Source organism: Amycolatopsis sp. GA6-003, assembly GCF_046267895.1.
Classification (GTDB): Bacteria; Actinomycetota; Actinomycetes; order Mycobacteriales; family Pseudonocardiaceae; genus Amycolatopsis.
The window spans coordinates 5116368-5345570 of the sequence record NZ_CP176499.1 but is presented as its reverse complement, the minus strand read 5'-3'; the positions used below and the strand labels follow the sequence as shown (position 1 = coordinate 5345570).

Here is a 229203-nt window from a genome sequence, read left to right as displayed (position 1 = left end):
GCACCATCGCGTCGAACAGCGGCGACGAGTGCGTCCTCGTCGTTGAGGTCGACGGCAACGGTGCGCGTGTTCGGCAAGGTCACGGCGGCGAGCTTCCGGCTGTCGCGCGCGAGAAGCACCAGGTTCGCCCCTTCCCGCGCGAACGCCGTGGCGATGGCGAGGCCGATTCCCTCGCTGCCGCCGGTAATCAACGCGGTCTTGCCGGTCAGGCGATCCATCGGGTCTCCAAGTCGGCCAGCTGGCGGATCCGGGCAGCGCGGATTCCGGCGACGGCATCGCTGCCGACGGCGAGCCGCAACGGCGGTTCCGGCAGGTCGACCAGGGCGAGGATCGCGGCCGCCACTTCCTCCGGCTCGGTCGGCTGCCGAGCGTCGCGTCCGATGCGGTCCAGCCGGGCGGCGAGGTCGTCGTAGTCGGCGATCGTCCCGGGACGCTCGCGTTCGGCCCAGCTCCGGCGAAAGCCCGTGTTGACGGCGCCCGGTTCGACGATGCTGACGCGGATGCCGAACGGAGCCAGCTCCTCGGCGAGCGACACCGACAACCCCTCAAGTGCGTGCTTGCTCGCCGTGTATGCACTCATCCCGGGGGCGCCGACCTGCCCGGCCAGCGAGCTGATCTGCACGAGATGCCCCGACCGAGCGGCCCGCAGGTACGGCAACGTCGCCCGCAGGACGTCGGCGGCCGCGAAGAAATTGACCTCGAACTGTTCGCGCAGTGCCGAATCGGGCAGTTCCTCGAAGGCCCCGGCCGCCGCGTAGCCGGCGTTGTTCACCACGACGTCGATCCGGCCGAAAGCGGCGACGGCCTCGGCGACCGCCCGCCGGACTTGCCCGGGATCGGTGAGGTCGACGGATTTCCGGCCGAGAGCGATCACTTCGTCCCCGGCCGCCGAGACCGATCGGGTCAGCGCCGAGCCAAGGCCTCCGGACGCACCAGTGATCAGCCAAACTCGTTTTCCCATGCCTTCACGCTAGACGGAGAACCCTTCTCCGTCTAGCGTGAGGGGCATGACCGGACTGCGGGCGGACGCCCGGCGAAGCGAGGCGGCGCTGGTCGCGGCGGCGCGAAAGGCCGTCGCGGAAGTCGGACTGGAGGTGTCGACCAACGAGATCGTCAAGCGGGCCGGGGTCGGGCCGGGCACGTTTTACCGGCGCTTCCCGTCGCGGCAGGCGCTGCTCGAAACGATCCTGCTGGAGGTGATCGGCGAACTCGAGGACAAGGCGCGGGCCGCACTCGAGGATCCCGATCCAGGCCGGGGTTTCGCCCTGCTGTTGCGGGCGTTCACGCTGTCCCAGGTGGAAAACAAGGGACTGTCGGACGCATTGGCCGCGCAGGGCGGAAGTCCCGAGGCCGCTCAAGCACGCGAACGTTTGCGCGATCTCATTCGCCAGGCGACCGAACGCGCACAGCGGGCCGGCGCTGTGCGCCCGGACCTGTCGTGGGCCGACGTACCGTTCCTCGCCGCCGCCGCGGCGGGGATGACCCAGAACTGTCTCGACCTTCGTGCTGGCGCGGTGCAGCGAGACCGGGTGCTCGCCGTGCTGCTGGCTGGCACCGCGAATTCCGGCCCTGAACTACCCGGGGAACCAGCCACCTTCGCAGAGTGACGCAGTCGCCGTCTGCCCTTCGCCGCGCATCCGCCAGGACTGATCTTGGGGGCATCCTCCGGAGACGAAACCCGGTCGTCGGCGGCGAGACCCACCGGGGCTACTTCCGGCTGCTCAGCGCGTTCTCGACCAGCGCGACGGTCTCGCGGGGGTCGTCGACCTGGAGGACCAGGCGGGCGTAGCGCTCGTCGGCGAGTTCCAGCACGACGGCCTTCGCCGGGTCCTTGACGTCCCAGAAGACTTTTTCGCCGTCGAGGTGGAACGTGCCCGCCGTGATCACGCCCGGCACGTGGGCGCCCGGTGCGCGGATTCCCTTGGGCTCGGCGGCGATGCCCGGGTCCGCGGTCGCGCCGCGGACGTTGGCCAGCGGGATGGTCAGGCTGCTTTTGAGCGCCCAGAGCTTGTCCAGACCTTTGATCTCGACCACGAGGTTGTCGCCGTCGATGGTGACCAGTGCCATGTCTGTTTTCCTTGTCAGTCGAGGGGATCGAGCCGGTGGGCCAGCGCGGTGCGGGCACCGCCGGGGTTGCCGCGCAGCCGCAGGCCCAGCGCGGCTGCGGTGAGCGCGGCGGCCAGCTCGGCGGAAATGCCGAGCGCGTCGGCGATCGCTTGGTCGAGCGCGGCCAATGCCGCGTCCACTTCGGCGGACACCTCCTCGTCGGCCGGTGCCCGCTCGACCGCCGCGAGCAGCAGCAGGCCGAGGTTCGCCGAGGCGACGAGCCGCAGCGCGGTCGCGGCATCCGTTGCCGCGGCGAGCGCTTCGGTCAGAGGGCGGACGTCGTCGGCGACGTGGCGGCGCAAGGCGACCAAGTAGAGGCCGCGCTTGCTGCCGAACGTCTTGTACAAGCTGTTGCGGTGCACGCCGAGGTGAGTGACGAGGTCGTCGACGGACACCCCGTCGTACGCCCGGCCGCCGAACAACTCCACGGCGGCACGCACTACCTCGTCCTCGTCGAATGCCCTTCGCCTGCCCATGCCCCGACCATAGACTTTTGAGGAACGATCAGTCAAGAACGACCGTTCCTCAAAAGTGCCGGACCGGATTCTCGCGGCCACCCGGCCACGAACTAAGCAGCGGGCTGCCAGTCCGCGACGAGGTCCAGCAGTCCGGGAAAGCGCGCGTTGAGATCCTCCGCGCGCACCCGGCTGCGTCGTTCCAGCCCGTATTGCCGCTGCCGCAGCACACCCGCCTCGCGCAGCGCCTTGAAGTGATGGGTCAGCGACGACTTCGGGCGGTCGAAGCCGAACCAGCCGCACGGATGGTCGTAGGCCTCGCGTTCCAGCAGCAGTTTCCGCACGATCGTCAGCCGCAGCGGGTCGCTCAGTGCGGCCAGGACGGTTTCCAGCCGCAGGTCTTCCCGCGCCGGTTCGGGCAGCGGCGGCGGGAGTTCGGCGGGCGGGGCATCCGGGTCGGGCACCGTGGGCGAGCGCATGGCCTCATTCAACCACTCCAGTACGAGATTAGTCGAACTACTGCTAAGTTCGAGTTCGCTCGTACTAGTTCGAACTATCTCGTACTGGAGGATCCATGGCCGTCGTCGCGCCCTCGCGGGCCGGCAGTCCCTGGCTCGCCGCGTGGCCCGTCACCGCGGTGTTCGTGCTTTCGAACGCGCCCACGCCGCTGTACGTGCTGTGGCAGCACCGGCTCGGGTTCTCCGCCGGCACGCTCACGGTGATCTTCGCGGCCTACATCGCCGGGCTGCTGGCCGCGCTGCTCGTGGCGGGCCGCGCCTCGGACCGACTCGGGCGCAAACCCGTTGTGCTGCCTGGGGTTTTGCTCGCGCTGATCGCGTGCGGATTGTTCGCCGTCGCGACGTCGGTGCTCGCGTTGGCGATCGCTCGGCTGCTGGCGGGGATCGCGGTCGGCATCACGGTGTCCGCGGGAATGGCGGCCGTCGTCGATGTCGGCGGACCTGAACGCGCTCGGACCGCGACGCTCGCCGCGTCCACCGCGATGGTGTTTGGGGCCGGACTTGGGCCGTTGCTTGCCGGGGCGTTGTCGGAGACTCTGCCGGGGCCGACGGTGACGATCTTCGTGGTTTCGGCCGTGCTCCTGCTCAGCGCGGTCGTCGTGGTGGTCCGGCTGCCACTGCGGCGTCCGGTCGATTCCGGCGCGGGCGGCTGGGTGCGCGTCCCCGCTGTGCCGCGAGCGCAGCGCAAGTACGTCGCGCTCGGGATCGCGGTTTTCGCACCGGGAATCACGTCGACGTCGTTCGTGCTTTCCCTCGGACCAGCACTGCTGGCGAGCGTGCTCGGCACCAGCAACCGCCTGCTCGCCGGGGTGACCGCGTTCGTCATGTTCGGTGCGGCGACGGCGGTTCAGTTCGCGGCGAAGCGATTCGAGGTCCGCGCCATCCTGCTCACCGGGGCGGCAGCGGCGGTCGCCTGCATGACCGCGTTGCTGATCGCCGTCCACGCACAGTGGATCGCGGCTATCGTCGTGACCGCCGTGCTCGCGGGAGCCGCGCAGGGACTTGGACAACTCGGCGGGCTCACCCTGATCAGCACCCACGTACCCGAGCGGCGGCGCGCCGAGGCCAACGCTCTGCTCAATTTCGGCGGCTATCTTCCGGCCGCACTGCTGCCCGTCGGCACCGGCTACCTCAGTGACGCGCTCGGAATCGCTACCGGGGCAACCGTTTTCGCCGTGGTTCTCGCAGTCGCCGCGCTTGCCGCCGCCGGAATCGTATGGCGGCCGATCAGGACGTCCCCGGTAGGAGCCGGTCGCACGCGAGGACGAATTCGCCAAGACCGCGAACAGGGCGTACGGTAATAGTTGAACTTTCAAACACTTGGAGGCAGCCATGGCGACCCGCACCCCGGTCCTGTACCTGAGCCACGGTGCGCCGCCGCTCGCCGACGACGCGACGTGGACCCGCCAGCTCGCGGAGTGGTCCGCCGACCTGGCGAAACCACGCGCGATCCTCGTGGTTTCGGCGCACTGGGAAGAAGCTCCGCTGACACTCGGGGCGACCACGACGGTCCCGCTCGTCTACGACTTCTGGGGCTTCCCCGAGCGCTACTACCAGGTTGAATACGCCGCACCGGGCGCTCCGGAGCTGGCCGCGCAGGTGCGCAAGCTGCTGCGTTCGACCGGCACCCCGGTGCACGACGACCCGGACCGCGGCCTCGACCACGGCGCGTACGTCCCGCTCGTGGAAATGTTCCCCGCCGCCGACGTCCCGGTGCTGCAGATTTCCATGCCCTCGCTCGACCCCCGCGCGCTCTACGACCTCGGCCGCAAGCTCGCGCCGCTGCGCGACGAAGGCGTGCTGATCATCGGCAGCGGATTCTTCACCCACAACCTCGTCGCGATGCGGGAAGTCAACGGCACCAACGGAACTCCGCCGCAGTGGTCCGCGGAATTCGACCACTGGGGCGACGAGGTGCTGCGCGCCCGCGACCTCGACGCGTTGCTCGACTTCCAGCACAAGGCCCCGGCCGCCGCGATGGCGCACCCGCGGATCGAGCACTTCGCGCCGCTGTTCGTGTCGCTCGGCGCCAGCTCGGCCGAAGGCGAGGGCCGCACGGTGATCGACGGTTTCTGGCACGGCCTGGCGAAGCGTTCGCTCGAATTTTCCTGACCCAGCACGAAAAAACGGGCCCGGAAGCACGTGGCTTCCGGGCCCGTCCGGGTTATCCCCGGCCCGTTTCAGGCGAAACGGTTCACTTCTTGAAGAAGCTGGTCACCTTCGCGGCCAGCTTCTGGAACGCACCCAGCGGACCGGTCGCGTCGCCGAGCGCCGGCACGGCCGGAGCGGTCGGCATCGTGGTCGGCAGGGTCGTCGGCACGGCGGGCACACCCGGCACGGCCGGCAGCGCGGTGACGGCCGGCAGCTGGTTCAGCGTCGGCAGCGAGGTCTTCACCGGCAGCTGAGCCGGAACGGCCGGAACGTCGGCCCGCTCGGCACCGCCCTTGCCCGGCAGGGCCGGAACGCCCGGCAGAGCCGGAACGGCCGGAGCCGACGGCAGGTGGACGCCGTTCTGCAGCCCGGACACCGACGGCAGCACCGAAGCGCCCTTCAGCTGGTTCAGCTGCCCCAGCGCGGACAGGCCGCTGACCTGCGGCACGTCGGCCCGCTGGGCGCCCGGCAGCGCCGGGGCGGGCAGCGTGGTGGCGGTGGGCAGACCCGACAGGCCCGGCAGGGCCGGAGCCGACGGCAGCGCCGAGGAACCGCCCGCCAGAGCCGGCACGGCGGGCAGCGCGGGGAGCTGGTCAGCGCCCATCTCGCCGCCGAACGGCACGTCGATGGCCGGCTCGGGGTCGACCACGGTCGAGTTGGTGGCCTCGGCGGTGGCGATGCCGAGCACCTCCAGCGGAACGCCGAAGACCTGCACCAGCGCACCCAGCGGGTGGTAGTAGTCGAAGCCGGACAGGGCCTCGCCGGAACCGTCGGTGCTGGTTTCGTCGCTTCCGTCGGTCACCGTGGTGACGTTGTCGCCGACCGCGTGCGCCACGCCGCCCACGGCGACCGCGTCGCCGAAGACCTGCGCGACGACCGGGACCGGGAAGTCGAGGATGTCGCCCGAGAGCGAGCCCTCCACGCCCGAGGTGGTGTCCTTGCCGGCGTCGGTGACGACGGTGTTGTTCACGCCGTCGCCCGAGGACACGCCCGCGACCGAGACCGCGTCGCCGAAGACCTGCGCCACCGGCGCGGGGTCGACGCCGACGATGTCGCCCGCGACCGCGCCGCCGTCACCGTTGGTGAGAGCGTCGCCGCCCGCCGTCGAGGTGATGTCGTTGGTGGCGGTGCCGTGGCCGAGCGCGCCCCCGGCGAGCCCGTCGCCGAAGATCGTGCCCGCGCCCGCGATCGGAGCCTTGACGATGTTGCCGGCGAGCGCCGCGTCCTTGCCGTCGGTGCTGGCGTCGCCGCCCGCCGTCGAGTCGGTCAGGTTGTCCGACATGCCGGTGCCGATGCCGGCGACCGCGCCGCCGACGCCGTGGCCCTGAACCGGCAGCGAGACCGGGGCCTCGACGATGTTGCCCGCGCCCGCGCCCTTCGTGCCGGTGGCGTGCACGTCCTGGCCCGCGGTCGAGGTGGTGTCGTTGCTGGCCTTGCCGTGGCCCTGGCCGACGAACGCGCCGCCGATGCCGAACAGCTGCACCGGGGTCGAGACCGGGACGGTGCCGAGGTTCGAGCTGAGGAACCCGTTGTCGTCCTGGGTGTTCCCGCCGCCGCCTGCCTTCACGACCTTGGTCTCGGAGCCGTCGCCCGAGCCCTGGCCGATGAACGAGCCGCCCACGCCGAACACCTCGGCCGGCACGGCCACCGGGACCTGCACGATGTTGCCCGAGCCGGACGAGTCGTTGCCCTGGCTGCCGTCGTAGTTGCCCGCGGTGACGGTCTTGGTCTCGGTCGAGGTGCCCGAGGCGTTGCCGATGTGGCTGCCGCCGATGCCGTGCACCTCGGGGGCGCCGGCGATCTGGGTGTTGACGATGTTGCCGGTCAGCGTCGAGCCGTTGCCGCGGGTGTAGCTGCCGTCGCCGGAGGTGGCGGTGGTGGTGTTGTCGCAGTTGGCGACCGCGCGGCCGATGTAGGTGCCGCCCACGCCGCACGCCTCGACCGGGAGCGCCACTGCCGGGTCGACCACGTTGGCCGAACCGGCGGCGTCGTTGCCGCTCGTCTTCACGAAGCCGCCGGAGGTGGCGGTGGTCTCGTGGCTGGAGGAGCCGTTCTGGCCGGTGTCGGCGTTGCCGATCCAGGAGCCGGCGACGGACGCGACGTTCGCGACCGGGCTGGCCTGCGCGGTGCCGGCGTTGCCGGACAGGAACGACTGGTCGCCGTCGGTCTCGATGTAGGTCGGGATGCCCTTGAGGCTGCCCGGACGGGTGTTGCCCGCCTTGGCGTCGGCCGAGGAGCTGGAGGTGGAGTCCGCGTCCGAGCCCCACACGCCGCCGGCGTTGCCGTTGAACTTGACCGGCAGCGCGATCGGAGCGCCGACCACGTTGCCGCTGCCCGCGGCGCCCTTGCCGTTGGACTTCATCGAACCGCCGGAGGTGGCGGTGGTGTCGGCGTTGTAGTCGCCGCTGTAGGCGTTGCCGAGGATCCAGGACGCGGCGTTGCCGGTCACCTGGACCGGGGTCGCGAACTGGCCGCCGACGACGTTGCCGGACAGGCCGGAGCCCTCGCCGGTGGTGTCGATGTTGCCGGTCTCGCTGGTGCTCTGATGCGCCGAACCGCCGTGGACCGCGCCGCTGCCGCCGGCAAGGCCGACGCCGTTGCCCGCGATCTGCACCGGGAGCGCGTAGTCGAGCGCCACGACGTTGCCCGCGATGCCGGAGTGCTTGCCGTCGGTCGCGATGTCCTGGTTGTGCTCGTACGTCTGGGTGTGGTCGCCACCCTGCACGTTCGCGTCGCCGATGACGCCCACCGCGTTGTCGACGATCTGGATCGGGACGACGATGTCGCCGCTGACCTTGTTGCCCTTGACCGCGTCGCGGGTCGGCGTGACCTGCCGGGGCGCGTCGGTCTTCGGGAGGCTGCCGGTCAGGCTGCCGGCGGAGCCGCCGGGCGTCTTCGCCGAGGCGAGCGCTCCCTTGACGGCGGAGGTGACGGGCTTGGTGCTGATCTCGTTGTGGTGCGCCGGGAGGTCGACCTGCCCGAGCGGGGTGCCGATCGCGTTGTTGGCCTCGTCGATCGGGACGGTAACGTTGAGATCAAGCGGGGAGGCCGGGGTGTCCGGGTTCACGTTCTCGTCGGCCGAGGCGATGCCGGTGCCCAGCATCAGCAACCCACCCGTGACCAACGCGGTCTGGAGTCCGCGCTTTGCCCAGGTCTGCATGGGATTTTTCTCCTTCATATCGGGGTCCCTTGCGGGTTTGTGGCGGTGCGTCCTTGCGGTCAGGAATGCACCGGGGAATGCGTGCGCCGGAAATTGCGCAGCGCGCGAAAAACCCGCGGGTTATCTGTCGATGACGGCGACGGCGCGCGAAGGCGGCCGTGGGCGTCAAAGACCCCGCGGGTGAAGTGGATCAGTCAGGAGTGACGCCGGGCTGCTCGCCCGGGGTGCGCGGCGTGTGCGCGAGGCCGGTGCGGGTCGAACCCGCCACGGCGTTGTCGACGGCGGCGGCGACCCAGGAGGGAACGCCGAAGTTCAAACCGTCGAGGTGTCCGCCGGGCGCGGTGTTGCCACCGGCCGGGGAGTTCGGGATGGAAAGCGGCACGGCGGGAAGCTGCGCCGGGGTGAACGGAGCATCGGGCAGGCCGCGGTCGCCGTCGTGGCGCTGCGGCAGTTCGGCTCCCTGCACCGGAACGGCGGACTGCGCGTCCATCGCCGGGAAGACCGACTGCAGTGCGTCGGAGGTGGTCATCGCGGCGGCGCCGAGGTTTTGCTCCGCCTCGGCGGGCTGCTCGGGAATGCCGGGCGCGGGACTCTGCTCGGAACCGGACGCGGGCGCGAGCGGCAGGTTCGGCAGGTCGACCAGGTCCGTGGGCGCGCTCGGGTCGAGCAGAGCCCACAGCTTCCGGCCGAAGTCCTGTGCGGCGGGCGGCGGGGTGGTCGCGTCGGCGATCACCTGGCGCGCGTCCTCCGGCTTGCGCGCGATGTGCTCGAGCGAGCCGAGCGTGCGCTGCACCGGCTTGACGACCGCGTGGCGGCCGAGGTCGCTCACCGCGTCGCTGACCTTTCCGGCGGCCTGCTGGCCCTCGGAGAGGTCGGCGCGGTGCGGACCGGCGAACTGCTCGAGCGAACAGGAGGGCCGCGTCGTGCCTGGTTCAGACCACGTGGTGGCTCCCTGACCGCACGACGCAAGCCCTTGCGCCGCACCGGCGACGTCGCCCGCGAACCGGGCCACGCCGTCGGTGACGTCGCCGATTCCGGCGGCCGTCGCGTCGGTGACCGGCGTGACGCTCGCGTCGACCGGGTCCGCCGAAGCGGCGGAAGAGGAGACGGCCCACGCGGCCGCGGTGGCCGCGAGCGCGCCGCCGACGACGAACAACGCACGCGACGCGAGACGGCCGAAGCGCGTCGCGCCCCGCCTCTCGTGCACAGCGTCGTTCGTCACAGGTGATTTCTCCTCGGGTAAAAAATGATTTCGGTTTTTCGGCGGAACGGCACAGTTCCGCGGCGGTGCGAAACCGAGACAACCAAATTTGTGGTCCGCCGCGCATCCTTGACACGACTTGATGCCACCATCGTGTGAACAACACAGAGTGTGGCCGGGTCTCACGATGGGTCATTCCCGGAGAAGAAGGGCGGTTACTCCGGAGTCGGTTGGCGAGTCCCGGCGAAGCGGTGATTCACACCGACCGGTGGGGCGATCCGCCCGGTTCCGGTCGACGGGGCCGATACGGTTGACCCGTGAGCCAGCCAGGGCGCGGACAACGCGAACACCGGTCCCTTTCCGAACCAGTCGCCGACGTCACCGGCTTCATCCCGCGCGGCCTGCGCGTATCCGCCGCGCTGTCGTGGCGTTTCATCGTGGTGATCGCCGCGCTGTACGCGGTGGTGTGGCTGCTGGGCTATCTGTCCTCGGTCGTCGTGCCGGTGTCGATCGCGCTGCTGCTTTCGGCGCTGCTGGCCCCGGCGGTGTCGCGGCTCGTGCAGATCCGCTTCCCGCGCGGGCTCGCCACGGCGATCGTGCTCGTGGCCGGGCTCGCCGTGCTCGGCGGGCTGCTGACGTTCGTGATCACCCAGTTCTCCAGCGGCCTCCCCGAACTGCAGCAGCAGCTGACCACGAGCCTCAACCAGATCAAGGACTGGCTGATCAACGGCCCGCTGCACCTGCGCCAGGAGCAGATCCAGGACTTCATCAACCAGGCGATCGGCTTCCTGCAGAACAACCAGGCCTCGCTCACCACCACCGCGCTGACCACCGCGGGCACCGTCGGCGAGATCCTCACCGGCTTCGTGCTGACGCTGTTCGTCACGATCTTCTTCCTCGCCGGCGGCGACGGCATCTGGACGTTCCTCGTGCGCGGCGTGCCGCAGCGGGTGCGCAACCGGGTCAACGTGGCGGGACGGCGCGGGTTCGCGTCGCTGGTCAGCTACATCCGCGCGACGGCGGCGGTGGCCGTGGTCGACGCGGTCGGCATCGGCATCGGGCTGTGGATCGTCGGCGTGCCGCTGGTGATCCCGCTGGCGACGCTGGTGTTCCTCGGCGCGTTCATCCCGATCATCGGCGCGCTGATCACCGGCGGCGTCGCGGTGCTGATCGCGCTCGTGTCGAAGGGCGTCATCGGCGCGGTGGTCGTGCTGGCCATCGTGGTCGGCGTGATGCAGCTGGAAAGCCACGTGCTGCAGCCGTTGCTGCTCGGCCGCGCGGTGCGGCTGCACCCGCTCGCGGTGGTGCTGGCGATCGCCACCGGACTGGTCGCCGCGGGCATCGCGGGCGCGCTGCTCGCGGTGCCGCTGCTGGCCGTGCTCAACGCCGGGGTCCGGTCGCTGCTGCACGAACACGATCCCGATCCGGCGACCGTGGACTCGTTGCACAGCCAGGCCGCCAACCCGAACGACGACCCCGAAGAGGGCGGCGACCCCGAAGAGAGCACAGAAGACAAGAAGTGAGCGTTCGTCCCACCCGAGACCCGGCGACGCCGCTGTGGCGCGGTGTCGTGGTGCTGCGTGTCGTCACGTGGCTGTTCGCGCTGGCTGTGGTGATCGCGCACCACCCGGACTTTCAACGGCCGTGGCTGGCCTGGCTCGTTGTCGGCGTGATGGGCGCGTGGTCTGCCGCGTCGAGTCTCGCGTACGTGCGCGAGAGCGGACGGCACCGCTGGCTGGTGATCTTCGACGTCGCGCTCACCACGGCGCTCATGCTCACCTCGCCGTGGATTCTTTCCGACGCGCAGTACGAAGCAGCTTCGCCGTTGATCACCACAGTGTGGGCAGCGGTCGGCCCGCTCGCGGCGGCGACGCGCTTCGGCGCGCGCGGCGGCGTAGTGGCGGGCCTCGTCGTCGCAATCGGTACTGGCATCGCGCGCGAAAAGATCGACCTCGACGTGGTCCGCGACGGCGTGCTGTTGTGCGCGAGCGGTCTCCTTGTCGGCATGGCGGCGACGCTCGCGCGTACGTCGGCCGAAGCACTCGCGCGCGCACTTCGCACCGAGGCAGCGACAGCCGAGCGCGAACGGCTCGCGCGCTCGATTCACGACAGCGTGCTTCAGGTTCTCGCGCGCGTACGGCGGCGCGGTCTCGAAGTAGGCGGGGAAGCAGCCGAACTCGCGCAGCTCGCGGGGGAGCAGGAGATCGCGTTGCGCGCGTTGGTGAGCAGCGAGCCGACGCGGTCCGGCGACACCGCGGACCTCCGTTCGGCATTGCAGCTGCTGGCGACCACGTCGGTGCAGGTGTCGACCCCGGCCGGAACGGTGGACCTGCCCGCGCACGTCACCGAGGAACTCGTCGCGGTCACCCGCGAAGCACTGGCTAACGTGGAGAAACACGCTGGTCCGGACGCGCACGCCTGGGTGCTGCTGGAGGACCTCGGCGACGAGGTCGTGGTGAGCATCCGCGACGACGGACCGGGAATCGAGGGCGGCAGGCTGGAACGAGCGGCGGCCGAGGGCCGTCTCGGAGTAGTGAAGTCGATTCGCGGCCGGGTGGAAGACCTCGGCGGGACCGCGGTGCTGGACAGCGCTCCCGGCCGGGGCACGGAGTGGGAAGTGCGGGTGCCAGCCACGATGAGGGACGGGCGATGACGGAACGGACGATTTCCGTGATGGTGGTGGACGACCACCCGATCTGGCGCGACGGCGTGGCCCGCGATCTGTCCGAGAACGGGTTCGAGGTGGCCGCGACCGCGCCGGACGCCCCGGCGGCGATCCGGATCGCGCGCACGGTGCGGCCGGACGTGGTGCTGATGGACCTGAACCTCGGCGGCACGTCCGGCGTCGAGGCGACCCGCGAGATCACCACGGCGGCCCCGGACACGCGCGTGCTGGTGCTTTCGGCCAGCGGCGAGCACAGCGACGTGCTGGAAGCGGTGAAGGCGGGCGCGTCCGGCTACCTGGTGAAATCGGCGTCCGCGGCGGAGCTGGTGGACGCGGTGCGCCGGACCGCCGACGGCGATCCGGTGTTCACCGCCGGACTGGCGGGTCTGGTGCTCGGCGAGTACCGGCGGATGGCGGATGCTCCGGACGGCGCTCCGGAACCGCCGCGGCTCACCGACCGGGAGACCGACGTGCTCCGGCTGGTCGCGAAGGGACTGACCGCGCGGCAGATCGCGGAACGGCTGGTGCTGTCGCACCGGACGGTGGAAAACCACGTGCAGTCGACGTTGCGCAAGCTCCAGCTGCACAACCGGGTCGAGCTGGCCCGGTACGCGATCGAGCACGGGCTGGACGAGGACTGACCTCAGGAGGTCGCGACCCCGGCGGCCTGCTGCGCCGGGGCGAGTTTCGCCTTCCCCAGCCGCCAGGCCGGTTCGCCCGGATGCCACGCGCCGACGACCCCGTCGTCGAGCACCAGGTCGCCCGCTTCGGTCCATTCCAGGCCGGAGTGCTTCAGGTTCTCCGTCGAAAACGGCATCGACGGCGCTTGCTGCCAGGTGCCGTCGGCCAGGTTCAACAGCCACAGGTCCCGGGTTTGCGTGCCGGTTCCGGGGAACGACGGGGTGCCGAAATCGACCGCGGCGACGTTGCCGTCCCGGCTGGGCAGCACGTACGGATGGGGCTGCGGCACCGGCAGGGTCACCGATTTCCGCGCGCCGCTGCGCAGGTCGAGCACGGCCAGATCGGTCAGCCCGCCTAGGACGAGCCGATCGCCGGCGGCGGCGAGAATGCGCGGCGACTGCTGCACGGTGCGTCCGGTGGCCGGGTCGATCAGGACGTCGACGGTCTCCGCGGTTCCGCCGCCGACGGTGATCAGCAACCCGTGCGCCGTCTCCACCCGGACAAGCGTGCGGCACGACGCCACGGTGCCCCGGCCGAACGAGTCGCCGGTGAGCGCGACGTGCTCCAACCGGCAGAGGTCTGGACCGTCCTCGCGGATCAGCCACACGCTGGTGCCGTCCGCGCCCGCTGCCGCGCTCACCGCCTTGCCGAGCGACCGCGGGGGCGAAAGTCCCAGGTAGACGTACACGTCGGCGGGCGCGCAGCCGGACTGCTGGCAGGTCGGCGCGGTCAGCACGACCGGGGTGTGGCCGACGCGCAGCACCGACACCACCCGCGGCCCGCCAGGCACGCCGGGCAGGGTGCCGCGCACGCCCGAGTCGGCGTCGAACACCGTCGGCGGCGACGTGGCCAGCAGCAATTCCACGCCGATGCCGCCGGTGGCGACGAGTCCGTCGAGGCCAGTCGGCGGCGGGGTGGTCGGAGCCGGGCGCGGCGAACTCGGCGGGAGAACGGGTGCGGGAGGCCCGCTCGTGCACGAGGTCAGCAGACAGCCGGCCGCGACCAGCGCGGCCAACGCGCGGAGTACGGGTCCGTTCAGGGTTTTTCCCCGATCTGCCAGCGGAAACCGAGTTCTACCATCGATGCCATGGCCGAGGAAGAGACGATCGCCGCGCAGCCCGCGACCGAGACCAAGCCGTTGACCGCGCGCGACATCCGGGTGTCCGACGACGAACGCGAGCACGTCGTCGGCGTGCTGCAGAAAGCCATCGGACAGGGGATGCTCACCCTCGACGAGTTCACCGAGCGCACCGACCAGGCGCTCGCCGCCCGCACCCGGGGCGAGATCAACGCCGTCCTCGCCGATCTGCCCGGGCTGGTGCACCCCGGCGCGGCCCCGCAGTACTCGCCGCTGCCCGACCCGCCCGGCTACGGCCCGAATCCCGGGCTCGGCCAGCGGCTCGAACTCAACGCCAAGTACTCGTCGCTGCAGCGCAGCGGCCCGTGGCAGGTGCCTGCCGCGATGGTGGTGCGCAACAAGTACGGCAGCACCAAACTCGATTTCACCGAGGCCCGCGTCGCCACCCCGGTGGTGCAGATCGAACTCGACGCGAAGTGGGGTTCGGTCGAGCTGATCATCCCGCAGCACGCGGCGGTGGACTACAACTCGATCACCGAGATCAAGTTCGGCTCGCTCGACGACAAGACCGGAAGCAACGGCCGCGCGGGCACCCCGCGCTACGTGCTGACCGGCCGCATCCATGGAGGCTCGCTGGTCATCCGCCACCCTCGGCGGGGCATCTTCGGCTGACCAGCGCCCGGCGCCGGATCCGGTTCCCATCTCTCGCCCGGATCCGGCGTCCCCTCAGCGGGAGACGGCGTCCGCGACCGCCTTGCGCGCCGCGACCGGATCGGCGGTGGCCAGCGCCGCCGCCGCGATTTCGCGAGCCTGTTCCCGCGACACCGTGGCCAGGCTCGCGCCGACCGCCCGGATCGCCGGGGCGTTCATCGACAAACTCGTCAGGCCGAGCCCGGCCAGCACCAGCGCGAGCCGCGGGTCGGCGGCCGCTTCGCCGCACACGCCCGCCGGTTTGCCGGTCGCTTCCGCGGCGTCGCCGATCAGCTTCAGCAGCCGCAGCAAACCGGGCTGCCACGGGTCGTTCAGCTTCGCCACCGCGCCGAGCTGACGGTCGGCGGCGAACGTGTACTGCGCCAGGTCGTTCGTGCCGACGGACACGAAATCGACCACGCCGAGGATTTCCCGCGCCAGCACCGCGGCGGCGGGGATCTCGATCATCACGCCCGCCCGCGCGATCCCGGCGGCCCGCACGCGCTCGGCGAACCAGGCGGCTTCCTCGACGGTGCCGACCATCGGTGCCATCACCGAAACTTCCGCGCCGGAGTCCTCCGCCGCGCCCGCGATGGCCTCGAGCTGCCGGTCGAGCACCTCCGGCCGGTCGAACGCGATCCGCAGGCCGCGGACACCGAGCGCCGGGTTGGGCTCGTCGTCCGGGGACAGGAACGCGAGCGGTTTGTCCGCGCCCGCGTCCAGCGTGCGCACGATGACCGGCTTGCCGCGGAACGGCGAAAGCACTGCGGCATAAGCTTTTCGCTGCTCTTCGACGGACGGCTCGGCCGGTGCGTCGAGGTAGCAGAATTCGGTGCGGAACAGCCCGACACCCTCCGCGCCCGCGTCCGCGGCGGCCTGCGCGTCCGCCGGGGAGCCGACGTTGCCGTACACCTTCACCCGGTGCCCGTCGGACAGTTCGCCCACGCCGTTCCACTCGGCCGGACCGGACGCGGCGGCGGTGACGATCGGCGCGGACTCCTCGACCGCCTCGATCAAGCCGGTGTCGCCGTCGACCGACAGCGCCTTGGCGTCGGAGGCCAGCAGCCCGCGCACCGCGACGACCGCCGGAATTCCCAGCGCCCGCGCGAGAATCGCGGTGTGGCTCGTGGGGCCGCCTTCCTCGGTGACCAGCGCGAGCACCTTCGCCGGGTCGAGCCCCGCGGTGTCGGCCGGGGCCAGGTCGCGCGCGACGAGGACGCTCGGCGACGACAGTTCGGGAACCCCGGGCGGGGCGATGCCGAGCAGTTCGGCGACGAGCCGGTCGCGCACGTCCCGGACGTCGCGGACCCGCTCGGCCATGTACCCGCCGGCGGCCGCGAGTGCTTCCGCGAACCCTTCGGCGGCCTGGTGGACGGCGCGGGCCGCGGGTAGGTTCCGCGCCGTCACCAGCTGTTGGGCCTGAGTGGCGAGCGCCGGGTCGGCGGCCATCGCGGCGGTCGTGACCAGGATCGTCGCGGCCTCGCCGGTGGCGGCCTCGGCCTGCGCCTCCAGCCGGGCGGCGACCGCGCGCGCGGCGGGTTCGATCCGGGCCGCCTCCGCCGCCGGATCGTCCGGCGCGGGCGTGCTGGCGGGTTCCCCGAGCGGCTCGGCGACCCGCACGACGGGTCCGCTCGCGCGTCCGGGGCTCACCGCGACCCCGGTCAGCGAGGAACCGGCAGCGGACTCGGCCGGAGCGGCAGCACTCTCAGACATGGTCTAGACCATAGCTCACCGAGGCGGCGAACTCCCGGGGCGCCGCACCCGTTTCCCGATTTCGCACCCGTTCGACCACCGCCAGCCACCTCCTCGCGCCGCCGGGCGCGGGCCAGTTCCGCGCGTCCGGCCCGGCAAAGTCTGCCGGAAACCCCAGGTCTTCGCCGAGTCCGCGACCCGGCCCGGGGTGAGTCAGTCCAGTTCGGCGGCGGTCGGATAGGACGGCTGGGCACCACGGCGCGTCACCGTCACGGCAGCCACCTTGACCGCCCGCTCGGCGGCTTCGACCAGGTCAGCGCCTTCGGCGAGAGCCGTCGCCAGCGCACCCGCGAACGCGTCGCCCGCGCCCGTCGTGTCGACCGCATCGACCTGGGGCGACTCGACCGTTGTCGACTTGTCGCCTTCCAGCACCGCCGCACCCTTGGCTCCGAGCGTGACGACCGCCGCGCGCGGGCCGAGTTCGAGCAGCTTGCGCGGGTCAGCGTCGTCCGAGCCAAGCAGGTAGGCCGCCTCGTGCTCGTTGACCAGCAGGACGTCCAGCGCGGCCAGCGTTTCCCGCGACACCTCGGCCGCCGGGGACAGGTTGAGCAGCACCCGCACGCCTTTTTCGCGCGCCCGCACCACCGCGCGTTCGATCGTCGGCAGCGGCACTTCCAGCGAGGCGACGAGCACGCGGACGCCGTCCAGCACCTTGTCGGTGATGTCGCCGGGTTCCAGCGCGGAGTTCGCGCCGGGGGAGACGAGGATTGAGTTTTCCCCGTCCGGAGTCACGGTGATGTACGCGATTCCGGTAGGCCGATCCACAGTGCGCACGAATTGCGTATCGACACCCGCATTAGCCAACGAATCCCGCAGCAATCGACCGTAGGGATCGTCGCCGACCGCGCCGAGCAACGCGACGTCCGCGCCGAGTTTTCCCGCCGCGACCGCGGTATTCGCGCCCTTGCCGCCGGGGGACAACGCGGTGTCGCCGCCCAGCACCGTCTCGCCGCCGCCAGGCCGCCGGTCGACCGGCACCACCAAATCGGCATTCGCGGAGCCGACCACCAGTACCGCACTCATGACCGCCACTCTGCCACGGCCCGTCCTTTCCGCCATCGGCGCCCGAAAGTGAAAGCGTTTGTAACTTTCTTGGCGCTCAGTGCGACAATCAGGCGGAACAGCGGCGGTCCGTCACTCGATCGGGGGATCCGTATCCCCCAGGCGTCACTTCGGTGCCGGGCTTCGCTCTTCTTCGAGCGTCACTGGCCTCGAGCCGATGGCGTTGCCCCGACCGGAAGCGCACCGGAGAGGGCATCGGGTCGCCGGCGCCGATCACGTAGCCCCCCGAGTGATCGGCGTCGGCGGCGCCCCGGTTCTTCGCGCCAGTCGCCGAAATCGGTGTCCAGACCACCTAGACTGCCCAGATGAGCAGCCCCACACGCAGGGGTCGCGCGCGAGCGGCTACCGAATCCGACATCCGCCGGACCGCGCGGAACCTGCTGGTAGGCCAGGGCCCGGAAGCCGTCACGCTGCGGGCCATCGCCCGGGAGCTGGGGATCACCGCACCGGCTCTGTACCGCTACTACGAATCCCGCGACGACCTGCTGGAAAACCTCCGCCTCGACGTCTGCACCGACCTCGCCGCCGAACTCGCCGAGGACATCGCGGAGCTGAAGGACGAGGGCCTGCTGCAGCTGTTTCAGATCTGCAAGGGCTTCCGCCGCTGGGCGCTCACGCACACCAAGGAATTCACCCTGGTGTTCGCGTCGCCGACCGGGGCCACCGGCACCGCGACCGGCAGCGCGCTGCGCAGGCTCGACGAGCCGTTCGGCCGGATCTTCCTCGCCGCGGCCGGCCACGTGCTCGCCCAGCACGACCTGGTCATGCCGCCGAACGACGTGGTCCCGCCCGAACTCCGCGACGACCTCACCGCGTTCCAGGAAGACCTGCTCACGGTGCTCAAGGAGTCCGGGCGGGAAATCCCGCCGGAGAAGCTGGACCTCGGGCTCACCTACCTGATGATCACCTTCTGGGCGCGGCTCTACGGCCACGTCACCCTCGAGGTGTTCGGCAATTACCCGATCCCGGTGTCCAAACCGGACGTGCTGTTCGAGGCCATGCTCACCGACCTCGCCCGCGACGTCGGCCTCTACCGCGATTAGGCCGCGTGCCCGCCGTCGACCGAGATGGTCGAGCCGGTCACGTACGCGCTGGCCGGCGAGGCGAGGAACGCCACCGTGTCCGCCACTTCCGCGGGCTTGCCGTACCGGCCGACCGCGGTCATCGACGCCTGATCCGCGGCGTACGGGCCGCCGGCCGGGTTCATGTCGGTGTCGGTCGGGCCCGGGTGCACCAGGTTCACCGTCACGCCGTTCGGAGCCAATTCGCGGGCCAGCGCCTTGGTCATGCCGACCATGGCGGACTTGCTGACCGCGTACAGCACCATCCCCGGCCCCGGCACGCGATCGGTCACGCAGCTGCCGATCGTGATCACCCGGCCGCCCTCGCCGAGGTGCTTGGCCGCCGCCTTGGTCGCGGCCAGCACGCCGCGCACGTTCACCGCGAGCACGCGGTCGACGTCGTCCATCCCAGTCTGGGCGAGAGGTCCGACGAAACCGACGCCCGCGTTGTTGACCAGCACGTCCAGCCGCCCGAACTCGCCGATCGCCGCTTCCACCGCGGCCTCCACGGCCGCCGGATCCGCGCTGTCCGCACCGACCGCGAGCGCGCGCCGCCCGAGCGCCTTGATCCGGTCGGCCACGTCCGCCGCCTGCTCGGCGTTCACCGCGTAGGTGAGCACCACGTCCGCCCCAGCCTCGGCGAGCCGCAGTGCTGTCGCCGCACCGATCCCGCGGCTCCCGCCAGTCACCAGCGCCACTTTGCCGTCGAGGTTCATGTCCGTCCTTTCCGTTTGTTTCGCTTTCAACCATCGAAGCGCCGGACGACGGGCGAAGCTGGCGTCTTTCGGTCGTGGCGGTTCGAATCCGCACCCGGGCGGCCACAGCGTGTGACAAACTGCCAGCGGGAAAACGGGGGAGGGGGACGGGTTGCTGCACGTCCAAGAACTGGTGAAGGTCTACGGCCAACGCCGCGTGGTCGACACCGTGTCGTTCAGCCTGCGGCCGGGCACGGTGACCGCGTTTCTCGGCCCGAACGGTGCGGGCAAATCGACCACGCTGCGGATGATCTGCGGCCTGACCACGCCGACGTCCGGCGCCGCGACCATCGCCGGCCGCCGCTTCGGCGAGTGGCCCAACCCGGCGCACGTCGCGGGCGTACTGCTCGACGCGTCCGCCGTGCACCCTGGCCGCACCGGCAGGCACCATCTGCTCAACGCCGCGAAACTGATGCGGCTGCCCGCCGCCCGGGTGGACCAGGTGCTCGGGCAGGTCGGGCTCTCCGACGCGGCGAACCGGCGGATCGGCAAGTACAGCCTCGGCATGCGGCAGCGGCTCGGCATCGCGCAGGCGCTGCTGTGCGATCCGCCGGTGCTGATCCTCGACGAACCGATCAACGGCCTCGACCCGGACGGCATCCGCTCCACGAGGCAGTTGCTGCGCGGGTACGCCCAGCGCGGCGGCACCGTGCTGCTGTCCAGCCACGTACTGTCCGAAGTGGACCAGACCGCGGACCGCGTGGTGATGATCGGCCAGGGCCGCGTCGTCGCCGACGGACCGCTGGAGAGCTTCGCCGGACCGGCCCGCACGCTCATCCGCACCGCCGACCTGCCCCGGCTGACCTCCGCGCTGCGCCACGCCCGGCTCGAACTGCGCCAGACCAGCGTGGACGGGGTGTCCGTCGCCGCCCCGCTGAAACAGGTGTCCGACCTCGCGTTCGCCGCCCGCGTGCAAGTGCTGGAGCTGCGCGAGGAACAGCAGAACCTGGAAGAGCTTTTCTTCCGGCTCACCGGAGGAGCCCGATGATCCCGGCACCGGCGCCCGCGTGGCAGGCCCCCGCTCAGCGGCGCGCGTCGTTCGGCACCGTGGTGGGCGTCGAGCTGCGGAAGATGACCGCGACGGTGGCGGACAAGATCCTGGTGCTCTCCGCGCCGGTCCTGCTGGTGACGCTGGCGCTGCTGTTCCTGCAGGGCGGGATGCGCGACTACACGCTCGACAAGCAGCTGCTGCCGGTGTTCCTCACGATCCGGCTCGGCGCGGTGCTGATGAACGTCGTGCTCGTGAAGCTGATCGCCGCCGAATGGCATTACCGCAGCGCGCAGCCGACCCTGCTCGCCCAGCCGTCGCGGCTGCGCTACGTGCTCGCGCAGGCCACCATCGCGTTCGGAGTCTGGCTGGTCGCTTCGGGGTTGAACCTCCTGATGACGTTCACTTACTACCGAAGCCGGCTCGACGCCTACGACACCCAGTTCCTCCTCGACGCCCGGCCGGGCGCGATGGCCGGGACGATTCTGCTCGGCGGGTTCTGCATGACCCTGTTCGCGGTCACCATCGGCTGGCTGATCCCCAACACCGCCGGAGCGATCACCGCCTACGTCCTGCTGTCTCTGCTGTTCGTGTTCCTGCAGAGCGGCATCGACTACGCGGGATGGGTCGATCCGGCCGAACCCGCGCGGCAGCTCGCCGGGATCGCCAAGCACGGGCCGGTCGCGCTGACCACCTCGCTGGCGGTGTGGATCGGACTGGCCGGGGTCGCGATCTGGCGGGCGGGCACGCGCGAAGCGGCGTGACCCCGGGTCAACCGGCCAGCGAGCCGCCGCCGGGGTCGACCGTGTTCAGGTAGTCCTCGGCGGCCTTCTGCGCGTCCGGGCAGAACCGCTGCGCGGTCTGGCGATCGACGTCGACACTGTCGCCGGGCACCGGACCGTTGCCCCGTTCGGCTCCGACCCGGACGGTGAGCACCTGCAGCGAACCGGTATTCACCGCGACCACGCAGCCGTATCCCTCGAGCTGGGAAACCGCGTAGTAGCGGTCCAGCACCAGCATCCGGCGGAAGTGGTGGACGCTGTAGTCGTAGACCTTCCACCAGCCGGGCCACGGGTCCGGGATGCGCTGGTCCGGGTCCATCGAGCCGACCTCGACCTGCGTGCCCGCCGACCGCTTCAGGACGCAGGCCTTGGCGTACGGGTTGTACCTCGGCGAACTGGCGCCGAGAGCGCCCAGCAACTGCGGATTCTTCTCGAACTGCGAGCAGTCGCCGGGGAACAGCTTCGGCCGGCTCGTGATGACCGGCAGCGTGTCGTACGCGATCGAATCCGCCGGCAACCGCGGCGCGGGTTTCCCCGGCGGCGGAGCGGGCGCGACGGCGCAGCCGGAAAGCACTGCCGCTGCCACGACAGCTACCGCGGTGATCGCTCGGCTACGCACGGGCAGCACGTTACCGGCCCGGGATCGGCTCCCGGGCCGGAACGCGCATTTTCAGAGCACGATGTTGACCAGCCGGCCCGGCACCACGATCACCTTGCGCGGCGTCTTGCCGCCGACCAGCGCGGCGATCTTCTCGTCCGCCAGCGCGGCCGCCTGCACCGCGTCGTTCTTCGCGTCCGCGGGCACGGTGATCCGCGAGCGGACCTTGCCGTTGACCTGGATCGGGTACTCGACCGAGTCCTCGACCAGGTACTTCTCGTCCACGACCGGGAACGGCCCGTGCACCAGCGAATCGGCGTGGCCCATCCGGTGCCACAGCTCCTCGGCGATGTGCGGGGCCAGCGGAGCCAGCAGCAGCACCAGCGGTTCGGCCAGTTCGCGCGGGGTCGCCGGGGTCGAGCCGTACACCTTGGTCAGGTGGTTGTTCAGCTCGATCAGCTTCGCGCCCGCGGTGTTGAACCGCATCTCCGCGTAGTCCTCGCGGACCCCGGCGATGGTGCGGTGCAACAGTTTCCGGTCCGCCTCGGTCGCCTCGTCCGCGGAGACCCGCAGCTCGCCGGTCTGCTCGTCGACCACCAGCCGCCACAGCCGCTGCAGGAACCGGTGCGCGCCGACGACGTCCTTGGTCGCCCACGGCCGCGACATGTCCAGCGGGCCCATCGACATCTCGTACACGCGGAAGGTGTCCGCGCCGTAGGTGTCCGACATTTCGTCCGGCGTCACGGCGTTCTTCAGGCTCTTGCCCATCTTGCCGTATTCCTGCTTGACCTCTTCGTCGCCGAAGAAGAACTTGCCGTCGCGCTCGACGACCTCTTCCGCGGGTACGTACACGCCGCGCTTGTCGGTGTAGGCGAACGCCTCGATGTAGCCCTGGTTGAACAGGCGGCGGTACGGCTCCTTCGAGGAGACGTGGCCCAGGTCGTACAGCACCTTGTGCCAGAACCGGGAGTACAGCAGGTGCAGCACCGCGTGCTCGACGCCGCCGACGTACAGGTCCACGCCGCCCGGGTCGTCCACGCCGTGCTCGGCCGGGCGCGGGCCCAGCCAGTACGCCTCGTTCTCCGGCGCGCAGAACACGTCCTTGCTCGCCGGGTCGACGTAGCGCAGCTGGTACCAGCAGGAACCGGCCCACTGCGGCATGACGTTGGTGTCGCGGCGGTACTTCTTCGGCCCGTCGCCCAGGTCCAGGGTGACCTCGACCCAGTCCTTCGCGCGCGACAGCGGCGGCGACGGCTCGGAGTCGGCGTCGTCCGGGTCGAAGGTCTTCGGCGAGTAGTCGTCGATCTCCGGCAGCACGACCGGCAGCTGGTCCTCGGGCAGCGCGATCGGCAGGTTGTTCTCGTCGTAGACGATCGGGAACGGCTCGCCCCAGTAGCGCTGGCGGGCGAACAGCCAGTCGCGCAGCTTGTACTGCACGGTGCCCTCGCCCGCGCCGCGGTCCTCCAGCCAGGCGATGATCGTCTTCTTGGCGTCCGCGACGCCCATGCCGTTCAGGTCGACGGTGTCGTTGGCGGAGTTGATCGCCGGCCCGTCGCCGGTGAACGCCTCGCCCTCGAAGCCCTCGCCCGGGTCGACCGTGCGGATGATCTCCAGCTCGAACTTCTTCGCGAAGTCGTAGTCGCGCTGGTCTTGGGCGGGCACCGCCATGATCGCGCCGGTGCCGTAGCCCATCAGCACGTAGTCGCCGACGAAGACCGGGATTTCCTTGCCGTTGACCGGGTTCACCGCGTAGGTGCCGGTGAAGACGCCGGTCTTCTCCTTGTTCTCCTGCCGGTCCAAATCGGACTTGCGGGAGGCGGCGGCCCGGTACGCGGCGACGGCCTCGGCGGGCGTCTTCGCGCCGCCGGTCCAGCTCTCCGGGTGCTCGCCCGGCCACTGGTCCGCGGTCAGCTTCTCCACCAGCGGGTGCTCCGGCGCGATCACCATGTAAGTCGCGCCGAACAGCGTGTCCGGACGGGTGGTGAAGACCTCGATCTTCTCGTCGCCCGCGGCGAACGAGACGCGCGCGCCCTGCGAGCGGCCGACCCAGTTGCGCTGCATGGACTTGACCTTCTCCGGCCAGTCCAGCAGCTCCAGGTCGTCGACCAGGCGGTCGGCGTACGCGGTGATCCGCATCATCCACTGGCGCAGGCTCTTGCGGAACACCGGGAAGTTGCCGCGATCGCTGCGCCCGTCCGCGGTCACCTCCTCGTTCGCGACGACGGTGCCCAGGCCGGGAGCCCAGTTCACCGGAGCCTCGGAGATGTAGACCAGCCGGTGGTCGTCGATGATCTTGCGCTGCTCGACGGTGCTCAGCTCGGCCCACGGACGGCCGTCGGGCGTCGCGCGCTCGCCCGCCGCGTACGCCTTCTCCAGCTCCTCGATCGGACGCGCCTTGCGGGCGTCCTCGTCGTAGTAGGAGTTGAAGATCTGCAGGAAGATCCACTGGGTCCACTTGTAGTAGTCCGGGTCGATCGTCTCGATCGACCGGCGCTCGTCGTGGCCCAGCCCCAGCCGCTTCAGCTGGCGGCGCATGGTGGCGATGTTCTGCTCGGTCGTGGTGCGCGGATGCGTGCCGGTCTGCACCGCGTACTGCTCGGCGGGCAGGCCGAACGCGTCGTAGCCCAGCGTGTGCAGCACGTTCCGGCCGATCATCCGGTGGTACCGCGCGTAGACGTCGGTGCCGATGTAGCCCAGCGGGTGCCCGACGTGCAGGCCGGAACCGGAGGGGTACGGGAACATGTCCTGCACGAACAGCTTGTCCGAGGGCACCGGCTCGCCCGCTTCCGCGAGCGGGCCGACCGGGTTCGGCGCGTGGTAGGTGCCGTGGTCGGACCAGTGGTCCTGCCAGCGCTGCTCGATCTGCCCGGCCAGCTCCGCGGTGTAGCGGAACGGCGGGGTTTGCTCAGCGTCCGCGACGTTCTTCGCCGCGGCCCCGGTGGCCTCGTCAGACCCTGTCATCGCCGTCTTCCTCCGTGTCGAGCCACTCCAGAAACAACTCGACCCCCCAAGCCAGAAGGCATGAGGGGTCGCCGCGCCGAGCCGGTCATCGGACCAGGTCAGCGCGGCAAGCCAAGGAGCAGCCGAGCCGTGTTCACGCACTCATCGTAACGCGCTGGTCAAAGCCGTTCCGACGGGACCGCCAAAGCGACGACCTGGGTGACCTGGGTCGCGGAGAAGTTGTTATCGCTCACGAGCACGAGACTGCGTTCCCCGGACGGCAGCGCCGGGCCCCAGGTCATTCCCTCGATGTTGTCCACAGTGGAGAGCGGCAGGTCGGAGAGGTCGGCGAGCAGCTTCTTCTTGACCGGCTTGACGTGCTTCGCGTCTTTCAGGGACGAGGTGTGCAGGACGTTCGTGGCACCGGTGGTGTCGATCTCGAAAATGCGCACCTTGTTGCCGACCCCGGTGACGAAGGACCGTTCCATCATCAGGAATTTCGTCGGGTCCGCCTGGTTCACCGCGAGCATCGAGGAAACGCCGGTGTCCGCGAATCCGGTGGCGGGCTTCGGCGCGGCGAAAAGCTTCTCCTGCGGATATGCGTATTGCGCGAGCACCGGCCCGAACCGGCTCTGCAGGGTGATCCGCGACAACGCCCCCGACGTCGGCGTGGGCGGCGGGCCGTCCTGCAGCAGCGGGGCCTCGACTTCGCTGGCGAGCAGGGTGCCGAATCCGGTGTAGGCGAGTCCTTCGAGGACGTAATTGCGCCGCGGACCAGCGTCCGGAGTCATCCGCTCGTTGGCGGGCAGCGGCAGGTCGCGGACGTAGTGCCCGTCGCGCGTGGCTTCGCGGATCGACGGCTGGATCAGGTGCTGGTCCGCGAGCCGGTCGCCTTCCTGCGACCAGACGTAATGCCCGGTCCACGGGTCGACGCGCAGTTCCTCGGGGTCGATCGTCTGCTCGTTCTGCGGAGCGGACGGATCGTTCTTGGCGAGCGGCGGGTAAGGCGTGCCGTCCGGGCGCAGCAACGGTTGCGTGCCGGTGAAGGTGACCGGCCCCACTCCCTTGGCGCTGACGTCGAACTTCGCGGTGTAGAAGCGAGCCGGGTTGATCGCGGAGCGGTCGTCGCTGATGAAGACGTACCCGCCGGTGCGCGGATCGAAGTCGACCGAGGACAGCCCGCCGACTGTGGTGGCGTGGAACTGCAGGTTGTGCGGCACGAGCTGCTCGCCGAGCAACCGGACCGGACGCGGCGCGGCATTCGCGGTCGCGGGAACGAGCAAGGACAGCGTGACGATCCCGGCGGCGGCGAGCAGCCGGTGTCGCGTGGACGAAGACATGGCCCGTAGCACAGCCGACGAGGGTATCCGGGACATTGCCGCGAGGTCACGCTTATCCTCAAGGGGTGTTCGCTATCGCGCTCGTCCCGATCGTCCTTGGTGTCGTCGTCGGCTGGGGTGGATTCCTCGGCGTGCGCGGACGGCTGAGCAGGGCGAGCGGGGCCGGAGTCCGGACCGAAGCCTCGATGCGCAGCGAAGAGGCGTTCAAACTGGCCAACCGGGTCGCCGGAATCCCGACCCTGGCCGGCGGCGGCGCCGCGGTCGTCTGCGGACTCGCCGGTCTCGCGATTCCCTCCACGGCGGGCCTGGTGGCCGCCGCGATCGTCGGACTGCTCGGCCTGCTGGTGATGGTCGTCGCCGGAGCCCGGATGGGCGCGCGAGCGGCCCTGACCGTGCCCGCCCCGTCGCCGGTCCCGGCCGGCTGCAGCGGCTGCGCGTGCGGCGCAGGCGGCTGCGGAGTCCTGCAGAAGTCCAGCGAGGCTTAATTTCGCTGCAAATCGCCGGGGTGAGTGGCCAGCAACGCGAGCGGCACCCCCTGGCGGCGCAGCACCTGCCCCCACAGATCCCGGCTCGGCGGCGCGAGAATGTCGCTGGGCAAGGCGGGGACGATCACCCAGTCCTCGCGCTCGATCTCGCCCGCGAGCTGCCCCGAATCCCATCCGGCATAGCCCGCGAAGACGCGCACGCCCCGCACCTTGGGCACGAGCACTTCAGGATCGCTGTCCAGATCGACGAGCGCGACCGGCCCCCGCACCGCGACCACCCCCGGAACACTGGAAGCGGACTCCCCAGTCCGCAACGCCGCGAGACACAACGCGGTCTTCTTGTCGACCGGCCCGCCGACGAACACCGACTGCGGCTCCGCGACATGCGCGCCCCACCCCGGCAAGACGTCGTTCACCGGCACATCGGACGGCCGGTTCAAGACCACCCCGAGCGTCCCCTCCGCCCGATGATCGATCACGAACACCACCGTCCGCTTGAAGTTCGGGTCGAACATCGTGGGTGCGGCGACCAGGAGCGTTCCCGGTTCAACCTCGGCGTCCGCTGGCACGCCACCCATGATCCCATCACCCGCCGAAGGAAATCCTCCCGGCACGGGAACACCAGCACCACGCGCCCCGTTGAGAACAGTGAGCCGGCGCACTCGTGTCCCCCGGGCTCACTGAAGAACCGCCTTTGTGGAATACCGGTCCGGCCGGAGCCACACTGCGCCAAGCCGCCGAGAGGCGAAACGAGTGCGCCGGTGTCAGCTCCTCCTGTTCGGTGCTTTCAGCACCTTCCCCCGTCCACCGGCGCCGTGTCGCCCGGGGGGCCGAGCCCCCCGGACCCCCGCGGTGCCTTCGGTGCGGTTTCGACGGGGTTGGGTCTTGGGCCGGTCAGGCTTTGGCTGGGGTGTTGCGGTGTGCGTTCGCTGTGGGAAATCGCATGGTCTGACGGGTTTTTGTCTTTAGTTCGCGGTGCTCCGGGGGCGACGTCGGTGGTGCGGCTGCGAGATCTCTCGCTTTGCTTTGGTCGCGGCCGTGGGTTCCTCCGACTCTCTGGTCTCACCTCGTCGCGCCTGCGGGGCCTCTGTAGATCTAGCCTCGTTGGGGCTCGGCCGCCCCTATTTCTCCCGTCCCGTTTCGCCTGCAGGATCTCCTGCAGGCCTGCCCTCGCTGGGTCCACGGCGTTCACCCTCTCGCCTCACCACGCCCGCAGGGCCTCCAGCAGACCTTGCCCTCCCTGGGTCGCGGCGTTCCGTCTCACCTCACCGCGCCCCCCAGGGCCTCCAGCGGACCTGCCCACGCTGGATCGCGGCCGCCGCGTTCACCCTCTCGCCTCGCCGCGCCGCGGGACCTCCAGCGGACCTGCCCTCCCTTGGCTGCGGTCGCTGCGTTCTCCCTCTCGCCTTGCCGTGCCCGCGGGGCCTACTGCGGGCCTAGGCTCGTTGGGCGTGGCCGCTGCGTTTTTCTCCTCTTCCCGTCTCGCCTTGCCGTGCCCGCAGGGTCTCCTGCGGGCCTAGCTTCGCTGGGCGTGGCTGCTGCGTTTTCCCGTCTCTCCCGCCTCGCCTCGTTCGCAGGGCGTCCTGCGGCTCTAGCCTCGCTGGGGCCCGGCCGCCTCATTTCTTCCGTCCCGTTTCGCCTGTAGGACTGTCTCGCTTGGGTGCGGCCGCTGCGTTCTCTCGTATTGCCTCGCTGTGCTCGCGGGGCCTTTTGCAGCCCTCTCCTCGCTGGGGTGCGGCGCTGTGTTCTTCGTGTCTCTCTCGTTTCACCTCATTGCGCACGCAGGGCGTCCTGCCGCTCTAGCTGTCGTGGTGGGCTTGTCTCGTCGTGTTTTGGCGCGCTATGCCGGTTGTGGTGTCGGGTCTCGTGCGTTTTGGGGCTGCGGGTTTGTTGGGGGTACGCGGGTTCGGGGCTTTCGGGTTGGGGGTGGGTTGGGCGTTGGTGGGGGTTGGTTTGTGTTGCGCTGTTTTTTAGTGGGGGTTTTGTCGGGCCGGGTCGGTAGGGTTGGGGGGTGGAGGTGGTGGGGGAGCGGGGCCAGGCGCGCAGGTTCGACAGGCAGCTGGTTCGGGATCCGTTGTTTCGGCGGTTGCTGTTCACGCGATTCGCGGCGCAATGGGGGGACGGGGTTTTCCGGGCCGGGTTGGCCGGGGCCGTTTTGTTCAATCCCGAGCGGGCGGCTGATCCGCTGGCCATCGCGGAGGGGTTCGCTGCCTTATTGCTGCCGTATTCGCTGGTAGGACCGTTCGCCGGGGCGTTGCTCGACCGGTGGGACCGGCGGCGGGTGCTCGTGTTCGCCAATCTCGTGCGGGCCGCGGCGATCGTGGCGTCCGTCTTCGCGGTGGGGGCTGGGGTCGGCGGGATCGGGTTGTTTTCGCTCGCGTTGCTCGCGGAGGGGATCAGCCGGTTCATCGGGTCTGGGCTGTCCGCCGCGTTGCCGCACGTCGTGGAGCCGCGGGCGGTGGTTGCCGCGAACGCGGTGGCGGCGACGCTCGGGTCGGCGATCGCGGTCGTCGGCGGCGGGTGTGCGATCGGGTTGCGGGCGGTGTTCGGATCTGGCGACATCGGGTCCGCGGAGACCACGGCGTTCGCTGCCGCCGGGGCGTTGCTGTCGGCGTTTCTCGCGCATCGATTCGCCAAGGGAGTTCTCGGGCCGACTGTTGTCGACGAGCCGACTAATCCCGTGGTGGCGGTCGCGCGCGGGCTGGCGGACGGAGCCAGGCACGCGTGGCGGGCGCCTAGCGTCACGGCTGGGTTCATCGCGTTGTTCGCGCATCGCGCCGCGTACGGGATTTCGTTGCTGCTCAGCGTATTGCTGATGCGCAATTACTTCACCGACGACGGGATTTTCCGCGCCGGACTGCCCGGCCTCGGGCAGCTGGTCGGGTGCGCGGGGGCGGGCATCCTCGTCGCGGGACTGGTGACGGCTCGGCTGATCCGGTCGCTCGGGCGGACGCGAGCCGTGCTGGGGTCGTTGCTCGTTTCGGCGGTCGCGCAATCCGCGCTCGGGTTGCCGATGCTGCTGCCGCTGGCGTTGATCGCGTCGTTCCTGATCATGGGGACCGGTCAGGTCGTGAAACTGTCCGTCGACTCGTCGGTGCAGCTCGACGTCGCGGACGAGGCTCGCGGACGGGTCTTCGCGCTCTACGACACCCTGTTCAACATCACCCAGGTGGTGGCGGTGTCGGTCGCGGCGATCTTCGTCAAGGACAACGGGTACTCGCCCGAGCTGATGGTGGCCGCGACCGCGCTCTACCTGCTGGGCGGGGCCGGATATCTACTGGCCCGCCGACGGCGCGGCGATTCGCTGCCGCAAACCGTTGACGCCAAACGGGGGTAGTAACACACCGTCTGGCATTAGGGTGACTTGTGACCCAGTCGAGTTAACCTCGGCACGCGCAACGACACGGGGGGCCACCGTGAGCACCATCGGCGACGACCGGGCCCGTCTCGACGCCGCTCCAGCCGTCCTGACCTCGCCCGACGGGCTCGTCCGCGCGACCGCCGGACCGGCAGGCACGCTCGGCCGGCTCGAGTTCGCCCCGGACGCCTTCGAGCGGACCACGCCCGCGCAGCTCGCGTCGACCGTTCAGACGCTCGTGCAGCACCTGGCCGACGCACCCGAACCCCAGCACCTCTCCTCGATGCCTGCCCCGCGGCCGACCCCGCGCCGCGTCCGTCCGCGCGGAAGCGTTCCGCAGAACCGCCGCCGCGGGTCCTGATGCCGTCCGCTCCGGACGGGATGATCCACGTGGAACCAACGAGTACCCGGCAGGAGGCGCTCGTCGAGGTCGGCCGGCTGATCCGGGCGCACCGGGCCGATCCGGACGCGACGGCCGGCATCGAGTTCGCCCAGCTCGGCGACCATTTCGAGGTGCGGCACGCCACCGCCGGAACCGGCGAACCGGTGCCGGAGGAAGAACTGCCGCTCGTGCTGCGCTACCTCGAGCACATCCGTGACCTGGGCTTTCACTCGCCGTACGTCGAACCTCTGGTGCGCCGCACCGCGGAAGCCGATCTTGCCGCGCAACCGCGTCCGCGACCGACCCCGGAGGACGTCCAGCGCACCGCGGCCGACGTCGCCGCCGAGCGGGAAACCAACCCGGACCCGGTCCTGTCCGACACCGAACTCCTGACCCACCTCGGCCACCGGCTCGACTCCTTCGGCGTCTGGCCCGCCGACTGGCCGGTCCAGCCCGCCCCGGGTGACCCTCCCCTCACGCTGCTGCGGAACAAGAGACTCACTCGGTTGGCGGAAGGTACCTTCGTTCTGCGATTCGGCGAAGAACCCGGCAACCTGGTCCACCACCAGGCGGTACGGTTCGCGACGACGTCCCTGCCACTCGAACGGGAGCGGATGACCCGCACTTTTCGCCGCCGAAGATCACTCCACGTGATCACCGGGGTGACGGTGCCCTGGGCGAACCTTCCCGGCGGCGCGGTGGCGTACGTCTTGCCCAAGCCGATCGCGGAACACGAGTCCGACGGAAGCCTGGAGAGGATCGAGTAGGTGGAAGCGGCGGAAGCGGTGGAGAAGGTCGGGCAGTGGTTGCGCGCCGTGCACGGCCCCGAGGTCTCCGGGCCGGGCGGCCTCCGGGTCGACCACGACCGCGTGCTGCGGGTCCCCGAAGGCTGGTCGATCCCCTACAACACCGTCGCGTTCCTCGACGAAGGCCGTCCGGACAAGGAGCTGTTCCCCGCCCCGTCGGTGCTCGTGCGCGAGCCGGACGGGGAGCTGCGCCAGGCGCATCCGCATCCGGGCGGGCTCAGCACGCCGGTCGCGTACCCGGGCCAGGAGAGCTGGCGCGAGGTCGTCGACCCGGAGTACGCGAAGGCCGGGCTGGGCGAGCTCGGCGTGCCGCTGCCCGCGGTCGCGGGCTGGGTGAAGGTCGACAACGACGGCCACCAGACCGGGGACGAACGCGAGAACCCGGAGTACAAAGCCGGTCCGATCCGCCGCGGCTACCCGAAGCCGGAAAACCCGCTGGAGACCCTTCTCGCCTTCGCGAGCGTCGGCTGGCTTTCCCGCGAACAGCTGCTGATCGGCCTGCTGCGCTGCGAAGTCTTCGTGCCGCTCGACCTCAAAACCGGCGCGACCGACCGGTTCTACTTCTCCGAGGAACGCAACGAGCTGCGCGTCTTCAGCTCGACCCGGCACCTGCCCGCCCGCGAACACGCCTGGTGGCGAGTCGACTTGGCGACATTGGCCGAGTTCGAGCACCCGCCGAATCTGGTGATCAACGGCGGTCCGGCGACGTTCGAGGACGTCGCCGGCGCCGAGCTGACCGCGATCGCGAAGCGGTTTCCCCGGCAGGAGCCTCGGGTCGACGAGAACGGCCGCTGTCCGGAAATCGAAGAGGACCTGGAGAAGTTCGCGGTCGAAACCGCCGCGCGGATCGGGCTGGACAAGCCAGTCGACGTGCCGAAGGCAGCGGCGGAACGCGCGCGGCGGCACGGTTTCGAGCTGACCGCGGACGAATGCCGCAAGACCGTCCTCGGCCGGTCCTGGCTGCGCCGGTTCGAGCAGCCGGAACCGAGCCGGTCGCGGCCGAACGACTTGCGCGCCAACGGTCTCGTGCCGTCCTGGGACAACGAGGGCCGGATCGTCCCGAGGCTCGACACGTTCGGCAAATACCCCGAGGTGAGCCTGGAGAACTTCCGCTACGGCTGGCAGCGGGTCGTCGGCGCGTGGGTCGGCTTCGCGCTCGGGGAGGCGCTCGGCTCGGCCGTGGACCGGATGCGACTGGACGAGATCGTCTCGACCTACGGCCCAGACGGCGTCCGCGACCTTCCGCTCGCGTTCGACCAGCCCGGCCGGATCGGCTCGATGACCCAGCGGCTGCTTTTCCTCACCGAGGCGGTGATCCGCAGCCCGCATCGCGAACAGCCGGAATCGCGCGACGTCGAAAAGCTGTTCCCCGGCGTGGTCCGCGGCGCGCTGGGCCGCTGGCTGCACACTCAGGGCGCGGCGATCCAGAACGCCGACGGTTTCCTCGTCAAGGTGCCCGAACTGCACGCCCGCCGAGCCATCGACGACGCCGAGCTGAACGCGTATTTCGCGCTGGTCACCGGTGATCCGCAGGCCGCGCCGATGTCCGGGCCTGCCGCGCTGCTCGGAGCGCTGCCCGCGGTGCTGACCGCGGCCGGTCCGGGCACCGGGTTCAGCGGCGGCATCAGCCAGGTCGTGCGCGATCTGGCCGGCGTGACGCATCAGCCGGACGACGTGGCCGCCGCGACCTACCTGGCGTGGGTATTCGAGAAGGCGCTCACGAAAGATTCGTTCAGCTACCCGGTGTGGAACCTGTCCCGCGAGGTGCTCGACGAGCACGACGGCCCGGAGTGGGGACCGGTGCGCGACCTGGTGGCCGAAGCGGTGCCGTTTTTCGGCGAGCACGGCCTGCCCGACCTGCGGATGCCGGAGCTGATCGGCGACGGGCACAGCACGCTGTCCGTCCTCGGCCGTGCGTTCGCCGCGCTGTCCGGATTCGAGAACTACCCGGAACAGGCGATGCTGCGCGCGGTGAACCACTCCGGCCGCAGCGCGCTCACCGGCGCATTGACCGGGGCGCTGCTCGGCGCGCGGGTGGGCGTTCCCGGCCTGCCCCGGAAGTGGGTCGAGCAGCTCGAATTGCACCACCTGATCGAACAGGTGGCGACCGACGCGCTGTGGCATTTCGACCGCCATTCGGCGCGCAACGCACTCGGCGACGCCTGGGTGCAGCGCTACCCACGGCACTGATCGGTCACCCGAGCAGGTATTTGTGGGCGCATCTTTCCCCGTCTCCGGTGACCGATGGTCGGGTCGCCGCCCGGTCGGCTAAGTTCGGTGCGGCTACACGGGGGATTTCGGGGAGGAACCAGACGTGCGGTACCGGGTGGAATCGGGAGAACGCCCAGACGGCCTGTACGCGACGCTCGACGGGCGCACTTTCGCGGCACAACGCTCCACCACCGACGGCACGCTGCTGCTGACCGTCATCGGCGACGAGGAAGCGCCCGAGGGGTTCGACCGCGAGCACGAGGGGAAACCGGCGCGGGTCGTCCTCGCTAACGAGGTGCCCGCGACGTTCGACCTGCGCACCTACGCCGAATACGACGACGAGCTGTTCGAGGTCGCGCCGGGCGACCAGCCGAATCTGACCCTGCGCTGGACGCGGCACGATCCCTTGCGCGCCGCGCAGCTCGGGCTCACCGATTTCTCGGTGACCGTCCCGGGCAAGCAGCTGTCCGGGCTGTGGCTGACCCGGCACGACTACGGCGAGCCGAAGGCCGAGGTCGACGGCGGCGACCAGACCCGGATCCTGCGGGCGATCGGCCGTACGCTGCGCCAGGTGCCCGGCGGCTGGACGCGGGTCGCGGCGCAGTTCCGGCAGGTCGGCGACTACGCCGAGCTGGAGGTGCGCGCGGTCGGCGACGAGAACGGCCCGGTTTCCGTCGCGCTGCCCGGCACCCCGCAGCTGAGCACGCTGTTCTCCCAGCTGCGCGCCGCGATGTACCAGCCGGAGACCGGCACCTGGTTCCAAGGCACCTTCACGCTCGACGCCGATTCGCAGTTCGACTTCGACTTCGACGCCGACCAGGAGCCGGACTGGCGGCTGCCGCCGAATGACGCCGGCGAGCCCGCCCGCGAGTCCTACCTGGTGGAGCTGACCCGTTTTCCCCGGCCGGACAAGCATTTGCCGGACTGGCTCGGCGCGAAAGCCGGGCTTCCGCTGAACGTCGGATTCCGCCAGGCGCGGCCGGTCGACGCGCACAATGAGGGCGAACGGCCCGTGGTGAACCGCCCGCCGGTGCCGCCGGACCAGGTCCGCGGCGTGCTCGACTACCTGTTCCGCTCGCCCGTCGTGCTGCACCGGCCGGTGCCGCAGCCGGACATCTTCGCGCCCGGCGCGCCGCCGGACGTGCCGCACGCCTTCCACACCGACGGCACCTGGATCTGGCCCGCCGCCGTGCCGCACTACCTGCGCAAATACGGTGTCCCGCCGGAGCCGGAGCTGGTCGAGCACATCCGCGCCGCCGGATTCCGGCCGCCGATCGTGCGCGACCTGGTGCGCGCGACCGCCGAGGCCGACGTGCTCGGCAAACCGCGTCCGGGGCGTACCGAGGCCGACCTCCCGGACGACAGTTCGCTGGCCCGCGCGGTTCGCGGCGAGCCGAACCGAGGGCTGCGCGCGGCCGAGACGTTGGCGCTGCTGCAGCAACGGCTCGTAGAGCATGGCGTGCCGTCGTCGGCGTACCGGATCGGCGCGGACGAGGTGCCCGCCGAAGGCGTGTGGACGTTGCGCCGCGCGGAAAACCGCTGGGAGGTGTCGCGTCCGCCGTCCGTGGAGCCGGTGGCGTTCGCCAATCTCGCCGACGCGGCCCGGTTCCTCCTCGGGACGCTGCTGATGCTGCCGCCGCAGGCCCCGGACGAATCCGATCAGCCCGCGGACTGGCCGATCCTGCCGATGCGCGGCGAGCCGCCGCTGTCGTTCTTCCGCGGCAAGCGGATCGTCGCGCTGCCCGCCGGCACGACGGTGGTCCGGTTCGGCCCCGAGGCCGGGAACCTGGTGCACCCGAATTCGGTGCGGTTCCTCGAAACCTCGCTGACGCCGGACCGCGAACGCGATCGGCACGAGTACCGCGTGCAGCGCACGATCCGGGTGCTGACCGGGATCACCGCGCCGTGGGGTCCGCAGCCCGGCGGGGCCACGGCGTACCTGCTGCCGCGGCCGATCGCGCAGCACCTCGAGCAGGGAGCGCTATCCCGGCTGTGAGGCCGTGATCAGCACCGCGGGCGACCACCAGTAGTCCGCGAGCGGTTCCACAGTCACGTCGGCGAACCCGGCGGCCTCGAGCTGCCGGGTCCACTGCGTCGCCGGATGTTCCCAGTTCGTCTGCGCCGTCCCGGCCGCGACGCCGAGCAGCACCGGCAGCAGAAATCCTTGTGCCACCAGGGAAGCCTGCTCGCCGTACTCGGCGACGCCGCGTTCGTACCGCCGCGCGAGCGATTCCAGGTCGGCGGCGTCCGGCACGTCGAATTCGGCCAGCAGCAACCGTTCCGTCCTCGGCCGCAAGGCGCTCAGCACCTCGGCCCGGACCGACGGTTCGATCGACTGCAGCGCGAACGTCGACTGCGTGAGGTTCCACGTGGAACCATCCGCGGCGAGAAAGTCCTGCGCGGTCACCGGAAACCGGCGCGCGCCAGCGACTTCGACGTCCGCGAGCAGCGCCTCCGACGGCTCCACCAGATCGATCCGCTCCGGCCGGAACGAAGCGCGCGCCAACGCCGGTTCGATCGCCAATCCGTCGCCGCAGCCGAGATCCAGCAACGCCGCCGGACGCCAGGAGTCGTACCGCGCCGCCAGTTCTTCGCTCAACCGCCGGTACAACTCGACGTTCCCGCCGCCGCGAATGAACGCCGTGAACGCGGCCGGCTGGTCGTACACCGGACCGCTCGGCCCCGCCTTGAGATACGTCGCCAGCTCAGCGCCCAACGGAGTCCCGGCCTCGGCGGCAAGCGCGCCCGCCCGCTCGACGTCGCCGTCCCGGTACGCCGCCAACGCACCGGCCACCCCGCTCACAGCGGCACCCACAACGTCACCCTCGTTCCGCTCCCCGGACTCGATTCGACCAACGAAGTCCCGCCGACCTCGGCGAGCCGCGCGGTGATCGACTCGCTGATCCCGAACCCGGCCGGCCGGTCGTGCGGGCTGAAACCGGTGCCGTGGTCGCGCGTGATCACCGCGATCCCGCCGTTGCGTTCCTCGACCCGCACCACGACCTTGTCCGTCTCCGCGTGCTTCATCGTGTTGCGCATCGCTTCCCGCACCGCGTCGCGGATCGCGATCTGCCGGACCTCGGACAGCGTGTCGTTGTCCAGTTCGGCGATCACCAGCTGCGCACGCAGACCGTCGCGCGCCATTTCCGCCGCCAGCGCCGCGAGTTTCTCGCCAAGCGGCCGCGCGCCCTCCTCGGCTCGCTGCGCGGCAGCGGTCTCGATCGTCTGCCGCAGTTCGATCGCCTGCGCGCGGGCCAGCCGCTGCACCTCGACCAGCCGCTGATCGGAATCCCCGGGACCGCCGAGCGCGATCGCCTCCAGCGTCTGCAGCACCGTGTCGTGCAGCATCCGGTGCTGCCGCGCGCGTTCGGCGAGCCGCCCGTTGCGGATCCCGTACGCCAGCGCGAGCCGGATGCCGAGCCCGAGCAGGATCAGCGCGCCGACCGCGGTGAACAGGACGCCGAACATCGTCGGATACAGCGACGCGGCCTGCGCGAAATCGACCGTGCCGTGGTTGAGCAGGTCCGACAGCAGCCGCACCGGCAGGCTGAGCGCCGCCAGGCCGATCCCGGACGGGATGCCGACGGCGAGCGTAAGCAGGGCGACGCTGCCGAGCAGGTGTTTGTCCGCGACGCCGACCGCGTCGTGGAACACCGCGGGCGACACCGTCGCACCCAGGAACAGCTCGAACGCGAGCGTCGCCACGAGGTCGATCAGCAACAGCCGACCCGCGAGATCGCTGCGGAACGGAGCCCGGCGCATCATCCAGAACAGGCCGAACGCGCTCAGCGCCATCGAGCACACGGTGACGATCGCGACCGACGCCAGCCCGGCCGATCCGTGCTTGACCGCGTACGAAGCGAACGTCGCCGGCACCACCACCAGCCGGTAGACGAGCGGAACCAGCACCACGTACCGGGCCGCCCGCAGCAGCAGCCCGTCGTGGTGGCGGTCGTCGACCGGACCGGCCATCCGCGAGATCCGCTGCAGCGCGCGCACCGGGGTGGGATCGGCGATCTCGTCGGTCAGCCCCGTGGTCGCGGTGGCCAACGCGGGCGTGCCGCGCCGCAGCAAGGTGACGAGAAAGCTGGCTCCGCGCCCGTCCCCGTCCTGCTGCCGCGTCATCGATCCCCCCTGTTCGGTTCGAGACAGGGAGTATCTCGGGTGGCCGGTGGATGATCCAGAGGCCAAAGGGGGATCGTGGTGAACCCGCGATCCCGAATTCACTTCTTGGGACTACTCGACCGAACCGAGACCCTCCGCCGCCGCCCACTTCTTCAGTTCGGCGACCGCCTCGTCGTGGTCGAGCGGACCGCGGTCGAGGCGCAGCTCCTTGAGGAACTTCCAGGCCCGGCCGACCTGCGGGCCCGGCGGAAGGCCGAGCAGCCGCATGATCTCGTTGCCGTCGAGGTCCGGCCGGACCCGGTCGAGGTCCTCCTGCTCCTTGATCCGCGCGATGCGGGCCTCGAGGTCGTCGTAGGTCGCCTGCAGCGCGGCCGCCTTGCGCTTGTTGCGCGTGGTCGAATCGGCGCGGACGAGCTTGTGCAGCCGGGTCAGCAGGTCGCCGGCGTCGGTGACGTAGCGGCGGACCGCCGAATCGGTCCACTCGCCGCCGCCGTACCCGTGAAACCGCAGGTGGAGGAACACGAGCTGGGAGACCTGCTCGACGATCTCCTTCGAGTACTTCAACGCCCGCAAACGTTTGCGGGCCATCCGCGCGCCGACCACCTCGTGGTGGTGGAAGCTCACGCCGCCGCCGGGAGTGAACTCGCGGGTGGCCGGCTTGCCGATGTCGTGCAGCAGCGCGGCGAGCCGCAGCACGAGGTCCGGTTCACTGGTCGGCTCGTGGGATTTCTCGAGCGCGATCGCCTGCGCGAGCACGGTCAGCGAATGCTGGTAGACGTCCTTGTGCTGGTGGTGCTCGTCGATCGCCAGCCGCATGCCGGGCAGTTCGGGCAGCACCCGGTCGGCCAGCCCGGTGTCGACCAGCAATTCCAGGCCCGGCCGCGGGTCGGGGGCGAGCATCAGCTTCGACAGCTCGGTCTGCACCCGCTCGGCGGTGATCCGGTCGATCTCCTCGGCCATCGACGTCATCGCCTCGACCACGCGCGGCGCGGCGGTGAAGCCGAGCTGCGCGGAGAACCGGGCGGCGCGCATCATCCGCAGCGGGTCGTCGGCGAACGACTCCTGCGGCAGCGCCGGCGTGTCGAGCACCTTCAGCCGGAGCGCGTCCATCCCGTCGTGCGGGTCGATGAACGTCTTCCCGACCAGGTCGATCGCCATCGCGTTGACGGTGAAGTCGCGGCGGAGCAGGTCGCCCTCGATGGTGTCGCCGAAGGTGACCTCGGGGTTGCGGCCGACGCGGTCGTAGCTGTCCGCGCGGAACGTGGTGATCTCCAGCGTCGTGCCGTTCTTGGTGACGCCTACGGTGCCGAACGCGATGCCGACGTCCCAGACCGCGTCACCCCACTCGCTCACGATCTGCAGCACCCGGTCCGGGCGCGCGTCGGTGGTGAAGTCGAGGTCGCTCGACAGCCTGCCGAGCAGCGCGTCGCGCACGCTGCCGCCGACCAGGTACAAGCTGTGGCCAGCGCGCGCGAAGCGCTCGGCCAGCTCGTCGGCCAGCGGGGACACTCGCATCAGTTCCGTCACCGCGTTCTGCTGGGCGACCAGGTTGTTCACTCGAATCCCACCACGAAAATGGCGCCAACGCTGCCGGCGCCGCCGGACACGGACACGGAGAGCCAGAGTACCCGGGCGACCGTTTGCTCTAGCATCGCAGCATGTCTGGATCTGCCGGTCGCGCCGGGCCGCCGACGCCGCGCCGGCGGCGACGGCGCCACCGCGGCAGGCGGCTGACCACGGTCGACGAGACCTCGGCCGGCGGACTGGTCGTCGACCCGGAGCGCGAACGCGCGGTGCTGATCGGGCGGCTCGACCGACACGGCAGACTGCTGTGGTCGTTGCCGAAGGGCCACATCGAGGACGGGGAAACGGTGGAGCAGACCGCGGTGCGCGAGGTGAAGGAGGAAACCGGCATCTCCGCGCGCGTGCTGCACCCGCTGGGCACCATCGACTACTGGTTCGTCGCGCAGCAGCGCCGGGTGCACAAGACCGTGCACCATTTCCTGCTCGAAGCCACCGGCGGCGAACTGTCGGACGAGGACGTCGAGGTGACCGAGGTCGCCTGGGTTCCGCTGGCCGAGCTGGAGACCACCCTCGCCTACGCGGACGAGCGCAAGCTGGTTCGCGGGGCAGCGGAACTTTTCGCGCCCGACGAGCGCGGCTGAGAGGGAGCACCCGAGTGAAGCGGCCCGCCGCCTTCTTGCTGTCCTTGCTGATCGTCGCCGCCACCGCGCTGTTCGGTGCTCCGGCCGGCGCGCAGGAGAACCCGTCCGGGGAACCGGCCCGGCTGCGGCTCGACCTCGGCCAGCTCTCCCCGCGCGTGATCACCAGCTCCGACCAGGCGATCACGGTGACCGGGACGGTGACCAACACCGGGTCCCGGCGGATCGTCAAGCCGATGGCCCGGCTGCAGATCGGCGAACGACTCGCCAGCCCGCGCGCGATGGAGTCGGTGCTCGCCGGCAACCCGGTGCAGGACGCCCCGCTCACCGACTTCGCCTCGCTCGCCGAGGACCTGGAGCCGGGCCAGAGCGCGCGGATGGAGATCACGGTGCCGCTCACCGGACCGCGCGGAGCGGCGCTCCGGCCGGGCGTGTACCCGCTGCTGGTGAACGTGAACGGCACCCCGGAGTACGGCGGACCGGCCCGGCTCGCCGCGGTGAGCCTGCTCATGCCGGTGCTGTCGACGCCGGGCCACTCGAACAACCAGGCGACGCCGCGGCATTCGAAACTGGCCGTGCTGTGGCCGATCACCGACAGCACCCCGCATGTCCAGTCCGCGCCGTTCGGCGTGCCGATGACGCTCACCGACGATTCGCTCGCCGACGAGCTGAGCCCGGGCGGACGGCTGTATTCGCTGGTCTCGGCGGCGCGCGCGGCACAGGAGACGAACGCGAAGATCGGCGGCTCGCTCTGCTTCGCCCTCGATCCGGACCTGCTGCGCACGGTCGACGCGATGCGCGACGGCTATCGCGTCAGCGGCGGGGTAGCGGGCAAGGGCGCGGACGCCGCGTCGAACTGGCTGGCCGCGCTGCGTGCGCTGGTCACCGGCCGCTGCGTGATCCCGCTGCCGTTCGCCGACGCCGACCTCACCACGCTGGGGAAGGTCCGCGGCACCGACGGCAATCCCGACGCCGGCCTCATGACCACGGCGCTGAACGGCACCGCGACGATCCGCCAGGTGCTCGGCGTCGAGTCGAAGAGCGGCGTGCTGTGGCCGGGCGGAACGCCGGACGAGAAGGCGCTGTCGGCGATTTCGTCGGGCGGCTTCCAGACCGTGCTCACCGACGGCGCGAAGCTGCGAGCGGGCGGGGACGACGAGACCGTCACCGGCGCCGCGACGCTGTCCGACGGCCTGCGCGCACAGCCGACCAACTCGATGGCCACCGCCGGCCTCACCGGATTCGTGCCGAGCCCGCAGACGCCGACCACCTACAGCGGTGCTTCGCAGCGCGCGGTCTCCACGCAGAACGGCCTCGCCGCGATCGCCTTCGAGGCCGGGCTCGGCCGCGTCGAGGGGGCCACCGGCGGACCGCTGCTCGTCGCTCCGCCGCGGCGCTGGGACGCCACCACCGACGAGCTGAACGCCTTCCTGTCCGGGCTCGGCAAGCTCACCAACGCGGGCGTGACCGCCGGTTCGACGCTCGACGACCTGCTGGGGAGCACCCCCGAGGGCAGCGCTTCGCTGGTCTCGACCACCCGTTCGGACGGCGGCGCGGCGGTCGCCGACCAGCTGTCCGGCCTCGACCAGGACGTCGCGAGCCTGATGTCCGCGATGCAGGTGGACCCGCGCAACCGGGTCGAGCCGAAGGCGATCGTCGGGCCGGTCCGCGACGCGCTGGTCCGCGGCAGTTCGACCGCGTTCGGCCCGGCGACGGCGCCGTCGTCCGCCTCGGCGAACGCGACCGCCGAACTCGCCGCGATCCGCGATCAGGTGACCGTCGAACAGCCGAAGCAAACGATTGCGCTCGCGTCCGGGTCCTCGCCGCTGCCGGTGTACGTGCACAACGACCTGCCGGTCGGCGTCACCGCGCAGATCGCGCTGAAGAACAACATGGGCGTCCGGCCCGAGGCGGCCAAGAACTGGCTGTTCCCGGCCAAGGGCGGGCAGACCAAGTACGTGCAGATCGAGGCGCTGCGGGCCGGGCGGCTGTCGGTCGATGTGTCCTTGACCACCCCGGCCGGAACGGACCTCGGCGCGACCGCGCGGTTCGAGCTGACCTCGACCGAATACGGCCCGATCACCATCATCGTCACCGTCGCCGCTGGTTGCGCGCTGTTGCTGCTGGCGTCCCGGCGGATCTACCGGCGGGTCAAGGAAAGCCGAGGCGGCACGCCCTGACATCCAGCGGGGTGCGGGTGCTCGCGCCCGTTCCCGATTACCCTGGGTCGGCGCTGCCACAATGGCAGGGACCAGGGGACCGCTGAGGATTGGGCACGCGTTGGACAAAGAGCCGGGTCAACCACCCGAGCGTGCGGGGCGTCCTCGGCGGGACGGCGCGGCGCCGAGGCGGAACGACCAGCCTCGCCGCGCGGTGAGGGACGCCCGTCGCCAGCCGCCTCCTCCGCCGCCGCCCGCCGACCGCAGGCAGCCGCCGCCCAACGGCACCCGCCGCATGCCGCTGCCCGACGACCGCCCGCCCGCGCCTTCCGACCGCGCCCAGCCGCGCCGGATCGACCCGCGCGGCGGCGAACCCAGGGAACCTCGCGCGCCGCGCCGCGTCCCGCCGCCGAACGGCCAGCAGCGTCCGGCCCCGACCAGGGCCGCCATGCCGCCGGTGCGCAGGCCGCCTCCGCCGCGTCCGTCCGGGCCGCAGCAACTCCCGCCGTCCGGCCCGCAGCCGCTGCCGCCGTCGGGTCCGCAGCCGCTCCCGCCGGTGAACCAGCCGCCGAACCGCGGCCAGCTTCCGCAGCCGACGCCGCCGCCGGCGAACGTGCCGGGCCCGCCGCCGCCGGTGCACCGCGGCCGCGGCCCGCGTCCCGGCACGCCGATCCGGCCGTGGCAGGAAGAAGCGATGCGGGACCCGGACGCCACCCGGTTCATCCCGCGCACCGCGGGCGTCCCGCTGGCCGCCCCCTCGCGCTGGCCGACCGCCGACCCGGACGTGCTGCGCCCGTACGACGCGCTGGCCACCCAGGTCATGCCGCGGATCAAGGACGCGCCGCTCGCGCGTCCGGCCGAGGCTCCCGAGCAGCCCAAGGAAGAGGGTCCCTCGGTCGCCAAGGCGTCCGGGCGGATGGCGATCGCGTCGCTGATCAGCCGCATCACCGGCTTCCTGTGGAAGGTGCTGCTGGTCGCGGCGATCGGAGCCGGGGTCGCGACGGACTCGTTCAACGTCGCGAACACGATGCCGAACATCATCTTCGAACTGCTGCTCGGCGGCGTGCTCACCAGTGTGGTGGTGCCGCTGCTGGTGCGTTCGCAAGACGATCCGGACCACGGCCAGGCCTACGCGCAACGGCTGCTGACCACCGGCGTCACCGTGCTGTTCGTCGGCACCGTGATCGCGGTGGTCGCGGCACCGGCGTTCACGTCGCTGTACATCGATTCGTCCGGCAACGCGAGCGCGGGCCTGACCACCGCGTTCGCCTACCTGCTGCTGCCGGAGATCTTCTTCTACGGCGTGTTCGCGCTGGTCTCGGCGATGCTGAACGCCAAGCACGTGTTCGGGCCGACTGCCTGGGCCCCGGTGATCAACAACCTGGTGGTCATCTTCACCATCCTCGTGGTGTGGCTGATGCCCGGTTCGATCGACACCGGCAATCCGTCGATCACCGACCCGAAGGTGCTCACGCTCGGCCTCGGCGTCACCGGCGGCATCGCCGCGCAGGCGCTCATGCTGATCCCGCCGCTGCTGCGGTCGGGCTTCCGGCCGCGTTGGCGGTGGGGCCTGGACAGCCGGATGAAGGAGTTCGGCGGGCTGGCGCTGTGGGTCGTCGGCTACGTCGCGGTCAGCCAGATCGGCCTCACGATCACCACCCGGGTGCTCACCAAGGGCACGCCGGGCGGCGTCACCGCCTACAACTACGCGTGGCTGCTGTTCCAGCTGCCCTACGGCGTGCTCGGGGTTTCGCTGCTGACCGCGATCATGCCGAGGCTGAGCCGCGCCGCCGCCGACGGCGACACGAAGAAGCTGGTCAGCGACCTGTCCTACGCCTCGCGGATCTCGACGGTCACGCTCGTGCCGATCTCCGCGGTGATGACGATCGTCGGCACCTCGATGGGCATCGCGCTGTTCGCGATGGGCAAGGGCAAGCTCGAAGACGCCGAGCGGATGGGCCAGGCGCTGGCGATCACGGCGTTCGCGCTGCTGCCGTACGCGCTGGTGATGCTCCAGATGCGGGTGTTCTACGCGATGAAGGACGCCCGCACGCCGACGTTGATCATGATCGTGATGACCCTGGTCAAGGTGCCGCTGCTGTTCCTGTGCCCGGTGCTGCTGAACCCGGAGAACATCGTGCTCGGCGTGATGATGGTGAACGCGCTGACCTACGTCATCGGCGCGATGCTCGGCCAGGTGTGGCTGTGGGTGACGCTCGGCAACCTGCGCAGCAAGCGGGTGATCGGGGTGATCCTGTTCACGGTCGTGGCGAGCGTGCTCGGGGTCGCCGCCGCGTGGGTCGTCGGGCTGATCGTGCCGTCGTCCCTCGGCCCGGTTCCGCACGCCTGGATCAAGCTCGTCCTGCAGGGAATCGTCGGGATCGTCGTCTCGTTCGGCGTGCTCATGGCGCTGAAGGTCGAGGAGCTGAAGCCCGTAACATCGAGATTCACTCGATTGATCAAGCGCGGGTAACGATTGATTCACGACTCACGACGCTTCTACGGCTGATGATCCGGGTACCCTCGGTGCCGGGAGCGAAGCGGGAGAGAGCGTGGACACGAGACGAAGCGAGCAGGCGGGGGACGCCGCGGGCATTCGCGCCCGGGGCGGATCGCTCGCGCCCGGACGCGTCGTAGGGGACGGCCGGTATCGCCTGCTTGCCCAGTTCGGGGTAGACGAGCGGGCCGCCGCGCACCTCTGGCGGGCGCGGGACGGGCAGCTCAAACGGGATGTCGCACTGACGCTGCTGGTCGGCGATCCGGCCGATCCGGAGGCGGCGCGGCAGGCCCGGCGCACCCTGGAGCGGGCCGCGCACGCGTCGAAGTTCGGGCACGGCGGCGTCGCCCGGGTGCTCGACGTGCTCAGCCTCGGCAGCGGAGTCACCTCCAGCGAGGGACTGCTCGGCGTCGTGGTGGCGGAGTGGACCAAGGGCAGCGACCTGGTGGACCTGGTCGCGCAGCGCCCGGTGGCCCCCGCCGCGGCCGCGCGGATGGTGCAGGCACTCGCCGAAGCGGTCGACCACGCCCACCAGAACGGCCTCGTCCTCGGCCTCGACCACCCGCAGCGGCTGCGGCTCACGCCGGGCGGCGCGCTCAAGCTCGCCTTCCCCGGCCCGCTGCCGGAAGCCACCCTCCGCGACGACGTCAAGGCGCTCGGCGCGGTCCTGTATCTGCTGCTCACCGGACGCTGGGCGCTGCCCGGCGGGCCGCCCGCGATCCCCGCGGCGCCGCTCACCCCGCAGGGGCACGTGGTGCCGCCGCGGTCGCTGGTGCCCGCGGTGCCGCCGGAGCTGTCCTCGCTGGCCGTGCGCACGATCGAGGACGGCGGCAGCGGCGGGATCCGCACCAGCTCGGCCATCCTGCGCGTGCTCGGCCAGGTCGCCGAGCAGGAGGAACGGACCCAGCTGATCAACGCGGTCGGCAAGGACGATCCGGCGACGGACTCCGACGGCACGATCTGGACCACGAAGAAGCCGGTGAAGGACGTCGCGCGGCGGCGGAAGCTGGCCTTCGGCGTCACCGTGCTGGTGGTCGCCACCGTGGTGATCCTCGCGTGGGGCGGGCTGATGCTGATCAACCTGTTCCAGGGCGACGGCAAGCCGACCGGTCCGGCGATCAACGTCGCGGCACCCCCGAGCAGTTCGGCTCCGGCCAAACCGGGCAACCAGGCCCCGCCGCCGGCGAACCAGCCGCCCGCGGGCCCGAAGACCGGCGATCCGGTGGCCCCGAAGGCGGCCTCGGTCTACAACCCGCAGGGTTCCGGCGACAACCCGGGCCGGGCGAAGAACGCGATCGACGGCGATCCGGGCACGATCTGGAAGACCGACCAGTACCAGCAGCAGCTGCCCGCGCTGAAGCCGGGCGTCGGGATCGCGGTCTCATTCGACGACCCGGTGAACCTCGCGCAGGTGAAGATCAGCGCGGACAGCCCGGGCACGAAGGTCGAGATCCGGTCGGCGGACAGCAAGAACCCGCAGCTCGAGGACACCAAGGTGGTCGGCAGCGGCGACCTGAACGGTCCGGACACCACGATCACGCTGCAGCAGCCGACGCAAAGCAAGTACTTCATCGTCTGGATCACTCAGCTGGGCGACAACGGCGGCGACGGCTTCCTGACCCAGATCGGAGACCTGAGCTTCCTGCCTGCGGCGTGACCTGCGATCGCGACTCAGTAGGCTCTTCCGGGTGACGGCTGCAGCTCCCACGGATGCGGATCTGATCGCGGCGCACGCCGCGGGCGATCCGCATGCGTTCAGTGAACTGGTCCGGCGGCATCGAGACCGCATGTGGGCGGTAGCGCTGCGCACGCTGCGCGATCCGGAAGAGGCGGCGGACGCGCTGCAGGAGGCGTTCATCTCGGCCTTCCGCGCGGCGGGCAAGTTCCGCGCGGAGTCGCAGGTCACGACCTGGCTGCACCGGATCGTGGTGAACGCGTGCCTCGACCGGATCCGGCGAAGGCAGGCCCGGCCGACCGTGCCGTTGCCCGAGACCGGGGAGTACAACGAACCGGCCGCGCCCGGCGATTCGATGGCCGAGAAGGAGACCAGCCTGCTGGTCCGCAAGGCGCTTGACGAGCTGCCCGAAGACCAGCGCGCGCCGATCCTGATGGTCGACGTCGAGGGCTATTCGGTGGCCGAGACCGCGAAAATGCTCGGCATCGCCGAGGGCACGGTCAAGAGCCGGTGCGCGCGCGGGCGGGGAAAACTCGCGAAGGTTCTCGGGCATCTGCGGAACCCGGACGAGGGTGGCGACGTCCCAACTAACGAAAGCAAACGCAAGCACGCCACTTCGGAGGGGTCCCGGAGTGCCGGGCGAGCCCAGCGCTCGCCGGGGAACGGGGAGGGACGATGACGGACGAGAGCCGGGGGGCAGGCGGAACCATCGGACCGCCCTGGTCTGTCGACCTGCTCGCCGACCTCCACGCCGGGGTCCTCGACGACCAGGAGGCGGCGAAGCTGTGGCCGCGGGTGAACGCGGATCCGGAGGCGCGCGCGGTCATCGAGGCCTTGGAGGCGACCACCGCCGACCTGTCCGCGCTCGCCGCGGAACCGGCCCCGCCGATGCCCGCCGAGTTCGCGGCCCGGCTCGACGCCGCGCTCGCCGCGGAGTCGGCGGCCCGGCAGGAGGCGACGTTTCCGGCGGCGGCACCGGCGACTGCTGAGCAGCCGGTCGCGCCGGTGGTGGACCTGTCGGCGGCGCGGAAACGGCGGAACCGGCAGCTCGGCTGGGGCGCGGGAATCCTGACCGCCGCCGCGGCCGCCGCGATGGCGATCACGCTGACCGTGCCCGGCAAGACGACCTCGGACACGTCCGGCGTCGCCGCGCCCGCGCCGTCCGCGGTGGGCGGCCCGTCCGTCGGCGCCGACGGGAGCGGGGCGGAAGCGCTGCTGGGCGGCGGCCTCGGCGTGCGGAACTACGGCCCGCTGCAGGACTCGAAACGGTTCGACGCCTGCGTCGAAGCTGCCGGGATGGATCCGGCGGTGCGGCCGGAAGGCGTGCGGCCGGTGACGGTCGAGGGCAAGCCGGGGGTGGTGGCGATTTACACCACCGGCAAGCTCGCGCAGTTCCGGCTGGTCGCGTTCGGCGCGGACTGCGGGCCGGGGCGGCCGGACAAGCTGTTCGACAAGGTGGTCGGCAAGAAGTAGCGGGCCGGGCGTAGCGGGCGTCACCGCCGGGAACACCTCCACCTACGATCGTGTTGAGCCTGGAGCACAGGTCATGACGAGCGGAGGGTTGACGGGTGGCTGCCGAGGAAATCAGGAACCTGATCGTCGTCGGGTCGGGTCCTGCCGGTTACACCGCAGCGGTCTACGCGGCGCGCGCACAGCTCGAACCGCTGGTGTTCGAGGGCACGCAGTTCGGCGGCGCGCTGATGACCACCACCGAGGTCGAGAACTTCCCGGGGTTCCGCGACGGGATCCAGGGCCCGGACCTGATGGAGGAGATGCGCAAGCAGGCCGAGCGCTTTGGCGCCGAGCTGCGCGCGGAGGACGTCGAGTCGCTCGAGCTGACCGGCGACGTGAAGTACGTCGTCGCGAACGGCAAGCGCTACGCCGCGCGGGCGGTCATTCTCGCCATGGGTGCCGCGGCGCGGTATCTGAAGGTGCCGGGCGAGCAGGAGCTGCTCGGCCGCGGCGTGTCCGCCTGTGCGACCTGTGACGGTTTCTTCTTCCGGGACCACGACATCGCGGTGGCCGGCGGCGGCGACTCGGCGATGGAGGAGGCGACCTTCCTGACGAAGTTCGCCAAGTCCGTGACGATCGTGCACCGGCGCGACGAGTTCCGGGCGTCGAAGATCATGCTTGAGCGCGCTCGCGCGAACGAGAAGATCAAGTGGCAGCTGAACTCGCAGATCACCGGGGTCGAGGGCGACGGGACGGTGTCCGGCCTGAAGGTGCGCGACACGAAGACCGGCGAGGAGAAGACGCTCGACGTGACCGGGTTCTTCGTCGCGATCGGCCACGATCCGCGCAGCGAGCTGGTGCGCGGTCAGGTGGACGTGGACGAGGACGGTTACGTGCTCACCCAGGGCCGCACGTCCTACACGAACCTGCCCGGCGTGTTCGCCGCCGGCGACCTGGTCGACCGCACCTACCGGCAGGCGATCACCGCCGCCGGTTCCGGCTGCAGCGCGGCGATCGACGCGGAACGATGGCTCGCGGAGCACGGCGAGGCCGAGGCGCACGAGGCACCGGAACTGGTCGGCGGCGGCTACGGCGCCGGCGAGCACTGACTTTCCCACCGAGTTGAAGGAGCAAGCGATGTCCGAACCCGTGAAGGTGACCGACAAGTCGTTCGTGGACGACGTCCTGACCAGCGAGAAGCCCGTTCTGGTCGATTTCTGGGCGACCTGGTGCGGGCCGTGCAAGATGGTCGCCCCGGTGCTCGAGGAGATCGCGAAGGAAAACGGCGACAAGATCAAGGTCGCGAAGCTCGACATCGACGAGAACCCGAACACGGCGCGTGACTACCAGGTGATGTCGATTCCGACGCTGATCCTGTTCCAGGGCGGCAAGCCGGTGAAGCAGATCGTGGGCGCGAAGCCGAAGGCCGCGCTGCTGTCCGATCTCGCCGACGTGCTCTGAGCGGTCCACCTGCTGAGAACCCGGGCCAGCGACGATCGACTCGCCGGTCCGGGTTCTCGCGCGTTCGGGAACCACCCGCGCGGGGGTGTGCGCGCAGGTGCACCCGGCGTGTCCGCCGAGGGAGGACCCACCCTCCGGTGGCGCACCGACCGGGCCTGCGTCCTTACCGAGAGTTCACAGGGCACAATAGGTGCCTGGGTACACCCCTACCCGGGTTTCTGTTTCGCATCGAGCCGGTTTCGGTGCCTGAGGAAGAGCGAGGAGTGCATGCGGGTACTCCGCCGCGGTGACGCCGGTCCCGACGTCGCCGAGATCAGGTCGATCCTTGCCGGGATGGATCTGCTCCCGCCGGTGGCGGGGACCGAGCGGTACAACACGTTCGACGTCGCGGTGGAGCAGGCCGTGCGCGCCTTCCAGCAGCGCCGCGGGCTCATCACCGACGGCGTCGTGGGCCCTGCGACGTACCAGGCGCTCAAGGGCGCCAGCTATCACCTCGGGAGCCGCCCGCTTCAGTACCTTTTGTCGTCGCCGGTGCACGGCGACGACGTTTTCACTCTTCAGGAGCGGCTCACCGAACTGGGCTTCGACGCGGGCCGCCCGGACGGGTATTTCGGCCCGCAGACCGAGCGCGCCCTGCGCACGTTCCAGCGCGACATGCGGCTGACGTCGGACGGCATCTGCGGCCCGGCCACCATCCGCGAACTGCACCGCCTGTCGTCGCCGCGCGCCCGCGGCGGCCGCCCGGTTTTCCTGCGCGAGCAGGAGCAGGTGCGCCAGGCGGGCCCGCGGCTGCGCGGCAAGCGCATCGTGATCGACCCGGGCCACGGCGGCGAGGACCTCGGCGTAGTCGCCGGCGGCCTGCGCGAGGCGGACATCGCCTGGGACCTGGCGCGGCGGCTCGAGGGCCGGATGCAGGCCACCGGCATGGAGGCCCTGATCAGCCGGGGCCCGAACCACAGCCCGACGGATTTCGAACGCGCCCGCTTCGCCAACGACGCCGGCGCGGACCTGTTCCTGTCGCTGCACAACGACGGCAACCCGTCGCCGCGCGCGCAGGGCGTAGCGAGCTTCCACTTCGGCACCGGCAACGGCACCACGTCCACGGTCGGCGAACTGCTGGCGGGTTTCATCCAGCGCGAGGTCGCCGCCCGCACCGGTTTGCTGGACTGCCGCACGCACTACAAGACGTGGGAGATCTTCACCCGCACGCGCTGCCCAGCCGTCCGCGTGGAAATCGGCTACCTGACCAACCCCGACGACGCCGCCCGCCTGGCCGACCCGGCCTTCCGCGACGTCGTGGCCGAGGGCATCCTCATCGCGGTGAAGCGCCTCTACCTTCTTGGCGAAGGCGACCAGCCGACCGGCACCTTCACCTTCGCCGACGTCCTGGCCCACGAACTGGCCAAGGCCGAATAACCCCTTTCTCCGCCCCGCTGGACGCCCCGAGCTACGCCCTGCCCCGGCCTTCCCACCCCGGATGCCGCCGCAGGGCCCACCCGGCGCGCCCCGACCGCTGGCGCCGTCTCAGCCCTGTTTACCCGCGCTGACCCGACCTCACCCCAGCCGACCACTACGCACAGTCACGCCCACCGCCGCTCTCCCGGCCAACCCAGCCACGCTCGCCCCTCACCACGCCCCCGGACCGCCAACCGCGCCCCCAGCACTAAACAACCGGAGCCGCCACACCGCTTCACCGGCGCCACAAGACCTTGCGCCACACTGCTGCAGCACCCACCACACCTGGGGGCAGCCCCCGCCCTTCCCGGGGGGCGTCCCCAGATCCATTCTATCCATCCACAGCTTTTCCACGGCTTCTATCTGCAATCTGTGGATAACTCGGGTGTTCTTCCACAGTTGTGCACAGGCACCGTGAGTGGGTGTTTTCCCGGCGGATCAGAGGTGGTATGGGGCGGGTCGAGCACGGCTCGGCGGCGGCCGGGGTCAGCGGTGAGTCAATGAAGAACAGGTGGCGGCTGACCTCGGTCGATGCGGTTCGTGCGGCTGCGCGCGGGGGTCGAAATAGGCGGATTGCGAGGTTCGGCGGCGACGGTGCAGAGGTCGCACGAAGCGCGGGGTACGGCACCAAACAGCACGGAGAGTGACCGCACAGCCGGAATCGAGCCGAGCGGGGTGGAGGACGGCGAGCTAGCCGGACCCGTGGTTCAGGGTGGGTGCCAGCAAGGTCATTCAGGATGATCCGACCGGCGAAGCGGAAGCGTCAGGCGCGGCCGAGGCTGGGTTCTGCCGTCGTGATCGTCACCTGGCCGAGCAGGCGCTCCAGGGCCGCTTCGACGTCTTCCTTCCAGGTGATCGCCGAGCGCAGTTCCAGGCGCAGCCGCGGATATTTCGGGTGCGGGCGCACTGTTTTGAAGCCGACGCTCTGCAGGAACGCGGCGGGCAGCACGCACGAGTGCTGGCCCAGCGGGTCCTCGTCGTCGGGGGTGGCGTCGCCGAAGGATTCGATCGCGCGGACACCGCGTTTGGTGAGGTCTTTCGCCACGGCCTGCACCAGCATCCGGCCGAGGCCGCCGCCGCGGAATTCCGGCAGGACCTGGAAAGCGGTGAGCAGGACGGCGTCCGCGCTGGGCGGCGACGTCGGGAAGGCGAGCGAGCGGGGCACCGCGTTCGGCGGGGCGTAGAGCACGAAGCCGACCGGCAGCGTGTCGCTGTAGACGATGCGGCCGCAGGAACCCCATTCCAGCAGCACGCTGGACACCCAGGCTTCCTTCTCGACCTCGGTGGAGCCGTACTCCTCGGCCTGCGCCTTCAGATGCGGCGCGAGCTCCCAGTACACGCACTGCCGACAGCTTTTGGGCAGGTGCTCGAGATTGTCCAGGGTGACGCCCACCACGCGACGTGACACCTGAAAACCTCCCTGGACCCCGCAACTCCGGCCTCCGCACCCGCAAGAGCGCAGGCAGCACCGGAAGAACCACCCCGAGGATAGGCCGATGTGACAAGCGCCGGAAGAGCGGGGAGCCGGAAGAGGCCGCGGTTACACTCGATGGATCTACCAGCAGGTACCCACCGAGCCCTCAGGTGTCCGATGACCGAGAACCGCCCCGCCAAGCCGCAGACCGGCCGCCACAATCTCGACCCGCATCTCGACCGGTACGCCGCGCGTACCGCCGGGATGACCGCATCCGAGATCCGCGCGCTTTTCGCAGTGGCAAGCCGGCCGGAGGTCGTCTCGCTCGCCGGCGGCATGCCGAACCTGGCCGCGCTGCCGCTCGACACTCTTTCGACTCAGGTCGGCGAGATCATCGCCGAGGAGGGGCTCGTCGCCCTGCAGTACGGGTCCGCGCACGGGATTCCCGCGCTGCGTGACCAAATCTGCGAAATCATGGCTCTCGAGGGGATCAAGGCGCACCCCGACGACGTCGTGGTCACCGTCGGTTCCCAAATGGGCCTCGACATGGTGACCCGGCTGTTCTGCGACCCGGGCGACGTCGTGATCGCTGAAGGCCCGTCGTACGTCGGCGCGCTCGGCTCGTTTTCCGCGTACCAGGCGAATGTCGTGCACGTCGCGATGGACGAGCACGGCCTCGTGCCCGAAGGGCTGCGGGAAGCCTTGCGCCAGGCCGAAAAAGCCGGCCAGCGGGTCAAATTCCTTTACACGATCCCGAATTTCCACAACCCGGCCGGCGTGACGTTGTCGGCTGAACGGCGTCCGGAGATCGTCGAGATCTGCCGCGAGCACGGCGTGCTGATCATCGAGGACAACCCGTACGGCCTGCTCGGTTTCGACGGCCAGACCTACCCGGCGCTGCGCTCGCTCGACCCGGACAACGTCGTGTACCTCGGTTCGTTCTCGAAGACGTTCGCCTCCGGGCTGCGCGTCGGCTGGGTGCTCGCGCCGCACGCGGTGCGCGAAAAGCTTGTGCTGGCAGCGGAATCCGCGACGCTGTGCCCGCCGACCTTCAACCAGATGATCGTCTCGCGCTACCTCGCGACGCACGACTGGAAGGGTCAGATCAAGAAGTTCCGCGAGAACTACCGCGAACGCCGCGACGCGATGTTGTCGGCGCTGCAACAATATCTGCCGCCCGGCTGCTCTTGGACCAACCCCGACGGCGGCTTCTACGTGTGGGTCACGGTGCCGGAAGGCGTTGACACCAAAGCGATGTTGCCGCGCGCGGTCACCGCCCGGGTCGCGTACGCGTCCGGCACCGGTTTCTACGCCGACGGTTTCGGCTCCCGCCAGATGCGGTTGTCGTACTGCTATCCGACGCCCGAACGCATCCGCGAGGGCGTCCGCCGGCTCGCCGCGGTGCTCGAGTCCGAAATGGACCTCAACCGCACCTTCGGTAGCGTGAAGGCGCGCACCATCCCGGGGCCCGAGACCCCGTCTCCGGACACGGTCTGACCGGCCCTGCAACACTAAGGAGTTCCCACGGTGGTCGACCGTACCGTTGCCGTGCTCGCCGGCGGGCTTTCCCACGAACGCGACGTTTCGCTCCGCTCCGGGCGCAGGCTCTCCGCCGCGCTGCGGGCCGAGGGCCTCACGGTGGAGGAGTGGGACACCGACGCCGGACTGCTCGAACGGCTGCGCACGCAGCGCCCGGACGCGGTTGTCGTCGCGCTGCACGGCGGCGAGGGCGAGAACGGCTCGGTGCAGACCGTGCTGGAAATGCTCGACGTGCCGTTCGTCGGCACGCACTCGCAGGGCTGCCGCCGCGCCTGGGACAAGCCGACCGCGAAGGCGTTCGTGCAGCAGGCCGGATTCTCGACACCGGACTGGATTGTGTTGCCGCACAGCACTTTCCGGGAGCTGGGGGCCCAGTCGGTGCTCGACGCGATGGTCGAGCGGCTCGGCCTGCCGCTGATCCTCAAGCCGGACCAGGGCGGGTCGGCGCTCGGCACCCAGGTGGTCCGGGAGGCGGCGGAACTGCCCGCGGCGATGGTCGGTTGCTTCGCGTACGGCGACACCGTGCTCGCGGAACGGTTCGTGGACGGCGTTGAAGTGGCCGTCACGGTCATCGAGGGGGAGAACGGGGCCGAGGCCCTGCCCGCGGTCGAGATCGTGCCGGAGAGCGGCGTCTACGACTACACCGCGCGCTACACCGCCGGTCTCACCGACTTCTTCACCCCGGCCCGGATTTCCGACGAAGCCGCGAAGGCGGTCAGCGAACTCGCCGTCGGCGCGCACCGGTGGCTCGGGCTTCGCGACATCTCGCGGACCGACGCGGTGATCACGCCGGACGGGGGAGTCCACTTCCTCGAAGTGAACCTCTCGCCGGGTCTCACCGAAACGTCAACGGTGCCGATGGCGGTCGAGGCCGCCGGCACGACGCTCGGTTCAGTTTTCGCGGATCTCGTCGCGCGCGCCGTCGCCCGCGCGAACTGAAAACCTGGCGGACGGGGCGGGCGGCGGCCTGCCGCCCTTCCCCGCGCCGGTCGATTCCGGCGGCCACTCCGCGTGACCGTGGCCGCCTCGATCCGCAATCATCACCGTGACGAAACGCCCCTGGGTGATCCCTAATCGGTTTCGTCGCTCTGCTTCGCCGATTTTTCCCCGGAATTCGCGTCGATGATCCCGACGATCCGTTCAAGATCGTCCACCGAGCCGAACTCGAGAACGATGCGCCCCTTGCGCCGGCCGAGGTCGACCTTCACCCGGGTGTCGAACCGATCGGACAGCCGGTTCGCGAGTTCCTGCAATCCCGGTGCCTGAATTGGCTTGCGGGGAGCAGCCTTCGGCTTCGCCGGCTTCTCGCTCTTCTTCAGCGTGACGGCTTCCTCGGTGGCCCGCACCGACATGCCCTCCGCGACGATCCGCGCCGCCAGTTCCTCCTGGCTGTCCGGATCCTCCAACGACAGCAGCGCCCGCGCGTGCCCGGCGGACAGCACGCCGGCGGCCACCCGTCGCTGCACGGGGAGGGGGAGTTTGAGCAACCGGATCGTGTTCGTGATGACCGGGCGGCTGCGGCCGATGCGACCGGCCAGCTCCTCGTGCGTCACCGCGAACTCGTCGAGCAGCTGCTGATAAGCCGCCGCCTCTTCGAGCGGGTTCAGCTGCACGCGGTGGATGTTCTCCAGCAGCGCGTCCCGCAGCATCGACTCGTCGGCGGTCTGCCGCACGATCGCGGGGATCGCCTCGAGCTCCGCCTGCTGCGAGGCCCGCAGCCGGCGCTCGCCCATGACGAGTTCGTACTCGTTCTCGCCGAGTTCCCGTACGACGATCGGCTGCATGAGCCCGAACTCGCGGATCGAATGCTCGAGTTCGGCGAGCGCTTCCTCGTCGAAAACCTGGCGAGGCTGCTTCGGGTTCGGCTTGACCGAGCTGACCGGGATCTCGCGGTACACCGCGCCGGCGACCTCGCCGCCCGCGACCTGCTGGCCCGCAGCGCCGTTCGCCGCGAACCAGCCCTTGTCTTCGCGCGCCGCTTTGTCCGCGGGCGTGCTGGCCTCGGGCGCGGCCGGAGGAGGCGTCGCCGGTCCGGTCGGGATCAGGGCCGCCAGTCCGCGGCCGAGTCCTCCTCTGCGCTCAGTCATGTGGTGCTGCTCCTCTCCTTCACACCCCGCTCGGCGATCTCCTTCGCCGCGTCGAGATAGCTCATGGCACCACGTGAACCCGGGTCGTAGGCGAGGACGGTCTGGCCGTAGCCGGGTGCCTCGGACACCTTCACGCTGCGCGGGATGACGGTCTTCAGCACCGTGTCGCCGAAGTGGTTGCGGACCTCGTTGGTCACCTGGTCGGCGAGTTTGGTGCGACCGTCGTACATGGTGAGCAGGATCGTCGACACGCTCAGTTCGCGGTTGAGATGCTGCTGCACGAGTTCGATGTTGCTGAGGAGCTGCCCGAGACCCTCCAGTGCGTAGTACTCGCACTGGATCGGGATGAGCACTTCCTGCGCCGCCACCATCGCGTTGACGGTGAGGAGACCGAGCGACGGCGGGCAGTCGATGAAGACGTAGTCGACACCGAGCTGTTCGAGCGCCCCGGACGACAGCGCCTCCTTGAGCCGCGTCTCGCGGTTTGCCATGGAGACGAGTTCGATCTCGGCACCGGCGAGGTCGATCGTCGCGGGCACGCAGAAGAGGTTGGGCGACTGTTCGCTCTGCGCCGCGGCCTCGGCGATCGAGACCTCGCCGATGAGCACCTCGTAGATCGAGGGCGTGCCGGACCGGTGGTCGATGTCGAGCGCGGTGCTGGCGTTGCCCTGCGGGTCGAGGTCGATCACCAACGTTTTCAGCCCGTGCACGGCGAGCGCCGCGGCCAGGTTGACGGTGCTCGTCGTCTTGCCGACCCCGCCCTTCTGGTTCGCGACGGTCAGCACCCGGCGGCGAGCGGGTCGGGGGAGTACCCCTTCCTTGGGGTGGAGCACGCTCGCGGCGCGAACGGCTTCTTCAGCGATCGGCGTCCAGCCCATCTCCTGGCTGGCCTCCGCGGAGTCGGACGGCGGGGGATTCACCGGTCTCGACACCTCCTCCTGGTAGACGATTCGGGGCGTTCACACCGCGATGTTTCACGTGGAACGGCGCGGCTGTTGTCGTTCGCTAGCTCCGTCTGCCGCGTGGCCGGCTCGGCTTCGGCGGCAGGCGACGGATCAGGACCACCGTGCTGGGAACTTCGAGTACTGCCTTCCCGCATTCCGCGACTTGTGGTTCGGCCCCACCGGCCTTGCGCACCGCGTCGCGGTCCCGGGAGATCTCTTCGGCGGCGCTGGCACCCTTGAGAGCGACCAGTCGGCCTTCGGGACGGACCAGGGGAAGGCACCAGCCCGCGAGCCGAGCAAGAGGGGCGACCGCGCGGGCGGTGACGACGTCTGCGCCACTCAGCTGCTCGCGTACGGACCGCTCCTCGGCGCGTCCACGGACGATGGTGATCGGGAGTTCCAGCTTCTCGGCGACCTCGGCCAACCAGTCAACCCGGCGAGCCATGGGTTCCAGGAGCACGATATCGAGGTCCGGTCGAGCGATCGCCAGCGGTACTCCCGGAAGCCCGGCACCCGACCCAACGTCGACCACGCGCGCCCCGGAGGGGATCTGTTCGCCGATCACCGCGGAGTTCAGCACGTGCCGCTCCCACAGCCGATCAACCTCACGCGGTCCGATCAGCCCTCGCTCGACCCCATGAGTCGCCAGCAACTCCACGTACTCGGCAGCTCGTTCGACGCGCTCCCCGAACACCTCCACCGCCGCGGTCCGGACCGTTCCGGTGGCGCCGTCCAAGCTCACTACTCCCACTCCTCGCTCCGCGCGTTTCACGTGAAACGCGCTCGGTTGATTGTCCCTGATGCCGACGCCAAATCGAGCCGACAGACCGCAACTGTGGACAACTCCACTCGAGTCGCGAGTGATCCACAGGTGGTTTCACGTGAAACGCGATCACTGGGGCGAGATGGGGCGACGGGTTTCACGTGAAACGCCACGCTTGTAATTCGCCCAACCGGCGGCGTGGCTTCGGGGATGACGAAGTGCGGACGCCTGACGCGCGACCACGAACGCACAGCGGCCCACGCTGCAGTCATGATTCGGCTCGCTGCTCCGGCTCATCGCGGGCGGCCCGCCGACGACCGCTAGAACAACCCGGGCGCGCAGGAGCCTCAGCGGGAAGGGGAGCGGGGGAAGCCGAACGAGTGCGGACTACCCGGTTCGCGAACCCATCGGAGGGCGAGCCGTGGCGGCCGACCGAGCACCCGAAGCCAGAGGGCATGGAGGGGAGCAACCTCGGCTCGGCTCGGCTCGGCTCGGCTCGGCTCGGCTCGGCTCGGCTCGGCTCGGCTCGGCTCGGCTCGGCTCGGCTCGGCTCGGCTCGGCTCGGCTCGGCTCGGCTCGGCTCGGCTCGGCTCGGCTCGGCTCGGAAGGACGTTAGCGTCGGGTGTCGGTCAGTCCAGCGGGGCCGACCAGGACAGTCGGCGCGGGATCAATGCAGGGGCAGGCGCAGGGGTTGGCGCAGGGTCAGCGTGGTCCCCTCTCCGGTACCGCGTAAGAAGAGTCAGAAGAGCAGACACAAAAGAAGCGGCCCACCGGATCTCTCCGGTGGGCCGCCTCGGCTCAGTGCTCAACGTGGGGATCAAACGCGGCTCAGCGCGTCCGAGGGGGCTCAGTCCTCGGGGAAGATCACCACACGCCGCTTCGGGTCTTCGCCCTCGCTTTCGCTCGTGACGCCCTTGACCGTCGCGACCGCGTCGTGGACGACCTTGCGTTCGAACGGGCTCATCGGCTGCAGGCGCACCCGCTCGCCGCTCGACAGGACCGACTCCGCGGTGGACCGGCCGAGTTCGCGGAGTTCCTCTCGGCGGTCCGCGCGCCAGCCGGCGATGTCCAGCATCAGCCGGCTGCGCGAGCCGGTCTCCTGCTGGACCGCGAGGCGGGTCAGTTCCTGCAGCGCTTCGAGCACCGTGCCGCGGGGGCCGACCAGCTTCTCCAGGTCGTCGCCGCCGTCGATGCTGACAATCGCGCGGCCCGCTTCGACGTCCAGGTCGATGTCGCCGTCGTAGTCGAGCAGGTCCAGCAGGCGCTCGAGGTAGTCGCCGGCGATGTCGCCCTCTTGCACGAGAGCGTCGTCACCGCTCGCCTTCGGCTCGGCCGGTGCGCTCGTCTCTTCCTGATCGGCGTCGATCGTGTCGACCGTCTCCGACATCTTTCGTCTCCTCTCCGAACCCGAAGCGTCAGCGACGCTTCCGGCCCGACTTCCTGTTCGAGTCCTTGAGGAGTCCGGGCACCCCGGTGCCGTTCTCCTTCGATCCGTTCTGGTTCGACGTCTTCTCCGGCGCGCTCTCCGCCGGTTCGGCCGCCTTCTTCTCCGAGGAGGCGCCGCCACCGGCCTTGCCGTCCGCGGAGGCGGTCTGCGCGAAACCGTGCGCCGAACCCGCCTTGGTCACCTTGCCCTGCTGCTGGTTCTTCTTCTGCTGCACCGGCTTCTGGCCGACCTTCGGCGCGGTCGGCTTCTGGCCCGGCTTCGGGCCGAGCGACGCGCGCTTCTCGGCCGCCTCTGCCTTGCGGGCGGCCTCTTCCTTGTCGATCTTCGTGTAGACGAGGCGCTGCTGCATGAGCGTCCAGCCGTTGTTCGCCAGCCAGTAGAAGAGCAGGCCGAGCGGGAAGAAGGCACCGAACACCAGCACGCCGAGCGGGAAGACGTACATGGTGAGCTTGTTCATGATCGCGGTCTGCGGGGTGCCCGCGGCCGACGCGTTCTGCCGGGAGACCGAGTGCCGCGCGGTGAGGTGCGTGGCGATCGAGGCGATGATCATCAGCGGCAGCGCGACCGGGAGGACCTCCCAGTGCCAGCCGCCGTTCGCGACGTGCCCGGCGACGGCGCCGACGCCGTTGTTGACCGCCTCGCCCAGGTTGACGCCGAAGAGCTTCGCGCTCGTGTACGACAAAACGTCGTGCTCGTTGAAGAAGTAGTTCTCGGTCTTCGGGCCGCCGTTGGCCGGCGGCATGGTGAACGCGCGCAGCACGTGGTTCAGGCCGATGAAGACCGGGATCTGAAGGATCATCGGAAGGCAGCTGCCGAGCGGGTTGACGCCGTGCTCGCGCTGGAGCTTCTGCATCTCCTGCGCCTGGCGCTGCCGGTCGTTCGCGAACTTCTTCTGGATCTTCTTCATTTCCGGCGCGAAGTCTTGCATCTTCTTCATCGACCGGACCTGGTTCACGAACGGCTTGAACATGATGCCGCGGACGGTGAACGTCAGGAAGATGATGCCGAGGATCCACGAGATCGCGGTCGCTTCCCCGAAGACGAACCCGAAGACCTTGTGCCAACACCACAAGATGAAGGACACGGGGTAGTAGATGAAATCGAGCACTGAGCTACTCCTCGATCGGTGTTTCAGGCGTGCGGTGCCGCCACGAGAACTTCTCGGGCACCGGGTCGCGGCCGGGCGGGGTCCACGGGCCGCAGCGAAGCAGCCGGCGCAGCGCGAGGTAGGAGCCCCTGGCCGCGCCGTGGCGGGTCAGGGCTTCGACTGCGTACGCGCTGCAGCTCGGGTAGAACCGGCAAGCCGGCGGAAGAAAGGGCGAGATCGCCTTGCGGTAGAACCGCACGGGAAGGAGAAGCACCCACGCGACCGGACCCGGCCGGGGCGGCTTGCCTTCCTCGGGTGCTTCGGTGGCGCTGTGCTCGGAGGTGGCGTCCATGGCCGTTTACACCGCTGATCCGTGGTCGGGTGCCGCGCCCTGCTGACGCGGCTGCCGGGGAGCATCGGCCCCGGCCGGGCGGCCGGACGGCGCGAGGCCGAGCCGGCGCAGAGCGGCGTCGAGATCCGCGCCGAGCTCAGCGCTCGACGCGGACGCGGCCGGAGGCAATGCCCGTACCACCAACGAGCTGCCCGCGGGCAGTGTTCCGAGACGCGCGGAAACAAGGTGGCGCAACCGCCGGGTCACCCGGTGGCGCACCACCGAGTTGCCGACGGCCTTGCTCACCACAAAACCCGCCCTGGCCGCGAAAGGAGCGGCCACGGACGGGTCCGTGGTCAACGCATGGACGACGAGGCGGCGCCTGCCGGCTCGGGACCCCCGGCGGAGGACGACCCGGAAGTCCTCGCTCCGCCGCAGACGTGCGCCAGCGGGCAGCACGACGCGGTTGCGCGGAGCCGGATCAGGCGGACAGCTCGGCGCGGCCCTTGCGACGGCGCGCCGCGAGGATCGCCCGGCCCGCACGGGTCCGCATGCGCAGGCGGAAACCGTGGGTCTTCGCGCGACGACGGTTGTTCGGCTGGAAGGTGCGCTTGCCCTTGCTCACTGCTTCTCCTGTGTCTCGGCCGTCGGGCGACGGCGGATTCCCCGGCGCCCGGCGTGTCGTGCGGGTCGCACGGAAGTTCGTGCTGTCTCCTACCACCGGGTGGCCTCGTCACGACGAGCGACGACATACGTAGGCACGCGAAACGCACCCGTCGCATACGGGAGACCTTACGAGGGTACGCACCCCGGTCGTGAACGCTGCAGGCGCCCCTCCGCCACCCTCGGCGACCGACCCGCGAGACTGCCTCCCACCGCGGCGCGGCACCGAATGGCAACACGCCGTACCCCGTGAAATGCTTGCGCAGCACCACGTCTTGTGGCATCGAGCAGGGCTTGTTAGCGTGCCTCTCTCGGCCTCCGGGCAGGACTGACGCGGCCCAGCCGGCGCCGGGGGGTGTGGAGGCGCCCGGGGAGTACGCCGAGCCCGCAGGTGGCGTGGCTGCGGACGGCCGTACATTAGTGCACAGCTGTGGACAACTTTGTGGATATCGCTGTGCCGTCGCGCGGGTGAGTCCGGACCGCGTGCTCGAGGCGAGCTTCCAGGACGTGCTCGGGGTGGTCCGAGGCGTGCGCGCCGACGAGGGGAGGGGAGTCAGACCGGTGTCGGAGCACCAGCACAATCTGGGCGTCATCTGGGAGCAGGTGGTGCGGGAGCTGTCCGACGGCACCCTCTCCCCGCAGCAGCGAGCCTGGATGCGGGTGACCCGCCCGATCGGCCTCCTCGACGGCACCGCGCTGCTCGCCGCGCCGAGCGACTTCGCGAAAGAAGCCATCGAACGCGCGCTGCGCACCTCGATCACCGAAGCGCTGTCGCGGCGGCTCGGCCGTCCGGTGTCGCTCGCGGTGAAGGTCGACAGCACCGAGCCGGTCGCGCCCGCCCCCCGCTATGCGGCGTCACCCGCCCGGGTGGAAAACGATGTCCCGCGGCCGGAGCCGGTGCCGCAGGCGAATCCGCGGCCGGAGAACGGCCAGGCTGACCACGTGCGCGCGGAGCGCCCGAAGCCGATGCCGCCGCCGCGCCGTCCGCAGGTCGACGCGGCCGGTCTTCCGCCTGCGCGCGTCGAGCCGCCGCCCCCGCCTCCGCAGCAGCCGGTGCCCCCGGGCCTGGACGACGTCGAGGACCCGGACGAGGAAGTCGACGAAGAGGGCGAGGCGCTCGCCACCGCCAACGAGATCTGGCCCCGGTTCGCCGGGCAGCCGATCGCGGGGCAGCCCTACACCGCTCCCGCGCAGCCGCAGACGTCGAAGACGAAGCTGAACGAGAAGTACAACTTCGACACCTTCGTGATCGGCGCGTCCAACCGCTTCGCGCACGCCGCCGCGGTCGCCGTGGCCGAGGCGCCGGCCCGCGCGTACAACCCGCTGTTCATCTGGGGCGAGTCCGGGCTCGGCAAGACGCACCTGCTGCACGCCGTCGGGCACTACGCGCAACGGCTGTTCCCCGGGATGCGCGTGCGCTACGTCTCGACCGAAGAGTTCACGAACGACTTCATCAACTCGCTGCGCGACGACCGCAAGGTCGCCTTCCAGCGGCGCTACCGCGACATCGACATCCTGCTCGTGGACGACATCCAGTTCCTGGAGGGCAAGGAAGGCACCCAGGAGGAGTTCTTCCACACCTTCAACACGCTGCACAACGCGAACAAGCAGATCGTGGTCAGCTCCGACCGGCCGCCCAAGCGGCTGGAGACGCTGGAGGACCGGCTGCGGACGCGGTTCGAGTGGGGCCTGATCACCGACATCCAGCCGCCTGAGCTGGAGACCCGGATCGCGATCCTGCGCAAGAAGGCGGCTCAGGACCGGCTCGCGGTGCCCGGCGAGGTGCTGGAGTTCATCGCGTCGCGGGTCGAGGCGAACATCCGCGAACTGGAGGGCGCGCTGATCCGCGTCACCGCGTTCGCGTCGCTCAACCAGCAGCCGGTGGAAGTCGGGCTCGCCGAGATCGTGCTGCGCGATCTGATCCCGGATTCGCACACGCCGGAGATCACCGCGCCGACGATCATGGGCGTGACCGCCGAGTTCTTCGACGTGACGCTCGACGAGCTGTGCGGGCCCGGCAAGACGAAGGCGCTCGCCACGGCCCGCCAGATCGCCATGTACCTGTGCCGCGAGCTGACCGAGATGTCGCTGCCGAAGATCGGCCAGACGTTCGGCGGCCGCGACCACACGACCGTCATGCACGCGGACAAGAAGATCCGCAAGGAAATGGCCGAACGCAGGCGCATTTACGACCAGGTGCAAGAGCTGACGTCGCGGATCAAGCAGCGCGCCCGGCAGTAGCCGGCTGCCGCGTTTGGACACTCGCTTGTAGACACTGCCGCTCTCTCTTCAGAGGACGCCACGGACCGTCGTGGCGTCCTCTTTTTGTTGCCACGCCTGGCTTCGCGCCCGAAGCGCACGAAGCGTGCGTACGTACGGCTGTGCGAGTGAAGGCGCGTACGCCGATCTGCCCATCCACAGACGTCCACAGCCTGTGTACAGAGAATTCCCCAAACTTATTGATACACAAGGGGTTTTCCCCAGGGTGTGGGCAGTTTGCCCACAGTGCCAACGGATCCCGGAGCTGCGGCGACCCGGTTTTGATCCACATCCCGCTCACACCGAATCCACAGGTTGTCCCCAGGGTTGTCCACGCGGATTCCCCAGGTTGCCCACAGGTGATCCACAGCTGTGGTTCGTCACTCACCAGGGCGATCCCGGCCGCTTCGGCTGCCCCCAGACCCTGGGTACAACTCGGCCCAACCCTGGGGACAACCCTGGGGACAACTGGGCCCGACTGTGGATGAATCCGGGGATGCTCGAAACCATCCACGGATCGCCCGAACCATCCACCGATCCGCCACCAGGGCTGCCCACAGGCCGCCGCACGCTACGACCAGCGGGAACGAGCGCTGTCCACACAATCCACAGCCCCTATTACTGCTACTGGTTTTTCATCTCTTCTAAGAAAGAACAGAACAAAAACAGGCGGAGGACGAAACTGGGGACAACCCGAGATTCGTGTCGTTTTGTCGACAAAGCGAAGGGGAGGCCGAGGTGACGGCGACCCCGGCGACGGCCTAACGTGGATGTCTGCAGCTGGTCCGTTCCCGCGCGGGGCGGACCGGACCGGCGGGGACCCGGTCGCACGCGGTGCTCACGACCGGTACCCGGCGACCCCTTCACGAGCCGAGGGGCTCGGCTGTCGAAAGGAAGCGCGCATGAAGATCCGCGTCGAGCGCGACGGGCTCGCCGACGCCGTCGCGTGGGTGGCCAGAAGCCTCCCGTCCCGGCCTCCGGTGCCGGTGCTGGGCGGTGTTCTCCTCGACGCGGGCGCGGACGGGGAGTCCGACGCGCTCACGGTCTCCGGCTTCGACTACGAGGTCTCGGCCACGGTCGGCGTGCCCGCGACCATCGCCGACGGCGGGCGGCTGCTCGTCTCCGGCCGCCTCCTCGCCGACATCACCAAGGCGCTGCCCGCGCAGCCGGTGGAGATCTCCGTCGACGGCGCCCGCGCCACCATCACCTGCGGCAGCGCCCGGTTCAGCCTCCCGACCATGCCGGTCGAGGACTACCCGCAGCTGCCGTCCCAGCCCGCGCACGCGGGCGAGCTCACCGGCGACGTCTTCGGCCAGGCGGTCACCCAGGTCGCCACCGCGGCCGGCAAGGACGACACGCTTCCCATGCTCACCGGCATGCGGCTGGAGATCTCCGGCGAAACGCTGACCCTCGTCGCCACCGACCGGTTCCGGCTCGCCATGCGCGAGTTCACCTGGAAGCCGGCCGAGGGCCTGTCCGACGCCGCGGTGCTCGTCCCGGCGCGCACGCTCGCCGAGGCCGCCAAGACGCTCGGCGGGGCGGGCACCACCGTGCAGCTCGCGCTCGCTTCCGGCGACGGCCTGCTCGGCCTGTCCGGAGCCGGTCGCTACACGACCACCCGGCTGCTCGACGCCGAGTTCCCGCCGTACCGGCAGCTGCTGCCGGCGAACCACACCTCGCGCGCGGTCATCGAGGTCAGCGCGCTCACCGAGTCGATCAAGCGCGTGTCGCTGGTCGCCGAGCGCGGCACCCAGGTGCGGCTCGAGTTCGGCGACGGCTCGCTGCGGCTGTCCGCCGGCGGCGACGACGAGGGCAGCGCCGAAGAGGAACTGCAGGTCGACTACGAGGGCGAGCCGGTCACCATCGCGTTCAACCCGGGATATCTCGTAGACGGGCTCGGCGCGCTGCACAGCGACCGGGCCGAGCTGACGTTCACCACGCCCAACCGGCCGGCGCTGATCAAGCCCGCCGACGCCGAGGGCAACGTCGTCCCCGGATATCTCTACCTGCTCATGCCGGTCCGGCTGCCGGGCTGAGCGGCGCGTCCAACCGAGGAAAACCGATCCAATCCAAAGGGGATCTCATGGTTCAGCTGGGTCTCGTCGGCCTGGGCAAGATGGGCTTCAACATGCGCGAGCGGCTGCGCGCCGCCGGGCACGAGGTGGTCGGCTACGACCGCAACCCCGACGTCAGCGACTCGGCCTCGCTCGAAGACATGGTCTCCCAGCTGTCCGGTCCGCGGATCGTGTGGATCATGGTCCCGGCCGGGGAGCCGACCCGGCAGACCGTGACCGAGCTCGGGCAGCTGCTGTCCGAGGGCGACCTGGTGATCGACGGCGGGAACTCGAAGTTCACCGACGACAAGCTGAACGCGGACCTGCTCGCTTCGCACGGCGTCGGCTACCTCGACTGCGGCGTCTCCGGCGGCGTGTGGGGCAAGGACAACGGCTACGGCCTGATGGTCGGCGGCGCGGCGTCCGACGTCCAGCGCGCGATGCCGATCTTCGACGCGCTGCGTCCGGAGGGCCCGCGCGAGGAAGGCTTCTCGCACGCCGGCTCGGTCGGTGCCGGGCACTACGCGAAGATGATCCACAACGGCATCGAGTACGGCATCATGCAGGCCTACGCCGAGGGCTTCGAACTGCTCGAAGCGTCGAAGATCGTCGACGACGTGCCCGCCGTGATCAAGGGCTGGCAGCGCGGCACCGTGGTCCGCTCCTGGCTGCTCGACCTGCTGGTGCGCGCGCTGGACGAGGACCCGGAGCTGGACGACCTCGAGGGCTACGTCGAGGACTCCGGCGAGGGCCGCTGGACGCTGGAGGAAGCGGTCAACAACGCGGTGCCCGCCCCGGTGCTGTCGGCCGCGCTGTTCGCCCGGTTCTCCTCCCGGCAGAAGGACTCCGCCGCGATGCGCGCCGTCGCCGCGCTGCGCAACCAGTTCGGCGGCCACGCGGTGAAGAAGGCCGGGAGCTAGCTCCCGCGGTCCCCGCCCGTGTATCTGCGACATCTCCAGGTCACCGACTTCCGGTCCTGGCCGCTGGCCGACCTCGCCCTCGAACCGGGGCCGGTCGTGCTCGTCGGCCAGAACGGCCGGGGGAAGACGAACCTGCTCGAAGCGATCGGCTACGTGGCGACCCTCGGTTCGCACCGGGTCGCCACGGACGCCCCGCTCGTCCGCCACGGCTGTGAGCGTGCGCTCGTCCGGGTCGCGGTCGTCAACGAAGACCGCGAGCTGACGGTCGAACTCGAGATCACGCCCGGCCGCGCCAACCGGGCGCGGGTTAATCGTGGCGCGGTCGGCAAGCCGCGCGACGTGCTCGGCATTCTGCGTACGGTGCTGTTCTCTCCGGAGGACCTTTCGCTGGTGCGCGGCGATCCGAGCGAACGCCGTCGGTTCATGGACGAACTGCTCGTGCTTCGCGCGCCTCGGTACGCAGGCGTGCGCGCGGACTACGAGAAGGTGCTTAAGCAGCGCAACGCGCTTCTCAAGACCGCGGGCAAACGCCGTACTGGTCGCGAAGATCCGTACGCGCTGTCGACGCTCGACGTGTGGGACGACCATCTCTCGGTGGCTGGCGCACAGCTGCTGGCCGCACGGTTGAACCTCATCGCAGACCTCGCGCCGTACACGGCCGACGCTTATATGGGAGTCGCGCCCGACTCTCGCCCGGCGAAGATCGCGTACAAGTCTTCGCTCGGCGAAGCGCTCCCACCGTCGTACGGCGTGCCTGGCGGAGAGCGTGCTGAGCCAGAGGTACTGCGCGAGTTGTTGCTGAAGGCGTTGGCGGACACGCGTCGGCAGGAACTGGAGCGAGGGATCAGTCTCGTCGGCCCGCATCGGGACGAACTGGAGCTGATTCTCGGCGAAGCGCCGGCGAAGGGGTACGCGAGCCACGGCGAATCGTGGTCGTTCGCGCTCGCGTTGCGGCTCGGAAGTTACGAACTTCTGCGCGCCGAAGCCGGCGAACCGGTCCTCTTGCTGGACGATGTGTTCGCCGAACTCGACCGCAAGCGCCGGGCCCGGCTGGCCGAGGTCGCCGCGGGCGCCGAACAGGTCTTCATCACCGCGGCGGTGGCCGAGGACGTGCCCGAGGAACTCGCCGGCGCGAGGTTCACGGTGGCCGACGGGGAGGTGAACCGTGCCTGAACAGCCACAACGACCACGCGGGGTGACCGGGGTCACGCGGGTTGCCCACCGATCTGGGGACAAACCTGTGGACAGTGTGGATAAACCCGGAGCCGCGTTATCGCCGCGCGTGACGAACCGGCCGGATGGCGGTCTTGACACCCCCGAAGCGCGGGTTAACCCGCGCGATCCCGCCCGTGCCGCGACGGAGCGTGACAGTTCCACTGGGCCGAACGAGACGCCCGCTGGGGACAAACCGAGCGGCCGCGACCTCGCGCACGCCGCGCTCGAAGCGGCGAAGGCGAAAGCCCGCGAACGCGGAGCCCCGCCGAACCTCCGGCGCGGCCGGATCACCGGGGGCGGCGGGCAGAACCGGGCGCGCCGGCGCTGGTCCGGACCCGGCGCGGATCCGCGCGACCCGCAGCCGCTCGGCAGGCTCGTCTCGCGGCTGATCACCGACAGCGGCTGGCAGGACACGATGACCAACGCCCGCGTGTTCGGGCAGTGGGCCCGGCTCGTGGGCGAGGACGTCGCCGAACACGCCCAGCCGGTGGCGCTGAAAGACGGCGAGCTGACCGTCCGCGCGAGTTCCACCGCGTGGGCGACGCAGTTGCGGTTGCTGCAGGGCAAGTTGCTGGCGAAGATCGCCGCGGGCGTCGGGAACGGCGTGGTCAAGCGGATGCGGATCCAGGGTCCGACCGCTCCGAGCTGGCGGAAAGGGCCCCGGCACGTGCCCGGCCGCGGGCCTCGTGACACGTACGGCTGACGTGGCTTGCGCTCTGCCGGATGAGTTCCCCGAGAACCGGGCCGCGCAGGTGCAGATACGAGATGACTCAACTGAGGGTGATTTCGTCCCTCTGCGACCGGCTGAGGGGTGTCCTAGCCGCATGTGAGCGCGTGCGGGCAAGTACACTGTTGTAGTAGCGGGCGTCCGCTCGGGCGAGACGAGGAGAAACAACGCCGGTGACCGAGAACAAAAGCGAGTACAACGCGTCGTCCATCACCGTGCTCGAAGGCCTCGAAGCAGTTCGCAAGCGCCCCGGCATGTACATCGGTTCCACCGGTGAGCGGGGTCTCCACCACCTGGTCCAGGAGGTGGTGGACAACTCCGTGGACGAGGCGATGGCGGGGTACGCCACCAAGGTCGAGGTTACCCTGCTCGCGGACGGCGGGGTGCGAGTCGTCGACGACGGCCGCGGGATCCCCGTCGACATGCACCCCAAGGAGAAGAAGCCGACGCTCGAGGTCGTGCTCACCATCCTGCACGCGGGCGGCAAGTTCGACAGCGACTCCTACGCGGTGTCCGGCGGTCTGCACGGCGTCGGCGTTTCCGTGGTGAACGCGCTGTCGACGAAGCTGCTCGCCGAGATCAAGGTGAACGGCCGCAGCTGGCGGCAGGAGTACATCAACCAGGTCCCGGGTCCGCTCGAAGACCTCGGCCCGGCCACCGACACCGGCACCACCATCACGTTCTGGGCCGACGGCGACATCTTCGAGACCACCACCTACAACTTCGAGACCATCTCGCGCCGCCTGCAGGAGATGGCGTTCCTCAACAAGGGCCTCACCCTGTCGCTGCGCGACGAGCGCGTCGCCGACGAGGAGACCGAAGAGGACGCCGCGGGCAAGCAGGCGCGGGTCAAGGAAGTCGTCTACTGCTACCCGGGCGGGCTCGAGGACTTCGTCAAGCACATCAACGGCAGCAAGGACCCGATCCACGAGAGCGTCATCTCCTTCGACGCCAAGGGCGCCGGCCTCGAGGTCGAGGTCGCGATGCAGTGGAACACCGGGTTCACGCCGTCGGTGTACACCTTCGCCAACACGATCAACACGCACGAGGGCGGCACGCACGAAGAGGGCTTCCGCGCCGCGCTCACCCGCGTGGTCAACGCGTACGCGCGCGAGAAGAAGCTGCTCAAGGAGAAGGACGCGAACCTGACCGGCGACGACGTGCGCGAGGGGCTCGCCGCGATCGTGTCGATCAAGCTGTCCGAACCGCAGTTCGAGGGCCAGACGAAGACCAAGCTGGGCAACAGCGAGGCCAAGACGTTCGTGCAGCAGCAGTCGAACGAATGGCTCGCCGACTGGTTCGAGCGCAACCCTGGCGAAGCCAAGACGATCATCAACAAGTCGATCTCGTCGGCGCAGGCCCGGCTCGCCGCCCGCAAGGCGCGCGACCTGGTGCGGCGCAAGGGCGCGCTGGAGATCGGCGGTCTCCCGGGCAAGCTCAAGGACTGCCGGTCGAACGACCCCGGCGAATGCGAGCTCTACATCGTGGAGGGCGACTCGGCGGGCGGTTCGGCCAAGGAAGGCCGCGACTCGATGTACCAGGCGATCCTGCCGATCCGGGGCAAGATCATCAACGTCGAGAAGGCCCGGATCGACCGCGTCCTCAAGAACACCGAGGTCCAGTCGCTGATCACCGCGCTCGGCACCGGCATCCACGACGATTTCGACATCTCGAAGCTGCGCTACCACAAGATCGTGCTGATGGCCGACGCCGACGTCGACGGCCAGCACATCACCACGCTGCTGCTCACCCTGCTGTTCCGGTTCATGACGCCGCTGATCGAGCACGGCCACGTGTTCCTGTCGCGGCCGCCGCTGTACAAGATCAAGTGGCCTCGGTCGGAGCCGGAGTACGCGTACTCGGACAAGGAACGCGACGCGGTCATCCAGGCCGGCGTCGAGGCGGGCCGCCGCCTTCCGAAGGACGACGCGATCCAGCGCTACAAGGGTCTCGGCGAGATGAACGCCGAGGAGCTGTGGGAGACCACGATGGACCCGGCGAACCGGCTGCTCGGGCAGGTCACCCTCGACGACGCCGCGCAGGCCGACGAACTGTTCTCCGTGCTGATGGGCGAGGACGTGGAAGCCCGCCGTTCGTTCATCACGCGCAACGCCAAGGACGTGCGCTTCCTGGACGTGTAGGCGTCCCCTTCCCACCCGCTTCCCAGGACTGCTCACCGAGAAGGACCCCATGACGGAAACCTTGCCGCCGGAACACGACCGGATCGAACCGGTCGACATCCAGCAGGAGATGCAGCGCTCCTACATCGACTACGCGATGAGCGTCATCGTGTCGCGGGCGCTGCCGGACGTGCGCGACGGCCTCAAGCCGGTGGCGCGCCGGATCCTGTACTCGATGTTCGACTCCGGGTTCCGCCCGGACCGCGGGTACAACAAGTGCTCCCGCGTCGTCGGCGACGTCATGGGCAACTACCACCCGCACGGCGACTCGGCGATCTACGACGCGCTCGTGCGGCTCGCCCAGCCGTGGTCGCTGCGCTACCCGCTGATCGACGGGCAGGGCAACTTCGGCTCGTCGGGCAACGACCCGGCGGCCGCGATGCGGTACACCGAGTCCCGGCTCGCGCCGCTCGCGATGCAGATGCTCGCGGACATCGAAGAGGACACCGTCGATTTCCGCGACAACTACGACGGGCGCACCCAGGAGCCCGACGTGCTGCCGTCGCGGTTCCCGAACCTGCTGGTCAACGGCGGTTCCGGGATCGCGGTCGGGATGGCGACCAACATCCCGCCGCACAACCTGCGCGAAGTGTCCGAAGGCGTCGTGTGGGCGCTGGAGAACCCGGACGCGACCGACGACGAACTGCTGGCCGCGCTGCTCGTGCGGATCAAGGGCCCGGACTTCCCGACCAAGGCGATGATCCTCGGCACGTCCGGCATCGAGGACGCCTATCGCACCGGCCGCGGCTCGATCCGGATGCGCGCGGTCGTCGAGGTGGAAGAGGACGCGAAGGGCCGCACCATCCTGGTCGTGTCCGAGCTGCCGTACCAGGTCAACCCGGACAACCTGGTGGAGAACATCGCGCACCTGGTGCGCGACGGCAAGATCACCGGGATCGCGGACATCGCGGACGAGTCCAACAGCCGTTCCGGCATGCGGATCGTCATCACCATCAAGCGCGACGCGGTGGCGAAGGTGGTGCTGAACAACCTGTTCAAGCACACCCAGCTGCAGCAGAACTTCGGCGTGAACATGCTGGCGCTGGTCGACGACGTGCCGCGCACGCTGCGGCTCGACCAGATCATCCGGCACTACGTGAAGCACCAGGTCGACGTGATCGTGCGGCGGACCCGGTTCCGGCTGCGCAAGGCCGAGGAACGGGCCCACATCCTGCGCGGCCTGGTCAAGGCGCTCGACATGCTGGACGAGGTGATCGCCCTGATCCGGCGGTCGCCCTCGGCCGACGAGGCCCGGCCCGGCCTGATGGACCTGCTCGAGATCGACGAGATCCAGGCCACCGCGATCCTGGACATGCAGCTGCGCCGGCTGGCCGCGCTGGAACGGCAGCGGATCATCGACACCCTCGCCGAGATCGAGCTGGAGATCGCCGACCTCAAGGACATCCTCGAGAAGCCCGAGCGGCAGCGCGCGATCATCCGCGACGAGCTGATGGAGATCGTCGACAAGTACGGCGACGACCGGCGCACCCAGATCATCCCGTTCGACGGCGACGTGTCGGTCGAGGACCTGATCGCGCAGGAAGACGTCGTCGTCACCATCACCCGCACGGGCTACGCCAAGCGGACGAAAACCGATCTGTACCGCTCGCAGAAGCGCGGCGGCAAGGGCGTGCAGGGCGCGACGCTGAAGCAGGACGACATCGTCCAGCACTTCTTCGTGTGCTCCACGCACGACTGGATCCTGTTCTTCACGAACAAGGGCCGGGTGTACCGGGCGAAGGCCTACGACCTGCCCGAAGCCAACCGCAACGCGCGCGGCCAGCACGTGGCGAACCTGCTCGCGTTCCAGCCGGACGAGCAGATCGCCCAGGTCATCGAGATCCCCAACTACGAGGTCGCGCCGTACCTGGTGCTCGCCACGAAGCGCGGCCTGGTGAAGAAGACGAAGCTCACCGACTTCGACTCCAACCGCGCGGGCGGGCTCATCGCGATCAACCTGCGCGAGGGCGACGAGCTGATGGGCGCGGTGCTGGCCGCGGCCGAGGACGACCTGCTGCTGGTGTCGGCGGGCGGCCAGTCGATCCGCTTCCACGCGACCGACGAGGCGCTGCGCCCGATGGGCCGCCCGACCTCGGGCGTGCTGGGCATGCGGTTCAACGACGGTGACGAACTGCTCGGCATCAGCGTGGTCAAACCGGACAAGTTCCTGCTGGTCGCCACGGACGGCGCGTATGCGAAGCGGACGCCGATCGAGGACTATCCGGTACAGGGCCGCGGCGGCAAGGGCGTGCTCACCATTCAGCACGACAGCAAACGTGGCAGGCTGGTGGGGGCACTCATCGTCGACGAGGACGACGAGCTGTTCGCCATCACGTCCAGCGGCGGGGTCATCCGCACGCCGGCGCGGGACGTGCGCAAGGCGGGCAGGCAGACCAAGGGCGTTCGGCTGATGAACCTGGGCGACGGCACCACTCTTCTCGCGGTCGCACGCAACGCGGACGAGGGTTCGGACGTCGCCAATGGTGGCGAGGACTCCGCCGGGGAAACTCCGGAAGTTCCGGCTTCCGAGACGGTTTCGGAAGAGGCGGCGGAGGCTACGCCAGAGGAGCCCACAGCAGAAGACGGCACGGCGCCGGAGCAGTGATCGGCGCCCCACGCACGGGTAAGGACTGACTCAACGTGGCACCATCCGACAAGGCCGACGACGCGTCGGCCAACCCGCCCTGGCAGCGCACCGCCAAGGACGGCGGCGGCGACTCCGAGGCCATGGCCACGGCGCGGATCGCGACCGAGGACGTGCCCACCGCGGCCCCCGAGCCGGCCGCGGCCGAGAACGACTACCCGGTGACCGGTTCGGCGGCGCCCCGGCTCTTCGGAGGCGAGGCCCCGCCGCCGGCGGCGGCCGACGTACCGCCCGCGGGCCGCACCCGGCCGACGCCGAGCGCACTGCGCCGCCCCGGCCGCGGCCCGCGGCGGGCGAGCCTGCAGATCAAGCGGTTCGACCCGTGGTCGGTGCTGAAGCTGGCGCTGGTGCTGGGCGTCGCGATGTTCTTCGTCTGGCTGGTCGCGGTCGGCGTGCTCTACACGGTGCTCGACGGCATGGGCGTGTGGGACAAGCTGAACGGCACGTACTCGTCCCTGGTCGGCGGCGAGGGCGCGAACGCGTCCGCGGAACCGCTGATCAGCGCCGGTCGCGTGTTCGGCATCGCGGCGATCCTCGGGGCGATCAACATCGTGCTGGTGTCCGCGCTGGCCACGGTGAGCGCCTTCATCTACAACGTGTCGGCCGACCTCGCGGGCGGCCTGGAGGTCACGCTCTCGGAACGAGAGTAACCCGGTTGCAAGGGCGGATGAGGGGTCCGGTAGAGTTCTCCTCGTTCGACGGGCCCATAGCTCAGGCGGTTAGAGCGCTTCGCTGATAACGAAGAGGTCCCAGGTTCAAGTCCTGGTGGGCCCACATTTCCGGAAGGCCGGTTCGCAGTCGCGGACCGGCCTTTCTGGTATTTCGGATGACTGTCGCTTCGAGAAGTCCGTGGCCTCCGCATCTGTCGTTGCGGATCTCGGGCCAGGCAGTCGGAAGACTCTGCCAAGAAGATCTTCGCCCGGTGCGATTCTTTCGAGAGCCCACCCTCGGTTGAAGGGGTAGAGCGAAAGGAGGTCCTCCCGATGACCTCGAACACCTTCTTCCCCGATTTCCCCGAGTCGGACCTCGTCACGATCCCGCGCCCACGATCGCTGGTGCGTCTGCTGGCTCACCTGGTCGGCCTGCGCACTCGTCGATTGGCAGCCCGAGACCGGGGCGCGACGCTCGTCGACGCGGCGCAGATCCTGAGCGACTCCGGCCGGCCTGCCCAGGTGGTCAGCCGCGATCCCGCCGGGGGCGAGTGGTCGGTCACGCTCGGGCCCGCTGCTCCGGAGACGGCATGACGAGCCCTTCGGAGTGTCCTGGAGGAGAAGACGATGACCACCATCGTGATGCCGCTGGGGAGCCGACGCCCGAGGAAGCGTTCCGCCACCAGCCCGCCGTTCTCTACGGCCGGGCCGCGATGAAGTCCATCCGCGATACCGTCATCCCGGCTGTGATCGGTTACGCCACAAAAAGGCTGGGCGGCGACCGGCAGGCCGGCGAAGAGGTCGCTGCGACCGCGTTTTACGAACTCACCCGCCGTTGGCAGGCCAAAGGGGCGCTGCGCGAGCCCCGTCGACTGTTGTTCCAGATCACCGAGGACCGGTGCGTGGACCAGTTGCGCAAGAAGAGCAAGCCGCCGATGCCCATCGACGGCGCGACGCTCGCGAGACTGCTCGAAAACACCGCCAGCAACCTGTTGGACTCCGAGTTTCGAGCCGGGTTGTTCACCGAGGACATCATCAGGAAGGCTTTGCGCACGCTGCCGACGCGGCAACGGCAAGTCCTTGAGCTTCGCTATGGACTTGAGTGCGAACTCGACGACACCGCCGCACTGCTCAAGACCACGGTCAACGCCGTGAAGTCGCTGCAACAGCGCGGGCTGGCCAAGCTCAGAGAATCACCGCTGCTCGCCCGTCACCGCACGACCGCACCGGAGGTTCAGCGATGAGCGCACTTCCGCCCCTCGACGGCAACGACGTCCGGTTCGACATCGACCACGTCATGGACCGCGCTCTCGCAGCTAACGAAGCTGACATCGCCCAGCACGGACGAGTCCTGCCCACGCTGGCCAACACCGTTGAGGTTGCCTACGAATCGTTCGGCATCGGACTGCAGAAGATGACCGAACAGCGCTATTCGGAAGCCGTGTCCTGGCTGGCCACCGCCGTCGACAACAATGTCGAGTTCGCCAGGCCCATGCTCGGGATCAGCCTCGAGTTCGCCGAGCCGATTCCGGCCGCCAGGACCGCGCTGGGTGACGAGCGCGAAGACACCCTTGCCCGTCAATTGGCTGACGATGACGCAGAAAAAACCGACGACGGTGCGACACCCATCTTCAACACTGTCCTGGCCGACCATCGAGACAGCGAAACACCCGAAAATGTCAGAGAAACCCGCGTGCAAGCCGGCCAAGCGGTTCCGTACCCGGAGCCTGCTGGGCGTGCCAGGGACAACCGTCAGGCGAACTTGAGCCAGGACCGCAGCATGACAAGGCTCGAGTCCGCCGTGCTGTGCGTGCCGTCGAAACTCCTGGAACCGAACTCTCTCGCGGCTCGGACGTTCGACGTGCAGTTCCGATGGGGAGAACGAGGTGAACTGCGTTTTGCGACTGGACATTCTTGGCCGTTGACGAACTTCGCGCTCGTGACTGAAAAAGCGTGCGTTTGCGATGACCATGGTCACGACGTCGAGGTCCAGGGGATCACCCCGGGTGGTCTGCTGGTGATCCAGTCGAAGCGGAGCGAAGCACGCACAGCACCGACGGAGCGTTCCGTCGGTACCGGAGACGCGCGATCCCTGAGCAGCTCCATGCCTGTCGAGGTTGGTCGGTCCGCTGTGCAATCACTTGATCCCGGTGCCCGGATGCAGCGCCTGGTGGCGCATCTGCCGAAGCTGCTGCAGGAGGTCATCGTGCTCCGTGTCGTAGTTGGGTTATCGGCGGCCGAAACGGCGGAGGTGCTGGGCACGACGGTGGGCGCTGTGCGCGTCGCTCAGCACCAAGCCTTGGGTCGATTGCGTGGGCGAGTCGAGGCCGAAGAGGTTCTGGAGGTAGTGAATGACCGTCGCTCAGACCTACCCTCAGCTGGCATGCAGTGGTGTTTGCCTGGAACACGCCCGTGATCGTCGTCCTTGGCTCGGCAAGCTTCCGGATATTTCGGATGACTGCTCAGCGGGATTCTCGCCAGAATCAGCGGCATGCAGACCCCAGCGCAGATCCGTGCGCAGTTGAGCCTCGCCGCGGCCAACCGGCGTTTTTCGTCTGGTCTGGCCGAAGCCGAGGCCTGGCTCGCGTCGGCGACCGCGCGCGAGATGCTGCGGATCGACTACTACGCCCGCCAGGCCCGCTATCCGGTGCCGGTGCTGGGGCGGGCTCGCGACTGGAAGCTGAAGAACGCGACGCCGGTTGTCGCCGCGCTGGCTTCGATGCACCCCGACGGGCGTCTTCGCGAGCAGGCCGTTCGCGTGTTGTGCGCTTCGGCTAGTGCGGTGAGCGACCGGGCGTTGGCGGTGCGGGTTACCGACCATGTCGCGGTGGTTCGCGAGCTGGCTGAACAGGAGGTGCTGCGGCGTACGACGTTGGTGCAGGCGGAGCAGGTCGTGCCCTTGTTGCAACGGATTTCGCAGCGGGGGCGGGGTTCGCAGGTGCTTGAGCGCTATCTGCGTGCGCTGGTTGACGCGCATGGCGAGGCGTCGGTGTGGGAGTGCCTGCGGAGTTCGGAGGACTTTGACGTCCGGCGGACCGCGTTCCGGCGCAGCTTCGAATCCGGGCTGTTCGGTTTGCCGGACGCGGTCCGGTTGCTGCCGCGGGAACGGGATCAGGTCGTCCGGCGGAAGTTGATTCAGGTGATCGCGGAGGCGGGGACGCCGGACGTCATCGCCGAGTCGTTGCTGCGCGGCCGCTCTGCGGAGAGCCGGGTGCTGGGGCTGGTGAAGCTGACCGCGGAGCAGCTCGATCCCGTTGACGTGGAACGGCTTCTGGTGGACCGGTCGGTGCTGGTGCGGATGTGGGCGCGGCTGCGCTGGCAGGAAATGGGGCGCGATCCGGTCGAGGGTTACGCGGCGGTCGCGCGTTCTTCTGCCGCGCCGGTGGTGCGGGCTCGCGCGTACGTCGGGCTGGCGGAAGCTGGGGCTGAGCTGGACCGTGCGGAGATTGTCGAGCTTGCGCGGAGTGCGGATCTGGCGTTGAAGAAGGTCGGCTTGTCGTTGCTGCGCGGGAAAGCTGTTGCCGCGGAAGTGCATTGGCTGCTGCGGGAAATGACTGGCGAGGACTCGAAGGTGGCCCGGTTGGCCGGGGACGTGCTCAGCAGCTGCCCGCAGTTGTGGTCGCTGGCGGATTTGGCGGCGCTGAAGGATTCTGCGGATCCCGCGATTCAGCGTCGGGGATGGTGGCTGCACCGGAGCCTCGGCGGATGGGAAGCGGTGATCGCCGACCTGGAGTCCGGGGCGTACCGGGATCGGCTGGAGCTGCCGATGTATTTCCGGCCGACTCCCGCGCAACGGCAACGAATCATGGAGCTGATCGGCGCGCTTTCCCTTGGCAGCGGCCAGGTTTCGGAGATTGAGTTCGCGCTCGGGCTTCCGGCGTGACCGGCGAGGAACTGGGCGAGGGTTGGGACAGCGTCGCGACTCTGGTCGACGGGCGGTGGGTCGAGCGGCGGCCTCAACGGGAGGAGGTGCGTGCGTGGCTATTGCGGGAGACGCGGGTGTTGCCGTGGCTGGCTCCGCAGTTGCCGTTGGCCGTGCCGATTCCGGTGGTGTGGCGGGAAAATCCGTTGGTGGTCCGGCATGAACTGGTGCCGGGCGAACCGGGTGAACTGACTGCCGACGACGGCCGCGTGCTCGGTCGGTTCCTTCGTGCCTTGCACGGTGCGGACGCGGCCAAGGCGCGGGAACTCGGTGCCGAGCCGGAGATCCTGGCGCTCGACGCGGTCCCGCCGTTGCTGGGTCCGCTGGCCGATCGCGGGCGGGCGCTGCTGGCGGAGGTCCGAGATTATCCAGCGGACACCGTCATCCATGCCGACCTCGGGCCGGAGCACCTGCTGAAGCAGGACGGCCGGGCGAGCGGGGTGATCGACTGGACCGACTTGTCGCTCGGCGACCCCGCGCGGGACCTGGCGTGGCTGTTGCACTGGACTTCGGCGGAGTGCGTCGCGGCGTTCTCGGAGGAGTACGACGTCACGCCGGAACTGCGCCGTCGCGCGTGGGCGTGGAATCAGCTGGGTCCGTGGTACGAGGTGACGTACGGACTGGAGAACGACCGCCCTGACCTGGTCGAATCGGGCCTCGCCGGCACCCGCGCCCGGCTCGCGGAGACGAGTCAGCCCTGCCGGGAAGAGAAGGACCGGCAGGGCTGAGTGGTGCGTGGCCGCTCGGGCCATCCGATTCAACGGACCGCTCGCTCCGGATATTCCCGGTGTTCCACGTGGAACGGAACCGCTGGACGGGACGCGCGGCGGGTCCGGTAGCATCGTGGGGTAGCGCAAGCACTCAGAAGGGGGCTTCAGGTGAAGAAGCTGTTGGCACTCGCGGTCGTCGCGGGCGGCGTCCTGTTCGTCGTCAAGCGGAACAAGGCGGCCAAGGCCGAGGCTGACCTGTGGCGCGAAGCCACCACGCCTGCCGCCCCGTCGGCGAACGGCAGCGCGCCGGCCAAGGCCGCGGACGCCTCGCGCAACTGACGTCATGCTTCGCGGACCCCGGTCCGCACCGGGCCTGTAGCTCAATTGGTAGAGCACCGCCTTTGCAAGGCGGGGGTCAGGGGTTCGATTCCCCTCAGGTCCACCATCTTGACCAGGACATTCGGTTCTTGGGCATCATGGCCAAGCCGCTAGTTCGTCGTACGCCACCACGACGGTATCCGCGTTGTCCAAGAACGCGCGCGATAACTGGGGAGCCAACTGCCTCTGGCTGAACTGGCGTTAGCCGTTCTCACTTAGTCGGGGAGTGCCAACTGCGAGCGGGCCCCGAGCGGCCCGCTCGCAGTTGTCCAAAGGCTAGTTGGGTCGAACTTCTCGTACCGCCACTGCCCGAAATCTCAGTTGCCGTGCGGCTTCCGTACCATCACCAGCACGAGCGCTAGAACGAGCATCGCTCCGATTCCACCCGCGATGATTAACCAGGCGGCCGCAGAGGCGAACGCAAGGATCCCCGCGACGGCGATACCGGGTACGGCGGAACCGAGCAGGACCGGCACCGTCAAGCCAAGATGCCTGCCGAATTTCCCATCGTCCAGCGCCTCGGCAGACGCCCGTGCGTATGCAACCGTACCGTTCGCGTCCTTGCTGAAGCCGGCCTCTGCGCTGAGTCGCAGGGGGATTCGCTCGCCTTCATGCGGGACGGCGTGTTGCCCGCGGTCGGTTGGGAGCTGCTCCAGCTCCGTCTTGCGCACTACCTCTTCAGCCACAGGCGTTTGCCTTTCTCAGTCTCGGTGAGCGTGGCCGGGCATTCTTTGCCCGGACACGGGATGGAACTTGGTGCAGCGTGAGGGCCTCGTGGCAGCCGACCCGAGCTTCCGAAGATCGAGGCTACCAGTCATGTGGGTGATGTGATGGTCTTGCCCTTATGTATGACGTGTTTCGTCAGGTCAAGCGGCGTATCAAGCGCGTCGGTTGCGCGAATGCGGTCAGCCTTCAAGTTTTCTGCCCCGTCTCATCTCTGCAGTCGCAACGACTGCCGCATGCTCAGAGTGCCCAGCAGTGGAGATTGCGGGCTACCCGATCGTGCCATGCAGTGCGGGCAAGTCTCAAACCGGGTTCTCCACGTGCCGAAAACAATTTCCGACTGCTGTAGATGTCAACGTTGTCGCCGTTCGTAGATACCTCTACCTGCTAAGACGCGCCAGCTCTGGCCGACCGGAAGTGGACTAGACCACGTCCGATAAGCTACCGATCAGTACATTCGGTTGATCAATAACGGCCATTTTTGACACAATTTGTCAACAAATTGTCAATAGATACTTGTAATCAACCACTACTCACTGTCACCCTTTCAGGGCATCTTCGAGGGCTTGCCCGAGGTGCCCAGGCATGCTGCCTGCATCAGCTGGGCCTCATGTGAGCAGTGGAAGACAGGGCTTTACCATGGGACAGTCGAACGTGGAGTTCTGCGTCTCATATACAGCTCTTGCATGTATCTTGGGTTGACAACTCAGTGTCAGGGAACGCAAGATGACTGGCAGATCTTGCGAGCGGGAAGCCTGCTAGAACGCCCCAGCAGAGCCAGCGGGGAGTGCAGGTGGTAATGGAAGAGTAACCGTGGGTAGCTGTAGTTGAGGAGAACTATGAGCGTTCGCGGCCTCGGCGAGAGGAGTCTGCGGCGCGCTGCGGCAAGCTGCGCCCGAGCGAGGGCTGGCGCAACATGCTGCAAAAACAGTCGCTTATGCGGCGACAATTCCGCCTGTCGGGATCGAGGGAATTCCCGGTAAGGCGATGACGGTTCGCTCCTGTTTGACTGGGGGTCGATTCCGCGGAATGAAGGGTGACAACGTGATGGCTGGAACGGTCGACGAAGATGTTCAAGAAGAGACCTTGAGGTCGAAGGCTGGGCCAGGTAAGCAGCCGCCAGAGGGCAAGAGTGGCGGTGGCGGCGGCCTTGAGCGGGTGACGGTCAACCTGGCACCTCGCGCTTCTCGCGCACTGGAGAGGGCGGTCAATATTACCGGCGACTCCAAGACCGACACAATTAACAGGGCTCTCCAGGTGTACGCATACTTGGAGGAAGTTTGGGCAAAAGACGGTCAAGTGCTCGTTCGCAATAGCCCTGATGATGACGAAGTTACTATTTTGAAATTCTTCTAGTACAATGCTTATACCTGATGCAATTCCTTGCATGCCGCTTAATGCTTGGTTTTCGACGGTGTGTTCATTAGGCTTAGTGCGCCCGAGATTTCAGTGCGGCAGTCAGCGGAAAACTTGGTAATGCAATAAGGATGTGAGCTCCAGTTCGCTATGGGCCAGTTTCGCCACCTTGATCCATGTTGCTCAAGATGACTCAAGCTGCTCACCTTCGCAGCGCTGGCACCCCCAGGGGGCAGGTACGCGCCGCGCAGCAAATCTGCCAACTGAACTAGCGTCAAGGGTCATCCGGCGTGGCGCCTCTGTGGGGGAGGTATGCCACGAGATGAGCTGTCAATGTGAAGTGGGCGGCCAGCCGCGAAAGGTCGCCCACTTCAATTTTTGCCCCGGATTTCGTGAGGTCGTTCGGCTCTACCCCCGGCTTCAGTTGGCTGAGGGCAATTCGGAGCGCAACCGATGTTGCAGTTCGATCAGGGTCTGCCGGGCCAATTCGAGGCGCTCGAGGTCAAGGCCATCGGTGGTCCGGAGGGCCAGATCGTCGTACGCCGCTTGCATCCGGTGCAATGCGGCGCGGCCGTCCGGGGTGACTTCGAGCAGTTTGGCGCGTTGATGCGCGGGGTTCGGGCGGTAGCGGGCCAGGTCGTCGTCGACCAGCAGATCGGCGACGCGTTGGACGCTCTGCCTGGTGTGGCCCAGCTGGGAGGCGATCGCCGCGACCGGCGCTGGTTCCTCGTCGACCGCGGCCAGCACCTGGTACCGCGCCACGCTCAACCCCGTGGGGCGGGCGATGCCGTTGCCGACCGCTTCCAGGACGTCGGAGAGCCGGATGACCTCGTCCATCAGGTCGTTGTAGGCGGCACAGGCCTTCTTGACAGCATGCTGTCGTATCGCTAACTTGTCGGACATGACAGCATGCTGTCATTCAACGCCGGGTCTGGCAACAGGTCGAGAGGATCATCTGGTGCGAATTGGCATAGGGCTTCCGAATCAAGTGCGCGACGTGTCTCCGACGGTCGTGCCGCGGTGGGCGGCGCGGGCGGAGGAGGCGGGCTTTTCCTCCTTGGCGACGATCGGCAGGTACGCGTATCCGGGAGTGAGCGACACGGTCGCGCTGGCCGCCGCGGCTGGGGCGACGGAGCGGATCGGGCTGCTCAGCGGTGTTTTGCTCGCGCCGACGTGGCCGGCTGCGTTGCTGGCGAAGGAAATCGCGAGCATTGACGGGGTTTCCGGACATCGGCTGACGTTCGGGGTCGGGGTGGGGCTGCGAGAAGAGGAGTTCACCGTGCCCGGGCTCGGCGCGCGTGGCCGGGGCGCGCGATTCGATGCCGACCTGGAAACGTACCGCGAAGTGTGGGGCGGCAAACCTCGCGGGGAAAACGCGGCGGTGCCAAGGGGGACGCGGCAGGTGCCGATGTTGTTCGGCGGCTATACCGAGCAGGCGTTGCAGCGAATGGTCCGGTGGGGCACCGGATATATCGCCGGTTCGGGATCGGTGGCGACGACCGCGCCTCGATTCGAAGCGGCGAAACGCGCTTGGAACGAGGGCGGCCGGGAGGGGGCGCCGCGGCTGGTTTCGTTGGCGTACTTCGTTTTGGGAGACGTCGAGGCCGGGGTGGCGAATGTTCGGGACTTTTACCGGTTGGCACCGAAGGAAGTCGCGGACAGTGTGGTGCCTTGTGTTTCTCCGGAGATGGTTCGGAAGTCCATCGCGGAATTCGGTGAGTTGGGCGTGGATGAGCTGATCTTCGTTCCGGTGACTGATGATCTGGATGAAGTCGCTCGGCTGGCGGATGTCGTTGGCTGATGCCGGATGGTCCGGACGACAGGGCGGGCCAGAACCTAGTTAGCGAGTAGGCCAGGCCTTGTCAGGTCTGGCTCTTTCTCGTCGTTGGCATCGGGGCCAAGATGAGGTGCATGGCCGAACCCGTCCAGCCCGACAGCATCCAGCGCAGCTCCCAGAGCAGACTGACGCGCGCGGCTCGGGCAGAGAACCAGGCCGCGTTTCTCGCGGACGCCGCCGCCAGTGGATTCGTTCCCTCCGCGTCGGTGGAAGTCCGGTTCGAGCAGGCAGATGCCCGGGTGGCCCAGCATCTGGCGATTGAGGAAGGCACCGAGGTCACGGTGCGGGATCGGGTCCTGCTAGCGGACGGCCGGCCGGTGCAGCTTTCCGTGTCGCGTCTCTCGCGCGAGCTAACGCGCGGCACTGCCATCGAGAACGTCGATACCGGACCCGGCGGAACCTACGCACGGCTCGAAGAGGCTGGCCATCCGCTTGGATCGTTCGTCGAGCAGGTCGGTGCGCGGATGCCGACGGCGGAAGAAGCCGCGCTTCTACAGCTCTCCGCGGAAACGCCCGTCCTGACGGTGACCCGGATTGCCTGCGGCGCGGACAGTTCTCCGCTGGAGATCAACGACATGGTCTTAGCAGCTGACCGTTACCAGCTGTCTTACTCCTGGCCCGCGGACTGAATCACAGCACCGAAGACAGACCCTCCCGCAGCATCCGATAAGCCGCCTTCGCCCGCGCTACCGCGTCCGGATACGTCTCGTCGGCGCTTCGCCCCCCATGGATCTCCCGGGCGTTGTGAAATCCCAAGATCCGCTGCGCCCCGAAGACCTGCGAAGCCGCCAGCCGGGCGGTGAACTCGTCCCTCACCCCGCACGACGCCTGCAGTTCGTCCACCAAGTCCTGTTCCTTCTCCAACAGGTACGTGGCCAGCCGGGCCAGGAGGGCTGGCGTTGAGTACAGCAGCGTGTGGCACGTGATCGCGTCCGCGGAGTCGTTCAGGCCGGTCAGCGGGTCGCGTTCGGCCAGGCGGTTCAGGAAAGATTCCTCCAGCGCGGACAGCGCCGACATCCCGGCCGGGCGGGTGCGGACGATCTCCGCGGGGCCGTTGTCGTCCATGAACTGGTGGATGACCAGGTCTTCCTTCGTCGGGAAGTACGCGAACAGCGTCGGCTTCGAGATCTCGGCCGCTGCGGCGATGTCGGCTACCGAGACCCCGTCGAAGCCGGATTCCCGGAACAGGCGGAGTGCCGCGGAGGCGATCGTTTCCCTCGTGCGGCGGCGTTTGCGCTCGCGCAGTCCTGACACGGGCGTCAGCCTAACCCGAACCCGAACCCGGATAATAACTTGACTGAGTTGTATATTTAACTCAGGCAAGAAATCAGGGGGGCGGGAAGTGGAACCAGAGATCCGGGCGGAGCGCGAGTATCTCCAGGCCTGTCGCGCGGAGCTGGACCGCATGCGGGCGGAGATCAAGAACGCGATCGCGACGGGGATGGGCGAGGGCGACGCGGTCGACGACAAGTACTTCAACCACGTCCTCAGGCAGTTTCGCATCGAGATCGCCGAGGAGCTAGCGGATATCGACGACGCGCCGCTCTTCTTCGGCCGGCTCGACTACCCGCCGGGCGAGGTCTACGAAGCCGCTCGCGGGTCGCATACTCGATCGCCCGAGCAGGACCTGGTTTACCTGGGGCGCAGAGGAATTCGGGACGACGACGGCGAACCGCTGGTGATCGATTGGCGGGCGCCGCTCGCCAGGGCGTTTTACGAAGCCGATCACGATCATCCGATGGGGGTTCGCGTCCGGCGGCGGTACGGGTTCGACCAGGCCGGCGTGCTCAGCGCGTACGAGGACGAGCCGCTCGATCGGCCGGGTTCCTCGGCGAATCGGCTGCTCACCGCGGAGATCGAGCGGCCGCGGCAGGGGCCGATGCGCGACATCGTCGCCACGATTCAGCCGGACCAGATGCGGCTCGTGCGCGCGCCGGTCGACCGGACGATCTGCGTTCAGGGCGCGCCGGGGACCGGCAAGACCGCGGTGGGTCTGCATCGGCTGGCGTATTTGCTCTACACCGAGCGGGTGCGGCTGCAGAAGGCCGGCGGGGTCGCGGTGATCGGGCCGAACCGGGCGTTTCTCACCTATATCGCGGGCGTGCTTCCGGCGCTCGGCGAGGTGGCGGTTTCCCAAGCCACGATTGACGAATTGACCGGGGCGGGCCGCTCGGCCGGGTACGTCGACGAGCCGCGGACCGCGCGGATCAAGGGCGACGTGCGGATGGCGGAGGTCGTCCGGAGGCAGCTCTGGGCGCGGATTCAGCCGGTCGACCGGACGCTCGAAGTGAAGTACCAGCACCGCACCTGGCGGCTGTATCCCGAGGACATCGCCGAGGAACTCACCGAAATCCTCAGCCGCGGCGCGGACTACAGCGCCGGGCGGGAATTGCTGGCCCAGCGGCTCGCGCATCGGATCCTGCGGGAGATGGAGCGGTCCGGCGGTACGAGCGCGACCCTTCCTCAGCTTCGCCGCAACGCCGCGATCAACAAGGCGGTCCGGGACATGTGGCCGGCGGTCGAACCAGCACCGCTCGTCTACGACCTGCTTACCGATAAAGCAACTCTCGCGGAAGCGGCCGACGGAATCCTCACTGCCGAGGAGCAGGAAGCGCTGCTTCGGCCGCGGCCGCGCAGCTGGAAGGCGATGACCTGGTCCACGCTCGACCTGGCGTTGCTGGACGAGGTCGCGGCGCTGATCGAACGTCCGGCGAAGCTCGGGCACGTCGTGGTGGACGAGGCGCAGGACCTCAGCCCGATGCATTTGCGGGCGATCGCGCGCCGGTTGGCTGGTGCGTGCACGGTTCTCGGCGACGTCGCGCAGGCGACCAGTCCGTCCGCGGTCCGCGATTGGGCCACCGTGCTCACTCACCTGGGCCGGCCAGGCGGGCGGATCGAAGAACTCACCCACGGCTACCGCGTTCCGGCGGATGTTCTCGATTTCGCGGCTCGGCTGCTTCCGCACATCGCTCCGGAGCTGCGCAGTCCCACGTCGTTCCGGCATTCCGCGGATGCCTTGCAGCTGACCGAAACGGACGAGCCGGTCGCCGCCGCGGTCGATGCTTGCGAGAAGGCGTTGAAGCAGGAGGGGTCGATCGGGCTGCTGGCCGCGGACACGGAGGTCGCCGAGTTGGGCCGGGCGCTTGCCGAGCGCGGGCTGGACTACACAGTGCTCGGCAGCGAGGGCACGGCCCGGATCACGTTGGCACCAGTGAGTTTGGCGAAGGGGCTGGAGTACGACACGGTTCTGGTGGTCGAACCGGCGCACATCGTCGCGGCGGAAGAGCGTGGGCTGCAACGGTTGTACGTCGCGCTCACCCGAGCGGTCAGCACGCTGCACGTACTCCACTCCGAAAAACTGCCGGAACCGTTGCTGGCTCAGACCGCGGCGGTTTGACGGCGCGTCGCGTAGCACTGCCAGCCGAGAAAGCCCAGCGCCAGCAGCAAATAACTGTTGCCGACCAGATGCTCGACCGGTCCCCAGGACAACTCCAGGTACCCGTTCTTGGGCAGCCAGGAATGCGGTGCGAGGACGAAAATCGCCGCCACGGCAACCAATCCGGCGACCGCGATCCGGGTGTGTGCGCGAGCGGCGAACAGCACGATCGCGGGCACGATCCACACCCAGTGGTGCGACCACGAAATCGGCGAGCACACCAGGATCGCCGCGGTGTTGAGCAGGAACGCCATCGGCGGGTCGGCGCGCAGCATCGCGGGGATGGTCAGCGCGAGCGCGGCCAAGGTCAGTACCGCGACCAGGATCAACGTCGGCGTATCCGGAAGTCCGAAGCGGTGCACCGCGCCCTGGATGGTCTGGTTGGTCGCGAAAATCGACCCGCTCATCCCGGACGCACCGGTCAGCCCGCCGCCGAACCAGTACTTCGTCGACGCTTCCGGCGCGATCACGAATCCGGCCACCCCAGCCAGCACGAAGGTGACCACGGTCGTCACGGCCGCGCGGAAGTCCTTTTTCAGCAGGAAGAACAGCAGGAATCCGGCCGGGGTGATCTTCATGGCGGCGGCCAGGCCCAGCAGGACGCCGCGGGGCAGCCGGGTGCGGGGGCCGAGGCAGTCGAGCACCACGAGCGCCATCAGCAGCAGGTTGATTTGCCCGAACCACAACGTTTCGCGAACTGGTTCGAAAGCCAGCGACCCAGCTCCGATCAGCAGCGCGGCCAGCAACGCAGTCCGTCGCTGGGCATGCGGCCGCACCACGAAGTAGACAGTCCCGCAGAGCGCGGTCAGCGAAACGGCGAGCATCACCATCGCGCCCAACGGCAACGGCAGCGCGGCGAAGATCAGGAACACGACGGCCGCGAACGGCGGGTAGATGAAGGGCAGGATCAGCCCGGCGCGGGTCGGCGGGAGCGGGCCGTAGACGTCGTCGCCCTGGGCCAGCGCCCGCGCGCCGGACCGGTAGATCTCGAGGTCGAGCGGCCACATCGTGCAGACGAGCCACAGGATCACCGCTGCCGCCGCGACCGACGCGAGGACCAGCGCGAACACCGCCGGTCGGCGGGCGCCGGCGTCGTCTAGCCACCGGCGCAGCGCGACAGCGGGGGGCCGGAGGGAAGTCACTCCGCGATCATGCCTACTGCGATCACCCGTTCGCGCAGCGGGGGCGAGACCAGGCGACCTCGTCGACCGCGAGCCAGGGCGCGTTCGCGGCGGCGGAGGGGGTGACTCCGGCGAAGGCTTTGACCTCGTGGTGCAGGTGGGACTGGTCGACATATCCGCTTTCCGCGGCCACCGACGCCGGGCTTTCCCCCGCGGCGAGCCGGTGCACCGCGTGGTCGAACCGGACCAGCTGCGCGGCGCGTTTCGGGCTGAGCCCGAGCTGGCCGCGGAACCGGGACCACAGCCGTTTCCGGCTCCACCCGGTCTCGTCGGCCAGCTGCTCGATCCGCACCTGACCGCGGTGCGCGTCCATCCGCCGCCAGGCGAAGGCGACTTCCGGGTCGACCGTCCGGCCAGCCTCGAACCGTTTGCCCAGCGCGGCTTCTACCAGCGCGAACCGGTCGTTCCAGGAACTGAGCGCGCGCAGCCGCTCGGGAAGTTCGGTCGGCCAGACGTCCTCTAGAGACACGACCTCGCCGCTCAGGTCCGTCCCGAGCACCGCGTGCGCGACCTCGGGCGAGAGCCGGATCTGCACGCATTCGATGCCCTGCCCGCGCACGCGCATTCCCTGCGGCGCGAGCCCGGCGACAACGTTGCCGCGCGCCACGTCGTTGACCAGCAGCCGCTCGCGGAGGTTGAGAAACAGGGTGACCGCCGGGTACGGGACCACCGTCAAATCGACCAGATCCACGGTGTCCCCGACGAACCCGGCCATCTGCACGCCGGGCAACCGACTCGGCCGGGAAGGCACGGCAATGCCCCACACCGCAGCCCCGTCGCGAGCCCATTCGGCTGGTCGCATGCCGCCAGCGTAGCCACATTCGGGGCCGCGACATTTCTCCAAGACCGGCGGCCGCGGTCCCGACCAGGCTGAACGGGTACCGGAAAGGGGATCCGTGATGATCAATTCCGCAGTAGAACTCGCCGCCGCGATCCGCGCGAAGGAGGTGAGCCCGGTCGAGGTCGCTGACTGCTGCCTCGACCGCATCGCCGAGCTGGATCCGAAGCTCAACGCCTTCTGTTTCCGCGCCGACGATGAGGTCCGGGCCGCCGCGAAAGCCGCCGCGGACGCCGTGGTGCGGTCCAGGCCGGAGGACCTGCCGCCGTTCCACGGGGTACCGCTGCCGATCAAGGACCTCGTCCACGTCGCGGGCTGGCCGACCACCTACGGCTCGCTGGCCACCGACCGCGCTCCGCAACCGAAGTCGGACCCGATCGTGCGGCGGTTCACCGACGCGGGCTTCCTTCCGCTCGGCAAGACCACGACGTCGGAGTTCGGCGCGGTGCCGTTCACCGAAAGCGAGGCGCAGGGCATTTCGCGCAATCCGTGGGACCCGGACCGCACGCCCGGCGGTTCGTCCAGCGGCGCGGGGATCGCCGTCAGCGCGGGAATGGCCCCGATCGCGCACGCGGAGGACGGCGGCGGATCGATCCGCATGCCGGCGTCGTGCACCGGTCTCGTCGGGCTGAAGCCGACCCGCGGGCTGGTCACGAACGCCGTGGTGGAGGTCGAGGGCTTCGCGACCAGCGGGGTCGTCAGCCGGACGCTGGCCGACACCGCCGCTGCGCTGGACGTGCTCGCGAAGCACGACCCGGGCGCGTGGTGGTCGCAGCCGACGCCCACGCGGTCGCTCGCCGGCGCACTGGCCGCGAAACCACCCGCTGGCCTGCGGATCGGCGTCCTCACGACCTCGTTGATCGACGGCATCCCCGTCGACCCGGCTTGCCTGGCCGCGGTCGGCAAAACGCTTCGTGCGCTCGAAGAGGCCGGACACCGGATTGTCGATAAACCGCTTCCGCTGCCGACGTCGGAAGAACTGATCTCGACGTTCCTGAAGGTCTGGCACGTCGCCAGCGCGGGCATCCCGGTGGTCGACCCGGACCGCGTCGAACCGCACAACCGGGCACAGCGCGAAGCCGCGAAGTCGGTCGATTCCTGGACGTACGCGGAGAGCGTGCACCAGACCCAGGTGCTCTCGCGCCGCATCGTCGAGGCCTTCACCGACAGCTTCGACCTGCTGGTCACGCCGACCATGGCCTGCCTGCCGCCGAAGATCGGCGCGTGGCGAGAGAGCGGGAATCCGGTGCTGGCCGCGTATCCGATGGGCGTCTTCACGTCGCTGTTCAACGTGACCGGCCAGCCCGCGATCTCCCTTCCGCTGCACCACGACGAGGTCAGCGGCCTGCCGGTCGGCGTCCAGCTCGTGGCCGCGCCCTGGCGGGAGGACCTGCTGGTGCAGGTCTCCCGCACCCTGGAGCAGGCGCTGCCCTGGCTCGACCGGCGGCCGCCGCTGCGCTAGCCGACGTAGGCGGCCAGGTGCTTCCCGGTCAGCGTCCGCTTCTTCTTCACCAGCTCGGCGGGCGTCCCCTCGAAGACCACCTGGCCGCCGTCGTGCCCGGCGCCGGGGCCGAGGTCGATGATCCAGTCGGCGTGCGCCATCACGGCCTGGTGGTGCTCGATGACGATCACCGACTTGCCCGAGTCGACCAGGTGGTCCAGCAGCCCGAGCAGCTGTTCCACGTCGGCGAGGTGCAGGCCGGTGGTCGGCTCGTCGAGGATGTACACGCCGCCGTTCGACCCCATGTGCGTGGCCAGCTTCAGCCGCTGCCGCTCGCCGCCGGACAGCGTGGTCAGCGGCTGGCCGAGGGTCAGGTAGCCGAGCCCGACCTGCTCCATCCGCTCGAGAATCCGGTGCGCGGCCGGGGTTTTCGCGTCGCCCTCGGCGAAGAACGCGGTGGCCTGGGCGACCGACATCGCGAGCACCTCGCTGATGTCGCGCCCGCCGAACCGGTACTCCAGCACCGAGGCGTCGAACCGCTTGCCCTCGCAGACCTCGCAGGTGGTGGCCACCCCGGCCATCATCCCGAGGTCGGTGTAGATGACGCCGTTGCCGTTGCAGTTCGGGCACGCGCCCTCGGAGTTGGCGCTGAACAGCGCGGGCTTGACGTTGTTGGCCTTGGCGAAGGCCTTGCGGATCGGTTCGAGCAGCCCGGTGTAGGTCGCCGGGTTGCTCCGCCGCGAACCGCGGATCGGGGCCTGGTCCACCGAAACCACGTCGTCGGATTCCCGGATGGACCCGTGGATCAGCGAACTCTTGCCCGACCCGGCGACGCCGGTGATCACGCACAGCACACCGAGCGGGATGTCGACGTCCACGTCCTGCAGGTTGTGCGTGTTCGCGCCGCGGATTTCCAGCACGCCCGTGCGCTCCCGCACCGACGGCTTGAGCGCGGCACGGTCGTCCAAATGCTTGCCGGTCAACGTCTTGCTCGCGCGCAGACCGTCCACAGTGCCCTCGAAACACACCGTGCCGCCGTTGGTGCCCGCGCCCGGCCCGAGGTCGACCACGTGGTCGGCGATCGCGATCGCCTCCGGTTTGTGCTCCACGACCAGGACGGTGTTTCCCTTGTCCCGCAACCGGAGCAGCAGGTCGTTCATCCGCTGGATGTCGTGCGGGTGCAAGCCGATGGTGGGTTCGTCGAAGACATACGTGACATCGGTGAGCGACGATCCGAGGTGTCGCACCATCTTCACGCGCTGCGCCTCGCCGCCGGACAGCGTGCCCGCCGGCCGGTCGAGCGACAGGTAGCCGAGCCCGATCTCCACGAACGATTCGAGCGTCTCGTGCAGCGACTTCAGCAGCGGTGCCACCGACGGATCGGACAGCTTCCCGACCCATTCGGCGAGATCGCTGATCTGCATCGCGCACACGTCGGCGATGCTCATCCCGTCTATTTTGGACGAACGGGCCAGCTCGCTGAGCCGAGTCCCGTCGCATTCCGGGCACGTCGCGAAGGTGACCGCGCGGTCCACGAACGCGCGGATGTGCGGCTGCATCGCCTCGACGTCCTTGGACAGATACGACTTCTGGATCCTCGGCACCAGACCCTCGTAGGTCATGTTGATGCCTTCGATCTTCATCCGCGTCGGTTCCTTGTACAGGAAGTCCTGCAGCTCGCGCTTCGTGTACTTGCGGATCGGCTTGTCCGGGTCGATCAGTCCGGATCCGGTGTAGAGCCGGTAGTTCCAGCCGCCCGGGGTGTAGCCGGGAATGGTCAGCGCGCCCTCGGCGAGCGATTTCGAATCGTCGTACAGCTGCGAAAGGTCGATGTCGTTGATCGAACCGCGGCCCTCGCAGCGCGGGCACATGCCGCCGGTGACGCTGAAGCTGCGCCGCTCCTTGACCTGCTTCCCGGCGCGCTGCACGGTGACCGCGCCCGCGCCGCTGATCGACGCGACGTTGAACGAGAACGCCTGCGACGACCCGATGTGCGGCGTGCCGAGCCTGCTGAACAGGATCCGCAGCATCGCGTTGGCGTCGGTGGCGGTGCCGACCGTCGAACGCGGATCGGCCCCCATCCGCTGCTGGTCGACGATGATCGCGGTGGTCAGCCCGTCGAGCACGTCGACCTCGGGCCGGGCCAGCGTCGGCATGAAACCCTGCACGAAACTGCTGTAGGTCTCGTTGATCAGCCGCTGCGATTCGGCCGCGATCGTGCTGAACACCAGCGAGCTCTTGCCCGAGCCGGACACCCCGGTGAACACCGTCAGCCGGCGCTTCGGGAGTTCGACGCTGACGTCCTTGAGGTTGTTCACGCGGGCGCCCTGCACGCGGATCAGGTCGTGGCTGTCCGCGGCGTGCTCCCGCGTGGGCTTCCCCTTGGCCTTGGTCATCGTCTCTCCCTTGTCTTCCCCAGAGGTCCGGCTCGGACTTCTTCAGCTCGCTTGCTGGATGCGGATCAGGTTCCCGGCCGGGTCGCGGAACGAGCAGTCGCGAACGCCGTACGGCTGGTCGGTGGGCTCCTGCACGACCTCGGCGTCGCTGGCCTGCAACCGGTTGAAGGTCGCGTCGACGTCCTTGGTCGCCAGGTTGAGCGCGGCGTAGGTGCCCTTGGCCATCATCTCGGTGATCATCCGGCGCTCGTCGTCGGTGAGGCCGGGGAACGCGGCGACCGGCTGCAGCACGAGCGAGGTGTCCGGCTGTCCGGGCGGGCCGACGGTGATCCAGGCCAGGTCGCCGTACTTCACGTTGTTGCGCACCTCGAAGCCGAGGATGTCGCGGTAGAAGGTCAGCGTCGCTTCCGGATCGGTGTGCGGGAGGAAGCTCGCGTGAATGGTCAGGTCCATGCCGATCACACTAGGTTCGCGCCGAGCGGGGTGCTTCTCGATTCCTGATCGGTCGGGTGACCTGTTTCGCTACGCACGGCGCCATCCCCTCGGTCGCCCCGGTCTCCTCCTGCCGGTACACGCTCGGCGGCTTCCCGACCAGCTCGGTGAACCGCGTGCTGAACGTCCCCAGCGACGAGAAGCCGACCTCGAAACAGACCTCGGTGACGCTCAGGTCGCCCCGGCGCAGCAACGCCATCGCGCGCTCGATGCGACGGGTCATCAGATACGAATACGGCGACTCTCCGTAAGCGGCGCGGAACTGCCGGCTCAGGTGCCCGGCGGAGACGTTGACGCTCCGCGCGAGCGCCTCGACGTCCAGGGGACGCGCGTACTCGCGGTCGATCCGGTCGCGCACGCGGCGCAACCGGGCGAGGTCAGCCAAGCGCTGCGCGTCGTCCGGTTTGCTGGTCACTTCCGAATCGTGCCACGGCGCGCGCTTCAGCCCCAGTAATCCGCTCGTTCGGGCCGGTGGCCGATTCGTTCAAGACCGCCGCGCCGCACCCGTGCGACGGTGTCCGGGTGACTGTGAAACTGGAGGCCGTCGCCCCGTTCCTCGCCGGGCACGGCCGGTTGCTTGACCAGCGGCGGTTCGAGTTGCTGGAAGGAAACGGGCGCGCGGAGGAGGTGCTCGCGGCGGTCGCGGCCTACCGGAATCCGGACGGCGGCTACGGCTGGGGCCTGGAACCGGACCTGCGCGCGCCGGAAAGCCAGCCGGGCGGCGCGCTGCACGCGTTCGAGGTGTTCGCCGACGTCGCACCGGTGACCACGCCGCACGCGGTGCAATTGTGCGACTGGCTGGCCTCGGTGTCGTTCCCCGACGGCGGGCTGCCGTTCGCGTTCCCGGTCGCCGACCCGACCGCGTGCGCTCCCTTTTGGACCGGGGCCGACCCGGCGGTGTTCTCCTTGCAGAGCACCGCGTTCGTCACTTCGGCGGCGTGGCGGGTCGCCGAACACGATCCGGCGGTCGCGGCGCATCCGTGGCTCGCGCGGGCGACCGAGAGGTGCCTGCGGGCGATCGCCGACCTCGAGGAGATGCCGCACGTCATCGAGCTGAGCTTCGCGATCCACCTGCTCGATGCCTCCTACGACCGGTATCCGGAAGCCGGCGAACTCCTGACGAAACTGGGGAAGTTCTTGCCGGAGAGCGGAATCGTCCCGGTGCAAGGCGGCTCCGAGGGCGAGGTGCTGCGGCCGCTCGACTTCAGCCCGGTCCCCGGCCCGTCGCGACGGCTGTTCACCCCGGAGGCGGTCGAAGCGGACCTGACCCGGCTGGAACACGGCCAGCAGCCCGACGGCGGCTGGACGGTCGACTTCGCCAGCTTCTCCCCGGCGGCCGCGCTGGAATGGCGCGGTTACGCCACTGTCAGCGCGATTTCCAAGCTGCGGGCCAACTCCCGGCTCTAGGGCCAGAGGCGTTCGCGAACCCAGCCCGCGGGTTCGCGGCGGTAGCGGACCCGGAGGTGCCGCCGGTCGTGCGAGGCCTGCCAGAACTCCACCGATTCCGGCTGGACCAGGTAGCGCGTCCACGTTTCCGGTGCCACGTCCGGGTTTTCCGCCACCCAATCCGCGGCGGCCGCGGCGGCTTCGACGAGCTTCTCCGGGTCGGACAGCACCTCCGACTGATGCCCGACGTACGCCTCGGCCCGCGACGCCGGCGGGCGAGCGAGGAAGTCCGCGGCGGATACCTCGGGCGCGGCCGGAACCACCAGACCGCGCACGCGCACCTGCCGTCCGCGGCCGGGCCAGAAGAACGTCAACGCCGCGCGCGGATTCGCCGCCAGCTGCTGGCCCTTCGGGCTTTCCGAACTGGTCGCGACCGCCCAGCCGTCCGCGTCGACGTTCTTCAGGATCACCACGCGAGCGTCCGGCGCGCCGTCGGCGTCCACTGTGGACAGAGTGACCGCGTGCGGGGCCAGCACGTGTTCGCCCGCCTCGTTCAGCCAGGCCAGGAACAGCTCCTCGGGCGTCTCCGGGGTGTGGTCCGGGTCGAATTCCGGGAGCTGTTCGGGAAACGACTGCCAGCCGCGCAACGAAACCATGTCACCGACCGTACGGCGGCTGGCCCGGCGGCGGGTAGTGCGGCGGCTGCGGCCCGGCCGGACCCGCGGCGGGCGGCGGCCCGGTCTGCGGCATCGGCCCGGACGGAATCTGCCCGGGGAAGCCGCCGGGACCCGGCTGCGGGGGCTGCTGCCCGTAGCCCGCCTGCTGTTGCTGCTGCCACTGGAGCTGCTGGAAGGCTTCGCCCGGCTGCGGGAAACAGAACGTCAGCTTCGCCCGGATCGCGCCGTGCATCGCCGCGCCCCAGAGCTTCCCGCCGGTGAACGCGTAGGTCATGCCCGCCTGCGGATCCACCGCGACCATCCGGGTTTCGCCGCCGAACTGGTTGCTGGTCTTCGCGCTCGCCAGCTGCGCGGCGTCCGGGTGCACGTGCCCGACCAGCCCGCAGATCACCACCGACGCGGCGGTCCAGCCGATCGTGCCCTGCACGTTGGCGCGGGCGTGCTGGGTGGCCATGCCGGTGAACTGCTGCAGCGTCGCCGCGTCGATGTTCGGGTAGGCCCCGGCGACCACGCAGTAGTTCATCGTGGACAGCATGATCGACTCGGTGAACAGGCCGACCGCGGACGTCACCGGTCCGATCTGGACGGTATTGAGCCTGCCGCCGCTGCGCACTACGCGTTCGGCGACCACCTGCAGGTACTGCTCGGGCGTGAGCACGTCCGCGACCTCCCCGGGGCTGAGCGGAATCCGGGGTCATCGTCGCACGCGCCGCCTTCGCGCGGACTTCACCGGGCATGGTTGACTGTGCCCGCCATGCGCCGACTTCTCGTTCTCGCCCCAGCCCTGGTCCTGCTCGCCGGCTGCAATCCGTCGAGCCCGGCGAAGGAGACTCCGTCTTCGGCGCCGGCGAGTTCCGCGTCGGCGTCGGCGGGGCTGCCGCCCGATCCGCGGCCCGAACGCACCGCGGAGTGTCCGTACCTGTCGAACGAGACGGTGCAGGACGCGAACGGACAGCACGTCACCAAGGTGAAGGTGTCCGCCGACGAACCGCATCCGACGTGCTTTTTCTACCGCCCGGACGGCAGCGTCCAGCTGACCGTGCGGGTGTATGTGGGCAACAGCGACGTCGCGACCGCGCTGGTCAACAAGGCCGCGCCGGTCGACACGTCGAACCCGGCGTCGGACCCGGCGGGGTGGAAGGGCGGCTACCAGCCGTCCGGCGACGGGGTGGTCTACGCCGTCGCCAAGGGCGGGAACGCCGTCATCGTGACGAGCAACCAGAAGCAGAGCATCAAAGCACGCACAGTGGCGAAAAAGGCTATCGCTGCCCTGAAGCTCTGAGTAACGGGCTCCGCACGGGTGAGTGAAGTTGATCTTGTATTACTCTAAGCAGCACGCGCGGTCCCCCCAACACTCGCGCGGCGGGTGCCCGTCCGGCACCGAATACTTTGGTTACCCCTTATCGACGACAAGGACAGATTCGTGGCTGACACCCTCAAGGAAATCCTGCTTGACTCGAGCCGTCGCCCCACCGTGGTCGCCGACTTCGCGGAGCTCGTGGACGCCGAGGTCGCCGACAAGGGCGGGGTCTCCGGCGCGGTCGTGAAGACCGGCTTCGCCGCCGTCAAGAAGATCAAGCCGGGCATCATCCCGTCGGCGATCGACAGCCTGCTGGACGACTTCTCCAACGCCCTCGAGCCGTTCTACGGCGACTTCCGCGCCCAGGGCGGCAACGACTTCGGCGCCTACCTGAGCAGCCGCTCGGACGAGGCGTCGGACGCGCTGCTCGGGGTCACCGACGCCCGCGCCGAGCGCAGCAGCCGCGACAGCATCAAGAAGGTCTACTCGAAGCTGCGCCCGAACGGCAAGAAGAACGTCGAGGAGGCGCTGCCGCGTCTCGGCCAGCTGATCGACAAGCACGCCGCCGCGGCCTGAACCGGCTGAGCGACATACGAAAAAGGGCCCCGGGACGCACTTCCCGGGGCCCTTTTCGCGCGTTCAGTTCTTCTTCTCGGCGGCCGAGGGGCTCGGCGCCTTGCCGTTCGTCTTCGGCTCGCCCGGCGTGGCGTCCTTCGCGTCCTTGGCTTCCTTGGCCTCAGGGGCGGGCTTCGGGGCCGGGGGAGCGGGCGGGGTGGCCTTCGGCGGAACCGGGGCGACCGGCGGCTCCTGCTGCCGCGACTTCAGCGCGACGGCGGTGCCGACCGCGACCGCGCCGAGACCGAGGACCCACGGCCAGCGGCGACGCTTGCGGACGCCCTTGGCGGCGCTCTTCGCCTCCTCCAGAGCGGCGCGGAACTCCTTCTTCGCCGCCTTGAAGTCCTTCTTGCCGCGGCGCTTCGACTCGCCTGCCGACGCGGCGGCCTTGATCGCGGCCTTCTTGGCCTTGCGGCCCGGCTTCTTCATCTCGGCGATGCGGGCGAGCGCTTCCTTGCGCGCCGCGGCGGAGCTCTTCTTCAGCTCCTTGCGAGTCAGCTCCGTCTTCTTCGCCAGCTTGCGCTGGGCCCGGCGGCTCCGCTTGCCCAGCTCCTCCGCGCCGGCCTCGGCGGCCTTCGCGCCCGCCTTGCCCGCCTCGACGACCAGCTTCCGCAGGTCCGCCGAGCCGGACTTGACCGACTCGCCGACCGATTCCACGGCCCGGGTCATGGTCTTCACCTCATCAATCGTTGTGAAACAGATCTGTTGCTTGACATCTATCCTGCCCTTTTTCCGCCCGCACCGCTGCGGCTTCCCGCTGCGGGCGTCCGGGAAACCTCGGAAAAGTGCCTTCTTCCTGGGAGGGCGTCCGGCGCGCCGGGCCGGGACGGCCCCCTGAACCCCCCATTTGTGCGAAGGGGTGGCACGATGGCGGCGTGACTGAAAGCGCCCGCAAGGCCACCCTGCACACCAACCAGGGTGACATCCACGTGAACCTGCTGCCCGACCACGCGCCGAAGACCGTGGCGAACTTCGTGGGGCTGGCCACCGGCTCCAAGGAGTACACCCAGCCGAACGCGAAGGGCGGCAACTCCGGCCCGTTCTACGACGGCTCGATCTTCCACCGCGTCATCGACGGCTTCATGATCCAGGGCGGGGACCCCACGGGCACCGGCCGCGGCGGCCCCGGCTACAAGTTCGGCGACGAGTTCCACCCGGAGCTGCAGTTCTCCAAGCCGTACCTGCTGGCCATGGCGAACGCCGGGCCGGGCACCAACGGCTCGCAGTTCTTCATCACCGTCGCGCCGACCGCGCACCTGAACTTCCGGCACACCATCTTCGGCGAGGTGGCGGACCAGGAGTCGCGCAACGTCGTCGACGCCATCGCGACGACCGCGACCGGACCGGCGGACCGCCCGCTGTCCGACGTGGTCATCGAGAAGATCACCGTCGAAGACTGACGAGCCGCAGGCGGGGATGGGGTTTCGGTAGGTTGGAGTCATCGTGAGCCAACCGCCGAACCCGTCCGCGCCCTCTCTTCCCGGTTGCTGGTGGCATCCGAACCGCCCGACCGGTCTCAGCTGTGCCCGCTGCGGGCGTCCGGCCTGCCCGGACTGCCTGCGCGAAGCCCCGGTGGGATTCCAGTGCACGGACTGCGTCCAGACCGGTGCGCAACAGCAGAAACAGCAGCACCGGCAGTACCGTGACGCCGGAATGGGCTCCCGCACGATCGCCGGGGCCCGGCTTTCGAACTCGTACATCGTCACCGCGACGCTGATCGCGGTGAACGTGGTGCTCTTCCTGATCACCGTCGTCCAAGCGAAAAGCCTGTTCGACAACGGTGCCGCACGCATCGAGATGCTCGGCGAGCTGTGGACGTATCCCGCGCTCGGCGGCGGTGAATGGTGGCGGATCTTCACCTCGGGCTTCCTGCACTACGGGCCCATTCACATCGCGGCGAACGCGTTCTCCCTGTGGATGATGGGCCGCGCGCTGGAGCAGGTTTTCGGCAAGTCGCGGTTCCTGGCGCTGTACTTCGTGTCGATGTTCGGCGCGTCCGCGGCGGTGCTGCTGTTCGACGCGCCGAACCGGCCGTCCGCGGGCGCCTCCGGGGCGATCTTCGGCCTGCTCGGCTCCTACGCGGTGATCGTGCTCAAGCTCCGGCTGAATCCGACCGCGCTGCTGATCAACTTGGCCATCAACGCCTACGTGACGTTCACGATCCCGCAGATCTCGATCCTCGCGCACGTCGGCGGCCTCGTCACCGGCGCGCTGGTGGCGGCCGCGATTCTCTACGCGCCCGAACGCAACCGGGTGCGGTGGCAGACCACCGGCCTGGTGATCATCACGCTCGCGCTCGTCGGGCTGGTCGCCTGGCGCGCTGGCCAGATCCCGTCGCTCGAGTGCGATTTCGGCATGGTCCGCGGCGAATTGCGGTATCTCTGCGGCTTGTCAGGTTCCGGCTGAGCGAGCCCGCAACTCGGTCAGCATGTCCAGCACGTCGCGAGGATCCTCGCCGAGGTCGGTCTGGCCGAAGATGAACAGCTGGTCGTCGCGCTCCAGTTCGAGCGTCACGCCGTCGCGGCCGAGGCGGCGCGTGCTGCGCAGCCGGATCGTCGTGCCGGTCCAGGGGAGCCGGTGCGTGCCGCTGAGCGTGCGAGTCCGCAGGCCGTGCTCGTCGGCGGACAGGCGCGGCCGCACGAGCGTCCAGTGGATCGCGAACGCGCCGACGGCCAGGGTCGCGAGGCCGGTGAGCACCGCGCCCTTGCCGTCGCCGAAGAGCGCGTCCAGGACCGTTCCGACCAGCAGCAACGTGGTCAGGCCCCACGCCACTACCACGAGGTTTCGGCGCGGGGCCCAGGAGGTCGGGTGGTTATCCACAGGGGTTATCCACACTGGGGATGAGTCACACCGGTGTGATTCGGTGTCAATCGGCCGACCGGAGCAAAGCTGATCCGGCGGATGGTCAGCGCCACCGCATCGTCATCAGCAGGCCGGCGATCATCGCGGCGAATCCGATCGCGAAATTCCAGTTTCCGAGTTCGCTGAGGAACGAAACTTTGTCGCCGGCGATGTAGTTCACGACCAGCCACACCAGCCCGAGGAGCATGAGGCCGAACATGACGATCTTGTAGAACAGGTTCGACGGTCCCGCGGCCTGGACCTTCACCGGGGTACGGCGGTCGACAGGCGGGGTGTACGCGGTCTTCTTGCGGACCTTCGACTTCGGCATCGTTTCCTCGCGTGCTCTCGGGCATTCCTGGTGGCGGCATCCTGGACGAGGTCCCGCTGTCGGGGTGCGCAACCAGCGCCACGTGCACACGTTAACGTAAAGGACGGCTCCGCAGCACCGGGCGGGAGCGGTCGGGGTTTCTCAGACTGTGACAATAGCGCCACCTGGAGTGCCGAGGAGGGCTCCGGCCGGGCGCGGGAGGAGCTTGCGTGACGCCGCAGGATTGGCCGGGCGAGGACGACCGCCGCCCCGGCACCGGACCTGACCGCCCGGTCCGCCGTCAGCCGCCGCCGCCGAGAAGGCAGTCCGGGGAGACCCCGCCGAGGCGAAGAGTGGCCGGGGACCCGGGCCGCAGATCACCCGAACAGCGCACGCCGATCGACCGGGGCGGACCGCGCCGGGACGGCGGCGAAAACCGGCAGGCGCAGGGGCGTCCAGGCGAAGGCAGGCCCCGCGAGGGGGACCCCCGCGGCGGTGATTTCGGCGGCCCGCGCGAGCCCGGACCCCGCCGGACCGCCGAGTTCCGCGCCGAAGGCGGCCCGCAGCGCCCGCGGCGTACCGGGGAATTCCGCGCCCAGCCCGGGGATCCTGGCCGACGTCCGCGCGAGCCGCGTCAGCAGCCGGAAGAGGGCAGGCAGATGCCGCGCCGGGTGGGCGCCGCCGCGCCGGATCCGTCCCGGCGGCGGATGACCGGCCCGGAGTTCGCCGAGCAGCCGACCGAGGTGTTCTCCGCGGTCGCGGTCGAGGACAAGGACGACAAGAAGGCCAAGAAGACCCCGCCGCCGCTGGGCAAGGGCGGGCTCGCGATCCGCACCGCGGGCGAAATCTTCATCACGCTCGGCGTGATCGTGCTGCTGTTCATGGTGTACGAGGTGTGGGTCACCGACCTGTTCTCCGCGGAGAAACAGCACACCGCGAGCGATCAGCTCGACGGCGACTGGGCGAAGGACCGCACGCTGCACCCGGAGCTGATCGACGGAAAGGCGTTCGCGCGCATCCACATCCCGTCGTTCGGCGCGGACTTCAACTTCACCATCCAGGAAGGCACCGGCGAGGAGTCGCTGGCGGTCGGCCCCGGTCACTACAAGGGCACCGCGCTGCCGGGCGAACCGGGCAACTTCGGCATCGCCGGGCACCGCGTCGGCAAGGGCGCGCCGTTCAACGACCTGGACAACCTGAGCTCCTGCGACCAGATCGTGATCGAAACGCACACCGATTTCTTCATCTACCAGGTGCTGCCGTACGAGGACGAGATCAAGGGCTGGAGCAGCGGCAAGGGCGCGCAGCCGGAGTGCAAGGGCGTGTCGACGCTGCGCGATTCGAGCATCCCCGGCGGCGGACCGTACGACGAGACGTTCGGCCGCAAGGTGGTCCAGCCGAGCCAGGGCGACGCGGTGAACCCGGTGCCGTACAAGCCGGCCGGGGCATTGCCGAAGGCGCAGCAGGCTTCGCTGCTCACGCTCACCACGTGTCACCCGCAGTTCTCGGCGAAGGAACGGCTGATCATCACCTCGGTGCTGACCCGGCAGGTGCCGAAGACGCAGGTGCCGGACTACACGACGTTGCTGAAGAAGATCGGAGTGGCGTCCTGATGTACGGCTGGCTCTGGCGGCACCTGCCGGGTCCGTTCGCGGTGAAGTTCGCGATCGCGCTCGTGCTGGTGCTGGGAATCGTGGCGTTGCTGATGTTCGTGGTGTTCCCGTGGCTGGACCCGCTGCTGTGGTTCAACAACGTGTCGGTGAACAACTGAGGTTCGGGGTCTTCCTGGTCTCGGGCCGCTTCCCGGGCCAGGACGACGCCGCCGTACTGCGGCGCACCGTCCAAGCGGCCTGCGCGGCGGAGGCCGCCGGTTTCGACGACGTGTGGCTGGCCGAGCACCACTTCATGCCGTACGGGGTGTGCCCGTCGGCCATCACGCTCGCCGCGCACGTGCTCGGCCGGACGTCGCGAATCGGCGTGGGCACCGCGGTGAGCGTGCTGTCCACGACGCATCCGGTGGCGCTGGCCGAGCAGTGGTCGATGCTCGACGCAGTCTCCGACGGCCGCCTGCGGTTAGGCGTCGGCCGGGGCGGGCCGTGGCAGGACCTGGAGGTGTTCGGGACCGGATTGCCGCGCTACGAAACGGGTTTCGCGGAGTCGCTGGACCTTTTGCTGACCGCCGCGACTGGCCGTGTCTCGGCGGAGGGCTCTCATTTCGCTTTCCGGGAAGTCCCGCTTCGCCCGGTCCCGCAACGATCTTTGAACGTGGTAGTGGCCTGCGGCGGCCCGGCTTCCTCCGCGGTCCGGCTTGCCGCCGAACGCAGGTTGCCGTTGTTGCTGGGCCTGCACGCGGATGACGCCGAGAAGGCGGCGACTGTCGCTGCTTACGGCGCGCCTGCGGAGCATGTGTCGACAGTGCTGTGCCAGGTCGGCGACGATGCTGGCGAGGTGGTGCGCGGTGCGTTGCCGGGTTGGCTGGCGGACGGCTTAGCCGCCCATGTTCCGGTGGACGACCGGCCTGGTCCTTCCCGGGACCCTCGGGAGTACACGGAAAAACTGTGCGCGATCCATCCGGTCGGTCCGGTTGAGCATTGTGTCGAAACCCTGCGGACAAGCCTCCGGCGCACCGGGGTGTCCCACGTGATCATGTTCGTGGAAGCGTCCGGCACGCCGGAGGGCACGATGGCGAATATCGCGCGGATTGGCGCCGAGGTGCTGCCCGCGCTGCGGGGTCTCGAGCCTTCTACTCTCTAGCTCGCAGGTTCGAACTCAGCAGTCCCGCAGTTCAGGGCTCTGGTTCAGCAACTGCCCCCGAGGCGAGACGAACGCCCGGTACCGATCCCCGTCGGTGTCCCGGAAGACCGCCACCCGGTGGCAGTTCTGGAAGGCCAGCTTCACCCCGAAATGCCGCTCCAGCCCGCCCCGGATCGCGTCCGAGGCCAGCGCCCGCAGCAGCTGACCGCGGGCGGTCTCGTCCGGCGGCGGGGTTTCGTTGTCCGCGAATCCGTCCGCGGCGGTGTCCGCCTCCGCGATCACTCCGGTGATGACCTCCCACGCGTACGGCAGCGATTCCCGTACGCAGGCCACGAACTCGGCGTCGGAGACCTCCCCGCGTTCGGCCTTTTCCAGCAGCGCGGGCGATACGTCCAAGGACAAGACAACCTCCATGGTCAGCGGTACCCCTCAGAGCTACCGGCCCGCCCGACCCGGCCACAAGAGAAAACGAGTTTCATCACCACTTTGGTGGATCACTCCCACCGGAACAGCCGCACGGCGAGCACCCGAACTGAGCGAAAGCAGGCACGCTCGCGGGAAGATCGTCTAGGTGAATCAACCGCGCGAAACGCGCACCATCTCGTCGCGCTCCACTACCTTCACCCGCTCGCGGCCCTCGGCCTCGCCGAGCGACTTCTCGTGCGCGTCGAGCTTGCCCCACCCTTCCCAGGTGGTGAACGAAATCCCGCGCGCGGTGAGGAAATCCAGGATCGCGTCCGGCTCCGCATGCCGCGGCGCGGCGAGCGTGTCCGCGTCGGCGAGCAGGTTCGCGACCGTTTCGGCCGCGTCGCCCTTCGTGTGGCCGATCAGGCCGACCGGGCCGCGCTTGATCCAGCCCGTCACGTACACGCCGGGGACCTGGTTCTCGTCCAGGTCCAGCACGCGGCCGCCCTGGTTCGGGATCACGCCCGCGGTGTGGTCGAACGGGATTTCCGGCAGGTGCGACGACAGGTACCCGACCGCGCGGTACACCGCCTGCACGTCCCAGTCGTGGAACTCGCCGGTGCCGACGACCTCGCCGTCGCGGTATTCGGTGCGTTCGGTGCGCAAGCCGACGACCTTGCCGTCCTCGCCGAGTACCTCGACCGGCGAGTGGAAGAAGTGCAGGTGCAGCCGCCGCGGCCGGGAGCCTTCGTCGCGAATCGCCCATTCCTGCAGCGTCTTCACGACCATGTCGGTCTGCTTGGACGACCGCAGCTGGGCGACGCTCGCCTCGTCGAACTCCATGTCCTCGGGGTGCACGATCACCTCGACGTTCGGCGAATGGTCGAGTTCGCGCAGTTCGAGCGGCGAGAACTTCGCCTGCGCCGGACCGCGGCGGCCGAACACGTGCACGTCGGTGACCGGGCTGGCCTTCAGGCCCTCGTAGACGTTCGCCGGGATGTCGGTCGACAGCAGTTCGTCGGCGGTCTTGGCGAGCACGCGCGCCACGTCCAGCGCGACGTTGCCGACGCCCAGCACCGCGACCGACGACGCATTGAGCGGCCAGGTGCGCGGCACGTCCGGGTGGCCGTCGTACCAGGACACGAAGTCGGCCGCGCCGTGGCTGCCTTCGAGGTCGATGCCGGGCAGGTCGAGCGCGCGGTCGGACCTCGCGCCGGTCGCGAAGATGACCGCGTCGTAGAACTCGCGCAGGTCGTCCAGCTTCAGGTCGGTGCCGTAGTCGACGTTGCCGAGCAGCCGGATGTTGGGCCGGTCCAGCACCTTGTGCAGGGCGTTGACGATGCCCTTGATGCGCGGGTGGTCGGGCGCGACGCCGTAGCGGATCAGCCCGAACGGCGCGGGCATGCGCTCGAACAGGTCGATCTCGACGCTCGCGTCGGACTTGTCCAGCAGGTCGGCGGCGTAGATGCCGGCGGGGCCGGCGCCCACCACGGCGACACGAAGGATTCGGCTCACCGGTCCACGGTAAGTTAGGTGATCCTAACTTTCACTGTGATCTGGCGTACGGTCCAGCAGGTGGGAGCCGCTAAGCTGGCGGTATGCGCGTTCTCGTCGTCGACAACTACGACAGCTTCGTCTACAACCTCGTCCAGTACCTGGCGCAGCTCGGCGCCGACTGCACGGTGTGGCGCAACGACGTCGTCGATCTCGACCGCGTGCCGGAATTCGACGCGGTGCTCGTCTCCCCGGGCCCCGGCACGCCCGAACGCGCAGGTCAGAGCATTGACGTGATCGCGAAATGCGCCGAGACGCGCACGCCGATGCTGGGCGTGTGCCTCGGCCACCAGGCGCTGGGCGTGCACTTCGGAGCCACTGTCGACCGGGCGGCCGAGCTGCTGCACGGCAAGACCAGCCAGGTGCGCCACACCGGAGCCGGCATCCTCGCCGGGCTGCCGGAGGAGTTCACCGCCACTCGCTATCACTCGCTCACCGTGCTCCCGGACACCATCGACCCGGCCGTTTTCGAGGTCACCGGGACCACCGAGAGCGGCATCGTGATGGGCATGCGGCACCGCGAACTGCCGCTCGAGGGCGTGCAGTTCCACCCCGAATCCGTGCTCACCGAATGCGGCCACCGGATGCTCGCGAACTGGATGGCCTCGGCGGGCCACCCGGTCGACCCGACCGTCGTCGACGACTTGGAGCGGGCCACCCGCGCGCTGCAGAAGGCCGCGGCTGCGTGACCGCGCCGACTCCGCTGATCCGGCTCAGCGGAGTCGGAAAACGGTACGGCGGCGGCGAACCCGTCCTGACGCACATCGATTTCGAGGTGCCCGCCGGGCGGGTGGCCGGCATTCTCGGCGCCAACGGATCGGGCAAATCGACGCTGCTGCGGATCCTCGCCGGGGTGTCGCGGCCGTCGTACGGCGACCTCGCCGGAACCCCGGCGGTCGGCTATCTGCCGGACCGGTTTCCCGGCGGTCAGCGGCTGAGCGCGCGGGCGTACCTGCGGCATCTCGCGCGGATTCGCGGGCTGGCTGACCTGTCCGGAATCGACCCGCTGCTGAAGCGGCTCGCTTTGGTCGGCAGCCCGGACGCGCAGCTGCGCACGCTGTCGAAAGGCAACGCGCAGAAAGTCGGCTTGGCGCAAGCCGTTCTGGCCGAGCCGGACCTGCTGATCCTCGACGAACCCTGGTCCGGGCTCGACGTCGGCACGCACACGGTGCTCGGCGAACTGGTCGCGGAAACCCGGGCCCGCGGCGCGAGCGTCGTGTTCACCGACCATCGGCCGGACGTCGTGCGCGAACACGCCGACGACGTGTACCGGCTCGACTCCGGCCGGATCTCGCCGCTGGAAACGCATCCGGAACGGAAGCGGATCACGCTGCTGCCGGTGTCGTCGAGCGTCGACAACTGGTCCGCTGAACCAGGCGTGCACACGGTCACCGATCAGGCAGGCGGCGTGGTCCTGACTGTCGACGCCGAGCATGCCGACGCCGTGCTGCTGCGCGCACTGTCCGGCGGCTGGTCCGTGCGGGAGGTGGCACCGTGCTCGCAGTGAGCCGTTATTACTTGGCGCTGCTGGGACATTCGCAGCGGTACTTGCCTGCCGGGCTCGCGTACCTCGCGTTGTGCTCGATCCTTTACGCAGACCCGAGTTCGCCAGTGCTTCCGCTGTACGGCGTGAGCGGCGCGGGGGTTCTCGTACTCGGCTGCTGGCTCACGATCGCGTTGCTGGACATCGAAGATCCGGTGCAGCGCTTGATCACCCTCAACCACGCCGGCGGCAACCGCAAAACCATCGGCGGCGCGGTACTGACGGTTTTCGGCTGCACCCTGGTGTGCACGCTGGCGACTGTCGCATGGTCCGCGGCGCATCGGAATCAGTTGCATTGGCAGATCGTCAGTGCTGGTCTGGCAACACATTTGGCCTGCGCGCTGGTCGGCATCGCGATCGGCCTGCCGTGCTCGCGGCTGCTGGTCTCACGCATCGGCTGGACGGTGCTCGCCGCGGTTCTCGTACTCGGCGCGGTGTTGCTGGGGAAATGGGTTCCGGTGGTGCATCCGCTGCTGGAAGCGTTGATGAGCGGCACTCCATACGGCGGCCCGCTCGCGTTGGCGATCGGCACTTCGGTGGGGTTGCTGGCGGCGAGCATGGCCGTGGTGGGCGCGGTCTCGGCGCGCCGGTCTTGAACAAGGGGGAGGTTTCAAGCTGACCGCGGACACAAACTCGAATTGGAATGCGGCTCGGGCGACGACTCCGCACAAGTGCTCGCCGCGCTGCAGAAATTCCTCGACCAGAAGTCCTGACCGAATAAGCGCCCTGCCCGATCCGGAGCTGTCTCGGCCCACCGCAGGAATATTCTTCCTTTGGGGGTCCCGGCTTCTGTGGCGACGATCCGGCCGATGAATATCGCGATTCCGACTGCCTTGTCGCTCGGGGCGCTCAGGTGCCTCTTCGCGCTGGTCAAGCAGCTTCTCCGGCAGCCCCGGGCGGATTAGGCTGCAAATTGCAGTAAGCAAATGCCGATTTGGGGGTTCCCGCCCCGGTGGCGAGTCGGTTACCCTCGCGCCGTCTATTGGGCCCGCGAGGGGAGCATCCGTGACGGCAGGGATCGCCGCGATCACCGTGGACGGCTCCGCGGACGAGTTGCAGCACCTGGTTTCCTGGCTTGGCGCCGAGGATGAACTAGCCGGGCGCGTGCGGCTCGCCGGGCCGGGAAGCGGCGTGGTCGTGATGGTGAGCAGCCGGTCAGCGGGCACCTTCTGCCGGTCGCTCTTCGGCTGGCTGCGCGGCCAGCGGGACGGACGGCGGGTGTCGCTCACCGTGAAACGTTCCGGGGCCGTCGAAGAGCTGGACGTCGACTGCGGAGGCGGGCACGACGTCGACGAGGTGCTCGCCAGCGTGCGGAGTTTCCTCGACCAGGACTGATCGGCCGGCGCGAAAAAAGGGCCCGCACGGTGCGTACCGTGCGGGCCCTCCTTACGTGCGGGTCAGCCGTTGTTGTGGATGCCGCCCGGCGGGAAGATCCCGCCGCCGGAGCTGGACGTCGGCGAGCCGCCGCTGCCGTCGTCCTGCTTGATCGTCAGCGTGATCGACTGGGTCGGGCTGATCTGGCTGCCTGCCTGCGGGTTCTGCTTCACCACGGTGTTGGGCTGGCCGCTGCCGCTGTGTGTCGTCTGCGTCTGGATGCTGCCCGACCAGCCCATGCTCTGCAGTTTCTGCGTCGCCTGGTCCTCGGTCATCCCGGTCAGGTCCGGCATCTGGATCTGCTGCGGACCGGACGACACGGTCAGCCGCACCGTGCTGTTCGGGGGCAGGTTGCCGCCGTTCGGCTGCTGGTTGATGACCTGGTCCTTCGGCTGGTCCGAGGCCTGGTCGGTGCGCTTGACCTGGAAACCGGCGTTCTCCAGGATCTGCTTCGCCGTCGCGTAGTCCTTGCCGACCGTGTTCGGGACTTCCTTCTGGTTGACGCCCGATCCGACGACGATGTCCACCGGCGTGCCCTCGGGGCTCGAGGAGTTCGCGGTCGGGTTCTGCGACACGACCTTGCCGACGTCGCTCGGGTTGTCGACCGGCTGCGAGGTCGTGTTGCCGAGCTTCAGCTTCGCCTGCTCGAGCGCCGACTTCGCCTCCTCCGCCGACTTGCCGCGCAGATCCGGCACCGTGGTGTTGCCCGGCTGCACGCCGACGGTGAGGGTGATCGTGGAGGTGGTCGACACCGTCGCGCCGACCTGCGGGTCGATCGCGATGACCTTGCCGATCTGGTCCTCGGAGCACGTCAGGCCGCCGGGGTTGCTCGCCTCCGTCCCGCACACCACGTTCTTGTTCGGCGCGAACGACGAGAAGCCCGCCTGCTGCAGTGCTGCTTTCGCCTGCACCACCTGCTGGTTGACCACCGGCGGGATCTGCGCGGTCTCGTTCTTGTCGCGGAAGGATCCGCTCAGCCAGAAGATCAGCAGCACCACGCCCGCCACGAGCAGCGCGGCGATCACCCCGAAGATGATCCGGCGGCGGCGCTTGGCGCGCGGATCCTCTTCCGGCTCGTCGGCGTAGTCGTCGTAGGCCTGCGGCTGGCGCCGGTCGGCGTTCATCACCTGGGTGCGCTCGTCGTCCGACATCACCATCGGGGCCGACGGACGCTGCCCGGACAGCGTGCGGACCAGGTCCGAGCGCATTTCCGCGGCCGACTGGTACCGGTTCGCCGGGCCCTTGGCCAGCGCCTTCAGCACCACCGCGTCCAGCTCCGGCGACACCGCCGGGTTCACCGACGACGGCGGGTTCGGGTCCTCCCGCACGTGCTGATACGCCACCGCGACCGGGGAATCGCCGGTGAACGGCGGCTCGCCGGTGATCAGTTCGTACAGCACGCAGCCTGCCGCGTAGACGTCCGAGCGGGCGTCCACCGATTCGCCGCGCGCCTGCTCCGGCGAGAGGTACTGGGCGGTGCCGATGACGGCCGCGGTCTGCGTCATCGCCGACTGGCCGTCGTGCATGGCGCGCGCGATGCCGAAGTCCATCACCTTGACGGCGCCGTTCTTCGTGATCATCACGTTCGCCGGCTTCACGTCGCGGTGCACGATGCCGTGCCGGTGCGAGAAGTCGAGCGCGGCGCAGACGTCGGCCATGACCTCCATCGCGCGCTTCTGCGACAGCGGGCCCTCGGTCTTGACGATGTCGCGCAGCGTCCGGCCTTCGACGTACTCCATCACGATGTAGGGCAGCGGCCCGACGTCGGTGTTCGCCTCGCCGGTGTCGTACACGGCGACGATCGCGGGATGGTTCAGCGCGGCGGCGTTCTGCGCCTCGCGCCGGAACCGCTCCTGGAACTGCGGATCGCGGGCGAGGTCCGCGCGCAGGACCTTGATCGCGACTTCCCGGCCCAGCCGCACGTCGTGCCCGTGGTGGACCTCGGACATACCGCCGTACCCGAGCGTGTCGCCCAGCTCGTACCGATTGGAGAGCAGTCTGGGTGTCGTCATCGCTTCGTGCCGTTCCATTCCGTCCAAGGTGTGGTCATCATGCCTTGCAGGCCCTGGGCCTCGCTCGTGCCGGCGGGCGTGGCGGAGGTCGGTTCGCTCCCGTTGTCCACGCTTCGCGGCGGTCCGCCGTTGCCGGCCGACACCACTCTCGCGATCAAGAACGCCACGGCCACCAGGACCACGACGATGACCACCGCGAGCAGCACCCACCAGCCCCACTGGTTCCGTTTCGGCGGCGGGACCGGCGGACCCGGCGGTCCTGGCGGAGCCGAGAGCGGCCGGAACGCCGGGTTGGAACTGGGCCCGACCGGCGCGCCGGGAGCCGCCTGCGGGACCGGCGGCACGGGCGGAGCCTGCCCCGCCGCGTAGGCGGCGTTGACCACGCCGAGCGGGGTGGGCAGCGGGCGGCCGGCGCGGACCGCGGCGATCGCGCCGGCGAACTCGCCGCCGCTCGCGTACCGCTGCCGGGGGTCCTTCACGAGCGTCGCCTCGATCACGGCCCGCGCGCCCGGCGGGACGTCCGGCGGCAGCGGCGGCGGGACGTCGCGGATGTGCATCATCGCGACCGTCACCGCGTTTTCGGACAGGAACGGCCGGTGCCCGGCGAGGCATTCGTACCCGCACACGGCGAGCGAATAGACGTCGCTGGCCGGTTCCGCGTCCTGGCCGAGCGCCTGCTCCGGCGCGATGTAGTGCGCGGTTCCCATCACCATGCCGGACCGGGTGACCGGGGCGGCGTCGGCGGCCTTGGCCACGCCGAAGTCGGTGATCTTCACCTTGCCCGCGGGGGTGACCAGGATGTTGCCCGGTTTCACGTCGCGGTGCACCAGGCCCTGCTCGTGCGCGGCCTGCAGCGCGGTGCCCGCCTGCTCGAGCAGGTCGAGCGTGTAGTCCGCGGTGAGCCGCCCGTGCTTGGCGAGGATGCCCGCGAGCGGATCGCCCTCCACGTACTCCATCACCAGGTACGCGATGGACAGGTCCTCGTTGACCGTCTCGCCGTAGTCGTGCACCGCGGCGATCCCGGCGTGGTTGAGCGAGGCGGTCATCCGTGCCTCGGTGCGGAACCGGTGCAGGAATTCGGCGTCGCCGGACAGTTCGGCTTTCAGCACCTTGACCGCGACGACCCGGTCGAGCCGGGTGTCGCTCGCCTGCCAGACCTCGCCCATCCCGCCGACGGCGATCCGGTTCGTCAGCTTGTAGCGCTCGGCCAGCAGCTGACCCGAGGACAGCATCGGCTATCCACCCCCGAGCCGGGCGGCGATGGCGGCACGGCCGATCTCGGCGGCCACCGTGCCGCCGGTCGCGGCCAGACCGCGGTTGCCGCCGTTCTCGACGATGACCGACACGGCGATCTGCGGGTTGTCCGACGGCGCGAACGCGGTGTACCACGCGTGCGGCGCGGTGTTCTTCGAATCGGCGCCGTGCTCGGCGGTACCGGTCTTCGAGGCGATCTTCAGCGCGTCGTTCTTGCCGCCGCCCTTGGTGAAGGACTCCGACGCGATCATCATGTCGGTGAGGATCTTGTTGTTCTCCGGCGACAGCGCGGGCTTGCCGGTGAGCTGCTCCGGGTCGACGTTCTCGACCGTCGACAGGTCCGGGGCCAGGATCGACTGGATCAGCTGCGGCTTCATCGCGTAACCGTTGTTCGCGACGGTCGCCGAAAGCAAGCAGTCCTGCAGCGGGGTGAGCCGGACGTCGCGCTGGCCGATGCCGCTCTGGTAGAGCGCGCCGGGCGAGTCGAGCGGGCCGACGGTCGAGCCGACGACCCGCATCGGGACGGTCAGGTCGTTCTGCCCGATGCCGAAGTTGGCCGCGGCCGCCTTCATCTTGTCCGCGCCGAGCTGGCCGGCGAAGGTCGCGAACGGGACGTTGCACGAATGCGCCAGCGCGTCCTTGAACGTGTTGCCCGGGCAGGTCTCGCCGCCGTAGTTCTCCAGCGTCGTGTTCGTGCCCGGCAGCTGCACGTTCGGCGCGGTGCTGACCTGGGTGTCCGGGCCGATCCCGCTCTCCAGCGCCGCGGCGGCGGTGACGATCTTGAACGTCGACCCCGGCGGGTAGTTCTCCGAGATCGCCCGGTTCAGCATCGGGTTGTTCTTGTCCTTGGAGTAGGCCTCCCACGCCTTGTTCTGGTCGGTGCCGTGCGTCGCCAGCTGGTTCGGGTCGTACGACGGGGTCGAGACCATCGCCAGGATCCGGCCGGTCTTCGGCTCCATCGCGACCACCGCGCCGGTGTAGCCGCGCTTGGTCATCAGGTCGTAGGCGGCCTTCTGCACCTTCGGGTCGATGGTGAGCTTCACGTTGCCGCCGCGCGGGTCGCGGCCGGTGACCATGTCCGACAACCGGCGGACGAACAGCCGCGGGTCCGACCCGTTCAGCACGTCGTCCTCGGCGCGCTCCAGCCCGCCCGCGCCGTAGTTGATCGAGTAGTACCCGGTGACCGGGGCGTACATCGGGCCGTCGGCGTAGGTGCGGAAGAACTTGAACTTGTCGGTCGAGGGCTTCACGCCGGCGAGCACGGTGCCGTCCGGCGTGACGATCTGGCCGCGCTGCCGGGAGTACTCGTCGTAGAGCACGCGCTGGTTGCGCGGATCGGTGCGGTACGTGTCGGCCTTGATGACCTGGACGTAGGTGTCGTTGGCCAGCAGCAGCACGATCATCGCGAGCATCGCCATGCCGACCTTGCGCAGGGGGGCGTTCACGCGGTCCTCCCGTTCGGGTCGCCTTCGGCTGGCGGACGCCGCACCATCACGGTGTGCGCCTCGGCGATCGGAGCCTGCGGCTGCTGCGGCTTCGGCCGGGTGGCCGGCCTGCGCGCCGCGTCCGAAATGCGCAGCATCAGGGCGACCAGGATGTAGTTCGCCAGCAGCGAAGAGCCGCCGTAGGACAGGAAGGGCGCGGTGACGCCGGTTTCCGGGATGAGCGCGGTGACGCCGCCGACGACCACGAAAATCTGGATCACGATGGTGAAGGCGAGCCCGCCGCCGAGCAGTTTGCCGAACGTGTCGCGCACCGCCAGCGCGCTGCGCATGCCGCGCATCGCGAGCAGCACGTACAGCATCAGCACCGCGGCCAGCCCGATGAAGCCGAGTTCCTCGCCGATCGCGGCGGTGATGAAGTCGGTGCTCGCGGCGGGCGGGATGTCCGGGCGGCCGGCGCCGAGCCCGGTGCCGCCGACGCCGCCGGTGCCGAGCCCGAACAGGCCCTGCGCGAGCTGGTAGCTGCCGCCCAGCACGTCGTAGCGCGGGCCGGTGGGGTTGAGCCAGTTCTCCACCCGCTGCTGGACGTGGCCGAACAGGTTGTAGGCGATGAGGCAGCCGCCGACGAAGAAGGTCAGCCCGACGACGACCCAGATCGCGCGCTCGGTCGCGACGTAGAGCATCACCAGGATGATGCTGAAATACAGCAGCGACGTGCCGAGGTCCTTCTCGAACACGAGCACGCCGATCGCGACGGCGGCGGCGATCAGGATCGGGCCGAGATCACGGGCGCGCGGCAGCTCCACGCCGAGGAACTTCTTGCCCGCCACCATGAACAGGTCGCGTTTGGACACCAGGAACGACGCGAAGAACACCATCAGCAGCAGCTTCGCGAACTCGCCCGGCTGGATCGAGAAGAACGGCAGCTTCAGCCACACCTTCGCGCCGCCGGCCTCGGACAGGCTGGCGGGCAGCACCGCGGGCAGCGCGAGCGCGCCGAGCCCGACGAGCCCGCAGATGTAGCTGTAGCGGGTCAGCGTGCGGTGGTCGTTGATCACCACCAGCACGACCACGAACAGCACCAGCGAAACCGCGGTGAACAGCAGCTGCTTGGTGATCTCCGGCGAGTACTCCTTGCCGCGCTGCAACGCGGATTCGGCCTTCGCCAGATCGAGCCGGTGAATCATCACCAGCCCGATCCCGTTCAGCAGCGCGACGCACGGCAGCAGCACCGGGTCGGCGTACGGGGCCCACCGGCGCACGGCGAGGTGCGTCGTGGCGAGCACGCCGAGGTATGCGAGACCCACCCACAGGATCGAGAGCGTCAGCTCCTGCTCCTGGTTGGCTTCGACGATGACCAGGGCCAGGGTGACGATGCCCGCGGCGAACGCCAGCAACGCGAGCTCCGTGCCCCTGCGCTTGGGGAGGTCTCGCGGCGGATTCGTGGCGAACTGGGCGGACGTCGGGTCGGCCAGCGGCTGGCCCATCAGTTACCGCCCCCCGTCGGCGGCGTACCCGCCGTCGAGCAGTCCCTCCCCGCAGGCTGGTTCGCCGACGAAGGCGTGCCGCCCGGCGGCGCCACGCTGGACGAGGGCGCGCCCGAGGAGGGGACGCCCGGAAGGGTGGTCGGCTTGCAGTCCGACAGCTTCTTCTTGAGACGCAGGAAATCGTCGATGTACTTGCGCGCGTCGTCGAGGCTTTCGCGCTTCACGCCGTTCTGCACGGCGATCCGCGCGTCCTCCTGCAACGCGGAGACGCGGAGCTTGTCGGTGCACAACTGGCCCGGCGGGCACGAGCCCTGCTCGAGCGAGTGCAGGTCGATGCCGAGAATGCTGCCCGGGACGCCGCGGTAGATCACGACCTCCTGATCGGGGCCTTCTCCGACGTAGTACTGGCTGAGCACGAAGTATCGAGTCGCGATCGCGGCGGCGCCCAGCACAATCAGCACCACGACCGCTCCGACGAGCCAGCGAAACCGTTTCCGCCGCTTCGCCTTCGGGTCCTCTTGCGGGGCTTGCGGTTCCTGCCTCGGCGGAGGCGGCGGCTGAGTCAGCGCGCGCGCCCGGGCCGCGGGGGAATCGCCCTGATGCATCTCGTCGCTGCCGTCGCCGGCGGCTCCGCCGACGATCGGGGCGTCGTCGCCGAAATCGACGTCGACCACGTCGGCGATGATGACGGTCACGTTGTCCGTGCCGCCGCCCTTGAGCGCCAGCTCGATCATCCGGTCGGCGCAGTCCTGCGGATCCGGGATCTGCACGGCCTCGGCGAGCGTCTCGTCGCTGACCATTCCGGACAATCCGTCGGAGCAGATCAGGTACCGGTCACCGGGACGCGCCTCGCGCACGGTCAGGCTCGGCTCGACCTCGTGTCCGGTGAGCGCCTTGAGCAGCAGCGACCGCTGCGGGTGCACCGCCGCCTCTTCCGGCGTGATGCGGCCCTGCTCGAGCAGTTCGTTGACGAAACTGTCGTCCCGGGTGATCTGGGCGAACTGGCCGCCGCGCAGCAGATACGCGCGCGAGTCGCCGACGTGGACCAGACCAAGCCTGTTCCCGGCGAACAGGACGGCGGTCAGCGTGGTGCCCATGCCGTCGAGATCGGGGTCCTGGGACACCAATTCGGCGATCGCCGCGTTGCCGTTCTGGACGGCTTCGCGAAGCTGGGCGAGCAGGTCGTCGCCCGGCTCGTCGTCGTCGAGCGGGGCGAGCGAGGCGATGACGACCTTGCTGGCCACCTCACCTGCGGCGTGCCCGCCCATGCCGTCGGCGAGCGCGAGAAGGCGCGGGCCGGCGTAGACGGAGTCCTGGTTGTTGGAACGCACCAGGCCCCGGTCGCTGCGGGCCGCGTAGCGGAGGACGAGAGTCATGGGCGAAGCTCGATCACCGTCTTGCCGATCCGGATGGGGACTCCGAGCGGGACCCGGAGGGGTGCAGTGACCTTAGCCCGGTCGAGGTAGGTCCCGTTCGTCGAGCCCAGATCTTCCACGTACCAGTCCTCCCCGCGCAGCGCGATCCGGGCGTGCCGGGTCGATGCGTAGTCGTCGTCGAGCACCAGCGTCGAGTCGTCGGCCCGGCCGATGAGGATCGGCCGCCCGTCGAGCGCGATGCGGGTGCCCGCGAGGGCCCCGTGCGTCACGAGCAGTTGCTGCGGGGCCTTGCTGCCCCGCGGCTTCTTCTCCTTGTTGCGGCGGAAGGACGGCACCTGGACCCGCAGGCCCGACGCGGCGTAGAGGTCCGAGCGCACGACTCGGAGCGCGGCGAACACGAAGAGCCAGAGCAGCACGAGAAAGCCCACTCTGGTGAGTTGAACGACCAGCTCTGGCACTTGTTGTGTCCGCTCCCGCCTGTGCCTGCAAGCCGCGGCGCCACGCGCGCCGCGGTTCCCCCCGCAAGACAATTCTGCGGGAACCCCGTGGACGGTCTGCGCTCAGCCCTGGGTTCGGAACACCAGGGACGAATGACCCACCCGGATCACGTCGCCGTCCGCCAGCTGCCACGTCTGCACTGGAGTGCCGTTGACCGTGGTCCCGTTGGTCGACCCGATGTCGGCGAGCGTCGCGCTCTGCCCGTCCCAGGTGATCTCCAGGTGCCGCCGCGAAACGCCGGTGTCCGGGAGCCGGAAGTCGGCGTCCTGCCCGCGGCCGACGACGTTGCCGCCCTGCTTGAGGGAGTAGGTGCGGTTGGAACCGTCGTCCAGCTGGAGGCTCGCCTGAAGCTGGCGGCCCGCGGCCGGAGCGCCCTGCTGCGCGTACGGGTCCTGGCCGTAAGCCGCCTGCGGCTGCGCGCCGTACTGGTCGTACCCGCCCTGCTGGCCGTAGCCCTGGTCGTAGCCGGCCTGCGGGGCCTGGCCGTAGCCCTGGTCATAGCCGGCCTGCGGAGCCTGCCCGTAACCTTGGTCGTACCCGCCCTGCGGAGCCTGGCCGCCGTAACCCTGGTCGTAGCCGCCCTGCTGGCCGTAGCCCTGGTCGTACCCGGCCTGCGGGGCCTGCCCGTAACCCTGGTCGTAGCCGGGCTGCGGGGCCTGGCCGCCGTACTGGTCGTAGCCCTGCGCGGGGGGCTGGCCGCCGTAGCCCTGGTCGTAGCCCTGCTGCGGCTGACCGCCATAACCCTGGTCGTACCCGGGCTGCTGGCCACCCTGCTGTCCGTAGCCGTACTGGCCCTGCTGGCCGTACGGGTCACCCTGGTCGTATTGGCCGTAGCCGGGGGGCTGGCTCATTGGTGGGTCTCCTGCGTTGCTGGGTCGTGCCGACCGTGACGGCCCTGGTCCCGCAGTGGCGCGGGCGTCGGGATCGACGGACGAACGGGTCTTGAACTGTCCAGTATGCAGCGCCTCGTTGCGCTCGAGTGATACGACGACGTCACCATAGGTGTCCCAGCCCTGCGCGGCGAGGTGTTCCGCCACCGCCTTCGCGAGAACCCCGGTGACCCGCTGCTCATCGCCGGCCATGCGATCGTGGTCAGCCGCCCCCAACGACACGATGTAGTGATTCGGGGCGAGCTGCCGACCGCCTGCCAGCTCACGAACGTTCTCCTCGCCTTCCCTCTCGAGCGCAACCGCCACTTCCTGCGTGACGACGTTGCCGCCGAACATGCGCGCGAAAGTATTCCCCACCAGGTTCTCGAGCCGCCTGTCGAAGCGCTCAACGCGACCCACCGGGGACAACCTCCTCACACGTGTGCTTCCGCATCGATCCTATCCGGGGTTGGAAGGGTTGGGCATGCCCCCGGTGAAACCCGTCAGAAGGCCCTGCTAAGCTTTGCTGGCTGCCTCAAGGAAGCAACTCGGGCGAGTGGCGGAATGGCAGACGCGCACGGTTCAGGTCCGTGTGTCCGAAAGGACGTGAGGGTTCAACTCCCTCCTCGCCCACCATGGTCAGAGCCCCAGCCGCTTGCGCGACTGGGGCTCTTTTCCGTTGTCGGTCGTTCCTTCTCCCGGGGGCCGAGCCCCCGGACCCCCGCGGTGCCTTCGGTGCGGTTGGCGGGCAGGTGCCTTGCGTCGGGTGTGGTCCAGGGCACAGGTGGCGGCCGGTCTGGTCATCGCGTATTCCTCTTTCCCCATGGGGTGAGTCGGTAAGTTTTCGGGCGGTCTGACTGAGGGGGGCGGGGGCGATGGGTCGGGGCGTGGAGGGGCGGGTCGCGCGGTATTTCGAGGGGGACTGGCGGGAGTCGGTTCAGGTTGTCGTGCTGGGGCGGGTCAGAGCGGGGCGGGATCGGCGGCGGAGGCGGGACCGGCGGGCGTTGGGGTGTGTCGCGGAGGTGGTGCTTGAGGTTCTCGCCCACCTCGCTTGGCCTTTTATGGCGCTGTGGGAGTTGGTGAGTGTTCCGAAGCGGCGCCGGAGAGCGGTGGCTGTGGCTAGTGGGCCTGCTCGGGGAGAGGCGTTTGGGGTGGCTTCTCGGTTGAAGGAATGCGGCGGAGAGATAGCTGTGGTGCGCGGGGCGGCTCGGGTGGCGTTGGTCGAGATCGGGGACTCCGCGCCGATCGTGGTGTGGCAGGGGAGTGCGCAGTGGAGTCCTTCGCCTGCTTGTTTGTATTGGGACGACGGCTCGATGTTGCTGCTCGCGCCGCGGTGAAAGGCTGGACACGGACCGTGACGTTTCCGGTAGCCTGAACCGGGACCAGCTGGCGGGGGAACAGTGAGCGACGGCAACTACTTCGACGGCCAGGCGGACAAGGTCTTCCAGGCACGCAACGTATACGGTGACGTCCATTTCCACGGGCCGCGGCAGCCTGCGGCACCGGCTCTGCGAGTACCGGCGCCGCCGGCGCACTACCGGAACAACGAGCGCCAGCTGGCCGCGCTCACTCGCATTCATGACGAGGCGCTGGACCGGGTAGCGATCGCGGTCGTGCGTGGCGCTCCGGGCAGCGGGCGGACGACGCTGTGCGAAACCTGGCTGCATCAGCACCGGGAGCGGTTCGACCGGTTTTACTCCGTGCGCGTGGGGCATCGGGCGGGCGCCGACGTGCTGGCCGAGTTGTTGTCCAAGCTCGGATACGGCCCGGACGAGATGCAGGCGAGTCTTGAGGGGCGCGCGGCGATGTGGCAGTCGCGGACTGCCGAATTCAAGGTCGCGTTGCTGGTCGACGACGCGTTGAGCGCGGCGGAAGTCAAGGCGCTGCTGCCGACGCACCCCGGTTCGTACGTGCTCGTCGTCGGGTCCGGGCTGGACGCGCTGCGGGCCCGGTATTCCGCTCGCGAGGTCGAGCTGGAGCCGTTGAGCGACGAGGCGGCGCTGGGCGTTCTGACCGAACTCGTGGGCGCGGAAAAGCTCGAAGCGGAGCCGGAAGAGAGCGAAGAGCTGCTTCGGATTTGCGCCGGGTCCGCCGCGGAACTCAATGTCGCGGGCATGATTCTCGCGCGCCAGGGCGGGACGGTGCGGCGGCTGATCGCGCGCATCCGGGCGAAAGGCGCACTGGCCAGCGCGGTGTTCGACGTCGCTTATGACCTGCTGAACGAACGGGAACAAGCGGTCTACCGGTTCTTCGGCGCGCATCCGGGCAGCGGCGACGTCCGGCTGGAAACCGTCGCGGCGGTGCTCAGTCTCGACGAGTTCGACGCTGAGGACGCGTTGCAGAAACTGGTTTCCGCCAAGCTGATCGAGGTGCTCCGGGGCCGGTACCGGATGTCCGAGCTGGCCCGTCTGCACGCCGCCGGGCTGGCTGGTGAGCTTTCCGGCAGCGTGGTCGAGTACTACGCGAAGCACGGGCTGAAAATCGCGGAAAGCGCGCTTCCTACTGGCTGGCCGAAGCGGATTTGGCCGAGTTTCGCCGCGGCGGCGGTGCCCGCGGCGGAGGCCTGGGAGTGGTTGTTCGCTGAGCAGGCGAACCTGCTCGCCGCGGCGGACGTCGCGTTGCAGGCGGGGGCGCACGAGGACGTCATCCGGCTGGCGCGGGCGTTGTGGCCGGTCTGCAAGGACGGCGCGTACCCAGCGGAATTGGCGGCGGTGAGCCAGGACGCGGTCCAGGCCGCGCAGGCCGCGGGAATGCCGCTTGCCGAAGGATTGGTTCGCACACAGCTCGGGTTCGCCCGGATGCAACTGCGGGATTGGGCCGCGGCGCAGGAGCAGTTCGCCGCGGTGGCCGAGTTGGCCACGAGTGCGGAGGAACACGCGTCCGCGTGGGAAGCGCGGGGGCTCGCGTTTTTCGAACCGGGATGGATCGCCCGGCAGCAGGGGCGGGCGGAGGACGCGACTTCGTTGTTGGGGCAGGCGGAAGTCTGCTTCCGGGAAAGTCTCGCGCTGGCCGAGGACATCGGCAGCGATCGTCGGCTCGCGTTGATCCGGATGCATCTGGCCAAGGTCGTCGCGCCGGAAGAAGCGGCTGTCCTGCTGGCGCAAGCGGAGCAGGGGCTGAAGAGCGAGCCGGGCAATCTGGTGAAGGTCCGGCTGTGGCAGGGGCGGAAGCTGATCGAGGCCGGCTCGTACGAGGAAGGCGCGGCGGTGCTGGCCGAACTCGACTCGGCGGCGGAGCAGGCCAACCTGCAGCGGGAGCGTATTGCCGCGTTGTGGTCCCGGGCGGAGGCGGCGGTGGCCCGGGGTTTCCGCGATCAGGCGAAGGCGCACGCGAAGGACGCGCTAAACATCGCGCGGATGCACGGGTTCACGGCCGAGGCAGCCGATCTCCTGGTCTGGCTCAAGCGGCTCTGACTATCCATAGTGGACAGTAAGCCGCGCTTCGTGCTTGCGGCCGCCCGCGGTGAAGGGCAGCTGTTCGGGGAAATCGAGGCCTAGCGCGGCGCGCGTGTACAGCAGCGACGGCACGGCTTGCGGCAGGTCGGTTCCGGTGAAAGACACCACCAGACCGTCGCGGCTGCCCGCCAGCCAGCCCGGTCCAGCCGGGCACGCGGCCCATTCGCAGCCGGGGTTTTCGGCCAGGGTGATGGCGATCCAGCGGCCCGGGTCGGGAAAACGGTCTCCCAGCACGATGTCTGCGCGGCGCAGCAGCCGCGGATCGGGGCCGTCGACGTGGACGACCAGATGTGCGTCGGCGATTTCGGCGGCGAATCGGGTGACTTCGTCGCCGCGGACCTGGACCCATTGCGCGCCGGGTTCCGGGCGTTGGACGCGGGGCAGTGGGAACGCGGTGAATCCGGCCGGTTCGGCTGGTGGCGGGAGCCGCAGCGCGCGGTAGCCGAGTGCGGTCAGGAGGGCCGCGGATTGGCCGGGGACGCTGGTGGCCAGTTCGGTCGCGGCGACCAGGTCAGCTGGCTGGGTCGCGGTGCGCAGCTGGTCGGCCAGGTTTTCGTCGGTCAAGGAGGGGGCCGCGCGCAGCAGAGCGGCTACCGGGGACTCCGGATCGACAGCTTCGTGCGGTGCGGTGGCCAGCAGGACCGGGGTGCCCAGGCAGGCGGAGTAATAGGTGACGGAGCCGTGGTCGCCGATCGTGACGTCGGCGGCGACCGCGGCCGGCTGCCACAGATCTTCTTCCGGCAGGACGATTACGCCCGCGCCCTCGCATTTCCGCAACCACATTTCCAGCTGCCACGGGTAATGGCCCTGGCCGATGTTGGGATGCAGTGCCAGTACGACGGCGAATTCGTCCAGCGGCAGTTGCTGGGCGATGCGTGCGGGGAGGTCCGGGCCGGATCCGTAGGAGGAGAGGTGGCCCCACGTGGACGAAATCAGCACCAGGGTTTGTTCCCCGGTTACGCCTAGCGCCTGGCGGTAGGACTCACGCAGTTCCCGGGCGTCTCGCAGGCGGTCGAGGCAGGAATCTCCGGCGATGACGGCGTGGTCGGCGGCTTCCGGGCAGTACTGCCGCAGCCGGGCGAGCTGTTCGGGGTGGGACAGGACGTGCTGTTCGGCGATCACCTCGCCGTCATGCATCAGCCATTGCTCGGACAACCCGAAAACCGGTTTCCGGTTTCCGGTTTCCGGTTTCCGGTTTCCGGTTTCCGGTTTCCGGTTTCCGGTTTCCAAGAATTTATTGTACCCCATTCCGTGCGGCAAAACCGTCAGCGGAGCGCGCAATTTATGCAGATCCCCGCCGTAACTGGCCGCCAGTGCCCAGTCGAAGTCCTCCGTCACGACGTCTTCCCACGGTTCCAGCGGGATGCCGCGCGCGGCGAGATACTCCTCCGTCCCCCGGGTGAACGCGCTCGAGTCCGGGCACGTGAACACCACCTGCACCCTGGGGTCACCGGCGAACAACGGCAGTACGTCCAGCAGCCGGGTCGCCGCGGTGACGTTGTGCACTACCGCCAGCAGCGTCCGTTCCGTGGGCACGGTGCGCCATCGGCGCGGTACGGGGAAAGACGACGACGGCACGGAGAGCGATCCTACCGATCGCGCTCCGTGCCGGTCGCTCGAAAAGCCTCAGAGGCTGATATTGCCTTGTACGTCACGCAGCTGAACGACCTTGGCCCCTTCGGCCACGGTGCCCACGTGGTTGGTCACCCCGCCGCTGCGGGCTTCCTGGTGCACTTCGAACTCGGTGCGCAGCGCCGCGCCGAATTCCGGGTCCTGGCGGCTGACCTCGTCGAGGCGTTCGGCCAGCGCGGTCACCGTGGCCGGGTTGTCGGGGGTGGCCGCTTCCAGTTCCGCGGTGGCCTTGCTGTTGCCCGAGAACTTGCGCTTGACCAGGTCATACAGTCCGGTCGCGGCCTTCGTGGCCAGCGCGGTGGCGACAGCGGTCAAGATCGGCTCGGGCATGCGGCTCTCCTCAGGTCGACGGCCCCTCCACCGTACTCACTTCGCGTGCTCGTCGATCCAGTCGGCAATCACATCGATGCGCGACGTCGTTTCCGCGCCGGTGTGCGGGCAGTCCGGGCCGTTGTTCTCGATCGAGATCAGCTTGCCGTCGGTGAAATACGGTGCGCCAGTGTCGAAGGCGCACGCGCTGGTGGACGCCGACGGCGAGACGCCGTGAATGCCGACTGTCGTGCCGCCGACCGAGGAGATCTTCATCGTGCCCTGCTGCAACTGCTTGGACGGCACCGGGTTCTGCGCCGTCCGGCTGCCCCATCCGGCCAGCGTGACCTGCTGTCCGACCCCGGGCACCAAGTGGTTCACCGTGAGCGGCGTGACGTCGGTGACCGGACTGTCCAGCTTCGCCAGCGCGACGTCGTTCGGTCCGGCTTGCAGCACCTGCGTGACCTTGCGCTGGACGCCTTTCTCCTTCGTCTCGTCGACCAGGCCCAGCGACACCGTCGTCGGGTACGGCACCGGGCCGGACACCCGGTTCTTGTTGGCATCGTGGAAACAGTGGCCGGTGGTGACGATCCACTGCGGTGCGACGAGCGCGGCCGAACAGAAGCTCGAGTACGTGCTCCCGTTCGGCCGCGGGATTCCGGTCATGCTCAGCTTCGCGGCGAAGCCGAATTGGCCCGCGGGGACGTCGGAACCGTTGGCGACGGCCAAGGCCGGGCTCGCGGTGAGGATGGGCAGGGCAACTGCTGCGGAGATCGCGGCGCGGACGCGCATTCTGTCCCTTCGTCCGGGTCACCGGCGGATGCCGATGAACTCGGCCTTCCACGCTAACGACACCGTCCGGCAGGCGGAATTCCCTTGATGGGCGACGAAAACCGACCGATCTCGCGACTTGCCCTCACACCGCGTGGGTGGCGATCCATCCCGCGAGGATGTCGGCGCGCGAGGTGGTCTCGGGCGTCGAGTGCGGGCAGTCCGGACCGGTCGACTCGACCGACACGAGGCGGCCGGAGGCGCCTTCGGCGACGAAGTACGGCGCGCCCGAGTCGTAGCTGCACGCGCTGGTGTCCTTCTGCGGCGCGACCCCGACGACGCTCGCGGTGGTGGCGTCGGAGCCGACGACCCGCATCGAGCCCTGCCGCAGTTTGTCCGACGGCTTAGGGGAAACCTCGGTCAGGCTGCCCCAGCCGGCGAGGGTCACCTGCTGCCCGGTGACCGGCGCGGACGGCGAAACGGTCAGCGGCGCGATGTCGGTGACCGGGGCGTCGAGCTTGGCCAGCGCGACGTCGTTCTTGCCCGCCTGCAGCACCTCGGTGACCTTGCGCCGTTCGCCCTTGCCCGGCTGGTCGACATTCGTGCCGAGAAGCACCGAAGTCGCATACGGAACCGGGCCGGAAACCGGCTTGCGATTGACGTCGTGGAAACAGTGTCCCGCAGTGATAATCCACTGCGGTGCGATGAGGGAACCCGAGCATCCGCTCGAATAAGTGGTGCCGTCCGCGCGCGGGATGACCGGCATGGACAGCTTGGCCGCGAACGGATACTCGCCGGGCGCCACGTCGTTGCCGTTCGCGACCGCGGACGCGGGAGCCGCGACGGCCAGCGCGGCGCCGGCGGCGAGGAAGGCAGCGGAAAGGGCGGCACGCAAACGCATGAAATATCCTCCGGAAGACGACTGCTCAACGCGAACGTTAGGCGCCTTCCAGTTCCCCCGAAAGGGGGATCAGCCGGGGCTGCCCGATCGGGCTTGCCCGGCTGCCCGCGTTTCTTTCCGGCTCAGTTCACGTCGACGAGATCGACGACGAAAATCAGCGTTTCGTTCGGCGCGATCACGCCGCCCGCGCCGCGTTCGCCGTACGCCAGGTGCGGCGGGATCACCAGCTGCCGGCGGCCGCCGACCTTCATGCCGGTCACGCCCTGGTCCCAGCCCGGGATGACCTGTCCCGCGCCGAGCTGGAAATCGAGCGGCGCGCCGCGGTCGTAAGAGGCGTCGAATTGCGCGCCGGTGGAGTGCGAGACCCCCACGTAGTGCACGCTGACAGCGTTGCCCGAGGTGGCTTCGGGACCGTCGCCGACAGTGATGTCCTTGATCTGCAGCTCGGCGGGCGGCGGGCCGTCCGGGCGCTCGACTTGGGGCTTTTCCACGCTCATGGGGCTCACCGTACCTATCGCTTAATCGCTGCGCCGGATGGAGTACCGCCGGATGGACTACTCCCAATAGGGGGATAAACGCGAAAACTCTTCACATGTGCACTACCCGTCGGTAGCGTGCGCTGGGTCACCCTGGGGCATCCTTCGTGGACGGAGCTGTGGCATGCGACGACGCATTCCCATCCTGGCCGCGGGCGCGGTAGCCGTGCTCACGGCCGGCCTAGTGCAGATCGGGACCGCGGCACCGGCTTCCGCCGCGTTGCCCGGCAACGACTATTGCGCGGGCCAGTGCAACGACATCCTCCCGCCGGGCGAGAACGGCAGCGCGACGCTCGCCGAAATCCTCGCCAACAAGGCGTTCGGCACCCAGCCCGGGCATGCCGACGACCAGCTCGGCAAGTACGCCGACCTGGCGGGCGGCTACAAAACGCTGACGACCGACACGATCGGCAAATTCTTCAACGACTCCTCTTTCGGCGTCCCTGCCGACCAGGTCGCGAGCACGCTGAAACCGCGCGACGACGTGACGATCACGCGAGACAAGGCCACCGGCGTCCCGCACATCCAGGGCACGACGCGGTCCGGCACCGAATACGGCGCGGGCTACGCCGCGGCGCAGGATCGCTTGTGGCTCATGGATATCATGCGCCGGGTCGGCCGCGGTCAGCTGACGTCGTATGCCGGCGGCGCGGAAGCGAACCGCGAGCTGGAGCAGTCTTTCTTCGCCTCCGCGCCCTACACCGAGGAAGAGCTGCAGCAGCAGATCGACGCGGTGGCGGCGAGCGGTCCGCGCGGCAAGCAGGGACTCGCCGACGCGCAGGCGTATCTCGAAGGCATCAACAAATACATCACCGATTCGCACAACGGCCGGTATTTCCCCGGCGAATACGTGCTGACCGGGCACGTCGACGCGATCACCAACGCGGGCACCATCGAACCGTTCAAGCTCACTGACCTTGTCGTGCTCGCGTCGGTGGTCGGTGCGCAGTTCGGCGCCGGTGGCGGCGGCGAGGTGCAGAACGCGGTCGCGAAGCTGGCGCTGCAGGAGAAGTACGGCGTCGAGCAGGGCGAAAAGGTGTGGCAGAGCCTGCGTGCCGCGGACGATCCCGAAGCCGTGAAGACGCTGCACGACGGGCAGAATTTCCCGTACGGCACCACTCCGGCGAATCCGCAGGGCGCGGCGTTGCCGGACAAGGGCTCGGTGACCAGCCAGCAGCTCGTGTTCGACCAGACCGGTTCGGCGGCTTCCGCGAAAGCCGAGAAGGTCAAGGTTCCCGCGCCGAAGGACCAGGAATCCGCGCGCGGCATGTTCGACAACGGCGTGCTTCCGGGCAACATGCTCAAGGAGAAGCACGGCATGTCCAACGCGCTGCTGGTGTCCGGTGCGAAGACCGCCAGCGGACATCCGGTCGCCGTGTTCGGTCCGCAGACCGGGTACTTCGCGCCGCAGCTGTTGCTGCTGCAGGAAATCCAGGGCCCGGGCATCAGCGCGCGGGGCGCGTCGTTCGCCGGGCTCAGCATGTACGTGCTGCTCGGCCGCGGCCAGGACTACTCGTGGAGCGCGACGACCGCGGCGCAGGACATCATCGACTCCTACGCGCTGCCGCTGTGCGACCCGAGCGGCAAACCGGCCACGAAGGACTCGAATTACTACCTGTACCAGGGCAAATGCCTCCCGATGGACACCGTGGAGCGCAAGAACGCCTGGTCGCCGACCGTCGCGGACGGCACCGCCGCCGGGTCCTACACGCTGCGCAGCTACCGCACGAAGTACGGCCCGGTGACCTCGCGGGCGACCGTGAACGGGAAGCCGGTGGCGTACTCGTCGCTGCGGTCGTCGTTCATGCACGAGGTGGACTCGCTGATCGGCTTCCAGGAGTTCAACGACCCCGGCTACGTCAAATCGGCCGCGGACTTCCAGCGCGCCGCCAACGACGTCAACTTCACCTTCAACTGGTTCTACGCCGATTCGAAGGACATCGCGTACTTCAACTCCGGCGCGAACCCGGTGCGCAATTCCACTGTGGACCCGATGATGCCGGCGTGGGGCGATCGCGGGTTCGACTGGAAGGGCTGGAACCCGGCGGGCAACAAGGCCGAGTACACGCCCGCGGCGCAGCATCCGCAGTCGGTGAACCAGGACTACTACATCAGCTGGAACAACGCGCAGGCGAACGGCTACGCGTCCGGCGGCGCGGACAAATCCGCCGTGCACCGCGGCGATCTGCTCGACGCGCGGGTCAAGGCGCTGCTTTCCAGCGGCACCAAGGTGACCCGGGTGAACCTGACCCAGGCGATGGAGGACGCGGCGCTGGCCGACCTGCGGGCGGAGAAGGTGCTGCCGCTGCTGCTGCAGGTGCTGGACAAGGCCCCGCTCACCGGTGCCGCGGCGGACGCCGAAGCGAAGCTGAAGACGTGGCTGCAGCACGGACACCAGCGCGTGGAGTCCGGTCCGGGCAGCAAGACCTACCACGACGCCGACGCGATCCGGATCATGGACGCGTGGTGGCCGCTGCTGGTCGCCGGCGAGTTCAAACCGGCGATGGGCGACGACGCGTTCGGCGCGATGACGAACGTGCTGCAGATCAACGAAAGCCCGTCCGGTTTCCAGAACGAGACGCCGGGCAAGCACGTCGGGCAGCCGCACCAGGGTTCGGCGTATCAGCACGGCTGGTGGGGCTACGTCAGCAAGGACCTGCGCACCGCGCTCGGCCAGCCGGTGGCGGGCCCGCTCGGCGCGGAGTTCTGCGGCGGCGGCGACCTGACCGCGTGCCGGCAGATGCTGGTCGACTCGCTGACCGCGGCCGCCGGCCAGCCCGCCACCACGGTGTACCCGGGCGACGGCGACTGCTCGGCCGGCGACCAGTGGTGCGCGGACTCGATCATCCAGCGTCCGCTGGGCGGCATCGCGCACGGCAAGATCAGCACGCAGAACCGGCCGACGTTCCAGCAGGTCGTGGAGTACCCCGCGCACCGCGGCGACAACGTCTCGAACCTCGCGGCGGGCAAACCGGTGAACGCTTCCAGCGCGGAAACCGGGTTCTACAACTCCCCGGCTTCGAACGCGGTCGACGGCAACGCAGGCACGCGCTGGGCGAGCGACTGGAGCGACAACCAGTCGATCACCGTGGATCTCGGCTCGGTGCAGCAGGTTTCGCGGGCGGTGCTGTCGTGGGAGAAGGCGTACGGGAAGGGGTACCAGATCCAGCTGTCCACCGACGGAACCGACTGGCACGACGCGGCTGTGGTGACGGACGGCAACGGCGGGGTGGACAACGTCTCGTTCGCGCCTTCAGACGCGCGGTTCGTTCGGATGCAGGGAGTTGCGCGCGGGACTAAGTACGGATACTCGCTGTACGAGTTCGAGGTTTACGCGCACTGACCTCGGTAGTGCCCAGACCGCCCCGGCCAGCAGGATCGGCCGGGGCGGTTCACGTTGTGGAACAGCTGACCACCTGGTGATATTCGTCGCCTGCCGTCCGGGCGGTCGCGAAGTTACCGTGTCCGCATGGACGACTGGACTCCTCGGACCCGCGCGATCGCGGCGGGCCGGCCGCACGGCCCCGGCGAGCCGCTGACCACGCCGATCGTTGCCACGAGCACCTTCGAGGCCGGGGGCGACGCGGTGTACGCGCGCTCCGACGGCACGGCTACCTGGGCTGCCTTCGAGGAGGTCGTCGGGTCGCTTGAAGGCGGCACTGCGGTCGCCTTCGCGTCCGGCGTCGCCACGTTGTCCGCGGTACTCGATTCGTTGCCAGTCGGGTCGACAGTTGCGGTTCCGTCGTTCAGTTACGCCGTTACGCGCGGAGCGTTGAAGCACGCACAGCAGCTTGGTCGGCTCACGGTCACCGAATTGGAGCCGACAGACACGCAGGCGTGGCTCGATTGCGATGCCGATCTGTTGTGGCTCGAATCCCCGACTAACCCGACGCTCGACGTGATGGAGATCGAGACCATCGCGCGCGGTACGCGGGGTCGCGTAGTCGTCGACAACACCTTCGCGACTTCGCTGCATCAGCAACCACTGTCGCTCGGCGCGGACATTGTCGTGCACAGTGCGACGAAGCTCATTGGCGGACACAGCGACCTTCTGCTCGGCGTCGCGGTCGCTGCGGATCAGGACATTGTGGACGAACTTCGCGCGGCGCGTACTCGGGTCGGTGCGACGCCGGGCGCGTTGGAAACGTGGCTCGCGTTGCGCGGTTTGCGGACGCTTCCGGTGCGGCTCGCCGAGCAAACGCGTACCGCGGAATTGCTGGTGTCCCGATTGGCGGAACACCCGGCGGTAACAAAGGTTCGCTACCCCGGTTTCGGGATGATGGTGGCGTTCGAAGTCGACGGCGCCGACGCTGCCGACAAGGTGTGCGCGAGCGTCCGGCTGATCCGGCCCGCGACGAGCCTCGGCGGGGTGGAAAGCCTGATGGAGCGGCGTGCGTGGCTTCCCGGCGAGGAGCGGGTTCCGCCGGGGTTGATCCGGTTTTCCGTCGGTTTGGAAGACCCGGAAGACCTGTGGCGGGATTTGCTGACCGCGCTCGGCTGAGTTCCGCCATTTGTTCACGAGGGCTGTGCGGGTTGCCTGGCGACTGTTACGGTATGGGCACGACGGGCCGGAATTCCGGCGACCGGGCCAGATCATCGTCGCCCGGAAGGCGTTCGTTACCGCTTTCTCTCGTGCTATTAATCACCAGCTAAAGGGTTACCCCTATGGGCTGAATGTTCGGCAGGATCAGCAGGCGCGGTGGGGGTCATCGCGCTTTTCCTCAGAGGGGTAATCATCTTGAAGAAGACCCTGGGCAGACTCGCGGGCGCAGTGCTCGCGGGCGCCCTGATCAGCCTTGCCGTCGTGCCTGCCGCGAACGCGGAGACCGCGCCGGAGAGCTCCGCCTCGGCTCCGGCCACCTCGGGCGAGACGGCTCCCACCTCGGAGGCTCCGGCCAGCAACACCGCGACGCCGACCGAGCCGGGCAAGCCGTCCGAGACGGGCAAGCCCACCGAGACGGGCAAGCCGACCGAGACCGGCAAGCCCACCGAGACCGGTAAGCCGACCGAGACGGGCAAGCCCACCGAGACCGGCAAGCCGACCGACTCCACCAAGCCGACCACGCCGACCTCGGAAACCTCCACCCCGGAGGAGCCGCCGTACGTCGACGACATCGGCTTCGGAGTCGACCTCGACGACAACCTCGGCGTCGTCGTGATCGCGTGCGCCGCCGGCGAGCCGACCGGCCTGCACTCCAACGACTTCGACCTCCTCGAGGGCCCGCACCAGGACGAGACCGACGGTCGCTACTGGGCGTGGCTGGTCAAGCGCCACGACGGCGTCTCCTTCGAGGCCGGCACTGTGCGCGCGGTCTGGACCTGCGGCGGCAAGCCGACCGACGACGGCAAGCTTCCCCCGGCGGGCGGCGCGGGCGCCGGTTCCGCTGGCACCACCGGCGGCCACGGCGGCTCGCAGGTGAAGTACGCGCCGAAGCACGGCATCGAGACCGGCTTCGGGGGCATGGCCGCCTGATGACCAGGAAGTACGGGCAGGGCGTCGCTCTCGCGGGCGCTCTGCTCCTCTCCCTCTCGCTGAGCGCGTGCGGTTCGGACGCCCCGGCGGCGCCCGCCGCGCAGCAGGCCCCGGCCAGTGCGGCGGTCCCGGTGACCAAGCCGTTCACCGGGCTGCGGCCCACCTCGGTGGAGATCCCGAAGATCGGCGCGAAATCGTCGCTGATCACCGTCCTGCCGAACAAGGACGGGCAGATTTCGGTGCCGTCGGTGAAGAATCCGATGCAGGCCGCGTGGTACCGGCTTTCGCCGGTGCCGGGCGACGTGGGCCCGGCGATCGTGCTCGGGCACGTCGACGGCAACCACAAGCCGGGCATCTTCTACAAGCTCAAGGACGTGAACCCGGGCGACGAGGTCGACGTCGAACGCAGCGACGGCAAGAAGCTGAAGTTCGTGGTGGACCACAAGGAACAGGTCCCCAAGGACACGTTCCCGACGCAGGCCGTCTTCGGCAACACGGACAAGCCGCAGCTGCGCCTGATCACCTGCGGCGGCGTGTTCGACCACGCCGAGCACAGCTACAAAGACAACATCGTGGTGTACGCGAACCTGGTCTCCTGACTCAGGTCAGCAGCGGAGTGAGCAGCGTGCGCTGGTCCTTCGGCACGTATTCCGCGTAATTGTCATACAGCGCTTGCCGCGCCAGCCGCGCCGCCGACTTCCCGTCGGCGGCGCGGATCGCGTTCAGGACCTCTTCGTGGTGCCGCAGCCACGAGCGCATCAGCGTGCCGCGGTCGTTGGCGTGGCTGAGTTTGTCCTCGATCAATTCCAGCACCACCCCGCGGACCACTTCTCCGCTCACGACCAACAGCGGATTCCGTGATACGCGGGCAATTACGTCATGGAATGCGACGTCCGCACGGCTGAATTCGGCGTATCCGTCCGCCGTCGCCATTCCTTCCAACGCGCCGTCGAGCGCGGTCAAATCCTCGGCGGTGCGCAGTTCCGCGGCCAGCAGGTGCGACGAACCGTCCAGCACCATCCGGAATTGCAGCAATTCCGCGAGCCCGACGTGTTCCGCCCGGGCCAGCCGGTGCATCGACCGATGCAAGGCCGCCGGAGACGCGGCGAGCACCTCGGGTCCGCGCGGATCGCCCGGGCGCGAGCGGATCAGCTCGGCGGCCTGCAGCACCCGCAGCGCCTCGCGCACGGTCGACCGGCCGACGCCGAACTGCGTCATCAGCTCCCGTTCCCCGGGCAGCCGCTCGCCGGGTTTGAGGCGGCCGCTGACCACGGCCTCCTCGATCTGCTCGACGATCCGCTCGTAGGCGCGGACCGGAGCCACCGGTTCGAACTTCATCTTGACCTCGGTGTCTGCCGGATGCGAACCTGCCTAGGTTACTGGTCAGACCAGTGTACTGAGCAGGAGGCGGAATGAAAGCCCGGAGCACTGCCGCGGCACTCGCGCTGCTGCTCGTGACGTCCGGCTGCTCGGCAGGCTCCAGCGCGAGTGTTTCCCCAGGTCCGGACACGCTTTCCGTCGGCTACTCGGCGGAGCCGGCGAACTTCGACTTCACCCGTTCCGACGGCGTGGCCATTCCGCAGGCGCTGCTCTACAACGTCTACGAGGGTCTGGTGAAGCTCGATCCGCAGGGCCGGATCGTGCCGCTGCTCGCGGAGTCCTGGACGATCAGCCCGGACCGCAAGACCTACGACTTCCAGCTGCGGCCGGGCGTCAAGTTCAGCAACGGAGCGTCGTTCACCGCCTCCGACGTCCAGTTCTCGCTGATGCGCGTGAAGACCGACTGGACGATCTCGCTCAAGTCGGCGATGGACGTCGTGGACCATGTCGAGGTCGTCGCGCCGGATCACGCTCGCGTCGTGCTGTCGAAGCCCAGCAACGGCTGGCTGTTCAGCCTCACCAGCCGGCTCGGCGCGATGTTCAGCCCGACCGGTGTCGCGGATCTGGCGAACCATCCGGTCGGCACCGGACCGTACGAGGTCGCGTCACGGCGGAGGGGCGATTCCATTGTGCTGCGGCAGAATCCGCAGTATTGGGGACGGAAACCGGCGTATCGCACGGTCGTGCTGAAGTATTTCGCCGATCCGACCTCGCTCAACAACGCCTTGCTGTCCAACGGAATCGACGTGATCTCCACTCTCACATCGGCCGATTCGATCCCGCAGTTCCAGGGCGACGACCGGTTCACCGTGCAGCAGGGCACCACGAACAGCGAGGTCACGCTGGCCTTCAACGGCCGCCGCGCGCCGCTGAACGACGTGCGCGTCCGCCGCGCGCTCACTTACGCCATCGACCGGAAAGCCGTGCTGGACCTGGTTTTCAGCGGTCGCGGCACGCTCATCGGCAGCATGGTCCCGCCGACTGACCCGTGGTACGAGGACTTGTCGAAGGTCTATTCCTACGACCCGGCGAAGGCGAAGCAGCTGCTCGCCGAAGCGGGCGTGCACGATCTCAAGCTGCGGCTGCGGATTCCGAACCTGCCGTACGCGGTGTCGGCGGCGCAGGTGGTGCAATCGCAGCTGGCGGACGTCGGGGTCACCGCGACGATCGAACCGCTCGACTTCCCGGCGGTGTGGCTCAAGCAGGTCTTCACCGACCACGACTACGACCTGTCGATCATCCAGCACGTCGAAGCCCGCGACATCTCGTCGTTCGGAAAACCGAAGTACTACTGGGGTTACGACAACAAGCGCGTGCAGCAGCTGCTCGCCGCGGCGGACAGCGGCACCCCGCAGGAGCAGGTGAGCGACATGAAGGAGGTCGCGCGGCAGCTGAACGCCGACGCGGCCGCGGACTGGCTGTTCCTGTTCCCGAACGTCGTGGTCGCCAAGAAGAAGGTGACCGGGCTCGCGCGCAACCAGGTCAGCGAATCCTTCGACCTGACTGGATTGAGGCGCGCATGAGCACATCATCGCGACAGCTTGCTCATGTCGCCGATTGGGTGCGGGTATCCCGCAAGACACTGAGGCCGGCATGACCGCGCGCGTGCTGCGGCGGGTGGCCGTGTTCGCGGTGAGCCTGTTCGTGGCGTCCATCGTGGTGTTCCTGTTCATGGCGGTGCTGCCGGGCGATCCGGCGCAGGTCGCGCTGGGCGTGAACGCGACGCCGGAGCTGCTCGCGAAGACCCGCGCCGAATTCGGCATCGACCGGCCGCTGGTCGAGCAGTATCTGAGCTGGATGGGCGGGGTCCTGCACGGCGATTTCGGCCGGTCGTATGTCACGCGCGAGGCGATCAGCCCGCAGCTGGTGGACCGGCTCGGCGTCACGTTGTGGCTGGTCGGCGCGGGAATGCTCGTCGCGCTGGTGATCGCCCTTCCGGCGGGCGCGTTCGCCGCGGTGCGGCACCGGAAGGCCAGCGGCGTCGCGGTTTCCGGGTTGTCGCAGGTCGGCGTGGCGATCCCGGCGTTCCTCGCGGGCATCGTCCTGGTGCAGATTTTCTCCGTCCAGCTGCGCTGGCTGCCGAGCGGCGGATGGACGCCGCCGAACCAGGACGCGGGCGAGTTCCTGCGCGGACTGATCCTCCCGGCGTTGTCGCTCGGCCTGGTGCAGGGCGCGGTGCTCACCCGGTACGTCCGCTCGGCGGTGCTCGACACGCTCGGCCAGGACTACCTGCGCACTGCCCGTTCCAAGGGTCTTTTGCCTGGTCAAGCCCTGTTCCGGCACGGGTTGCGCAACGCGTCCGTCCCGGTGGTCACCGTGCTCGGCCTGCAGCTGACGACGCTGCTGATCGGCGCGGTCGTGGTGGAGCGGGTGTTCGTGCTGCCCGGCCTCGGCAGCATGCTGCTGGACGCGGTCGCGAGGCGCGATCTGCTGACCGTGCAAGGGATCGTGCTGGTGCTGGTGGCCGGGGTGCTGCTGGTGAACTTCGTGGTCGACGTGCTGTATTCGGTGCTCGACCCGAGACTGCGGGGGTCCTGATGCGCCGCAACGGAAATCTCCTGCTCGGCGGGATCCTGGTCGCGCTCGTCGTGCTGGCCGCGCTGGTGTCGTTCGTCTGGACGCCATACGACCCGGTGCAGGTCAACGCGGCGGACCGGCTGCTCGGCTTCTCCGCGGACCACCTGTTCGGGACGGACAAATTCGGCCGCGACGTCTTCAGCCAGCTCCTTGTCGGCGCGCGGACCACGCTGTACGTCGGCGTGGTCGCGGTCGGCATCGCGGCGGTGCTCGGCACTCCGCTGGGCGTGCTGGCCGCGATGGCCCCGCGGTGGCTCGGCGAGTTCGTGATGCGGGTGAACGACCTGGTGCTCGCGTTTCCCGCGCTGCTGCTGGCGATCATGTTCGGCGCGGTCTTCGGCGCGGACACGCTCACCGCGATGGCCGCCATCGGCATCGCGACCATCCCGTCGTTCGCCCGGATCGCGCGCTCGGGTTCGTTGCAGGTGATGAGCAGCGAATACGTGCTCGCGGCGCGGGCAGGCGGCCGGTCGCGGTCGCGGATCGCCTGGTCGCACGTGCTGCCGAACATCGGCGGGCTGCTGATCGTGCAGGCTTCGGTGTCGTTCGCGATCGCGGTGCTGGCCGAGGCGGCGTTGTCGTTCCTCGGCTTCGGCACGCGGCCGCCGACGCCGTCGTGGGGGCGGATGCTGCAGGAATCGCAGGAACTGCTCACCGCGCATCCGCGGCTGGCGCTCGTGCCCGGCGTCGCGATCGCGGTGGCGGTGCTCGGCTTCAATCTTCTCGGCGACGGTCTGCGCGACCGTCTCGACCCCCGATTGGCGGCCCGAGTATGACGCTGACGGTGGAAAACCTGCGGGTCGCGGACCTGGTGCGGGGGATTTCGTTCGAGCTGGGCGCGGGCGAGCGGGTCGGGCTGATCGGCGAATCCGGGTCCGGGAAATCGCTCACCGCGCTGTCCGTGCTGGGCCTGCTTCCGGAGGGGCTGTCGGCCACCGGTTCGGTGCGGCTCGACGGCCGGGAGCTGCTCGGCGCGCCGGAAAAGGAGCTGTCCCGGTTGCGCGGCAACGGGATGGCGATGGTGTTCCAGGAGCCGATGACGGCGCTGAACCCGGCGATGCGGATCGGACGGCAGGTCACCGAGCCGTTCCGGGTGCACGGCCGGCGCGGGCGGCCGGCGGAGGAACTGCTGGCCGCGGTCGGGTTGCCAGGGGTCGCGCGGGCGTATCCGCACCAGCTGTCCGGCGGGCAGCGGCAGCGGGTGGTGCTGGCGATCGCGCTGGCCAACGACCCGGCGCTGCTGATTTGCGACGAGCCGACCACCGCGCTGGACGTCACCGTGCAGGCGCAGATCCTCGGCCTGATTCGCGAGCGATTGTCGGCGGAGAGTTCGCTGCTGTTCATCACGCACGACCTAGCGGTGGTGGCGCAGATGTGCGACCGGGTGCTGGTGATGCTCGACGGGTCCATTGTGGAGCATGGCTCGACGCGGGAGGTGCTGACCGCTCCGAAGCACGCGTACACGCAGCGGTTGCTGGCGGCGTCCGATCTGGAGGGCGCGCGATGATTTCCGTACGGGACTTGGAGCGGCGGTACGCGCGGCGGGACGTGCACGCGTTGCGCGGCGTAAGTTTCGACGTTTCCGCTGGTGAACGGTTCGGGATCGTCGGCGAGTCCGGCTCCGGGAAGTCCACGTTGGTCCGTCTCCTCGCCGCGCTGGACCGGCCGACCGCGGGCACGGTCTCGTTCCAGGGCAAGCGGATCGACTCGCTGCCGGAGCGGAAGCTGCGGTTCCTCCGGCGGGAAATGCAGATCGTTTTCCAGGACCCGATGGGCTCGCTCGACCCGCGGATGCGCGTGCGGGACATCGTGTCCGAACCGCTCGGCCGCCGGTCGCCGGAGCGCGTCGCCGAGCTGCTGACCGCGGTCGGACTGCCCGAGGACGCGGCGATGCGGTACCCGCACCAGTTCTCCGGCGGGCAACGGCAGCGTATCTCGATCGCCCGCGCGCTCGCGCCGAATCCGAGCGTGCTGATCGCGGACGAACCGGTGAGCGCGCTGGACGTTTCGGTGCGCGCGCAGATCCTGGACCTGCTGGCCCGGCTGGTCGACGAGTTCTCGCTGACGCTGATTTTCGTCTCGCACGACCTCGGCGTGGTGCGGCACGTGTGCGATCGCGTCGCGGTGATGCGCCAGGGGGAGATCGTGGAAATCGGTGCGGTCGAACAGGTTTACGCGCAGCCGGAGCACGAGTACACCCGGGAACTGCTGGCCGCCGCGCCGAATCTGCGGACCGAGCTGGCGCGGTTGAAGGGAGAAACGGATGCCTGACTACCCGGACGGCCTGCCGATCGGTCCCGGCTGGGTGTCCACAGTGGATACCGCGGACGTCGTGTTTCCCTATGACGGCAGCGTGATCGGCACCGCGCCGGTCGGCACTGCTTCACTGGCTTCCCGGGCCATTGATGAAGCAGTAGCAGTGGCTCGCGACGTGGCTTCGCTGCCTTCGCGAACTCGACGGACGTTGCTGAACGACGTGGCTTCGGCGGTGCGGGAGCGGCGGGCGGAGTTGGCGCAGCTGCTTGTGCTGGAGACGGGGAAACCCCTGGTCGACTGCCAGGTGGAGGTCGCGCGGACGATCGTCACCTGGGAGGCCGCGGCTGAGGAAGTGTCGCGGCTGCACGGCGAAACCGTGCCGCTCGACCTGCTGCCCTCCGGCGACGGGCTGGTCGGGTTTTGGAAGCGCAAGCCGATCGGGGTGGTCGTCGGCATCGCCGGATTCAACTACCCGCTGCTGCTGGCGTCGCACAAGATCGCTCCGGCCATTGCCGCGGGCTGTCCAGTGGTGGTGAAGCCGGCACCGCAAACCCCGTTGGCCACGCTGTGGCTGGTGCACCTCGTCCGCTCGTGCACGGACTTGCCCGCGATGGTCCAGCTGGTCACCGGCGACGCTTCCGTCGGCTCGGCGCTGGTCACGGACCGGCGGATCGGTGCGGTGTCGTTCACTGGCTCGGCCGCCGTCGGTCACCAGATCGCCCGCGATGCCGCGCCGACGAAGACCCTGCTGGAGCTGGGCTCGAACGCCGCGCTGGTGGTCGCCGAGGACGCCGACCTCGATGCGGCTGCGGACGCCGTGCTGCGCGGCGGGTTCTACGCGTCCGGACAGGCCTGCATTTCCGTACAGCGAGTGCTGGCGGTGTCGTCCGTGGCCGCGGAGTTCACCGACAAGGTGCTCGCGCGGCTCGGTGAAGTGACCATTGGTGACCCACGTTCCCCGGAAACCCGCGTTTCAGCCCTGATCGACGAACGCTCCACCGCCCGGGTCGCCGAGTGGGTCGACAAAGCGATCGCGGCGGGTGCCCGGCTGCTGGCCGGTGGTTCGGTGCGGGACGGAGTGCTGGAGCCGACGGTGCTCGCGGACGTCCCGGACGGGGTCGAATGCTGGGACGAGGAGATCTTCGGCCCGGTCGTCTGCCTGCGCACAGTGTCCGATGTGGACGAAGCGTTCGCCGCGGTCAACGCGTCGCGGTACGGCTTGCACGCGAGCGTGTACAGCCGCTCGCTGAAGACCGCGTTCCGCGCGCTGGACGAGCTGGAGGTCGGCGGGGTAGTGGTGAACGAGGTGCCGGGTTTCCGGTCCGACACGATGCCCTACGGCGGGGTCAAGGATTCCGGGATCGGCCGCGAGGGGCCGCGATTCGCGGTGGAAGAGCTGACCGTGACCAGGATGGCGGTGCTGCGCCCGTGAACTACGCCGGACTGTTCCGAATGGACGGTCGCCGGGCCGTCGTGCTCGGCGCGGGAAGCGGGATCGGCCGGGAGGCTGCCCGTGCGTTGGCCGCGCACGGCGCGTCGGTGATCTGCGCGGACCGCGACGTCGCCGCGGCTCGGGAGACCGGCGTCGGCGAGCCGTACGAGATCGACCTGCTCGCTCCCGGTGCCATCGCCGCCGCTGCCGAGGAACTGGGACCGCTGGACGCCGTCGTGCTGACCGCGGGCACCAACGTCCGGAAACGCCTGCTGGACTACACGCGCGAAGAGTTCGACCGCGTGGTGGAGCTGAACCTAGGCGTTGCCTTCGAGGTGCTGCGCGCGTTCGGCGCACCGATGGTCGCGCAGGGCCGGGGAAGCATCATCGGCTTCTCCTCGATCCGCGGTACCACCGTCGAACCCGGCCAAGGCCCGTACGCGGCAACGAAGGGCGGCCTTGTGCAGCTTTTCCGCACTGCGGCCGCTGAGTTTGGACCGTCCGGTGTACGCGTCAACGCCATCGCCCCTGGCGTCGTAGAGACACCATTGACCGCACAGATCAAAGCGCGCCCCGACTGGTACGACGCGTACGCACAGAAGGGCGCCCTCGGCCGCTGGGCGCGCGCGGACGAACTGGCCGGCGCCGTCGTGTACCTCGCTTCGGACGCTTCGACCTTCGTCACCGGCTCCGTCCTGGCTGTCGACGGCGGCTGGACCGCGGTCGACGGCCGCTTTGACCCACCCGCTTCGTGAATCGGAGGTTCCGCGATGACCGAGTTGGCTGACCTGACCGCTAACGAGCTGGTAGCCGGGTATCGCGCACAGACGTTCTCGCCGGTCGAAGTCACCGAAGCCGTCCTCGCCCGCATCGATGCCCGCGAACCAGAACTGCGCGCGCTGTACGCCTACGACGCTGCTTCAGCGCGCGAAGCAGCGAAGGCGTCCGAAGCACGCTGGCACGCCGGCGAGCCCTCCGGTCCCATCGACGGGGTCCCTCTGACCCTGAAGGAAAACATCGCCTCCGTCGGCGTCCCCACGCCGCTAGGCACCGCCGCGACCGCATTGAAGCCCGCTTCGGCCGACGCCCCCGCCGCTGCGCGCGTACGCGAGTCAGGCGCAGTACTGCTGGCGAAGACGACCATGCCCGACTACGGCATGCTCACCTCCGGCCTCTCGAGCTTCCACGCCGCTTCGCGCAACCCGTGGGACGTCACGCGCACCCCCGGCGGCTCTAGCGCGGGAGCCGCCTCCGCAGCCGCCGCGGGTTACGGCCCCCTGCACGTAGGCACCGACATCGGCGGCTCCATCCGCCTCCCCGCCGGCTGGTGCGGTTTGGTCGGCCTGAAACCCAGCTTCGGCCGCGTACCGGTCGACCCGCCCTTCCTCGGCCGCGTCGCCGGACCCCTGACCAGGACCGTCGCCGACACCGCCCTGCTGATGAGCGTCCTGGCCCAGCCCGACTCGCGGGACCACCTGAGCCTGCCCCCCGCTTCGATCGACTGGCTTTCCCTGCGCGGTTCCCTGACCGGCCTCCGCGTGGGCCTGCACCTCGACCCCGGCGTCGGCCTCCCCGTCGCCCCGGAGGTCGCCGACGCGGTCACCGCCGCCGCAGAGTTGTTCTCTGGCGCTGGTGCGAAGGTGGAACCCGTCGCCCCGTTCCTGACCCGCGAACACCTGAACGGCCTGGACACCTTCTGGCGAGTCCGCGCCTGGTCGGACCTGGTCGCGCTGCCGGAGGAGCAACGCGCGAAAGTCCTGCCGTACATCGCGGAATGGGCCGCCGGGGGAGCGGACGCGTCCGGAGTGGACACTTACCGCGGTTTCGCCGCCATCGACGCGATCAGCGTGGCCGCCCTGCGCGCGACGGAACCGTACGACGTGGTCCTCTCGCCGACCTGCCCCGTCCTGCCGCCGCCCGCGGACTGGCCGTCTCCGACGAACGACCCGGCGCGCCCGTTCGAGCACATCGCGTTCACCGTGCCGTACAACATGTCCGGCCAGCCCGCGGTATCGCTGAACTGCGGCTACACCCCGGAGGGTTTGCCGATCGGATTGCAGATCGCGGGCCGCCGCTTCGCGGACCTGGAGGTGCTGCGGGTCGCGGCGGAATTCGAGAAGCTGCGCGGGGAACAGCGTCCTTGGCCGGTCAACTGAGCGGACCTCAGTACGACAGGAACCGCTCGATCTCCGCTTTCGCCGCGAGCGCCTTCTCGCCGTACGTCGCGTAGAGGTCGGGCGTCAACCTCGTCGTCGGCCCGGAAATGCTGAAACAACCGCAGGTTTCGCCGTCCGCCGTCTTGAGCGCGACGGCGACCGCGGCGATGCCTTCGTGGAGTTCTTCGTTGGTGACCGCGTAACCGCGTCGCCGGATCTCCGCGACTTCCCGCCGGATGACGTCGGGGTCGGTGACGGTGTGGTCATTGACCTTGTGAAGACCGTTGTGCAGGAAGGATTCGACGGCCGCGTCGTCCAGTGAAGCCAGGTACGCCTTGCCGTTCGACGCCGCGTGCAGGGGAAGCCGCGTGCCCAGCTGGAGAAACGCGCGAAGCTGATGCGGGCTGTCCAGCCGTTCGATCAGCACCATCGCGTCGTCGTCGGGGACCGTCAGGTGGATGGTCTCGCGGGTGTCGCTCTGCAGCCGGCTCAAAACCGGCAGCGCGATCTCGCGCAACCGCGGCCCGAAGCTGACCGCGCTGCCGATGCTGAACGCCTTCCCGGTGATCACCCACCGGCCTTCCCCGTTCGGCTCCGGCCGGACCCAGCCCGCGTCGGCGAGCGTTTTGAGGCAGCGCTGCACCGTGCTCTTGGGGACCTCGAGCCGGCGCGCGAGTTCGCTCAACCCGGCCGGTTGCGCCGCGGCGACCGCCTCGAACACCCGCAACGCAGTGAGCACGCTGTTCACGTTCGCCACCCCTTGACCTTCGGTGATCCCGTTCATACGCTACCGGTCCACATAGTAGTCCATCGGTCCGCATTGTGGACCACAGTGAGGTGGTCATGACAACGATCAAGGAAGCCGACGGCGAACGGCCCCGCGCCGGCCAGGCCGATCCGAGCCCGCCTGCCCGGATGAACCGCGCCCAGCGCAACGCGTTCTGGGGATCCTTCGGCGGCTGGGCGATGGACGGGTTCACGCTCGCGATGTTCGGCCTGGTGCTCGCGCCGACGCTGAGCGAACTGCTCCCGCCGTCCGGCATCGCCCCGAACGTGGCGAACATCGGTTTCTACGGCCAGCTCAGCGGCGCGCTGTTCCTCGCCGGATGGGGCTGCTCGTTCATCTGGGGCCCGATCGCGGACCGCTTCGGCAGGCGGCCGGCGATGATCGGCAGCATCCTGCTCTTCTCGGTGTTCACCGCGCTGGCCGGGTTTTCGACGAACGTCTGGGCCTGGATGGCGTTCCGGTTCCTGTGCGCGGTCGGGATCGGCGGCGAATGGGCGATGGCGGCCACGCTGGTCGCGGAAGCGGTGCCCGAGCGGCTCCGGGTCAAACTCGGCGGGGTGCTGCATTCGGCCAACTACGTCGGCCAGCTGCTGACGGCCGTGATCTACCTGGCCTTCGGCCAGCAGCTCGGCTGGCGCGGCCTGTTCCTGCTGGGCATCGTGCCCGCGCTGCTCGTGCTGTTCATCCGGCGGAACACGAAGGAGCCGGAAAAGTGGGCGGCACAGGCCGAAACCGCCCGGCGGACGTCGTTGCTCGCCCCGCTGCGCAACATCATGAGCCGCGGCTACCGGCGGCGGACCATCGGCAATCTGCTGCTGCTCGGGGCCTGCGTGATCGGCTTGTGGGCCACGGCCACCTACGTGCCGACCGCGGTGACGACGCTGGCCAAGGAGACCGGCACGAGTCACGGTCCCCAGCTCGCCAGCCTCGCGGCCGCGATTTCGGCGATCTTCACGGTCGTCGGCTGCATCGGCACGCCATGGCTCGCCGACAAGCTCGGCCGCCGGGGAGCGCTGGCGTTGTTCTTCGCGCTGATGACGGTCGGCATCGTCGGGACTTACGGCATCGCGTACCCGCTGGGGAATCTGCCGCTGCTTTTCGTGTTCCTGCCGATCCTCGGCCTCGGCGGGGCCAACTTCGCGGTGTTCACCGTGTGGCTGCCCGAGCAGTACCCGACGTTGTTCCGGGCCACCGCGTTCGCGTTCACCACCACGATCTCCCGCTGGTTCGCGGCGGTCGGCACGTTCGTGCTCGGCGTCGCGATCCGCGAACTGGGTTCGCTCGCCGTGCCGCTGGCGTCCACCGCCGCCGTGTTCGTCGTCGGCCTGCTCCTGCTCCCGCTGGTCCCCGAGACCCGCAACAAACCACTGCCCGAGTGAGGACGAAAAACCAGTGAAGGACACCAACCAGCCCCTGCTGACCGCCTTGGCGACCGGTTCCGCGGACGGCCCGTTCGTCCGGGTCGGCGATTCCTCGATGTCGCTCGGCGCACTGCGCGGGGCCGCCGCCGCGGTCGCGGACCGGATCGCCGGGGCAGGCCGGGTCGCCGTCAACGCGACCGCGAGCCTGGAAACGATCGTCGCCGTGGTGGGCTGCCTGACCGCGGGCGTGCCGGTGGTCCCGGTCCCGCCGGACTCGGGACCGGCCGAGCGACGGCACGTCCTGGCCGACTCCGGCGTCCAGCTCTGGCTGGGCGACGCGCCGGGCGACGTCGAACTCCCGGTCGTGCCGATCGACGTCTCGGCGCGCTCCACGACGAGCTATCCGGAACCTGCCGCCGAAAGCCCGGCATTGATCGTCTACACCTCAGGCACGACCGGAGCCCCGAAGGGAGTCGTGCTCTCGCGCTCGGCCATCGCCGCGTGCCTGGACGCGCTGAGCGACATGTGGGGCTGGACCGCCGAAGACACCTTGGTGCACGGGCTTCCGCTGTTCCATGTCCACGGCCTGGTGCTGGGCGTCCTCGGTGCGTTGCGCGTCGGTTCGCCGCTGACGCACACCGTGCGGCCGAAACCCGCGGCTTACGCGGAAGCGCGGGGTTCGCTGTATTTCGGAGTCCCGACCGTGTGGTCCCGGGTGTGCGCGGAGCCGTCCACCGCGCGGGCGCTGAGGTCCGCCCGATTGCTCGTGTCGGGAAGCGCGCCGCTGCCCAAGCCGGTCTTCGAAAAACTGGCGGGACTCACCGGGTCCGCGCCGATCGAACGCTACGGGATGAGCGAAACGTTGATCACCCTCAGCACCCGGCACGACGGCGAGCGGCGGCCGGGCTGGGTCGGCCTGCCGCTGCCCGCCGTTCGAACCCGGCTGCGCGACGATCGCGGGGAACCGGTTCGCCGCGACGGGCAGAGCCTCGGGCAGCTGCAGGTGTCCGGCCCGACGCTTTTCGACGGATATCTGGGATTGCCGGGCAAAACCGCGGAGTCGTTCACCGAGGACGGCTGGTTCCGGACCGGCGACATCGCCGTCGTCGACTCCGGCGGGTTTCACCGGATCGTGGGGCGCGAGTCGGTCGACCTCATCAAATCGGGTGGTTACCGCATCGGCGCCGGGGAGGTGGAACACGCGTTGCTGGCCCACCCCGGTGTGCGCGAAGCGGCAGTGGTCGGGGTTCCGGACGACGACCTCGGGCAGCGAATCGTCGCCTACGTGGTCGGGGACGGCCTCGACGGCGCCACGGTGACGGAGTTCGTGGCCGGCACCTTGTCCGTCCACAAGCGACCGCGCGAGGTGCGGATCCTGGAAGCCCTGCCGCGCAACGCGATGGGGAAGGTGCAGAAAAACCTGCTCTGAGCAGGTTCAGGGCGAGTGCGGCGACGGGGAGTCCGTCGCCGTCACTTCGCCCCGATCGCCTCCGCCAGCGCGAGCACCCGGCGGGCGTTCTCCACGTGCAGGTTCTCGATCATCCGCCCGTCCACCGTCACCACACCGCGTCCCGCAGCCGAAGCTTCCTCGAACGCCGCGATGATCCGTTTCGACCGGTCGATCTCCTCCTCCGACGGCGCGAAGATCCGGTTGCACGGCTCCACCTGCGAAGGGTGGATCAACGTCTTCCCGTCGAACCCGTACTGCCGCCCCTGCAAGCATTCCGCCTCGAAGCCTTCAGCGTCCTTGACGTCGTTGTAGACCCCGTCCAGGATCACCTTCCCGGTCGCGCGCGCGGCCAGCAGGCACAGCGAAAGCCCGCCCAGCAACGGTCCCCGGCCCGGCACGAACTCCGCGTGCAGTTCCTTCGCCAGGTCGTTCGTGCCCATCACCAGCACGGTCAGCCGTTCCGACGCCCCCGCGATCTCTTCCGCGTGCAGCATCGCGACCGGCGTCTCCACCATCGCCCAGATCTTCGTGTGCTCCGGTGCTCCGCCGAGTTCCAGCGCGCGCTCGATGTTGTGCACTTCAGCCGCCGAGTTCACCTTCGGCACCACCACCGCGGCGGGACCGGCGGCCGCGGCGGCGCGCAGGTCTGCGTCGTGCCATTCGGTGTCCAGGCCGTTGACCCGGATCGTCACCTCGCGCGAGCCATAGGTGCCGACCGCGGCGCAGACCCGTTCCCGCGCGGCTTCCTTCGCATCGGGCGCGACGGCGTCTTCCAGATCCAGGATCAACGCGTCCGCCGGAAGCGTCTTCGCCTTCTCCAGCGCGCGTTCGTTCGCGCCGGGCATGTACAGCACGGACCGCCGCGGGCGGAGTTCGGTCATGACTGGATCTCCTTCGTCGCGGCGTCGTACGCGGCGGCCAGTTCGGGGTCGGTCGCGGCCAGTTCGTCCGCCAGTTCCACGACCACCCGGCACTGCTTGACCGAGGCGTCGTCCTGCATTTTGCCGTCGATCATCACCGCGCCGGTGCCGTCGCCCATCTCGGCGATCACGCGGCGGGCCCAGGCGACATCGGCGGGGGACGGGGAGAAAACCTTCTTCGCGATGTCGATCTGCACCGGGTGCAGGCTCCACGCGCCGACGCAGCCGAGCAGGAACGCGTTGCGGAACTGGTCCTCGCAGGCCACCACGTCGCGGATGTCTCCGAACGGCCCGTAGTACGGCAGGATTCCGTTCATCGCGCACGCGTCAACCATCCGCGCGACCGTGTAGTGCCACAGGTCCTGCTGATACGTCGTCCGGCCCTCGTTGAGATCTTCGCCGACCGGGTCGGTGCGCACCAGGTAACCCGGGTGCCCGCCGCCGACGCGGGTCGTCTTCATCCGGCGGCTCGCGGCCAGGTCGGCCGGGCCCAGCGAGATGCCCTGCATGCGCGGCGACGCGCCGGCGATCTCCTCGACGTTCGCCACGCCGCTCGCCGTTTCCAGGATCGCGTGCACCAGCAGCGGTTCCGTCAGTCCGGCCCGCGCTTCCAGCTGCGCCAGCAACCGGTCGACGTAGTGAATGTCCTGCGCGCCTTCGACCTTCGGAATCATGATCACGTCGAGCTTGTCGCCGATCTCGGTGACCAGCGTGATCAGGTCGTCCAGCACCCACGGCGAGTCGAGGCTGTTCACCCGCGTCCACAGCTGCGTGCGGCCGAAATCGGTCGCCTTCGCGATCGACACCAGTCCGGCGCGCGCGGCTTCCTTGCGATCGGCGCGGACCGCGTCCTCCAGGTTGCCGAGCAGCACGTCGGTCTTCTTCGCGAGGTCAGGGACCTTCGCGGCCATCTTTTCGTTGCCGGGGTCGAAAAAGTGGATCATGCGCGACGGCCGCACCGGGATCTGCCGCGGCGGTTGCGGCGCTCCGACGGCGAGCGGGGCGAAGAAGTCCTTCGGCGAGCGCATCCTGGTCCTCCCGGCGGGTACTTGACCGACGGGTAACCCTAAACCGGAGACGGGAACCCCCGCTGCGGCGAAGCTCACCCGCCATCCGGGTGAGGCCCGTGACCAGCGAAAGTCCACTGTGGAACCGCGTTGATTAGGCCAATCGGAGTAATCAACTGCGCCGCTTGCCTCGCCTCCAGCGGAGTGGCGCGCCACCCGGCGGACGCGCTCTGTGTGCACCACTCACCCCGGTCTCACTCGGTTGGCCGCACGGTCGGGCTGAAGTCGAACGACCGCCTACCGACCGGTCACCGACCGCTGAGCGCCGCCGATCGCACGCGGCCGGGCAACCCGGAGACCTCGGGACTTTGCCCTGGTACTCAGTTCATGTACCGGTTTTCGCCGGTCATGAGGAACAGGTGCTTGAAGGAGGCGGACTCGTGGCGGCTACCCCACAGAACACCGAGCGCTCGACGGTCGCCGGCGGTGCGAAGCGCAGCCGGACGACGGCGAGCCGGGTGCTGCCGCCGATCGAGCTCCCCGCGAGCGTCGACGAGCTGGCGCGCAAGGCCGCGGCCCTGCTGGGCTGGAACGGCGTGGTGCTGCCCGCGACGACTCTGCTCGGCCGCAAGGTCAGCATCGTCGCGAAGCTCAAGACCGACGTGCACGCGGAGCGGATCGCGATGGGTGTCGGTCCCGTCGCCGATCGCGCCCTCGTCGACACCTGGACCTGGCCAGAGCTGGCCGCGACCGCACCCGCGCCGGCCGCCGAGATCATCGGCGTCCTCGCGGTCGCCCGGCACTGGCGGACCGCGATGGCCTCCGCGGTGCCCTTCTCGCGCTACGGCGAGGCCGCGATGGTTCTTCCATCGCCTGCCGTGCTGACCGACGACTACGTGACGAACTGCCTGCCGCGCGCCCGCGCCTACGGCCTCGCGGTCGTCACCGCCGACCCGTACGCCACCACGGACCTCGACCTCGACACCCACCACGACCGGGTGCTGCTGCAGGAGGACCCGGTGTCGCGCTGGGTCAATGAGATGGCCTACGACCTGCTGCTGCGCGAGGACGCGGCCGCCCCGGTTCCCGCGGAGGCGGACTGAAGCACCGGCGTCGGGCCCAGCGCGGCGATAGAGTCGGGCGCATGCGAGTCGTCATCGCTGGCGGACACGGCCAGATCGCCCTGCACCTGGAAAAGCTGCTCGCGCAGCGGCACGACGCGCCGGTCGGCATCGTGCGCAACCCCGACCACGAGGCCGACCTGACCGCGGTCGGCGCCGAGACGGTCGTGCTCGACCTCGAAAAGTCCGATGTGGACGCGGTCGCCAAGGCGCTCGAAGGCGCGGACGCCGCGGTGTTCTCCGCCGGTGCCGGCCCGGGCAGCGGCGAGGGCCGCAAAGACACCGTCGACCGCGGCGCGGCCGTGCTGTTCGCCGAAGCGGCGGAGCGGGCGGGCGTCCGCCGGTTCATCCAGGTCGGCTCGATCAACGCGGACAAGGCCGACGACCCCGGCCACGAGCCGGTTTTCGCCGCCTACCTGCGGGCCAAGCGCGCCGCCGAGGAAGATCTCAAGGCCCGGGACCTCGACTGGACGATCCTGCGACCCGGCCGCCTGACCAACGATTCCGGCACCGGCCGGGTGAAAATCGCGGAGACGGTCGGGGGCGGGGCGATCCCGCGCGAGGATGTCGCCGCGGTGCTGCTGGCGCTGCTCGACACCCCGGCGACCGCCCGGCGCACGCTGGAACTGGTCTCCGGCGACGATTCCATCGCCGACGCGGTGTCCCGGATCTGATGCGCGACATCGCGGTCTTCAGCGGCAGCGCGCACCCCGAACTCGCCGAGGAAATCTGCGCGAACCTGGGCGTTCCGCTGCTTCCGGTGGAGATCGACCGGTTCGCCAACGACTGTCTCCAGGTCCAGCTCCAGGCCAACTGCCGCGAGCGGGACGTCTTCCTGATCCAGCCGCTGGTCAAACCCGTGCAGGAAAACCTGGTCGAGCTGCTGCTGATGCTCGACGCGGCCCGCGGCGCCTCGGCCGCGCGCACCACCGTGGTGATGCCGCACTATTCGTACGCCCGCTCGGACAAAAAGGACGCGCCGCGGATCTCCATCGGCGGCCGGCTCGTCGCGGACCTGATGGTCACCGCGGGCGCGAACCGCGTGCTCACCATGACGCTGCACTCGCCGCAGGTGCACGGGTTCTTCAGCGTTCCGGTCGACCATCTGCACGCGCTGCACGAGCTGGCGCGGTACTTCCGGCAGTACGACCTCTCGGAAACCACGGTCGTGTCGCCGGATTTGGGCAACGCCAAGGAAGCCGCGCATTTCGCCCGGCTGCTCGGCACGAAGGTCGCGGCGGGCGCGAAACAGCGGTTCGCCGACGACCGCGTCGAGATCACGTCGGTGATCGGCGAGATCGCCGGACGCGACATCATCGTGCTGGACGACGAGATCGCGCGCGGCAGCACGGTGCTGGAACTGCTGGACCGGCTGCGCGAGCTGGGCGCGCGGACGATCCGGGTGGCCTGCACGCACGGGTTGTTCGCCGACGGCGCGCTCAAGCGGATCGGCGGGCAGGAGGACGTGCTGGAGATCGTCTGCACGAACACCGTGCCGGTGCCGGTCGAGGAACGCACGGAGAAACTGCGGATCCTGTCCATCGCCCCGGCGCTGGCCGAGGCGATGCGGCGAATCCACAATGGAGAGTCGGTCAGCTCGCTGTTCGAGCCGAACTGATCACGCGGTCCCGAGGACCCGGTCGAGGTAGGTGTTGGCGAACGTCCCGGCCGGGTCGCATTCCTTGCGGACCCGCAGGAAATCGTCGAAGTGCGGGTAGCGGGTGCGCAGCACGGACGCGTCGAGGTCGTGCATCTTCCCCCAGTGCGGCCGTCCGCCGACCTGGCCCACGACGTTCTCGAACGCGGTGAAGTATTCGCGGTAGGGCATGCCGAGGAACTGGTGGATCGCGATGTAGGCGGAGGCGCGGCCGTTCGCGGTGGACAGCCAGATGTCGTCCGCGGCGGCCACCCGCACCTCGACCGGGAACGCCACCGGGTCTTTCAGCCGCGGCACCACCCCGCGCAGTTCGGCCAGCACGTCGAGCACCGATTCGCGCGGGACCGCGTACTCCGACTCGACGAACCGCACGCCGCGGTGGGTGACGAAAACGCGGTGCGAGAGGTCGCTGTACTCGCGCGGCGAGGACACCTGGGAGGCGAACGCGCCCAGCGGCCGCACCAGTTTCGGCACCGCGCGGCCGAGCCGGCACAGCCCGCCGAACGCGACGTTCTCGGTGAGTTCGTAGTCCACGAACTGCCGCAGGCGGGACAACGGTTTCCGCTCGGCGTCCAGCGGCAGCCGGTTGTTGCGCTTCACCAACGCCTTGCGGCCGTAGGGAAACCAGTAGAACTCGAAGTGGTCGTTGTCCGCCGCGTTCTCGTCGAATCCGTCGAGGACCTGCTCCAGCGGCTCCGGACGCTCCTGCGCGGAGAGCGCAAAGGACGGTTCGCATTGGAGCGTCACCGTGCTGATCACGCCCAGCGCGCCGAGGCCGACGCGGGCGGCGTGGAACAGCTCCGGACGCTCGTCGGCCGCGCAGCGGACCAGCGAACCGTCCGCCAGCACCAGTTCCAGCGCGACGACCTGGGTCGAGATCCCGCCGAACCGCGCACCGGTGCCGTGCGTGCCGGTGGAAATCGCGCCCGCGATGGTCTGCGCGTCGATGTCGCCGAGATTCGTCATCGCCAGCCCGAGCGCGTCCAGCGCCGCGTTGAGAGCGCGCAAAGTAGTGCCGGAACGCACCGTGACCTGCTGCTTCTCCAGATCGGCGCGTTCGATGCCGGTCCACCCGGTCAGGTCGAGCGCGTCGGAATCGGCGGCCGCGATCGCGGTGAACGAATGCCCGCTGCCCCACGCCCGGACCCGGCGCCCGGCCTCGGAAACCCCGTGCACGACCTCGGCGATCCCGGCCGCGCTGCGCGGCCGGTGCACCCGCTGCGGGGTGGCCTTGGCCGTACCGGCCCAGTTGCTCCACGTCATTGCGGCACCTGTTCTTCGCTGGAAGGGTTCCCACGATAGATGCCGAAACCGTAAGTGAATAGTATTCGCGTTTCAAGCCTTGTTGTCGTACCGTAAGTGCCGTGACCACCTCAGCGCACGGGTACGACCTCGCGACGAAGGACCTGGATCCGCCGCTCGCGATCGTCGACCTGGACGCCTTCGACGCCAACGCCGACGACCTGCTGCGCCGGGCCGCGGGCAAGCCGATCCGGGTGGTCAGCAAGTCCGTGCGCTGCCGTGCGCTGCTGGAGCGAGTGCTCGCACGCGATGGCTTCGAAGGCTTGATGTGCTACTCGCTCGCCGAGGCCGTTTGGCACGCTGAGCTGGGCACTTCCAACGACATCGTAGTCGCGTACCCGACCGCGGACCACGAAGCGCTCCGCCGCCTGGCGGCGAGCGAACGCGCTCGCGCGGCAGTCACGATCATGGTCGATTCGACCGAGCACCTCGACCTCGTCGACGCTGCGCTCGGTCACGGCCACCCGGACGTCCGCGTGTGCCTCGAACTCGACGCGTCCTGGCGTCCGCTGCCCGGCGTGCACGTCGGCACCCGGCGTTCGCCGGTGTTCAAGCCGGCGCAAGCGGTCGCGCTCGCCCGCCGGATCGTGACGCGGCCGGGCTTCCGGCTCGTCGGGATGATGGCGTACGAGGGCCAGATCGCCGGGCTCGGCGACGCCGCCGGAAAAGGCCTGCAGAACCGGGTGGTCGGCTGGATGCAACGCCGTTCCGCGGCGGAACTCGCCCGTCGCCGCGGCGCCGCGGTGCGGGCCGTGCGCGAGGTCGCTGACCTGGAGTTCGTCAACGGCGGCGGCACCGGGAGCATCGAGACCACCGGCGCGGAGGACGTGGTCACCGAGATCGCCGCCGGTTCCGGACTGCTCGCGCCGACGCTGTTCGACGGCTATTCGCACTTCCAGCCGCGCCCGGCCGCGTTGTTCGCGCTGCCGGTGGTGCGCCGTCCGGCGAAGAACGTCGCGACGCTGTACTCCGGCGGATACATCGCCTCCGGCCCGACCGGTCCGTCGCGCGAACCGTCGCCGTACCTGCCGGAAGGCTTGCGGCTGCTGGGTTTCGAAGGCGCCGGCGAGGTGCAGACGCCGGTGACCGGCGAGGCCGCGCGGACGCTCCGGCTCGGCGACCGGGTCTGGCTGCGGCACGCGAAAGCCGGGGAACTGGCCGAACGGTTCCTGGCCTACCACCTCGTCCGCGGGAGCCAGGTGGAGCGAACGGTCCCGACTTACCGCGGCGAGGGGCGGAACTTCGGCTGAGCGCGGGCCCCCGTTCAGTCGCCGAATTTGCTCGCCAGATACCCCTTCACCACGTGCTTGGCCTCGGCGACGATCCGCTCGTCGCCGTTCGGATCGCGGCGGAAGGCGAGTTTCAGCAGCGCGTCCGCCGTCTCGTTGGCGATCGCGATGGCGAACCGGAGTTCGTCGGCGGGCTGGTCGACGTGCCCGCGCAGGATTTCGACCAGGGAATCCGCGATGACCGAGTTGTTGTCGCGGTCGTCGGCCAGCAGCCGGACGTCGATCACGTCTCCGAAGTGGACCTTCGAAAACCCCGGCACCTCGCGGTGCATCCGCAGGTAGATGTCCAGCACCGAGTCGACGATGTTCCACCAGTGCTCGGGGCTCAGCTCCTGCAGCCGCTCGTTCACCGCGGCGACGAACCGTTCCAGATTCCGCTGCGTCAGCGCCTGCACGACCGCGCGTTTGTCCGGGAAGAACTGGTACAGCGACCCGACCGCGACGCCCGCGCGTTTGGCGATGAGCGTGGTGGTGAGCGCGTCGTAGCCCAGCTCGTCGATCAGCTCGGCGCTCGCGTCCAGCATCTGTTCCACCCGCCGGGCGCTGCGTTGCTGAACCGGCTTTCGCCGCAGCGGAGTGGGTTCAGCCTGGGTCTCGGCCACGTCGTTCCTCGGAGTCTCTCGCGATTCACTCATCTGATCTGGGACTTTAGCGCCCCGCGGGGCTTCCCCCGAGACGAGTGACGACCTAACATATGAGAACTTTTCACGTTCACCCGGAAGGGTGTCCGAAGGCAAGGGGTGCTCAGCGTGGACCATCCGACCTTCCCGCCCGGCTTCCTGTGGGGTGTCTCGACCTCGGCGTTCCAGATCGAGGGGGCGACGGCCGAGGGCGGTCGCGGACCGTCCATCTGGGACACGTTCACCGCCGCCGAAGGCAAGATCGCCCGGGGCGAGGACGCCAAGGTAGCGGCTGACCACTACCACCGCTACTCCGAGGACATCGCCTTGATGGCGGAACTCGGCGTCGGCGCCTACCGGATGTCCATCGCGTGGCCGCGGATCCAGCCGGACGGCTCCGGCAAGCCCAACGCGGAGGGACTTGCCTTCTACGACAAGCTGATCGACGAGGTCTGCGCGGCCGGAATCGCCCCGGCGATCACGCTGTACCACTGGGACACCCCGCAGGCGATCGAGGACGCGGGCGGCTGGCTCTCCCGCGACACCGCGTTCCGCTTCGCCGAATACGCCACGATCGTGGGGGAGCATTTCGCCGATCGGGCGAAACTCTGGATTCCGCTCAACGAGCCGATGGTCATGTCGATCTACGGCTACGGCATCGGCGAGTACGCACCCGGCCAGTTCCTGCTGCTCGACGCGCTTCCCACCGCACACCACCAGAATCTCGCGCACGGCCTGGCCGTGCAGGCGCTGCGCGCGGCGGGCGCGACCGGCATCGGCACCGCGAACAACCACTCGCCGATCTGGCCGGAGGACGACACCCCCGCCGACCGCGAAGCCGCCGACTGGCTCGACGCGTTGATCAACCGCACCTTCGCCGACCCGATGCTGCTCGGCAGCTACCCCGAACAGGTGCACCCGCATCTGCCGGAGAACTTCGCCGACGACCTGGCCACCATCGCGCAGCCGCTCGACTTCTACGGCGTCAACTACTACGAACCCCAAGGCGTGACCGCTCCCGGCGAGGGCAACCCGCTCCCGTTCGAATTGCGCCCGATCGAGGGTTATCCGAGGACCACCAACGATTCGCCGATCGTTCCGCAGGCGCTGCGCGAACTGCTGGTGTCCTTCCACGAGCGCTACCGCGAACACCTGCCGCCCATCCAGATCACCGAAAACGGCTGCAGTTTCGCCGACGAACCCGCCGCCGACGGCAGCGTGCCCGACCCCGAGCGGATCGAATTCCTCGACAGCCACCTGCGGGCACTGCGCGAAGCCATGGATGCCGGCGTGGACGTGCGCGGATACTTCGTCTGGTCGCTGCTGGACAACTTCGAATGGTCCAAGGGCTACGCGCCGCGCTTCGGGCTCGTGCACGTGGACTACGAAACGCAACGCCGTACTCCCAAGGATTCCTTCGCCTGGTACCGGAAGCTGGTCCGCCATGAGTGACACCGCCGCTGCTGTCCCGGACGTCTTCGCCGAACCGGTCAAGCGCGTCCGCGCCGGGTGGATGACGCTGCTGTTCCTCGCGAACATCGCGCTGTGGCTGGGCGTTTACGCGCCGATCCAGGTTTTGCTACCCCAGCAGGCCGAACTGCTCGACGCCGCGCACAAGGAAACCGTCTTCGGCATCGTGACCGGGATCGGCGCGGCCGTCGCGCTCATCGCGAACCCGGCGATCGGGCTGGCATCGGACCGCACCTGCTCGCGGTTCGGCAGGCGGCATCCGTGGACGATCGCCGGCGGCGCGATCGGCGCGGCCGGGCTGCTGGTGCTGGCCGAGGCCCCGAACGTGGTCGTGATGACGATCGGCTGGTGTCTCGTGCAGGCCGGGCTCAACGGCATGCTCGCGACCCTGATGTCCGGCATCGCCGACCGGGTTCCGGTCGGGCAGCGCGCGCAGGTCGGCGGACTGGTCGGGATCGCGCAGATGCTCGGCACCGTGCTCGGCGCGGTGGTGGTCGTGGTGATGCTCGACCTCGCCGGACTGCCGCTCGGCTACGCGGTCTGCGCCGCGATCGTCCTGGCCGGCGCGGCGGCGTTCGTGCTGCGCACGCCGGACGCGCGGCTGCCGGTCGAGTTCCGGCCCAGCGGCCGGATCCGCGAAATCCTCGCCGACCTGTGGGTCTCGCCGCGGCGGCACCCGGACTTCGCGTGGGCGTGGGGCTGCCACTTCATGATCAACCTCGGCAACGCGTTCGGCACGCTCTACCTGCTGTTCTTCCTCAAGGACGCGGTGCATTACCCGGATCCGGACAGCGGCCTGCTGATCATGATGGGGCTGTACGGCGTGGCGCTGGTGATCGGCGCGGTGCTGGCCGGGCATTTCTCGGACAAGTCCGGCAAACGCAAGCCGTACGTCCTCGGCTCGGCGGCGATCATGGCGCTGGCCGCGCTGCTGCTGGTGATCTGGCAGAGCTGGCCGGTGGCCCTGGTGGCGTCGCCGCTGCTGGGAGTCGGATTCGGCACGTACATGGCGGTGGCGCTGGCGATGCTCACGCAGGTGCTGCCCGCGGCGCAGAACCGGGCCAAGGACCTCGGCGTGGTCAACATCGCGAACTCGCTGCCGCAGGTGGTCGCGCCGCTGCTCACGACGTTGATCCTGCAGTGGCTCGGCGGGTATCCGGGGCTGTTCGCGGCGTCCGCGGCGGCGACCCTGCTGGCCGGGGTTTTAGTGACGCGCGTGCGGTCGGTGGGTTAGCGCTTGCGTTTGAGCGCGCTCACAGGCTTAGCGTCTTCGGCATGGAGAAGGAAGACGCGCTGATCGAGGCGCTGCGGCTGGCGGTCGACCCGCCGGGCACGGTGTCGGTCGAAGCGCTGCGGGAACTGGCCCGGGACGACGACGCGGACGAGTGGGACATCGCCACCACCGCGCGACACCTCGGGCTCAACCCGCACACGCTGCGGTACTACGAGCGGATCGGGCTGGTCCAGGTCGCCCGGGACAGCGCCGGGCACCGGGTTTACGACGCGGCGGCGGTCCGCCGGCTGGTGTTCCTGACGCGGATGCGGGTGTCCGGCATGTCGATCAGCGACCTGCGCCGCTACCTCGAGCTGGTCGATTCCGGCGAGGACACCGTGCCCGAACGGCGGGAAATGCTCCTGGAGCACCGCGACACCCTGCGCGCGCAGATCGCCCAGCTGCAGCTTTCCCTCGCCGCCACCGAATACAAGATCGCCACTTACCAGGAAGGCCCCCTCCCGTGACCCAGCACGACATCGACAGCCCGGAAAACCTCGCCCGCCGCAAGCACGGACTCGAGGTGCTGTCCCGCATCGACGGTCACCAGGGCGAAGCCGTCATCGATTCCCTCGCCGACATCAATCCCGCGCTCGGACACCACGTGGCCGCGTTCGCCTTCGGCGACATGTACGACCGGCCCGGCCTCGACCCGCGCAGCCGTCAGCTGGTCACCCTCGGCGTGCTGACCGCGCTCGGCGGCTGTGAACCGCAGCTCAAGGTGCACGTCGGCGCGGCGCTGAACGTCGGGCTCAGCCGCGAGGAAATCACCGAGGCGCTCATGCACTCGGTGGTCTACGCAGGTTTCCCCCGCGCGCTCAACGCCACCTTCGCCGCGCGCGAGGTGTTCGCCGCTCGCGACGCGGAGGAAACCGCCTGACTGCCGCGGAGCCCGGCGCGGACCCGCACCGGGCTTCCGGCGATCACCAGCCGCGGTTCTTCCTCGCGTCCTCCGCCATCTTGTCGGACTTGGCTTTCGCCTCCGCGGCGGCGTCCTTGATGTCCTGCTTGCTGGGCTCGCCGACCCCGTCCAGGTACTTCTTCTTTTCGGGGTCGCTCCACTCCTTCGGGTCGTACTTCCCGTTTTCGAGGTCGGCCCAGTCCTTCTTGGTCGGCCCGACGCCCTGCTCGTTCCGGTTGCCCCATTCGGTGCGCATCTGGTTGCCGTCCAGCGGCTGGTCCGGGCGCTTCCAGTCCTGGTGCGGGTCGGAGTCGATGTCGACCGGCTTGCCCTTGTCGTCGAACCGGTACGGGTGGCCGTCCGGGGCCTTGTTGTATTCGTCGATCGTGGGATGCCGCCCGGACGGCGGGGGCAGCTCGTGGAACCGCTTGATGATGTCGTCGACGTCTTTTTCCGTGTAGTTCTTCGGGTTTTCCTTGAGGTCGGTGAATTCGAGGAAGGACTTGTGCCACTTCTCGAATTCTTCCTTCTTGCCGCCGGGCCAGTCGAAGTCCGCGCTGTCGCCGATGTCCCGGGTGGCCCGGTTCATCTCCTTGGGATCGGTGATGCGGTCCGCCTGCTGGCCGATCGGGCGCCAGTTCTTGTCGAGGTCCGGGTGGTCCTTGTGCTTGTACCCGCCGCTCTTGTCCAGCGATTCACTCGGCCACTTGGCGTCCTCGGTCGTGATCTTGTCGTTCTTGCCGACCTTGATCTTGCCCGCGATGCCGTCCTCGATGTTGCCGATCCGGGTCGAGACGCCGCCGATGCCCGCGTTGGTGTGCTGCGGGCCGAGTGGCAGGTTCTTCGGCTGGTTGTGCAGCTTCGGCAGCTCGTCCTCGCCGTATTTCTTGGTCAGCGCGCTTTGCTTGTCGACCGGCTGCTCGTGCACCCAGTTCTTCAGCCCGTCCCGCATTTTCTGGAACGAGATGATGTGCCGCTGCGCCACGTCGCTTCCGGCCTTGTGGAACGGATCGTTCTTGTCGCCGGTCTGGTTCTTGCGCGCGTTCTTGGCGTCGGAGTTCCACGCCATCCGGTCCCAGACGTCGTCCTTCTTTTTCTTCGCGTCTCCCTTGCCGGCGGAACCGTCGTCGCTGTCGTCGCGCTTGCGCTTGCCCTTGCCTTTGCCCTTGTCGGTCGAGGCGGATTTGGTGCTCCCGCCGCCGTTGTCGGCGTTGTGCTTGGCCGTCGAATCCGCGGGCGGCGGGTCGGCGGCTTTGCCTTTGCCCTTGCCTTTGCCGCAGCCCTCGAGGCCGAGCGGGTCGTAGGCGGCGAACGGGTCGGGAACGTAGGCGACCGGGTTCGGCCCGCCCTCCAGCCCCAGCGGGTCCTGGCTGAGGTAGCGCGCGGCGGCCGGGTCGTAGTAGCGGAAAACGTTGTAGTGCAAACCGGATTCGGCGTCCGCGTACTGGCCGGGGAACTGCAGCGGGATGCCGCCGGGCTGGACCCGGCCCCACAGCGTTCGGCGCGCGCTCCAGGCGAGCCCGCCGTGCTCGTCGATCAGGTCGGTCGGCGTGCCGATGGCGTCGGTGACGACGGACGCGAACCGGTCGCCGCCGGGACCCCGTTCGAGCTGGGTGACCGGCTCGTCGGTGCCCGGACGGCGCTCCCAGGTGGTCGTCCGGCGCACTCCGGCCGGGTCGGTGTGCTCCTGTTCGATGAGCACGAAGCCGTCCCACACGAACCGGGTCGATTCCGCGACGGAGCCGTCGGCCAGCAGCCGTTCCTTGGCGATCCGGCGGCCGAGCGGGTCGTACCGGTAGCGCCACTGGATGCCGTCCGGCGTGCGCAGGCCGGTCAGCAGATCGCCGGTCCAGGCGTACTCCCACACCCGCACGCCACCGGGATGCACCTCGCGGTGCCGGATCCGGCGGCCGAGGGAGTCGTAGTCCGACGACAGGCCCGGGCTGCCCGACCAGGCGGTCAGCTCGCCGGCCGGGTTGTAGCGCAGCTCCTCCCGGCCCGCCGGGGAGGACACCGCGACCACGCGGCCGGCCGGGTCCCGGGTGAAAGCGGTTTTCCCGGACAGGCTGTCCTGCACCGCGGCGAGACTGCCGTCCGCGTAGTACTCGAGACCGCGGCGCTGCACCGGCGTTGTTCCACGGGAAACCTGCTGCGCGGTGATCAGGCCGCGAGGGCCGAACGCCTGCTGCAGGGTGCTGACCCCGTCGGTGTCGCGGGCGAGCACGCGGCCCTCGTCGTCCAGCCGGTACCGCACGGTGTGTCCCGCGGTGGTCAGCGAAACCGGCCGGTCTTCTTCATCGAAGGTCCAGACGCTCTCCGCGCCGGACGGCGTGCGACGGCGGATGGTGCGGCCCTGCTCGTCGTACGAGAAGTGCACCTCGACGCCGTCGATCGCCTCGCGCACGACCCGGCCGTACAGATCGCGGTCGAACTCCACCACCGAGTCCGCGGACTCCACCCGCACGACGTTGCCGACCGGGTCGTAGGCGTAGCGCACGGTGCGGTGCGGACCGCGGATCTCGACCCGGTTGCCGAGCAGGTCGTACTCGTTCTCGGTGACCGAACCGTCGGGCTCGGTCACCCGGACGGTCTGCCCGGCCGCGTCGTAGGCATACGTCCGGGTCCGGCCGTCGAAATCGGTCTGCGCGACCAGCCTGCCGAGCGGGTCGTAGGTGTAGGTCCAGGTGCGGTTCAGCGGATCGGTCACCGACGTGAGCCGGAGCTCGGTGTCGTAGGTGTAGCTGGTGCGCGCGCCGGACGGGTCCACGACCGCGGTGACCACGTCGAACGGGCCGTACTCGCGCCGGGTCACCCGGCCGAGTTCGTCGACGTGCTCGATCTCGTTGCCCTCGCGGTCGTATCGCCACATGGCGCGCTCGCGGCGTACCCCGATCCGCGAGGCGGGTTTGCCGTCGACCGTCCAGCCCAGCTGCGTCCGTCCGCCGCCGACCTCGGGCGCCGAACGCGGCCGGCCGAACTGGTCCAGCTCCTCGTCGGAGGCCTCGGCCTCGAATTCGACCGGGAAGCCGGGCAGCTCGGGTCCGGCGGGCTGGTCGTACCGGCGCTGCCAGGTCTTTCCGTTGCCGTGCACCGTGATCGCGACCAGTTCGGCGCCGTCGTGCTCCAGTTCGGCGAGGCTGCCGTCGGGACGGGCGATGGCGAGCGGCGTGCCGTCCTCGGCGTAGGTGTACTCGGTGACCCGGCCGAGCGGGTCGACCCGGCGGAGCAGATTGCCGTAGCGGTCCCATTCGGAGAGCGTCACGTTGCCCAGCGGGTCGGTCTCCCGGACCGGACGGCCCTCCGCGTTGTACTCGTACTCCGAGACGTGGCCGAGCGAGTCGGTGAACCGGGTGATCCGCGCGGCGGGGTGGTACTCGAAGGCGCCGCTGTAGAAGCCTTGCGCGCCTTCGGTACGCACGCAACGGCCTTCGGCGTCGTAGATGTAGCGGTAGACGACGCCATTGCGGTCTTCCCAGCTCGTGACCCGGCCGTCCGGGTCGTAGGTGTAGCGCTTCGCCGTTCCCGAGGAATTGACGACCTCGGAAAGGCGGCCTTGATAGTTGTAGCGGTAGCCGCGCACCACGACGTCCGGAGCCGGGCCGGCCCCGATCATCCGCAGTTCGGTGATGCGGTGTCCGTCGGTGCGGAAGCCGACCTGGAGCCCGCTGGAATGCGTGAGCAGCGCGGGAACGCCATTGTCCGCATAGGACAGTTCGGTCCGCGAACCGTCGGCGTCTTCGATCGAACGCAGCGGCAAAGTCTTGCCCTCGCCGGAAAACCGCATCGTCCGATCCGGACGCACCTGCTCGATGGTGCAGCTGCCGTCAGCGTGTCGGGTCAGCGGCCAGCGCGCTCCCTCGATCGGCAGCACCGGCTCGTCCCCGGCGGGCATCGGGTAGTAGAGGATGACGCCTTCCGGCCCGTAGTACCGGAGGTATTCCTCGCCGTACTCCAGTCGTTGGTCCACAGTGGACGCCCACGTCGAGCCGAACCAGCGCCCGGAGCGGTACGACGAGCGATGCGTCCGCCGCACCAGCAGTTCCGGCAGATCGAGGTCGTAGTCCTCGACGAGCACCTCGCCGCTGGAGATGACGACCGGGTCGGTCAGGCAGGGCGGATCGGAGTCGCCCTCGTTCTTCGCGTTGGCCGCTTCGGTTTTGTCCTTGTCCTTGTCCTTGGCCGGATCGGAGCGCTCGTTCCCGCCGCGGTCGTTCTTGCCCGCCTCGCCGCCGGATCCGCCGTTGCCCTCGTCTTTCGGGGTTTCCCGCGGTGGCGGCTCGTGGTTCGCGCCGCCCCGGTGTTCCCCCGGACCGTCGTGGGCGCCGGAAGTGTGGGTGGAATCGTCCTTGACCGGCGGCGCTTTCTCGCCGCCGCCGGAGGTCTTGATGTCCTTCGGCTGGTGCGGCGCGTCCTTGCCGCCGGCCTTGATGCCCTTCATCGACTTGGCGACATCGTCGAACAGGCCGCGTGCCTTGGTGAGCAGTTTGCCGAGTTCCTTGAGCGCCTTGGTGAGGTTCTTGACCAGTTCGGCGATCTGCTTGGCGGTCTTGGCCACCAGGTTGACCACCTGCGGCACCACCCAGACCATACCGATGCCGAGGGTGAACAGCACTTGCAGCGCCCACGAGATCAGGTGCGCCACGACCTGGGCGATGATGTCGCGCACGAGCATCCGCACCGCGCCGACGACGTCGCCGGCGGTCTTCACCCCGCTGGCCGCGCCCTCGCAGGCTTGCGCGGCGCCTTCGAGGGTTTTGGCGACTTCCTCGGCCTGTTTGCGGTAGGCGTCGGCGCTCTCGCCCTCCCAGGACTCGATGTCCTTTTTGACCTGTGCGGCCAGATCCTGTGCGACGGAACTGACCTCTTTGGACACGTTCTTCCAGGTCTCGGAGTACGCGTGGACCTGGTCCGGGTCCCCGGCCAGTTTGTCCAGCGCTTCCTTGAGCGGCCCGACGTGCTCGATCAGCCAGCCGACGCCCGCGGCGAGGATCGCGCCGAACGGGTCCATCACCGCGGCGAGCGCTTCCATGCCGACCCCGACCGCGCCCATCACCGTCGCGGCCCAGTCGCCGGACTCGATGCCGTCCTTCAGGCCCTTCCCGGCCTCGAGGATCGTGATGCCGGAGATCGCCGAGGTCGAGTCCTTCTTTTCGGCCACCAAAGGATTCGACATGTCCGGCCTTTCTCCGCGCTCACCACGATCTCTTGGGCGCGCAGCCGAATTCGCACGCACGGCCCCCGGAGCAGGTTACCGACCGGTCCGAAACGTTCGCCGGGGCGTTGCACGGAATTACCCCGGCAGTGCCCGCGGGTGCCCGAACCGCGGCAAACACGCCAAAACCCGCCGGGTGCTCCGAATCTCGGAGCACCCGGCGGGCCAGGGAAGTGGAACCGCGGGCCGGTGCCGGTCGGGGGAGGGGAGTGCAACGGCACCGGCCCGCGGAGTTCTCGGGTCGCGACCGGCGCGGGGCGGCCGGTGCGATGATCTTCAACCTAGCGTCCGATTACTGCGTCCGCTAGGTGTTCTGCCGGACATTTTTCGATTAATCGCGTTAAGTCTGAGGGGTGGCCGAGGGCGGCCCGTCGCGCTCGGGGGGACGGACGGACCAGCCCTCGGCCGGGCGAGGATGCCGGGCGACCGGACCGGTTGGGGCTTCCGGAGGTCGCGCGCTCGCCAGTCGGTCTCGGGTGGGGTGCTCCGCCCGGAAGCACCCCACCCGAAAGGTCAGGCGCTGACCGGACGCGGCTTCACCAAGGCGTGCCTGCCGGTGGTCTCGGCGGGTGATTCGGCGCGCCGGTTCTGCCCGGGAAGCGCCGGAACCGCGGCGCGGCGGCGGGTCGGCCGGTGCCCGGCGCTCCCGGTCAGCGCCTGCGGGGCCAGGCCTCCGGCGACCAGGTGCTCGTGCGCCACCTGCCACACCGAGCACGGGGCCTTGCAGCGGTGCCAGCGCGTCGAGCAGGTGGGGCAGTCGCCGCGCTCGTCGGGCTCGTGCGCCCGCAGCATCGCGCGCCAGCCCTCGGCGAGCCGGGGCAGTTCCGAGCGGGCGACCGAGACCAGCGACGGGGCGTCGGCGCGTTCCGCCAGGTCGGACAGCATGTCGAGGCGCTCCCACACGGCGTTGCGGAGAACCTGGCCGAGAACCTGATCCATGGAGAAACTCACCGTCACCTTTCCGCCATAGTGGCGGCTTCGTTGAGCGCGGCCCGGAGCTGGCCGAGCTGGCCGGACGTGAGGCGGGCGGTCTCCCCGGGAGGCGAAACCACGACGACCTCGTCGTCCTCGACGAACACGGTGACAGCGCGCTCGCGGCTGATGAGATCTCCGCACTGCACGCGCCACACGACCTGGCCGCCCTCGAAATGCCGCACGCCCGCGGTACGCGGGTCGGCGGAGACCGAAGCGGCGACGGCGGAAGCGACAGTAGGCGGCACCTGGCGTGCCGTGGCGATTCCCGGTGCGGGCCGAACGGACCGCACCGCGGTCCCGGCTTGTCCTCCACCGAGCGATTCCACGAACTCCACTGTCCCTCCACGCTTTCTCGTCCCGGCCGGTGCACCTCGCGGAGGCGTCCGTGCCGGCAGATCTGTGTCGTCGGGTCCATCGCTCTCCGTGATCGCCGCGGGTGTCCGGGCGGTGACGGAGATCTGGCAACTACAGTGAAGTGAAACCGGGGGCGAGAGAAGGTCGAAACCGCGTCATAGCGGTGACCGGACCGCGTTCCACGGTAAGCGGTCGCCGGAGTTCGGCCCTGCCGATCAACGCGTGCGTCCGCGCGTTTCACAAGGTTCTCGCGGGTGCTTAGGGTGCTGATCAGACGCCCAGGAGACGGTGAGGGGGCGCAATGGCAATGGATGCCAGTGCTGGCAGTGGTTCCGGAGTCTCTCACGCAGACGCCCGGTCAGGCAGTCCGGTCCCGGCCGACGCCTGGGAACAGCCCGAGATGCGGGAGGCGCTCGCCGCCCGCGAGGTCAGTGCCGTGTACCGGCTGTTGCGCAAACACGGAGTATCGCAGCGCCAGATCGCCGCGATGACCGGCCAGTCGCAGTCCGAGGTGTCGGAGATCCTCAAGGGTCGCCAGGTCATGGCCTACGACGTGCTCACGAGAATCGCCGACGGCCTGGGTGTCCCCCGTGGATACATGGGTCTCGCCTATGACGAGACCACGGCGATACGGGTCGTCGGCGCGTCCGACGGCCGGCAGGCTGAGGAGGACGAGTCCGTGAAGCGACGGAGGTTCCTCGCGCACGCCGCCCAGGTCACGATGGGTGCGGCGGTGTTCGGTCCGGAATCAGGCACGTGGTCGGAGGCGCCCGCGCGCACTCCCGCCCCCGGGCGCATCGGCACGACCGACGTGCGCCAGGTGGAGGCGGCGACCAGAGCGTTGCGCGCGCTCGATTACCAGTACGGCGGCGGGTTCTGCCGCGACGCCGTGGTCGCCCAGCTGTCCTGGGGACAGCAGATGCTCGACGCCAGCGCCGCCGAGCAGGTGAAGAACCGGCTGTACACCGCGATCGCCGACCTGCACAGCCTCGCCGGATGGACGTCGTTCGACACCGGTCTGATGGACTCCGCCCGCGGCCATTTCGCGCAGGCGCTCGACCTGGCCAAACAGGGCGGCGACCACCATCTGGTGGCGAACGTGCTGTACCGGATGGGCCGGGTCTACCTGCACCAGGACGCCGCGAACGACGCGCTCAAGCTGTTCCAGCTGGGCCAGATCGCCGCGCAGGAATCCGGTTCCGAGCTGGCCGTCGCCGTGCTCTGCGCCAACGAGGCGTGGGCCTACGCGATGATGGGCAACGAGGAGCAGTCGGTGAAGCTGCTCGGCCGGTGCAAGGACGAATTCGCCCGCGCCGACCTGGCCAAGGCCGAATCGTGGGTCAAGTTCTTCAACGAGACCGACGTCTACGCGATGACCGGCACCGTGCACACCGTGCTGGCGATGAAGAACCCCGAGCACACGAAGTACGCGATCCCGGCGCTGAGCCGCGCGGTCGACGCCTACACCGACGACATGGCGCGCAGCAAGGCGTTCATGCTCAGCGCGCTCGCCACGAATCACCTGCTCGAAGGCGATATCGACCACGGCGTGAAGATCGGCGGCAAGGCCATTGAATGCGCGGAAAGCATCAAGTCCGCGCGAGTCAAGGACCGGATGCGGCCGCTGCAGGCGGAGGCCGAGCGGCGGAGCAACAACCCCGACGCCCGTGACCTCGCCGACCGGCTCAAGATCTTCTACGCGGCCTGAGCCGACCGGATTCGCCTTGCCCGAAGGCAGGTTCACCCCTGCGAAACTGCGCCGGGTGCTGGCGGCTGTCTGCGCTCGGCTCGGCCTCGATCCGGCGGGCGCGCGGCTGCTGCGGTTCACCAACAACGCGGTGTATGCGCTGAACGGGGCACCGGTCGTCGTGCGGATCGTCGGCTCCACCAGGCTGCGCCACCGGGTCGGCACGGTCGTGCGCGTCGCCGAGCATTTCGCCCGGCACGACGTGCCCGCGGTCCGGCTGCTGTCCGGGGTCGAGCAACCGCTTGACGTGCTAGGACATCTGGTCACCGTGTGGGATCTGGTGCCGTTCTCCGGGCCGCCGCCGACGCCCGCCGACCTCGCCGGGCTGCTGCGCCGGGTGCACGCGCTGCCCCCGCCGGAAGGCCTGCCCGCCTGGGAACCGTTGCGTTCGATCGAGGCCCGGGTCGCCGACGCGGAGGAACTCACCGACGCCGACCGGCGGTTCCTGCTGGAGCGCTGCGCCGAGGTGCGGGACCGGCTCGACACCCTGGATTTCCCGCTGGCCAGGGGATTCGTGCACGGCGACGCGCATCCGGGAAATGTGCTGCCCGGTCCGGACGGCCCGGTGCTGTGCGATTTCGATTCCTCCTGCGTCGGCCCGCCGGAATGGGATTTGACGCCGCTCGCCGTCGGCCGGGAACGATTCGGTGACCCGCCTGCCCGATATGCGGAGTTCGCGTCGGCTTACGGCTTCGATGTGACATCCTGGGCAGGGTTTTCGGTGCTTCGCGCGGTGCGGGAGCTGAAGCTGACGACGAGCGTGCTGCCGATCCTGCGCAGTCATCCGCCGGTACGGGCTGAACTGCGCCGCCGGTTGGCGGACCTGCGCGCTGGCCGGACGGCCACCGCGTGGACGAGATACCGTTGAGCGGGATTCTGCACGTGCATTCGCCGACTGCAGATGACCGTTCGCCGCATTCCGTCGATGGCTCACTAGGTATCGCTGCGCAGCGATAATTCGGTCCGGCAGATCGCCCCAGTCGGCGTACTGCTAGTCCCATTGTGCAAGTTGCGGCTACCCGCCGTGACCTCGGCCGGTCAGGACACCGCGACCGGGGCCCGGGTGAGCACCACGGCGAACCCGAAGGCGAGCCCCATCACGGTCAGCTCCAGCGTGGCCCACGAAGCGAGCGCCGTGCGCTGGTGCCGCACGATGCGCGGCATCAGCCGCCACCGCACGTTGGCGGCCAGCAGCGCGATCGCGCCGGTGCACAGCACCTTCAGCACCATCAGCTGGCCGTACGGCGTGGTGAAGACGCCCGCCCAGAACCCGATCGTCGGGTTGGCCAGGATTTCCACGATGCCGTTGAACAGACCGGTCGCCGCCGACAGCGCCAGGCACAGCGTCGCCAGTTTCGAAAACCTCGGCAGCGCGTGCGCGAGCAGCGTCCGGTTGGCCGCGAGCAGCACGATCATCGCGCCGAGGCCGCCGCACCAGGCGACCGCGCTCATCACGTGCAACTCCATCGAGATCATCGTGTAGTCGTGATAAGCCCAGTTCGACGCGTGGCCGGTGACCGGCAGCGGCAGCAGCGCGAACATGCCCAGGCCCACGCGCACCTCGGCGGGCACCTTCTCGCCCTTGCGCAGCGCGACGAACCCGAGCACGGCGTGCAGCAGCGCGAGCACCGCCACGATCACTAGCGCCTTGCCCGCGCCGACGTCGGCGATGTAGCCGCCGATGTCGCCCGCGGTCAGCATCCGCTTGCCCGGTTTGTACTCCGCGGTCTGCAGGATCAGCGCGACCACCGCGGTCGCCGCCCAGATCAGCGCGGCGGCGACGGCGGCGGGACGCGCCCGGCGCAGCACCGGTTCGGTGAGCTTCGGCCGGTCGTAGCCGACCAGCACGGACAGCAGGGCCAGCCCGATCGTCGCGACCGCCGCCAGATCCAGCAGCACCCGCACGACCGGGATGGCCGCCGAGACCACCTCGCTGGGTTCCACCACGCCCGGAATGGGCGAGGACGCGGTGAGCGCGATGCCGATCAGCGCGCCCAGCAGTCCCGCCACGACCACGCAGGCGAGCGTGGCCCAGCGGACGGCGGAGGTGGTCTCGGCTCGCGTCACTGGTCCGCCTTGTCCGATCCGGGGTCGCGTCCGGTGCGCAGCGCGACGGTGAGGCCGATCGCGAGCAGCACCACCGCACCGGCGATCCACACCCAGATCGGCACGCCGCTCGACGACGAGGACTCCGCCGGAGCGGACTGGGCCGGAGCACCGGCCGCCTTGGCCGCGTCGCCCTTGGCCGGGGTGCCGGTGCCCGCGGTGGTGAGGGTGAACGGGATCTCGCCGGACACCGGATGCCCGTCGGCGGAGAGGACCCGGTAGCCGACGGTGTACTTGCCCGCCGGGCCGAGCGGCCGCAGCGGCGCGCTGAGCACGTTGTTCTCCACCGTCACCGGGCCCTCGGCCCACTGGCTGCCGTCCGGTCCGGTCACCGCGATCTGGTTGACGTCGGCGTTCTGCACGTACTGGTCGAACGTGAGCGTGACCTTCGCCGGGCCCTTGGCGAGCGACGCGCCGCTGGCCGGGTCGGAGTTGATCAGCACGTTGTGCGCCAGCGCCGGGGTGGCCGTGCCGAGCAGGGCCACCCCGGAAATCGCCAGCGCGAGAAGCGCTTTACGCATTACTTCGTTCCTTCGGTCTTTCCTGCTGGGCGGCGGGAACGCAGCACCGCGCCCGCGCCGACGCCGAGTCCGAGCGCGCCGACCACGAGGCCGGCCCCGCCGAGCCAGCGTGCCGTGTTGTCCGAGGACGACGCGGCTTCGGCGTTCTCCTCGGCCGCGGTGGTCTGCGCGTGGCCGCCGCCGTGCTCCGAGGACTTGGCGGCGAGCTTGACGGTCGGGGCCGGGTGCTCCGGCTCCTCGCCGCTGGGCGGGGTGGGCTGGTTCCAGTCCACCACTTTGCCACCCTCGTACGTCTGGATCGCCGGGAACTCGAGCTGGTCCACAGTGGACGGCAGCGGGCCGCCGCTGATCTCGAACTCCTGGAATTCGGTGGTGCCGATCTTGGTGCCCGGCTGCGCGGTCCAGACGATCTTCGTGACCGCCTCGGTGATCTTCGTGCCGGACGCGGTGGTCACCGGCTGCGGCAGCTTCGACTTGGTGACCTCGGCGGTCCAGCCGGGGATCGGCTTGGTGCGGATGTTGCCGATGCCGTAGTCCGGTTTGACGTCGATCTCGAGCTTGATCGTGCCGAGCTTCGCGTCCTCGTTGGGAACGCGGAAGAAGATCGTGCCGTAGCCGCCCTTGGCCGGCTGGTCGCCGTAGACGTTGGCGGACACGTGCGCGGACGCGAGACCGGCGCCGAGCAGACCGGTGGCGGCGACGGTCGCGGCGAGCACGCCGGCGCGCCGGAAGACATGGTGGGACACAACTGCTCCTGAACAGGGGTGAGCCGGCGAAGGGCGAAGCCTGCGCCGGAAAAAGGGGGGAAGGGTGGTCGTGCGTGGCAATCACGGTTAGAACCGGGATTAACACTCACGAGGGGTTCAGGAGCCCCCAGGCGGCCCGCGCCGCCCCCGGACCCGGCGCAGTTCAACGGTCAGCAACGGCACCACGCCAGCCGCACGCGGCCGCGCGACTCCCCCCGCCGCCGCCGGGACCGGCACCGGCCGGACCAACAACGGCAGGATCACCCGCACCACGTGCAGCACCGCGAGCAGCATCGCGTCCGCCCGCGCCAGCACCAGCGCGGTGAGCAGGGTCGCGACCGCGTGCGCCGCGGTCATCGCCCAGCCGTCCGGCGCGGCGGCGGCCCCGCTCGGGTCGTGTCCGCCGAGCGTCGTCAGCACCAGGTGCATGACCAGCTGTCCGCCGCCGAGCACCGCGATGGTGCCGAGCGGTCCGCGGGCCCGGCCGGCGAGCGCGGTGGCGGTCCAGCCGAGCAGGCCGGTGAGCAAAAGGGTGAGCGCGGGATCGGGCAGCCCGCCGTCGGCGACCGCGTGCGCGGTGACGGCGAGTGACGCCGAACTCAGCGCGAGCAGCCCGCCGCGGACAGCGGCGAGTGCGCCGCGGTGCCGGGCCGGAGTGCTCATTCGGGCAGCTTAACGGCACTCCGGTGGGTGACTGAAGCGTCTCGAATGGTGAGCACCTGCGGAAAACGCACAGGTGGGCGGGTCTCGATCCGGTAAAAACCGTCCGGTGGGGCCGCTCGCTTCGGTTGCCGACCCCTGGCGGATGCGAAACGGTGGCAAGCACAACCGAGAAGTGGGGGTTTCGACCGTAGCCGTTCCGGGTAGTCACCCTGCCGATTGATGGGCTACTCCGAACGGGTGACGTCCGGGGCTCGCAAGCTGGCGGGAGAACGAATACGGATGAACCTCTTCGAGTACATCTCGGACCGGTGGGGAAGGCTGCTGCTCCAGGCGTGGCTGCACACCAGCATGGTCGTGCAGTGCACGATCCTCGCCGCGATCCTGGGCGTGCTGATCGGCATCGCCGTCTATCGCAGCCCCATCGGCTCCGCCGTCGCCACGGCGCTGGCCAGCACGATCCTCACCGTCCCGTCGTTCGCGCTGCTGGGTTTGCTGATCCCGCTGTCGGGCCTCGGCTCGACCACCGCGGTGATCGCGCTCGTGCTGTACGGCCTGCTGCCCATCGTCCGCAACACGATCGTCGGCCTCGACGCGGTCGACCCGGCGATCACCGACGCCGCCCGCGGCATCGGGATGAGCCGGATCTCCGTGCTCACCCGGGTCGAACTGCGGCTGGCCTGGCCGGCGATCCTCACCGGCATGCGGGTCGCCACGCAGATGCTGATGGGCATCGCGGTGATCGCGGCGTACGCCAAGGGCCCCGGCCTCGGCGCGGAGGTCTTCTCCGGCCTCACCAACGCCGGGAGCACGAACTCCCTCAACCAGGCCCTCACCGGCACCGTCGGCGTCGTCATCCTCGCGCTGGTGCTCGACGGCATCTACGTCCTGATCAAGCGATTCACCATTTCTAGGGGTGTCCGTGGCTGAGCACACTGCGACCGAAGAAACCGTCTCCGGCGTCGAGATCGAACTCGACCACGTCACCAAGCGCTACTCCGGCACCCGCGCCCCGGCCGTCGACGACTTCTCGATGGTCGTGCCCGCGGGCAAGATCGTGGTCTTCGTCGGCCCGTCCGGCTGCGGCAAGACCACCACCATGCGGATGATCAACCGCTTGATCGAGCCGACGTCCGGCCGGATCACCATCGGCGGGCAGGACGCGCTGAAGCTCGACGTGGACACCCTGCGCCGCCAGATCGGCTACGCGATCCAGCAGGCCGGGCTGTTCCCGCACTTCACCGTCGCGCAGAACATCGCCGTCGTGCCCGGTCTGCTCGGCTGGGACAAGAAGAAGATCACCGCGCGGGTCGAGGAAATGATGGACCTGGTCGGCCTCGACCCGGCCGATTTCCGCGACCGCTACCCGCGCCAGCTGTCCGGCGGCCAGCAGCAGCGCGTCGGCGTGGCCCGCGCGCTCGCCGCCGACCCGCCGGTGCTGCTGATGGACGAGCCGTTCGGCGCGGTCGACCCGATCACCCGCGGCAACCTGCAGGACGAACTGCTGCGGCTGCAGACCGACCTGAAGAAGACGATCGTCTTCGTCACGCACGATTTCGACGAGGCGGTCAAGCTCGGCGACCGGATCGCGGTGCTCGGCAACCAGTCGAAAATCCTGCAGTACGACACCCCGGAGTCGATCCTGGCGAATCCGGCCGATGACACCGTGGCCGGTTTCGTGGGCGCCGGCGCTTCGCTCAAGCAGCTGACCCTGCTGCGCGTGCGCGACGTCGAACTGCAGCAGGACGCGCTCACCACGACGATCGACGAATCGCCCGCGGACCTGCGGGAGAAGCTCAGCAAATCGCGCAAGCCGTTCGCGCTCGTGCTCGACCAGCGGCGACGGCCGATCCGCTGGGTGCACGTGCGCGAACTGACCAACGCCACCTCGCTGGGTTCGGTCGGCAAACCGCTGCGCGACATCGTGAGCCTCCAGTCGACCCTGCAGGACGCGCTCGAGGCGATGCTCGCCGAAGGCGGTTCGGTTCCGGTCACCGGCGCGCGCGGCGAGTACGCGGGCACGATCAAGCTGGACACGGTCATCGCGACCATCCAGCAGCTGCGCGACGAGCACGCCGACGACCACGTCGAAGAGGACGGGGCCACGGCATGACCGCTGCCGTCGATACCGGATTCAGTACCGAGTCAGGCTCCCGTCGCGCGGAACGCGTCCGGCTGTTCGCGCAGCCCGCGGTGGTCGTGCTGATCGTCGCGGCGACGCTGGCCTGGGTGTTCGCCAGCGGGCTCACCGCGACCGAGAAGGAAACGCTCAACGCGACGTCGCTGCTCACCGCGCTGCGCGACCACGTGGCGATGACCGTCGTGGTCACCGCGATCGTGGTGCTGGTGGCGGTGCCGCTCGGCATCGTCGTGACCCGGCCGTGGGCGAAGTGGCTCGCGCCGGTCTTCCTGGCGATCGCGAACATCGGACAGGCCGCGCCCGCGCTGGGCGTGCTGGTGCTGTGGTTCATCTTCACCGGCGCGGTCGGCGGGCTCTGGGTCGCCGCGCTGCCGCTGGCGTTCTATTCGCTGCTTCCGGTGCTGCGCAACACGATGGTCGGCATCCAGCAGGTCGACCCGTCGCTCATCGACGCCGGCCGCGGCATCGGGATGTCCGCGCAGAAAGTGCTGTGGCGGGTGGAATTCCCGCTCGCGGTCCCGCTGATCCTCGCCGGGCTGCGCACGTCGCTCGTGCTGGCGGTCGGCACCGCGACGTTCGGCATGTTCGTCAACGCGGGCGGGTTCGGCCTGTTGATCGACACCGGCTACAAGCTCAACCTCACCAAGGTGCTGATCACCGGTTCGGTGCTGGCCGTCGCGCTGGCGCTGCTGGTGGACTGGCTGGGCGCGGTCGCCGAGCAGTACTTCGGACCGAAGGGACTGCGCTGATGAACGTCCTGAAGAAAGCGGGCGCGCTGGTCGGCGCCGCCCTGCTCGCCGGGACGCTCTCGGCGTGCGGGCTCGACGTCAACACCTCGATCCCGTTCAAGATCGAACCCGGCTCGATCCGGCCGATCCCGGCGTTGAACGGCGTCCGCGTCGTCGTCGGGTCGAAGGATTTCACCGAGAACATCATCCTCGGGTACATGGCCGAAATGGCGCTGAGCGCGGCGGGCGCGGACGTCATCGACCTCACCGACATCAAGGGGTCGAACTCGTCGCGGCAGGCACTGCTCAACGGGCAGACCGACGTGACGTGGGAGTACACCGGCACCGGCTGGATCAATTACCAGGGCAACGAACTGCCGGTGCCGGGCGGGGAGAAGGCGCAGTACGAGGCCACCGCGAAGGCGGACGCGGAGAAGTACGGCGTCACCTGGCTGAACTACTCGCCGCTGAACGACCAGTACGCGTTCGCCACCACCGAGGCGTACGCGGCGAAGAACAACCTGAAGACGACCACGGACCTGGCGAAATTCCTCACCACGCATCCGGACCAGAACCGGTTCTGCCTGGAGACGGAGTTCACCAGCCGCCAGGACGGGTTCCCGGCGGCGGTCAAGGCGTACGGGTTCAAGAACCCGAAGATCGAGAACTTCGGGATCGGCACCATTTATTCGGCGGTGGCCAACGGCACCTGCCCGGTCGGCGAGGTGTTCACCACCGACGGCCGGATCTCCGGGCTGAACCTGCGCGTGCTCGAGGACGACAAGAAGGCGTTCCCGCAGTACAACGCGGCGGCGACGCTGCGCACGGAGTTCCTGAACCAGCATCCGGAACTCCGCGGGCCGCTGGAGACGGTGGGCGCGGCGCTCGACAACAAGCAGATGGTCGAGCTGTGCAAGAAGGTCGACGTGGACGGCAAGGACGCGGGCACCGTCGCGCACGACTGGATGCTGCAGAAGGGCTTCATCAAGTAGGGCCTCGTGCGTGGCTATGCCGGTTCTCACCGGCATAGCCACGCACGAGGTCAGATGCCCAAGCGGTGCAGCAGCTGCTCTTCCAGCCGTTCGAGTTCGCCGGTGACCGCGCGGTGCGCGGCTTTGCGCCGGGCCGCGGGCATGCGCTCGGCGGCGCGCACCGTGGCCGACAGCTGCTCCAGCGTCGACTGCGTTTCGACGGCGAACTTCTGGTCCTGCTCGGTCGCCTTCGCCGACTTCTTCAGCTCGCCCAGCCCCTGCACGAGGCCCGCGATCCGGGCGTGCAGAGCCGCGCCGCGGCCGGTGTACTCGCCGAGCTGATCGACGGCGACGCCGAGCTTGCGGGCCTGGTAGCGGTCGTATGCCTCCCGCGCCGCACCCGCCGCGCGGACCGCGTACGGCGCGAGCACCGGCAGCACCGCCGGCCCGAGCACCTTGGCCACCGCGACCGCGTTCTTCGCCTTCTTCGGGGTGAACCGGGCTTCACCCTCGTCCTGCTTGGCCTTGTCCTGCTTGGCCTTGCGCGCCATGGCCGTTACCTCCCACGCCTTCTCCGGATGAACTTACTGGTCCCCGACGGGATGGGCATGTCGGCTCGCGCGGGGAATGTCGTACCCACGATCTATTGTGATCGCTATGGGAGACGAGGTGTTGCTCGACGCGGGAGCAGTGAGTCGTTGCCGCCGCCGGGTGCACCTGGAACACGACCCGGCGATGCGCGACGTGCCGCTGCCGCCGCCGGATCCGACCGCGCAACAGCGCATCGACGACGCGACCGCGCACCGCGAGGAAATCCTCGAACAGCTGGTCGCGGCCTCGGGGCCGGACGCCACGTGGGCGCGGGTGCCGCGCACCGCCCCCGCGGGCGAGCGGGTGCGGCTCACCGAGCAGGCGTTCGCCGATGCCGCGCAGTACATCTGGGGCGCGTTGCTGCCGCCCGATCCGGCGAGCCACCGGCGCGGCGGCATCGACCTGCTCGTGCGGGTCGGCGACGGTTACGTGCCGGTGCTGGTGGTCCGGCACCGGATCACCGACCGCGGCCAGGGCGCGCCCACCACCGCGATGACGGAGCTGGACCCGGCGCGCCGTTCGCCGGACGAACTGCGCAAGGTGCGCTCGCAGCCGCGGGACCAGCTGCGGCTCGCGCATCTGCGGCGAATGCTGGAGACGTACGGAAAGGCGGCCGGCGGAGCCGCGGTCGGCGGGGTGATCGGTCTCGACGCCGATGTCGTCGTCTGGCACGACCTCACCGCGGGCACGTGGCCGGGCGGCCGCAGCGCGCTGGAGGAATACGACGCGCGTTTCGCGGACCGGCTCGCGGTGGCGACCGCGGCCGCCACCGGCGCCGAAGCGCTGGCCGCGCCTTCCCGCGTGCTCGAATGCCGCCGGTGTCCGTTCTGGGCCACCTGCGAGGTCGTGCTCACCGAAACGCGCGACGTGAGCCTGGTCGTGCGCGGCGAGGACGCGGGCGAGCTGCGCCGCGTCGGAGTGTCCACTGTAGACAAGCTGGCCGCGCTGGACCCGGCCGCCGAGCCGCCGCCGATGAACTGGACCGGCGGCACGTTCTCGGACGCGATCATGCTGGCCAGGGCGTGGCTCGCGGATCTCACGGTGGTGCGCCGCACGCCGGAGGTCGAGGTGCCGCGCGCGGACGTCGAGGTCGACGTGGACATGGAGAGTTTCGGCGATTCCGGGGCTTATCTGTGGGGGACGCTGCTGTCCGGAGCGGACATCGGGGTGCCGAGGGGTTATCGGGCGTTCGCGACGTGGGAGCCGTTGCCGACGGTGGACGAGGCCCGGTCGTTCGCGGAGTTCTGGGCCTGGTTCACCGACGTGCGGGAGCGGACTCTCGCCGCCGGACTCACTTTCCGGGCGTATTGCTACAACGCGCTCGCGGAGAACCGGTGGCTGTTCGGATCCGTCGAGCGGTTCGGGGAGTATCCCGGGATACCGGAGAAGCGCACGGTGCAGTCCTTTGTGGACTCCGACGAGTGGGTGGATCTCTTCCGCAGCGTCACCGATCAGTTCCTGTGCTCGCGGGGCAAGGGGCTGAAGGTGATCGCGCCGGTCGCCGGATTCTCCTGGCGGGATCCCGAAGCGGGCGGCGAGGCTTCGATGCGGTGGTACCGGGACGCGGTCGGCATGGACGGCGAGGTTCCCGACGACGAGCAGCGGGAGCGGTTGCTGCGGTACAACGAGGACGACGTGCTGGCGACCAAGGCGCTGCGGGAGTGGATGACCTCGCGGGCGCAGGACGAGGTCCCGTACATGCTGGACATCTGACCGGAAGCCGGGGCGGGGCCGAGGGAGCCGGGAGTGTGCCGCGGTGTCCGGTCAGCACACTTGACCCGGCGGAAGGTTAATCGGCGGAGCGCAGTTCCTCGTTCTGGCGCTGGGCCTCGTGGAGCTGGTCCTCGAGGGCGACGATGCGGCAGGCGGCGTCGACGGCCGTGCCCTGGTCGACCAGTTCTCGCACGCGTGCGGCGAGGCGCAACTGCTGGCGGGAGTAGCGGCGATGCCCTCCGGACGAGCGCTGCGGCTCGATCAGGCCGGCCTCGTCCAGGCTGCGCAGGAAGTTCTGGCTGGTGCCGAGCATCTCGGCGGCCCGGCCCATGGTGTAAGCGGGGTATTCGTCGTCGTCGAACTTGTCGGCCCCGGGTGAACCGGCGGCCGGGGCATCGCGTGGGTCAGGGGTCATTCCACCTCCACATCACAAGGGACCCCGGATGCCGCGCGGCACCCGGGGTCCCAGGGTTGGGTTCCATCATTGTCAACCGGCCGTGAAGCCGGCCTCTGGCATCCGCGGGATCCGTTCACCGGACATTCCGCGCGGAGATCGCTGATTCGTAACCGAGAACCACCTGCCAATCGGATGGGACTGCGGTACCCGCGCGGCACTCCTGCTCCGCCGCCGCGGGCGATCCAATGATGTGACCGTTCCCTTCTTTCCGGTGTTTCTTCTTGCGGTACTGCACTTTCGGTACTGCGACTGCCTGCGCCGTCACCGGCTGGAACCCTTTCCCTGCTCGGCCCCAGCACGCGTAACGCCGCTGGTCACTGCCCGGAGCCCGGTCCAGCATCGGCTCCGGCCACCTGACCGTTCCGCACTGCTTGGCTTGCCAGTGCGGTTCCTGCACTTGCGTTCACTTCACGGGCAGTTCGTCATCTCCCGTGCCTGATCGACATTGTCTTTGCGCTTACGAGGAGAAGATTACCCGTCTCCGCAACCGAATGTCTACCCCAGCGACAGTAGATTTTCTCCTCTACGCCCGGACGGGTTGCCGGAGGAGAAGAAATCGCAGCTCAGCCGGGTTTCCGCTATACTCGTCGGCGAGTACTCGCTTACGAGGAAGGCAGCGCATGAAGCGGCGGAAGGTGGCCAACTTGCTGGGCCTCGCCGTGCTGGCCACGGTGTTCGAGCGGCCGATGCATCCGTACGAAGTCGCCACTCTCCTGCGGGAACGCGGCAAAGAGGGCGACCTGAAGATCAAATGGGGCTCGCTCTACACGGTCGTCGGCAACCTCGAGAAGCACGGTTTCCTCGAAGCGGTCGAGAACGTGCGGGAGGGCGCGCGGCCGGAGCGGACCGTGTACCGGATCACCGAGGCGGGCCAGGCCGAGATGGAGGACTGGATCGCCGAGCTGCTCGCCGTGCCGGAGGAGGAGCCGTCGCGGTTCCACACCGGGCTGTCGGTGATGCTCGCGCTCACCCCGGAGGTCGTCGACCGGGAGCTGGAGCACCGGGTCGGCGAGCTGGAGCGGCTGATCGGCGAGCGGGTCGAGGCGCTGGCGAAGATGCGGGCCGAGCTGCCGCGGCTGGTCCTTCTCGAGGCGGAGTACCAACTGGCGATGTGGCGCGCGGAGGCCGAATGGGTCCGCGGGCTGCGCGAGGAGCTGGCCACCGGCGCGATACCGGGGGTCGAGGAATGGCGGCGCTACCGGGAAACCGGGGAGCTGCCCGACATGGCCGCCTTCGTGGCGAACGAAGGCGAATAAAAGGTCCCGGAGGAGGTGCTGGCACACCGCCGCCGGGACCGGAACCGTCGAACCGGAAACCGCGAGCGCGGAAACCCTGTCCTCAGGCTGCGTCGACCAGGATACGGGCCACCCTCTCGCGTCCACCGGTTCGGCACCGACCGAACAGGGAGAAATCATGGGGAACACCCAGGTCAAACGTCATCGCACGAAACTGCTGCCGGAGATGGAGGGGCCGGTCGCCCGGGCGTACGCGCGCGGGCGGGGAACCGAACCGCAGCTCGTGCAGTACCGCGAATCCGCCGAGATGCTGGTTTCGGAGCTGGCCGAAGGCTCCGACGTGCTCGAGGTCGCGCCCGGTCCGGGGTTCTTCGCGGTGGAGCTGGCCCGCACCGGGCGGTGCGCGGTGACCGGGCTGGACGTCAGCCGGACGTTCGTGCGGCTGGCCAAGGAGTACGCGCGGGAGCAGGGCGTCGAGGTGGACTTCCGCCGCGGCGACGTGGCGGCGATGCCGTTCGCGGACGGCTCGTTCGACTTCCTGATCTGCCAGGCGGCGTTCAAGAACTTCGCCGACCCGGTGGACGCGCTCGACGAAATGCACCGGGTGCTGCGGCCGGGCGGTGTCGCGCTCGTCCAGGACCTGAGCAAGAGCACCACGGACGCGGAGCTGGACGCCGAGGTCGCGCGGATGAATCTCGGTCCGGTGGCCACGTTCGCCACCGTCCGCACGCTCCGCGGCCTGCGCCGGCGGGCGTACACCCCGGAGCAGTTCACCGCGACCGTCGCGGAGAGCAAGTTCCGCACCTGCGAGGTGACCCCGGACGGGATCGGCCTCGAAGTGCGGATGCGCAAGGACTGACCCGGACGGGTGGCTGTGCCGCTGAGGGGTCGGCACAGCCACTAGCCGGGCAGGTCAGCGCGGGGCCATCCGCAGCGAGCCGTCCATCCGGACGACCTCGCCGTTGAGGTAGTCGTGGTCGATCAGCGACAGGGCGAGCTGCGCGTACTCGTCCGGCCGCGCCAGCCGCTTCGGGAACGGCACCCCGGCGGCGAGCCCGGCGCGGAATTCTTCGCTGACGGTGGCGAGCATCGGGGTGTCGACGATGCCGGGGGCGATCGTCAGCACGCGGATGCCGTGCGAGGCGAGGTCGCGCGCGGCGGGCAGCGTCATCCCGACCACGCCGCCCTTGGACGACGCGTACGCCACCTGCCCGATCTGGCCGTCGAAGGCGGCGACGGACGCGGTGTTGATGATGACGCCGCGTGCGTCGTCGGCCAGCGGCTCGGTCTTCGCGATCGCCTCGGAGGCGATGGTGAGCACGTTGAAGGTGCCGATCAGGTTGATCTGGATGACCTTCGCGTACAGGCCGAGGTCGTGCCTGCCCTTGCGGGACAGGATGCGCGCGGACGGGCCGATGCCCGCGCAGTTGACCACCGTGCGCAGCGGTGCGCCGGAGCCGGCCGCGGTGTCGACGGCGGCCTGCACCTGGTCCGGGTCGGTCACGTCGGCCTCGACGTAGGTGACGCCGTCGATCCGCTCGGCCTTCTCGATCGAGGGCGCGAGGTCGAGGGCGAACACTCGCGCGCCTTTCGCGGCCAGTGCCTTGGCGGTCGCGCCGCCGAGCCCGGACGCGCCACCCGTGACGAGCGCTGCGGTGTCGGTGATCTGCATCTTCAGCCTTCCTCCTGCTCTCGGTGCCGCGGTGCACCTCCGCGCCCAGGTTAACGCTCGTTCGCACCCGTGCCGGAGTGTGCCGCCTCACCCGCTTCTCGTCGCGAGGAGTATTCGGCCGCGACCGCTTCCGTTAGCGCTGAGGTCAACTCCGGCTGTCACCTTCAGCGTCATGAGCTCAGCTCGGATCGTGGTGGTAGGGACGGGATACGTCGGATTGACCACGGGGGCTTGTCTCGCGAGCCTCGGGCACCGCGTCACCTGTGTGGACGTGGACGTGGCGAAAGTGAACCGGCTGTCGGCGGGCCGGGTGGACATCCTCGAACCAGGACTGGCCGAATTGGTCGTCCGCGGACTGGCGAACGGGCGGCTGTCGTTCGTCGTCGGCGCGCGGGAAGCCGTTCGCGGCGCCGACGGCGTGTTCCTCTGCGTGCCGACGCCGATGGGTGCGGGCGGGTCCGCGGATTTGCGCGCGGTGGAGGCGGTGACCGCCGAGATCGGCGACGTGCTGCCGCCCGGCTGCGCGCTGATCACCAAGTCGACGGTGCCGGTCGGCACCGCGAAACGAATCGCCGCGATGGTCGGCCGGGACGACGTTCCGGTGGTCTCCAATCCGGAGTTCCTGCGCGAAGGCACTGCGGTGCAAGACTTCCTGAACCCGGACCGGATCGTGGTCGGGTCGGATTCGCGGGCCGCCGCCGCGTGGGTCGGGCAGCTGTACGGCGATCTCGCCGCACCGGTCGTGGTCGCCGACGCGGCGAGCGCGGAACTGGTCAAATACGCGGCGAACTGCTTCCTCGCGCTCAAACTGTCCTATGTGAACTCGATCGCCGAACTCTGCGAACGGCTCGGCGCGGACATCGACCTGGTCACCGAAGGCATGGGCTACGACCGGCGGATCGGCCGCACCTTCCTCAAACCCGGCCCGGGCTGGGGCGGTTCGTGCCTGCCCAAGGACACCAGCGCGCTGGTCAAGGTCGCCGAATCGGTCGACTACGACTTCCGGATGCTGACCTCGGCGATCGACGAGAACATCGCCCAGCGCGACCGCATTGTGGCGAAGATCGCGGGCGCCTGCGGCGGAACGCTGGCCGGCGCGCGGATCGGCGTGCTGGGCCTGGCGTTCAAAGCGGGTACGAACGATCTGCGCGATTCTCCCGCGCTGGCGGTGTCTTCGGTGCTGGGCGCGCTCGGCGCGGAAATCACCGCGTACGACCCGGCGGTGTCCGGCGGCATCGCCGGGATGACCGTCGTGGACGATCCGTACCAGGTGGCCAAGGACGCGGATGTCGTTGTGGTGCTGACCGAATGGGCCGAGTTCCGCAATCTCGACTGGGTGGCGATGGCGGACGCGATGGAGGGCGACGACGTCGTCGACACCCGCAATCTGCTCGACCCCGGGATGATTCTCGACGCCGGGCTGTCCTGGCAGGGCGTCGGCCGTCCGCGCGCGGCCCGGCGCCGGGTTCCCGTTTCCTGATTGGAGATCCGCCTCCGCCGCGCTATGCTTTCCGGCGGCATCGCGTGTCGGTCACCGGCTGGGTGAGGCATGGAGGTGCTGGGATGCCTTCTGGAGGCATTGCTTCGTGTCTGTTTCTCTTGAACTGAATCATCTGATGGTCCCGTCCCGGGACAACCGCGAATCCGCCGAATTCTTCGCGCACCTGCTGGGTTTCGAGATCGGGCAGGAGTGGGGACCGTTCATCCCGGTGGAAACCAGCAATGGCGTGCGGCTCGACTTCGCCACCGTGCCGGACGCCGATCGCAAGCTGCAGCACTACTGTTTCCTCATCCCCGAGGACGACTTCGACGCGTTTTTCCTGCGGTTGAAGGAAACCGGGGTCGCCTACCACGCCGATCCGATGGGCGAGCAGGTCGGCGAGATCAACCACAACCACGGCGGCCGCGGCGTGTATTTCCTTGACCCGGGTGGAAACGGGATCGAGGTCATCACGCAGCCGTACGAGCCGGAGCGCAAGCGGCCGTCGAGCTGGTAAGTCCTTTATGGACGGACGGCGGGTGCGCGTCACAGCGGAAGCGAGGCCCACCCGCCGCCCGCGGCCAGCAAGGTCCGCACGCTCTCCGCGTGGTCGGAGAATGCGGCCAGGTCGGCGTGCAGCAACGCGGCCCGTTCGGAATCGAGCGGGTCCGCGTCGTCGCGCCACAATTCGAGCGTCCAGTTGGCGGCCAGCAGCATCGAGCGCACCAGCCCGGCGACCGCGGAGTCCGGCTGGTCGTACGCGGCGAGAATCTCGTCGCACGTGGTGAAGCACCGTTCCAGGCCGCGGACGGCTTCGGCGGGCGTGCCGTCCCAGTCCGGTCCCGGCCAAGCGCACGAGCCCAGGGCGAGCCAGAGCTGCCAGCCGGCGGTCAGCTCGGCTTCGTCACGGGGCGTCCAGTGCGCGGCCATCTCTCGAGTGTGCGCCCCGGCGGCCGGTTTGCCGCCGGGGTTTTGGCCGAGGTCACGTGCGTGGCTGTTCCCACAGCCAGAATTCGATCCCCTGGTCGTCGGCACAATCCGCCGTTCGGCCGTACGGCTGGTTCTCCACCTCGCCTGCCCGGCCGCCCGCCTCGCGCACCCGGTCGAGCGCGGCTTCGAGGTCGTCGACGGCGAACATCAGCTTCCATCCGGTCTGCAGCTCCGCCCCGCCCCACAGCCCGCCGGGCAGGCCGTGGCCCTCGATGCGCCACGCGGTCGGCAGGCTGCCCTGGGTGAACTGCCAGCCGAGCACCGCGCCGTAGAACGCCTTGGCCCGGCCGTCGTCGGGCACCTGGAAGGTGAAGTACCCGGCCTCGCCGTGCCGGTACGTGCGCTCCTCGGGCGCCTTCGAGCGCGGCGCGGCCTGCGCGACCAGCCACCGCTGGCCGTACGGGTCCTTGATCGCGCCGTGCAGTCCATGGCCGCGATCCTCGACCGGACGCAGCAGTTCCGCGCCCAGCTCCACCGCTCGCTGCGCCGCGCGCCGGGGGTCGGGCACCTCGACCCGCACCATCGCACCGCCCTCGGGAGCGACGACGTTGCCCATTTCCGGGAATTCCTCGGCGAGCATCAGCACACTGCCGCCAATGGCGACTTCGGCGTGCCCGATCCGGCCGTCGTCCATCACGATCGGCTCGGACCGGCGTTGTGCCCCGAAGACCTCGACGTAGAAGTCGAGCGCGGCCCGGGCGTCGGTCACCGCGAGGTACGGCGTGAGCGCACCTACTTGGGCCTGCTGGGTTTCGGTGGTGGTCATCTCCGCTCCGTTCAGGATCAGGCGGCGGAGGTCGTCCCGCAGCTGCTCGGCGAAGGCCGGATCGGGGTCGGCCGGAGTCGAAGGCAGTGCGAGCGCGTCGAACGGTTCAGGCATCGCGTCCCTCCTTCTCCTGGTAGCTGCGGCGGAACGCGGTTTTGGCCCGCGTCAGCAACGCCTCCGTCGCGTGGATGGTCCGGCCGAGATGCGCGGCGACGTCGCGCACCGGAAGGCCGTCGACGTACCGCAAGGTGAGCACCGCCCGCTGCGAGACGGTCAGCGTTTCGAGCACCTGCCGAGCACGCAGGGCGTCGAGCTGCTCGTCCCAGGGATCCTCGACGTCGTCCTCGGCGTCGTGCACGAGCCGCAGCCCGCGCTGTTCCCGTTCGGCGCGCCGCCAATGGTCGGCCAGCTTGTGCCGGGCCACCCCGATCAGCCAGGGCGTGCTCACCGGCGGCGCGTGCTCCTTGCGGCAGGCGGCGACCGCGCCGAGGAACGTCTCCGACGTCAGTTCCTCCGCCAGCACGCGGTCGCCGCACCTCGCGAGCAGGTAGCCATAGACCTCCGGCAGGGCCTTCTCGTAGAGGCCGAGCAGCGCGAAGGCCGGGTCTGGCTGCACCCGAGGTTCCGTCACATCTCCATCGTCGTCCGGGAGCGGAGTTTTCCGTCGGGCGAATTCTCAGCGAGGATCGGGAAGTGTGCGAGCCAGCCCGCTCACCAGCAGCGCCAGCACCGCCAGAATCCCGATGACCAGCACGAACGCACCCTGGTAGCCCATCGCGCCCGGCACGCTCAGGCTCGCGAACAGGCTGCCCAGCACCGCGACGCCCAGCGCCAGCGACGTCTGCTGGGTCGTGGTCAGCACGCCACCGCCGACACCCGCCAGGTCGGCGGGCACCCGGGACAGCACGACCCGGAACAGCGTGCTCATCGCGAGCCCGTTGCCGACGCCGATCAGCACCATCGCCGGGGCCAGCTGCCAGATCGACAGGTCGGGCCAGTCCAGCAGCGCGGTTCCGGCGAGCGCGATCAGCCCGACGGTGAGGATCAGCCCGCCGATCGGCACGATCTTGCGGCCGAACCGGGCGACGAGACGGCTGCTGACCAGCGAGGTCGTGAAGTACGCGACCGCCATCGGGGTCAGGGCGAGTCCAGCGCCGAGCGGGCCGAGGTGCAGGCCGTTCTGCAGGGTCACCGCGTAGACGAACATGAACGAGCCGAAGGTGCAGAAGAACGGCACCGCGACGGTCAGGCCGTGCCGCACGCTCGCGGTGCGCAGCAGGGCCGGCGGCAGCAGCGGGGTGCCGCCCGCGGCCTCGAGATTCCGCTCGACGCGGGCGAAGCCGTACGCCGCGAACGGGAAGACCACCAGCAGCGCGATGCTCCACCACGGCCAGCCGAGCGCGCGGCCCTCCATGATCGGGATCAGCAGCGACAGCAGCGAAACGGCCAGCAGCACGGTGCCCCAGCGGTCGACGCCGAGCGGGTTGCTCGCCCGGCTGTCTGGCACCGTGCGGCGCGCGAGCAGCAGCCCGATGAGCCCGATCGGCACGTTGACCAGGAAGATCGGCCGCCAGCTCAGGTCCCACACGTTGGCCGCGACCAGCGCGCCGCCGAGCAGCTGGCCGACCACGGTGGCGATGCCGCCGGTCGCGCCGAAGAGACCGATCGCGCGCGAGCGGCGTTCGCCGGACGTGCCGGCCTGGATGATCGACAGCACTTGCGGCAGCAGCATCGCCGAAGCCGCGCCTTGGGCGACGCGGGCGATGACCAGCGTGGCGGCGTCCGGGGCGACCCCGCAGGCCAGCGAGGTGAGCGTGAACAACGTCAGGCCGAGCAGGAAGAGCTTGCGGCGGCCGAAGGTGTCGCCGAGCCGCCCGCCGAGCACGAGCAGCACCGCGTACGCGATGCCGTAGCCCGCGACGACGAGTTCGAGGGTCGCGGTCGACGCGTGCAGATCGGCATCGATCGTGGGCAGTGCGACGTTGACGATGAAGAAGTCGATGATCGGCAGCGCTGCCCCCAGCAGCACGGTGATCAAGCCGGCGGACGAGAGGCCCGTCCTCTCCGGCGTCCCGGCGGCGGTGGTGACCGATGCCGGGGCGGTGGTGGTAGTCGTCATGAGTGCTACGTTCCGCCGCGCCAGACCCTGGTACCAGGTGTGCTTTTATCCTGGTACTGGGACTACCTGGTAACAGGGTCGAAGCCGTGCTTACCTGGTATTCGTGACCAGTGGCATCGAAGACCGGCTCCGCCGGACCGAACTGGGAGAGTTCCTGCGCAACCGGCGCGGGCGCATCACGCCGGAGCAGGTCGGCCTGCCGCTCGGCGGCCGCAGGCGCACGCCGGGGCTGCGCCGCGAGGAGGTCGCGCAGCTCGCCGGGGTGGGGGTCACCTGGTACACGTGGCTCGAACAGGGCCGCGACATCAACGCGTCCGAGCAGGTGCTCAGCGCGATCTCCCGCACGCTGCGGCTCGACCCGCACGAGCACGTGCACCTGTTCACCCTGGCCGGTGCGCCGCAGCCGGTGCCGGAGAAGAAGAACTGCTCCGCGATCACCCCGTCGATGCAGGACATGATGGTCCAGCTGGAGCCGTTCCCGGTCGCGGTCCGCAACGCGCGCTTCGACGTGCTCGGCCACAACGCCGGTTACGACTGGCTGATGGGCGGCGTCGACAAGATCCCGTACGAGGAACGCAACACGCTCGTCCAGTGCCTGCTCAATCCCGAGTGGAAAGAGCGGATGGTCGACTGGGAACAGAACGTGCCGCGGATGGTCTCGTCCTTCCGCGCCGCGATGGCCGAGCACATGGCAGAGCCGGGCTGGAAGTCGCTGGTCAAACGGCTGAAAGCGGAGTCGCCGTGCTTCGCGGAGCTGTGGGACCGCCACGACGTGAACACCGAGCAGGCCAAGAGCAAGCGCTACCTGCACCCGGAAGCGGGCCTGCTGACGTTCGATTTCACCTACCTCTACGCGGGCCGCCGCTCGGAGATCCGGATGTCGGTCTACACCCCGGGCAACGCCGAGACGCTGGAGAAACTGCGCGAGTTCGTGCCCGCGACCGGATAGCGCAGGTGCGTCACGCCCTCGCCGACGGTGACGTCCGGCGTACCGAGGCGCACCGGGTCGAGCCCGAACTCGCCGAACAGCGGCACTCCGCCGCCGAGCAGTACCGGCACCAGATCAATCCGCACCGCGTCGAGAAGCCCGGCTTCCAGGCATTGCCGGGCCATCTCGCCCGCGTTCACCCCGACGTCGCGGCCGTCAGCCAGCTCCTTCGCGCGCGCCACCGCGGCCTCGATGCCCTCGGTGACGAAGGTGAACGGCGAGTCCTCCCACCCGGCAGGCGCTCGATGCGTCACCACGACCACTGGCCCGCCGAACGGATGCGTCCCGCCCCAACCTGAGGTCATGTCGAACAGCCGCCGTCCGACGAGCAACGCCCCGGTCGATTCCAGCTGCGCGCGCAGCACCTTGGCGCTCGCCGGGGACATGCGCAGCACGCGGTCCGGCTGTGCGGTCGGCACCTCCTCGGAACCGCCGCCCATCCAGCCGAAGAGCAGATCGAACCCGGATTCGCCCGGTCCGGCCACGAACCCGTCCAGCGACATGCTCGCCCCCGCCACTACCTCGCTCATCACCGTCTCCGTTTCTGTCGTTTACCTAGTGAACGGAGCCGGACAAGCGCTCTCGACATACCGCGCCACGCGTAGCCCGATCCCGCGCCTCACGACGGACGCGCCCGCCGACCTTCCCCGGTAGTTTTCGCTGCATGCACTACTGGTGGCGGGCGCAGAACCCGTGGTTCGGGCGGGTGTTCCGGACCTTCGTGGTGCTCGCCTTCGTGCTCGGCGGCTCCAGCGCGTCCGGCCGCTGGCAGCACGCCTCGCACCCGTTGAGCGCGCTCGGTGCCGCGTGGCTGGCCGCGACCGTGCTCACCTTGCTGCTCGTGCACCGGTACCCACTGCCGCTCTTCGTGCTCACCGCGGCCTCGGCGTACGCGTACTACCTGTCGCCGGAACCCGGCGGCCCGGTGATCATCGTCCCCACCGTGGCGCTCTTCGTGCTCACGCGGCGGCACGGCCCGGTGGTCGCCGGGAGCACCGGCGGAGCTGTTCTCGTGGCGGCGTACCTCGTCCACGTCATCCTCAAGCAAACGTTTGCGGTCAGTGTTTGGGCGCTGTTCGCCGTGGTCTGGATGGCCGCCGTGATCGGCATCGCGACGGCGGTCCGGTTCCAGTTCGCGGCCGTCGCCGCCCGGCGTGAGCAGGCGGACGAGCATCGGCACCGGATGGCTGAGCAGGAGCGGCTTCGCATCGCCCGCGAGGTGCACGACGTTGTCGCACACAGCCTCGCGATGATCAACGTCCAGGCGGGCGTCGCGGCGCACGTCGCGGATCGGCGGCCGGAGCAGGCGAAAGAGGCGCTGCTCAACATCAAGGCGGCCAGCGCGTCCGCGCTCAACGACCTCCGCGCGACGCTCGCCGTGCTGCGTTCCGGCGAGAACCGTGCGCCCGCGCCGAGCCTCGCGCAGGTCGAGGAGCTGCTTGACCACGCGCGGGCCGCCGGGTTGCAAGTCGAGCTGCACGGCGAAGCCGGCGACCTGCCCGCACCGGTGGACGGGGCGGCGTATCGGATCCTGCAGGAGTCGCTGACCAACGTCGTCCGGCATGCCGACGGGGCACAGCGCGTCGAGGTCCGCTTCGAGCGCGAACCGGGCACGCTGGTCCTGCTCGTGCGCGACGACGGCCACGGCACCGTCCAGCCGACGCCCGGGCACGGTCTGCGCGGCATGCGGGAACGGGCGACGGCGCTCGGCGGCAGTGTCGAGGCGAGCGTCACCGGGCAGGGTTTCCAGGTGCGGGCGGAATTGCCCGTGGAGGGGGAGAAATGACCATCCGCGTCGTGCTGGCCGACGACCAGGCCCTGGTCCGCGCCGGATTCCGGTTGCTGCTGGACACCGAGGACGGCTTCGAGGTGGCCGGCGAGGCGAGCGACGGCGAGCAGGCCGTCGCGCAAGCGGTCGAGCACCGGCCCGACATCGTCGTGATGGACATCCGGATGCCCGGCACCGACGGCCTCGAAGCGACCCGCCGAATCACCTCGCACCCGGACCTCGGCGGGGTGAAAGTGCTGGTCCTGACCACCTTCGACGTTGACGAGTACGTCTACGAGGCACTCCGCGCCGGGGCCAGCGGCTTCCTGCTGAAGGACACCGAGCCGGTCGAACTTCTGCACGCGCTGCGCGTCGTCGCGGCGGGGGAGGCGCTGCTCGCGCCGACGGTCACGCGCCGGTTGATCGCCGAGATCGTCGGACGGCCCGAGCACCGGCGGATCGACACCTCCGCCGTGCGCGAGGTGACCGAACGCGAACGCGAGGTGCTGGCGCTGGTCGCGGGCGGATTGTCGAACGACGAAATCGCCGCCCACCTGGTGATCTCCACGGCGACCGCGCGGACGCACGTCAGCCGCATCATGACCAAGATCGGCGCTCGCGACCGGGCCCAGCTGGTGGTTCTCGCCTACGAATCCGGCCTCGTCACCCCGCGCCGCGGCTCGTCCTCGTGAGTGGCTATGCCGGTTCTAACCGGCATAGCCACTCACGAGCCCTCGCACGGGTGAGCTAAGCCGGGAGTGTGACTTACGCCGTGTCGGTGAACGCCTCCCACCTTCGCGCGCCCTACCGGAAGAGCATCACCTCTCAGCGAGGGGTGTGGCGGAAGGAGTTCGGGTGGCGTGGGAAATCGTCCTGGTCGCCGCGCTGGCCCTGGTTTTCCTGGTCCGGCTGGTAGCGCAGCTCCGGCGGAGCTGACGGACGCGGGCGCGGCGGCATCGCGCGGCGCACCGGCGGTTCGGCGGTGCGGTCGACGCCGGATTCGGTGACCGGACGCGCCCGATGCGCGCCGCCGTTCGCGCGAGGGGCCATCCCGCGTGGCTGGCCGACCCGCGGAGCGTCGTTCGGCAGCGGAGCGCCGTTCCTCGGCAACTGCCCGTTCGGCACCGGACGCGGCCGAGGCGCCGGACGCCGCGGCGGCAGCGGTCCGGCGGGAATCTTCGGGATCTCCGTGGTCACCTCGGCGGCGTCCACGTACTGAGTCTCTTCCCCCGGCGTTTCGACCGGCGGTTCCACCTGCGGGGCGGGCGGTTCCGGCGCGGGCGGAGGCGGCTTCGGCCGGTGCGACAACCGCCGCGCCAGCGAGTGGCTCGGCCGCTCCACGAACCGGTAGCTGAATTCGACCACGCCGAACACCGCCGGGATCACGATCAGCAGCGCGATCGGCAGCGGCACCGCCGGGCGCAGCAGCTGCAGCAGCACGAACGTGACCAGCATGTGCAGCAGGTAGATCGAATAGCTGCGCTCGGACAGCATGGTCCAGATCTTGCGCTGCTTCAGCCGGTCCTCGGCGAACATGCCCATCAGGAAGCAGGTGACCGCGAACGCCAGCGCGAGGTTGTACGAGCTGTCCACGCGGCCGACGTTGATCACGTCCGCCAGCACGTACAGCGACCACGCGCAGCCGCCGTACAGCGCGCCGGTCCAGAGCGGGATCTGCTTCTTGGTCGTCGCCCAGATGATCTGGCCGATCACCATCGCGGGCAGGTACGAGACGTTCACCGCGAACAGCGACCACGACGGTCCGAGCTGCGAGCGGCTCATCATCACCACGAAAATGAACGTCAGCTCGACCGCGATCGCGAGCCACACCCATCGGCGCAGCAGCGGCAGCACCGCCATCAGCAGCAGGTAGAAGATGACCTCGACGATCATCGTCCAGGCCACCGGCACCAGCACGACCTGCGGATAGATCAGGTAGTTGGCCAGCGTGGTGTTGGTGAAGACGGTGAGCGGGTTCAGCGTCTGCGCCTGGCCGGTCGACGGCGGGTGCAGGTTCACCAGCAGCAGGAAAGCCGTCAGCAGCACTACGAACAGCATCGGCGCGTACACCCGGATGAACCGGTTGAGCGCGAATCGCCCGGTACCCTGGCGCAGCGCGATCGGCGTCACGACGAAACCGCTGACCAGGAAGAAGAACGGCACCGCGATCTGCCCGATGCCCTGCTTCGCCATGTGCATCGGGTCGCTCGTGAGCGCCTCGATGAAGTCGATGTACGGGGCTTTGTCGTTCTTCGCGATGACCCACGGATGGGCGATGTGGCTGTAGAAGACCAGCAGCGCGCCGAGGCCGCGGCCGATGTCGATGAAGACGATCCGGGTCTTCTTCGGCAGTGCGGGCGACGGTTCGGCCAGAGCAGCGGAATTCGGCTCGGCCAGCGTGCTCACCCCCGTCTTCCGCTACCGGCAACCTCGTGAAGGTTACCGCCTCGTACCCCCGGCCCGGGCGTACTCCCCGCAATTGGCGGCCGGCGCGGGATTCGTCACAACACCCGTTCTGGCCTCGGATTATGTAGCCGGCAGGTACGATCAGACAGAAATTCGTCCGTTTTTCACGAAGTAGCTCAGGAGTTCGGGGAGCGTGCAGCAGTCCAGTCTCGACGGGGCCGTCGAGCGTCCGCCGACCCTGCGCGCCGCTTTCCGCCAAGCCGTCCCGGCGATCAGCCTGTACCTGCTGTTCCAGCTCGTCGCGTTCGGCGTGCTGTGGATGATGAGCTGGAAGGCCGACGTGTCGCCAGGCCGGTTCATCGACGATTTCGACGCCAACTGGTTCGTCACGGTCGCGCAGCACGGCTACGACCAGCCGATCACGATCGGCGTCGACGGGCTTCCGGTCGAGAACAGCCTGGTGTTCTTCCCGCTGTACCCGGCGACGGTGGCGCTGCTGACGCTGGTCGGGATCCCGCCGCTGGCGGCCGGGATGACGATCTCGCTGCTGGCCGGATGCGCGGCGGCGTGGGGCCTGTTCGTGCTGGGCCGCGACCTGGCCGGACCGCGCGTGGGACTGCTGGTCGCCGTGCTGTGGTCGATCGGGCCGGGGTCGACGGCACTGCACCTGGCGTATTCGGAAGCGCTGCTGATGGCCCTCGTGGCCTGGACGTTCGTCCTGCTCTCCCGCCGCGAATGGCTGGCCGCCGGCGGACTCGCGGTGCTGGCCGGGCTGACCCGGGCCAGTTCCGGCGCGTTGATCGCCGCGGTCGGCATCGCCGCGCTCATCGCCGTTTTCCAGCGTCGCGACGGCTGGCGGCCGTGGGCCGGCGGGCTGCTCGCGCCGCTCGGCCTGCTGGGCTACCTCGGCTACGTCTGGATCCAGACCGGCCGTCCGGACGGCTGGTTCTGGCTGCAGACCGCCTGGCGGATGCGCTTCGATTTCGGCGTCTTCACCTGGCTCCAGGTCCGCGACGGCCTGACCTCGGACGAGGCGAGCTGGATCACCGTGACCGCGCTCGTCGTGCTCGCCGCGGTGGTGTTGCAGTTCTGGACCTGGGCGACGCGGCTGCCGTTGCCGTGGCAGATCTACGGCACGCTCACCGTGGTGATCGCGCTGTGTTCCTCGAACTTCTTCCAGTCCCGTCCGCGGTTTCTGCTTCCGGCGTTCGTGCTGACCGTGCCGGTCGCGCTCCTGCTGGCGAAGCTGCCTAACCGGGTACTGGCGGTGCTGCTGCCGGTGATCACGATCGGAAGCGCTTGGTACGGCGCGTTCCTGCTGACCATCGCGCACGTGGCGCCCTGAGCCGCCACGTGCGCGATCAGGTCAGGGTGCCAGCCACAGCGTGACGAATTCCTTCTCGTCCGCCTTGGCCGCGGCGATGATCGCCGAGTCTTCGAGCACCTGGTCGGCCGGACCGTCGTCGGTGACCACCTTCGGCGTGTACCCGAGCGCGCGGTACCCGGCGAGCACGGCGGCCGGGTCGTCGCCCAGCTCGGCGATCGCGCCCGGGTCGAACTCGCACACGACGTGCGGCCGGTCGCGGCGCAGCACCTCGGCCAGCCCCGCCAGCGCGCGGTGGTCGCGGCCCTGCAGGTCGACCTTCACCAGGCTGATCCGCTGCTCGGTCACCTCGGGCACGGAATCCAGCCGCACCGCCGGGACCTCGACGCCGGAACCGTCGGTGGTGACGCGGTTGTCGCCGCTGTTGCCCGGGGTGGCCTGCGCCAGGTGCACGGTGCCGGGCTCGTCCCACGCGGCCGATTCGACCACGGTGACCAGCTCGCCCGCCGCCGGAGGCAGGTTGACCTCGACGTTGCGGCGCAGGTACGAGGCGTTGACCGGGTCGGCCTCCACCGCGATCACCCGGGTCACTTCAGGAGTGGCCCGCAGCAGCCGCAGCGTGTGGTAGCCGACGTGCGCGCCGATGTCGAGGAACGCGCCGTTGGCCAGCGACGCCATCAGCTCGGCTTCGCTGTCCTCCCAGGACCGGTGGAACAGGATCCACGGGAGCATGACCTCGTCAATCGGCATCAGCAGCGCGCCGACGTCGCACTGGACGACGTCCGCCCCGCGCGGCACCGGCGCGTGCCGGAGCCGGGCCGCGTCGCGCATCGCGCTGACGTCGAGGGTCACCCGCTGGATGGCCTTCTCGTCGGCGTCGAGCCGTTCGTCGCGGCGCGCGAACATCTTGTGCACGGTCCCCGCCGCGGCTTCGACCTCCGCGCCGACGCCGTCGTAACCCTCGGCCAGCTTCGCCACGTCCGCTTCGAGATTGCGCAGCGCGAGAGCCGTTTCCGGGGCCTGGTGGCGCAACTCGTTGACCGTGCCGCGCAACGCTTCGAGCCGTTCGCCGAGCGTGCGCGTGGACAGCGCGGCCCGGCGCGATTCGTCGATGTTGCGTTCCAGCGCTTCGATCCGGTCCAGCAACCGCCGGTTGCTGTCCTCGGTGGCCGCGAGCAGCGCGCCCATCACGTGCCGCTGGTGCACGTCGTAGTGGTCGATCGCGCGCAGCACGGCCTTGCGCAGCGCGGGCGCCAGCGGCAGTCGCGACGGCGTGTCCGCTTCCGGGCGCCAGCGCAACGCCTCGGTCGCCTGCTGCAGCGGGCTCAGCGGGTGCTCCGGCGGCGGTGCCGCGGCGCGCTGCCGCTCCTGCCACGTCTGGTGCGCCTGCTCCAGCTCCCGCCGCATCCACTCGGCCGCGGTCGCCATCGACCGCTCGCGCAGGATGACCTCGCGCGCCCGCTTGCCGCGGGCGGTCGCCTCGGCCGGGTCGTCGGCGATCTGCACCATCGCGGCCGCGGCGGCGTCCAGATCGGGATCGGCCCAGACCGCGTCGGCGTGGTACGGGTAGTTGCCCTCGCCGACCGGCACCAGCCGGTACGGGATCGGCCAGCCGGTGGACGCGTCGAGGAATTCCGTGGTGCTGGAGTAATCCGTCGAGATCACCGGCATCGCGCGCGCCATCGCCTCGGCGACGGTGAGCCCGAAGCCCTCGCTGCGGTGCAGCGAAACGTACGCGGTGCTGGTCTCGTACAGCTCGTGCAGTTCGGCGACGCTGAGGTAGCGCTCGATCAGCTCGACCCGGTCGTCGCCGCGGACCACCGCGCGCAGCCGTTCGGCGGCCTGCGGGTGCAGCTTCGCGTTGATCGCCTTGACGGTGAGCCGGACGTCCTCGCGGCCCGGGAACGCGCGTTGGAACGCTTCGACCGCGCCCCAAGGGTTTTTGCGCTCCGCGACGCTGTTGAAGTCGAACGCGAACAGGAACCGCACCGGCTCGCCCTTTTCGCGCGCGGGCGGGGAGGGCTCGCCCGGATCGCGCACCGGCACCGGGATCGTCTTGACCGGAATGGTCGAATGCGCGGCGAACGCCTGGCGGCAGAAGTCGCTGACCGTCCAGACCTCGTCGAGCATCCCGAACGCTTCGTGCTGCCACTGCGGGAAATCCTCGAGTTCCCACGCCCACAGCCCGATCCGGTAGCGCCCGGCTCCGACCTCGGGATGGTTGGTCAGGATCGTGCGGGTCTGGTCCGCGTTCACCGCGAACACGCTGACCGGGAACCGCGGGTCGCCGACCGTCGCCGGCCGCTCGATGCCGGTGCGGTTCGAAACCGCCTTCTCCTCCAGCACCGTGACCACCGGGACGCCGCCGGTCTCGATCGCCTCGAGCACGATCCGGCCCATCTCGCCGAGCCCCAGCTCCGCGGTCAGGTAACCGAGCAGGTTCACGCCGAACTCGTCGTGCGGCGGACGGGTCGCGACCGGTTCGGACGGCAGCGCCCACTCCGGCAGGCCGGCCTCGGAGACGCCGGACCCGGCGCACCAGTGCCGGAACGCCTCGGCGTCGTCGCCGTAGGGATGCGGGAACGCCATCTGCAGGTCGATCCGCGACGCCCAGATCGCGTGCGTCAGCCGGTTCAACCCGGCCGCGGCCTGGCCCTGGTCCTCCGGGGTGGCGAGCCATTCGCGCAGCGCCTGCCCGCCGTCCTCGCCGTACGCGTGCGGCGGCGCGGGCTTCTTCTTGCGCTCCGCCTTGATCCAGCCCTCGCGGAACACGCGCCGCGCGAGCTTCGGCACCGGGGTGCCGTCCTGGAAGTCCTTGAAGCCGTACGGAATCGAGTCGAGCGACTCGGCGTACCCCGCTTCGCGCAGCTTCGTGCCGTACGAATCGCAGATGGCCCGAAGGTCGTCGTTGTGCGACAGCAGCACGCGCGGCTTGCGTGCGCAGTGGAAGCTGAGCAGCCACGGCTTCTCCGGCCGGTAGCCGCTGAAGTGGAAGAACCGCAGTTTCGCGCCGCCCGCGGTGAGGGTGCCGTCCTCGGCGCGCCCGATCGGCCGCTCGTGGAGGTTCCAGTAGGCGACGTCGAATCCGGGGTCGGTGACGACGTGGTGCCGGAACAGCGACGGCACCTGGTCGACCCAGCGCTGGTCGGTGAACAGCTGCTGCTCGGGCGCGACGATCGCGTCGTGGCGCAGCCGGCCCGCCCAGAAGTCGAGGAACGGCCCGGCGCCGCGGCCGACGCCGATGAAGCCGAGGTTGAACATCCCGGTGCCCATGATCACCGCGTCGTCCGGCTCCAGGCCGTCCTGCGGCAACGGGGTCAGGAAATGCGGCGCGAGCACGATGTCGTGCTCGCGGGCGAGTTCGGCGACCTCGGGGATCGGGGCGAACAACTCGATGTCCGGGTCGAGGTAGATCGCGGCCTCGGACTCCTTCAGCAGCTCCCGCAACAGGTACGGCTTGACCGACGTGGCGAGTTCGGTGACCGAGTACGCGGTCGCCATCCGCAGGTAGTCGTCCTCGTCGATGCCGAACGCGGCCGGGCCGACGACGGTGAGCCCGTCGCCGGCCCGGTCCGACTGATCGCGCGGGGCGTCGATGACCGCGATGACGAAGCGGCCGCCCGGATGGTGCTCGAGGTAGGAGCGGGCCAGCACGCGCGCGGCCGGCACGTAGTTGCGGGCGACGATCGTGCAGGCGGTGGTACCGGGCTCAGGCATCGGCGGTCAGCACCGTGAGCTGCTGGTTCAGCGCGGTGGTGAAGTCGGTCTTCGTCTGGTCGGCGACCTTGCCGGACACCTCGACGCGGACGATCACGTTCCCGTGCGAGTAGTGCCCGCGGGACTGGGCCGACTGGCCTTCCTTCGGGTCGATCGCGGTGGCGTAAACGCCGTTCGGCGCGGTGGTGTCGCGCTTGGCCCCGTTCGTGACCTGGACCTCCATCAGCTTCTCGGCCGCGGTCTTCGCCGCGGTCGGGCTGCTGGCCTGCGCGAGGAACAGCGTGATCAGGTTGCCGTCGTCGAGGTGGTACACGACGAACTTGACCTTCGACGCCCCCGCCGCCTGGTAGGCGCTCAGTTCCTGCGGGTTGAGGTACTTCAGGGTGTCGACCTGCGAGAACGACGTGACGTCGTCGTGCGTCTCGGCCTTGCCCGGCATGCTCGCGACGCCGAGCGGGTCCGGCGGCTTCGGCGCGGCCGAACTCTGCGAGTGCTGCGCGGTGGTCTGCTGGGTGCCGCCGCCTCCGCTGTCGCGGCCCCACAGCCAGTACGCGCCGAACGCGATGCCGGCCAGCACGATGACCGCGCCGACGATCGCGCCGATCTTCTTGCCATTGCTCTTCTTCGGCTTGTCGCTGAAGTACTCCGGGCCCTGGCGGACCCATTCGGAGTCGCCTCCGGACGGGCCGAGCGGCGGAAGATCGCCGCCGCCCCACGGCGGGGTCTGGTCGCTTTCGGCCGCGTTCCACGGCTGCTGCTGCGGGAAGCCCGCCGGCGGCGAGGCCGTGCCCTGCGGGAACCCGCCGGGCGGGGAGTAGTGCGCCTGCGGCTGGTGCTGCTGCGGCTGCACGACCTGGGTGCGTTCGGGACCGGCGTCCGCGGGCGGCTGCTGGGTCTGCCACGACTGCACGACCTGGGTGCGCTCGGCGCCGCCGTCGGCGGGCGGCTGCTGCGGGGCCTGCGGCGGCTGCGGCACCCCTCCGGGCGGGCTGACCGGGGCGATCACCTGGGTCGAGTCCGCGCTCTGGCTCGGCGGCGGCGGAGCGGGCTGGTCCTGCTGGCCGACGGCCGAGGACAGCACCTGATCACGCCGGATGCGATAGTCGTCCGCGGACAGTCGCCCTGACGCGAGCTCCTCGTCCAGCCGGCGCAGCTCCTCCTGCCAGGACACCAGGGCCCCCCTTATCTGTCGGCATGGCGACGGTCAATGCGTCGTCGCTACCCGATTGTGTGTGACGACGTGGGACATTGTGCACGGGTGCGACCCCACGTGACCTGGCGGGTCGCCTTGTGCGCTGGGGAATGTTCAGCTGGCGGGCAGCGCGGCGGCGACCTTCGCGCGGATCTCTTCCATCCGGGACCGCAGCGCCGCCGGATCCTGGCCGACCGGGCCCGACACGCCGATGCCGACCGACACGCCGCCGGAGGTGTACCAGAAGGCCAGCACGCGTCCGGCCGGGCTGCTTCCGGTGTAGAGCAGATCGGTGGCCGCCGGGCCGAGCGGGCTGCTGTCGAAGCCGCCGGTGACGAGGTTCTGCCGCAGGCCCTGGACGAGCTGACCGGCCTGGGCCTTGGACGGCGTGGGGACGGCGATCAGCGTCGTGCCGCCGTCCGGGCTGCCGTAAGCGTGGTAGACGAGCTGGTCCGCGCCCGCCGCGCGCATGAGGTTCGCGTCGGCGTCGGAGACGGCCTTGGCCTGGACCGCCTTGTCCAGCGCCATGGTCGAGTTTTCCGGGCTCGGCGTGCCCGGCAGCGCGGGCAGCTTGTCCTCGAGCGAGGCCGGCTGGGTGTTCGGCGCGGACGCGGTAGCGGGCGGCGGCGTTGCCGAGTCGTTCGCGTCGTTCTTCGTGCCGAGGAACCAGATGCCGCCGGCGACCAGCGCCAGCACCACGAGCACGGCCAGCGACAGGAACAACCAGGTCGGCTTGGACCGGCGCGGCTTGGCGTCGTCCTCCCAGAGGCGGCGCGGCTCCGGCTGGGCGCCGTTCGCCGGGATCGCGCCGAAGACCGCGGTGGGCCGGTCGTCGGCGGGGCTCGGCGCGGTGGTCGGGCGGTCGGTGGAGAACGGGGTGCCCGGGGTGTGCGAGAAGGCGGGCTTCTCGGCCGAGGGGGCCGTCGTCGCGGAGTTCAGGAACGACTCCACCGCGGGCGGTTCCGGTGCGGGCATCGCCGGGTTGGTGCTGGCCCATCCGACGACGGGCTGGCTCGGTTGCTGCTGGCCCGGTTGCTGGCCCGGGGTGTGCCACTGCACGGGAGCCACGCCCGGCCAGGTCCCCGGCTGCGCGGGCAACTGCGGCTGGGGCTGGTGCGGTGCGGGCGGGGTGACCTGGCTCGGCGGCGGGGCCGGGCTTTGCGGCGGGGGGAAGAAAGGTGCGGCGGTGTCCGTGGACGAAGTGCTCGACGAAACCGTTACGTCCGGTCCTACCCGGCGCACGATCGTCGGGTCGTCGAACGGACCGCGTCCGGTCATCGTCGCGATGGTGTGCGGAGTGCCCGCTGGTTCCGGCGTGCTGCTCTCGGTGGAGGGGCTCGGGGCTTGCTGGCCGTCCGCGCCGGGAGTCGCCTGGGGAGCCGGGGCGCTCCAGGTCGGGGATCCGCTGTCCTGCCGCAACGGCGACGCCACTGGCGAAGCCGCCCCGCCGCCCGACGCCTCGGCGAGCAGTTCGTCGCGCTGGCGGCGGTGTTCGGCGTGTCCGAGGCGACCGGCGGCCAACTCCGCGTCCAAGCGCCGGAGCTCTTCCTGCCAGCTCATCACGCAACCCCCTGTCACCGGTTCGGGCGATAGTGTTCCACGCGCCCCGGCTCCGTGGGGCTCAGGTGCGCAAGATCAGCCCAGATCAGGCACCCGGTTCGCGGCGGACGGGAAATCGCCGCGTCTCCGTACGATGGGGAGCATGTCCTCCGCGCGCGGTGCGCTCGCCGCCCTTGCCGTGGATCGGCTCGCCGGTCTCGACATCACCGCTGCCGAACTCGTCGAGGCCGGGGCTCGGGCCGTCGGCGAGGGCCTCGAAGCTCCGTCCCTTCCCGAACTCGCCGGGCTCGACCACCGCAATCACCAGGCGGTTTCCGTCGCCTTCTCGCACGTGGTCGAGGAGCTGGGCATCGAACTCCCAGCCGACGCGACCGCGGCGCAGTGGCAGCTGATGGGTGAACACCTCGGCGAGATGGTGCGCGGCGACGTCCCGCTCGCGGAAGCGGCGAAGAGCGTCAAAGCCCTCGACGGACGGCTCGGCCAGCCGGTCGCCCTGTCCGAATTGCGCCAGTGGCTGGCGATGCTCGCGACCTGGATCCCGACCGACGTCACGCCGGTCAGCTACTGCGAGCAACAGGTGCTGCAGCAGGCGCGGACGGTACTGGCCGGTCCCTGGCCGCCGGTCACCCGTTAAGCGGCAAAAACTGTCGTACATATGTTCTAAAATTGGCCGTGTACTGGGGAAACCATCCACCGGAAGGCGGCCGCCCATGAGTGCTCCGAAGTCGGCATACGTCACGCTGCCCACGTTCGTCGGGTACAGCGCCAGCAAGGGCCCGTCGCGTTCGTCGTTCGTCCGCAGGCAGCGCCGGTTGTACGAGGATCCGGCGCGGGCGGCGTTCAACTACTACCGACGCGCGGCGAACGCGGTCCGGGCCGGCCGGGCGGCGCGCCAGGACGAGGTCGCCATGCGGGCGCTGGTCAACAACGCCGACGAGCGCACGCGGCCGCATTACGCCGCCATCGCCGAGGGCTGGCTGCGTTATCTCGGCAGGCGCGACCCGAAGCTGATCGAGGTCGGGCGGGCGAAGTTCTCGCTCGGTGAGCTGGAGATCGGCATCAGCCCGCAGCTGGGGCTGCGGAAGTCGAACGGCCGGCGGTTCGCCACCTGGCTGTACTTCAAGGAGGAGCCGCTCACCCGGGACGCCGCGCAGCTCGCGTTGTGGCTGCTCACCGAGGGCATGCCGGAGCTGCTGCCGGGCGGGGAGGCGCTGGTGGTGGACGTGCGCCGGGCGAAGGAGTTCACCTTGTCGGCGCGGGACCGGGAGCGGTTGCGGCCGTGGGCGTTCAGCGAGGCGTCGGCGTTCGTCACGCTGTGGCGTGCCGCATAACGCCTGGCGTGCATGACCGGCGGGGGTCTCGGGTAAGGAACCTGCGGACCGGGGGCGTTCTCCCCGGTCCGCGGGCCACCCGGTCGAGTGACAGCTTGGCGCTCGGCTCCAGTGGACTGGACAATCCTGGCCCCGGACACGAAGCTTTCGGCAGTTTCGAGCCCGGTCGATGACTTCGAGGTCGACAAGTGAACGCTGCTGCAGCCTGGGAGCCGCTCTCGCGAGTGGCCGACGAACCCGCTTGGTATTGGGTGCACGACAAGCTCAGGTTCTGGCCGAGCACCTTCGCGCACGATTGGCCCGGTTTCCATGAGCCGAGTCCGTCGGCTGCCTGGGATTTGTCGACCGGCGAGTACGACCGCGCCTCGGCCGAGTTCCGCCTGGGCCCGTACGCGGTGGAAGAGCACGACGTGGCCCGCGCGGTGCTGGCCGCGTTGCAGGAGATCACCGCCGAAGACGAGTGGCTGTGGGTGCTGCACTGGCAGCACCAGTCGTTCAAGTTCTGGCCGCACCGCATGCGGCCGGACACGCCGTGGCCGGTCTCGGTCTTCCCGCGCGGCGACTACCACCTGTTCCTTGCCGAGGACTTCAGCTACGGCACGCTGGGCCACCCGTGGGAGCGCACCCTGTGCGTCTTCGGCGAGAAACTGCTTCCCGCGGTGGAAAAGCACGCTGACGGCATCCTCACGAACCAGCTGCGCCGGGACGGCCAGCCCTCTGCGCTGACCCGCTGAGCGAGGTCCGCTGCTACCGTCTCGCACGTGTTCGAATACCACGGCTGGGTGACCATCGCCGCCACCGCAACGGGCGACGACGACGCAGCTCTGCTGGAGCGCCTGGTGGAACGGGTCCACCGCTCCCTGCAGAACGCGACCCTGCTGGACCTGGTGGACCTCCGCTGGAGCGAAGGCCTGCCCATGCTCCATCTGGGTGGTCTAGACAAACACGGCGGAGCCATCACCCCCCAGCTCCTGGAAACCTTCGCCCGAGTAGGAGAACTGGCCCCCGGCTCCTACGGCCTGCTCCACATCTGGGACGACCAAGACCCAGAACACGACAACGCGTTCCAGGTGTACCGAATGGCAAGAGGCCAGGTAACGGAACAAAAAGACCCGCACCTGTCCCCAGTAGCCCCCACCGCGCTGGACACCTACGAGCTATAACCCAGCGGTCAAAACCTCCGCCTGGCTCCGCGCGTCTTCCGCCTGCTCCGCGCCTCTCCCGCCTGCTCCGCAAGCTCCGCGCCTCCACGGCCTGCTCCGCAAGCTCCGCGCCTCCACGGCCTGCTCCGCAAGCTACAAAGCCCCCACCCTCGCAACCGCACCGACCGCACCGTGGGGGGTCCGGGGGGCTCGGCCCCCCGGGTGATACGGCGAAGGCCCCGTATCCACGCTTTTTGTGGATACGGGGCCTTCGGGACTGAGCGGATGACGGGATTCGAACCCGCGACCCTCACCTTGGCAAGGTGATGCGCTACCAGCTGCGCTACATCCGCGTTAACCGCTTGGTGCTCGGTGTTGAAGACACTCTATACCGTCGTCTCGATGACACTTTCGGGGGCCCCGGTTATTGGCTTGGACCTGCTGAGATGTGGTGCTTGCGCGTCACGTCGAGCGCACAAGGGGTGACGACGGGCGCTCTGCTCCGTATGGTGTCCCCAATCGACTTCAGTGGTGAGTCCTTCGGGGGAGGAGGTGCCTTGCCGGATGACCGAGCTGGGCACGGCGCCGCCACCAGCGGCCTCGGAATCCGACGAGCAGGCACTTTTGAAGCGGCTGCGCGACGGCGAGGACGCCGCGTTCGGGGAGTTGTTCGAGCTGCATGCCGCGGCCGTGCGCAGGTTGGCGCAGAGTCTCGCGGCTGATCGCTCCGAGGCGGAGGACATCACCGCGGAGACCTTCTTCCGCGTGCTGCAGGCGTTGCGCCGCGGTGCGGGTCCGCGGGATTACCTGCGGGCTTATTTGCTGACGGTCGCGCGCCGGGTGTCGTGGGAGTGGCACGGTGCTCGCCGCGATGTTCCGGTGACGGACGACGAGTTGACGTTCCGGGCGGGCGCCGGGGTGGACACGCCGGCGCGGACGGCTGAGCACACGTTGATCACGACGGCGTTCACGAGTTTGCCGGAGCGGTGGCGGACGGTGCTGTGGCAGACCGAGGTCGAGGGCGAGCAGCCGGCGATGGTGGCTCCGCATTTCGGGTTGTCGGCGAATGCGACGGCGGCGTTGGCGCGGCGGGCGCGGCAGGGGCTGCGGGCGGCGTATTTGCAGGCGCATTTGTCGGTGAACCGGGGTCCGGAGACGTGCCGGGCGGTGGTGGAGAAGCTGGGCGGGTTCACCGCGGGCAGTGTCACCGGCGCGGAGGCGGAGCGGATCAAGGCGCATTTGCTGGGGTGTGCGTCGTGCCGGGCGACGCAGGACGAGCTGCGGGACGTGTGTTCGTCGTTGCGGGCGCACGCCGGGGTGCTGGTGCTGGCGGTTCCGGCGTTGGCCGGGGCCGGGAAGGTCGCGGGTGCGGTCGCGACGGTGAAGAGCGTGGTGTTCGGCTCGAAGGTGAAGGTCGGGCTGGCGCTGGCGTCGACCGCGGCGGCGGGTGCGGTGAGTTTGACCGCTGGTCCGCTGGTGTTCGGGTCGCATCCGGTGCAGAACGTCGGGCTGGGCGGGGGCGCGCCGGAGCTGGCGTTGCAGCCGCCGGAGCAGCCTCCGCCGCCGGCGCAGCAGGGTCCGCGGGTGATTTCCGGGAAGCTGTACGGCAGCGCGCGGCCGGTGCACGTGGCGGTGCGTCCGGGTGTTTCGCAGCATTTGGGCGCGGCCGAGGTGCCGCCGTTGCCGCCGGTGCGGGAGCCGGTTTCCGGGGAGCAGTCCTCGTCGACGACGTCGGGGTCGATTGGCTCGACTGGCTCGACGCCGCGCGACGACCTGCCTGGTCAGGAGAGCGGTCATTCGGGTTCGCCGATGACGAGCCGGTCGTCGAGCACGGAGTCGCGGTCGGATCTGGACACGTCCACGAACTCGTCCAGCCCCGGCGTGCTGAGCACGACGACGGACGGCACGAGTCCGACGTTCGCTCCGCCGACCTCGTCGTATGTGCCGTCGCCGGATTCGTACGTGCCGCCGTCGGTCACGTCGACGCCGGCCGGGTCGCGGCACGTCGCCCCGGCGGCTCCGAAGTCTTCGGGTTCCGCTGGCTCGGCGGACTGCCCGAAGTCGGCCAGGTCGTTCGAGTGGTTCAAGACTTCCCGGTCGTCGAAGTCGGCCAGGACGGACTCCACGTCCGGGCACGATGTCACCGGTTCGGCCGATTCCGCAGCGGACGCAAGCTCCCGAACAGCCAAAACCCGGCAAACCGCCAGTAACTCTGAGTGAGCACCTCGCGCTCGACGGCACGGTCACGGTAACGTTGACCGAGTTCGACGTCGCCCGGGAGGCAACAGGATGAACCGGCTGGTGCGCGGCGAAGACGGTCGCCATTGGGTGGTCCGTGCCCAGATGGAGTGGCGGGCTCCCGCCACCGCTGACGATTTCGAACACGACGTCGCGGGCAGTTACGGACCTGGCATCGCGATGATCGTGGTCATGGGGTTCCTGGTGATCGCGCTGGTGGTCTGGACGCCGGATGTGGTCAAGGTGCCCGCGTGGGTGCTCCTGGCGTTGCTGCTGGTGGTGCTGTTCTTCCCGCTGCGGTGGATCCTGCGCCGCCCGTGGACGGTGGTCGCCGAAACCGAGGGCGACGTCGCGGGCGACCGGCCGTCGGAGCGCTGGGTGGGCACGATCCGCGGCATGTTCACCGTGTCCGGCGAGGTGAAGCGGATCTCGAAGACGATCCAGCGGCATTCCCTCCCGGACTTCGACGGTCCGCTGCACCCGGTCGAATAGGCCTGGCCGGAACCGGGCAGGCGCGCGAGACTGGTGCCATGCCCGAGTTGCCCGAGGTCGAAGCACTGGCCCACCACCTGCGCGAACACGCCGTGGGGAGCACCGTTTTCCGGCTGGACGTCGCGTCGCTGAGCGTGCTGAAGACCGCGGTGCCGCCCTATACCGAACTGCACGGCCGCGAGATCACCGACGCGACCCGGCACGGGAAGCATCTGGATGTCGTGCTCGGCGACCTGCACCTGGTGGTCCATCTGGCGCGCGCTGGGTGGCTGCGCTGGTCGGACGCGCTGTCCCCGGCTCCGCTGAAGCCGGGGAAGGGGCCGATTTCGCTGCGGGTGCATCTGGAGTCGGCTTCCGGTCCTGGCTTCGACCTGACTGAGGCGGGGACGAAGAAGGGGCTGGCGGTGTGGATCGTCGCGGATCCCACCGAGGTGGCCAGCGTCGCGCGGTTGGGGCCGGATGCGCTGGCTGTCGATGCTTCGCAGCTGCGGGAGTTGTTCCAGGGCAAGGGGACGCGGCTGAAGTGGGCGTTGACTGATCAGTCGTTGATCGCGGGAATCGGGAACGCTTATTCGGACGAGATCATGCACCGGGCGAAGCTGTCGCCTTATGCGACGGTGGGGAAATTGGACGAGGGTGCGTTAGAGGTTTTGGCCGAGGCGATTCACGAGGTGGAGACGGACGCGGTTTCGCGGTCGGTGGGGCAGAAGGCTGCGCGGTTGAAGGGGGAGAAGCGGTCTGGGCTGCGGGTGCATGCTCGGACTGGGCTGCCTTGTCCGGTGTGCGGGGACATTATTCGGGAGATTTCTTTTGCGGATAAGTCGTTTCAGTATTGTGCGACTTGTCAGACTGGGGGGAAGCCGTTGGCTGATCGGCGGATGTCTCGGTTGTTGAAGTAGGTCTCTCGGGCGGCTCGTCGCCCTGGCGGGCGACATTGCGCCTCGTTGGTTGCGTGGGGCACCCCGATTTTTCATTGTGCTGACGGTTCGGGGGTGCTTGTCAAGGCGGGAAAGATGCCTTGACAAGCACCCCCGAACCGCAGGGCGGCTTTGTATCGGGGTTGGGGGAGGGGATGGGTGCCTCGCTCGTTGGGTGCAGCGGTGGCGGTTCCCGTCGTCCTTTCACCGTGCTTCCGGTTGGGGGCGGGCCGTGAGGGAATCAGAGTCCGTGAGGTGGCCCTCACGGACGTGGGTCGACGGATCGGCGAACTTCAGGGGTTGGCGTCACATCGTTAGGCCTTCGACTCGCATCAGCAGAAGTCGCTCCGCCCCCTCATGGCTCAGCCTTGTTAGGCCTCGGTCGTGCTTTGTCGGGAGTCGGCCTTGTCGGGCCTCGGTTGTGCATTGTCGGGATTCGGCTTTGCCGGGTCTCGGTCGTGCATCGTCGGGACTCGGGCTTGCCAGGTCTCGGTCGTGCTCGTCTGGATTCATCCTTGTCACGGCGCGGTCGTCCATCGTCGGGACTCGGCCTCGCCAAGCTCGGTCTTCCATAGTCAGGCCCGCCGGGCCCGGTCGCGCATCGTCGGAATTCAGTCCGCATCCCCAGAGAACTGGCGTGCCGGAAGCGCCCACCCCAGCCCGGAGCACCAAGACCCACCATCCGCACCAGCAAAGCAATGAAGGGTCCCTTCACCCCTAACCATCCGTAGTGATGAACGGTCCCTTCACCCCACTCCTCGGCGACCCACAGCCACCTCCACCACCCGAATGGCGTAAGATCCTCACGCTCACCGGGAGTAACGGTAGGGTTTGCCCACCCTCGGTCGTCGCTACTGGACAGAAAGTGGGAAGCAGACCTTGCACCCGGTCGGTCGAGCGCAGAGCATGGACGTCGTGTCCGACTTCCCCTACGCGCTGGTCGTCCCGTGGGTCCTGGTCGGCATCCTGGTGATCGTGGTGCTGGTCCTCGCCTTCCGGGCGCGCCGGCCCAAGGGGGTCATCCAGGACGCCGTGCTCCAGGCCGTCCACCGGATGTCCAAGGCCACGCCCAATTTGCGGGCGGGGCTCGACGAGGAGGCCGCCAACCGGATGACGGCGGAGCTGCTCGAGGTGCTCGATTGTCTCGCCGTCGGCATCACCGACAGTGAAGGCACGCTGCTGTCCTGGGCGGGCGAGGCCACCGATCACTACCTGGACGTCGTCGAGGACATCGGGACCGCGTTGCGCAAACATCGCCGCGCCGTTGCCGACCACAACAAGATGCCGTGCAACCACCGCGGCACCTGCAAGATGAAGACCGCCGCGATCGTGCCCATTCTCGTCGAGGGCGAGGCCGAGGCCACGCTCATCGTGGTCGGGCGCACGCGCGGCAAGCTGGTGCAGATGGCCGAAGCCGTGGGTCAGTTCGTCTGCACGCAGTTCGAGCTGGCGCGGCTGGAAGAGTCGCGCAATCAGCTGCAGCAGGCGGAAATCAAAGCCTTGCGCGCGCAGATCTCGCCGCACTTCGTCTACAACGCGCTCAACACGATCTCCGCGCTCATTCGCACCGATCCCGAGGAAGCACGTGAACTGCTGCAGGACTTCGCGGACTTCACGCGCTATTCGTTCCGCACGTCCGGCATGTACACCACGCTCGCCGAGGAACTGCGCAACATCGACCGTTACCTGACCATCGAAAACGCCCGGTTCGGCGGCCGGCTCGAGGTGCGGATGAAGATCGCGCCCGAGGTGCTGAGCGTCGTGGTGCCGTTCCTGATCATTCAGCCGCTCGTCGAGAACGCGGTCAAACACGGCCTGGCCAGCAAGCCGAGCGGCGGCTGCGTCACGGTGATCGCGCGGGACGACGGGCACGAAGCGCTGATCACGGTCGAGGACGACGGCATCGGCATGGACCCGCGGCAGCTCACCGACCTGCGCAACGCGCACCGCACCGGCGCGCACGTCGGGCTCGGCAACATCAACCAGCGCATGCGGCAAGTGTTCGGCGAGGACTACGCGCTCACCGTCGAAACCGCGCCGGGCGCGGGGATGAAGGTCGCGCTGCGGGTGCCCAAGTTCAAACTCGGCGTGCGGCCGAACATGCCGGACTACTCCGCCGACGTCCCGCCGCAGCCGCCCGCGCCGGTCGAGCCGGAGCCGGAACCCGACGGAGTGCACGGCTCGCGTTCGGGCATGCTGCCCGCGCACTGAACTGGTTAGCCTGGGCAGATGAGCGTCACCGACAAGCTGACTTCCCGCCTTCCCGTGCTCGGCGACCGGGGCGACCGCAAGGACGTGGTCGCCGTCGTGAAGCTGCACGGGGTGATCACGCCGACGCCGTCGCCGCTGGCTCGCGGTGCGATCAACCTCGGTGCCGTCGAATCCGCGCTCACCAGGGCGTTCGCGCACGACCGGCTCAAGGCGGTCGCACTGCAGATCAACTCGCCCGGTGGTGCGCCGACGCAGTCCGGACTGGTCGCGGAGCGGATCCGGCAGCTGGCCGACGAGAAAGGCGTGCCGGTACTGGCCTTCGCCGAGGACGTCGCCGCGTCCGGCGGCTATTGGCTGGCCTGCGCGGCCGACGAGATCTACGCGCACCGGACGTCCATGGTCGGTTCGATCGGCGTTATCAGCGGCGGGTTCGGGTTCACCGGGCTGCTCGAACGCTTCGGCATCGAGCGCAGGCTGCACACCGCGGGAGCGAACAAATCGCGGCTCGACCCGTTCAGCCCGGAGAAGCCCGAGGACGTCGAGTGGCTGAAAAACATGCACGGCCAGCTGCACGAACTGTTCGTCGACTGGGTCAAGGAGCGCCGCGGCGACCGGCTGACCGACTCCGCCGACCTGTTCACCGGCGACGTCTGGCTCGGGCAGAAAGCCGTCGATCTCGGGCTGGTCGACGGGCTCGGCTCGCTGCGCGAGATCGTCCGCAAGCGGTACCCGGACGCCGAGATTTCCGTGGCGGAGCCGAAGAAACCGCTGCTCGCCCGGCTCGGCATCGGGGCTCCCGCGGCGGCGAGCGCGCTGCTGGACGCGGTGACCACGAAGGCGGCCTGGTCGCGCTTCGGGCTCTGAGCCGCACCTGAGTGGCGACTCCGGTACGCCACTCACCCGGGGCGCTCTCCAATCGGGTCTGGACAATGCACCTCGCAATCGGCAGGATGCGTCTCACTGTGAGTGCTCACGACGACACCCGGAAACTCATCGTCCTCGCCGTGGACGACGAGCTGGCCGGGCTGGACGAACTCAGCCACGGACTCCAGAACAACCCGCACATCCACCGCGTTTTCCAGGCCTCGGACGCCTCCGACGCGCTGCGGCTGTTCTCGCACGACGACCCGGAACTGGCTGCCCGGCGGGCCAACGGCCTGCCGACGGTCGACGCCGTGTTCGCCGACATCGACATGCCCGGCCTGTCCGGCATGGAGATGTCGCGCGTGATCGCGGCGATGAACCCGTCGCCGGTACTGGTGTTCGTCACCGGGCACGCCGAGGAAGCGGTGAACGCGTTCGACCTCGGCGCGGTCGACTACGTCCTGAAGCCGTTCCAGCAGGACCGGCTCGACCGGTCGGTCGCGCGGGTGCGCGAGAAGCTGGCCACGATCGCGGGCCCGCCCGCCGGCCAGGGCGGCGCCGAGCCGGTGAAGAACGACGACGAGGTCATCCCGGTCGAACTGGCCGGCACCACGAAGCTGATCCCGCGCTCTTCGGTGCGCTGGGTGGAAGCGCAGGGCGACTACGCGCGGCTGTTCACCACCGAGGGCAGCCACCTCGTCCGGATCCCGCTCGCCCAGCTGGAAGAACGCTGGGAGAAGGCCGGATTCGTGCGGATCCACCGGTCATTCCTGGTCGCGCTGCCGCTGATCACCGAAATGCGGATGGGCCAGGGCGGCTACCAGGTCGTGATCGGCAACGAGGAGAAAGTCCTGCCGGTCAGCCGCCGGCACACCCGGGCGCTGAAGGACCGCATCGTCGGCTCCGGCCGGGGCGGCTAACCGTCGATGTCCTCGCCCGAAGACCCTTACCACCGGCTCTCGAACGGGGTCCGCAAACCGGACCCGACGCTGGGCGTGCGGCCGGAGGACCGCGCGGTGGTCGAACCGGTGCCGCCCGCTCCCGAACCGGCCCCGCGGTCCAGCGAACCCGCGCACGTGCGGCCGAAACGGGAAAAGGTCGTGCTCGCCGATCCGCGGCAGTCGTCGGGGAGGATGCGCGGGCGGATCGAGCTGGAAGAGCAGACCAGCTGGGGAAAACTGCTGGTCCGCGACCTGGTGAAGGTGCAGCTGCGCACGTCGGTGTGGCTGGCGGTGCTCGTGCTGGCCGTGCTCGGGACGCTGCCCGCGCTGTTCTACTTCCTCCCGGCGGTCTCGCGGTTCACCGTGATCGGCATCCCGATCCCGTGGCTCGTGCTCGGCCTGCTTCCGTTCCCGTTCCTCTTCGCCGTCGGCCTCTGGTACAACCGGCTCGCCGAGCGGCACGAACGCGACTTCGTCGACATGATCGAGAACTGACCCGCGCGGGGGATGCGTTCGCTGGTGGCGGCGCGTCCGGGAAGCGTGTGGTCGTGCGAGGATTCACGCCGTGCAGCTGACCCCGTGGACGTTGACCGGCCTCGCGCTGGTCGCCTTCGCGACCTACTACCTCGGCTTCCGCTCGTCGCGCGGGGCCACCAGCACGCACGACTTCCTCGTCGCCCGCCGAACCGTGCGCTCCAGCCGCAACGCCGCGGCGATCTCCGGCGAGTACCTGTCGGCGGCGTCCTTTCTCGGTGTCGCGGGCATGGTGCTCAAACAGGGCGCCGACGCGACCTGGTATCCGATCGGCTTCACCGCCGGGTACCTCGCGCTGATGCTGTTCGTCGCCGCGCCGCTGCGCCGGTCCGGTGCCTACACGCTGCCGGACTTCGTGGAAGCCCGCCTCGGTTCGCGCGGCCTGCGCCGGTTCGCGACCGCGGGCGCGGTGTTCATCGGGATTCTGTACATGGTCCCGCAGCTGCAGGCCGCCGGTTTGACGCTCGCGCAGATCGTTCCGGTACCGGCGTGGGCGGGCGCGCTTCTCGTCATCGTTCTGGTCGCGGTCAACGTGATGGCCGGCGGGATGCGCGCGATCACCGTGGTGCAGGCATTCCAGTATTGGCTCAAGCTGTTCGCAATCGCCGTGCCGACTTTCGTGCTGTGCATGGTTTTCTTCGCCGGGGGCGGCCCGGGCGGCGTGCGCGCGCTCGGTGCGCCCGCGCCGCCGGTGTTCCCGTCGGACACCAAGGTGACGGTGCAGACCGACGTGACCGTAAAGGTCACCACCGAGACGTTCTTCTACGCACACGGCCACATCGACGACGGTCCCGCGGGCGGCATGGCGCGCTGGTCGCCGCTCGTGCCGCACAAGGTTTCGTCGGGGACGACGCTGGAATTCGCCGCGGGCACGCCGGTGCCGATCGTGAGCGACGCGCCCACGTCGAACGATGCCTGGCTGCATCCGGCGTCGAACGGCATCACCGACCTGCTGCAGACGTACTCGCTGATTTTCGCGCTGTTCCTCGGCACCATGGGCCTGCCGCACGTGCTGGTCCGCTTCTACACCAACCCCGACGGCAAAGCCGCGCGCCGCACCACCGTGCACGTGTTGTTGCTGCTCGGGCTGTTCTACCTGTTCCCGACGATGCTGGGCGCGCTCTCGCGGATGTACGTGCCGCAGTTGCTGCTCACCGGCAACACCGACGCGGCCGTGCTGCTGCTGCCGACCGCGGTGTTGCCCGGCTGGCCGGGGCAGATCCTCGCCGCGGTGACGGCCGCGGGCGCGTTCGCGGCGTTCCTGTCGAGCTGTTCGGGGCTGCTGGTGAGCGTGGCCGGGGTGGTGTCGACGGACCTGCTGCCCGGCCGCGTCCGGGACTTCCGGGTCGCGACGCTGCTGGTCGCGATCTGCCCGATGGTGCTCACGCTGATCTTCCGCACCGAGGACATCTCGCTGTCGATCGGGATGACGTTCGCGCTCGCCGCGTCCACGTTCAGCCCGCTGCTGCTGCTCGGCATCTGGTGGCGCAAGCTCAGCTGGCCGGGCGCGCTGGCCGGGATGATCGTCGGCGGCGGGCTGGTGCTCAGCGCGCTGGCGTACAACATCGTGTGCGAGTACACCGGAGACAAGACGCCGTGGTTCACCGTGCAGCCCGCGCTGATCTCGGTGCCCTCGGCGTTCCTGGCGACCTATGTGGTGAGCCGGCTGACCCGGTCCGGCCGCCCGGAACTGGTGAACGACATCATGCTGCGCCTGCACGCCCCCGACCCGCTCGGCCTGATGCGCGACCGCGCGGTCGCCCGGTTCGGCCAGGCCGACGAGAAGCTCCGCACCGGCCGGGGACGCCACCGCAAGGCTTAGCGGTTAGCGTTCCTCACACGCGTACAACGTCCTGACATGGGAGCATGGAACCTGTGGTGAGCCCTGCTGAAATTCCGACCGCTGAAGTCCGCGACCTGCCCGCGGACGTGGCCCTGCTCGACGTCCGCGAGGACGACGAATGGGCCGCCGGGCACGCCCCCGCCGCGGTGCACATCCCGCTCGGCGAACTGCCCGCGCGGGTCAACGAACTCTCCGAATTCCCCGAGGACGACCCGGTCTACGTCATCTGCCGCTCCGGCGGCCGCTCGGCGCGCGCCGCGGCCTGGCTGAACGCGAGCGGCTGGGACGCGGTCAACGTCGCGGGCGGGATGGGAGCCTGGGCCCGCGAAGGCCGTCGCATGGTGAGCGAAAACCCCGGCGCCGAACCCGAGGTTCTCTGACGGATGCCTGCCCAGTCTGGTCCCGAGCCGCCGGAATCCTCGGATCCGGCGTCGTTCGTCCCTGGCTTCGGCCGGGACGAAGGGGACGATTCCCGCACGGACCGGGCTGGGCAAGGCTCCGGTGGAGCGGTTGCTGCTGGTCAAGGCGGGGCTGGGCGCGGTTCGCCGGGGGTGAGCCAGGCTGGGTCCGCTGCGGGCTGGGCCGGTGCGGCTCCGCAGTTCGGGGCGCATTCTGGCGGTGTTGACGCGGGGGCGACGGGCTCCGGTCAGCACGGCGGGGTCGCGGGGTCCGGGCAACCGTCGCCGCAGTCCAGCCAGCTCGGCAGCGGTCCTGGGCAGCCAGGCCAGTGGGCGGTTCCGCAAGCCGGGCCCGCGCATCCTGGCCAGCAGTACGCCAATCCGTACCAGCCGCAATACCCGATGCAGGCCTACTCCCAGCACCCGGCGTACGCGCGGCCGTTCACCGCCGCTCCGCAGGGCGCGATCCACCGGCCTGTGCCGCAGCCGCAGCCGCAGCCTCAGCCTCAGCCTCAACCGCAGCCGAGTCCGCCGAAGCGCGCGGCCAAACTGCGCTGGGTCGCCTCCCCGCCGCCGAGTGCCGTTCGCCGTCGCCGCGCCGTGCCCGCCGTGCCCTACTCCGGTCCGCCGTCCTATCCGGTGCCGCCGCGATGGGGCTTTCCGAACCTGACCTGGCGCCGTCCGACGAATGTGCCCGGTACCGCGTCCGGGGAAATCCGCCCGATCGACCGGATCCCGGTGCTCGCGCGGAGCCTCACGACGATCCTCTGGACTTTCGCCGTGCTCGCCGTGACCGCGGCGGTGGCGGAGAGCTGGCGGTACGCGCTCCTCGTGGAAAGCCGCGATTCCGCGCTGAACAGCGGCGTCGTCGGGTTCTCCGACGCCTTCGTCATGCTCGCCGGGCTGCTCACCACGATCTTTTCGCTGCTTCCCGCGGGGCTTTCGGTGTGGTGGCTGCTGGTCGCCCGGCAGGCCGCCGCCGACGAGGCCGGGGAAGTGCCGCCGCGGCCGGTGTGGCAGGTGCTCGTGGGCGTGCTGGTGCCGCTCGTGAACCTGCCGCTCGCGTTGTCCGTGGTCAGCGAGCTGGAACACGCCGTGCTCCGCCGTCCCCGCGACGAACGGCCGAAGCCCTCGCGGCTCGTGCTCGGCTGGTGGGCGACCTGGGCGGCGAACTGGGTCCTGCTGATCGTCACGATCATCTGGCGGATCCGGCCGGGCGTGCAGGCGATGGCGGACAGCGTCCTGCTGGTCGCGCTCACCGACCTCGCCGCGGCCGTGCTCGCGATCGGCACCGCGCTGGTGATCCGGCGGTTCTCGCACCTGCTGATGCCGATCGCCCCGGAGCGGCTGCGCGACCTCCGCGTCCTCAAGGTCGAGGGCGCGCCGGAGCCGGAACTGCGGACCGCACGTCCGGTCGGCGCGGCGCGTTAGAGGTCGCCGAGCGCCGGTTCCAGCTGGCCGAACGCGACCGCGGCGGAATCCCGGATCTGCTCCACCAGTTCGTCCTGCTTGACGTCCTTCCAGATCAGATGCCAGACGTCGTCGAGAAGAATCCGCAGCACTGACGTGAGGTGCGCCCCGGCCGCCCGCGACAGCATGTCCCGGTCCGGATGCCGGTCCAGCAGCGCGGCGACGAGCTGGATCTCCCGGTCGACGTGCATGTCCCGGAGCGCGGACGTGAGCCGTTCGCTCTGCCTCACCATCCGCACGAAGGACACGTCCGCGAACCCGAGCATCGGACCCGCCTTGTCCAGCTCCGCGAAGCAGCCGTCCCGCACCGCGACCAGCGCCGGGGTCTCCGGAGCGGCCCGGACCAGGTTCGCCGGCCAGTCCACGAAGTCGTTCCGGATGTCGAAGACCAGGTCTTCCTTCCGGCTGAAGTGATTGGTCACGGTCATCTTGGCGACCCGCGCCGCCTCCGCGACCTCGGCGATCGTCACCTGGTCGAATCCGCGCTGAATGAACAGCCGGGTCGCCACCGCCGAGATCGTCTGCCGCGTCTCCTGCTTCTTCTGCTCCCTGAGGCTCACGCCGCCCAGTGTACTAGGTCCGACCTAAATTTGTGCTTGACCCATTAACTAGGTTCAACCTAATCTCAGGTCCGACCTAATGAAGAGGGTGAGGCGATGACCACGCAGTTGCCGGTCTCCGATTCCGGTCTTCGCCGGCTCGGCGGAGTGCTGATCCTGGGCGCGGTCCTGTCGATCCTGGACGCGACGATCGTGTCGGTCGGGGTCGGCGTGATGGCGCGTGACCTGGACAGTTCGCTGCCGACCGTGCAGTGGGTGGCCAGCGCGTACCTGCTGGCCGCCTCGCTGACCATCCCGCTGTCCGGCTGGCTCGCCGACCGGTTCGGCGGTCGTCAGGTGTGGATCGCCGCCGTCGGCCTGTTCACGCTGGGGACGGTGCTGTGCGGCTTCGCCTGGTCGGCGCCGGCGCTGATCGCGTTCCGCGTGCTGCACGGACTCGGCGGCGGCCTCATGCAGCCCGTCGGCCAGGCGATTTTCGCGCAGGCGGCCGGTCCTCGGCTGGGCCGGATGATCGGAGTCGTCACGCTGCCCGCGACCGTCGCACCGGTACTCGGCCCGATGCTCGGCGGCGCGCTCGTCCAGGACTTCGGCTGGCGCTGGCTGTTCTTCGGGCTCGTGCCGTTCGGTGTCGCCACTTTGCTGCTGGCCGTCCGCGTGCTGCCGCGCGAGGAACCCGCTGGCACGCGCGATCCGCTAGACGTCCGCGGCCTCCTGCTGCTCCCGCCAGGACTCGCTGCCCTCGGTTACGGCTTAGGCGAAGGCTCCTGCACATTCGCCGTCGCTGGTGCCGTCCTGCTGATCGCGTACGGCGGACACGCTCGTCGTGCACAAGCGCCGCTGCTCGACCTGAAGTTGTTCGCCCACAAGGCTTTCACCGTCGCGAGTGCGAGCACCTTCCTGCTGGGCGCGTCACTGTACAGCTCGATGTTGCTGCTTCCGCTTTATTACCAACAAATCCAGCACACGTCCGCCCTCGCCGCCGGATTCCTGCTAGCACCCCAAGCCCTGGGCTCCGCCGTAGTCCTCATCGCAGGCGGAAAACTGCTGGACCGCTTCGGCTCGCGAACAGTCATGCTCACCGGCATCGCACTGTCGTTGGCGGGCACGATCGCCTTCACTCAACTCGGCGATTCCCCCAGCCCGACCCTGTTGACAACTTCGTTGCTGATCCGTGGGTTCGGCCTAGGCGCGACGACCACCCCCGGCATGACGATGCTCTACACCTCGCTGGAACGCAGCCAAATCCCGCGCGCGGCGAGCGCGATCAACGTCGTAAACCGCATCGGCGGCTCACTGGGCACGGCGATTCTGGTGGCTGTCCTGCACGCGCAACCACCGGGCGCCGCCGCGTTCGGCACCACGTTCACCTGGGCACTTGGCCTTTCCGTGCTGAGCCTTGTCCCCGCCCTCTTCTTCCCGAAAGGAACCCGCGCATGACGCTCCGCCTCCTGGCCGTGCACGCCCACCCCGATGACGAATCAAGCAAAGGCGCCGCGACCCTGGCCCGCTACGCATCCGAAGGCGTCGACGTCCTGGTAGCCACCTGCACCGGCGGCGAACGCGGCGATGTACTCAACCCAGCTTTGGATCGAGAAGACGTCCGACGAAACCTACCCACCATCCGCCGCCAGGAAATGGCCGATGCGGCAAGGATTCTCGGCATCCGCCAAACATTCCTCGGCCACGAGGACTCGGGTCTGACCACGCCTTCCCCCATCGGAAGCTTCGCGCAGATCCCCCTGGCCGAAGCGACAAAACCGCTGCTGGAACTGATGCGGGAATTCCGTCCACAAGTGGTGGTCACCTATGACGAAACCGGCGGTTATCCACACCCCGACCACATCCGCACGCACGAGATCACGACCGCCGCGTTCGACGAGTCCGACGACGGCACCCCGCGCAAGCTCTACTATCTGGCCACCCTCAGCCGCTCCTGGTTCGAAGCCATGCACGAAGCGACCCTCGCCGCTGGCGAAGAGTCGTTGATGGGCCCAGTCTTGGAGGAACTCCCGCCGACCGACGCGCTCACCGTAACCACCCGCATCCGCTGCGAAGACCACTTCGCAACCCGAGATGCGGCTTTGCGCGCGCACGCTACGCAGATGGATCCGGGGCACCCGTTTTTCGCCCACTCGCGCGAGATCGAACGAAAGACCTGGCCCTGGGAGGACTACCACCTGGCCCGCGTAAACGGCCCAGTCAAGGTCGGCCCCGGACTGGAGGACGACTTGTTCGCAGGCTTGCGCTGACGCCGGACTGATCGCTGGTTGCCGGCGCGGCTACTACCTGGTTTCGGTCTGTGCGGACCCCGCGCGCGACCTCGCGCCCTTGTTGTCCTGCGGTTAGGCGGACGGACCTGGCGGACTGAGATGAGATCTTCCGGCAACCCGGTGGGCAGATCTGGTGGGCTGAGACGAGGTCCTCCGGCTACCCGGCGGACAGACCGGCGGGCCAAGGGAACGCGGCTTGCGTCCGGTCCGCACGGATTCCCTTGCCGCTTCGCGCCGATGCCTCCTCGCGGCTGCACGGCCTGTGCCGCCGCAACCCGCTCGCCGGTTGGTGCTGGTTCCGGCTGGCTGGCGGCGTGATTATGCAGCACTCACCGCCAGGAACGCGGAGTTGAAGCGGCCGCGGGCAAGGTCCGTGACCCGCGCGGTCCGGTCGGTGGGGGCCGGCGGTTTGCATGTAAGCCGCACGGATTCCCTCGCCGCTTCGCTCCGATTCCACCTCACGGCGGCGCGCGGTTTGTGCCCGAGCCGCGCGAACCTGCTCACCGGTTGGTGCGGATTCCGGCCGGTAGGCGGCGCGATTATGCAGCACTCACCACCCGAGCAAGCTCAGCCAGTCGCCGGCAAAGTCCGCAACCCCCGGATCACGAACTCCGGCCTCCGTTCCGGCTCCCCAGCCAGCCGCAACTCCGGCAATCGCTTCGTCAACGCCGTCAACGCCGCCGCGATTTCCACTCTCGCCAGCGGGGCCCCGACGCAGTAATGGATCCCCATCCCGAATCCGAGGTGTGCGTTCGGCGAGCGGCCCACGTCCAACGTATCCGGGGCGTCGAACACCTTCGGGTCCCGCGCCGCGGCGCCCAGCAGCGCGCCGATCTTCGTGCCCTTCTCCACCCGGTGACCGGCGATTTCCACATCCTCGGTCGCCGTGCGTTCGAACAGCTGCAGCGGCGAGTCGAAGCGGATCAGTTCTTCCACAGCCGAGTCCAGCAACGTTGGGTCGGACCTAAGTCGTTCCCATTCCGTGCGGTGGGTGAGCAGTGCGGTCACTCCATTGCCGATCACGTTCACCGTTGCCTCGTGGCCTGCCATCAGCAGCAGTACCGCGGTGGCGACGACCTCGTCTGGGGTCAGTTCGCTCGCGGTCAGGTCCCGCACGATCCCGCGCGGGGAGCTGGCGACGACCTCGCGCAGGTATGCCACGAAATCCGCCGCGGCCTGTTCGGCGGCGTCGCGGCCGGCTTTGGGCAGGCCGTATTCGTACATCTTCACGATGGCGTTGCTCCACGTCACCAGCTGCGGGCCGTCCGACGTCGGGACGCCCAGCAGTTCGGCGATGACCGCTACCGGAAGTGGCTGGGCGAGGTGTTCGAGCAGGTCCGCGCTGCCGTCGGCGGCGATTTTCGCGGCCAGAGTGTCCACCATGGACTCCGCGAGTTCCGTGACCATCGGGCGCAGCCGTTGCACGTGGCCCCGGCCGAATTCGCTCGCGATGACTCGGCGCAGGCGGGTATGCGCGGGCGGTTCGTTCTCCAGCAACGAATTGCGGTGCAGCAGATTGAACGACGCGAACCGTTCGAGCGGTTGTGCGTCGGTCCAGATCCGGCCCAGTCCGCGGTGGCGCAGCACGGCGGCGGACGCGGCGTGCGAAACCGCGATCGCGATGCCTAGGCCGTCGTGCTGGTGCACCTCGCCTTCGGCGCGCAGCGCGGCGAACGCGGGATACGGGTCGGCGAGGAACGCGGGATCGCGAGGGTCGAACACGCGTCGACTCTAACCCGCGAGCCCGGGCGGCCGGTCCCTTCGATAGCGTCTGACACCGAGTTCCAAGGAGGCTGAAATGGGTAAGGGCGCGCGTAAGAAGGGTCCCAAGCCGGACCGCAAGCCGAAGGTGCGCGACGTCTTCGTCGGGCAGCCGTTCGAGGGGCTGGCGGCGGAGCCCGAGCTGATCGCGCTGCGCGAGTTCGTCCCGTCGGCCACGGCGAAGCTGACGCTCGCCGACGGCGGCGACGTCACGCTCGGCACGGTGCTGCCCATGGCCGCCGCGGCGTTCGTCCGCTCGGACGGCGAGCGGTTCCTCGGCCTGCAGGTGCAGACGCGGTCCTCCGACATCAGCCGCGACCTCGGCCGTGCGCTGCGCTGGCTGCTCGACGCCGAACCGGGCGACGTGCTGTCGGTCCCGGACACGACGTCGCCCACCGACCCGGACGAGCACAACCGGCTCCAGGACCTGCTCGTGCCGAGCGCGGAGCTGGAGGTCGAACTCCACACCGACTTCGCGTGGTGGCTTCCCGAGGACGCGGACGCGACCGGCGACGTCGCGGTCTCCCTCGAGCGCGCGAACGCCGCGATCATGCCCACCGACCGGCTCGGTTCCGGCGCCTACTGGGTGCTCGCCGGCGAGAAGGCGCACCTGCGCTGGGTCCGCCCGGAACCGGAGAACCTGCTGCTGCAAGCGCTTGCGCGGCTGTCCGCTGCGGGCACGCTCGGGCTCGGCGAGGGCACCCGGTACGCCGGATCGTTCCGCGCGCACGGCCTGCTCGTCCCGGTGTGGGACCTCGATCCCGAGGCGCACGCCCGCGAGTGGGCCGAGCCCAAGGACCAGCTCGGCGCCCGGCTGGACGAGGCGCTCAAATCACTCGACTCCGAACCGCTCAACGCCGCCGAGCGGCGGGCCCGCGACGGTCTGATCGGGCGGCAGCTCACCATCCGCTGAGTTATCCACCTGTGGACAACTCGACCCGGGTTGTCCACAGGTGGATGATCACCGCGTGATCCTCCACATCTGCACTCGCGACGCCTGGGCCGCGGTGCCCGCCGACGGCGAATACCGCGCGTCCTCGCTCGACGACGCCGGATTCATCCACTGCTCGGACCCGGGCACGGTCGCCCTTCCCGCCAACGCGCTCTACCGCGGGCAAACCGGCCTGGTACTGCTGGAAATCGACCCCCGGCTGGTCGACGTGCCCGTCCGCTGGGAGGACGGGGCACCGCCGGACCCGCGCGGAATCCTGTTCCCGCACATCTACGGCCCGATCCCGCGAAACGCTGTGGTCGCGGTCCACGATTTCCCCACTGACGCGGATGGCGCCTTGAAGCTGCCCGAGTCGCTTTCCGTGCGCTGACCTGAGTTGTCCACAGCTACGGAAAGTAGCGACGGAGACGGGACAACCCTCGGGGGCGCTCATGCGTGGTGGTGATGACGAGGAGCCGTCGCTCGACGTGGTCATCCGGGGAGGGGGCGATACGGTGACGGCAGCCGCATTGCCCTTGGCGAGCGGAGATCCGGCCTGGGCCGGCTCCCCGGCGGAAGCCGGCAGCGCCGCCGTCACGGACTTCGGCGAGTTCGTGACCGAGGCCCTGCCCGGGCTGCTCCGCTACGGCCACGTGCTCACCGGGAACCCGCACGACGCCGCCGACCTCGTCCAGACCGTGCTCGAAAAGATCGGCGCGCGCTGGTCGTACGTGCAGCAGAAAACCGGCGACCCGCTGGCGTACGTGCGGCGTTCGATGGCGAACGCGCACGTCAGCCGCTGGCGCCGGACGCGGCGGGAGAACCTCGTCGCGGACCTGCCCGACACGAGCCCGTGCGCGCCGAAGGATCCCTTCGAGCACGAGCCGCTGTGGCAGGCGCTGCGCGACCTCCCGCCGCGGCAGCGCACGGTGATGGTGCTGCGGTACTACGAAGGACTGTCCGAAGTGGAGATCGCCAAGGCGCTGGACATCAGCCAGGGGACGGTGAAAAGCCAAGCCAGCAAGGCGATCGCGTCCTTACGGGCGAAACTGAAGAACCAGGAAGGAGGCGACGCCGGGTGAGCCAGCCCGACGATCTGGAACAGCGGCTGCGCGCCCTCCTCGCCGACGACCGGCTGGCCGTCGAACCAGCCGAGGACGCCGCGTCGGCCATCGTCGCGGGCGCGCGCAGGCGGCGGCGCAGACAGCGGATCCTGGCGTCCGCGGCCGGGGCGGCGTGCGTCCTCGCGGTGGCTTCGGCCGGCCTGGTGGCGCTCCAGCTGCGCACCCAGCCCGCGACGACCGGCGTCGCCGCCCAGCAGGTCGCTTCCGCCCAGCCCACGCTGCCGTCTTCGGTACCCGAGCCGCCCTCGAGCGTCGAATCGACGCAGGTGCAAGCGCCGTCCGCGCCGATGGAGACCAGCGTCGCCGATCCGCCGGTGCCGCCCGCGCATCCGCACCGCACGAAGCCCGCGCCGCCGCAGACGACGCCGCCGAAGGCCGCGACCGGCGCGCTGGTGACCGCGGACGGCCTGGGCGCGGTGAAACTCGGCATGACCGAGCAGCAGCTCGCGGACCAGGGCATGAAGCTCACGGCGGTGAAAGAGTCGGCGGGCTGCACTTACTACGACGTCAGCGGGGCCGGGGTGCCCGACGCGACGGCCGTCGTGTCGAAGGACAACGGCGTGGTCGCGGTGAAGCCGGACGGCGCCGCGCACACCCCGGAAGGCGTCGGCGAGGGGTCGCCGAAGGACCAGGTCACCGCGACCTATCCGGGCACGTCGGAGTCGGGGAGCGCGCTCGTGTCGCCGACTGGTGACCAGGGGGCGTATCACTTCACGCTGAACTCGGACGGGGCCGTTCAGGGCATCGAGGTGCGGGCGAAGACGCAGGACTGCGCCGGCTGAAAAATTTCCGGGAGCCGATGTCGATCTGGCTCCGCGCCGCTCGGGTAGCGGGTGACGGGCCGGTCGGCGGCCCGCGGGAGGACATCCCCGATGCGTTCGATCGGCGTCACGCTGAGCATCACTCTTGACGGCGTCGTCCAAGGTCTCAGTCGCCGCGACGAGGACACTCGCGGTGGGTTCGACCTAGGCAGCTGGGGCAACGGCTACAGCGACGGCGTCATGGCCCGTGAGATGGGGACCGCCCTGGGGACATGCTGTTCGGCTGGCGCACCTGGGAGGACTTCGCCACGGCCCGGGGACCGCGGACGGACGGGAATCCCTACACCGCGCACTTGAACGCGGCGACGAAGTACGTCGTCTCCACGACGCTGGAAAACGCGGACGCTTGGCAGAACTCGGTGCTGCTGCGCGGTTCCGCGGTGGAGCTGAAAGCCTTGCCAGGCAAGGATCTGTCGATCATCGGCAGCGTTTCGCTCGTGCGCGCGCTGCACGCCGCCGGGCTGGGCGACAGCTACCCGTTTCTGATCCGCTGACGCTCGGCCGCGGCGCGCGGTTGTTCGAAGGACCGGGGCCGCTGACCGAGTTCACGCTCGTCGGAAACGTCGCGACCACCACCGGCGTGCTCATCGCGCAGTACGAGCGGCGCTGAAGTTATCCACATGGGGAAGCCCGGTTGTCCACACTGGGGACAACCGGGCTTCCGCCATACGTCGAGCGTTACAGCGCGCCACCGGCGACCGGGGGCATCCCGGAGTCCGCGCCGGCGTCGCCGACGGCCTCGCGGTGCAGGAACTTCTCGATCTCGTAGACGTTGTCACCCGCGCGGCGCGCGACCGTGACGAGCGTCGACATCTGGGAGATCTCCTCGACCTGCTCCTTGAGGAACCACTGGACGAACTGCTCGCTGATGTAGTCCTCCTCGGCCCGGGCGGCCTTCGCGAGCGCGGAGATGTCGGCGGCGACCTCCTTCTCCTGCTCCAGCGCGAGCTCGATCAGCTCGAGCGGGGCGGAGAACTCGTTGCGGACCTCGCCGGTGCCGGGGATCTCGACGTGGTGGTCGCGGTCGAGCATGTACTGGACGAGCGCCATCGCGTGATTGCGCTCTTCCACCGACTGCTTGTAGAAGTGCTTCGCGAGCTGCGGCAGGTCCTCGTTGTCGAACCAGACCGCGAGCGCGATGTACTGCTGGGAGGCGTTGAACTCGTTGTGAATCTGCGCCTGCAGCAGTTCGTAGAACTTGGAGCGCGGTTCTTTCTTCGTGAGGGCCATGTCCCTCACGATACGTCAATCGCGCATTGTTTTCCACTTTTGGCTGGTGATCTCCACCCTATTAGGGTTACCATTCCTCAAGAAGGAAACACTTATTTTGGTTAGCCTTCCCTTAATGTGTGCGCCCTTATTAAGGAAGGCTAACTTCCCTCGCGACGGCTCAGCGCCGCTTCGGCGGGGGATCACGGCGCACCGGACACGACATGCAGCGCGGGCCGCCGCGGCCGGACCCCAGTTCGGACCCGGTGATCGGCAGCACCTCGATGCCCGCCGCGGTGAGCCGCTCGTTGGTCTCCGCGTTCCGTTCGTACCCGACGACCACGCCCGGGGCCAGTGCCAGCGTGTTGTTGCCGTCGTCCCACTGCTCGCGCTCGGCGGTGACCGGGTCGAGGCCGGTGTCGATCACCCGCAGCCGGTCGATCTCCATCGCTTCCGCGGCGGCTTCGAGAAACGGCGTCGGGCCGGCGACTTTCACGCCGCCGTCGCCGGTCGGTTTGAGGGTGAACGCGGTCAGGGAATCGCGCGCGAGCGGATACATCACGACGGCGTCGACATCGACCATCGTGCATACCGTGTCGAGATGCATTGTCGCGCGCGATTGTTCGATCGGAACCGCGAGAACGGTATGCGCGAGTCCGTCCGCGAATACGGAGCGAGCGAGCGATTCGGCGCCGGCCGGAGTCGTCCGTTCGCCGACGCCGATCGCGACCACCCCGGGAGCCAGCAGCATCACGTCGCCGCCTTCGATCGGGGCGGAATGCGCGCCGTACGCGCGGGCGGCGTGGCGGAATCGCGGGTGGTAGGCGTAAATGAGGTCGAGCAGCGCCGTTTCCCGCCGCCGCGCGGGCATGGTGAGCGACGAGATCGCCACGCGGTCGCCGATCCACGCGGACGAATCGCGGGTGAAGAGCAGATTGGGCAGCGGATCGACGGCGAAGTCGCGCGGATGGTGCATCATCCGCACCAGCGACGCGCCCTCGGCGGACGGCAGCTCCTCGAAGGTCATGCCCGCCATCAGGACTTCGGCGAGCGTGGGCGCGTCGACGCTCGTTAGGTGCGACCTAAGGGAGTCCGCGAGGTCGGCGCCGAGGCGGCGGTCGTCCACCGCGGCGTGCACCCCGGCGGCGTGCGCGCGCTGGTCTTCCAGCGCGGTGCGGAGAACGTCGGCCAGCAGCAGCACTTCGACGCCGCGGCCGCGCAGGACGTCGGCGAACGCGTCGTGCTCCTGCTGGGCCCGGCTCACCCAGGGGATGGAGTCGAAAAGGAGCTTGTCGTTGTTGCGGGGCGTGAGCCGTTTCAGCTCGTTTCCCGGCCGGTGCAGCAGGACTGCCCGAAGAGGCCCGACTTCGCTGTCCACCCGGGGAGGTGCGGTCGTTTCGCTCGTCTCGCTCACGAAGTGCGAGCCTAATGAGCGGGCCTCACGGGAGCCAGGAAAGACGGCCTTTCAGCAACGAATAGCCGACGAAGGACACCACATCGAACAAAGTATGCGCGGCGATGAGCGGCCACAGCCGGTTGGTCCGCTGCCACACGCGGCCGAACACCAGGCCCATCACGAGGTTGCCGACGAACCCGCCGAACCCTTGGTACAGGTGGTAGGAACCGCGCAGGACCGCCGCGCCGAACAGCGACGCGTTCTCGCGCACGCCGAGTTGCCGCAGCCGCGTGAGCAGGTAACCGATCACGAGCACTTCCTCGGCGAAAGCGTTGCCGAACGCGGAAAGCGTCAGCGCGATCGGCCGCCACCAGGTATCGCCCAAAGTGGACGGTTGCACCGCGAGGCTGAATCCGAGGTGATACGAGACGAAGTACAGCGCGAGCCCGGGAATGCCGATCAGCGCGGCGATTCCGACGGTGATGAGCGCGTCGGAGCGGATGCGCCGGCTCAGCCCGATTTCGCGCAGTTTCAGCCCGGCCCGCCACAGCAGGTACAGCCCGAGTCCGCCCCAGCCGACCAGTTGCGCGGCGCTGAGCAGTTGCTGGAGCAGGTCCAGCAGGCTCGCCGCGGCGCGCGGGACGTTGAGCTGCACTTGCTGCTGTGCCAACGGGGTCGGCCGCAACAGAGAGTCCACAAGGGACAGCAGACTGCGCGCGCCGGACATCCCGAGCGTGATCCCGAAGACGAGGACCAGCTCGATCTTGACCGCCCGCCGCTGCCCGGGGTCGGTGAGCGGAGCCGGGAACGCCGGAAGTGCCGGATTGAGCCAGGAACGCAGGCCCGACGGCCCTCCGGAACGCTCTGTGGTGCGCATGAACGCACGCTACCGTCGAGGTATGCCGAGGACTATCGCCACCAACACGAAGGTCGAGCGCGCCGAACTGGTCGCGTTCCTGAAACCGCGTCACCGCGCGATCCTGGTGACCACCCGCGCCGACGGGCGGCCCCAGCTGTCCCCGAACACCTGCGGCGTCGACGACGAGGGCCGCATCGTCATCGCGACCTATCCGAAGCGCGCGAAGGCGGTCAACCTCCGGCGCGAGCCGAAGGTGTCGGTGTGCGTGCTGTCGGACGAGTGGAACGGCCCGTGGGTGCAGGTCGACGGGACCGCGGAGGTGCTCGATCTGCCGGATTCGGTCGAGCCGCTGGTCGACTACTTCCGCAGCATCTCCGGCGAGCACCCGGACTGGGACGAGTACCGCGAGGCGATGCGCAAACAGGGCAAGAGCCTGATCCGGATCACGATCGACCGGTGGGGACCGATCGCGACCGGCGGCTTCCCTCCGGAGCTGGCGGACGACTGAGGTCTCCCCTCACCGGCGGTCAGGCTTCGCCGTGCTGGTGGCGGAGGAAGGGACAGCCCAGCAGCCGCCGTAGTTCGGCGGCCAGCTGCGGCGGGCTGTCGACCGTGCGGGAGAACGCGAGGCGGACGTCGTGGTCGCCCGCCGTCGATTCCACGCGCAGGCGCAGGCCGTACCGGTCGAGGCCGAGCGGGCGGATCCGGCCGCCGCGCAGGTCCGCGGGCAGGTGCCGGGCCAGCTGTTCGACCACGTCCGGATGGTCGCTTTCCAGGTGCCGCAGCCATTCCGCCTCGTAGTCGTGGAACGGGTCCGGCGGGGCCGCGCTGAACATGTGCGGCCGCAGCGAATGCGTGCCCTCCGCGTCGGCGAGGACCAGCGACGCCGGGGTGAGCCGGAGCAGCGTGAGGCCGTGGCCGACGTCGAGAAGCCGGTGGTCCGGCCGCTGCTGCGCGATCGACACCGCACGCGCGCGGGCCGAAACCGCCGTCAGCGGCCGGAGCCATCCGGTGATCCACAGCAGGCCGCGGACCGGTTCCCGCAGCGCCACCGGGGCGTGGTCGGCGAGCTCGACCATGACGGCGAGCTCGCCGCGCTGAGCCTGCCGGGACGCGGACACCATCGGGTGCTCGTCCGGCAGGAGAATGCTGACGCTTCCGCTGTGGTGCACGTGGTGCAGGACTGGCTCGACGCGTTCGGCCTCGCAGCCGGCGCTTTCGACGGTCGGCATGATCGTCGCCGGCCCGCCGCGGGTCGCGATCGTCTTGGCGCGTTCGGCGGGGTTCGGCGCGGGCGGGCGGCGCACGGATACGGGTGCCTCGGTCACGGCTCACCTCCTACTTAGGTGAGCCTAACCTGAATTGACGCGGGAAGGGAAGGGTGCGCGCGAAGATCACCCACGGGACGGGAAAACGCTGGTCAGCGGATCGGCTGAGCGAAGGGGGCGGGCGGATTCGGCTGAGCGGACCGGTCGCTCCCGGTGGGGAAGGCCCTGAATAAGCGTCCGCAGAGCGAACGATTTTGTCCCCTTGCCGTACGCTACTAGCGTGTCAGTCGTGTCAAGCGCTGTGGAACTCACGCCACCCGGCCCCCGTGGAATTCCTCCCCTGTTCGCGCGGCTCGTCGACGACTCGGCGCTCTTCCCGCCCGCGGACGTCGCGATGCCGGAGGCGCTGCGCGCGCACTTCGAATCGCGCGCCGGGGAACACGCCGGGGTGCTCGGGGTTTTCCTGTGCCAGGCCTCGCGGCTGCCGGAGCTGATCACCGAGCTGATCAAGATCAAGCCCAAGGAGCCGCTGCCGCTGTCGCTGATCATCGACACCGGGCTCGGCGGCGTTCCGAAGGCGATCTCGATCGTCGAATCGCGCAGCGAGCTGCTGTCGCTGCGGATGGTGGAGATGCCCGCCCCGTCCGACGTCGACGAGGTGTGGCTCGAACGCGTTTCGGAGTTCGTGCCCGAGGACGTCATCCGGGTGGTCGAACCGCGCCGCGGCGTCGGCTGGCTGGACGGCGTGCGCAACGTGATCGAGCACGGCAGCTGGCCGAAGATCCGCTGCGGCGGCAAGGCCGGGGAGAACTTCCCCAGCGTGGACGAGGTCGCCGACTTCCTGTCCGTGGTCAGCGGTTCGCCGGGGGCGTCGTTCAAGGCGACGAACAGCCTGCACCGCGCGGTCCGGCACGTCGATCCGGAGACCGGCTTCACGCACCACGGCTTCCTGAACCTGCTTGTCGCGTCGGCGCGCTGCCTCTCCGGCGGCGACGTCCGCGCGGCGCTGGAATCGACCGACGGCAAGGCGCTCGCGGACGAAGCCCGCGCGTTGCCGGAGCCGGCCGCGAAGGCGGTCCGGGAGCTGTTCGGGTCGTACGCGGCGGCGTCGTTCGCCGAGCCGGTGGCCGACCTGGGTGAACTCGGGCTGTTGTGAGCAGGGAGGGGTCGCTGACCCTCGACCGCGGTCTGGCGCTGCTGCAGGCGGTGGCCGATTCGGGCGAGCAGGCGGCGACCATCTCCGAACTCGCGGTGGCCATCGGGGCGAGCCGCGCGGCGGTGTACCGGCTGCTGGTGCCGTTGGCCGAACGCGGCCTGATCTGGCGAGACGGCACGAAGGTGCGGCTCGGCGTCGGAGTGCTGCGGCTGGCCGGTCAGGTGCTGCCACAGCTGCGGGAGGCCGCGCGGCCGGTGTTGCGCGAGCTGGCCGAGAAAGTCGGCGCTACGGCGCATCTGACGGTGGCCCAGGGCGAGCACGCGCAGGCGGTCGCGGTGGTCGAGCCGTCGTGGACGAGCTACCACGTGGCGTACCGGGTCGGCAGCAGGCACGCGCTCGCCGCGGGTGCCGCGGGCCGGGCGATGGCGTTGCGGCCGGGCGGCACCGATCGGTGGAGCGTTTCGACCGGGGAGATCGAGGCTGGTGCTTCAGGCGTCGCCGCGCCGGTGCGTGGGGTGGCGGGGCTGCGGGCGAGTGTCGGGGTGATCTCGCTGGAGCCGTTGGACTCGGACGAGGTGGGGCCGTTGACGGTGGAGGCGGCTTTGAAGCTCGCTGAGGTGCTGCGGATCTAGCGGCGGGACGCGGCGACCAGCGGCCGGACCATGGTCAGCAGCAGCGCCAGGTCGACCGTGAACAGCAGCCGCTCGAACAACCCGAGCGTCACTTCCTGCTGCGCGGGCCCGGTGATCAGCGTGAACACGAAGCCGCCCAGCACCACTGCCACGCTGGCGAAACTCGCGACGGCCAGCCCGCGGATCGTGGTGCGGCGCGGCTCCCACGGGCACGAGCGGCCGCCTCGGCGGGTCAGCAGCCAGGCCGCCGTGGGGAGCGCGAGGAACGCGGCGAGGGCGGCGGCGTTGTGGAGCTGGCCGTCGAAGGAGCGGGCTTCGCCGTGGGGGTCGACCGGGACCGTCGCGCAGATCGTCAGGCCGGCGCACCACACGCCGAGCAGGACGACGACGGCGGGCGAGCGGCGGGCTTTGCCGAGCCCGGCCAGCAACGCCAGCGAGCCGAGCGCGAGGGCCAGGCACATGACGGCGAACAGCCGCGCGGCGGAGTGGTCGCCGAGCCTGCCGTAGACGTACTCCGACAGCGTCTGCCAGATCGGGCTGATCTGCGAGGAGAGCCGCAGGTGCAGGTCCGTGGCGATGACCACGGCCACCCCGATGCCGACCAGCGCGAGCCTGCCGTGCACCGGCGACACCGGCGACACGGCGGCGCGGGAGGTGGTCGGCACGGGCGCTCCTCGGCGGTCATGGCGGAGGCCATGGCGTCACCGGGGGTTCACCTGGTCCTCGTTCGGGGGTTCCGAAGAGGTTACCTGGCGTTCCTGTGAAGCGGCGGTTACCAGAGCAGCTGGGCCAGCGCGAACGCGGCGAAACCGGCGAACACGAACCCGGCGACCCGCTGGATCAGCTTCGGGCGGATCCGGTCGCGGATCTTCGCGCCGATGAACACCGCCAGCCCGGCGACCGAGACCAGCGCGACGAACGCGCCGAGGCCGACCGCGAACGGATTGCCGAGGCGCGCGACGAGACCCGCGGTCGCCAGCTGTGAGGCGTCGCCCCACTCCGCGGCGAAGAGCACGCCGAACGACGTGAGCGCGGAGCGCAGGAACGACACCGGCCCCGGACCGGACCGCGACGCGTCCTCGCCCGCCTCGCTGCCCTCGCTGAAGCCCTCGCGCAGCAGCAGGAACGCGCCGACGCCGAACATCGCGGCGACCAGCACCGAAACAAGAGTTTCCGGCAGGAGCGTGAGCAGACTTCCGAAAGCGACCGCGATCACGCATTGCACGGCGAACGCCACGCACACCCCGGCGAATACCGGCCAGGCGCGGAAACGGGTGGTGAGCACAAGGGTCGCGACGAGCGTCTTGTCCGGCAGCTCGACGGCCAGTACCAGGCCAAACGCGCTGAACAGAGCGATCAATGCGGGAGACATGGGTTCGTGCTCACCCCTTTCCCTGCAACGATAAAGGGGAGATTCAGAAAACCGCAAGCTGATGGGTTTCGCGAATTGCCTGATCAGGATTGCAGAATGCTCGCCGCCGGGTTGCCGGATAATTTTTTTCGGTGCGCCGAATTCTGTTTTCCGGCTGCGGTACGGTGCGGGTCATGTCTGCTGACCACGTCGTCGTGACCACCACCGTCGACTCCGAGGCCGCCGCGCGCACCCTCGCCGCGAGCGCCATCGAGGCCCGGCTCGCCGCGTGCGCCCAGATCGTGGGGCCGATCACCAGCGTCTTCCGGTGGGAAGGCGAGGTGCAGACGGCGGCCGAATGGCGGGTCGAGTGCAAGACGGCCGCGGACCGCTCCGGCGCGCTGGAGGAGTTCCTGAACGTGCGGCATCCCTACGACCTGCCCGAGGTCATCGTCACGCCGATCGTCGGCGGCAGCCCGCGCTATCTGTCGTGGCTGGTCGAGGAAACCCGCTGAACGCCACCTGCTCGGGGGTAGCCGCGAGGTTCTCGCCGCGCGGGGGTTTCAGCAGGTCGGTGGGACGTTGGTCCCGGTGAGTTCAGGACGTGTTGAACTGGCTGGGGCGGGTGCGCGCGCGGAGGATCGGACACGTGGATGTCCTTGAGCTCGCGCGGTGGCAGTTCGGCATCACCACCGTCTACCACTTCCTGATGGTCCCGCTGACCATCGGACTTTCGGTGCTGGTCGCGGCCATGCAGACCGCCTGGGTGCGCACCGGCGAACTGCGGCACCTGAAGATGACGAAGTTCTGGGGCAAGCTGCTGCTCGTCAACTTCGCCATGGGCGTGGTGACCGGGATCGTGCAGGAGTTCCAGTTCGGGATGAGCTGGAGCGCCTATTCCCGCTTCGTCGGCGACGTGTTCGGCGCGCCGCTGGCGATGGAAGGCCTCCTCGCGTTCTTCGTCGAGTCGGTGTTCCTCGGCCTGTGGATCTTCGGCTGGGACCGGCTGCCTAAACGCGTGCACCTGGCCTGCGCCTGGGCGTTCTCGCTGGCCACGATGGCCTCGGCGTACTTCATTCTCGCCGCGAACTCGTGGATGCAGCACCCGGTCGGCGTCGAATTCGTGAACGGCAAGCCGACGATGAACTCGATCGGCGCGGTGCTCACGAACAACACGGCGCTCGCCGCGATCCCGCACACGCTCGCCGGCGCGTTCTCAGTGGCGGCGGCGTTCCTGGTCGGCGTGGCCGGCTGGCACCTGTGGCGGCGGCGGTCGGCTTCGGACGAACACCGCGAGGTCTGGCGCTCGTCGCTGCGGCTTGGCGGCTGGGTCGGCGTGGTGGCGTTCGCGGTGCTGGCGATCACCGGCGACATGCAGGGCAAGCTGATGTTCGAGCAGCAGCCGATGAAGATGGCATCAGCGGAAGCGTTGTGTCATACGGAAAAGCCGGCGAGCTTCTCGATCATCGCGATCGGCGACGTGGCCAACGCGAACTGCGAGGACGTCAAGACTTTCAACGTGCCCGCGCTGCTGTCTTTCCTGGCGCACAATGACTTCTCGACCGAGGTCAAGGGCGTGGAGAACCTGGTTTCGGAATACCAGGCGAAATACGGCACGAACTACCCCGACGACCCGGCGCTCGGTTCGCTGGCCGGGAAGCCGATCGACTACGTGCCCAGCCTGCCGGTGACGTACTGGGGCTTCCGGATCATGATCGGCTTCGGCGCGATCTCGGCGGGCATCGGCCTGCTGGCCCTGTGGCTCACCCGGCGAGGCCGGATCCCCGGCGGACGCTGGTTCCCGCTGATGGTGCTCGGGGGCATCGCGACGCCGTTCATCGGCAACAGCGCGGGCTGGATCTTCACCGAGATGGGCCGGCAGCCGTTCGTGGTGGCGCCCAATCCGACCGGGGTCGAGGGCATGTGGATGTTCACCGCGCAGGCGGTGTCGAAGCTGACCGTCGGCGAGGTCCTGACGTCGCTGATCTCGCTGACGGTGCTGTACGCGGTGCTGGGCGTGGTGGAGCTGTACCTGATGCGCAAGTACATCCGGGGCGGGGTGGACGCGGTGATGCCGCCTGCTGCTGCCTCCTCCTCCGGGTCTGGCTCCGGCTCTGGCTCCGACTCCGATGATTCCGAGGATTCCGATGACCAGGCGCTTTCGTTCGCCTACTGACCCGGTGGAGCGGGCCGGGGTGCCGCCAGAAGACCCGGAGGGCCGGGTCTGGGCGCGGCCCGCTCCACTGGCCTGGCCGGGGTCTGAACTGCGTGCCGGGATGGAGATGAAGGGGGTGGAGGTGGACATGCTGTGGGGTGGGGTCTTGGGGGCGGTTGTGTTGGGTGGACCGGTTGTTGGTTCGGGTCGGTTCGGTGCCGGTTTGGGTCGCGCGTTGGCTGCCGCTGTTGGCCGGAGGTTCGCTGCCGGGCTGGGTCGGAGGTTCGCTGCCGGTTTGGGCCGAAGGTTCGCTGTCGAGCCGGACCGGCCGGTCCCCGCTCCGGGCCGATTCGCTGACGCTGCGAGCCGGTCGGTCGCTGCTCCGGGTCGATGCGGGACCGCTGCTGGCCGCTTCGTCGCTGCTTCGGGTCGTTCCGCCGCTTTGGGCCGGTCCGTCGCGCTTGTGGCCCGACCGGCGGTGGCTTCGGGTCGCTTTGGTGTCGCCGTGGGCCGCGGCGACGTTGGTCCGGGTCGTTCCGTCGCGCTTGCGGCCCGACGGGCCGCCGCTCCGGGCCGCTTTGCCGTCGCCGTGGGCCGCTATGTCGCCGCTCCGGGTTGTTCCGTCGCGGCTGTGGCCCGACCGGCGGTGGCTTCGGGTCGTTTTGGTGTCGCCGTGGGCCGCTGTGCCGCTGTGCCAGACCGTTCTGCCGCAGTTTCGGCCCGACCGCCCGCCGCTCCGACCCGATTCGCTACCGCCGCGCGCCGCTCCACCGCTGCTCCGAGCCGCCCCATCGCCACCGCGGACCGACCCGCCGCCGCAGCGCACAGATCCGTCGCCCCGCTGGCCCGCTCCGCCGCCGCGCCGCACCCCTTCGCGCCCCCGGCCGCGGCACCGAACGCCCTCACCCCAGCTCACGGCACCCCGCTGCACCAACCGACGCGAACTTGTGCCCCAACCCCCTCCCGCGCGTACGCAGCCCCCACCCTCACCGGGGGGACGCCCCGTACCCAGCGTAATCGCGTCGTGGCTCTCGCGGGTTACCCACAGCAAATCTGTGGACAACTCGGCGGGTTGTGGATAACTCAGGGCCATCGTGGGGACAACCCGGTGGCCGACCGGATGATCCCGGCAAGCGCCGGACGAGGTGCGTGGACATGACACTCGAAACGCTGTGGTTCGCGATTGTCGCGTTGTTCTGGCTGGGGTATCTCTTCCTCGAAGGATTCGACTTCGGGGTCGGGATGCTGCTGCCGGTCCTCGGGAAGACGAACACCGAGCGCCGCGTCCTCGTCAACACGATCGGGCCGGTCTGGGATGGCAACGAGGTCTGGCTGATCGTCGCGGCCGGTGCGACCTTCGCCGCATTTCCCGGCTGGTACGCCTCGCTTTTCTCCGGCGCGTACCTCCCGCTGCTGCTCGTCCTCCTCGCGCTCATCGGCCGCGGCGTCGCGTTCGAGTACCGCGGCAAGGTCGACTCCGAACGGTGGCGGCGCGTCTGGGACCGCGTGATCATCATCGGTTCGTGGATTCCGCCGCTGGGCGTTGGGCTCCTGCTCGCGACCACCGTGCTCGGCCTTCCGCTCGACGCGCAGGGCAACCGCGTCGGCTCGCCGTTCGAGTCGGTCCGGTGGGACACGTTGCTGGGCGCGGTCGCCATCGTCGGGTTCTCGCTCGTGCACGGCGCGGCGTTCTTGGCCCTGAAAACCACTGGTGACCTGCGGGAACGGGCGCGCACCATCGCGCTGCGAGTCCTTCCGGTGGGACTGTTGCCGCTGGTCGCGTTCCTCGTGGTCGTCCAGGCCCGCGAAGGCAAACTGTGGACGCTCTTCTCGCTGGTGATCGTCATCCTCGCCGCGGTGGTGGCGTGGCTGCGGCTCTATGTCGACCGCGACGGGCAGGCATTCGCCGCGCTCGCGGTCGTCATCACGGCCGCCGCGGTGACCTTCTTCGGCGCGCTCTACCCGAACGTGCTTCCGTCCACATTGGACCCGGCGCACTCGCTGACCATCACGAACAGCGCGGTCAGCCACTACACGCTGACGGTGATGACCTGGGTCGGCGCGTTCGGCGCACCGGCGGTGCTGATCTACCAAGGCTGGACCTACTGGGTTTTCCGCAAGCGCATCGGCGTCCAGCACATCCCGGCGGTGCACGCACCATGACGAAGCTTCCCGGCCGCGCACCCCTTTCCGCCACGAGGTCCACCCTGGACCCAGCGCGGCCGGGCAAGGGTCCGCTCGGCGCGCTCTCGGCCCTGGGTCCGGCCGCGCGCCGAGCGTTGATCCTGGTCGCGGTGCTGTCGTTCGGGAACGCGGTTTTCCTTGTCGGACAAGCTTTTCTGCTAGCGGACCTCCTCGCGGACATCGTCTCCCGGGGGCTGGGGGAAGGGGGCCGCACCGTCCAGTTGACTGCTCTGTTCGCGCTCGTCGTGGGCCGCGCGGGCACCAGCTGGGCGGTGCGGGTTGTCTCCGCCCGCGCCGCCGCGACCGCGCAACGCGACCTGCGCGCACGCGTCGTCGACCACGCGTTGCGCCTCGGCCCGGAATGGCTCGCCCGGCGCGGCCACGGCGAACTCACGACGCTCGTCACCCGCGGCCTCGACGCACTCGACTCCTACTTCCGCGAGTACCTGCCCGCTCTCGTCACCGCCGCGGTCGTCCCGCTCGCGGCAGGCGCGGCGATCCTGTGGACAGATTGGCCGTCGGCGGTGATCATCGCCGCGACGGTCCCGCTGCTGCCGATGTTCGCGGTCCTGGTCGGAAAATTCACCGCCGACCGCGTATCCGGCGCGACGGACGCGGTGCACCGGATGTCCGGCCTGCTGCTCGAACTGGTGCGGGCGTTGCCGGTGCTCACCGCGTTCCGCCGGGCCGACGCGCAGGCCGAAACCGTGCGGAAACTGTCGGAACGGCACCGTCGTGCGACGCTCAAGACGTTGCGGGTCGCGTTCTCTTCGGCGTTTGTGCTCGAACTCGCGGCGACGTTGTCGGTCGCGTTGGTGGCTGTCGTGATCGGCGTGCGGCTGGTGTCGGGATCGCTCCCGCTGGCGATCGGACTCGGCGTGTTGATTCTCGCTCCCGAGTGCTACCAGCCGATCCGTGCGGTCGGCGCGGCGTTCCACGCAAGCGAGGACGGTGTGGAAGCGGTCCGCCGGGTGACCGCGGTGCTCGCGGAACCGGTCCCGGCCGAAGGGACGCGGACCGCCCCCTGTGGATCGTTGGTTGTGTCCGACCTAAAAGTCGCCCGGCGCGGCGGATTCGCTCCCGACGGCGAGAGTTTCTCCGTCCGGCGCGGCCAGCTCGTATGGCTGCGCGCCCCGAGCGGTGGCGGTAAATCGACAACGCTCGCGACACTGCTGGGTTTCGTACCGTCCTACGATGGGTCGGTACAGGCCGGTGACGTACCGCTGGCGGAAGCCGACCTCGAACGGTGGCGCGCCGGGATCGCGTGGGTCCCGCAGTCGCCGGTTTTCAGCGGCGGCACAGTGCGGGAAGAACTCGCGGTCGCGGGCTCGGACGTCGACGCCATGCTCGGCGAACTGGGCCTGCACGGTCTCGCCGATCGTCCCGTCGACCGGCTCTCGTTGGGACAACGCCAGCGCGTCGCCGTGGC

General features: G+C 69.4%; 209 protein-coding genes, 4 tRNA genes and 3 pseudogenes (2 of these 216 running past the window's edge). 128 read left to right on the top strand and 88 right to left on the bottom strand.

Going from position 1 to position 229203, the window contains the following annotated elements:
• A pseudogene (locus F9C12_RS24020) lies at positions 1-218 on the bottom strand (SDR family NAD(P)-dependent oxidoreductase) (it extends 428 nt beyond the left edge of the window).
• On the bottom strand, positions 206-961 hold the full coding sequence (locus F9C12_RS24015) for an SDR family NAD(P)-dependent oxidoreductase (RefSeq protein ID WP_409461917.1): 756 nt from the start codon (positions 959-961) through the stop codon (positions 206-208). The pseudogene F9C12_RS24020 and the gene F9C12_RS24015 overlap by 13 nt, the downstream one beginning before the upstream one ends.
• Before the next feature lie 46 nt (positions 962-1007).
• On the opposite strand from F9C12_RS24015, the gene F9C12_RS24010 reads away from it, so the two are divergent.
• Complete coding sequence (locus tag F9C12_RS24010) at positions 1008-1607, top strand: TetR/AcrR family transcriptional regulator (RefSeq protein ID WP_409184096.1); 600 nt, start codon at positions 1008-1010, stop codon at positions 1605-1607.
• Positions 1608-1707: 100 nt separating this feature from the next.
• Here the strand turns inward: F9C12_RS24010 and F9C12_RS24005 are convergent, their stop codons facing one another.
• The 3 genes from F9C12_RS24005 to F9C12_RS23995 form a co-directional block, all read right to left on the bottom strand.
• On the bottom strand, positions 1708-2067 hold the full coding sequence (locus tag F9C12_RS24005; protein WP_409461916.1) for a hypothetical protein: 360 nt from the start codon (positions 2065-2067) through the stop codon (positions 1708-1710).
• Positions 2068-2081: 14 nt separating this feature from the next.
• Entirely contained in the window at positions 2082-2582 is a 501-nt protein-coding gene (locus F9C12_RS24000; RefSeq protein ID WP_409461915.1) for a TetR/AcrR family transcriptional regulator, read from the bottom strand.
• Between the two features lie 92 nt (positions 2583-2674).
• Positions 2675-3040: an ArsR/SmtB family transcription factor gene (locus tag F9C12_RS23995; protein WP_409184093.1), complete on the bottom strand. Its 366-nt coding sequence runs from the start codon at positions 3038-3040 to the stop codon at positions 2675-2677.
• A gap of 95 nt (positions 3041-3135) precedes the next feature.
• Between F9C12_RS23995 and F9C12_RS23990 the strand changes: the two genes are divergently transcribed.
• Both F9C12_RS23990 and F9C12_RS23985 read left to right on the top strand, forming a co-directional pair.
• Entirely contained in the window at positions 3136-4380 is a 1245-nt protein-coding gene (locus tag F9C12_RS23990; RefSeq protein WP_409461914.1) for an MFS transporter, read from the top strand.
• Between the two features lie 31 nt (positions 4381-4411).
• Positions 4412-5191: a dioxygenase gene (locus tag F9C12_RS23985; RefSeq protein WP_409184091.1), complete on the top strand. Its 780-nt coding sequence runs from the start codon at positions 4412-4414 to the stop codon at positions 5189-5191.
• Between the two features lie 82 nt (positions 5192-5273).
• On the opposite strand, the gene F9C12_RS23980 is transcribed toward F9C12_RS23985, so the two are convergent.
• Positions 5274-8390 carry a PE-PGRS family protein gene (locus F9C12_RS23980; RefSeq protein ID WP_409461913.1) on the bottom strand — a complete coding sequence of 1039 codons (3117 nt, stop codon included), beginning with the start codon at positions 8388-8390 and terminating at the stop codon, positions 5274-5276.
• Between the two features lie 190 nt (positions 8391-8580).
• On the bottom strand, positions 8581-9612 hold the full coding sequence (locus tag F9C12_RS23975) for a hypothetical protein (protein WP_409461912.1): 1032 nt from the start codon (positions 9610-9612) through the stop codon (positions 8581-8583).
• Positions 9613-9908: 296 nt separating this feature from the next.
• On the opposite strand from F9C12_RS23975, the gene F9C12_RS23970 reads away from it, so the two are divergent.
• The 3 genes from F9C12_RS23970 to F9C12_RS23960 are packed head-to-tail and all read left to right on the top strand — an operon-like array spanning position 9909 to position 12897.
• A complete protein-coding gene (locus tag F9C12_RS23970) occupies positions 9909-11114 on the top strand; it encodes an AI-2E family transporter (RefSeq protein ID WP_409184088.1) in 1206 nt (401 codons plus the stop codon).
• Complete coding sequence (gene macS, locus F9C12_RS23965) at positions 11111-12244, top strand: MacS family sensor histidine kinase (protein ID WP_409184087.1); 1134 nt, start codon at positions 11111-11113, stop codon at positions 12242-12244. Before F9C12_RS23970 ends, macS begins: the two co-directional genes overlap by 4 nt.
• Positions 12241-12897 carry a response regulator gene (locus tag F9C12_RS23960; protein WP_409461911.1) on the top strand — a complete coding sequence of 219 codons (657 nt, stop codon included), beginning with the start codon at positions 12241-12243 and terminating at the stop codon, positions 12895-12897. The genes macS and F9C12_RS23960 overlap by 4 nt, the downstream gene beginning before the upstream one ends.
• A 2-nt stretch (positions 12898-12899) precedes the next feature.
• Here F9C12_RS23960 and F9C12_RS23955 read toward each other — a convergent pair whose 3' ends face one another.
• Positions 12900-13952 (bottom strand): hypothetical protein, encoded by a 1053-nt coding sequence (locus F9C12_RS23955; RefSeq protein WP_409461910.1) that lies wholly within the window; start codon positions 13950-13952, stop codon positions 12900-12902.
• Positions 13953-14024: 72 nt separating this feature from the next.
• On the opposite strand from F9C12_RS23955, the gene F9C12_RS23950 reads away from it, so the two are divergent.
• Complete coding sequence (locus F9C12_RS23950) at positions 14025-14687, top strand: DUF1707 domain-containing protein (protein ID WP_409461909.1); 663 nt, start codon at positions 14025-14027, stop codon at positions 14685-14687.
• 54 nt (positions 14688-14741) lie between these two features.
• On the opposite strand, the gene ptsP is transcribed toward F9C12_RS23950, so the two are convergent.
• Both ptsP and F9C12_RS23940 read right to left on the bottom strand, forming a co-directional pair.
• Positions 14742-16418 (bottom strand): phosphoenolpyruvate--protein phosphotransferase, encoded by a 1677-nt coding sequence (gene ptsP / locus F9C12_RS23945; RefSeq protein WP_409461908.1) that lies wholly within the window; start codon positions 16416-16418, stop codon positions 14742-14744.
• A 192-nt stretch (positions 16419-16610) separates the two neighbouring features.
• The gene (locus F9C12_RS23940) at positions 16611-17480 is read right to left on the bottom strand and encodes a ribokinase (protein WP_409461907.1); all 870 of its coding nucleotides are present in this window, start codon (positions 17478-17480) and stop codon (positions 16611-16613) included.
• A gap of 344 nt (positions 17481-17824) precedes the next feature.
• Between F9C12_RS23940 and F9C12_RS23935 the strand changes: the two genes are divergently transcribed.
• Positions 17825-18562, top strand: coding sequence for a TetR/AcrR family transcriptional regulator (locus F9C12_RS23935; protein ID WP_409184081.1), 738 nt, complete (start codon positions 17825-17827; stop codon positions 18560-18562).
• On the opposite strand, the gene F9C12_RS23930 is transcribed toward F9C12_RS23935, so the two are convergent.
• Positions 18559-19296 (bottom strand): 3-oxoacyl-ACP reductase family protein, encoded by a 738-nt coding sequence (locus F9C12_RS23930; protein ID WP_409461906.1) that lies wholly within the window; start codon positions 19294-19296, stop codon positions 18559-18561. The two genes, F9C12_RS23935 and F9C12_RS23930, sit on opposite strands and share 4 nt — an antisense overlap.
• 151 nt (positions 19297-19447) lie before the next feature.
• Here F9C12_RS23930 and F9C12_RS23925 point away from each other — a divergent pair, with 151 nt between their 5' ends.
• Entirely contained in the window at positions 19448-20323 is an 876-nt protein-coding gene (locus tag F9C12_RS23925) for an ABC transporter ATP-binding protein (RefSeq protein ID WP_409461905.1), read from the top strand.
• Positions 20320-21087 carry a hypothetical protein gene (locus F9C12_RS23920; protein WP_409461904.1) on the top strand — a complete coding sequence of 256 codons (768 nt, stop codon included), beginning with the start codon at positions 20320-20322 and terminating at the stop codon, positions 21085-21087. Before F9C12_RS23925 ends, F9C12_RS23920 begins: the two co-directional genes overlap by 4 nt.
• Before the next feature lie 7 nt (positions 21088-21094).
• Here F9C12_RS23920 and F9C12_RS23915 read toward each other — a convergent pair whose 3' ends face one another.
• From F9C12_RS23915 to F9C12_RS23905, 3 genes are all read right to left on the bottom strand, one after another.
• On the bottom strand, positions 21095-21724 hold the full coding sequence (locus tag F9C12_RS23915) for a hypothetical protein (protein WP_409461903.1): 630 nt from the start codon (positions 21722-21724) through the stop codon (positions 21095-21097).
• A gap of 51 nt (positions 21725-21775) precedes the next feature.
• Positions 21776-24664, bottom strand: coding sequence for a leucine--tRNA ligase (gene leuS, locus F9C12_RS23910; RefSeq protein ID WP_409461902.1), 2889 nt, complete (start codon positions 24662-24664; stop codon positions 21776-21778).
• A 158-nt stretch (positions 24665-24822) separates the two neighbouring features.
• Positions 24823-25983 carry an esterase-like activity of phytase family protein gene (locus F9C12_RS23905; RefSeq protein WP_409461901.1) on the bottom strand — a complete coding sequence of 387 codons (1161 nt, stop codon included), beginning with the start codon at positions 25981-25983 and terminating at the stop codon, positions 24823-24825.
• 65 nt (positions 25984-26048) lie between these two features.
• Here F9C12_RS23905 and F9C12_RS23900 point away from each other — a divergent pair, with 65 nt between their 5' ends.
• Entirely contained in the window at positions 26049-26468 is a 420-nt protein-coding gene (locus F9C12_RS23900; protein ID WP_409461900.1) for an SdpI family protein, read from the top strand.
• Here the strand turns inward: F9C12_RS23900 and F9C12_RS23895 are convergent.
• A complete protein-coding gene (locus F9C12_RS23895; RefSeq protein ID WP_354735848.1) occupies positions 26465-27046 on the bottom strand; it encodes a YqgE/AlgH family protein in 582 nt (193 codons plus the stop codon). The genes F9C12_RS23900 and F9C12_RS23895 overlap by 4 nt on opposite strands.
• A 1433-nt stretch (positions 27047-28479) precedes the next feature.
• Between F9C12_RS23895 and F9C12_RS23890 the strand changes: the two genes are divergently transcribed.
• The 5 genes from F9C12_RS23890 (at position 28480) to F9C12_RS23870 (ending at position 35221) form a co-directional block, all read left to right on the top strand.
• Positions 28480-29805 (top strand): MFS transporter, encoded by a 1326-nt coding sequence (locus F9C12_RS23890; RefSeq protein WP_409461899.1) that lies wholly within the window; start codon positions 28480-28482, stop codon positions 29803-29805.
• A gap of 79 nt (positions 29806-29884) precedes the next feature.
• Complete coding sequence (locus F9C12_RS23885) at positions 29885-30187, top strand: hypothetical protein (RefSeq protein ID WP_409184072.1); 303 nt, start codon at positions 29885-29887, stop codon at positions 30185-30187.
• Positions 30188-30207: 20 nt separating this feature from the next.
• Positions 30208-30975: a TNT domain-containing protein gene (locus F9C12_RS23880; RefSeq protein WP_409467060.1), complete on the top strand. Its 768-nt coding sequence runs from the start codon at positions 30208-30210 to the stop codon at positions 30973-30975.
• The gene (locus F9C12_RS23875) at positions 30976-33204 is read left to right on the top strand and encodes an ADP-ribosylglycohydrolase family protein (protein WP_409461898.1); all 2229 of its coding nucleotides are present in this window, start codon (positions 30976-30978) and stop codon (positions 33202-33204) included.
• Positions 33205-33328: 124 nt separating this feature from the next.
• Entirely contained in the window at positions 33329-35221 is a 1893-nt protein-coding gene (locus F9C12_RS23870) for a TNT domain-containing protein (RefSeq protein ID WP_409184070.1), read from the top strand.
• On the opposite strand, the gene F9C12_RS23865 is transcribed toward F9C12_RS23870, so the two are convergent.
• The 3 genes from F9C12_RS23865 to F9C12_RS23855 all read right to left on the bottom strand — a co-directional run bounded on the left by F9C12_RS23865 (position 35207) and on the right by F9C12_RS23855 (position 38865).
• Positions 35207-36040, bottom strand: a complete 834-nt coding sequence (locus F9C12_RS23865; RefSeq protein ID WP_409461897.1) for a class I SAM-dependent methyltransferase — start codon at positions 36038-36040, stop codon at positions 35207-35209. The two genes, F9C12_RS23870 and F9C12_RS23865, sit on opposite strands and share 15 nt — an antisense overlap.
• Complete coding sequence (locus F9C12_RS23860; protein WP_409461896.1) at positions 36025-37350, bottom strand: sensor histidine kinase; 1326 nt, start codon at positions 37348-37350, stop codon at positions 36025-36027. Before F9C12_RS23860 ends, F9C12_RS23865 begins: the two co-directional genes overlap by 16 nt.
• A 111-nt stretch (positions 37351-37461) precedes the next feature.
• Complete coding sequence (locus tag F9C12_RS23855; RefSeq protein WP_409467059.1) at positions 37462-38865, bottom strand: CCA tRNA nucleotidyltransferase; 1404 nt, start codon at positions 38863-38865, stop codon at positions 37462-37464.
• Positions 38866-39008: 143 nt separating this feature from the next.
• Between F9C12_RS23855 and F9C12_RS23850 the strand changes: the two genes are divergently transcribed.
• The 9 genes from F9C12_RS23850 (at position 39009) to F9C12_RS23810 (ending at position 50172) form a co-directional block, all read left to right on the top strand.
• Positions 39009-39515, top strand: a complete 507-nt coding sequence (locus tag F9C12_RS23850; RefSeq protein WP_009085315.1) for an NUDIX hydrolase — start codon at positions 39009-39011, stop codon at positions 39513-39515.
• Between the two features lie 14 nt (positions 39516-39529).
• On the top strand, positions 39530-41692 hold the full coding sequence (locus F9C12_RS23845) for a DUF6049 family protein (RefSeq protein WP_409184066.1): 2163 nt from the start codon (positions 39530-39532) through the stop codon (positions 41690-41692).
• Between the two features lie 673 nt (positions 41693-42365).
• Positions 42366-44144, top strand: coding sequence for a murein biosynthesis integral membrane protein MurJ (gene murJ, locus F9C12_RS23840; RefSeq protein ID WP_409186832.1), 1779 nt, complete (start codon positions 42366-42368; stop codon positions 44142-44144).
• A 79-nt stretch (positions 44145-44223) separates the two neighbouring features.
• Positions 44224-45825 (top strand): protein kinase family protein, encoded by a 1602-nt coding sequence (locus tag F9C12_RS23835; protein WP_409184065.1) that lies wholly within the window; start codon positions 44224-44226, stop codon positions 45823-45825.
• 31 nt (positions 45826-45856) lie between these two features.
• Positions 45857-46522 carry an RNA polymerase sigma factor SigM gene (gene sigM / locus F9C12_RS23830; RefSeq protein WP_409184064.1) on the top strand — a complete coding sequence of 222 codons (666 nt, stop codon included), beginning with the start codon at positions 45857-45859 and terminating at the stop codon, positions 46520-46522.
• Positions 46519-47316: a hypothetical protein gene (locus tag F9C12_RS23825; protein WP_409461895.1), complete on the top strand. Its 798-nt coding sequence runs from the start codon at positions 46519-46521 to the stop codon at positions 47314-47316. Before sigM ends, F9C12_RS23825 begins: the two co-directional genes overlap by 4 nt.
• A gap of 95 nt (positions 47317-47411) precedes the next feature.
• Positions 47412-48404, top strand: coding sequence for a thioredoxin-disulfide reductase (gene trxB / locus F9C12_RS23820; protein ID WP_409184062.1), 993 nt, complete (start codon positions 47412-47414; stop codon positions 48402-48404).
• Positions 48405-48432: 28 nt separating this feature from the next.
• Positions 48433-48756 (top strand): thioredoxin, encoded by a 324-nt coding sequence (gene trxA, locus F9C12_RS23815; protein WP_067578295.1) that lies wholly within the window; start codon positions 48433-48435, stop codon positions 48754-48756.
• Positions 48757-49023: 267 nt separating this feature from the next.
• Entirely contained in the window at positions 49024-50172 is a 1149-nt protein-coding gene (locus F9C12_RS23810) for an N-acetylmuramoyl-L-alanine amidase (protein WP_037363547.1), read from the top strand.
• Positions 50173-50974: 802 nt separating this feature from the next.
• Here the strand turns inward: F9C12_RS23810 and F9C12_RS23805 are convergent.
• Positions 50975-51619, bottom strand: a complete 645-nt coding sequence (locus F9C12_RS23805; RefSeq protein WP_406639831.1) for a GNAT family N-acetyltransferase — start codon at positions 51617-51619, stop codon at positions 50975-50977.
• 183 nt (positions 51620-51802) lie between these two features.
• On the opposite strand from F9C12_RS23805, the gene F9C12_RS23800 reads away from it, so the two are divergent.
• Positions 51803-53122 carry a PLP-dependent aminotransferase family protein gene (locus F9C12_RS23800; RefSeq protein WP_409461894.1) on the top strand — a complete coding sequence of 440 codons (1320 nt, stop codon included), beginning with the start codon at positions 51803-51805 and terminating at the stop codon, positions 53120-53122.
• 30 nt (positions 53123-53152) lie between these two features.
• Entirely contained in the window at positions 53153-54103 is a 951-nt protein-coding gene (locus tag F9C12_RS23795; protein ID WP_009085339.1) for a D-alanine--D-alanine ligase, read from the top strand.
• A gap of 131 nt (positions 54104-54234) precedes the next feature.
• Here the strand turns inward: F9C12_RS23795 and F9C12_RS23790 are convergent, their stop codons facing one another.
• From F9C12_RS23790 to rpmH, 8 genes are all read right to left on the bottom strand, one after another.
• Positions 54235-55251, bottom strand: coding sequence for a ParB/RepB/Spo0J family partition protein (locus F9C12_RS23790; protein WP_409461893.1), 1017 nt, complete (start codon positions 55249-55251; stop codon positions 54235-54237).
• Positions 55248-56171 (bottom strand): ParA family protein, encoded by a 924-nt coding sequence (locus F9C12_RS23785; protein WP_409184059.1) that lies wholly within the window; start codon positions 56169-56171, stop codon positions 55248-55250. The genes F9C12_RS23790 and F9C12_RS23785 overlap by 4 nt, the downstream gene beginning before the upstream one ends.
• A gap of 85 nt (positions 56172-56256) precedes the next feature.
• The gene (gene rsmG / locus F9C12_RS23780) at positions 56257-56937 is read right to left on the bottom strand and encodes a 16S rRNA (guanine(527)-N(7))-methyltransferase RsmG (protein ID WP_409461892.1); all 681 of its coding nucleotides are present in this window, start codon (positions 56935-56937) and stop codon (positions 56257-56259) included.
• Positions 56938-57805: 868 nt separating this feature from the next.
• Complete coding sequence (locus tag F9C12_RS23775) at positions 57806-58345, bottom strand: protein jag (RefSeq protein WP_409184057.1); 540 nt, start codon at positions 58343-58345, stop codon at positions 57806-57808.
• Positions 58346-58373: 28 nt separating this feature from the next.
• A complete protein-coding gene (gene yidC / locus F9C12_RS23770) occupies positions 58374-59513 on the bottom strand; it encodes a membrane protein insertase YidC (RefSeq protein WP_409461891.1) in 1140 nt (379 codons plus the stop codon).
• A 4-nt stretch (positions 59514-59517) separates the two neighbouring features.
• Positions 59518-59844, bottom strand: coding sequence for a membrane protein insertion efficiency factor YidD (gene yidD, locus F9C12_RS23765; protein WP_409184055.1), 327 nt, complete (start codon positions 59842-59844; stop codon positions 59518-59520).
• A gap of 6 nt (positions 59845-59850) precedes the next feature.
• Positions 59851-60282, bottom strand: coding sequence for a ribonuclease P protein component (gene rnpA, locus F9C12_RS23760; RefSeq protein WP_409184054.1), 432 nt, complete (start codon positions 60280-60282; stop codon positions 59851-59853).
• A gap of 22 nt (positions 60283-60304) precedes the next feature.
• Positions 60305-60448, bottom strand: a complete 144-nt coding sequence (gene rpmH, locus F9C12_RS23755; protein ID WP_037363527.1) for a 50S ribosomal protein L34 — start codon at positions 60446-60448, stop codon at positions 60305-60307.
• Between the two features lie 599 nt (positions 60449-61047).
• Between rpmH and dnaA the strand changes: the two genes are divergently transcribed.
• The 16 genes and pseudogenes from dnaA to F9C12_RS23675 all read left to right on the top strand — a co-directional run bounded on the left by dnaA (position 61048) and on the right by F9C12_RS23675 (position 78212).
• On the top strand, positions 61048-62727 hold the full coding sequence (gene dnaA / locus F9C12_RS23750; RefSeq protein WP_409186831.1) for a chromosomal replication initiator protein DnaA: 1680 nt from the start codon (positions 61048-61050) through the stop codon (positions 62725-62727).
• 920 nt (positions 62728-63647) lie between these two features.
• Positions 63648-64781, top strand: a complete 1134-nt coding sequence (gene dnaN, locus F9C12_RS23745) for a DNA polymerase III subunit beta (RefSeq protein WP_037809143.1) — start codon at positions 63648-63650, stop codon at positions 64779-64781.
• 47 nt (positions 64782-64828) lie between these two features.
• Positions 64829-65719: a phosphogluconate dehydrogenase (NAD(+)-dependent, decarboxylating) gene (gene gnd / locus F9C12_RS23740; RefSeq protein ID WP_409184053.1), complete on the top strand. Its 891-nt coding sequence runs from the start codon at positions 64829-64831 to the stop codon at positions 65717-65719.
• A gap of 18 nt (positions 65720-65737) precedes the next feature.
• The gene (gene recF / locus F9C12_RS23735) at positions 65738-66892 is read left to right on the top strand and encodes a DNA replication/repair protein RecF (protein WP_409461890.1); all 1155 of its coding nucleotides are present in this window, start codon (positions 65738-65740) and stop codon (positions 66890-66892) included.
• A gap of 109 nt (positions 66893-67001) precedes the next feature.
• Positions 67002-67637, top strand: coding sequence for a DciA family protein (locus tag F9C12_RS23730; RefSeq protein ID WP_409186830.1), 636 nt, complete (start codon positions 67002-67004; stop codon positions 67635-67637).
• Between the two features lie 197 nt (positions 67638-67834).
• The gene (gene gyrB / locus F9C12_RS23725; protein WP_409184051.1) at positions 67835-69802 is read left to right on the top strand and encodes a DNA topoisomerase (ATP-hydrolyzing) subunit B; all 1968 of its coding nucleotides are present in this window, start codon (positions 67835-67837) and stop codon (positions 69800-69802) included.
• A gap of 49 nt (positions 69803-69851) precedes the next feature.
• Positions 69852-72446 carry a DNA gyrase subunit A gene (gyrA, locus tag F9C12_RS23720; RefSeq protein WP_409461889.1) on the top strand — a complete coding sequence of 865 codons (2595 nt, stop codon included), beginning with the start codon at positions 69852-69854 and terminating at the stop codon, positions 72444-72446.
• 35 nt (positions 72447-72481) lie between these two features.
• The gene (locus F9C12_RS23715) at positions 72482-73135 is read left to right on the top strand and encodes a DUF3566 domain-containing protein (RefSeq protein ID WP_409184049.1); all 654 of its coding nucleotides are present in this window, start codon (positions 72482-72484) and stop codon (positions 73133-73135) included.
• Positions 73136-73185: 50 nt separating this feature from the next.
• Positions 73186-73259: transfer RNA gene (locus F9C12_RS23710), tRNA-Ile, on the top strand.
• Positions 73260-73468: 209 nt separating this feature from the next.
• A complete protein-coding gene (locus F9C12_RS23705; RefSeq protein WP_409461888.1) occupies positions 73469-73729 on the top strand; it encodes a hypothetical protein in 261 nt (86 codons plus the stop codon).
• Positions 73726-74379: an RNA polymerase sigma factor gene (locus F9C12_RS23700; RefSeq protein ID WP_409461887.1), complete on the top strand. Its 654-nt coding sequence runs from the start codon at positions 73726-73728 to the stop codon at positions 74377-74379. The genes F9C12_RS23705 and F9C12_RS23700 overlap by 4 nt, the downstream gene beginning before the upstream one ends.
• 911 nt (positions 74380-75290) lie before the next feature.
• Positions 75291-75476, top strand: a pseudogene (locus F9C12_RS23695) (sigma factor-like helix-turn-helix DNA-binding protein); the annotation flags it as partial.
• A 150-nt stretch (positions 75477-75626) separates the two neighbouring features.
• Positions 75627-77018 carry a hypothetical protein gene (locus tag F9C12_RS23690; RefSeq protein WP_409461886.1) on the top strand — a complete coding sequence of 464 codons (1392 nt, stop codon included), beginning with the start codon at positions 75627-75629 and terminating at the stop codon, positions 77016-77018.
• Positions 77015-77785, top strand: a complete 771-nt coding sequence (locus F9C12_RS23685; protein ID WP_409461885.1) for a phosphotransferase — start codon at positions 77015-77017, stop codon at positions 77783-77785. The genes F9C12_RS23690 and F9C12_RS23685 overlap by 4 nt, the downstream gene beginning before the upstream one ends.
• A 150-nt stretch (positions 77786-77935) precedes the next feature.
• Entirely contained in the window at positions 77936-78106 is a 171-nt protein-coding gene (locus tag F9C12_RS23680) for a DLW-39 family protein (RefSeq protein WP_020663676.1), read from the top strand.
• A gap of 30 nt (positions 78107-78136) precedes the next feature.
• A tRNA-Ala gene (locus tag F9C12_RS23675) sits at positions 78137-78212 on the top strand.
• Positions 78213-78462: 250 nt separating this feature from the next.
• Here F9C12_RS23675 and F9C12_RS23670 read toward each other — a convergent pair.
• Positions 78463-78831, bottom strand: coding sequence for a hypothetical protein (locus tag F9C12_RS23670; protein WP_409461884.1), 369 nt, complete (start codon positions 78829-78831; stop codon positions 78463-78465).
• 1066 nt (positions 78832-79897) lie between these two features.
• Here F9C12_RS23670 and F9C12_RS23665 point away from each other — a divergent pair.
• Positions 79898-80224 carry a hypothetical protein gene (locus tag F9C12_RS23665; protein ID WP_409461883.1) on the top strand — a complete coding sequence of 109 codons (327 nt, stop codon included), beginning with the start codon at positions 79898-79900 and terminating at the stop codon, positions 80222-80224.
• Positions 80225-80644: 420 nt separating this feature from the next.
• Here F9C12_RS23665 and F9C12_RS23660 read toward each other — a convergent pair whose 3' ends face one another.
• Positions 80645-81127: a MarR family winged helix-turn-helix transcriptional regulator gene (locus F9C12_RS23660; RefSeq protein WP_409461882.1), complete on the bottom strand. Its 483-nt coding sequence runs from the start codon at positions 81125-81127 to the stop codon at positions 80645-80647.
• Here F9C12_RS23660 and F9C12_RS23655 point away from each other — a divergent pair.
• Both F9C12_RS23655 and F9C12_RS23650 read left to right on the top strand, forming a co-directional pair.
• Complete coding sequence (locus F9C12_RS23655) at positions 81126-82025, top strand: LLM class flavin-dependent oxidoreductase (RefSeq protein ID WP_409467058.1); 900 nt, start codon at positions 81126-81128, stop codon at positions 82023-82025. The genes F9C12_RS23660 and F9C12_RS23655 overlap by 2 nt on opposite strands.
• A 128-nt stretch (positions 82026-82153) precedes the next feature.
• Positions 82154-82690, top strand: a pseudogene (locus F9C12_RS23650) (GntR family transcriptional regulator); the annotation flags it as partial.
• Position 82691: 1 nt separating this feature from the next.
• On the opposite strand, the gene F9C12_RS23645 reads toward F9C12_RS23650, so the two are convergent.
• Entirely contained in the window at positions 82692-83315 is a 624-nt protein-coding gene (locus F9C12_RS23645; RefSeq protein ID WP_409461881.1) for a TetR/AcrR family transcriptional regulator, read from the bottom strand.
• 88 nt (positions 83316-83403) lie between these two features.
• On the opposite strand from F9C12_RS23645, the gene F9C12_RS23640 reads away from it, so the two are divergent.
• Positions 83404-85458, top strand: coding sequence for a HelD family protein (locus tag F9C12_RS23640; RefSeq protein WP_409461880.1), 2055 nt, complete (start codon positions 83404-83406; stop codon positions 85456-85458).
• On the opposite strand, the gene F9C12_RS23635 is transcribed toward F9C12_RS23640, so the two are convergent.
• Complete coding sequence (locus F9C12_RS23635; protein WP_409461879.1) at positions 85440-86639, bottom strand: glycosyltransferase 87 family protein; 1200 nt, start codon at positions 86637-86639, stop codon at positions 85440-85442. The two genes, F9C12_RS23640 and F9C12_RS23635, sit on opposite strands and share 19 nt — an antisense overlap.
• A 22-nt stretch (positions 86640-86661) precedes the next feature.
• Positions 86662-87480 (bottom strand): helix-turn-helix domain-containing protein, encoded by an 819-nt coding sequence (locus F9C12_RS23630; protein WP_409461878.1) that lies wholly within the window; start codon positions 87478-87480, stop codon positions 86662-86664.
• Positions 87481-87577: 97 nt separating this feature from the next.
• Between F9C12_RS23630 and F9C12_RS23625 the strand changes: the two genes are divergently transcribed.
• Positions 87578-88978 carry an amidase gene (locus F9C12_RS23625; protein ID WP_409461877.1) on the top strand — a complete coding sequence of 467 codons (1401 nt, stop codon included), beginning with the start codon at positions 87578-87580 and terminating at the stop codon, positions 88976-88978.
• Here the strand turns inward: F9C12_RS23625 and F9C12_RS23620 are convergent.
• The 3 genes from F9C12_RS23620 to F9C12_RS23610 are packed head-to-tail and all read right to left on the bottom strand — an operon-like array spanning position 88975 to position 92260.
• Complete coding sequence (locus tag F9C12_RS23620) at positions 88975-91353, bottom strand: ATP-binding cassette domain-containing protein (protein ID WP_409184032.1); 2379 nt, start codon at positions 91351-91353, stop codon at positions 88975-88977. The two genes, F9C12_RS23625 and F9C12_RS23620, sit on opposite strands and share 4 nt — an antisense overlap.
• A 42-nt stretch (positions 91354-91395) precedes the next feature.
• The gene (locus F9C12_RS23615) at positions 91396-91806 is read right to left on the bottom strand and encodes a VOC family protein (protein WP_409184031.1); all 411 of its coding nucleotides are present in this window, start codon (positions 91804-91806) and stop codon (positions 91396-91398) included.
• A 10-nt stretch (positions 91807-91816) separates the two neighbouring features.
• Positions 91817-92260, bottom strand: coding sequence for a helix-turn-helix transcriptional regulator (locus F9C12_RS23610; protein ID WP_009085513.1), 444 nt, complete (start codon positions 92258-92260; stop codon positions 91817-91819).
• A gap of 107 nt (positions 92261-92367) precedes the next feature.
• On the opposite strand from F9C12_RS23610, the gene F9C12_RS23605 reads away from it, so the two are divergent.
• Positions 92368-93252: a hypothetical protein gene (locus F9C12_RS23605; RefSeq protein WP_409461876.1), complete on the top strand. Its 885-nt coding sequence runs from the start codon at positions 92368-92370 to the stop codon at positions 93250-93252.
• On the opposite strand, the gene F9C12_RS23600 is transcribed toward F9C12_RS23605, so the two are convergent.
• Both F9C12_RS23600 and F9C12_RS23595 read right to left on the bottom strand, forming a co-directional pair.
• Entirely contained in the window at positions 93249-93887 is a 639-nt protein-coding gene (locus tag F9C12_RS23600; RefSeq protein WP_409461875.1) for a pyridoxal 5'-phosphate synthase, read from the bottom strand. The genes F9C12_RS23605 and F9C12_RS23600 overlap by 4 nt on opposite strands.
• Position 93888: 1 nt before the next feature.
• On the bottom strand, positions 93889-94566 hold the full coding sequence (locus F9C12_RS23595; protein ID WP_409184028.1) for a hypothetical protein: 678 nt from the start codon (positions 94564-94566) through the stop codon (positions 93889-93891).
• Between the two features lie 96 nt (positions 94567-94662).
• Here F9C12_RS23595 and F9C12_RS23590 point away from each other — a divergent pair, with 96 nt between their 5' ends.
• Together F9C12_RS23590 and F9C12_RS23585 are read left to right on the top strand one after the other, a co-directional pair.
• Positions 94663-95190 (top strand): DUF2020 domain-containing protein, encoded by a 528-nt coding sequence (locus F9C12_RS23590; protein ID WP_409184027.1) that lies wholly within the window; start codon positions 94663-94665, stop codon positions 95188-95190.
• A gap of 141 nt (positions 95191-95331) precedes the next feature.
• Positions 95332-95784, top strand: coding sequence for a DUF6918 family protein (locus F9C12_RS23585; protein WP_009085521.1), 453 nt, complete (start codon positions 95332-95334; stop codon positions 95782-95784).
• A gap of 63 nt (positions 95785-95847) precedes the next feature.
• Here F9C12_RS23585 and F9C12_RS23580 read toward each other — a convergent pair whose 3' ends face one another.
• Positions 95848-96492, bottom strand: coding sequence for a hypothetical protein (locus tag F9C12_RS23580; protein WP_409461874.1), 645 nt, complete (start codon positions 96490-96492; stop codon positions 95848-95850).
• Positions 96493-96698: 206 nt separating this feature from the next.
• Here F9C12_RS23580 and F9C12_RS23575 point away from each other — a divergent pair, with 206 nt between their 5' ends.
• Positions 96699-97223 (top strand): peptidylprolyl isomerase, encoded by a 525-nt coding sequence (locus F9C12_RS23575; RefSeq protein WP_409184025.1) that lies wholly within the window; start codon positions 96699-96701, stop codon positions 97221-97223.
• Between the two features lie 253 nt (positions 97224-97476).
• Complete coding sequence (locus tag F9C12_RS23570) at positions 97477-98229, top strand: rhomboid family intramembrane serine protease (RefSeq protein WP_409461873.1); 753 nt, start codon at positions 97477-97479, stop codon at positions 98227-98229.
• Here the strand turns inward: F9C12_RS23570 and F9C12_RS23565 are convergent.
• Complete coding sequence (locus F9C12_RS23565; protein WP_409461872.1) at positions 98215-98643, bottom strand: PH domain-containing protein; 429 nt, start codon at positions 98641-98643, stop codon at positions 98215-98217. The genes F9C12_RS23570 and F9C12_RS23565 overlap by 15 nt on opposite strands.
• A gap of 85 nt (positions 98644-98728) precedes the next feature.
• Complete coding sequence (gene crgA, locus F9C12_RS23560) at positions 98729-98995, bottom strand: cell division protein CrgA (RefSeq protein ID WP_037809181.1); 267 nt, start codon at positions 98993-98995, stop codon at positions 98729-98731.
• Between the two features lie 638 nt (positions 98996-99633).
• Here crgA and F9C12_RS23555 point away from each other — a divergent pair.
• Genes F9C12_RS23555 through F9C12_RS23545 form a run of 3 tightly spaced genes read left to right on the top strand, consistent with a single transcriptional unit; the run spans position 99634 to position 101728 of the window.
• The gene (locus tag F9C12_RS23555) at positions 99634-100587 is read left to right on the top strand and encodes a class E sortase (protein ID WP_409184022.1); all 954 of its coding nucleotides are present in this window, start codon (positions 99634-99636) and stop codon (positions 100585-100587) included.
• Positions 100587-100745, top strand: coding sequence for a hypothetical protein (locus tag F9C12_RS23550; protein ID WP_093572273.1), 159 nt, complete (start codon positions 100587-100589; stop codon positions 100743-100745). The genes F9C12_RS23555 and F9C12_RS23550 overlap by 1 nt, the downstream gene beginning before the upstream one ends.
• Positions 100715-101728, top strand: a complete 1014-nt coding sequence (locus F9C12_RS23545) for an LLM class flavin-dependent oxidoreductase (RefSeq protein WP_409184021.1) — start codon at positions 100715-100717, stop codon at positions 101726-101728. Before F9C12_RS23550 ends, F9C12_RS23545 begins: the two co-directional genes overlap by 31 nt.
• Positions 101729-101743: 15 nt before the next feature.
• Here F9C12_RS23545 and F9C12_RS23540 read toward each other — a convergent pair whose 3' ends face one another.
• Together F9C12_RS23540 and F9C12_RS23535 are read right to left on the bottom strand one after the other, a co-directional pair.
• Positions 101744-102130 (bottom strand): SCO5389 family protein, encoded by a 387-nt coding sequence (locus F9C12_RS23540; RefSeq protein ID WP_043831500.1) that lies wholly within the window; start codon positions 102128-102130, stop codon positions 101744-101746.
• Positions 102131-102304: 174 nt separating this feature from the next.
• A complete protein-coding gene (locus F9C12_RS23535) occupies positions 102305-103621 on the bottom strand; it encodes an FAD-dependent oxidoreductase (protein ID WP_409186829.1) in 1317 nt (438 codons plus the stop codon).
• Between the two features lie 110 nt (positions 103622-103731).
• On the opposite strand from F9C12_RS23535, the gene F9C12_RS23530 reads away from it, so the two are divergent.
• The 4 genes from F9C12_RS23530 to F9C12_RS23515 all read left to right on the top strand — a co-directional run bounded on the left by F9C12_RS23530 (position 103732) and on the right by F9C12_RS23515 (position 106565).
• On the top strand, positions 103732-104376 hold the full coding sequence (locus tag F9C12_RS23530) for an aminodeoxychorismate/anthranilate synthase component II (RefSeq protein WP_409184020.1): 645 nt from the start codon (positions 103732-103734) through the stop codon (positions 104374-104376).
• Positions 104377-104390: 14 nt separating this feature from the next.
• The gene (locus F9C12_RS23525) at positions 104391-105194 is read left to right on the top strand and encodes an ABC transporter ATP-binding protein (protein WP_409186828.1); all 804 of its coding nucleotides are present in this window, start codon (positions 104391-104393) and stop codon (positions 105192-105194) included.
• On the top strand, positions 105182-105826 hold the full coding sequence (locus F9C12_RS23520; RefSeq protein ID WP_409461871.1) for a hypothetical protein: 645 nt from the start codon (positions 105182-105184) through the stop codon (positions 105824-105826). Before F9C12_RS23525 ends, F9C12_RS23520 begins: the two co-directional genes overlap by 13 nt.
• A 409-nt stretch (positions 105827-106235) precedes the next feature.
• Positions 106236-106565, top strand: coding sequence for an effector-associated constant component EACC1 (locus tag F9C12_RS23515; protein ID WP_409184018.1), 330 nt, complete (start codon positions 106236-106238; stop codon positions 106563-106565).
• A gap of 62 nt (positions 106566-106627) precedes the next feature.
• On the opposite strand, the gene pknB is transcribed toward F9C12_RS23515, so the two are convergent.
• From pknB to F9C12_RS23480, 7 genes are all read right to left on the bottom strand, one after another.
• Positions 106628-108616, bottom strand: coding sequence for a Stk1 family PASTA domain-containing Ser/Thr kinase (pknB, locus tag F9C12_RS23510; protein WP_409184017.1), 1989 nt, complete (start codon positions 108614-108616; stop codon positions 106628-106630).
• A complete protein-coding gene (locus F9C12_RS23505) occupies positions 108613-109848 on the bottom strand; it encodes a serine/threonine-protein kinase (protein WP_409461870.1) in 1236 nt (411 codons plus the stop codon). Before F9C12_RS23505 ends, pknB begins: the two co-directional genes overlap by 4 nt.
• Before the next feature lie 3 nt (positions 109849-109851).
• A complete protein-coding gene (locus F9C12_RS23500; protein WP_409461869.1) occupies positions 109852-111315 on the bottom strand; it encodes a peptidoglycan D,D-transpeptidase FtsI family protein in 1464 nt (487 codons plus the stop codon).
• On the bottom strand, positions 111312-112799 hold the full coding sequence (locus F9C12_RS23495; protein WP_409184014.1) for an FtsW/RodA/SpoVE family cell cycle protein: 1488 nt from the start codon (positions 112797-112799) through the stop codon (positions 111312-111314). The genes F9C12_RS23500 and F9C12_RS23495 overlap by 4 nt, the downstream gene beginning before the upstream one ends.
• Complete coding sequence (locus F9C12_RS23490; RefSeq protein WP_409184013.1) at positions 112799-114175, bottom strand: PP2C family protein-serine/threonine phosphatase; 1377 nt, start codon at positions 114173-114175, stop codon at positions 112799-112801. The genes F9C12_RS23495 and F9C12_RS23490 overlap by 1 nt, the downstream gene beginning before the upstream one ends.
• Positions 114172-114633, bottom strand: coding sequence for an FHA domain-containing protein FhaB (locus F9C12_RS23485; protein ID WP_037718919.1), 462 nt, complete (start codon positions 114631-114633; stop codon positions 114172-114174). Before F9C12_RS23485 ends, F9C12_RS23490 begins: the two co-directional genes overlap by 4 nt.
• A 102-nt stretch (positions 114634-114735) precedes the next feature.
• Positions 114736-115962, bottom strand: coding sequence for an FhaA domain-containing protein (locus F9C12_RS23480; RefSeq protein ID WP_409184012.1), 1227 nt, complete (start codon positions 115960-115962; stop codon positions 114736-114738).
• A 130-nt stretch (positions 115963-116092) separates the two neighbouring features.
• Here F9C12_RS23480 and F9C12_RS23475 point away from each other — a divergent pair.
• The 3 genes from F9C12_RS23475 to F9C12_RS23465 all read left to right on the top strand — a co-directional run bounded on the left by F9C12_RS23475 (position 116093) and on the right by F9C12_RS23465 (position 118955).
• Positions 116093-116178: transfer RNA gene (locus F9C12_RS23475), tRNA-Leu, on the top strand.
• Between the two features lie 515 nt (positions 116179-116693).
• A complete protein-coding gene (locus tag F9C12_RS23470; RefSeq protein WP_409461868.1) occupies positions 116694-116879 on the top strand; it encodes a hypothetical protein in 186 nt (61 codons plus the stop codon).
• A gap of 63 nt (positions 116880-116942) precedes the next feature.
• Entirely contained in the window at positions 116943-118955 is a 2013-nt protein-coding gene (locus F9C12_RS23465; RefSeq protein WP_409461867.1) for an NB-ARC domain-containing protein, read from the top strand.
• Here the strand turns inward: F9C12_RS23465 and F9C12_RS23460 are convergent, their stop codons facing one another.
• From F9C12_RS23460 to F9C12_RS23440, 5 genes are all read right to left on the bottom strand, one after another.
• Positions 118956-120533, bottom strand: a complete 1578-nt coding sequence (locus F9C12_RS23460) for a hypothetical protein (protein ID WP_409461866.1) — start codon at positions 120531-120533, stop codon at positions 118956-118958. It abuts the gene before it with no gap.
• Between the two features lie 90 nt (positions 120534-120623).
• The gene (locus tag F9C12_RS23455; RefSeq protein WP_009085592.1) at positions 120624-120959 is read right to left on the bottom strand and encodes a hypothetical protein; all 336 of its coding nucleotides are present in this window, start codon (positions 120957-120959) and stop codon (positions 120624-120626) included.
• A gap of 36 nt (positions 120960-120995) precedes the next feature.
• A complete protein-coding gene (locus tag F9C12_RS23450) occupies positions 120996-121730 on the bottom strand; it encodes a S1 family peptidase (RefSeq protein ID WP_409184008.1) in 735 nt (244 codons plus the stop codon).
• A 124-nt stretch (positions 121731-121854) separates the two neighbouring features.
• Positions 121855-122610 carry a S1 family peptidase gene (locus tag F9C12_RS23445; protein ID WP_409461865.1) on the bottom strand — a complete coding sequence of 252 codons (756 nt, stop codon included), beginning with the start codon at positions 122608-122610 and terminating at the stop codon, positions 121855-121857.
• A 122-nt stretch (positions 122611-122732) separates the two neighbouring features.
• A complete protein-coding gene (locus F9C12_RS23440; RefSeq protein WP_409184006.1) occupies positions 122733-123107 on the bottom strand; it encodes an FKBP-type peptidyl-prolyl cis-trans isomerase in 375 nt (124 codons plus the stop codon).
• Positions 123108-123270: 163 nt separating this feature from the next.
• Between F9C12_RS23440 and F9C12_RS23435 the strand changes: the two genes are divergently transcribed.
• The 4 genes from F9C12_RS23435 to F9C12_RS23420 all read left to right on the top strand — a co-directional run bounded on the left by F9C12_RS23435 (position 123271) and on the right by F9C12_RS23420 (position 129218).
• Entirely contained in the window at positions 123271-126489 is a 3219-nt protein-coding gene (locus tag F9C12_RS23435; RefSeq protein WP_409461864.1) for a penicillin acylase family protein, read from the top strand.
• A 126-nt stretch (positions 126490-126615) separates the two neighbouring features.
• Positions 126616-127647 carry a trans-sulfuration enzyme family protein gene (locus tag F9C12_RS23430; protein ID WP_409461863.1) on the top strand — a complete coding sequence of 344 codons (1032 nt, stop codon included), beginning with the start codon at positions 126616-126618 and terminating at the stop codon, positions 127645-127647.
• A gap of 237 nt (positions 127648-127884) precedes the next feature.
• Entirely contained in the window at positions 127885-128619 is a 735-nt protein-coding gene (locus F9C12_RS23425) for a hypothetical protein (RefSeq protein ID WP_409184003.1), read from the top strand.
• Positions 128619-129218 carry a class F sortase gene (locus F9C12_RS23420; protein ID WP_409184002.1) on the top strand — a complete coding sequence of 200 codons (600 nt, stop codon included), beginning with the start codon at positions 128619-128621 and terminating at the stop codon, positions 129216-129218. Before F9C12_RS23425 ends, F9C12_RS23420 begins: the two co-directional genes overlap by 1 nt.
• Position 129219: 1 nt before the next feature.
• Here the strand turns inward: F9C12_RS23420 and F9C12_RS23415 are convergent, their stop codons facing one another.
• The gene (locus F9C12_RS23415) at positions 129220-129957 is read right to left on the bottom strand and encodes a FadR/GntR family transcriptional regulator (protein ID WP_409461862.1); all 738 of its coding nucleotides are present in this window, start codon (positions 129955-129957) and stop codon (positions 129220-129222) included.
• Between the two features lie 74 nt (positions 129958-130031).
• Between F9C12_RS23415 and F9C12_RS23410 the strand changes: the two genes are divergently transcribed.
• From F9C12_RS23410 to F9C12_RS23375, 8 genes are all read left to right on the top strand, one after another.
• Positions 130032-131522, top strand: coding sequence for an ABC transporter substrate-binding protein (locus F9C12_RS23410; protein ID WP_409461861.1), 1491 nt, complete (start codon positions 130032-130034; stop codon positions 131520-131522).
• 70 nt (positions 131523-131592) lie between these two features.
• Positions 131593-132537, top strand: coding sequence for an ABC transporter permease (locus F9C12_RS23405; RefSeq protein ID WP_409183999.1), 945 nt, complete (start codon positions 131593-131595; stop codon positions 132535-132537).
• Positions 132537-133352 carry an ABC transporter permease gene (locus F9C12_RS23400; RefSeq protein ID WP_409461860.1) on the top strand — a complete coding sequence of 272 codons (816 nt, stop codon included), beginning with the start codon at positions 132537-132539 and terminating at the stop codon, positions 133350-133352. Before F9C12_RS23405 ends, F9C12_RS23400 begins: the two co-directional genes overlap by 1 nt.
• Positions 133349-134083 carry an ATP-binding cassette domain-containing protein gene (locus F9C12_RS23395; RefSeq protein WP_409461859.1) on the top strand — a complete coding sequence of 245 codons (735 nt, stop codon included), beginning with the start codon at positions 133349-133351 and terminating at the stop codon, positions 134081-134083. The genes F9C12_RS23400 and F9C12_RS23395 overlap by 4 nt, the downstream gene beginning before the upstream one ends.
• Positions 134080-134847 carry an ATP-binding cassette domain-containing protein gene (locus F9C12_RS23390; protein WP_409461858.1) on the top strand — a complete coding sequence of 256 codons (768 nt, stop codon included), beginning with the start codon at positions 134080-134082 and terminating at the stop codon, positions 134845-134847. The genes F9C12_RS23395 and F9C12_RS23390 overlap by 4 nt, the downstream gene beginning before the upstream one ends.
• Positions 134840-136264: an aldehyde dehydrogenase family protein gene (locus F9C12_RS23385; RefSeq protein WP_409461857.1), complete on the top strand. Its 1425-nt coding sequence runs from the start codon at positions 134840-134842 to the stop codon at positions 136262-136264. Before F9C12_RS23390 ends, F9C12_RS23385 begins: the two co-directional genes overlap by 8 nt.
• Complete coding sequence (locus F9C12_RS23380) at positions 136261-137019, top strand: SDR family NAD(P)-dependent oxidoreductase (protein WP_409461856.1); 759 nt, start codon at positions 136261-136263, stop codon at positions 137017-137019. The genes F9C12_RS23385 and F9C12_RS23380 overlap by 4 nt, the downstream gene beginning before the upstream one ends.
• Before the next feature lie 15 nt (positions 137020-137034).
• Positions 137035-138420, top strand: coding sequence for an amidase (locus F9C12_RS23375; RefSeq protein WP_409461855.1), 1386 nt, complete (start codon positions 137035-137037; stop codon positions 138418-138420).
• A gap of 7 nt (positions 138421-138427) precedes the next feature.
• Here F9C12_RS23375 and F9C12_RS23370 read toward each other — a convergent pair whose 3' ends face one another.
• On the bottom strand, positions 138428-139177 hold the full coding sequence (locus F9C12_RS23370; protein WP_409461854.1) for an IclR family transcriptional regulator: 750 nt from the start codon (positions 139175-139177) through the stop codon (positions 138428-138430).
• Positions 139178-139263: 86 nt separating this feature from the next.
• Here F9C12_RS23370 and F9C12_RS23365 point away from each other — a divergent pair, with 86 nt between their 5' ends.
• Positions 139264-140586, top strand: a complete 1323-nt coding sequence (locus F9C12_RS23365) for an MFS transporter (RefSeq protein WP_409461853.1) — start codon at positions 139264-139266, stop codon at positions 140584-140586.
• A gap of 13 nt (positions 140587-140599) precedes the next feature.
• Positions 140600-141997, top strand: a complete 1398-nt coding sequence (locus F9C12_RS23360) for an acyl-CoA synthetase (RefSeq protein ID WP_409461852.1) — start codon at positions 140600-140602, stop codon at positions 141995-141997.
• 41 nt (positions 141998-142038) lie between these two features.
• Here the strand turns inward: F9C12_RS23360 and F9C12_RS23355 are convergent, their stop codons facing one another.
• Positions 142039-142899 carry an HpcH/HpaI aldolase/citrate lyase family protein gene (locus F9C12_RS23355; RefSeq protein WP_409183989.1) on the bottom strand — a complete coding sequence of 287 codons (861 nt, stop codon included), beginning with the start codon at positions 142897-142899 and terminating at the stop codon, positions 142039-142041.
• Positions 142896-143966 carry an HpcH/HpaI aldolase/citrate lyase family protein gene (locus tag F9C12_RS23350; RefSeq protein ID WP_067578441.1) on the bottom strand — a complete coding sequence of 357 codons (1071 nt, stop codon included), beginning with the start codon at positions 143964-143966 and terminating at the stop codon, positions 142896-142898. The genes F9C12_RS23355 and F9C12_RS23350 overlap by 4 nt, the downstream gene beginning before the upstream one ends.
• A gap of 419 nt (positions 143967-144385) precedes the next feature.
• Between F9C12_RS23350 and F9C12_RS23345 the strand changes: the two genes are divergently transcribed.
• Genes F9C12_RS23345 through F9C12_RS23335 form a run of 3 tightly spaced genes read left to right on the top strand, consistent with a single transcriptional unit; the run spans position 144386 to position 146684 of the window.
• On the top strand, positions 144386-145048 hold the full coding sequence (locus F9C12_RS23345) for a hypothetical protein (protein ID WP_409461851.1): 663 nt from the start codon (positions 144386-144388) through the stop codon (positions 145046-145048).
• 41 nt (positions 145049-145089) lie between these two features.
• Complete coding sequence (locus F9C12_RS23340; RefSeq protein WP_409461850.1) at positions 145090-145740, top strand: SDR family oxidoreductase; 651 nt, start codon at positions 145090-145092, stop codon at positions 145738-145740.
• The gene (locus tag F9C12_RS23335; protein WP_409183987.1) at positions 145740-146684 is read left to right on the top strand and encodes a ribose-phosphate diphosphokinase; all 945 of its coding nucleotides are present in this window, start codon (positions 145740-145742) and stop codon (positions 146682-146684) included. The genes F9C12_RS23340 and F9C12_RS23335 overlap by 1 nt, the downstream gene beginning before the upstream one ends.
• Here F9C12_RS23335 and F9C12_RS23330 read toward each other — a convergent pair whose 3' ends face one another.
• Positions 146685-147986, bottom strand: coding sequence for a D-arabinono-1,4-lactone oxidase (locus F9C12_RS23330; RefSeq protein ID WP_409461849.1), 1302 nt, complete (start codon positions 147984-147986; stop codon positions 146685-146687).
• 101 nt (positions 147987-148087) lie between these two features.
• Here F9C12_RS23330 and F9C12_RS23325 point away from each other — a divergent pair, with 101 nt between their 5' ends.
• Complete coding sequence (locus tag F9C12_RS23325; RefSeq protein WP_409461848.1) at positions 148088-149275, top strand: amino acid deaminase/aldolase; 1188 nt, start codon at positions 148088-148090, stop codon at positions 149273-149275.
• A gap of 14 nt (positions 149276-149289) precedes the next feature.
• Here F9C12_RS23325 and F9C12_RS23320 read toward each other — a convergent pair whose 3' ends face one another.
• Positions 149290-149949, bottom strand: a complete 660-nt coding sequence (locus tag F9C12_RS23320) for a TetR/AcrR family transcriptional regulator (RefSeq protein ID WP_409183984.1) — start codon at positions 149947-149949, stop codon at positions 149290-149292.
• A gap of 114 nt (positions 149950-150063) precedes the next feature.
• On the opposite strand from F9C12_RS23320, the gene F9C12_RS23315 reads away from it, so the two are divergent.
• The 4 genes from F9C12_RS23315 to F9C12_RS23300 are packed head-to-tail and all read left to right on the top strand — an operon-like array spanning position 150064 to position 153557.
• Positions 150064-151386 carry a GH1 family beta-glucosidase gene (locus tag F9C12_RS23315; RefSeq protein ID WP_409461847.1) on the top strand — a complete coding sequence of 441 codons (1323 nt, stop codon included), beginning with the start codon at positions 150064-150066 and terminating at the stop codon, positions 151384-151386.
• Positions 151379-152638: an MFS transporter gene (locus F9C12_RS23310; protein ID WP_409183982.1), complete on the top strand. Its 1260-nt coding sequence runs from the start codon at positions 151379-151381 to the stop codon at positions 152636-152638. Before F9C12_RS23315 ends, F9C12_RS23310 begins: the two co-directional genes overlap by 8 nt.
• Before the next feature lie 41 nt (positions 152639-152679).
• A complete protein-coding gene (locus F9C12_RS23305; RefSeq protein WP_409461846.1) occupies positions 152680-153144 on the top strand; it encodes a MerR family transcriptional regulator in 465 nt (154 codons plus the stop codon).
• Positions 153141-153557 carry a carboxymuconolactone decarboxylase family protein gene (locus F9C12_RS23300; RefSeq protein ID WP_409461845.1) on the top strand — a complete coding sequence of 139 codons (417 nt, stop codon included), beginning with the start codon at positions 153141-153143 and terminating at the stop codon, positions 153555-153557. The genes F9C12_RS23305 and F9C12_RS23300 overlap by 4 nt, the downstream gene beginning before the upstream one ends.
• Before the next feature lie 43 nt (positions 153558-153600).
• Here the strand turns inward: F9C12_RS23300 and F9C12_RS23295 are convergent, their stop codons facing one another.
• From F9C12_RS23295 to F9C12_RS23285, 3 genes are all read right to left on the bottom strand, one after another.
• On the bottom strand, positions 153601-158751 hold the full coding sequence (locus F9C12_RS23295) for an RHS repeat-associated core domain-containing protein (protein WP_409461844.1): 5151 nt from the start codon (positions 158749-158751) through the stop codon (positions 153601-153603).
• Between the two features lie 552 nt (positions 158752-159303).
• The gene (locus F9C12_RS23290; RefSeq protein WP_409183978.1) at positions 159304-159729 is read right to left on the bottom strand and encodes a hypothetical protein; all 426 of its coding nucleotides are present in this window, start codon (positions 159727-159729) and stop codon (positions 159304-159306) included.
• A 14-nt stretch (positions 159730-159743) separates the two neighbouring features.
• The gene (locus tag F9C12_RS23285; RefSeq protein WP_409183977.1) at positions 159744-160100 is read right to left on the bottom strand and encodes a hypothetical protein; all 357 of its coding nucleotides are present in this window, start codon (positions 160098-160100) and stop codon (positions 159744-159746) included.
• A gap of 419 nt (positions 160101-160519) precedes the next feature.
• Here F9C12_RS23285 and F9C12_RS23280 point away from each other — a divergent pair, with 419 nt between their 5' ends.
• Both F9C12_RS23280 and F9C12_RS23275 read left to right on the top strand, forming a co-directional pair.
• On the top strand, positions 160520-161827 hold the full coding sequence (locus tag F9C12_RS23280) for a tetratricopeptide repeat protein (RefSeq protein ID WP_409183976.1): 1308 nt from the start codon (positions 160520-160522) through the stop codon (positions 161825-161827).
• A 16-nt stretch (positions 161828-161843) separates the two neighbouring features.
• Positions 161844-162734 (top strand): phosphotransferase enzyme family protein, encoded by an 891-nt coding sequence (locus tag F9C12_RS23275; RefSeq protein ID WP_409461843.1) that lies wholly within the window; start codon positions 161844-161846, stop codon positions 162732-162734.
• A 170-nt stretch (positions 162735-162904) separates the two neighbouring features.
• On the opposite strand, the gene F9C12_RS23270 is transcribed toward F9C12_RS23275, so the two are convergent.
• From F9C12_RS23270 to F9C12_RS23255, 4 genes are all read right to left on the bottom strand, one after another.
• Positions 162905-163933, bottom strand: a complete 1029-nt coding sequence (locus tag F9C12_RS23270) for a copper resistance D family protein (RefSeq protein WP_409461842.1) — start codon at positions 163931-163933, stop codon at positions 162905-162907.
• Positions 163930-164493, bottom strand: coding sequence for a copper resistance protein CopC (locus F9C12_RS23265; RefSeq protein WP_409183973.1), 564 nt, complete (start codon positions 164491-164493; stop codon positions 163930-163932). The genes F9C12_RS23270 and F9C12_RS23265 overlap by 4 nt, the downstream gene beginning before the upstream one ends.
• Positions 164493-165239: a YcnI family protein gene (locus F9C12_RS23260; protein ID WP_409461841.1), complete on the bottom strand. Its 747-nt coding sequence runs from the start codon at positions 165237-165239 to the stop codon at positions 164493-164495. Before F9C12_RS23260 ends, F9C12_RS23265 begins: the two co-directional genes overlap by 1 nt.
• 117 nt (positions 165240-165356) lie before the next feature.
• Complete coding sequence (locus F9C12_RS23255; protein ID WP_409461840.1) at positions 165357-165902, bottom strand: hypothetical protein; 546 nt, start codon at positions 165900-165902, stop codon at positions 165357-165359.
• A gap of 279 nt (positions 165903-166181) precedes the next feature.
• Here F9C12_RS23255 and F9C12_RS23250 point away from each other — a divergent pair, with 279 nt between their 5' ends.
• The 4 genes from F9C12_RS23250 to F9C12_RS23235 are packed head-to-tail and all read left to right on the top strand — an operon-like array spanning position 166182 to position 169759.
• A complete protein-coding gene (locus F9C12_RS23250; protein ID WP_409186827.1) occupies positions 166182-166829 on the top strand; it encodes an ABC transporter permease in 648 nt (215 codons plus the stop codon).
• Positions 166816-168012: an ABC transporter ATP-binding protein gene (locus F9C12_RS23245; RefSeq protein WP_409183970.1), complete on the top strand. Its 1197-nt coding sequence runs from the start codon at positions 166816-166818 to the stop codon at positions 168010-168012. Before F9C12_RS23250 ends, F9C12_RS23245 begins: the two co-directional genes overlap by 14 nt.
• On the top strand, positions 168009-168788 hold the full coding sequence (locus F9C12_RS23240) for an ABC transporter permease (protein ID WP_409183969.1): 780 nt from the start codon (positions 168009-168011) through the stop codon (positions 168786-168788). Before F9C12_RS23245 ends, F9C12_RS23240 begins: the two co-directional genes overlap by 4 nt.
• Positions 168788-169759: a glycine betaine ABC transporter substrate-binding protein gene (locus F9C12_RS23235; RefSeq protein ID WP_409461839.1), complete on the top strand. Its 972-nt coding sequence runs from the start codon at positions 168788-168790 to the stop codon at positions 169757-169759. The genes F9C12_RS23240 and F9C12_RS23235 overlap by 1 nt, the downstream gene beginning before the upstream one ends.
• 50 nt (positions 169760-169809) lie before the next feature.
• Here F9C12_RS23235 and F9C12_RS23230 read toward each other — a convergent pair whose 3' ends face one another.
• A complete protein-coding gene (locus tag F9C12_RS23230) occupies positions 169810-170289 on the bottom strand; it encodes a DUF6474 family protein (RefSeq protein ID WP_409461838.1) in 480 nt (159 codons plus the stop codon).
• Positions 170290-170395: 106 nt separating this feature from the next.
• Here F9C12_RS23230 and F9C12_RS23225 point away from each other — a divergent pair, with 106 nt between their 5' ends.
• A complete protein-coding gene (locus F9C12_RS23225; RefSeq protein WP_409183966.1) occupies positions 170396-172042 on the top strand; it encodes a TM0106 family RecB-like putative nuclease in 1647 nt (548 codons plus the stop codon).
• A gap of 76 nt (positions 172043-172118) precedes the next feature.
• Here F9C12_RS23225 and F9C12_RS23220 read toward each other — a convergent pair whose 3' ends face one another.
• Positions 172119-172457 carry a MerR family transcriptional regulator gene (locus F9C12_RS23220; protein ID WP_409183965.1) on the bottom strand — a complete coding sequence of 113 codons (339 nt, stop codon included), beginning with the start codon at positions 172455-172457 and terminating at the stop codon, positions 172119-172121.
• 662 nt (positions 172458-173119) lie between these two features.
• Between F9C12_RS23220 and F9C12_RS23215 the strand changes: the two genes are divergently transcribed.
• Positions 173120-173755: a PadR family transcriptional regulator gene (locus F9C12_RS23215; protein WP_409461837.1), complete on the top strand. Its 636-nt coding sequence runs from the start codon at positions 173120-173122 to the stop codon at positions 173753-173755.
• Positions 173756-173912: 157 nt separating this feature from the next.
• Positions 173913-174593: a class I SAM-dependent methyltransferase gene (locus tag F9C12_RS23210; protein ID WP_409183963.1), complete on the top strand. Its 681-nt coding sequence runs from the start codon at positions 173913-173915 to the stop codon at positions 174591-174593.
• 54 nt (positions 174594-174647) lie between these two features.
• On the opposite strand, the gene F9C12_RS23205 is transcribed toward F9C12_RS23210, so the two are convergent.
• On the bottom strand, positions 174648-175406 hold the full coding sequence (locus F9C12_RS23205) for an SDR family NAD(P)-dependent oxidoreductase (RefSeq protein WP_409183962.1): 759 nt from the start codon (positions 175404-175406) through the stop codon (positions 174648-174650).
• Between the two features lie 172 nt (positions 175407-175578).
• Between F9C12_RS23205 and F9C12_RS23200 the strand changes: the two genes are divergently transcribed.
• Both F9C12_RS23200 and F9C12_RS23195 read left to right on the top strand, forming a co-directional pair.
• A complete protein-coding gene (locus F9C12_RS23200; RefSeq protein ID WP_409461836.1) occupies positions 175579-176886 on the top strand; it encodes a UDP-glucose dehydrogenase family protein in 1308 nt (435 codons plus the stop codon).
• 136 nt (positions 176887-177022) lie between these two features.
• A complete protein-coding gene (locus F9C12_RS23195) occupies positions 177023-177403 on the top strand; it encodes a VOC family protein (protein ID WP_409183960.1) in 381 nt (126 codons plus the stop codon).
• A gap of 29 nt (positions 177404-177432) precedes the next feature.
• Here F9C12_RS23195 and F9C12_RS23190 read toward each other — a convergent pair whose 3' ends face one another.
• The 4 genes from F9C12_RS23190 to F9C12_RS23175 are packed head-to-tail and all read right to left on the bottom strand — an operon-like array spanning position 177433 to position 180761.
• A complete protein-coding gene (locus F9C12_RS23190; protein WP_409183959.1) occupies positions 177433-177816 on the bottom strand; it encodes a hypothetical protein in 384 nt (127 codons plus the stop codon).
• Between the two features lie 52 nt (positions 177817-177868).
• Entirely contained in the window at positions 177869-178756 is an 888-nt protein-coding gene (locus F9C12_RS23185) for a VOC family protein (RefSeq protein ID WP_409461835.1), read from the bottom strand.
• On the bottom strand, positions 178749-179273 hold the full coding sequence (locus tag F9C12_RS23180) for an RNA polymerase sigma factor (protein WP_409461834.1): 525 nt from the start codon (positions 179271-179273) through the stop codon (positions 178749-178751). Before F9C12_RS23180 ends, F9C12_RS23185 begins: the two co-directional genes overlap by 8 nt.
• Positions 179274-179318: 45 nt before the next feature.
• Positions 179319-180761, bottom strand: a complete 1443-nt coding sequence (locus F9C12_RS23175) for an MFS transporter (RefSeq protein ID WP_409461833.1) — start codon at positions 180759-180761, stop codon at positions 179319-179321.
• A gap of 103 nt (positions 180762-180864) precedes the next feature.
• Here F9C12_RS23175 and F9C12_RS23170 point away from each other — a divergent pair, with 103 nt between their 5' ends.
• Positions 180865-181710, top strand: coding sequence for a helix-turn-helix transcriptional regulator (locus tag F9C12_RS23170; protein WP_409461832.1), 846 nt, complete (start codon positions 180865-180867; stop codon positions 181708-181710).
• On the opposite strand, the gene F9C12_RS23165 is transcribed toward F9C12_RS23170, so the two are convergent.
• Positions 181647-182279: a dihydrofolate reductase family protein gene (locus F9C12_RS23165; RefSeq protein WP_409461831.1), complete on the bottom strand. Its 633-nt coding sequence runs from the start codon at positions 182277-182279 to the stop codon at positions 181647-181649. The two genes, F9C12_RS23170 and F9C12_RS23165, sit on opposite strands and share 64 nt — an antisense overlap.
• A 134-nt stretch (positions 182280-182413) precedes the next feature.
• Between F9C12_RS23165 and F9C12_RS23160 the strand changes: the two genes are divergently transcribed.
• Positions 182414-183535 carry a sensor histidine kinase gene (locus F9C12_RS23160; RefSeq protein ID WP_409461830.1) on the top strand — a complete coding sequence of 374 codons (1122 nt, stop codon included), beginning with the start codon at positions 182414-182416 and terminating at the stop codon, positions 183533-183535.
• A complete protein-coding gene (locus tag F9C12_RS23155; protein ID WP_409461829.1) occupies positions 183532-184209 on the top strand; it encodes a response regulator in 678 nt (225 codons plus the stop codon). Before F9C12_RS23160 ends, F9C12_RS23155 begins: the two co-directional genes overlap by 4 nt.
• A 133-nt stretch (positions 184210-184342) precedes the next feature.
• On the opposite strand, the gene F9C12_RS23150 is transcribed toward F9C12_RS23155, so the two are convergent.
• A complete protein-coding gene (locus tag F9C12_RS23150; protein WP_409461828.1) occupies positions 184343-185923 on the bottom strand; it encodes an acyltransferase family protein in 1581 nt (526 codons plus the stop codon).
• 193 nt (positions 185924-186116) lie between these two features.
• Here F9C12_RS23150 and F9C12_RS23145 point away from each other — a divergent pair, with 193 nt between their 5' ends.
• A complete protein-coding gene (locus F9C12_RS23145) occupies positions 186117-187268 on the top strand; it encodes a hypothetical protein (RefSeq protein WP_409461827.1) in 1152 nt (383 codons plus the stop codon).
• Positions 187269-187289: 21 nt separating this feature from the next.
• Here the strand turns inward: F9C12_RS23145 and F9C12_RS23140 are convergent, their stop codons facing one another.
• From F9C12_RS23140 to F9C12_RS23130, 3 genes are all read right to left on the bottom strand, one after another.
• A complete protein-coding gene (locus tag F9C12_RS23140) occupies positions 187290-190964 on the bottom strand; it encodes an FkbM family methyltransferase (RefSeq protein ID WP_409461826.1) in 3675 nt (1224 codons plus the stop codon).
• Positions 190957-192135 (bottom strand): hypothetical protein, encoded by a 1179-nt coding sequence (locus F9C12_RS23135; protein ID WP_409461825.1) that lies wholly within the window; start codon positions 192133-192135, stop codon positions 190957-190959. Before F9C12_RS23135 ends, F9C12_RS23140 begins: the two co-directional genes overlap by 8 nt.
• 135 nt (positions 192136-192270) lie before the next feature.
• A complete protein-coding gene (locus tag F9C12_RS23130; RefSeq protein ID WP_409461824.1) occupies positions 192271-193716 on the bottom strand; it encodes a hypothetical protein in 1446 nt (481 codons plus the stop codon).
• A gap of 142 nt (positions 193717-193858) precedes the next feature.
• Between F9C12_RS23130 and F9C12_RS23125 the strand changes: the two genes are divergently transcribed.
• The 4 genes from F9C12_RS23125 to F9C12_RS23110 all read left to right on the top strand — a co-directional run bounded on the left by F9C12_RS23125 (position 193859) and on the right by F9C12_RS23110 (position 196210).
• A complete protein-coding gene (locus tag F9C12_RS23125; protein WP_409183946.1) occupies positions 193859-194350 on the top strand; it encodes a hypothetical protein in 492 nt (163 codons plus the stop codon).
• A 76-nt stretch (positions 194351-194426) separates the two neighbouring features.
• Entirely contained in the window at positions 194427-195047 is a 621-nt protein-coding gene (locus tag F9C12_RS23120; protein WP_409461823.1) for a hypothetical protein, read from the top strand.
• 251 nt (positions 195048-195298) lie between these two features.
• A complete protein-coding gene (locus F9C12_RS23115) occupies positions 195299-195781 on the top strand; it encodes a DUF2716 domain-containing protein (RefSeq protein ID WP_409467057.1) in 483 nt (160 codons plus the stop codon).
• 27 nt (positions 195782-195808) lie between these two features.
• Positions 195809-196210: an Imm7 family immunity protein gene (locus tag F9C12_RS23110; RefSeq protein ID WP_409183944.1), complete on the top strand. Its 402-nt coding sequence runs from the start codon at positions 195809-195811 to the stop codon at positions 196208-196210.
• Positions 196211-196469: 259 nt separating this feature from the next.
• On the opposite strand, the gene F9C12_RS23105 is transcribed toward F9C12_RS23110, so the two are convergent.
• A tRNA-Gly gene (locus F9C12_RS23105) sits at positions 196470-196542 on the bottom strand.
• A gap of 211 nt (positions 196543-196753) precedes the next feature.
• Here F9C12_RS23105 and F9C12_RS23100 point away from each other — a divergent pair.
• From F9C12_RS23100 to F9C12_RS23055, 10 genes are all read left to right on the top strand, one after another.
• Positions 196754-198409 (top strand): zf-HC2 domain-containing protein, encoded by a 1656-nt coding sequence (locus F9C12_RS23100; RefSeq protein WP_409461822.1) that lies wholly within the window; start codon positions 196754-196756, stop codon positions 198407-198409.
• Positions 198410-198478: 69 nt separating this feature from the next.
• Positions 198479-198919: a DUF983 domain-containing protein gene (locus F9C12_RS23095; RefSeq protein ID WP_009085725.1), complete on the top strand. Its 441-nt coding sequence runs from the start codon at positions 198479-198481 to the stop codon at positions 198917-198919.
• 38 nt (positions 198920-198957) lie between these two features.
• A complete protein-coding gene (locus F9C12_RS23090; protein ID WP_409461821.1) occupies positions 198958-199818 on the top strand; it encodes an Fpg/Nei family DNA glycosylase in 861 nt (286 codons plus the stop codon).
• 924 nt (positions 199819-200742) lie between these two features.
• Positions 200743-202047 (top strand): sensor histidine kinase, encoded by a 1305-nt coding sequence (locus F9C12_RS23085; RefSeq protein ID WP_409183941.1) that lies wholly within the window; start codon positions 200743-200745, stop codon positions 202045-202047.
• Between the two features lie 18 nt (positions 202048-202065).
• Complete coding sequence (locus tag F9C12_RS23080) at positions 202066-202911, top strand: S49 family peptidase (protein WP_409183940.1); 846 nt, start codon at positions 202066-202068, stop codon at positions 202909-202911.
• An 86-nt stretch (positions 202912-202997) separates the two neighbouring features.
• A complete protein-coding gene (locus F9C12_RS23075; RefSeq protein ID WP_409183939.1) occupies positions 202998-203831 on the top strand; it encodes a LytR/AlgR family response regulator transcription factor in 834 nt (277 codons plus the stop codon).
• A gap of 6 nt (positions 203832-203837) precedes the next feature.
• Positions 203838-204347, top strand: a complete 510-nt coding sequence (locus tag F9C12_RS23070; protein WP_409183938.1) for a hypothetical protein — start codon at positions 203838-203840, stop codon at positions 204345-204347.
• Positions 204348-204417: 70 nt separating this feature from the next.
• Entirely contained in the window at positions 204418-206208 is a 1791-nt protein-coding gene (locus F9C12_RS23065; RefSeq protein WP_409183937.1) for a cation acetate symporter, read from the top strand.
• A 44-nt stretch (positions 206209-206252) separates the two neighbouring features.
• Positions 206253-206609: a rhodanese-like domain-containing protein gene (locus tag F9C12_RS23060; protein ID WP_409183936.1), complete on the top strand. Its 357-nt coding sequence runs from the start codon at positions 206253-206255 to the stop codon at positions 206607-206609.
• Between the two features lie 420 nt (positions 206610-207029).
• The gene (locus tag F9C12_RS23055) at positions 207030-208058 is read left to right on the top strand and encodes a DUF4328 domain-containing protein (RefSeq protein ID WP_409467056.1); all 1029 of its coding nucleotides are present in this window, start codon (positions 207030-207032) and stop codon (positions 208056-208058) included.
• Here the strand turns inward: F9C12_RS23055 and F9C12_RS23050 are convergent.
• Positions 208055-208657 carry a TetR/AcrR family transcriptional regulator gene (locus F9C12_RS23050; protein ID WP_409461820.1) on the bottom strand — a complete coding sequence of 201 codons (603 nt, stop codon included), beginning with the start codon at positions 208655-208657 and terminating at the stop codon, positions 208055-208057. The two genes, F9C12_RS23055 and F9C12_RS23050, sit on opposite strands and share 4 nt — an antisense overlap.
• A 96-nt stretch (positions 208658-208753) precedes the next feature.
• On the opposite strand from F9C12_RS23050, the gene F9C12_RS23045 reads away from it, so the two are divergent.
• Entirely contained in the window at positions 208754-210094 is a 1341-nt protein-coding gene (locus F9C12_RS23045; protein ID WP_409461819.1) for an MDR family MFS transporter, read from the top strand.
• Entirely contained in the window at positions 210091-210906 is an 816-nt protein-coding gene (gene mca / locus F9C12_RS23040) for a mycothiol conjugate amidase Mca (protein WP_409461818.1), read from the top strand. The genes F9C12_RS23045 and mca overlap by 4 nt, the downstream gene beginning before the upstream one ends.
• A gap of 588 nt (positions 210907-211494) precedes the next feature.
• Here mca and F9C12_RS23035 read toward each other — a convergent pair.
• Entirely contained in the window at positions 211495-212649 is a 1155-nt protein-coding gene (locus tag F9C12_RS23035) for a cytochrome P450 (protein WP_409461817.1), read from the bottom strand.
• A gap of 76 nt (positions 212650-212725) precedes the next feature.
• On the opposite strand from F9C12_RS23035, the gene F9C12_RS23030 reads away from it, so the two are divergent.
• The 5 genes from F9C12_RS23030 to F9C12_RS23010 all read left to right on the top strand — a co-directional run bounded on the left by F9C12_RS23030 (position 212726) and on the right by F9C12_RS23010 (position 216058).
• Positions 212726-213601 carry a DUF5926 family protein gene (locus tag F9C12_RS23030; protein WP_009085745.1) on the top strand — a complete coding sequence of 292 codons (876 nt, stop codon included), beginning with the start codon at positions 212726-212728 and terminating at the stop codon, positions 213599-213601.
• 55 nt (positions 213602-213656) lie between these two features.
• A complete protein-coding gene (locus tag F9C12_RS23025; protein WP_409461816.1) occupies positions 213657-214010 on the top strand; it encodes a DUF952 domain-containing protein in 354 nt (117 codons plus the stop codon).
• Between the two features lie 124 nt (positions 214011-214134).
• Complete coding sequence (locus tag F9C12_RS23020; protein ID WP_409183929.1) at positions 214135-214701, top strand: SigE family RNA polymerase sigma factor; 567 nt, start codon at positions 214135-214137, stop codon at positions 214699-214701.
• Positions 214698-215525, top strand: a complete 828-nt coding sequence (locus F9C12_RS23015; protein WP_409461815.1) for a hypothetical protein — start codon at positions 214698-214700, stop codon at positions 215523-215525. Before F9C12_RS23020 ends, F9C12_RS23015 begins: the two co-directional genes overlap by 4 nt.
• A gap of 251 nt (positions 215526-215776) precedes the next feature.
• The gene (locus F9C12_RS23010) at positions 215777-216058 is read left to right on the top strand and encodes a dihydrofolate reductase family protein (RefSeq protein ID WP_409461814.1); all 282 of its coding nucleotides are present in this window, start codon (positions 215777-215779) and stop codon (positions 216056-216058) included.
• Positions 216059-216242: 184 nt separating this feature from the next.
• Here the strand turns inward: F9C12_RS23010 and F9C12_RS23005 are convergent, their stop codons facing one another.
• The 3 genes from F9C12_RS23005 to F9C12_RS22995 form a co-directional block, all read right to left on the bottom strand.
• On the bottom strand, positions 216243-216794 hold the full coding sequence (locus tag F9C12_RS23005) for a ferritin (RefSeq protein WP_409183925.1): 552 nt from the start codon (positions 216792-216794) through the stop codon (positions 216243-216245).
• Positions 216795-216954: 160 nt separating this feature from the next.
• Complete coding sequence (locus F9C12_RS23000) at positions 216955-218151, bottom strand: arginine deiminase (RefSeq protein WP_409467055.1); 1197 nt, start codon at positions 218149-218151, stop codon at positions 216955-216957.
• Between the two features lie 61 nt (positions 218152-218212).
• Complete coding sequence (locus F9C12_RS22995; protein WP_409461813.1) at positions 218213-219046, bottom strand: CPBP family intramembrane glutamic endopeptidase; 834 nt, start codon at positions 219044-219046, stop codon at positions 218213-218215.
• Between the two features lie 22 nt (positions 219047-219068).
• On the opposite strand from F9C12_RS22995, the gene F9C12_RS22990 reads away from it, so the two are divergent.
• Complete coding sequence (locus F9C12_RS22990) at positions 219069-219536, top strand: PPOX class F420-dependent oxidoreductase (protein ID WP_409183923.1); 468 nt, start codon at positions 219069-219071, stop codon at positions 219534-219536.
• Between the two features lie 19 nt (positions 219537-219555).
• On the opposite strand, the gene F9C12_RS22985 is transcribed toward F9C12_RS22990, so the two are convergent.
• Positions 219556-220356, bottom strand: a complete 801-nt coding sequence (locus tag F9C12_RS22985; RefSeq protein ID WP_409183922.1) for a DUF2470 domain-containing protein — start codon at positions 220354-220356, stop codon at positions 219556-219558.
• A 241-nt stretch (positions 220357-220597) separates the two neighbouring features.
• On the opposite strand from F9C12_RS22985, the gene F9C12_RS22980 reads away from it, so the two are divergent.
• Complete coding sequence (locus tag F9C12_RS22980; protein ID WP_409186824.1) at positions 220598-221452, top strand: hypothetical protein; 855 nt, start codon at positions 220598-220600, stop codon at positions 221450-221452.
• Positions 221449-222084, top strand: coding sequence for an IclR family transcriptional regulator (locus F9C12_RS22975; RefSeq protein ID WP_409461812.1), 636 nt, complete (start codon positions 221449-221451; stop codon positions 222082-222084). Before F9C12_RS22980 ends, F9C12_RS22975 begins: the two co-directional genes overlap by 4 nt.
• Here the strand turns inward: F9C12_RS22975 and F9C12_RS22970 are convergent.
• Together F9C12_RS22970 and F9C12_RS22965 are read right to left on the bottom strand one after the other, a co-directional pair.
• The gene (locus F9C12_RS22970; RefSeq protein WP_409461811.1) at positions 222081-222749 is read right to left on the bottom strand and encodes a DUF998 domain-containing protein; all 669 of its coding nucleotides are present in this window, start codon (positions 222747-222749) and stop codon (positions 222081-222083) included. The two genes, F9C12_RS22975 and F9C12_RS22970, sit on opposite strands and share 4 nt — an antisense overlap.
• A 107-nt stretch (positions 222750-222856) precedes the next feature.
• Positions 222857-223456 (bottom strand): TMEM165/GDT1 family protein, encoded by a 600-nt coding sequence (locus tag F9C12_RS22965; RefSeq protein WP_409183919.1) that lies wholly within the window; start codon positions 223454-223456, stop codon positions 222857-222859.
• Positions 223457-223629: 173 nt separating this feature from the next.
• Here F9C12_RS22965 and cutA point away from each other — a divergent pair, with 173 nt between their 5' ends.
• From cutA to cydD, 4 genes are all read left to right on the top strand, one after another.
• Complete coding sequence (gene cutA, locus F9C12_RS22960; protein ID WP_409183918.1) at positions 223630-223950, top strand: divalent-cation tolerance protein CutA; 321 nt, start codon at positions 223630-223632, stop codon at positions 223948-223950.
• A gap of 134 nt (positions 223951-224084) precedes the next feature.
• Positions 224085-225611, top strand: a complete 1527-nt coding sequence (locus F9C12_RS22955; protein WP_409461810.1) for a cytochrome ubiquinol oxidase subunit I — start codon at positions 224085-224087, stop codon at positions 225609-225611.
• A gap of 1134 nt (positions 225612-226745) precedes the next feature.
• Positions 226746-227753 (top strand): cytochrome d ubiquinol oxidase subunit II, encoded by a 1008-nt coding sequence (cydB, locus tag F9C12_RS22950; protein WP_409461809.1) that lies wholly within the window; start codon positions 226746-226748, stop codon positions 227751-227753.
• Positions 227750-229203 carry the start of a thiol reductant ABC exporter subunit CydD gene (gene cydD, locus F9C12_RS22945; protein WP_409461808.1) on the top strand. 2215 nt of this gene lie beyond the right edge of the window, so the window shows 1454 of its 3669 coding nt (coding positions 1-1454); the start codon lies at positions 227750-227752; its stop codon lies beyond the right edge, outside the window. The genes cydB and cydD overlap by 4 nt, the downstream gene beginning before the upstream one ends.

Bases quoted from the DNA above. Each gene is read 5' to 3' on its own strand.
- F9C12_RS24015 (WP_409461917.1), bottom strand. From the start codon at position 961: ATGGGAAAACGAGTTTGGCTGATCACTGGTGCGTCCGGAGGCCTTGGC.
- F9C12_RS24010 (WP_409184096.1), top strand. From the start codon at position 1,008: ATGACCGGACTGCGGGCGGACGCCCGGCGAAGCGAGGCGGCGCTGGTC.
- F9C12_RS24005 (WP_409461916.1), bottom strand. From the start codon at position 2,067: ATGGCACTGGTCACCATCGACGGCGACAACCTCGTGGTCGAGATCAAA.
- F9C12_RS24000 (WP_409461915.1), bottom strand. From the start codon at position 2,582: ATGGGCAGGCGAAGGGCATTCGACGAGGACGAGGTAGTGCGTGCCGCC.
- F9C12_RS23995 (WP_409184093.1), bottom strand. From the start codon at position 3,040: ATGCGCTCGCCCACGGTGCCCGACCCGGATGCCCCGCCCGCCGAACTC.
- F9C12_RS23990 (WP_409461914.1), top strand. From the start codon at position 3,136: ATGGCCGTCGTCGCGCCCTCGCGGGCCGGCAGTCCCTGGCTCGCCGCG.
- F9C12_RS23985 (WP_409184091.1), top strand. From the start codon at position 4,412: ATGGCGACCCGCACCCCGGTCCTGTACCTGAGCCACGGTGCGCCGCCG.
- F9C12_RS23980 (WP_409461913.1), bottom strand. From the start codon at position 8,390: ATGCAGACCTGGGCAAAGCGCGGACTCCAGACCGCGTTGGTCACGGGT.
- F9C12_RS23960 (WP_409461911.1), top strand. From the start codon at position 12,241: ATGACGGAACGGACGATTTCCGTGATGGTGGTGGACGACCACCCGATC.
- F9C12_RS23950 (WP_409461909.1), top strand. From the start codon at position 14,025: ATGGCCGAGGAAGAGACGATCGCCGCGCAGCCCGCGACCGAGACCAAG.
- ptsP (WP_409461908.1), bottom strand. From the start codon at position 16,418: ATGTCTGAGAGTGCTGCCGCTCCGGCCGAGTCCGCTGCCGGTTCCTCG.
- F9C12_RS23940 (WP_409461907.1), bottom strand. From the start codon at position 17,480: ATGAGTGCGGTACTGGTGGTCGGCTCCGCGAATGCCGATTTGGTGGTG.
- F9C12_RS23935 (WP_409184081.1), top strand. From the start codon at position 17,825: ATGAGCAGCCCCACACGCAGGGGTCGCGCGCGAGCGGCTACCGAATCC.
- F9C12_RS23930 (WP_409461906.1), bottom strand. From the start codon at position 19,296: ATGAACCTCGACGGCAAAGTGGCGCTGGTGACTGGCGGGAGCCGCGGG.
- F9C12_RS23920 (WP_409461904.1), top strand. From the start codon at position 20,320: ATGATCCCGGCACCGGCGCCCGCGTGGCAGGCCCCCGCTCAGCGGCGC.
- leuS (WP_409461902.1), bottom strand. From the start codon at position 24,664: ATGACAGGGTCTGACGAGGCCACCGGGGCCGCGGCGAAGAACGTCGCG.
- F9C12_RS23905 (WP_409461901.1), bottom strand. From the start codon at position 25,983: ATGTCTTCGTCCACGCGACACCGGCTGCTCGCCGCCGCCGGGATCGTC.
- F9C12_RS23895 (WP_354735848.1), bottom strand. From the start codon at position 27,046: ATGGGTGGCGTGCCAGCGGACGCCGAGGTTGAACCGGGAACGCTCCTG.
- F9C12_RS23880 (WP_409467060.1), top strand. From the start codon at position 30,208: ATGATCCACGTGGAACCAACGAGTACCCGGCAGGAGGCGCTCGTCGAG.
- F9C12_RS23860 (WP_409461896.1), bottom strand. From the start codon at position 37,350: ATGACGCGGCAGCAGGACGGGGACGGGCGCGGAGCCAGCTTTCTCGTC.
- F9C12_RS23855 (WP_409467059.1), bottom strand. From the start codon at position 38,865: ATGCGAGTGTCCCCGCTGGCCGACGAGCTGGCCGAGCGCTTCGCGCGC.
- F9C12_RS23850 (WP_009085315.1), top strand. From the start codon at position 39,009: ATGTCTGGATCTGCCGGTCGCGCCGGGCCGCCGACGCCGCGCCGGCGG.
- murJ (WP_409186832.1), top strand. From the start codon at position 42,366: ATGCGGGACCCGGACGCCACCCGGTTCATCCCGCGCACCGCGGGCGTC.
- F9C12_RS23825 (WP_409461895.1), top strand. From the start codon at position 46,519: ATGACGGACGAGAGCCGGGGGGCAGGCGGAACCATCGGACCGCCCTGG.
- trxA (WP_067578295.1), top strand. From the start codon at position 48,433: ATGTCCGAACCCGTGAAGGTGACCGACAAGTCGTTCGTGGACGACGTC.
- F9C12_RS23810 (WP_037363547.1), top strand. From the start codon at position 49,024: ATGCGGGTACTCCGCCGCGGTGACGCCGGTCCCGACGTCGCCGAGATC.
- F9C12_RS23800 (WP_409461894.1), top strand. From the start codon at position 51,803: ATGACCGAGAACCGCCCCGCCAAGCCGCAGACCGGCCGCCACAATCTC.
- F9C12_RS23790 (WP_409461893.1), bottom strand. From the start codon at position 55,251: ATGACTGAGCGCAGAGGAGGACTCGGCCGCGGACTGGCGGCCCTGATC.
- F9C12_RS23775 (WP_409184057.1), bottom strand. From the start codon at position 58,345: ATGTCGGAGACGGTCGACACGATCGACGCCGATCAGGAAGAGACGAGC.
- yidD (WP_409184055.1), bottom strand. From the start codon at position 59,844: ATGGACGCCACCTCCGAGCACAGCGCCACCGAAGCACCCGAGGAAGGC.
- dnaN (WP_037809143.1), top strand. From the start codon at position 63,648: ATGAAGATCCGCGTCGAGCGCGACGGGCTCGCCGACGCCGTCGCGTGG.
- gnd (WP_409184053.1), top strand. From the start codon at position 64,829: ATGGTTCAGCTGGGTCTCGTCGGCCTGGGCAAGATGGGCTTCAACATG.
- gyrA (WP_409461889.1), top strand. From the start codon at position 69,852: ATGACGGAAACCTTGCCGCCGGAACACGACCGGATCGAACCGGTCGAC.
- F9C12_RS23705 (WP_409461888.1), top strand. From the start codon at position 73,469: ATGACCTCGAACACCTTCTTCCCCGATTTCCCCGAGTCGGACCTCGTC.
- F9C12_RS23700 (WP_409461887.1), top strand. From the start codon at position 73,726: ATGACGAGCCCTTCGGAGTGTCCTGGAGGAGAAGACGATGACCACCAT.
- F9C12_RS23690 (WP_409461886.1), top strand. From the start codon at position 75,627: ATGCAGACCCCAGCGCAGATCCGTGCGCAGTTGAGCCTCGCCGCGGCC.
- F9C12_RS23665 (WP_409461883.1), top strand. From the start codon at position 79,898: ATGAAGGGTGACAACGTGATGGCTGGAACGGTCGACGAAGATGTTCAA.
- F9C12_RS23655 (WP_409467058.1), top strand. From the start codon at position 81,126: ATGACAGCATGCTGTCATTCAACGCCGGGTCTGGCAACAGGTCGAGAG.
- F9C12_RS23660 (WP_409461882.1), bottom strand. From the start codon at position 81,127: ATGTCCGACAAGTTAGCGATACGACAGCATGCTGTCAAGAAGGCCTGT.
- F9C12_RS23630 (WP_409461878.1), bottom strand. From the start codon at position 87,480: ATGCGACCAGCCGAATGGGCTCGCGACGGGGCTGCGGTGTGGGGCATT.
- F9C12_RS23625 (WP_409461877.1), top strand. From the start codon at position 87,578: ATGATCAATTCCGCAGTAGAACTCGCCGCCGCGATCCGCGCGAAGGAG.
- F9C12_RS23620 (WP_409184032.1), bottom strand. From the start codon at position 91,353: ATGACCAAGGCCAAGGGGAAGCCCACGCGGGAGCACGCCGCGGACAGC.
- F9C12_RS23615 (WP_409184031.1), bottom strand. From the start codon at position 91,806: ATGGACCTGACCATTCACGCGAGCTTCCTCCCGCACACCGATCCGGAA.
- F9C12_RS23600 (WP_409461875.1), bottom strand. From the start codon at position 93,887: ATGGTTTCGTTGCGCGGCTGGCAGTCGTTTCCCGAACAGCTCCCGGAA.
- F9C12_RS23590 (WP_409184027.1), top strand. From the start codon at position 94,663: ATGCGCCGACTTCTCGTTCTCGCCCCAGCCCTGGTCCTGCTCGCCGGC.
- F9C12_RS23580 (WP_409461874.1), bottom strand. From the start codon at position 96,492: ATGACCCGGGCCGTGGAATCGGTCGGCGAGTCGGTCAAGTCCGGCTCG.
- F9C12_RS23570 (WP_409461873.1), top strand. From the start codon at position 97,477: ATGGGCTCCCGCACGATCGCCGGGGCCCGGCTTTCGAACTCGTACATC.
- crgA (WP_037809181.1), bottom strand. From the start codon at position 98,995: ATGCCGAAGTCGAAGGTCCGCAAGAAGACCGCGTACACCCCGCCTGTC.
- F9C12_RS23555 (WP_409184022.1), top strand. From the start codon at position 99,634: ATGCCGCGCCGGGTGGGCGCCGCCGCGCCGGATCCGTCCCGGCGGCGG.
- F9C12_RS23550 (WP_093572273.1), top strand. From the start codon at position 100,587: ATGTACGGCTGGCTCTGGCGGCACCTGCCGGGTCCGTTCGCGGTGAAG.
- F9C12_RS23530 (WP_409184020.1), top strand. From the start codon at position 103,732: ATGCGCGTTCTCGTCGTCGACAACTACGACAGCTTCGTCTACAACCTC.
- pknB (WP_409184017.1), bottom strand. From the start codon at position 108,616: ATGACGACACCCAGACTGCTCTCCAATCGGTACGAGCTGGGCGACACG.
- F9C12_RS23505 (WP_409461870.1), bottom strand. From the start codon at position 109,848: ATGCTGTCCTCGGGTCAGCTGCTGGCCGAGCGCTACAAGCTGACGAAC.
- F9C12_RS23495 (WP_409184014.1), bottom strand. From the start codon at position 112,799: ATGGGCCAGCCGCTGGCCGACCCGACGTCCGCCCAGTTCGCCACGAAT.
- F9C12_RS23490 (WP_409184013.1), bottom strand. From the start codon at position 114,175: ATGACTCTCGTCCTCCGCTACGCGGCCCGCAGCGACCGGGGCCTGGTG.
- F9C12_RS23455 (WP_009085592.1), bottom strand. From the start codon at position 120,959: ATGCCCGAGCCGATCTTGACCGCTGTCGCCACCGCGCTGGCCACGAAG.
- F9C12_RS23450 (WP_409184008.1), bottom strand. From the start codon at position 121,730: ATGCGCGTCCGCGCCGCGATCTCCGCAGCAGTTGCCCTGCCCATCCTC.
- F9C12_RS23445 (WP_409461865.1), bottom strand. From the start codon at position 122,610: ATGCGTTTGCGTGCCGCCCTTTCCGCTGCCTTCCTCGCCGCCGGCGCC.
- F9C12_RS23440 (WP_409184006.1), bottom strand. From the start codon at position 123,107: ATGAGCGTGGAAAAGCCCCAAGTCGAGCGCCCGGACGGCCCGCCGCCC.
- F9C12_RS23435 (WP_409461864.1), top strand. From the start codon at position 123,271: ATGCGACGACGCATTCCCATCCTGGCCGCGGGCGCGGTAGCCGTGCTC.
- F9C12_RS23430 (WP_409461863.1), top strand. From the start codon at position 126,616: ATGGACGACTGGACTCCTCGGACCCGCGCGATCGCGGCGGGCCGGCCG.
- F9C12_RS23420 (WP_409184002.1), top strand. From the start codon at position 128,619: ATGACCAGGAAGTACGGGCAGGGCGTCGCTCTCGCGGGCGCTCTGCTC.
- F9C12_RS23415 (WP_409461862.1), bottom strand. From the start codon at position 129,957: ATGAAGTTCGAACCGGTGGCTCCGGTCCGCGCCTACGAGCGGATCGTC.
- F9C12_RS23410 (WP_409461861.1), top strand. From the start codon at position 130,032: ATGAAAGCCCGGAGCACTGCCGCGGCACTCGCGCTGCTGCTCGTGACG.
- F9C12_RS23405 (WP_409183999.1), top strand. From the start codon at position 131,593: ATGACCGCGCGCGTGCTGCGGCGGGTGGCCGTGTTCGCGGTGAGCCTG.
- F9C12_RS23400 (WP_409461860.1), top strand. From the start codon at position 132,537: ATGCGCCGCAACGGAAATCTCCTGCTCGGCGGGATCCTGGTCGCGCTC.
- F9C12_RS23395 (WP_409461859.1), top strand. From the start codon at position 133,349: ATGACGCTGACGGTGGAAAACCTGCGGGTCGCGGACCTGGTGCGGGGG.
- F9C12_RS23390 (WP_409461858.1), top strand. From the start codon at position 134,080: ATGATTTCCGTACGGGACTTGGAGCGGCGGTACGCGCGGCGGGACGTG.
- F9C12_RS23385 (WP_409461857.1), top strand. From the start codon at position 134,840: ATGCCTGACTACCCGGACGGCCTGCCGATCGGTCCCGGCTGGGTGTCC.
- F9C12_RS23375 (WP_409461855.1), top strand. From the start codon at position 137,035: ATGACCGAGTTGGCTGACCTGACCGCTAACGAGCTGGTAGCCGGGTAT.
- F9C12_RS23365 (WP_409461853.1), top strand. From the start codon at position 139,264: ATGACAACGATCAAGGAAGCCGACGGCGAACGGCCCCGCGCCGGCCAG.
- F9C12_RS23355 (WP_409183989.1), bottom strand. From the start codon at position 142,899: ATGACCGAACTCCGCCCGCGGCGGTCCGTGCTGTACATGCCCGGCGCG.
- F9C12_RS23350 (WP_067578441.1), bottom strand. From the start codon at position 143,966: ATGCGCTCGCCGAAGGACTTCTTCGCCCCGCTCGCCGTCGGAGCGCCG.
- F9C12_RS23340 (WP_409461850.1), top strand. From the start codon at position 145,090: ATGCGAGTCGTCATCGCTGGCGGACACGGCCAGATCGCCCTGCACCTG.
- F9C12_RS23335 (WP_409183987.1), top strand. From the start codon at position 145,740: ATGCGCGACATCGCGGTCTTCAGCGGCAGCGCGCACCCCGAACTCGCC.
- F9C12_RS23330 (WP_409461849.1), bottom strand. From the start codon at position 147,986: ATGACGTGGAGCAACTGGGCCGGTACGGCCAAGGCCACCCCGCAGCGG.
- F9C12_RS23320 (WP_409183984.1), bottom strand. From the start codon at position 149,949: ATGAGTGAATCGCGAGAGACTCCGAGGAACGACGTGGCCGAGACCCAG.
- F9C12_RS23310 (WP_409183982.1), top strand. From the start codon at position 151,379: ATGAGTGACACCGCCGCTGCTGTCCCGGACGTCTTCGCCGAACCGGTC.
- F9C12_RS23305 (WP_409461846.1), top strand. From the start codon at position 152,680: ATGGAGAAGGAAGACGCGCTGATCGAGGCGCTGCGGCTGGCGGTCGAC.
- F9C12_RS23295 (WP_409461844.1), bottom strand. From the start codon at position 158,751: ATGTCGAATCCTTTGGTGGCCGAAAAGAAGGACTCGACCTCGGCGATC.
- F9C12_RS23290 (WP_409183978.1), bottom strand. From the start codon at position 159,729: ATGGATCAGGTTCTCGGCCAGGTTCTCCGCAACGCCGTGTGGGAGCGC.
- F9C12_RS23280 (WP_409183976.1), top strand. From the start codon at position 160,520: ATGCGGGAGGCGCTCGCCGCCCGCGAGGTCAGTGCCGTGTACCGGCTG.
- F9C12_RS23265 (WP_409183973.1), bottom strand. From the start codon at position 164,493: ATGCGTAAAGCGCTTCTCGCGCTGGCGATTTCCGGGGTGGCCCTGCTC.
- F9C12_RS23255 (WP_409461840.1), bottom strand. From the start codon at position 165,902: ATGAGCACTCCGGCCCGGCACCGCGGCGCACTCGCCGCTGTCCGCGGC.
- F9C12_RS23250 (WP_409186827.1), top strand. From the start codon at position 166,182: ATGAACCTCTTCGAGTACATCTCGGACCGGTGGGGAAGGCTGCTGCTC.
- F9C12_RS23240 (WP_409183969.1), top strand. From the start codon at position 168,009: ATGACCGCTGCCGTCGATACCGGATTCAGTACCGAGTCAGGCTCCCGT.
- F9C12_RS23235 (WP_409461839.1), top strand. From the start codon at position 168,788: ATGAACGTCCTGAAGAAAGCGGGCGCGCTGGTCGGCGCCGCCCTGCTC.
- F9C12_RS23230 (WP_409461838.1), bottom strand. From the start codon at position 170,289: ATGGCGCGCAAGGCCAAGCAGGACAAGGCCAAGCAGGACGAGGGTGAA.
- F9C12_RS23225 (WP_409183966.1), top strand. From the start codon at position 170,396: ATGGGAGACGAGGTGTTGCTCGACGCGGGAGCAGTGAGTCGTTGCCGC.
- F9C12_RS23220 (WP_409183965.1), bottom strand. From the start codon at position 172,457: ATGACCCCTGACCCACGCGATGCCCCGGCCGCCGGTTCACCCGGGGCC.
- F9C12_RS23215 (WP_409461837.1), top strand. From the start codon at position 173,120: ATGAAGCGGCGGAAGGTGGCCAACTTGCTGGGCCTCGCCGTGCTGGCC.
- F9C12_RS23210 (WP_409183963.1), top strand. From the start codon at position 173,913: ATGGGGAACACCCAGGTCAAACGTCATCGCACGAAACTGCTGCCGGAG.
- F9C12_RS23205 (WP_409183962.1), bottom strand. From the start codon at position 175,406: ATGCAGATCACCGACACCGCAGCGCTCGTCACGGGTGGCGCGTCCGGG.
- F9C12_RS23200 (WP_409461836.1), top strand. From the start codon at position 175,579: ATGAGCTCAGCTCGGATCGTGGTGGTAGGGACGGGATACGTCGGATTG.
- F9C12_RS23195 (WP_409183960.1), top strand. From the start codon at position 177,023: ATGGTCCCGTCCCGGGACAACCGCGAATCCGCCGAATTCTTCGCGCAC.
- F9C12_RS23190 (WP_409183959.1), bottom strand. From the start codon at position 177,816: ATGGCCGCGCACTGGACGCCCCGTGACGAAGCCGAGCTGACCGCCGGC.
- F9C12_RS23185 (WP_409461835.1), bottom strand. From the start codon at position 178,756: ATGCCTGAACCGTTCGACGCGCTCGCACTGCCTTCGACTCCGGCCGAC.
- F9C12_RS23175 (WP_409461833.1), bottom strand. From the start codon at position 180,761: ATGACGACTACCACCACCGCCCCGGCATCGGTCACCACCGCCGCCGGG.
- F9C12_RS23165 (WP_409461831.1), bottom strand. From the start codon at position 182,279: ATGAGCGAGGTAGTGGCGGGGGCGAGCATGTCGCTGGACGGGTTCGTG.
- F9C12_RS23160 (WP_409461830.1), top strand. From the start codon at position 182,414: ATGCACTACTGGTGGCGGGCGCAGAACCCGTGGTTCGGGCGGGTGTTC.
- F9C12_RS23155 (WP_409461829.1), top strand. From the start codon at position 183,532: ATGACCATCCGCGTCGTGCTGGCCGACGACCAGGCCCTGGTCCGCGCC.
- F9C12_RS23140 (WP_409461826.1), bottom strand. From the start codon at position 190,964: ATGCCTGAGCCCGGTACCACCGCCTGCACGATCGTCGCCCGCAACTAC.
- F9C12_RS23130 (WP_409461824.1), bottom strand. From the start codon at position 193,716: ATGAGCTGGCAGGAAGAGCTCCGGCGCTTGGACGCGGAGTTGGCCGCC.
- F9C12_RS23125 (WP_409183946.1), top strand. From the start codon at position 193,859: ATGTCCTCCGCGCGCGGTGCGCTCGCCGCCCTTGCCGTGGATCGGCTC.
- F9C12_RS23120 (WP_409461823.1), top strand. From the start codon at position 194,427: ATGAGTGCTCCGAAGTCGGCATACGTCACGCTGCCCACGTTCGTCGGG.
- F9C12_RS23100 (WP_409461822.1), top strand. From the start codon at position 196,754: ATGACCGAGCTGGGCACGGCGCCGCCACCAGCGGCCTCGGAATCCGAC.
- F9C12_RS23095 (WP_009085725.1), top strand. From the start codon at position 198,479: ATGAACCGGCTGGTGCGCGGCGAAGACGGTCGCCATTGGGTGGTCCGT.
- F9C12_RS23090 (WP_409461821.1), top strand. From the start codon at position 198,958: ATGCCCGAGTTGCCCGAGGTCGAAGCACTGGCCCACCACCTGCGCGAA.
- F9C12_RS23085 (WP_409183941.1), top strand. From the start codon at position 200,743: ATGGACGTCGTGTCCGACTTCCCCTACGCGCTGGTCGTCCCGTGGGTC.
- F9C12_RS23080 (WP_409183940.1), top strand. From the start codon at position 202,066: ATGAGCGTCACCGACAAGCTGACTTCCCGCCTTCCCGTGCTCGGCGAC.
- F9C12_RS23075 (WP_409183939.1), top strand. From the start codon at position 202,998: ATGCGTCTCACTGTGAGTGCTCACGACGACACCCGGAAACTCATCGTC.
- F9C12_RS23070 (WP_409183938.1), top strand. From the start codon at position 203,838: ATGTCCTCGCCCGAAGACCCTTACCACCGGCTCTCGAACGGGGTCCGC.
- F9C12_RS23060 (WP_409183936.1), top strand. From the start codon at position 206,253: ATGGAACCTGTGGTGAGCCCTGCTGAAATTCCGACCGCTGAAGTCCGC.
- F9C12_RS23055 (WP_409467056.1), top strand. From the start codon at position 207,030: ATGCAGGCCTACTCCCAGCACCCGGCGTACGCGCGGCCGTTCACCGCC.
- F9C12_RS23045 (WP_409461819.1), top strand. From the start codon at position 208,754: ATGACCACGCAGTTGCCGGTCTCCGATTCCGGTCTTCGCCGGCTCGGC.
- mca (WP_409461818.1), top strand. From the start codon at position 210,091: ATGACGCTCCGCCTCCTGGCCGTGCACGCCCACCCCGATGACGAATCA.
- F9C12_RS23030 (WP_009085745.1), top strand. From the start codon at position 212,726: ATGGGTAAGGGCGCGCGTAAGAAGGGTCCCAAGCCGGACCGCAAGCCG.
- F9C12_RS23010 (WP_409461814.1), top strand. From the start codon at position 215,777: ATGCTGTTCGGCTGGCGCACCTGGGAGGACTTCGCCACGGCCCGGGGA.
- F9C12_RS23005 (WP_409183925.1), bottom strand. From the start codon at position 216,794: ATGGCCCTCACGAAGAAAGAACCGCGCTCCAAGTTCTACGAACTGCTG.
- F9C12_RS22995 (WP_409461813.1), bottom strand. From the start codon at position 219,046: ATGCGCACCACAGAGCGTTCCGGAGGGCCGTCGGGCCTGCGTTCCTGG.
- F9C12_RS22990 (WP_409183923.1), top strand. From the start codon at position 219,069: ATGCCGAGGACTATCGCCACCAACACGAAGGTCGAGCGCGCCGAACTG.
- F9C12_RS22965 (WP_409183919.1), bottom strand. From the start codon at position 223,456: ATGTCTCCCGCATTGATCGCTCTGTTCAGCGCGTTTGGCCTGGTACTG.
- cutA (WP_409183918.1), top strand. From the start codon at position 223,630: ATGTCTGCTGACCACGTCGTCGTGACCACCACCGTCGACTCCGAGGCC.
- cydB (WP_409461809.1), top strand. From the start codon at position 226,746: ATGACACTCGAAACGCTGTGGTTCGCGATTGTCGCGTTGTTCTGGCTG.